The 230,686-nt window shown below is 53.9% G+C and carries 208 protein-coding genes, 1 tRNA gene, 4 pseudogenes and 1 other annotated feature (2 of these 214 only partly in view); of the genes and pseudogenes, 76 read left to right on the top strand and 137 right to left on the bottom strand.

Features of this window, described 5'->3' with window-relative positions:
- Both acrB and acrA read right to left on the bottom strand, forming a co-directional pair.
- Nucleotides 1–3,062, bottom strand: partial view of a multidrug efflux RND transporter permease subunit AcrB gene (gene acrB, locus MRY16398_RS22240; RefSeq protein WP_125125202.1) — the 5' portion only. 88 nt of this gene lie to the left of the window's left edge; only the first 3,062 of its 3,150 coding nucleotides appear in the window; it begins with the start codon at nt 3,060–3,062; its stop codon lies off the left edge, out of view.
- A gap of 22 nt (nt 3,063–3,084) precedes the next feature.
- Nucleotides 3,085–4,281: a multidrug efflux RND transporter periplasmic adaptor subunit AcrA gene (gene acrA / locus MRY16398_RS22235; protein WP_041852462.1), complete on the bottom strand. Its 1,197-nt coding sequence runs from the start codon at nt 4,279–4,281 to the stop codon at nt 3,085–3,087.
- Between the two features lie 141 nt (nt 4,282–4,422).
- On the opposite strand from acrA, the gene acrR reads away from it, so the two are divergent.
- Nucleotides 4,423–5,076, top strand: a complete 654-nt coding sequence (acrR, locus tag MRY16398_RS22230) for a multidrug efflux transporter transcriptional repressor AcrR (protein WP_125125201.1) — start codon at nt 4,423–4,425, stop codon at nt 5,074–5,076.
- Nucleotides 5,077–5,201: 125 nt separating this feature from the next.
- Nucleotides 5,202–8,555, top strand: a complete 3,354-nt coding sequence (gene mscK / locus MRY16398_RS22225; protein WP_079497642.1) for a mechanosensitive channel MscK — start codon at nt 5,202–5,204, stop codon at nt 8,553–8,555.
- 146 nt (nt 8,556–8,701) lie between these two features.
- Here mscK and rsmS read toward each other — a convergent pair whose 3' ends face one another.
- Both rsmS and priC read right to left on the bottom strand, forming a co-directional pair.
- On the bottom strand, nt 8,702–8,854 hold the full coding sequence (gene rsmS / locus MRY16398_RS22220; protein WP_064572426.1) for a pleiotropic regulatory protein RsmS: 153 nt from the start codon (nt 8,852–8,854) through the stop codon (nt 8,702–8,704).
- Between the two features lie 14 nt (nt 8,855–8,868).
- The gene (priC, locus tag MRY16398_RS22215; RefSeq protein WP_041852460.1) at nt 8,869–9,396 is read right to left on the bottom strand and encodes a primosomal replication protein N''; all 528 of its coding nucleotides are present in this window, start codon (nt 9,394–9,396) and stop codon (nt 8,869–8,871) included.
- A 69-nt stretch (nt 9,397–9,465) separates the two neighbouring features.
- Between priC and MRY16398_RS22210 the strand changes: the two genes are divergently transcribed.
- The 8 genes from MRY16398_RS22210 to hemH all read left to right on the top strand — a co-directional run bounded on the left by MRY16398_RS22210 (nt 9,466) and on the right by hemH (nt 17,624).
- Nucleotides 9,466–9,843: a DUF454 family protein gene (locus tag MRY16398_RS22210; protein ID WP_125125200.1), complete on the top strand. Its 378-nt coding sequence runs from the start codon at nt 9,466–9,468 to the stop codon at nt 9,841–9,843.
- A 151-nt stretch (nt 9,844–9,994) separates the two neighbouring features.
- Nucleotides 9,995–10,546 (top strand): adenine phosphoribosyltransferase, encoded by a 552-nt coding sequence (gene apt / locus MRY16398_RS22205; RefSeq protein ID WP_047371543.1) that lies wholly within the window; start codon nt 9,995–9,997, stop codon nt 10,544–10,546.
- A 178-nt stretch (nt 10,547–10,724) separates the two neighbouring features.
- Entirely contained in the window at nt 10,725–12,665 is a 1,941-nt protein-coding gene (gene dnaX, locus MRY16398_RS22200) for a DNA polymerase III subunit gamma/tau (RefSeq protein WP_125125199.1), read from the top strand.
- Nucleotides 11,998–12,062, top strand: a sequence feature (DnaX frameshifting element). It overlaps the preceding gene by 65 nt.
- Before the next feature lie 53 nt (nt 12,666–12,718).
- Nucleotides 12,719–13,051 carry a YbaB/EbfC family nucleoid-associated protein gene (locus MRY16398_RS22195; protein ID WP_041852682.1) on the top strand — a complete coding sequence of 111 codons (333 nt, stop codon included), beginning with the start codon at nt 12,719–12,721 and terminating at the stop codon, nt 13,049–13,051.
- Nucleotides 13,051–13,656 (top strand): recombination mediator RecR, encoded by a 606-nt coding sequence (recR, locus tag MRY16398_RS22190; protein WP_071195813.1) that lies wholly within the window; start codon nt 13,051–13,053, stop codon nt 13,654–13,656. Before MRY16398_RS22195 ends, recR begins: the two co-directional genes overlap by 1 nt.
- A gap of 146 nt (nt 13,657–13,802) precedes the next feature.
- The gene (gene htpG / locus MRY16398_RS22185; RefSeq protein WP_041852455.1) at nt 13,803–15,677 is read left to right on the top strand and encodes a molecular chaperone HtpG; all 1,875 of its coding nucleotides are present in this window, start codon (nt 13,803–13,805) and stop codon (nt 15,675–15,677) included.
- Nucleotides 15,678–15,904: 227 nt separating this feature from the next.
- Nucleotides 15,905–16,549 (top strand): adenylate kinase, encoded by a 645-nt coding sequence (gene adk / locus MRY16398_RS22180; protein ID WP_041852454.1) that lies wholly within the window; start codon nt 15,905–15,907, stop codon nt 16,547–16,549.
- 112 nt (nt 16,550–16,661) lie between these two features.
- On the top strand, nt 16,662–17,624 hold the full coding sequence (gene hemH / locus MRY16398_RS22175) for a ferrochelatase (RefSeq protein ID WP_125125198.1): 963 nt from the start codon (nt 16,662–16,664) through the stop codon (nt 17,622–17,624).
- Here hemH and aes read toward each other — a convergent pair.
- A complete protein-coding gene (gene aes / locus MRY16398_RS22170; RefSeq protein WP_125125197.1) occupies nt 17,621–18,586 on the bottom strand; it encodes an acetyl esterase in 966 nt (321 codons plus the stop codon). The genes hemH and aes overlap by 4 nt on opposite strands.
- A 158-nt stretch (nt 18,587–18,744) precedes the next feature.
- Between aes and MRY16398_RS22165 the strand changes: the two genes are divergently transcribed.
- Nucleotides 18,745–20,049 carry an inosine/guanosine kinase gene (locus MRY16398_RS22165; protein WP_125125718.1) on the top strand — a complete coding sequence of 435 codons (1,305 nt, stop codon included), beginning with the start codon at nt 18,745–18,747 and terminating at the stop codon, nt 20,047–20,049.
- Between the two features lie 139 nt (nt 20,050–20,188).
- On the opposite strand, the gene ybaL is transcribed toward MRY16398_RS22165, so the two are convergent.
- Entirely contained in the window at nt 20,189–21,865 is a 1,677-nt protein-coding gene (gene ybaL / locus MRY16398_RS22160) for a YbaL family putative K(+) efflux transporter (RefSeq protein ID WP_041852451.1), read from the bottom strand.
- Between the two features lie 232 nt (nt 21,866–22,097).
- Complete coding sequence (locus MRY16398_RS22155) at nt 22,098–23,318, bottom strand: MFS transporter (RefSeq protein ID WP_125125196.1); 1,221 nt, start codon at nt 23,316–23,318, stop codon at nt 22,098–22,100.
- Nucleotides 23,319–23,486: 168 nt separating this feature from the next.
- Between MRY16398_RS22155 and ushA the strand changes: the two genes are divergently transcribed.
- Nucleotides 23,487–25,139: a bifunctional UDP-sugar hydrolase/5'-nucleotidase UshA gene (gene ushA, locus MRY16398_RS22150; protein ID WP_041852449.1), complete on the top strand. Its 1,653-nt coding sequence runs from the start codon at nt 23,487–23,489 to the stop codon at nt 25,137–25,139.
- A 161-nt stretch (nt 25,140–25,300) separates the two neighbouring features.
- On the opposite strand, the gene ybaK is transcribed toward ushA, so the two are convergent.
- From ybaK to copA, 3 genes are all read right to left on the bottom strand, one after another.
- Nucleotides 25,301–25,780 carry a Cys-tRNA(Pro)/Cys-tRNA(Cys) deacylase YbaK gene (gene ybaK, locus MRY16398_RS22145; protein ID WP_041852448.1) on the bottom strand — a complete coding sequence of 160 codons (480 nt, stop codon included), beginning with the start codon at nt 25,778–25,780 and terminating at the stop codon, nt 25,301–25,303.
- 186 nt (nt 25,781–25,966) lie between these two features.
- The gene (locus MRY16398_RS22140) at nt 25,967–26,767 is read right to left on the bottom strand and encodes a TraB/GumN family protein (RefSeq protein ID WP_107222586.1); all 801 of its coding nucleotides are present in this window, start codon (nt 26,765–26,767) and stop codon (nt 25,967–25,969) included.
- A gap of 84 nt (nt 26,768–26,851) precedes the next feature.
- Nucleotides 26,852–29,353 (bottom strand): copper-exporting P-type ATPase CopA, encoded by a 2,502-nt coding sequence (gene copA, locus MRY16398_RS22135; RefSeq protein ID WP_125125195.1) that lies wholly within the window; start codon nt 29,351–29,353, stop codon nt 26,852–26,854.
- Between the two features lie 108 nt (nt 29,354–29,461).
- Here copA and cueR point away from each other — a divergent pair, with 108 nt between their 5' ends.
- Nucleotides 29,462–29,878, top strand: a complete 417-nt coding sequence (gene cueR, locus MRY16398_RS22130; protein WP_125125194.1) for a Cu(I)-responsive transcriptional regulator — start codon at nt 29,462–29,464, stop codon at nt 29,876–29,878.
- Here the strand turns inward: cueR and MRY16398_RS22125 are convergent.
- The 7 genes from MRY16398_RS22125 to tesA form a co-directional block, all read right to left on the bottom strand.
- Nucleotides 29,868–30,569: a DUF3142 domain-containing protein gene (locus MRY16398_RS22125; protein ID WP_125125193.1), complete on the bottom strand. Its 702-nt coding sequence runs from the start codon at nt 30,567–30,569 to the stop codon at nt 29,868–29,870. The two genes, cueR and MRY16398_RS22125, sit on opposite strands and share 11 nt — an antisense overlap.
- On the bottom strand, nt 30,539–32,695 hold the full coding sequence (locus MRY16398_RS22120) for a hypothetical protein (protein WP_125125192.1): 2,157 nt from the start codon (nt 32,693–32,695) through the stop codon (nt 30,539–30,541). The genes MRY16398_RS22125 and MRY16398_RS22120 overlap by 31 nt, the downstream gene beginning before the upstream one ends.
- A 22-nt stretch (nt 32,696–32,717) precedes the next feature.
- Nucleotides 32,718–33,176 (bottom strand): NfeD family protein, encoded by a 459-nt coding sequence (locus MRY16398_RS22115; protein WP_041852442.1) that lies wholly within the window; start codon nt 33,174–33,176, stop codon nt 32,718–32,720.
- Nucleotides 33,173–34,090, bottom strand: a complete 918-nt coding sequence (locus tag MRY16398_RS22110; RefSeq protein WP_041852441.1) for an SPFH domain-containing protein — start codon at nt 34,088–34,090, stop codon at nt 33,173–33,175. The genes MRY16398_RS22115 and MRY16398_RS22110 overlap by 4 nt, the downstream gene beginning before the upstream one ends.
- 85 nt (nt 34,091–34,175) lie before the next feature.
- Nucleotides 34,176–35,030, bottom strand: a complete 855-nt coding sequence (locus MRY16398_RS22105) for a co-chaperone YbbN (protein ID WP_041852440.1) — start codon at nt 35,028–35,030, stop codon at nt 34,176–34,178.
- Nucleotides 35,031–35,088: 58 nt separating this feature from the next.
- On the bottom strand, nt 35,089–35,859 hold the full coding sequence (locus tag MRY16398_RS22100) for an SDR family oxidoreductase (RefSeq protein WP_041852439.1): 771 nt from the start codon (nt 35,857–35,859) through the stop codon (nt 35,089–35,091).
- Between the two features lie 28 nt (nt 35,860–35,887).
- Nucleotides 35,888–36,514, bottom strand: a complete 627-nt coding sequence (gene tesA, locus MRY16398_RS22095) for a multifunctional acyl-CoA thioesterase I/protease I/lysophospholipase L1 (protein ID WP_125125191.1) — start codon at nt 36,512–36,514, stop codon at nt 35,888–35,890.
- Between tesA and ybbA the strand changes: the two genes are divergently transcribed.
- The 6 genes from ybbA to MRY16398_RS22065 all read left to right on the top strand — a co-directional run bounded on the left by ybbA (nt 36,482) and on the right by MRY16398_RS22065 (nt 43,879).
- Nucleotides 36,482–37,168 (top strand): putative ABC transporter ATP-binding protein YbbA, encoded by a 687-nt coding sequence (gene ybbA / locus MRY16398_RS22090; RefSeq protein WP_125125190.1) that lies wholly within the window; start codon nt 36,482–36,484, stop codon nt 37,166–37,168. The two genes, tesA and ybbA, sit on opposite strands and share 33 nt — an antisense overlap.
- On the top strand, nt 37,165–39,579 hold the full coding sequence (ybbP, locus tag MRY16398_RS22085; RefSeq protein WP_125125189.1) for a putative ABC transporter permease subunit YbbP: 2,415 nt from the start codon (nt 37,165–37,167) through the stop codon (nt 39,577–39,579). The genes ybbA and ybbP overlap by 4 nt, the downstream gene beginning before the upstream one ends.
- Nucleotides 39,580–39,761: 182 nt before the next feature.
- Nucleotides 39,762–40,907: a porin gene (locus MRY16398_RS22080; protein WP_071195943.1), complete on the top strand. Its 1,146-nt coding sequence runs from the start codon at nt 39,762–39,764 to the stop codon at nt 40,905–40,907.
- Between the two features lie 409 nt (nt 40,908–41,316).
- Nucleotides 41,317–42,153: a MetQ/NlpA family ABC transporter substrate-binding protein gene (locus MRY16398_RS22075; RefSeq protein WP_071195801.1), complete on the top strand. Its 837-nt coding sequence runs from the start codon at nt 41,317–41,319 to the stop codon at nt 42,151–42,153.
- 57 nt (nt 42,154–42,210) lie between these two features.
- Nucleotides 42,211–43,227: a virulence-associated ABC transporter ATP-binding protein SfbB gene (sfbB, locus tag MRY16398_RS22070; RefSeq protein ID WP_071195800.1), complete on the top strand. Its 1,017-nt coding sequence runs from the start codon at nt 42,211–42,213 to the stop codon at nt 43,225–43,227.
- The gene (locus MRY16398_RS22065; protein ID WP_041852434.1) at nt 43,220–43,879 is read left to right on the top strand and encodes a methionine ABC transporter permease; all 660 of its coding nucleotides are present in this window, start codon (nt 43,220–43,222) and stop codon (nt 43,877–43,879) included. The genes sfbB and MRY16398_RS22065 overlap by 8 nt, the downstream gene beginning before the upstream one ends.
- Before the next feature lie 87 nt (nt 43,880–43,966).
- On the opposite strand, the gene purK is transcribed toward MRY16398_RS22065, so the two are convergent.
- From purK to ppiB, 4 genes are all read right to left on the bottom strand, one after another.
- A complete protein-coding gene (gene purK / locus MRY16398_RS22060; protein WP_125125188.1) occupies nt 43,967–45,034 on the bottom strand; it encodes a 5-(carboxyamino)imidazole ribonucleotide synthase in 1,068 nt (355 codons plus the stop codon).
- Nucleotides 45,031–45,540: a 5-(carboxyamino)imidazole ribonucleotide mutase gene (gene purE / locus MRY16398_RS22055; RefSeq protein ID WP_041852432.1), complete on the bottom strand. Its 510-nt coding sequence runs from the start codon at nt 45,538–45,540 to the stop codon at nt 45,031–45,033. The genes purK and purE overlap by 4 nt, the downstream gene beginning before the upstream one ends.
- A 146-nt stretch (nt 45,541–45,686) precedes the next feature.
- The gene (lpxH, locus tag MRY16398_RS22050) at nt 45,687–46,409 is read right to left on the bottom strand and encodes a UDP-2,3-diacylglucosamine diphosphatase (RefSeq protein ID WP_079498654.1); all 723 of its coding nucleotides are present in this window, start codon (nt 46,407–46,409) and stop codon (nt 45,687–45,689) included.
- A 2-nt stretch (nt 46,410–46,411) separates the two neighbouring features.
- Complete coding sequence (gene ppiB, locus MRY16398_RS22045; protein ID WP_041852430.1) at nt 46,412–46,906, bottom strand: peptidylprolyl isomerase B; 495 nt, start codon at nt 46,904–46,906, stop codon at nt 46,412–46,414.
- A gap of 174 nt (nt 46,907–47,080) precedes the next feature.
- Here ppiB and cysS point away from each other — a divergent pair, with 174 nt between their 5' ends.
- Nucleotides 47,081–48,466: a cysteine--tRNA ligase gene (cysS, locus tag MRY16398_RS22040; RefSeq protein WP_041852429.1), complete on the top strand. Its 1,386-nt coding sequence runs from the start codon at nt 47,081–47,083 to the stop codon at nt 48,464–48,466.
- A gap of 69 nt (nt 48,467–48,535) precedes the next feature.
- Here cysS and MRY16398_RS22035 read toward each other — a convergent pair whose 3' ends face one another.
- The 5 genes from MRY16398_RS22035 to folD form a co-directional block, all read right to left on the bottom strand.
- Nucleotides 48,536–49,060, bottom strand: coding sequence for a metal-dependent hydrolase (locus MRY16398_RS22035; RefSeq protein ID WP_125125187.1), 525 nt, complete (start codon nt 49,058–49,060; stop codon nt 48,536–48,538).
- Between the two features lie 332 nt (nt 49,061–49,392).
- Nucleotides 49,393–50,409, bottom strand: a complete 1,017-nt coding sequence (malI, locus tag MRY16398_RS22030; protein ID WP_071195796.1) for a Mal regulon transcriptional regulator MalI — start codon at nt 50,407–50,409, stop codon at nt 49,393–49,395.
- A 92-nt stretch (nt 50,410–50,501) separates the two neighbouring features.
- Complete coding sequence (locus tag MRY16398_RS22025; protein WP_041852426.1) at nt 50,502–52,001, bottom strand: PTS transporter subunit EIIC; 1,500 nt, start codon at nt 51,999–52,001, stop codon at nt 50,502–50,504.
- A 242-nt stretch (nt 52,002–52,243) separates the two neighbouring features.
- Nucleotides 52,244–52,456, bottom strand: a complete 213-nt coding sequence (gene ybcJ, locus MRY16398_RS22020; protein WP_041852425.1) for a ribosome-associated protein YbcJ — start codon at nt 52,454–52,456, stop codon at nt 52,244–52,246.
- A gap of 1 nt (nt 52,457) precedes the next feature.
- Entirely contained in the window at nt 52,458–53,324 is an 867-nt protein-coding gene (folD, locus tag MRY16398_RS22015) for a bifunctional methylenetetrahydrofolate dehydrogenase/methenyltetrahydrofolate cyclohydrolase FolD (protein WP_041852424.1), read from the bottom strand.
- A 222-nt stretch (nt 53,325–53,546) separates the two neighbouring features.
- On the opposite strand from folD, the gene MRY16398_RS22010 reads away from it, so the two are divergent.
- A tRNA-Arg gene (locus MRY16398_RS22010) sits at nt 53,547–53,623 on the top strand.
- A gap of 11 nt (nt 53,624–53,634) precedes the next feature.
- On the opposite strand, the pseudogene MRY16398_RS31045 reads toward MRY16398_RS22010, so the two are convergent.
- From MRY16398_RS31045 to MRY16398_RS21985, 5 genes and pseudogenes are all read right to left on the bottom strand, one after another.
- Nucleotides 53,635–53,709, bottom strand: a pseudogene (locus MRY16398_RS31045) (hypothetical protein); the annotation flags it as partial.
- A gap of 151 nt (nt 53,710–53,860) precedes the next feature.
- Nucleotides 53,861–54,046 (bottom strand): lysozyme inhibitor LprI family protein, encoded by a 186-nt coding sequence (locus MRY16398_RS22000; RefSeq protein WP_075203652.1) that lies wholly within the window; start codon nt 54,044–54,046, stop codon nt 53,861–53,863.
- A 325-nt stretch (nt 54,047–54,371) separates the two neighbouring features.
- Complete coding sequence (locus MRY16398_RS21995; protein ID WP_079497892.1) at nt 54,372–54,575, bottom strand: hypothetical protein; 204 nt, start codon at nt 54,573–54,575, stop codon at nt 54,372–54,374.
- Nucleotides 54,576–54,931: 356 nt separating this feature from the next.
- On the bottom strand, nt 54,932–57,958 hold the full coding sequence (locus tag MRY16398_RS21990; protein ID WP_125125186.1) for an autotransporter outer membrane beta-barrel domain-containing protein: 3,027 nt from the start codon (nt 57,956–57,958) through the stop codon (nt 54,932–54,934).
- Between the two features lie 201 nt (nt 57,959–58,159).
- On the bottom strand, nt 58,160–58,474 hold the full coding sequence (locus MRY16398_RS21985; protein ID WP_041852341.1) for a putative periplasmic lipoprotein: 315 nt from the start codon (nt 58,472–58,474) through the stop codon (nt 58,160–58,162).
- 178 nt (nt 58,475–58,652) lie between these two features.
- Between MRY16398_RS21985 and MRY16398_RS21980 the strand changes: the two genes are divergently transcribed.
- Both MRY16398_RS21980 and MRY16398_RS21975 read left to right on the top strand, forming a co-directional pair.
- The gene (locus MRY16398_RS21980) at nt 58,653–59,285 is read left to right on the top strand and encodes a response regulator transcription factor (protein WP_041852340.1); all 633 of its coding nucleotides are present in this window, start codon (nt 58,653–58,655) and stop codon (nt 59,283–59,285) included.
- Nucleotides 59,282–61,066 (top strand): hybrid sensor histidine kinase/response regulator, encoded by a 1,785-nt coding sequence (locus MRY16398_RS21975; RefSeq protein WP_125125185.1) that lies wholly within the window; start codon nt 59,282–59,284, stop codon nt 61,064–61,066. The genes MRY16398_RS21980 and MRY16398_RS21975 overlap by 4 nt, the downstream gene beginning before the upstream one ends.
- Nucleotides 61,067–61,112: 46 nt before the next feature.
- Here MRY16398_RS21975 and MRY16398_RS21970 read toward each other — a convergent pair whose 3' ends face one another.
- The 20 genes and pseudogenes from MRY16398_RS21970 to MRY16398_RS21885 all read right to left on the bottom strand — a co-directional run bounded on the left by MRY16398_RS21970 (nt 61,113) and on the right by MRY16398_RS21885 (nt 80,605).
- Nucleotides 61,113–61,313, bottom strand: a complete 201-nt coding sequence (locus MRY16398_RS21970; protein WP_125125184.1) for a hypothetical protein — start codon at nt 61,311–61,313, stop codon at nt 61,113–61,115.
- Between the two features lie 479 nt (nt 61,314–61,792).
- Nucleotides 61,793–63,337 (bottom strand): methyl-accepting chemotaxis protein, encoded by a 1,545-nt coding sequence (locus tag MRY16398_RS21965; protein ID WP_125125183.1) that lies wholly within the window; start codon nt 63,335–63,337, stop codon nt 61,793–61,795.
- 373 nt (nt 63,338–63,710) lie between these two features.
- Complete coding sequence (locus tag MRY16398_RS21960; RefSeq protein ID WP_041852336.1) at nt 63,711–63,929, bottom strand: acyl carrier protein; 219 nt, start codon at nt 63,927–63,929, stop codon at nt 63,711–63,713.
- A 17-nt stretch (nt 63,930–63,946) separates the two neighbouring features.
- A complete protein-coding gene (locus MRY16398_RS21955) occupies nt 63,947–65,380 on the bottom strand; it encodes an AMP-binding protein (RefSeq protein WP_041852335.1) in 1,434 nt (477 codons plus the stop codon).
- Complete coding sequence (locus MRY16398_RS21950) at nt 65,377–66,495, bottom strand: MBOAT family O-acyltransferase (RefSeq protein WP_101999298.1); 1,119 nt, start codon at nt 66,493–66,495, stop codon at nt 65,377–65,379. Before MRY16398_RS21950 ends, MRY16398_RS21955 begins: the two co-directional genes overlap by 4 nt.
- A gap of 9 nt (nt 66,496–66,504) precedes the next feature.
- Nucleotides 66,505–66,627 (bottom strand): hypothetical protein, encoded by a 123-nt coding sequence (locus MRY16398_RS31175; RefSeq protein WP_255423173.1) that lies wholly within the window; start codon nt 66,625–66,627, stop codon nt 66,505–66,507.
- On the bottom strand, nt 66,624–67,763 hold the full coding sequence (locus tag MRY16398_RS21945) for a D-alanyl-lipoteichoic acid biosynthesis protein DltD (RefSeq protein WP_071195764.1): 1,140 nt from the start codon (nt 67,761–67,763) through the stop codon (nt 66,624–66,626). Before MRY16398_RS21945 ends, MRY16398_RS31175 begins: the two co-directional genes overlap by 4 nt.
- Before the next feature lie 492 nt (nt 67,764–68,255).
- Nucleotides 68,256–68,432: pseudogene (locus MRY16398_RS21940) on the bottom strand (anion permease); the annotation flags it as partial.
- On the bottom strand, nt 68,371–68,601 hold the full coding sequence (locus MRY16398_RS30695; protein ID WP_172600679.1) for an anion permease: 231 nt from the start codon (nt 68,599–68,601) through the stop codon (nt 68,371–68,373). The pseudogene MRY16398_RS21940 and the gene MRY16398_RS30695, both read right to left, overlap by 62 nt.
- Nucleotides 68,602–68,733: 132 nt before the next feature.
- Nucleotides 68,734–71,328, bottom strand: coding sequence for a bifunctional aconitate hydratase 2/2-methylisocitrate dehydratase (gene acnB / locus MRY16398_RS21935; RefSeq protein ID WP_125125182.1), 2,595 nt, complete (start codon nt 71,326–71,328; stop codon nt 68,734–68,736).
- Nucleotides 71,329–71,392: 64 nt separating this feature from the next.
- Nucleotides 71,393–71,956, bottom strand: coding sequence for an RBBP9/YdeN family alpha/beta hydrolase (locus MRY16398_RS21930; RefSeq protein WP_071193985.1), 564 nt, complete (start codon nt 71,954–71,956; stop codon nt 71,393–71,395).
- A 31-nt stretch (nt 71,957–71,987) separates the two neighbouring features.
- Nucleotides 71,988–72,860, bottom strand: coding sequence for a triphosphoribosyl-dephospho-CoA synthase CitG (gene citG / locus MRY16398_RS21925; RefSeq protein WP_125125181.1), 873 nt, complete (start codon nt 72,858–72,860; stop codon nt 71,988–71,990).
- A complete protein-coding gene (citX, locus tag MRY16398_RS21920) occupies nt 72,835–73,380 on the bottom strand; it encodes a citrate lyase holo-[acyl-carrier protein] synthase (protein WP_232034356.1) in 546 nt (181 codons plus the stop codon). Before citX ends, citG begins: the two co-directional genes overlap by 26 nt.
- Nucleotides 73,380–74,897 (bottom strand): citrate lyase subunit alpha, encoded by a 1,518-nt coding sequence (gene citF / locus MRY16398_RS21915; RefSeq protein WP_125125180.1) that lies wholly within the window; start codon nt 74,895–74,897, stop codon nt 73,380–73,382. Before citF ends, citX begins: the two co-directional genes overlap by 1 nt.
- A gap of 17 nt (nt 74,898–74,914) precedes the next feature.
- Nucleotides 74,915–75,790 carry a citrate (pro-3S)-lyase subunit beta gene (citE, locus tag MRY16398_RS21910; protein WP_041852328.1) on the bottom strand — a complete coding sequence of 292 codons (876 nt, stop codon included), beginning with the start codon at nt 75,788–75,790 and terminating at the stop codon, nt 74,915–74,917.
- Nucleotides 75,787–76,080 (bottom strand): citrate lyase acyl carrier protein, encoded by a 294-nt coding sequence (citD, locus tag MRY16398_RS21905; protein WP_041852327.1) that lies wholly within the window; start codon nt 76,078–76,080, stop codon nt 75,787–75,789. The genes citE and citD overlap by 4 nt, the downstream gene beginning before the upstream one ends.
- Before the next feature lies 1 nt (nt 76,081).
- The gene (gene citC, locus MRY16398_RS21900) at nt 76,082–77,179 is read right to left on the bottom strand and encodes a [citrate (pro-3S)-lyase] ligase (RefSeq protein ID WP_041852326.1); all 1,098 of its coding nucleotides are present in this window, start codon (nt 77,177–77,179) and stop codon (nt 76,082–76,084) included.
- 62 nt (nt 77,180–77,241) lie between these two features.
- Nucleotides 77,242–78,105: a fumarylacetoacetate hydrolase family protein gene (locus MRY16398_RS21895; RefSeq protein WP_041852325.1), complete on the bottom strand. Its 864-nt coding sequence runs from the start codon at nt 78,103–78,105 to the stop codon at nt 77,242–77,244.
- A 75-nt stretch (nt 78,106–78,180) separates the two neighbouring features.
- Complete coding sequence (locus MRY16398_RS21890) at nt 78,181–79,422, bottom strand: MFS transporter (protein WP_125125179.1); 1,242 nt, start codon at nt 79,420–79,422, stop codon at nt 78,181–78,183.
- A gap of 94 nt (nt 79,423–79,516) precedes the next feature.
- A complete protein-coding gene (locus tag MRY16398_RS21885; RefSeq protein ID WP_041852323.1) occupies nt 79,517–80,605 on the bottom strand; it encodes a 4-oxalomesaconate tautomerase in 1,089 nt (362 codons plus the stop codon).
- A 156-nt stretch (nt 80,606–80,761) separates the two neighbouring features.
- Here MRY16398_RS21885 and MRY16398_RS21880 point away from each other — a divergent pair, with 156 nt between their 5' ends.
- Nucleotides 80,762–81,688: a LysR family transcriptional regulator gene (locus MRY16398_RS21880; protein WP_052249353.1), complete on the top strand. Its 927-nt coding sequence runs from the start codon at nt 80,762–80,764 to the stop codon at nt 81,686–81,688.
- 159 nt (nt 81,689–81,847) lie between these two features.
- On the opposite strand, the gene MRY16398_RS21875 is transcribed toward MRY16398_RS21880, so the two are convergent.
- From MRY16398_RS21875 to MRY16398_RS21850, 6 genes are all read right to left on the bottom strand, one after another.
- The gene (locus MRY16398_RS21875; RefSeq protein WP_125125178.1) at nt 81,848–83,275 is read right to left on the bottom strand and encodes a methyl-accepting chemotaxis protein; all 1,428 of its coding nucleotides are present in this window, start codon (nt 83,273–83,275) and stop codon (nt 81,848–81,850) included.
- A gap of 341 nt (nt 83,276–83,616) precedes the next feature.
- A complete protein-coding gene (locus MRY16398_RS21870; protein WP_107222560.1) occupies nt 83,617–84,636 on the bottom strand; it encodes an NAD(P)H-quinone oxidoreductase in 1,020 nt (339 codons plus the stop codon).
- Nucleotides 84,637–84,659: 23 nt separating this feature from the next.
- Entirely contained in the window at nt 84,660–85,853 is a 1,194-nt protein-coding gene (locus MRY16398_RS21865; protein ID WP_125125177.1) for an MFS transporter, read from the bottom strand.
- Between the two features lie 108 nt (nt 85,854–85,961).
- On the bottom strand, nt 85,962–86,882 hold the full coding sequence (locus tag MRY16398_RS21860) for a LysR family transcriptional regulator (protein WP_079497991.1): 921 nt from the start codon (nt 86,880–86,882) through the stop codon (nt 85,962–85,964).
- A 66-nt stretch (nt 86,883–86,948) separates the two neighbouring features.
- Nucleotides 86,949–88,130, bottom strand: a complete 1,182-nt coding sequence (locus MRY16398_RS21855; RefSeq protein WP_125125176.1) for an MFS transporter — start codon at nt 88,128–88,130, stop codon at nt 86,949–86,951.
- Nucleotides 88,127–89,272 (bottom strand): serine hydrolase domain-containing protein, encoded by a 1,146-nt coding sequence (locus MRY16398_RS21850; protein WP_125125175.1) that lies wholly within the window; start codon nt 89,270–89,272, stop codon nt 88,127–88,129. The genes MRY16398_RS21855 and MRY16398_RS21850 overlap by 4 nt, the downstream gene beginning before the upstream one ends.
- A 112-nt stretch (nt 89,273–89,384) precedes the next feature.
- On the opposite strand from MRY16398_RS21850, the gene MRY16398_RS21845 reads away from it, so the two are divergent.
- From MRY16398_RS21845 to MRY16398_RS21820, 5 genes are all read left to right on the top strand, one after another.
- A complete protein-coding gene (locus tag MRY16398_RS21845) occupies nt 89,385–90,278 on the top strand; it encodes a LysR substrate-binding domain-containing protein (protein WP_110295950.1) in 894 nt (297 codons plus the stop codon).
- A gap of 1,048 nt (nt 90,279–91,326) precedes the next feature.
- Nucleotides 91,327–93,084: a YadA C-terminal domain-containing protein gene (locus tag MRY16398_RS21835; RefSeq protein ID WP_125125173.1), complete on the top strand. Its 1,758-nt coding sequence runs from the start codon at nt 91,327–91,329 to the stop codon at nt 93,082–93,084.
- 80 nt (nt 93,085–93,164) lie between these two features.
- A complete protein-coding gene (locus tag MRY16398_RS21830) occupies nt 93,165–93,626 on the top strand; it encodes a hypothetical protein (RefSeq protein WP_125125172.1) in 462 nt (153 codons plus the stop codon).
- A 1-nt stretch (nt 93,627) separates the two neighbouring features.
- Nucleotides 93,628–93,969, top strand: a complete 342-nt coding sequence (locus MRY16398_RS21825) for a hypothetical protein (protein ID WP_125125171.1) — start codon at nt 93,628–93,630, stop codon at nt 93,967–93,969.
- A gap of 9 nt (nt 93,970–93,978) precedes the next feature.
- Nucleotides 93,979–94,197 (top strand): hypothetical protein, encoded by a 219-nt coding sequence (locus MRY16398_RS21820; protein WP_041852315.1) that lies wholly within the window; start codon nt 93,979–93,981, stop codon nt 94,195–94,197.
- Nucleotides 94,198–94,219: 22 nt separating this feature from the next.
- On the opposite strand, the gene MRY16398_RS21815 is transcribed toward MRY16398_RS21820, so the two are convergent.
- A complete protein-coding gene (locus MRY16398_RS21815; RefSeq protein WP_071193968.1) occupies nt 94,220–95,125 on the bottom strand; it encodes a LysR family transcriptional regulator in 906 nt (301 codons plus the stop codon).
- A gap of 110 nt (nt 95,126–95,235) precedes the next feature.
- On the opposite strand from MRY16398_RS21815, the gene eamB reads away from it, so the two are divergent.
- The 3 genes from eamB to MRY16398_RS21800 all read left to right on the top strand — a co-directional run bounded on the left by eamB (nt 95,236) and on the right by MRY16398_RS21800 (nt 97,694).
- Nucleotides 95,236–95,823: a cysteine/O-acetylserine transporter gene (eamB, locus tag MRY16398_RS21810; RefSeq protein WP_079497914.1), complete on the top strand. Its 588-nt coding sequence runs from the start codon at nt 95,236–95,238 to the stop codon at nt 95,821–95,823.
- Nucleotides 95,824–95,935: 112 nt separating this feature from the next.
- Complete coding sequence (locus tag MRY16398_RS21805) at nt 95,936–96,913, top strand: fatty acid desaturase (protein ID WP_125125170.1); 978 nt, start codon at nt 95,936–95,938, stop codon at nt 96,911–96,913.
- The gene (locus MRY16398_RS21800) at nt 96,903–97,694 is read left to right on the top strand and encodes a phosphate/phosphite/phosphonate ABC transporter substrate-binding protein (protein ID WP_125125169.1); all 792 of its coding nucleotides are present in this window, start codon (nt 96,903–96,905) and stop codon (nt 97,692–97,694) included. The genes MRY16398_RS21805 and MRY16398_RS21800 overlap by 11 nt, the downstream gene beginning before the upstream one ends.
- Before the next feature lie 138 nt (nt 97,695–97,832).
- On the opposite strand, the gene MRY16398_RS21795 is transcribed toward MRY16398_RS21800, so the two are convergent.
- From MRY16398_RS21795 to MRY16398_RS21785, 3 genes are all read right to left on the bottom strand, one after another.
- On the bottom strand, nt 97,833–99,434 hold the full coding sequence (locus MRY16398_RS21795; protein ID WP_125125168.1) for an EAL domain-containing protein: 1,602 nt from the start codon (nt 99,432–99,434) through the stop codon (nt 97,833–97,835).
- A 109-nt stretch (nt 99,435–99,543) separates the two neighbouring features.
- Nucleotides 99,544–101,220 carry a methyl-accepting chemotaxis protein gene (locus MRY16398_RS31200; protein ID WP_145986169.1) on the bottom strand — a complete coding sequence of 559 codons (1,677 nt, stop codon included), beginning with the start codon at nt 101,218–101,220 and terminating at the stop codon, nt 99,544–99,546.
- A gap of 402 nt (nt 101,221–101,622) precedes the next feature.
- Nucleotides 101,623–102,039, bottom strand: a complete 417-nt coding sequence (locus MRY16398_RS21785; protein WP_223878730.1) for a winged helix-turn-helix domain-containing protein — start codon at nt 102,037–102,039, stop codon at nt 101,623–101,625.
- A 625-nt stretch (nt 102,040–102,664) separates the two neighbouring features.
- Between MRY16398_RS21785 and MRY16398_RS21780 the strand changes: the two genes are divergently transcribed.
- From MRY16398_RS21780 to MRY16398_RS21770, 3 genes are all read left to right on the top strand, one after another.
- Nucleotides 102,665–103,474 (top strand): winged helix-turn-helix domain-containing protein, encoded by an 810-nt coding sequence (locus MRY16398_RS21780; RefSeq protein WP_052249349.1) that lies wholly within the window; start codon nt 102,665–102,667, stop codon nt 103,472–103,474.
- Nucleotides 103,461–103,934, top strand: a complete 474-nt coding sequence (locus MRY16398_RS21775; protein ID WP_125125166.1) for a hypothetical protein — start codon at nt 103,461–103,463, stop codon at nt 103,932–103,934. The genes MRY16398_RS21780 and MRY16398_RS21775 overlap by 14 nt, the downstream gene beginning before the upstream one ends.
- A 154-nt stretch (nt 103,935–104,088) precedes the next feature.
- Nucleotides 104,089–104,337 (top strand): biofilm development regulator YmgB/AriR family protein, encoded by a 249-nt coding sequence (locus tag MRY16398_RS21770; RefSeq protein ID WP_041852307.1) that lies wholly within the window; start codon nt 104,089–104,091, stop codon nt 104,335–104,337.
- Between the two features lie 109 nt (nt 104,338–104,446).
- Here the strand turns inward: MRY16398_RS21770 and MRY16398_RS21765 are convergent, their stop codons facing one another.
- The 6 genes from MRY16398_RS21765 to MRY16398_RS21740 all read right to left on the bottom strand — a co-directional run bounded on the left by MRY16398_RS21765 (nt 104,447) and on the right by MRY16398_RS21740 (nt 107,626).
- A complete protein-coding gene (locus MRY16398_RS21765; protein ID WP_041852306.1) occupies nt 104,447–104,659 on the bottom strand; it encodes a hypothetical protein in 213 nt (70 codons plus the stop codon).
- Nucleotides 104,660–104,822: 163 nt separating this feature from the next.
- Nucleotides 104,823–105,125: a hypothetical protein gene (locus MRY16398_RS21760; RefSeq protein WP_041852305.1), complete on the bottom strand. Its 303-nt coding sequence runs from the start codon at nt 105,123–105,125 to the stop codon at nt 104,823–104,825.
- 109 nt (nt 105,126–105,234) lie between these two features.
- Nucleotides 105,235–105,471, bottom strand: coding sequence for a hypothetical protein (locus MRY16398_RS21755; protein ID WP_041852304.1), 237 nt, complete (start codon nt 105,469–105,471; stop codon nt 105,235–105,237).
- Between the two features lie 221 nt (nt 105,472–105,692).
- Nucleotides 105,693–106,763, bottom strand: coding sequence for a mannonate dehydratase (gene uxuA / locus MRY16398_RS21750; RefSeq protein ID WP_125125165.1), 1,071 nt, complete (start codon nt 106,761–106,763; stop codon nt 105,693–105,695).
- Nucleotides 106,764–106,901: 138 nt separating this feature from the next.
- Complete coding sequence (locus MRY16398_RS21745) at nt 106,902–107,312, bottom strand: GFA family protein (RefSeq protein WP_041852302.1); 411 nt, start codon at nt 107,310–107,312, stop codon at nt 106,902–106,904.
- A 95-nt stretch (nt 107,313–107,407) separates the two neighbouring features.
- Nucleotides 107,408–107,626, bottom strand: coding sequence for a hypothetical protein (locus MRY16398_RS21740; protein WP_041852301.1), 219 nt, complete (start codon nt 107,624–107,626; stop codon nt 107,408–107,410).
- 337 nt (nt 107,627–107,963) lie between these two features.
- On the opposite strand from MRY16398_RS21740, the gene MRY16398_RS21735 reads away from it, so the two are divergent.
- The 4 genes from MRY16398_RS21735 to MRY16398_RS21720 all read left to right on the top strand — a co-directional run bounded on the left by MRY16398_RS21735 (nt 107,964) and on the right by MRY16398_RS21720 (nt 112,126).
- Nucleotides 107,964–108,980, top strand: a complete 1,017-nt coding sequence (locus tag MRY16398_RS21735; protein ID WP_041852300.1) for an iron ABC transporter substrate-binding protein — start codon at nt 107,964–107,966, stop codon at nt 108,978–108,980.
- Between the two features lie 21 nt (nt 108,981–109,001).
- Complete coding sequence (locus tag MRY16398_RS21730; RefSeq protein ID WP_172600678.1) at nt 109,002–110,576, top strand: ABC transporter permease; 1,575 nt, start codon at nt 109,002–109,004, stop codon at nt 110,574–110,576.
- 1 nt (nt 110,577) lies between these two features.
- Nucleotides 110,578–111,612 (top strand): ABC transporter ATP-binding protein, encoded by a 1,035-nt coding sequence (locus MRY16398_RS21725; RefSeq protein ID WP_125125164.1) that lies wholly within the window; start codon nt 110,578–110,580, stop codon nt 111,610–111,612.
- Between the two features lie 79 nt (nt 111,613–111,691).
- Nucleotides 111,692–112,126 (top strand): EamA family transporter, encoded by a 435-nt coding sequence (locus tag MRY16398_RS21720; RefSeq protein WP_041852297.1) that lies wholly within the window; start codon nt 111,692–111,694, stop codon nt 112,124–112,126.
- Here the strand turns inward: MRY16398_RS21720 and arnF are convergent, their stop codons facing one another.
- Genes arnF through arnB form a run of 7 tightly spaced genes read right to left on the bottom strand, consistent with a single transcriptional unit; the run spans nt 112,127 to nt 119,503 of the window.
- Entirely contained in the window at nt 112,127–112,516 is a 390-nt protein-coding gene (gene arnF, locus MRY16398_RS21715) for a 4-amino-4-deoxy-L-arabinose-phosphoundecaprenol flippase subunit ArnF (protein WP_125125163.1), read from the bottom strand.
- Complete coding sequence (gene arnE / locus MRY16398_RS21710) at nt 112,513–112,848, bottom strand: 4-amino-4-deoxy-L-arabinose-phosphoundecaprenol flippase subunit ArnE (protein WP_041852295.1); 336 nt, start codon at nt 112,846–112,848, stop codon at nt 112,513–112,515. Before arnE ends, arnF begins: the two co-directional genes overlap by 4 nt.
- A complete protein-coding gene (arnT, locus tag MRY16398_RS21705; RefSeq protein WP_041852294.1) occupies nt 112,845–114,506 on the bottom strand; it encodes a lipid IV(A) 4-amino-4-deoxy-L-arabinosyltransferase in 1,662 nt (553 codons plus the stop codon). The genes arnE and arnT overlap by 4 nt, the downstream gene beginning before the upstream one ends.
- A complete protein-coding gene (arnD, locus tag MRY16398_RS21700; protein WP_125125162.1) occupies nt 114,503–115,402 on the bottom strand; it encodes a 4-deoxy-4-formamido-L-arabinose-phosphoundecaprenol deformylase in 900 nt (299 codons plus the stop codon). Before arnD ends, arnT begins: the two co-directional genes overlap by 4 nt.
- Nucleotides 115,399–117,381, bottom strand: a complete 1,983-nt coding sequence (gene arnA / locus MRY16398_RS21695; protein ID WP_125125161.1) for a bifunctional UDP-4-amino-4-deoxy-L-arabinose formyltransferase/UDP-glucuronic acid oxidase ArnA — start codon at nt 117,379–117,381, stop codon at nt 115,399–115,401. The genes arnD and arnA overlap by 4 nt, the downstream gene beginning before the upstream one ends.
- Nucleotides 117,378–118,361 carry an undecaprenyl-phosphate 4-deoxy-4-formamido-L-arabinose transferase gene (arnC, locus tag MRY16398_RS21690; protein WP_041852291.1) on the bottom strand — a complete coding sequence of 328 codons (984 nt, stop codon included), beginning with the start codon at nt 118,359–118,361 and terminating at the stop codon, nt 117,378–117,380. The genes arnA and arnC overlap by 4 nt, the downstream gene beginning before the upstream one ends.
- 2 nt (nt 118,362–118,363) lie before the next feature.
- Nucleotides 118,364–119,503, bottom strand: coding sequence for a UDP-4-amino-4-deoxy-L-arabinose aminotransferase (gene arnB / locus MRY16398_RS21685; protein ID WP_107222543.1), 1,140 nt, complete (start codon nt 119,501–119,503; stop codon nt 118,364–118,366).
- A 667-nt stretch (nt 119,504–120,170) separates the two neighbouring features.
- On the opposite strand from arnB, the gene MRY16398_RS21680 reads away from it, so the two are divergent.
- Both MRY16398_RS21680 and MRY16398_RS21675 read left to right on the top strand, forming a co-directional pair.
- Nucleotides 120,171–120,557, top strand: a complete 387-nt coding sequence (locus tag MRY16398_RS21680) for a hypothetical protein (RefSeq protein ID WP_041852289.1) — start codon at nt 120,171–120,173, stop codon at nt 120,555–120,557.
- A gap of 5 nt (nt 120,558–120,562) precedes the next feature.
- Nucleotides 120,563–121,105: an RNA polymerase sigma factor gene (locus MRY16398_RS21675; protein ID WP_107222542.1), complete on the top strand. Its 543-nt coding sequence runs from the start codon at nt 120,563–120,565 to the stop codon at nt 121,103–121,105.
- Between the two features lie 68 nt (nt 121,106–121,173).
- On the opposite strand, the gene MRY16398_RS21670 is transcribed toward MRY16398_RS21675, so the two are convergent.
- The 4 genes from MRY16398_RS21670 to MRY16398_RS21655 all read right to left on the bottom strand — a co-directional run bounded on the left by MRY16398_RS21670 (nt 121,174) and on the right by MRY16398_RS21655 (nt 128,341).
- Nucleotides 121,174–121,878, bottom strand: a complete 705-nt coding sequence (locus tag MRY16398_RS21670) for a DUF2076 domain-containing protein (RefSeq protein ID WP_125125160.1) — start codon at nt 121,876–121,878, stop codon at nt 121,174–121,176.
- Nucleotides 121,879–122,091: 213 nt separating this feature from the next.
- Nucleotides 122,092–123,741 (bottom strand): methyl-accepting chemotaxis protein, encoded by a 1,650-nt coding sequence (locus MRY16398_RS21665; RefSeq protein WP_125125159.1) that lies wholly within the window; start codon nt 123,739–123,741, stop codon nt 122,092–122,094.
- Nucleotides 123,742–124,019: 278 nt separating this feature from the next.
- Entirely contained in the window at nt 124,020–126,629 is a 2,610-nt protein-coding gene (locus MRY16398_RS21660) for a bifunctional diguanylate cyclase/phosphodiesterase (RefSeq protein ID WP_125125158.1), read from the bottom strand.
- A 641-nt stretch (nt 126,630–127,270) separates the two neighbouring features.
- The gene (locus tag MRY16398_RS21655; protein ID WP_110295933.1) at nt 127,271–128,341 is read right to left on the bottom strand and encodes an SDR family oxidoreductase; all 1,071 of its coding nucleotides are present in this window, start codon (nt 128,339–128,341) and stop codon (nt 127,271–127,273) included.
- Between the two features lie 102 nt (nt 128,342–128,443).
- Here MRY16398_RS21655 and MRY16398_RS21650 point away from each other — a divergent pair, with 102 nt between their 5' ends.
- Nucleotides 128,444–129,349 carry a LysR family transcriptional regulator gene (locus MRY16398_RS21650; protein ID WP_107222537.1) on the top strand — a complete coding sequence of 302 codons (906 nt, stop codon included), beginning with the start codon at nt 128,444–128,446 and terminating at the stop codon, nt 129,347–129,349.
- 146 nt (nt 129,350–129,495) lie between these two features.
- On the opposite strand, the gene MRY16398_RS21645 is transcribed toward MRY16398_RS21650, so the two are convergent.
- On the bottom strand, nt 129,496–129,756 hold the full coding sequence (locus MRY16398_RS21645; RefSeq protein WP_125125157.1) for a DUF2534 family protein: 261 nt from the start codon (nt 129,754–129,756) through the stop codon (nt 129,496–129,498).
- A gap of 378 nt (nt 129,757–130,134) precedes the next feature.
- Here MRY16398_RS21645 and MRY16398_RS21640 point away from each other — a divergent pair, with 378 nt between their 5' ends.
- Both MRY16398_RS21640 and MRY16398_RS21635 read left to right on the top strand, forming a co-directional pair.
- Nucleotides 130,135–130,449, top strand: a complete 315-nt coding sequence (locus tag MRY16398_RS21640; RefSeq protein WP_041852266.1) for a PTS sugar transporter subunit IIB — start codon at nt 130,135–130,137, stop codon at nt 130,447–130,449.
- 360 nt (nt 130,450–130,809) lie between these two features.
- A complete protein-coding gene (locus tag MRY16398_RS21635; RefSeq protein WP_125125156.1) occupies nt 130,810–132,372 on the top strand; it encodes a methyl-accepting chemotaxis protein in 1,563 nt (520 codons plus the stop codon).
- 72 nt (nt 132,373–132,444) lie between these two features.
- Here MRY16398_RS21635 and MRY16398_RS21630 read toward each other — a convergent pair whose 3' ends face one another.
- Nucleotides 132,445–132,786 carry a helix-turn-helix domain-containing protein gene (locus MRY16398_RS21630; RefSeq protein WP_041852265.1) on the bottom strand — a complete coding sequence of 114 codons (342 nt, stop codon included), beginning with the start codon at nt 132,784–132,786 and terminating at the stop codon, nt 132,445–132,447.
- A gap of 423 nt (nt 132,787–133,209) precedes the next feature.
- On the opposite strand from MRY16398_RS21630, the gene MRY16398_RS21625 reads away from it, so the two are divergent.
- Nucleotides 133,210–133,464, top strand: coding sequence for a YdgH/BhsA/McbA family protein (locus MRY16398_RS21625; protein WP_041852264.1), 255 nt, complete (start codon nt 133,210–133,212; stop codon nt 133,462–133,464).
- Nucleotides 133,465–133,505: 41 nt separating this feature from the next.
- On the opposite strand, the gene MRY16398_RS21620 is transcribed toward MRY16398_RS21625, so the two are convergent.
- Together MRY16398_RS21620 and MRY16398_RS21615 are read right to left on the bottom strand one after the other, a co-directional pair.
- Nucleotides 133,506–134,945: a heavy metal sensor histidine kinase gene (locus MRY16398_RS21620; protein WP_125125155.1), complete on the bottom strand. Its 1,440-nt coding sequence runs from the start codon at nt 134,943–134,945 to the stop codon at nt 133,506–133,508.
- Between the two features lie 9 nt (nt 134,946–134,954).
- Nucleotides 134,955–135,647 (bottom strand): heavy metal response regulator transcription factor, encoded by a 693-nt coding sequence (locus tag MRY16398_RS21615; RefSeq protein ID WP_041852263.1) that lies wholly within the window; start codon nt 135,645–135,647, stop codon nt 134,955–134,957.
- Between the two features lie 273 nt (nt 135,648–135,920).
- Between MRY16398_RS21615 and MRY16398_RS21610 the strand changes: the two genes are divergently transcribed.
- The gene (locus MRY16398_RS21610; RefSeq protein ID WP_108701858.1) at nt 135,921–137,372 is read left to right on the top strand and encodes an MFS transporter; all 1,452 of its coding nucleotides are present in this window, start codon (nt 135,921–135,923) and stop codon (nt 137,370–137,372) included.
- Between the two features lie 112 nt (nt 137,373–137,484).
- On the opposite strand, the gene MRY16398_RS21605 is transcribed toward MRY16398_RS21610, so the two are convergent.
- Nucleotides 137,485–138,783, bottom strand: a complete 1,299-nt coding sequence (locus MRY16398_RS21605; RefSeq protein WP_232034355.1) for an McrC family protein — start codon at nt 138,781–138,783, stop codon at nt 137,485–137,487.
- Nucleotides 138,780–140,456: an McrB family protein gene (locus MRY16398_RS21600; RefSeq protein ID WP_125125154.1), complete on the bottom strand. Its 1,677-nt coding sequence runs from the start codon at nt 140,454–140,456 to the stop codon at nt 138,780–138,782. Before MRY16398_RS21600 ends, MRY16398_RS21605 begins: the two co-directional genes overlap by 4 nt.
- Nucleotides 140,457–140,739: 283 nt before the next feature.
- On the opposite strand from MRY16398_RS21600, the gene MRY16398_RS21595 reads away from it, so the two are divergent.
- Nucleotides 140,740–142,059, top strand: a complete 1,320-nt coding sequence (locus MRY16398_RS21595; protein WP_071193948.1) for a sensor domain-containing diguanylate cyclase — start codon at nt 140,740–140,742, stop codon at nt 142,057–142,059.
- A 280-nt stretch (nt 142,060–142,339) separates the two neighbouring features.
- Here the strand turns inward: MRY16398_RS21595 and MRY16398_RS21590 are convergent, their stop codons facing one another.
- From MRY16398_RS21590 to MRY16398_RS21495, 20 genes are all read right to left on the bottom strand, one after another.
- Nucleotides 142,340–142,582, bottom strand: coding sequence for a biofilm development regulator YmgB/AriR family protein (locus tag MRY16398_RS21590; RefSeq protein WP_071193947.1), 243 nt, complete (start codon nt 142,580–142,582; stop codon nt 142,340–142,342).
- 267 nt (nt 142,583–142,849) lie between these two features.
- Nucleotides 142,850–145,477 (bottom strand): fimbria/pilus outer membrane usher protein, encoded by a 2,628-nt coding sequence (locus tag MRY16398_RS21585; protein ID WP_125125153.1) that lies wholly within the window; start codon nt 145,475–145,477, stop codon nt 142,850–142,852.
- A gap of 87 nt (nt 145,478–145,564) precedes the next feature.
- A complete protein-coding gene (locus tag MRY16398_RS21580) occupies nt 145,565–146,284 on the bottom strand; it encodes a fimbrial biogenesis chaperone (protein WP_071193945.1) in 720 nt (239 codons plus the stop codon).
- 45 nt (nt 146,285–146,329) lie between these two features.
- A complete protein-coding gene (locus MRY16398_RS21575; RefSeq protein WP_125125152.1) occupies nt 146,330–146,902 on the bottom strand; it encodes a fimbrial protein in 573 nt (190 codons plus the stop codon).
- Nucleotides 146,903–147,154: 252 nt separating this feature from the next.
- Nucleotides 147,155–147,733, bottom strand: coding sequence for a fimbrial protein (locus MRY16398_RS21570; protein ID WP_071193943.1), 579 nt, complete (start codon nt 147,731–147,733; stop codon nt 147,155–147,157).
- Between the two features lie 65 nt (nt 147,734–147,798).
- Complete coding sequence (locus MRY16398_RS21565) at nt 147,799–148,389, bottom strand: fimbrial protein (protein WP_071193942.1); 591 nt, start codon at nt 148,387–148,389, stop codon at nt 147,799–147,801.
- Between the two features lie 56 nt (nt 148,390–148,445).
- Nucleotides 148,446–149,033, bottom strand: coding sequence for a fimbrial protein (locus tag MRY16398_RS21560; RefSeq protein ID WP_172600677.1), 588 nt, complete (start codon nt 149,031–149,033; stop codon nt 148,446–148,448).
- Nucleotides 149,034–149,120: 87 nt separating this feature from the next.
- Nucleotides 149,121–149,576, bottom strand: coding sequence for a winged helix-turn-helix domain-containing protein (locus MRY16398_RS21555; protein WP_052249340.1), 456 nt, complete (start codon nt 149,574–149,576; stop codon nt 149,121–149,123).
- A gap of 611 nt (nt 149,577–150,187) precedes the next feature.
- Nucleotides 150,188–151,426, bottom strand: a complete 1,239-nt coding sequence (locus MRY16398_RS21550) for an EAL and HDOD domain-containing protein (protein WP_041852254.1) — start codon at nt 151,424–151,426, stop codon at nt 150,188–150,190.
- 291 nt (nt 151,427–151,717) lie between these two features.
- Complete coding sequence (locus MRY16398_RS21545; RefSeq protein WP_125125151.1) at nt 151,718–153,004, bottom strand: Zn-dependent hydrolase; 1,287 nt, start codon at nt 153,002–153,004, stop codon at nt 151,718–151,720.
- 24 nt (nt 153,005–153,028) lie between these two features.
- Entirely contained in the window at nt 153,029–154,477 is a 1,449-nt protein-coding gene (gene hydA / locus MRY16398_RS21540) for a dihydropyrimidinase (RefSeq protein WP_125125150.1), read from the bottom strand.
- 197 nt (nt 154,478–154,674) lie between these two features.
- Nucleotides 154,675–155,979 carry an NAD-dependent dihydropyrimidine dehydrogenase subunit PreA gene (preA, locus tag MRY16398_RS21535; RefSeq protein ID WP_071193938.1) on the bottom strand — a complete coding sequence of 435 codons (1,305 nt, stop codon included), beginning with the start codon at nt 155,977–155,979 and terminating at the stop codon, nt 154,675–154,677.
- Nucleotides 155,972–157,360 carry an NAD(P)-dependent oxidoreductase gene (locus MRY16398_RS21530; RefSeq protein ID WP_232034354.1) on the bottom strand — a complete coding sequence of 463 codons (1,389 nt, stop codon included), beginning with the start codon at nt 157,358–157,360 and terminating at the stop codon, nt 155,972–155,974. Before MRY16398_RS21530 ends, preA begins: the two co-directional genes overlap by 8 nt.
- A gap of 234 nt (nt 157,361–157,594) precedes the next feature.
- The gene (locus MRY16398_RS21525; RefSeq protein ID WP_125125149.1) at nt 157,595–158,242 is read right to left on the bottom strand and encodes a TetR family transcriptional regulator C-terminal domain-containing protein; all 648 of its coding nucleotides are present in this window, start codon (nt 158,240–158,242) and stop codon (nt 157,595–157,597) included.
- A gap of 42 nt (nt 158,243–158,284) precedes the next feature.
- The gene (locus tag MRY16398_RS21520) at nt 158,285–159,301 is read right to left on the bottom strand and encodes an ABC transporter substrate-binding protein (protein ID WP_041852249.1); all 1,017 of its coding nucleotides are present in this window, start codon (nt 159,299–159,301) and stop codon (nt 158,285–158,287) included.
- Between the two features lie 47 nt (nt 159,302–159,348).
- The gene (locus MRY16398_RS21515) at nt 159,349–160,422 is read right to left on the bottom strand and encodes an ABC transporter permease (RefSeq protein ID WP_223878727.1); all 1,074 of its coding nucleotides are present in this window, start codon (nt 160,420–160,422) and stop codon (nt 159,349–159,351) included.
- Nucleotides 160,419–161,300, bottom strand: a complete 882-nt coding sequence (locus MRY16398_RS21510) for an ABC transporter permease (RefSeq protein ID WP_125125148.1) — start codon at nt 161,298–161,300, stop codon at nt 160,419–160,421. Before MRY16398_RS21510 ends, MRY16398_RS21515 begins: the two co-directional genes overlap by 4 nt.
- The gene (locus tag MRY16398_RS21505; protein ID WP_125125147.1) at nt 161,290–162,129 is read right to left on the bottom strand and encodes an ABC transporter ATP-binding protein; all 840 of its coding nucleotides are present in this window, start codon (nt 162,127–162,129) and stop codon (nt 161,290–161,292) included. The genes MRY16398_RS21510 and MRY16398_RS21505 overlap by 11 nt, the downstream gene beginning before the upstream one ends.
- A 282-nt stretch (nt 162,130–162,411) precedes the next feature.
- The gene (locus MRY16398_RS21500; RefSeq protein WP_197718597.1) at nt 162,412–162,942 is read right to left on the bottom strand and encodes a chromate transporter; all 531 of its coding nucleotides are present in this window, start codon (nt 162,940–162,942) and stop codon (nt 162,412–162,414) included.
- A complete protein-coding gene (locus tag MRY16398_RS21495) occupies nt 162,939–163,490 on the bottom strand; it encodes a chromate transporter (RefSeq protein ID WP_041852245.1) in 552 nt (183 codons plus the stop codon). Before MRY16398_RS21495 ends, MRY16398_RS21500 begins: the two co-directional genes overlap by 4 nt.
- Before the next feature lie 208 nt (nt 163,491–163,698).
- On the opposite strand from MRY16398_RS21495, the gene MRY16398_RS21490 reads away from it, so the two are divergent.
- Nucleotides 163,699–164,301 carry a cupin domain-containing protein gene (locus tag MRY16398_RS21490; RefSeq protein ID WP_041852244.1) on the top strand — a complete coding sequence of 201 codons (603 nt, stop codon included), beginning with the start codon at nt 163,699–163,701 and terminating at the stop codon, nt 164,299–164,301.
- Between the two features lie 585 nt (nt 164,302–164,886).
- Entirely contained in the window at nt 164,887–165,348 is a 462-nt protein-coding gene (gene accB, locus MRY16398_RS21485; protein ID WP_125125146.1) for an acetyl-CoA carboxylase biotin carboxyl carrier protein, read from the top strand.
- Nucleotides 165,349–165,386: 38 nt separating this feature from the next.
- Here accB and MRY16398_RS21480 read toward each other — a convergent pair whose 3' ends face one another.
- From MRY16398_RS21480 to MRY16398_RS21460, 5 genes are all read right to left on the bottom strand, one after another.
- On the bottom strand, nt 165,387–166,151 hold the full coding sequence (locus tag MRY16398_RS21480; protein ID WP_041852242.1) for a GGDEF domain-containing protein: 765 nt from the start codon (nt 166,149–166,151) through the stop codon (nt 165,387–165,389).
- Nucleotides 166,145–166,561: a DUF1987 domain-containing protein gene (locus MRY16398_RS21475; protein ID WP_071193932.1), complete on the bottom strand. Its 417-nt coding sequence runs from the start codon at nt 166,559–166,561 to the stop codon at nt 166,145–166,147. The genes MRY16398_RS21480 and MRY16398_RS21475 overlap by 7 nt, the downstream gene beginning before the upstream one ends.
- Nucleotides 166,554–167,135: a SiaB family protein kinase gene (locus MRY16398_RS21470; protein ID WP_041852240.1), complete on the bottom strand. Its 582-nt coding sequence runs from the start codon at nt 167,133–167,135 to the stop codon at nt 166,554–166,556. The genes MRY16398_RS21475 and MRY16398_RS21470 overlap by 8 nt, the downstream gene beginning before the upstream one ends.
- A gap of 8 nt (nt 167,136–167,143) precedes the next feature.
- On the bottom strand, nt 167,144–168,352 hold the full coding sequence (locus MRY16398_RS21465) for a SpoIIE family protein phosphatase (protein ID WP_041852239.1): 1,209 nt from the start codon (nt 168,350–168,352) through the stop codon (nt 167,144–167,146).
- A gap of 482 nt (nt 168,353–168,834) precedes the next feature.
- Complete coding sequence (locus MRY16398_RS21460; protein ID WP_110295909.1) at nt 168,835–169,848, bottom strand: malate/lactate/ureidoglycolate dehydrogenase; 1,014 nt, start codon at nt 169,846–169,848, stop codon at nt 168,835–168,837.
- 256 nt (nt 169,849–170,104) lie between these two features.
- Between MRY16398_RS21460 and MRY16398_RS21455 the strand changes: the two genes are divergently transcribed.
- From MRY16398_RS21455 to MRY16398_RS21440, 4 genes are all read left to right on the top strand, one after another.
- Complete coding sequence (locus MRY16398_RS21455; RefSeq protein ID WP_172600714.1) at nt 170,105–171,094, top strand: ABC transporter substrate-binding protein; 990 nt, start codon at nt 170,105–170,107, stop codon at nt 171,092–171,094.
- Nucleotides 171,095–171,114: 20 nt separating this feature from the next.
- Nucleotides 171,115–171,957 carry an ABC transporter ATP-binding protein gene (locus tag MRY16398_RS21450; RefSeq protein WP_125125145.1) on the top strand — a complete coding sequence of 281 codons (843 nt, stop codon included), beginning with the start codon at nt 171,115–171,117 and terminating at the stop codon, nt 171,955–171,957.
- Complete coding sequence (locus MRY16398_RS21445; RefSeq protein WP_041852236.1) at nt 171,929–172,795, top strand: ABC transporter permease; 867 nt, start codon at nt 171,929–171,931, stop codon at nt 172,793–172,795. The genes MRY16398_RS21450 and MRY16398_RS21445 overlap by 29 nt, the downstream gene beginning before the upstream one ends.
- Before the next feature lie 68 nt (nt 172,796–172,863).
- Nucleotides 172,864–173,313, top strand: a complete 450-nt coding sequence (locus MRY16398_RS21440) for a GNAT family N-acetyltransferase (protein WP_125125144.1) — start codon at nt 172,864–172,866, stop codon at nt 173,311–173,313.
- A gap of 45 nt (nt 173,314–173,358) precedes the next feature.
- Here the strand turns inward: MRY16398_RS21440 and MRY16398_RS21435 are convergent, their stop codons facing one another.
- Nucleotides 173,359–173,826 (bottom strand): helix-turn-helix domain-containing protein, encoded by a 468-nt coding sequence (locus tag MRY16398_RS21435; RefSeq protein WP_041852234.1) that lies wholly within the window; start codon nt 173,824–173,826, stop codon nt 173,359–173,361.
- An 881-nt stretch (nt 173,827–174,707) separates the two neighbouring features.
- Between MRY16398_RS21435 and pheP the strand changes: the two genes are divergently transcribed.
- From pheP to MRY16398_RS21405, 6 genes and pseudogenes are all read left to right on the top strand, one after another.
- Nucleotides 174,708–176,105, top strand: coding sequence for a phenylalanine transporter (gene pheP, locus MRY16398_RS21430; RefSeq protein ID WP_041852233.1), 1,398 nt, complete (start codon nt 174,708–174,710; stop codon nt 176,103–176,105).
- 165 nt (nt 176,106–176,270) lie between these two features.
- The gene (locus tag MRY16398_RS21425) at nt 176,271–177,509 is read left to right on the top strand and encodes an MFS transporter (RefSeq protein WP_041852232.1); all 1,239 of its coding nucleotides are present in this window, start codon (nt 176,271–176,273) and stop codon (nt 177,507–177,509) included.
- A gap of 15 nt (nt 177,510–177,524) precedes the next feature.
- Nucleotides 177,525–178,589, top strand: coding sequence for a sugar phosphate isomerase/epimerase family protein (locus MRY16398_RS21420; RefSeq protein WP_125125143.1), 1,065 nt, complete (start codon nt 177,525–177,527; stop codon nt 178,587–178,589).
- Nucleotides 178,586–179,734 (top strand): Gfo/Idh/MocA family protein, encoded by a 1,149-nt coding sequence (locus MRY16398_RS21415; RefSeq protein ID WP_125125142.1) that lies wholly within the window; start codon nt 178,586–178,588, stop codon nt 179,732–179,734. The genes MRY16398_RS21420 and MRY16398_RS21415 overlap by 4 nt, the downstream gene beginning before the upstream one ends.
- A gap of 175 nt (nt 179,735–179,909) precedes the next feature.
- Nucleotides 179,910–180,890: a LacI family DNA-binding transcriptional regulator gene (locus MRY16398_RS21410; protein WP_125125141.1), complete on the top strand. Its 981-nt coding sequence runs from the start codon at nt 179,910–179,912 to the stop codon at nt 180,888–180,890.
- Between the two features lie 64 nt (nt 180,891–180,954).
- Nucleotides 180,955–181,824: pseudogene (locus tag MRY16398_RS21405) on the top strand (DMT family transporter).
- A 5-nt stretch (nt 181,825–181,829) separates the two neighbouring features.
- On the opposite strand, the gene MRY16398_RS21400 reads toward MRY16398_RS21405, so the two are convergent.
- Nucleotides 181,830–183,251 (bottom strand): MFS transporter, encoded by a 1,422-nt coding sequence (locus MRY16398_RS21400; protein WP_125125140.1) that lies wholly within the window; start codon nt 183,249–183,251, stop codon nt 181,830–181,832.
- A gap of 107 nt (nt 183,252–183,358) precedes the next feature.
- Here MRY16398_RS21400 and MRY16398_RS21395 point away from each other — a divergent pair, with 107 nt between their 5' ends.
- Nucleotides 183,359–184,231, top strand: a complete 873-nt coding sequence (locus tag MRY16398_RS21395; RefSeq protein WP_041852226.1) for a helix-turn-helix transcriptional regulator — start codon at nt 183,359–183,361, stop codon at nt 184,229–184,231.
- Between the two features lie 7 nt (nt 184,232–184,238).
- On the opposite strand, the gene MRY16398_RS21390 is transcribed toward MRY16398_RS21395, so the two are convergent.
- The 3 genes from MRY16398_RS21390 to MRY16398_RS21380 form a co-directional block, all read right to left on the bottom strand.
- Nucleotides 184,239–185,036, bottom strand: a complete 798-nt coding sequence (locus tag MRY16398_RS21390; RefSeq protein WP_071193924.1) for a PhzF family phenazine biosynthesis protein — start codon at nt 185,034–185,036, stop codon at nt 184,239–184,241.
- Nucleotides 185,037–185,097: 61 nt separating this feature from the next.
- Complete coding sequence (locus MRY16398_RS21385) at nt 185,098–185,466, bottom strand: MmcQ/YjbR family DNA-binding protein (RefSeq protein ID WP_071193923.1); 369 nt, start codon at nt 185,464–185,466, stop codon at nt 185,098–185,100.
- Complete coding sequence (locus MRY16398_RS21380) at nt 185,456–186,046, bottom strand: TetR/AcrR family transcriptional regulator (protein WP_041852223.1); 591 nt, start codon at nt 186,044–186,046, stop codon at nt 185,456–185,458. The genes MRY16398_RS21385 and MRY16398_RS21380 overlap by 11 nt, the downstream gene beginning before the upstream one ends.
- A 194-nt stretch (nt 186,047–186,240) precedes the next feature.
- Here MRY16398_RS21380 and MRY16398_RS21375 point away from each other — a divergent pair, with 194 nt between their 5' ends.
- Nucleotides 186,241–187,341, top strand: a complete 1,101-nt coding sequence (locus MRY16398_RS21375) for an MBL fold metallo-hydrolase (protein WP_125125139.1) — start codon at nt 186,241–186,243, stop codon at nt 187,339–187,341.
- Nucleotides 187,342–187,377: 36 nt separating this feature from the next.
- Complete coding sequence (locus MRY16398_RS21370) at nt 187,378–187,719, top strand: RamA family antibiotic efflux transcriptional regulator (protein WP_041852221.1); 342 nt, start codon at nt 187,378–187,380, stop codon at nt 187,717–187,719.
- Nucleotides 187,720–187,866: 147 nt separating this feature from the next.
- On the opposite strand, the gene MRY16398_RS21365 is transcribed toward MRY16398_RS21370, so the two are convergent.
- From MRY16398_RS21365 to pdxR, 3 genes are all read right to left on the bottom strand, one after another.
- Nucleotides 187,867–188,112, bottom strand: a complete 246-nt coding sequence (locus MRY16398_RS21365; protein ID WP_041852220.1) for a DUF1158 domain-containing protein — start codon at nt 188,110–188,112, stop codon at nt 187,867–187,869.
- 71 nt (nt 188,113–188,183) lie between these two features.
- A complete protein-coding gene (locus MRY16398_RS21360) occupies nt 188,184–189,302 on the bottom strand; it encodes a YbdK family carboxylate-amine ligase (protein WP_125125138.1) in 1,119 nt (372 codons plus the stop codon).
- Between the two features lie 71 nt (nt 189,303–189,373).
- Nucleotides 189,374–190,837 carry a MocR-like pyridoxine biosynthesis transcription factor PdxR gene (pdxR, locus tag MRY16398_RS21355; protein ID WP_125125137.1) on the bottom strand — a complete coding sequence of 488 codons (1,464 nt, stop codon included), beginning with the start codon at nt 190,835–190,837 and terminating at the stop codon, nt 189,374–189,376.
- 233 nt (nt 190,838–191,070) lie between these two features.
- Between pdxR and MRY16398_RS21350 the strand changes: the two genes are divergently transcribed.
- The 4 genes from MRY16398_RS21350 to MRY16398_RS21335 are packed head-to-tail and all read left to right on the top strand — an operon-like array spanning nt 191,071 to nt 194,040.
- Nucleotides 191,071–191,919 carry a transporter substrate-binding domain-containing protein gene (locus MRY16398_RS21350; RefSeq protein WP_041852217.1) on the top strand — a complete coding sequence of 283 codons (849 nt, stop codon included), beginning with the start codon at nt 191,071–191,073 and terminating at the stop codon, nt 191,917–191,919.
- A gap of 45 nt (nt 191,920–191,964) precedes the next feature.
- Complete coding sequence (locus tag MRY16398_RS21345) at nt 191,965–192,606, top strand: amino acid ABC transporter permease (protein WP_041852216.1); 642 nt, start codon at nt 191,965–191,967, stop codon at nt 192,604–192,606.
- Between the two features lie 14 nt (nt 192,607–192,620).
- Nucleotides 192,621–193,286, top strand: coding sequence for an amino acid ABC transporter permease (locus tag MRY16398_RS21340; RefSeq protein WP_041852215.1), 666 nt, complete (start codon nt 192,621–192,623; stop codon nt 193,284–193,286).
- Nucleotides 193,279–194,040, top strand: coding sequence for an amino acid ABC transporter ATP-binding protein (locus MRY16398_RS21335; RefSeq protein ID WP_125125136.1), 762 nt, complete (start codon nt 193,279–193,281; stop codon nt 194,038–194,040). The genes MRY16398_RS21340 and MRY16398_RS21335 overlap by 8 nt, the downstream gene beginning before the upstream one ends.
- Before the next feature lie 94 nt (nt 194,041–194,134).
- On the opposite strand, the gene MRY16398_RS21330 is transcribed toward MRY16398_RS21335, so the two are convergent.
- Nucleotides 194,135–194,902: an SDR family NAD(P)-dependent oxidoreductase gene (locus MRY16398_RS21330; RefSeq protein ID WP_107222512.1), complete on the bottom strand. Its 768-nt coding sequence runs from the start codon at nt 194,900–194,902 to the stop codon at nt 194,135–194,137.
- 183 nt (nt 194,903–195,085) lie between these two features.
- On the opposite strand from MRY16398_RS21330, the gene MRY16398_RS21325 reads away from it, so the two are divergent.
- Complete coding sequence (locus MRY16398_RS21325) at nt 195,086–196,426, top strand: aspartate aminotransferase family protein (protein WP_041852212.1); 1,341 nt, start codon at nt 195,086–195,088, stop codon at nt 196,424–196,426.
- A gap of 237 nt (nt 196,427–196,663) precedes the next feature.
- Nucleotides 196,664–196,819, top strand: a complete 156-nt coding sequence (locus MRY16398_RS21320) for a Hok/Gef family protein (protein WP_108701840.1) — start codon at nt 196,664–196,666, stop codon at nt 196,817–196,819.
- Between the two features lie 77 nt (nt 196,820–196,896).
- Here the strand turns inward: MRY16398_RS21320 and MRY16398_RS21315 are convergent, their stop codons facing one another.
- From MRY16398_RS21315 to MRY16398_RS21270, 9 genes are all read right to left on the bottom strand, one after another.
- Nucleotides 196,897–197,601: an ABC transporter ATP-binding protein gene (locus tag MRY16398_RS21315; RefSeq protein WP_125125135.1), complete on the bottom strand. Its 705-nt coding sequence runs from the start codon at nt 197,599–197,601 to the stop codon at nt 196,897–196,899.
- Nucleotides 197,588–198,424, bottom strand: coding sequence for an ABC transporter ATP-binding protein (locus MRY16398_RS21310; RefSeq protein WP_079497970.1), 837 nt, complete (start codon nt 198,422–198,424; stop codon nt 197,588–197,590). Before MRY16398_RS21310 ends, MRY16398_RS21315 begins: the two co-directional genes overlap by 14 nt.
- Nucleotides 198,417–199,250 carry an ABC transporter permease gene (locus MRY16398_RS21305; protein ID WP_125125134.1) on the bottom strand — a complete coding sequence of 278 codons (834 nt, stop codon included), beginning with the start codon at nt 199,248–199,250 and terminating at the stop codon, nt 198,417–198,419. Before MRY16398_RS21305 ends, MRY16398_RS21310 begins: the two co-directional genes overlap by 8 nt.
- Complete coding sequence (locus tag MRY16398_RS21300; protein ID WP_125125133.1) at nt 199,250–200,272, bottom strand: ABC transporter permease; 1,023 nt, start codon at nt 200,270–200,272, stop codon at nt 199,250–199,252. The genes MRY16398_RS21305 and MRY16398_RS21300 overlap by 1 nt, the downstream gene beginning before the upstream one ends.
- 78 nt (nt 200,273–200,350) lie before the next feature.
- Nucleotides 200,351–201,919 (bottom strand): ABC transporter substrate-binding protein, encoded by a 1,569-nt coding sequence (locus MRY16398_RS21295; RefSeq protein WP_041852207.1) that lies wholly within the window; start codon nt 201,917–201,919, stop codon nt 200,351–200,353.
- Nucleotides 201,920–202,651: 732 nt separating this feature from the next.
- Nucleotides 202,652–204,163: an FGGY family carbohydrate kinase gene (locus MRY16398_RS21285; RefSeq protein WP_125125132.1), complete on the bottom strand. Its 1,512-nt coding sequence runs from the start codon at nt 204,161–204,163 to the stop codon at nt 202,652–202,654.
- Nucleotides 204,164–204,195: 32 nt separating this feature from the next.
- Nucleotides 204,196–205,614 carry an L-fucose/L-arabinose isomerase family protein gene (locus MRY16398_RS21280; RefSeq protein WP_041852204.1) on the bottom strand — a complete coding sequence of 473 codons (1,419 nt, stop codon included), beginning with the start codon at nt 205,612–205,614 and terminating at the stop codon, nt 204,196–204,198.
- 32 nt (nt 205,615–205,646) lie between these two features.
- Entirely contained in the window at nt 205,647–206,591 is a 945-nt protein-coding gene (locus MRY16398_RS21275; protein ID WP_079497976.1) for a transketolase family protein, read from the bottom strand.
- Nucleotides 206,584–207,414, bottom strand: coding sequence for a transketolase (locus MRY16398_RS21270; RefSeq protein WP_125125131.1), 831 nt, complete (start codon nt 207,412–207,414; stop codon nt 206,584–206,586). The genes MRY16398_RS21275 and MRY16398_RS21270 overlap by 8 nt, the downstream gene beginning before the upstream one ends.
- Before the next feature lie 316 nt (nt 207,415–207,730).
- Between MRY16398_RS21270 and MRY16398_RS21265 the strand changes: the two genes are divergently transcribed.
- Nucleotides 207,731–208,684 (top strand): sugar-binding transcriptional regulator, encoded by a 954-nt coding sequence (locus MRY16398_RS21265; protein ID WP_041852201.1) that lies wholly within the window; start codon nt 207,731–207,733, stop codon nt 208,682–208,684.
- Nucleotides 208,685–208,935: 251 nt separating this feature from the next.
- Here MRY16398_RS21265 and MRY16398_RS21260 read toward each other — a convergent pair whose 3' ends face one another.
- The 6 genes from MRY16398_RS21260 to MRY16398_RS21235 all read right to left on the bottom strand — a co-directional run bounded on the left by MRY16398_RS21260 (nt 208,936) and on the right by MRY16398_RS21235 (nt 216,201).
- Nucleotides 208,936–210,024, bottom strand: a complete 1,089-nt coding sequence (locus MRY16398_RS21260; RefSeq protein WP_125125130.1) for an ABC transporter permease — start codon at nt 210,022–210,024, stop codon at nt 208,936–208,938.
- Nucleotide 210,025: 1 nt separating this feature from the next.
- Nucleotides 210,026–211,552, bottom strand: a complete 1,527-nt coding sequence (locus MRY16398_RS21255; protein WP_172600676.1) for a sugar ABC transporter ATP-binding protein — start codon at nt 211,550–211,552, stop codon at nt 210,026–210,028.
- Nucleotides 211,552–212,160: a DUF2291 family protein gene (locus MRY16398_RS21250; protein WP_079497978.1), complete on the bottom strand. Its 609-nt coding sequence runs from the start codon at nt 212,158–212,160 to the stop codon at nt 211,552–211,554. The genes MRY16398_RS21255 and MRY16398_RS21250 overlap by 1 nt, the downstream gene beginning before the upstream one ends.
- 13 nt (nt 212,161–212,173) lie before the next feature.
- Nucleotides 212,174–213,115, bottom strand: coding sequence for a D-ribose ABC transporter substrate-binding protein (locus MRY16398_RS21245; RefSeq protein WP_041852198.1), 942 nt, complete (start codon nt 213,113–213,115; stop codon nt 212,174–212,176).
- A gap of 117 nt (nt 213,116–213,232) precedes the next feature.
- Complete coding sequence (gene entD / locus MRY16398_RS21240) at nt 213,233–213,895, bottom strand: enterobactin synthase subunit EntD (protein WP_103245836.1); 663 nt, start codon at nt 213,893–213,895, stop codon at nt 213,233–213,235.
- 50 nt (nt 213,896–213,945) lie between these two features.
- Nucleotides 213,946–216,201: a TonB-dependent siderophore receptor gene (locus tag MRY16398_RS21235; protein WP_125125129.1), complete on the bottom strand. Its 2,256-nt coding sequence runs from the start codon at nt 216,199–216,201 to the stop codon at nt 213,946–213,948.
- A gap of 245 nt (nt 216,202–216,446) precedes the next feature.
- Here MRY16398_RS21235 and fes point away from each other — a divergent pair.
- The 3 genes and pseudogenes from fes to entF all read left to right on the top strand — a co-directional run.
- A pseudogene (fes, locus tag MRY16398_RS21225) lies at nt 216,447–217,673 on the top strand (enterochelin esterase); the annotation flags it as partial.
- Nucleotides 217,674–217,697: 24 nt separating this feature from the next.
- Nucleotides 217,698–217,901: an MbtH family protein gene (locus MRY16398_RS21220; protein WP_125125126.1), complete on the top strand. Its 204-nt coding sequence runs from the start codon at nt 217,698–217,700 to the stop codon at nt 217,899–217,901.
- Between the two features lie 10 nt (nt 217,902–217,911).
- Nucleotides 217,912–221,787 carry an enterobactin non-ribosomal peptide synthetase EntF gene (gene entF, locus MRY16398_RS21215; protein WP_125125125.1) on the top strand — a complete coding sequence of 1,292 codons (3,876 nt, stop codon included), beginning with the start codon at nt 217,912–217,914 and terminating at the stop codon, nt 221,785–221,787.
- A gap of 81 nt (nt 221,788–221,868) precedes the next feature.
- Here entF and fepC read toward each other — a convergent pair whose 3' ends face one another.
- The 3 genes from fepC to fepD are packed head-to-tail and all read right to left on the bottom strand — an operon-like array spanning nt 221,869 to nt 224,659.
- Entirely contained in the window at nt 221,869–222,669 is an 801-nt protein-coding gene (gene fepC / locus MRY16398_RS21210; RefSeq protein WP_041852192.1) for an iron-enterobactin ABC transporter ATP-binding protein, read from the bottom strand.
- Complete coding sequence (fepG, locus tag MRY16398_RS21205) at nt 222,666–223,616, bottom strand: iron-enterobactin ABC transporter permease (protein ID WP_232034437.1); 951 nt, start codon at nt 223,614–223,616, stop codon at nt 222,666–222,668. Before fepG ends, fepC begins: the two co-directional genes overlap by 4 nt.
- Nucleotides 223,617–223,654: 38 nt before the next feature.
- Entirely contained in the window at nt 223,655–224,659 is a 1,005-nt protein-coding gene (gene fepD / locus MRY16398_RS21200) for a Fe(3+)-siderophore ABC transporter permease (RefSeq protein WP_125125124.1), read from the bottom strand.
- Between the two features lie 110 nt (nt 224,660–224,769).
- Between fepD and entS the strand changes: the two genes are divergently transcribed.
- The gene (gene entS, locus MRY16398_RS21195; RefSeq protein WP_125125123.1) at nt 224,770–226,026 is read left to right on the top strand and encodes an enterobactin transporter EntS; all 1,257 of its coding nucleotides are present in this window, start codon (nt 224,770–224,772) and stop codon (nt 226,024–226,026) included.
- 508 nt (nt 226,027–226,534) lie between these two features.
- Here the strand turns inward: entS and fepB are convergent.
- Nucleotides 226,535–227,494, bottom strand: a complete 960-nt coding sequence (gene fepB / locus MRY16398_RS21190; protein WP_125125122.1) for a Fe2+-enterobactin ABC transporter substrate-binding protein — start codon at nt 227,492–227,494, stop codon at nt 226,535–226,537.
- Between the two features lie 187 nt (nt 227,495–227,681).
- Here fepB and entC point away from each other — a divergent pair, with 187 nt between their 5' ends.
- The 3 genes in view from entC to MRY16398_RS21175 are tightly spaced (at most 12 nt apart) and all read left to right on the top strand, a layout consistent with a single transcriptional unit that may run on beyond the window.
- Complete coding sequence (gene entC / locus MRY16398_RS21185) at nt 227,682–228,857, top strand: isochorismate synthase EntC (protein ID WP_107224720.1); 1,176 nt, start codon at nt 227,682–227,684, stop codon at nt 228,855–228,857.
- Nucleotides 228,858–228,866: 9 nt separating this feature from the next.
- On the top strand, nt 228,867–230,477 hold the full coding sequence (gene entE / locus MRY16398_RS21180) for a (2,3-dihydroxybenzoyl)adenylate synthase EntE (RefSeq protein WP_108701827.1): 1,611 nt from the start codon (nt 228,867–228,869) through the stop codon (nt 230,475–230,477).
- 12 nt (nt 230,478–230,489) lie between these two features.
- A protein-coding gene (locus MRY16398_RS21175) for an isochorismatase (protein WP_110295797.1) crosses the window boundary here: on the top strand, nt 230,490–230,686 show its beginning. It continues 655 nt past the right edge of the window; only the first 197 of its 852 coding nucleotides appear in the window; its start codon is at nt 230,490–230,492; the stop codon falls past the right edge of the window.

The raw sequence follows: 230,686 nt of genomic DNA, 5'->3' as shown, positions 1-230,686 counted from the left end.
AAGAATATTGCCAGTACCGTCGCGGTAATCATACCGCCCATTACACCGGTACCTACGGCGTTCTGCGCACCGGAGCCTGCACCCGTACTGATAACCAGCGGCAGAACCCCAAGGATAAACGCCAGCGAGGTCATCAGGATTGGACGCAGACGCATACGTACCGCTTCCAGGGTCGCTTCAATAAGCCCTTTGCCCTCTTTATCCATCAGATCTTTGGCGAATTCGACGATAAGTATCGCGTTCTTCGCCGACAAGCCAATGGTTGTCAGCAGGCCCACCTGGAAGTAAACGTCGTTAGTCAGACCGCGTAAGGTCGCGGCCAGCAGCGCACCAACAACCCCGAGCGGAACTACCAGCATAACGGAGAACGGAATTGACCAGCTCTCGTACAGGGCCGCCAGACACAGGAACACCACGATCAAGGAAATGGCGTACAGCGCAGGCGCCTGGTTACCTGACAAGCGTTCCTGATAAGACATACCTGTCCAGTCATAGCCAATACCCGTCGGCAGTTTACCGGCCAGTTGTTCCATCATCGCCATTGCTTCACCGGTACTTTTACCCGGAGCAGCCTGGCCGAGGATTTCCATGGATGGCAAACCGTTATAGCGTTCCAGACGCGGAGAGCCGTACTCCCAGTGCGACGTCGCAAAGGCAGAGAAAGGCACCATCGAGCCGCTTGCCCCACGGACATACCAGTTACCGATATCGCTCGGCAGCATACGGTATTTCGCGTCAGACATAACGTACACTTTCTTCACGCGACCACGGTCGATGAAGTCGTTGACGTAGCTGCCGCCCCATGCCGCGCCAAGCGTGGTATTGATGTCACTTAAGGAGACACCCAACGCCTGTGCTTTTTCCTGGTCGATATTGATTTTGAACTGCGGCGTATCTTCCAGGCCGTTCGGACGCACACCCACCAGCAGATCCGGATGCTGTGCAATCTCGCCGAACAACTGGTTACGCGCCTGCATCAGCTTGTCATGCCCCAGGTTCGCCTGGTCAATCAGCTGGAAGTCAAAGCCGGTCGCCGTACCCAGTTCAACGATCGCTGGCAGGTTAAAGGCGAAGACCATCGCATCTTTAATTTGCGAGAAGTGCGCACTTGCACGACCTGCAATCGCCGGTACTTTGTTCTTCTCACCCGGACGTTCATCCCAGTTTTTCAGCGACACGAACGCCAGACCGGTGTTCTGACCACGCCCGGAGAAGCCGAAGCCGTTAACGGTAAACACAGAGTTCACGTTATCTTTTTCGTTTTCCAGGTAGTATTTCGACACTTCATCCAGCACTTTCTGCGTACGCTCTTGCGTCGCGCCCGCCGGAAGCTGCGCCATAGTCAGGAACACACCCTGGTCTTCATCTGGCAGGAACGAACTTGGCAGACGAACGAACAGGATGGCCATGCCAACCACGATAAGAACATAGAGCAGCAGGTAACGCCCCGTACTGCGCAGAATGTTACCTACGCTGTCGGTATAGTGGTGCGTGCTCTTATCAAATACGCGGTTAAACCAGCCAAAGAAACCTTTCTTGCCTTCACCGTGATCGCCTTTGGCAATCGGTTTTAGCATGGTCGCACAGAGCGCTGGCGTCAGGATTAACGCTACCAGCACAGAGAGCGCCATTGCTGAAACAATGGTGATAGAGAACTGACGGTAAATCGCACCGGTAGAACCACCGAAGAAGGCCATCGGGATAAATACCGCCGACAGAACCATCGCGATACCGACCAGCGCGCCCTGAATCTGGCCCATGGACTTACGCGTGGCTTCTTTTGGCGGCAAGCCCTCTTCGGACATGACACGCTCAACGTTCTCTACGACGACGATGGCGTCATCCACCAGCAAGCCTATCGCCAGCACCATACCAAACATGGTGAGGGTGTTTATCGAGTAACCAAATGCTGACAGTATGGCGAAGGTACCCAACAGGACGACTGGCACCGCGATGGTTGGAATCAGCGTTGCGCGGAAGTTCTGCAGGAACAGGTACATAACCAGGAATACCAGTACGATCGCTTCAACCAGCGTTTTCACCACTTCGTTAATCGAGATCTTAACGAATGGGGTGGTATCGTACGGATAAACCACTTTCAGCCCGTGCGGGAAGAACGGCTCCAGTTTGGCGATAGTGGCGCGCACCGCGTTTGCGGTATCCAGCGCGTTCGCGCCGGTTGCCAGCTTGATACCAAGACCGGATGCGGGTTGACCGTTGTAGCGGGCGATAACGTCGTAGTTTTCGCCGCCCAGCTCAATTCTTGCCACGTCACGCAGACGAACCTGCGAACCATCCTGGTTAACTTTCAGCAGGATCTTACCGAACTCTTCCGTGGAGGTCAGACGTGTCTGCGCGATGATAGAGGCGTTCAACTGCTGGCCTTTCACCGGCGGCGTCCCACCTAACTGACCTGCTGCGACCTGGGCGTTCTGCGCTTTAATAGCCGTAATGACATCAACAGGAGTCAACTGGAAGTTATTCAGTTTGTTCGGGTCCATCCAGATACGCATTGCATATTGCGCACCGAACAGCTGTACGTCACCCACACCTTTGGTACGGCTGACCGGGTCTTTCACGGTGGCGCCCACGTAGTCGGCAATATCTTCCTGCGTCATGGAACCATCGGTACTGATCATACCGAGAACCATCAGGAAGCTACTGGACGACTTCTCAACGCTCACACCCTGCTGCTGAACTTCCTGCGGCAGTAATGGCATTGCCAGTTGCAGTTTGTTCTGCACCTGTACCTGGGCGATATCCGCGTCGGTACCAGAGTCAAAGGTGATGGTGATCTGTACCGTACCAGAGGAGTCACTGGTGGAGGACATATACAGCAGGCCATCGATACCGTTCATGTTCTGTTCGATAACCTGCGTAACGGTATCCTGCACCGTTTTTGCATCAGCACCTGGGTAGGACGCACTGATCTGAATTGCCGGTGGCGCAATCGTTGGATATTGCGCGACAGGCAGCTTCAGGATCGCCAGTCCCCCCGCAAGCATGATGATTATGGCGATCACCCAGGCAAATATGGGGCGATCAATAAAGAAATTTGGCATGTCTTAACGGCTCCTGTTTAAGTTAAGACTTAGACGGCTGTGACTGCGCGCCGGCCTGGGCTTGCTCTTTATTCTCAGCGGTCACTTCCTGTGCTTTTACCTGCGCACCGGGTCTTACTTTTTGAAGGCCTGTCACAATCACGCGATCGCCTGCTTTCAGGCCATCTGTCACCAGCCATTTATCGCCAATGGCCTGAGTCGCGGTGAGTTTACGGATTTCGACTTTATCGCCTTCACCTACGACCATCGCGGTAGCATCACCACGCGGGGTACGGGTCACACCCTGCTGTGGAACCAGCAGTGCATTAGGATTAGTGCCTTCTTCGAGTTTCGCGCGTACGAACAGACCTGGCAGCAGCGTCATATCCGGATTCGGGAAAATGGCGCGCAGGGTAATAGAACCGGTAGTTTGATCAACAGTGACGTCAGAAAACTCCAGTGTACCGCTCTGCGGGTATTTCGTGCCGTCGTTGGTCACCAGCTCGACTTTCGCTTTACCGTTTTCCTGTTTCAGCGTGCCGTTCGCCAGTTCCTGTTTCAGCCGCAGGTAGTCATTGCTCGACTGTGTAACATCAACGTAGATCGGGTCGAGTTGCTGAACGGTTGCCAGCGCGGTTGTCTGCCCGGTCTGCACCAGCGCACCTTCGGTCACGGACGATTTACCAATACGGCCGCTGATCGGAGAGGTGACTTTGGTGTAAGCAAGGTTGATACGCGCGGTTTCAACCGCGGCTTTTGCCGCAACGACAGCCGCATCGGCCTGCTGTGCGTCAGCCTGAGCGGTATCATAATCTTGTTGGCTTATGTACTTGGTACCCAACAATTTCTGATAACGGGCAGCGGTCATGCGTGCGATATTTGCCGCAGCCTGCGCTTTTGCCAGATCGCCTTTCGCGCTTTCATAAGAAGCCTGATAAGTGGCCGGATCAATCTGATAAAGCGAGACACCCGCTTCTACATCACTACCTTCTGTGAAGTTGCGCTTTAAAATAATGCCACTGACCTGAGGACGGACTTCCGCAACGCGAAACGCGCTGGTTCTACCTGGAAGTTCGGTTGTGATCTGCAGAGGTTCTGTTTTTAGCGTGACGACGCCGACTTCTGGCGCCTGACCCGCAGCACCCTGCTGAGCGGGTTTTTCATCACATCCTGTAAGCGCTAAGCTGCCTGAAAGCATCAGAACGACCGCCAGAGGCGTTAACCCTCTGTTTTTGTTCATATGTAAACCTCGAGTGTCCGATTTCAAATTGATCAATGGATCAAATGTCCCAAACCCATTGCTGCGTTTATATTATCGTCATGCTATGGTACAAACATTCATAAATGTATGTAAATCTGACTCCTGTCAATTCACCAACATATGGCACGAAAAACCAAACAGCAGGCACAAGAGACACGCCAGCACATCCTTGATGTGGCCTTGCGTTTGTTCTCCCGGCAGGGCGTATCAGCGACCTCACTGGCAGATATTGCACAGGCAGCGGGGGTAACCCGTGGTGCGATTTACTGGCACTTCAAAAATAAGTCGGATTTATTCAGTGAAATCTGGGCGCTGTCAGAATCCAGCATCAGCGATCTCGAAACTGAGTATCGGGCAAAATTCCCTGACGATCCACTGTCAGTTTTAAGGGAAATTTTGGTCTATATCCTTGAAGCAACCGTAGTCGAAGAGCGTCGCCGACTCATGATGGAAATCATTTTTCACAAGTGTGAGTTTGTTGGCGAAATGACGGTCTTGCAAGAGGCGCAGCGTAATTTGTGCCTGGAGAGTTACGACCGCATCGAGCATACACTTAATGAGTGCATTAAAGCCAAATTGCTTCCTGAGAGCTTACTCACCCGCCGGACGGCAGTACTGATGCGTGCCTATATTTCCGGTGTGATGGAGAATTGGCTTTTCTCGCCCCAATCTTTTGATTTAAAGAAAGAAGCCCGAGACTATGTCGCGATATTACTGGAGATGTGCCAGTTTTGTCCAACGCTGCATAATAAAGCGTCAGACCTTTCAGCCTGAGTCAGAATGAGCGGAAAAAGCGACTGCTAACATTACGTTACTAGGTTGTAACTTCACGGCGTGATATTCTTCGCGCGTGGCTAGCTTCGGCCATCTTTCCTGTTCACAGATTAATCACGCAAATGATGCTGCAATCCACACGCTCAAAAAGTGCGCTCCCGGTTTTGGCTGCCGCGCTGTTTTTTGTCCTTGCCTTTATTACAGGCAGTGCCTTCGCGGCCCCGACAAACAACGACTTACCCGCTCGCTCCGATGTCCAGAGTCAGCTCGACGCTCTGAATAAGCAAAAAGATCCCACCGCTACGGATAAACTTGTTATTCAGGATTTAACGGAAACCCTGGATGTTCTGGACAAAATAGAACGGGTTAAGCAGGAAACTGTTCTCTTAAAACAGAAAATCACCCAGGCGCCGGACAAACTGCGTCAGGCGACTGATGCTCTCAATGCACTCAGTGATAAAGATAACGACGATGAAACGCGCAAAACGCTGGCAACGCTTTCTCTGCGCCAGCTTGAGTCGCGCGTGGCACAGTTACTGGATGACTTACAAACGGCTCAGAACGATTTATCGAATTATAACAGCCAGTTAGTCTCGTTACAGACACAGCCGGAGCGTGTGCAAAGTTCCATGTACACAGCTTCGCAACAGTTACAGCAAATCCGCAATCGTCTTAATGGCACGGCGGCAGGTGAGGGGGCTCTGCGTCCGACGCAGCAGACACTTTTACTTGCTCAACAGGCATTGCTGAATGCGCAAATCGAACAGTTGCGTAAGAGTCTCGAAGGTAATACTACGTTGCAGGACACGCTGCAGAAACAGCGTGATTACACTACTGCGAACAGCAATCGCCTTGAACATCAACTGCAACTGTTGCAGGAAGCCGTCAATAACAAGCGGCTGACGCTGACAGAAAAAACCGCCCAGGAAGCCGTAACGCCGGATGAAACCGCGCGTATCCAGGCGATGCCGTTAGTGAAGCAGGAACTGGACGTTAACCACCAGCTTAGCCAGAAGCTTATTACCGCGACAGAAAACGGTAACTCGCTGGTGCAACAAAACATCAAAGTAAAAAACTGGCTTGACCGCGCGCTGCAATCTGAGCGCAACGTGAAAGAGCAGATTTCAGTACTTAAAGGCAGCTTGCTGCTGTCGCGTATCCTTTATCAGCAACAACAAACGCTCCCTTCCGCTGATGAGCTTGAAGACATGACCAACCGCATTGCGGACCTGCGTCTGGAGCAGTTTGAAGTCAACCAACAGCGCGATGCCCTTTTCCAGAGCGATGCATTCGTGGCAAAACTGGAAGAGGGGCATTCGAGTGAGGTTAACGACGAAGTGCATGACGCGCTGTTACAAGTCGTGGATATGCGTCGTGAACTGCTCGATCAACTGAATAAGCAGCTTGGTAATCAGCTGATGATGGCGATTAACCTGCAGGTTAATCAGCAGCAACTGATGAGCGTGTCGAAAAGCCTTCAGGAGATCCTGACGCAGCAAATTTTCTGGGTAAACAGCAACAAGCCAATGGACGGGGACTGGGTTAAATCTTTCCCACAGGCGCTGAAAGACCAGATAAGCAAAATGAAAATCACCGGTAACTGGGAAAAAGCCTGGCCTGCGGTGGCCATTGCTTTTCTCACAGGCCTACCCCTGTTACTGATTGCTGGCTTAATTCGCTGGCGTCTTGGCTGGTTGCGCAGCTATCAGGCGCGTCTTGCGACCCAGGTAGGCCAGTTACGCAATGACAGTCAGTTACATACGCCGAAAGCGATTCTTATTGATCTCATTCGCGCGCTGCCAGTCTGCCTGATCATTCTGGCTATCGGCCTCATTTTACTGACGATGCAGCTCAATATCAGTGAATTGCTGTGGGCGTTCAGTAAAAAACTGACCGTATTCTGGCTGGTATTTGGCCTGTGCTGGAAGGTGCTGGAAAAAGACGGCGTGGCGGTCAACCACTTCAACATGCCGGAACAACTGACCAGCCACTGGCGTCGGCAGATTGTGCGCATCAGCCTTGCGCTGCTGCCACTCCATTTTTGGTCCGTGGTCTCTGAGCTTTCGCCACTGCACTTGATGGATGATGTGCTTGGACAAACGGTGATCCTGCTTAACTTGCTGGTCATCACCGGGCTGGTATGGCCGATGTTCCGGGAAAGCTGGCGGGATAAAGAGTCTCATAGCATTCGTCTTATCACCATCACCGTTCTGGCGATTGTTCCGATAGCATTGATGGTGCTGACGGCAACTGGCTATTTCTATACAACGCTGCGCCTGTCCGGACGCTGGATTGAAACTGTCTATCTGGTCATCCTCTGGAACCTGCTTTACCAGACTGTGTTGCGTGGCCTGAGCGTTGCCGCGCGTCGTATTGCTTACCGTCGTGCGCTGGCCCGCCGCCAGAACCTGATAAAAGAAGGGGCCGAAGGCGCTGAGCCGCAGGAAGAGCCGGGTATAGCCCTGGAGCAGGTCAACCAGCAGACATTACGTATTACCATGTTGCTGATGATCGCCCTCTTTGGCGTCGTGTTCTGGGCGATTTGGTCGGATTTGATCACCGTTTTCGCTTACCTGGACAGCGTTGTCCTGTGGCACTACAACGGCACGGAAGCAGGCGTCGCCGCCGTAAAAAGCGTGACCATGGGGAGCATGCTGTTTGCCTTAATTGCCACGGTGGTGGCCTGGGCGCTAATTCGTAACTTACCCGGTTTGCTGGAAGTTATCGTTCTTTCGCGGTTGAACATGCGCCAGGGGGCGTCCTACGCCATTACCACCATTCTGAACTATGTCATCATTGCCGTTGGTGCGATGACGGTGTTCGGGTCGTTGGGTGTCTCATGGGACAAACTACAATGGCTGGCGGCAGCTCTCTCGGTTGGTCTGGGTTTTGGTTTACAAGAGATTTTCGGTAACTTTGTCTCCGGCCTGATTATCCTGTTCGAACGTCCGGTGCGTATTGGCGATACCGTCACCATCGGCACTTTCTCCGGGTCGGTAAGTAAGATCCGTATTCGTGCCACCACGATCACCGATTTTGACCGCAAAGAGGTCATTATTCCCAACAAGGCGTTTGTGACCGAACGTCTGATCAACTGGTCGCTGTCAGACACCATTACCCGCGTGGTCATCCGTCTGGGCGTGGCGTACGGCTCCGATCTGGATAAGGTGAAAGAGGTATTGTTAAAAGCGGCGATGGAGCATCCGAAGGTGATGCACGATCCGGAGCCGTCGGTGTTCTTTACCACCTTTGGCGCGAGTACGCTGGATCATGAACTGCGTCTGTATGTACGTGAACTGCGCGATCGTAGCTATACGGTGGATGAGCTAAACCGCACGATCGACAGACTGTGTCGTGAAAATAACATCAATATCGCCTTTAACCAGTTGGAAGTGCATTTACGCAATGCGAGCGGTGACGAGCATACGGAAGTGAAGCGCGAGCTGAAAGGCGACGATCCGACGCCTGCGCAGAGTTGATTCAGATATCTCTCTTGTCGTAGCCCCGGTAAGCGCTGGCGCCACCGGGGATTATTCCCGGATGGCGGCGTGACCGCCTGTTCCGGGCTACGGTTTTCTCCCTCTCCTCGTGATAGCCGGGGTGAGGGCATCAGGCCGCACCAGGCTTAACCCTCACGCTCCCTCACTTTGCGTTCAAAATCCCGCTGCACAATTTCCAGCGCTTTGAGCACGGTTTCCGGCGCAATAGCATGCTCTTCCAGCAGCATAATCAGATCGACCGCCAGCTTGACCTCATCCGGTGCATCTTCCAGCGACATACTCTCTCCTCGGGTTAACGTGTCAGGCGCGCCAGCACCCGCTCAATATTATCCAGCGCCTCGCGACAGCGGCGCAGCCTGCCTTCAAATGCGGTGATTTCTTTATGTAATTGCTGCTGTTCGGCGAAAGTTTCGACCTTTGCCAGACGCGTTTCCCGCTCACGTTTCATCGCCATCAGACGTTGTTCGAATTCCTGATGTTGCAGTCGCTTACGCTGCCATTTTTGAATGCCGGGCGCGGAATTATCCCACTCACGCAGCGACCATGAGGCCGATTCGCGACTCAGGGCGGCAATCTGTGCCCCAAGGTGCTCTGCAAGCCATGCCACCTGCTCGATTTGCTGTGCGTCGACGGCATGGCGAAGCGCGCTCAGACTGTGCCGGGCTTCTTGCAGGCAGGCATCCATTGTGGTGCTACGTGTGCGGAACAGATGACGATCAAAACGTGGGCTCACCGTGGCGTGCTTTGCCTGAGGAGCGATTTGTCGCGCCAGCTCGTCCAGCTTTTGTTCCAGAGCCTGTAAAAGCAACGCGCTTCTCACGATTATCTCCCCTGTAAATGACGCCGACTATGCTACATTAGCCGCTCATCAATGATAATGATTCGCACTATGCAACGGACTATTTTAATCATCATTGGCTGGCTGGCGGTAGTGCTGGGTACTCTCGGCGTCGTTTTGCCATTGCTGCCGACCACGCCGTTTATTCTGCTGGCCGCCTGGTGCTTTGCGCGCTCGTCGCCCCGTTTTCATCAGTGGTTATTGTACCGTTCCTGGTTTGGTGGCTATTTGCGTCACTGGCAAACCTATAAAGCGATGCCGCCTGGCGCCAAACCCCGGGCCATCGCCGTGATAGTGGTCACGTTCGCCATTTCGCTGTGGATGGTGAAGATTATATGGGTGCGATTGCTGCTGCTGGTTATTTTGTCTTGCCTGCTGATTTTTATGTGGCGACTGCCCGTGATTGACGCAAAGCAACAAAAACCATAAAGCTCACCGATGGAAGTTGCAATTGTCGCGTTCTGCCAGTAAATTCGAGCGTTTTCGAGCACAGGCGCGACTGGTTAAATGTTAACCGCAGGTTACATGCGAAACCTCAGTGTGCGCCGTGAGTAACACCGTTTCTATCAGGCAAAAATCCATGACAGCGACTGCGCAGCAGCTTGAATTTCTCAAAAACAGCATCAAAAGCATTCAGGATTATCCGAAGCCGGGCATCCTGTTCCGTGATGTCACCAGTTTGCTGGAAGACCCGAAAGCGTACGCTCTCAGCATTGAACTGCTGGTTGAACGCTACAAAGACGCCGGGATCACGAAAGTAGTAGGTACAGAAGCGCGTGGCTTCCTGTTCGGCGCACCGGTTGCGTTAGGCCTGGGTGTTGGCTTTGTACCGGTACGTAAACCGCGTAAACTGCCGCGTGAAACCATCGCGGAAAGCTACGAACTGGAATACGGTACCGATCAGCTGGAGATCCACATCGATGCGATCCAGGCTGGCGATAAAGTCCTTGTGGTTGACGATCTGCTGGCGACCGGCGGCACCATCGAAGCAACCGTAAAACTGATCCGCCGTTTGGGTGGCGAAGTGACCGATGCAGCATTCATCATTAACCTGTTCGATCTGGGCGGTGAACAACGTCTGGAAAAACAGGGGCTGACCTGCTTTAGTCTGGTGCCATTCCCGGGGCATTAATTATCAGACTGCTTTATTTGTCATTTTAGCGCCGGGCAGTGCTCGTAATCCTCACGTACTCCGTGTACGTTCCGGTTACAGTGCGCTGTCCGTCACTAAGAGACAACCTCGCTGATTAAGTGAGGTTGTGATAGCATTCCCCCCTATTAATCCACCTCCAGCGTTTCAGAGCCTGCCAATGAGTTATCAGGTCTTAGCCCGTAAATGGCGACCCCAAACTTTTGCTGACGTCGTCGGCCAGGAGCATGTGCTGACCGCACTGGCGAACGGCTTATCCTCAGGACGCATCCATCATGCCTACCTGTTTTCCGGTACGCGTGGCGTCGGTAAAACCTCTATTGCCCGACTGCTGGCAAAAGGGCTGAATTGCGAAACAGGTGTCACGGCGACGCCTTGCGGCGTGTGCGATAGCTGTCGGGAAATCGAACAGGGGCGCTTTGTTGACTTAATCGAAATTGATGCGGCATCCCGCACCAAGGTCGAAGATACCCGTGACCTGCTGGATAACGTGCAGTACGCCCCCGCGCGCGGCCGTTTCAAGGTCTACCTTATTGACGAAGTGCACATGCTCTCGCGCCACAGCTTTAACGCCCTGTTGAAGACGCTTGAAGAGCCGCCTGAGCACGTCAAATTCTTGCTGGCGACGACCGATCCGCAAAAATTGCCGGTGACGATTCTGTCGCGTTGTCTGCAGTTTCATCTTAAAGCGCTGGACGTTGATCAAATCCGTCAGCAGCTTGAACACATTCTTGATGCCGAAAGTATTCCCCACGAATTGCGTGCGCTCCAGTTGCTGGCCCGCGCCGCAGACGGCAGCCTGCGCGATGCGCTGAGCCTTACCGATCAGGCAATTGCCAGCGGTGATGGGCAACTGACTGCGCAAGTTGTCAGCACGATGCTCGGGACGCTCAATGACGACCAGGCGCTGGCGCTGATTGAAGCGCTTGTGGCTGCTGACGGCGAACGGACGATGGCGCTGGTAAATGAGGCTGCCTCCCGTGGTGTAGAATGGGAAGCCCTGCTGGTGGAGATGCAAACGCTGATGCACCGCATCGCCATGGTTCAGCTCAGCCCTGCGGCGCTCGGCAGCGATATGGCACCCATTGAACAACGCATGCGGGAACTGGCGCGCATAGTGCCACCGGGCGATGTGCAGCTCTACTACCAGACGCTGCTCATTGGCCGCAAAGAGTTGCCGTATGCGCCGGACAGACGTATGGGTATGGAGATGACCCTACTGCGTGCGCTGGCGTTTCATCCGCGTGAGCCATTAACGGTGCCGGATGCGCCCCAGGCTTCTTTCGCGCCAGCCGCGCCTGCTGCGGTGTTGAATTCGGCGCAGGTTCCGGTGCAGGCGGCGCCATCGCAGCCGCAACAGCAGCCGCAACATGATGTCGCTCTGCCCGATGCCACCAGCCAGGTGCTGGCGGCCCGTCGCCAATTGCAGCGCGCTCAGGGAGCGGACAAAACAAAAAAGAGTGAACCGGCAGCCGCAGTCCGCGCGCGGCCGGTGAACAATAGCGCGCTGGAGAGACTGGCGTCAGTCACCGAGCGCGTGCAGTCGCGCCCGGCATCTTCTTCACATGAAGAGGCTGCGGTAAAAAAAGAGGCCTACCGCTGGAAAGCGACAACTGTCACCGAAGAGGTGAAAGAGACGGTAGCCACGCCGAAGGCGCTAAAAAAAGCGCTTGAGCACGAAAAAACGCCGGAGTTGTCGAAGAAACTGGCCGAAGAGTCGCTTGAGCGTGATGCCTGGGCGGCGGAAATCAGCCAACTCACCCTGCCAAAACTGGTTGAACAGGTGGCGCTCAACGCCTGGAAAGAGCAGGATGAGAGCCGAATTTGCCTGCATTTACGTTCTGCTCAGCGGCACCTGAATTCGCCGTCTGCGCAAAAAACGCTGGCGGACGCGCTTTCGGCATTACATGGCAACACGGTTGAATTGACTATCATTGAAGATGATAATCCGGCGGTGCGCACGCCATTGGAATGGCGTCAGGCCATATATGAAGAGAAACTTGCGCAGGCGCGCGAGGCGATTATTACGGATAACAACATTCAGACACTGCAACGCTTCTTCGATGCGGATCTGGATGAAGAGAGTATTCGTCCCATTTGATGGTAAGCTGGCTTGCTGTCAACCTTAACTATGACTTACTGAGAGAAGAGCCTATGTTTGGTGGAAAAGGCGGTCTGGGTAACCTGATGAAACAGGCCCAGCAGATGCAAGAAAAAATGCAGCAGATGCAGGAAGAAATCGCAAAGCTGGAAGTGACCGGTGAGTCTGGTGCTGGCCTGGTGAAAGTGACTATTAACGGTGCGCATAACTGCCGTCGCGTAGAGATCGATCCGAGCCTGCTGGAAGACGATAAAGACATGCTGGAAGATCTGGTGGCTGCGGCGTTCAACGACGCTGCGCGCCGCATTGAAGAAACCCAGAAAGAGAAAATGGCTTCTGTTTCCTCCGGTATGCAACTGCCGCCGGGCTTCAAGATGCCGTTCTGATGCAGACCAGTCCGCTGTTAACGCAGCTTATGGAAGCGTTGCGCTGCCTGCCGGGCGTTGGCCCGAAATCGGCGCAGCGCATGGCGTTTACGCTATTGCAACGTGACCGCAGCGGTGGAATGCGCCTGGCGCAGGCATTGACCCGCGCCATGTCGGAAATCGGCCATTGCGCCGATTGCCGCACCTTTACCGAGCAGGAGATCTGCAATATTTGCAGCAATCCGCGCCGTCAGGAAAATGGTCAAATCTGTGTGGTGGAGAGTCCTGCGGATATCTACGCCATTGAGCAGACCGGCCAGTTTTCCGGACGCTATTTCGTGTTGATGGGCCACCTGTCGCCGCTCGATGGTATCGGGCCGGACGATATTGGCCTCGATCGACTGGAGCAGCGTCTGCAGGCGGAATCGATGCGAGAGGTGATTCTCGCCACCAACCCGACGGTAGAAGGTGAGGCAACCGCCAACTATATTGCCGAGCTTTGCGCGCAATATGGAGTGGAAGCCAGTCGTATTGCTCACGGCGTTCCCGTTGGCGGTGAGCTGGAAATGGTTGACGGCACCACGCTGTCCCATTCGCTTGCGGGTCGCCACAAGATTAAATTCTGACCAAACGGAGGCTGCGACACGTGGCCTCCGCTTGAAAAAATCCTTCTCAATCCCCATCTCACCCTCATCATTTCAATAGCCTGTACATTCGCGGCGCGAAGAATGACGGCTATTACTTTTTAATGGCATTGTTGAGGTCGACTTACATGAAAGGACAAGAAACCCGCGGTTTCCAGTCAGAAGTAAAACAGCTTCTGCACCTGATGATCCATTCCCTGTATTCCAATAAAGAAATCTTCCTGCGTGAGCTTATCTCCAACGCCTCGGATGCGGCGGACAAACTGCGTTTTCGCGCGTTGTCCAAACCGGATCTGTACGAAGGGGATGGCGAACTGCGTGTGCGCGTCTCGTTTAATAAAGACAATCGCACACTGACCATTGCCGATAACGGTATCGGGATGAGCCGCGACGAGGTCATTGAGAACCTCGGTACGATTGCCAAGTCTGGCACCAAAGCATTTCTGGAATCGATGGGCTCCGATCAGGCGAAAGACAGCCAGTTGATTGGTCAGTTTGGGGTGGGCTTCTACTCTGCGTTCATCGTTGCCGATAAAGTCACCGTGCGCACCCGTGCTGCGGGCGAAAGTGCTGATAATGGCGTGTTCTGGGAATCTGCTGGCGAAGGTGAATATACCGTTGCCGACATCAATAAACCGGAGCGTGGTACTGAAATCACGCTGCATCTGCGCGAAGGCGAAGATGATTTCCTGAACGACTGGCGTGTGCGCTCGATCATCAGCAAATATTCCGATCATATTGCGCTGCCGGTGGAAATTGAGAAGCAGGAAGAGGTCGACGGCGAAACCGTGGTCTCCTGGGAAAAAATCAACAAAGCACAGGCGCTGTGGACCCGCAGCAAGTCGGAAATCAGCGACGACGAATATAAAGAGTTCTACAAACATATCGCTCATGACTTTACCGACCCGCTGGCCTGGAGCCATAACCGCGTGGAAGGCAAGCAAGAGTATACCAGCCTGCTGTTTATCCCTTCGCAGGCGCCATGGGATATGTGGAACCGCGACCATAAGCATGGCCTGAAACTGTACGTACAGCGCGTCTTTATCATGGACGACGCCGAACAGTTTATGCCGAACTACCTGCGCTTCGTGCGCGGTCTGATAGATTCCAACGATCTGCCGCTGAACGTTTCCCGCGAAATTCTGCAGGACAGCACCGTTACCCGTAATCTGCGTAATGCGCTGACCAAACGCGCCCTGCAGATGCTCGATAAGCTGGCCAAAGATGATGCGGAAAAATACCAAAGCTTCTGGAAACAGTTCGGCCTGGCGCTAAAAGAAGGCCCGGCAGAAGACAATGCCAACCAGGAAGCGATCGCCAAACTGCTGCGTTTTGCTTCTACCCACACGGACTCTTCCGAACAGACCGTATCGCTGGAGGATTACCTCTCGCGCATGAAAGAAGGGCAGGAGAAAATCTACTTCATCACTGCCGACAGCTACGCGGCGGCGAAGAGCAGCCCGCATCTGGAACTGCTGCGTAAGAAAGGTATCGAAGTTCTGCTGCTCTCCGATCGTATCGACGAGTGGATGATGAGCTATCTGACCGAGTTCAGCGGTAAGCCGTTCCAGTCGGTCTCTAAAGCTGACGAGTCGCTGGATAAACTGGCTGATGAAGTGGACGAAACCACCAAAGAAGCAGAAAAAGCGCTGGAGCCGTTTGTTGAGCGCGTTAAAACCCTGCTGGGCGACCGCGTGAAAGAGGTACGCCTGACGCATCGTCTGACCGATACCCCGGCGATAGTCACCACCGATAACGACGAAATGAGCACGCAGATGGCGAAATTGTTTGCCGCTGCGGGCCAGAGCGTGCCGGAAGTGAAGTACATCTTTGAACTGAACCCGGATCATCCGCTGGTGAAACGCACCGCCGATACTCAGGACGAGACGAAGTTTGGCGAATGGGTCGAACTGCTGTTGGATCAGGCGCTGTTCGCTGAACGCGGCACGCTGGAAGATCCCAACCTCTTTATTAAGCGTTTGAATACCTTGTTAATGTCGTAAATTCACCGTTATCCTCTCCCCGCAGGGGAGAGGATATGGCACAGCGCACTTTTTTCTCCTTCGTTCCCCCGGAAGAGGACTGTTGTGGGGAGGATTGCCGCATTTTTTAAACATTCTTTCCCACTAACCGTTTCAGCCCCGTAGCCTTCCTTGAGCCATACTCATTCTGGTGGTATCGTTTAGCGCTTTTTTGAAAAATTGAATCGACATTTGAGGGGATTTCCGCAATGCGTATTATTCTGCTTGGCGCTCCAGGCGCGGGTAAAGGAACTCAGGCACAGTTCATTATGGAGAAATACGGTATTCCGCAAATCTCCACGGGCGATATGCTCCGCGCCGCTGTGAAATCTGGCAGCGAACTGGGCAAGCAAGCAAAAGACATCATGGATGCCGGTAAACTGGTGACTGACGAACTGGTTATCGCCCTGGTGAAAGAGCGTATTGCACAGGAAGACTGCCGCAATGGTTTCCTGCTCGATGGCTTCCCACGCACCATCCCGCAGGCTGATGCAATGAAAGAAGCCGGTATCAAAGTCGATTACGTCCTGGAATTTGACGTACCGGACGAGCTGATCGTTGACCGTATCGTAGGTCGTCGCGTACACGCCGCTTCTGGCCGTGTTTACCACGTTAAATTCAATCCGCCGAAAGTGGAAGGTAAAGACGACGTGACCGGCGAAGAGCTGACCACCCGTAAAGATGACCAGGAAGAAACCGTCCGTAAGCGTCTGGTGGAATACCATCAGATGACTGCGCCGTTGATCGGTTACTACTCCAAAGAAGCGCAGGCGGGTAACACCAAATACGCGAAAGTTGACGGCACCAAAGCCGTGGCTGACGTGCGCGCAGAGCTGGAAAAAATCCTCGGCTAATCGCCTCTATCCCCGGTGTTCGCCGGGGATAATCTTCCAATCGCTGTGATTGGTTTCGTTTACGCGCTTTTCAGTTACAATCATTAGCCAGTTCAATGGTTAAGAGGCGCGAATGAGTCAGACGAAAGCAGGTATTCTGCTGGCCAATCTTGGTACCCCCGAAGCACCCACTCCCGATGCCGTTAAGCGCTATCTGCGGCAATTCTTAAGCGACCAGCGCGTCGTCGATACGTCCCGTTTATTGTGGTGGCCTTTGCTGCGTGGCGTCATTCTGCCTATTCGCTCTCCGCGCGTCGCAAAGCTCTATCAATCCGTGTGGATGGAAGAGGGCTCGCCGCTGATGGTCTACAGCCGCAGACAGCAAGCCGCGCTGGCCGCACGTCTTCCTGATGTCCCCGTTGCGCTGGGAATGAGTTACGGTTCGCCGTCGCTGGCGAGCGCGGTGGAGGAACTCCAGTCACAAGGCGTTGAACATATCGTCGTGCTGCCACTCTATCCGCAATACTCCTGTTCAACGGTGGCGGCGGTATGGGACGAACTCGCGCGTATCCTTGCCCCAAAACGCCATATTCCCGGTATCTCGTTTATTCGCGACTATGCGGATGATCCCGCTTATATCAACGCGCTGGCGAATAGCGTGCGTGCCTCATTTGCCCGCCATGGCGAACCCGACTTGCTGCTGCTCTCTTATCACGGCATTCCGCAACGCTATGCGGATCAAGGTGATGATTACCCGCAGCGCTGCCGGGATACCACACGTGAGCTGGTTTCAGCCCTTGAACTGCCGCCAGAAAAAGTGATGATGACCTTCCAGTCGCGCTTTGGTCGCGAGCCCTGGCTAACGCCCTACACCGATGAGACCATGAAAATGCTCGGTGAGAAGGGCGTAAAACATATTCAGGTTATGAGCCCGGGTTTTGCCGCCGATTGCCTTGAGACTCTCGAAGAGATCGCCGTGCAGAACCGTGAGTTTTTCCTCGAAGCGGGCGGCGAGAAATATGAATATATTCCTGCACTTAATGATTCCCCGGATCATATCGAGATGATGGTCAGTCTCACGGAGAAATATCGCTAACGGTTGTTTTCGCAGAAAAATCGTGCGCCATCGCGTAGCGCACGATCTGCGGCCTCCATCATTCGTGAGTAATGCAGAAACGCGTGCAGCGTTCCCGGATACATTTGATACCGGCAATGCGCGTTATGTTCCCGAATGATCGCGTAGAGGGTTTTGCTGTCATCTATTAAGGGATCATATTCGGCACTGGCGATAAAACAGGGAGGGACTGCCTGCGTCAGGTCGTTGTTAAAGATGCAGTAGTAAGGTGATTCGCGATCCTGTTCATCGCGCAGATAAGCCTGATCGTAACTTTGCAAATCTTTCCGGGTTAAACCATCCCAGGTGCCGCCATAGAGCCGGCGGCTACGTGAATCCTGTAAACCATAGAGGCCGTAATAGAGCAGCAGCGCTGTCATTTGCCCGCAGTCAATGTTGTGATCACGTATCCATAATGCGGTTGCCATCGCCAGCATGGCGCCAGCAGAGTCTCCTGCGAGACCGAAACGCTGCATATTCAGGTTAAAGGTGTGAGCGTGTTGCGCATAAAACTGGCATACCGCTACGGCTTCCTCTATGGCTTGTGGAAATCGCGCCTCAGGTGAAAGCGTGTAATCGATCCCGACCACCGTACACTGTGTATAGTGCGCCAGCAGTCGCATGATACGATCGTGCGTGTCGAGGTTTCCCAGCACAAAACCCCCACCGTGAAGATAAAAGAGCGTCGCCTGACTCTCTGGTTTTGGCGAAGCGTAAATGCGCGTACGAACAGTGCCATAGCGCGTGGGGACGTCAACGTCTTTAGTCGGTATGTCTGGCCCTCCGGCGTTCCAGTAGCGCCGTTCTTCGTTATAGGCCCGGCGCTGGGTGGGATAATCATTGCCGTCTGGTTCGGGCTGTGGGTTTTCCTGTTGAAAGTGTAATACTTGCTGCATTTCAGCAGAGATACGCTCAAGGACGCGTATTTTATTCCCTTTATCCATGGTGTCCTCCGGTAAATAATCCTTCATTGTAAGGGGCAAGGTGACCTGAACCGGGATCTGCGTAGCCGATATTGAACATGTATACGGTGTAATGCCGATCGCCAGGCGCGGGGAATGTGCTACCATTCTTCGCCCAATCCTCACCCGTAACGATGACCATGAAATTTCCCGGTAAACGTAAATCCAAACACTATTTTCCCGTTAACGCCCGCGATCCGTTATTGCAGCAAATTCAGCCAGAGAATGAAGTCAGCGCCTCCTGGGTGGTGGGTATTGACCAGACGCTGGTGGATATCGAAGCGAAAGTGGATGATGCGTTTATCGCCCGTTACGGTCTGAGCGCGGGTCACTCTCTGGTCATTGCAGACGATGTGGCCGAGGCGCTATATCAGGAACTGGTGCGCGAAAACCTGATTACCCATCAGTTTGCGGGCGGCACCATTGGCAATACCATGCACAACTACTCGGTACTGGCGGATGACCGCTCGGTCTTACTGGGGGTGATGTGCAACAATATTGAGATTGGCAGCTACGCCTATCGTTACCTGTGCAATACCTCAAGCCGTACCGACCTGAACTATCTGCAAGGCGTAGACGGTGCAATAGGCCGCTGTTTTACCCTGATCAGCGAGTCGGGCGAGCGTACGTTCGCTATTAGCCCCGGTCATATGAATCGATTGCGTCCTGAAAGTATTCCTGAATCGGTCATCGCTGGTGCTTCTGCCCTGGTACTGACCTCTTACCTGGTGCGGTGTAATCCGGGTGAACCGATGCCGGAAGCTACCATGCAGGCCGTGGCTTACGCCAAAAAGCATAACGTGCCGGTGGTGCTGACGCTCGGCACGAAATATGTGATTGCTGATAACCCGCAGTGGTGGCAGAACTTCCTGAAAGAGCATGTCTCCATTCTGGCGATGAATGAAGAAGAGGCGCAGGCGTTGACCGGAGAAAGCGATCCGCTGCTGGCCTCGGATAAGGCGCTGGATTGGGTCGATCTGGTGCTTTGCACCGCAGGTCCGGTGGGGCTGTATATGGCCGGCTTTACCGAAGATGAAGCGAAACGCAAGACGCAGCATCCTTTATTGCCAGGGGCGATTGCTGAGTTTAATCAGTATGAATTTAGCCGCGCGATGCGCCATAAAGATTGCCAGCAGCCGCTGCGCATTTATTCGCATATTGCCCCGTACATGGGCGGCCCGGAAAAAATCATGAATACCAACGGGGCGGGAGATGGCGCGCTGGCGGCATTGTTGCATGATATCACCGCCAACAATTACCACCGTATCAATGTGCCAAATTCCAGTAAGCACCAGTTTACCTGGCTGACTTACTCGTCGCTGGCGCAGGTCTGTAAATATGCCAACCGTGTGAGCTATCAGGTATTGAACCAGCATGCGCCGCGTTTGTCCCGCGGGCTGCCGGAGCGTGAAGACAGCCTGGAAGAGTCGTACTGGTCACGGTAGTTCTGTGCGAAGCCTTTTAATGGCTTCCCGGATGGCGCTGGCGCTTATCCGGGTTACCATTCGGAGGTGCGTGCGGGCTACGGTTTTCGCCCTTTCCCTGGGGGAGAGGGCGGGGTGAGGGCATCAGGCGGCCAGGCCTTTACCCGGTCATCGCTTCAACAACGGGGGGCTTCTCAATCAACGTCAGCATGGTGTTCGCAATCTCTCGCTCGCCCATCACCACCTGGTTTGCGCCACGTTCGACAATGTATTCCACCTCGTCGTCATAATGGGCGCGGGCGATAATCTCAATATTCGGACACTTCTCGCGCGCCGTTGCGACAATCTCGCCCGCTTCATAGCCGTTCGGAATCGTCAGCAGCAACCAGCGGGCGCAATCCAGATGCGCGAGATTCATGATCTCCTCGTTGGCCGCATTCCCCAGCACGGCACGAATGCCACGCTCGCGCAGTTCATCCACGCGGGTGCGCGATGTCTCAATGACCACCAGAGGGATCCCCTGGGCCATCAGCTTCTCGCCTAACAGGCTGCCGACACGACCAAAACCCACCAGCAGCGCGTGATTGCAAATATCCACCGGGATCTGCTTCTCGTCCTCAATGGCTTCTTCGAGGGTTTGCTCTTCCAGCGTTTCGGTTTTATCGAGGTATTTTTCTAGCAGCGTGAACAGCACCGGGTTCAGCATAATGGAGAGAATTGCCCCTGCCAGCACCAGGTTTTGCCCTGCCTGCGGCAGTAAATCCAGCGCCATACCCAGCCCGGCGAGGATAAAAGCAAATTCACCAATTTGCGCCAGACTGGCGGCGATAGTCAGGGCCGTACGCGGCGAGTGACCAAACAGGCGAACAAGGAAAAAAGCGGCAACCGATTTACCGAAAATGATAATTGCCAGCGTGGCCAGCACCGCCAGTGGTTGATTAATCAGTACCATGGGGTCAAACAGCATGCCCACGGAAACAAAGAAGAGCACTGCGAAGGCATCACGCAGCGGCAGGGTATCGTGTGCGGCGCGGTGGCTCAGTTCGGATTCATTCAATACCATCCCGGCGAAAAATGCACCCAGTGCGAAGGAGACATCAAAAAGCTCGACAGCCCCGAAAGCGATACCGAGCGCCAGTGCCAGAACCGAAAGGGTAAAAAGTTCGCGAGAACCTGTTGCCGCGCTGCGCGCCATAATCCACGGCACCAGGCGGCGGCCCACCAGCATCATAATGGCGATAAAGGCGACCACTTTACCGATGGTTATTCCCATATCGACGGCGAGCGTCGCCAGCCCCACGTTGCCTTTTTCCACCATTCCGGCAACGGCGGGTAACAGAACCAGCGTCAGGACCATCACCAGGTCTTCGACAATCAACCAGCCGATGGCGATTTGCCCGCGCTGGCTATCAATTAACTGTCGTTCCTCAAGCGCACGTAGCAGCACCACGGTACTGGCGGTGGAAAGACACAGCCCAAACACTATGCCGGTCATCAGCGACCAGCCTAATGTTGCGGAGAGCGCCATACCCAGGAGCGTGGCGACGGCAATTTGCGCTATCGCTCCGGGAATGGCGATGGACTTTACCGCCATCAGATCCTTTAAAGAGAAATGCAGCCCCACGCCAAACATCAGCAGGATCACGCCCAGCTCCGCCAGTTCCGGCGCCAGCTTGGTATCGGCGACAAAACCTGGCGTAAAAGGTCCGGCCAGCACACCCGCTAACAGATAACCCACCAGAGGAGAAATTCGAAGTTTATTGGCAAGCATGCCGAGGATAAAAGCGAGAACAAGCCCGCCGACAATGGTGGTGATAAGCGGTGTGGCGTGATGCATTCCGTCTCCTTTCGTTGATGCGTGGATCCATTTTGGTTTATTAACCAAAACCCAGGTTACAGTTTATGACAATTTTAAGCATCGTGTTCATGAATAATCGTTGAATTCTGAAGAAAATGGCACGTTGGGCGAAATTAAACGGCAACCCGGCCATAGAGAGCAGAGATCCCGTTGTAAGTGCATGTTTGCCTGATAAGTATGAGGCCAAAGCCAGGCTTTGGCCGGAGGGAAATCACGCTTTATGGCGATTATCGGGCAGGAATATGGTCAATATCCCCAATAAGGGCAGGTAAGCACAGATTTTATAGACCAGATCGATACTGGTATGGTCGGCAACGACCCCAAGTACTGCCGCTCCAAGCCCACCCATACCGAAGGCAAAACCAAAAAACAGCCCGGAAACCATACCGATACGTCCTGGAAGCAGCTCCTGAGCGTACACCAGGATGGCGGAAAACGCGGATGCCAGCACAAAACCAATGATCACCGTCAATACACCCGTCCAGAACAAGGTTGCGTAGGGTAAAAGCAGGGTAAAAGGCGCAACACCAAGGATAGAGCCCCAAATCACATATTTTCGCCCGATCTTATCGCCGACAGGCCCGCCAATCACCGTGCCCGCCGCAACGGCGAACAAGAAAATAAACAGGTGAATCTGCGCATTCTGGACGGATAAATCGAACTTATGCATCAGATAAAAGGTGAAATAGCTGCTGATGCTCGCCATATAGAAATATTTCGAGAAAATCAGCACTAAGAGGATGCACACTGCCAGAACCACTTTATTGCGCTGCAGTGGATTGATTACCGTCGCCGCTTTTTTCCCTTTGTTGACCCGGTGCTGTGCGGCATACCAGCGGCTCACCTGCGCCAGTACCACGATAGCCAGCAGCGCCGCGAGCACGAACCAGGCGACGTTACCTTTGCCGTAAGGGGCAATGATAATGGCCGCCAGCAGAGGGCCAAGCGAGCTACCGAAATTCCCGCCTACCTGAAAGATAGATTGTGCCAGCCCGTGACGTCCGCCAGAGGCCATACGCGCCACGCGAGAGGATTCCGGATGGAACACCGACGATCCCGTGCCCACAAGTGCGGCGGCAATCAGCACCGTTTCAAAACTGCCTGACAGCGCCAGCAGAACCAGGCCGCTGAGGGTAAAGCACATGCCGACAGGAAGCGACCAGGGCATCGGATGCTTATCCGTCCAGTAACCGACAACCGGCTGTAGCAATGATGACGAAAGCTGAAAAGTCAGGGTTATCATCCCAATCTGTAAAAATGAGAGAGAAAACTCATTTTGTAGCAGCGGGTAAATCGCCAGAATCAGCGACTGGATCATGTCGTTAAGCAGATGGGAAACGCTAATCGCACCAAGGATGCCAAAGGCGGTGCGCGCCTTAGGGACTGCCCCGGAAGACGGGGTCAGTGGCTGAGGAGTTTCACTGATTGCCATAAATACTCTGTCAGGTTGAGCGATGTAAGAATTGTCAGAACTGAAATAGTTATCTGGCTAACATACCTGCGGATAAGGTTTGAAGGAAGTCGCAATTCTGAAAACTTATTTGTCTATTCTTTCAGAGCACAGTACTTTTGCGGTTGTTAATGAATCAGGGAGAGAAGCATGAAATTGTTAAAAAAGAGCATGGTGCTGGCGCTGCTGGCCGCCTTTACTCTGGCAAGTGGTTCGGCTCAGGCTTATGAGCAGGACAAAACCTATAAGATAACCATCCTCCATACCAACGATCATCACGGTCACTTCTGGCGCAACGATTATGGCGAGTACGGCCTCTCAGCACAAAAAACGCTGGTGGACGGGATCCGCAAAGAGGTGGCGGCTGAAGGTGGCAGCGTCCTGTTGCTCTCTGGCGGCGACATCAATACCGGCGTGCCGGAATCCGATCTGCAGGACGCAGAACCTGACTTTCGCGGCATGAATCTGATTGGCTACGACGCAATGGCGGTGGGCAATCACGAGTTTGATAACCCGATGAGCGTGCTGCGCCAGCAGGAAAAGTGGGCCAAATTCCCGTTCCTCTCCGCCAATATCTATCAGAAAAGCACCGGTGAGCGTCTTTTTAAACCGTGGATGATTTTTGACAGGCAAGGGCTGAAAATCGCCGTGATCGGTTTAACCACCGATGACACGGCAAAAATCGGTAATCCCGAGTATTTTACCGATATCGAGTTCCGCAAACCGGCGGACGAAGCAAAGCTGGTGATTGAAGAGCTGCAACAAACTCAGAAGCCGGATGTGATCCTTGCCACCACCCACATGGGGCACTATGACAATGGTGAGCACGGTTCCAATGCGCCGGGCGATGTGGAAATGGCGCGCAGTCTGCCTGCCGGGTCGCTGGCGATGATTGTGGGTGGTCACTCACAAGACCCGGTGTGCATGGCATCGGAAAACAAAAAGCAGGTGAATTACGTACCGGGTACGCCCTGTGCGCCGGATAAGCAGAATGGTATCTGGATTGTTCAGGCCCACGAATGGGGCAAGTACGTAGGACGTGCAGACTTTGAGTTTCGTAATGGCGAAATGAAGTTGGTGAATTATCAACTGATTCCGGTGAACCTCAAGAAGAAAGTCACCTACGATAACGGCAAGAGTGAGCGCGTACTCTTTACCCCGGAAATTCAGGAAAACCAGCAAATGCTCTCCCTGCTGACGCCGTTCCAGAATAAAGGTAAAGCGCAGCTAGAGGTTAAAATCGGCAATACCAACGGCCACCTCGAAGGCGACCGCAGTAAAGTCCGCTTTGTACAGACCAATCTGGCGCGTCTGATTCTGGCCGGGCAGATGGCGCGTACCAATGCCGACCTGGCAGTAATGAGCGGCGGCGGTGTGCGTGATTCCATTGAAGAGGGTGCTATTACCTATAAAGATGTGCTGAAAGTACAGCCTTTTGGCAACACCCTGGTCTATGCGGACATGAGCGGTAAAGAGCTGACGGATTATCTCACTGCGGTGGCGAAAATGAAGCCGGATTCCGGTGCTTATCCGCAGTTTGCCAATGTCGGGTTCGTGGCGAAGAACGGCGTACTGAGCGACCTGAAAATTAAAGGTGAGGCTATCGACCCGGCGAAAACCTACCGTCTGGCAACGTTAAGCTTTAACGCCACCGGTGGTGACGGCTATCCGCGCATTGATAATAAACCGGGTTATGTCAATACCGGCTTTATTGATGCCGAGGTGCTTAAGCAATTTATTGAGCAGAACTCGCCGCTGGATGCGAATGCTTACGAGCCGAAGGGTGAGGTGAGCTGGCAGTAACACTCAAGTAGATCCTCTTGTCCTGTTCCCTCTCCCCTTTGGGGCTGAGGAATCCCCACAAAAATGCGAGCACGAACGGTCCCCTCTCCTCTTTGGGGAGAGGGTTAGGGTGAGGGGAAAAAACTGCCTTCACCAATAGCGCCCTGTCTTCGCAAAAGTCGTTAATCCCGGCGGGCGATATCGGCAAACTTCGCGTCCAGCATTTTTGCCAGATCGCTCGCCGCCAGTTCAATATCCAGCCCGCGTTTGCCGCCGGAGACAAAAATAGTGGCGAATGTCTGTGAAGGGGCATCAATCAGCGTGGGCAAACGTTTCTTTTGCCCCAGTGGGCTGATACCACCCACCAGATAACCGGTTGTGCGCTGTGCCACCATCGGGTCGGCCATGTCCACTTTCTTCGCGCCCAATGCTTTCGCGACCTTTTTCAGATCCAGTTGCCCGGCAACCGGCGTCACCGCAACGGCCAACTGTTTCATATCGCCATTGACCGCAACCAGCAGCGTTTTGTACACCTGATCGGCATTCAGACCGAGCTTACGGACCACCTCGTCTCCAAAGTTTGTCTCGTTCGGATCGTGGTCATAGGTGTGTATCTGGAAAGGAACCTTGTTTTTTTCTAATAACTTAACGGCGGGAGTCATAGCAATCCTTCAAACCACAGTAATTTCACGCAGCCAGCTTACGCCCGATTTATCACGCAAAAATAGTACTATCTTGCGCAATAGTATTGGCAGTGACGAAAAGTTTGAGCGACAATCCGCTAGTCCGAAGCACGAGCTTCGGTATAACTATAAAAACTGAAATTCCTCTTTGACGGGCCAATAATCTTATTGGCCATTTTTTTGCGCTAACAGCGACGGCAAATTCCCTTCACCATACAGATGCAGCGCACCTGCGGCGACCACATAACGCCCCGGCGGTAACGCCAGCAGCCGTTCACACCAGGCGCGGTTACGCTGATGCATCAGCACATCATGCAGCGACTGACTGAACGTCGACGGTAGCGACAGCGGCTCACTGGTGGGTGGCGAGTCCAGCCACCAGCTCATCATCACCTGCAGCAGCCGCGCATTTTCACGCCAGTGGGTCAGCGTATCCTGTAACAGTTCAAGACCGCCATCCGCCAGTTGACGCAAAATTGCGACCTGGTTCTCCGTCCCTTCCAGTTCAATCACCGGCGTTGAGAACTGACGCGCCGCCTGTAGCAACTGATAATCGATGCCGTAGTCGGGGCGAAGGCCCAGCCGCTGTGCCTGCATGGCCTGTAACACCAGCGCAATATGCCAGGCGGGACGTGTTTCAAACTCACTCTGCGACAGATTAAGACCTTCGATGGTCTCTCTCAACTGGGTGAGAAGCGCGGGGCTCAGGCGTTCGGCCAGGGGTGGGCTATCGGGGATATCGGCAAAGGGTGAACCGCTGCTGGCGACATCGGCTTCGACAATCAGCGCATCGGCTTTGCGCAGTTTTTGCAGCAGTTGGGCGGGCAGGGGGGACATCCCCTGGGTACCCATATGGATGCTGCCAATCAGATGCAGATGGCGATTGCCCGACAGCGTAATATCCACCGCGGGCCATGGGTAACGGCGCGTGCGAAAAAAGCTTTTTAACCAGTCAAACAGGCCCATACGCGCTTCCTGAAATGAAAACGCCATGCTAGCGCGTAGGGGAGAAAGGTGCAATTGCCCCGCCGGATGGCGGGGCGGCCGCGGTCAGTCTTTCGGCGTAAAGCGTAGCAGGCGGTTAGCATTGCTGACCACGGTAATAGAGGAGAGCGCCATCGCGGCCCCCGCCACCACCGGGTTAAGCAGGGTTCCCGTCAGCGGCCATAAGATCCCGGCGGCAATGGGAATACCAAGCGAGTTATAGACAAACGCGCCAAGCAGGTTCTGTTTCATGTTGCGCAGCGTTGCCTTCGAAATAGCCAGCGCGTCCGCAACGCCCGTCAGGCTATGGCGCATCAGGGTGATGGCGGCAGTTTCAATCGCGACATCACTCCCGCCGCCCATGGCGATACCAACATCGGCCTGAGCCAGCGCCGGGGCATCGTTGATGCCGTCACCGACCATCGCCACACGGCGACCTTCGCGCTGTAATTTAGCAATGGCCTCGGCTTTACCATCCGGTAAAACCCCGGCAATCACTTCATCGATCCCGGCTTCTTTCGCAATGGCTTTAGCCGTAGTGGGGTTATCTCCGGTCAGCATCACCAGGCGATAGCCAGCGAGATGCAGGCGTTGCAGGGCATTGACGCTGTCTTCGCGCAGCGGATCGCGAATGGCGAGCAGGGCGGCAATTTTGCCATCAACTGCCAGCAGTACCGGGGTGGCCCCTTGCGCGGCCTGGGAGGCCATCTCGTCTTCCAGTTCGCGTACGGTAATCTGCTGTTGCGACAGCAGCGCCTGGTTGCCGAGCAGTAAGCGGCTGCCTTCTGCTTCGCCGCTTACGCCAAGGCCGCGCAACGTGCGGAAGCTCTGCACCGTCGGCAATGCCTCAGCGCCCGCTTTTTCGAGGATGGCGTGCGCCAGCGGGTGGCTTGAGCCTTGTTCCAGCGCGGCGGCAAAGCGCAGCGCCTGGTGTTCGGTAAAGCCATTCGTTGTTTTGATGGCCACAACTTGCGGTTTGCCGCGGGTCAGGGTGCCGGTTTTATCAAACACCAGCGTGTCGAGAGTGCTCGCTCTTTGCAGCGCATCGGCATCGCGCACCAGCACGCCAAACTCCGCCGCGCGACCCACGCCCGAAATGATCGACATCGGCGTTGCCAGCCCTAATGCACAAGGGCAGGCAATAATCAGAACCGTGGTGGTAATGACCAGCGTATAGACGATTTGCGGCGCCGGGCCGAAGAGATACCAGATAGCGCCGCTGAGCAGGGCTATCGCTACCACGACGGGCACAAACACCGCCGAAATTTTATCGGCCAGTTGCCCGATTTCCGGTTTACTACTTTGCGCCTGCCGCACCATGCGAATAATGCGCGACAGCGTTGTCTGGCTGCCTACCGCGCTGGCGGTAAACAGCACGCTACCGTCCTGTACCACCGTTCCGGCGTGCACGGCATCGCCAATGCTTTTCTCCTGGGGAATCGGCTCGCCCGTGAGCATGGCTTCATCAAACCAGGCATCGCCCTGGCTTATTTCTCCATCGACAGGCACCCGATCGCCGGTGGTTAAACGCAGCGTCATGCCGGGGTGAACGTCGGCGAGAGGGAGCATTTTCTCTCCCTCTTCGGTTACCACACGGGCGGTGGGGGGCGTCAGATCGAGTAATTTTTCCAGCGCTTTTGAGGACCGCTGGCGCGCACGCGCTTCCAGCATATGGCCGAGGTTGATCAAACCAATGATCATCGCACTGGCTTCATAATAGAGATGGCGTGCTTCCATCGGGAACCACTGCGGCCAGATGTTTACGCTCATCGAGTAAAGCCAGGCTGCACCGGTACCGAGCGCCACAAGGGTGTCCATGGTGGCGGTGCCGTTGGTCAGGCTTTTCCACGCGCTACGATAAAAATGGCCGCCCGCGACAATCATCACGCCCAGCGTCACCAGGCCAATAAACAGCCACAGGGAGCGGTTGGCGTCGGTGACCATCATATTGTCACCCATCATCCCCCAGACCATCACCGGTACGCCGACCAGCAGGGCGACAATGGCCTGCCAGCGAAAACGCTTCATGGTCGCGTTGGCCGTTTCCTGCTGACGTTCGCGGCGTTTTATGTCGTCTTCTATGGCTTCCGCACCGTAACCGGCACCTTCGACGGCGCTCACTAAATCCTGTGCGGAGGCGCTACCCATCACCAGCGCAGTGCGCTCCGCCAGATTGACCCGTGCCTGCGTGACGCCCGGAACCGCCTGGAGGGCTTTCTGGACGCGGGAGACGCAACTGGCGCAACTCATGCCATTGATTAACAGTTGCTTGCTGTCATCAAGGTCATCCGTTGCCGGAAGCTCAGGAGTGGCCGCTGTCAGTGCTTCCGACGGGGTTGATGACTCTGCCAGCGGTTTAGCCTTTGGGTGGCTAATGCTCGCTCCGTACCCGGCTTGTTTGATGGTATCGATAAGCGCCGAAGCGTCGGCGCTGCCGGTGATCTGCGCATGGGTAAGGGTAACGTCTGCCTGCTCAACGTCAGCACGTTGTTCCAGACTCTCTTTAACACGTTTAACGCAGTGGCCGCAGGACAGTCCGTCCAGCTCCAGCTCTGTAATGTGAGACATAATTAATTTCCTGTATGATGGGCCGTATAAAGATTGACCTGATTAATTACATGTACTAACTGTGTAACAGGTTAAACCTTCCATCAAGGGGAAGGTCAAGGGGGAAAGGTGAATATCAGTATTGTGGCGAAAAAGACCGGCTTAACCAGCAAAGCGATTCGCTTTTATGAAGATAAAGGGCTGGTGACGCCGCCGCTGCGCGGGGAAAACGGCTACCGCAGCTACACGCAGCAACACATCAATGAATTGACACTGCTACGCCAGGCGCGCCAGGTGGGGTTCAACCTCGAAGAGTGTGGCGAACTGGTGAATCTGTTTAACGATCCGGCCCGTCACAGCGCGGATGTCAAAGCCCGCACATTGCAAAAAGTGGCGGAAATTGAGCGTCATATTGTCGAACTTGAAGCGATGCGCAAGCAGCTTATGTCGCTGGCGGAATCCTGCCCTGGCGATGACAGAGCCGACTGCCCGATTATTGATAACCTTTCCGGCTGCTGCCATCACAAGGCACACGCTAAGGGTTGAGCATAAAGATCACCGTGCCGCGATACCATGGCGAGGCGGCGAGGCGCTGTTCCTCTTGCGCATCCCAGACGCCGTTTTGCACGCGTCCGACTTTAAACGGAATGCGTAACCCGGCCAGCGCAGGAAGGTAGGCGGTATAATCCTCGACGGTGTTGCGCCCCTGATAGCTTTGCACCACCAGTTCATCCACCGGCAGGGCGTTCAGCGTTTTCACGCTGCCGGTTTTCGCCCAGTCCAGCAGCCCCGTCACCCCCAGCGCGAACTGCGGCGAGAGGATTTCCCGCAACCGGTGCAGAAACTGCGCGTAATGATCGAGGCGGTGCGTGGCGGCATCAAAATCAATCTGCAGACCCGTCACGTTGTTACCGGCGGCCTGCCAGCGCAGTAACAGACGGTTCACGCGTGCCAGCATCTCATCAGAAACATCCAGCGTCGTCAGGCGCACGGTCAGCCAGATATGGGGAAACGTCAGGCGGCTAACCGGTAATCCTTTGCGTTCAAATACGGCGGTGCCTGAGAGGGCAATCACATCGCCCTGATGCAGATAGACGGTGCGGGCGTCGCGCAGTGCGTCACCTGTCTTAACGCCCGACCATAGCCAAAAATCCTGCCCATCTGCGGCATTCGCCACAGACATAAACAGGGAACTGATAAAGGCGATTACCAGTAATACTTGAGGCTTTTCGCCCATACGCTTCCTGGATAATCGCGCTTGAGTTGCAGGAACCAGGCTTTACGCACCGCTTTATCGACATCTTCGCCACCGCAATCATTGTAGCCCGATGGCGCATAGCACATCACCGCGCGGTAGAGCGCATAGCTCTTGTCTTCCGGTTCGGCCTTCGTGTCGTTAATCACCTGCTGGTACCACGCCAGACGATGTGGTTTTCCGGAAAAATCGTCCTGACGTGTGGCGACATCCAGCGCATCGTTGCCGCCACGGTCTTTCGCCAGGCTGACTTCGGTTTGCGTGGTGCGGAAAAACTCACCCAGGCAGTTAAGGGCATGGCCATCCTGCGGATTCTTACTCAGCACGCCAACGGTGTCATTCAACGATGCGCAGGCATAGGCTTTTTCCGGGTCTGTGCCTGTCCATTTAAAGACGCTGACATCCACATCGTCAAACGCTTCGCCGGGAATGGCGGCGGTGATGGCCGTGAGCAGGGATTTATCCTGTAACCAGTCGGCATAGTGGCCCTGTGCCAGATCCTGCGTCAGCAAGGTATGCAGGGCAATGGTGCGCTCTTCGTTGTTTGGCCCCTTGCCCGCCTGCTGGCGTAACAGCTCAGGAGTGGCTTTGGTTTTCAGCACCAGTGAGCGATAGCGCAGATTCGTTACGCGGCTATCGGGAGCGAAAATCTTCTCCAGCGCATTGCTGTTGACCAGCGTGGCCGCCAGCTTCGCCTGCAGTAACTGTTGTTGCTCAACATCTTTGCTGAGATCCAGCAGGTGCAGCCAGTGATCGCGTGCGGCATCCCATTGCTGCTGGCCCATCAGTGCATCGCCGTAGAGCGCCTGTTCGCTAAACGCGAGGATATTGTGCTCGGGCAGGCTCTGCGCCGGAGTAATGTCTTTCACCACCGTCGCGTAATCCTGCTTGTTGTAAGCGAGCATCAGGCGCAAATAGTTCCACAGATCGGCGCGTTTGTTTTTTTCGAAATCTGCTTTAAGGCCATCGAGATACGCCTGATCGACACAGTGGGCGTGATTTTCGCACTGATTATCGCGCATCAGCCTGAGCGTCTGGATAAAGGTCAGCAACGACGCATCGGGCGCACTTAGAAAATAGCCGTCTCCCCAGGTCAGGTCTTTGCTGAGCAACTTATTGTCGCTTTCGTTAATCAGCGCGCTCAGCGCATCGCTGTCGGCAGCCTGCGGCAGAATGTGTTCATAGAGTGTTGCCAGCGTATTCCAGTCCTGCAGATACCAGTTGATACGGCGCAGCAACCCCTGTGTTGAGTCGGCGTATTTTCCCTGCGGCCATTTTTTGAGGTAGGTATCTGCGCTGTCCCGCGCCTGTTGCGCCAGGGTTTTATCCACTTTGGTGACGTCAAAATCACCGTATTCGCCGTTGGCATTTTCACTGCTGGCGTTGAGCGCGTTACGCATCAGCATATAGCTGGCGGTTTCGGCGATCCACGGCTGCGGGTTCGTGCTAAGGGCGGTAAAGCTCTGCCTGGCTGCGGTGTAATTTCCGGCGTAAAACTGATTTGCGGCCTGCAAATAGTCACGAAACGCAGCGGCAGAGCCTTCCGGAACCGTGAGTTTGTTGAGTTCTTCCTGAGCATTGCTGCTGCCATCGACAAGCAGGCGCGTCTTCGCCAGCGTCTGACGTTGCTCGGGGGTCAGTGTTGTATCGGCCAGCAGCGCGGCGAAAAAATCCGATAGCGTATCGCTATTGAGCGACACAAAGCGGTTTTCGTTTTCGTCCTGCAACGCCGTCAGGTGAGTGATTGCCTCGGCGTCGAGGCCCAGGGTCGCGATTTGCTGGCTGAGGGGATCCTCGCCAGGCGTCGTGTCCGAGTCGTCATCCACCGGGGGATCGTAATCCAGCATATGCATGCCGAAATAGAAATCCCGGCTGCGGGTAATATCCGTCGGGACAGGCTGGCGCAGGGATGAAAAGCCTTTTTGCTCATCCAGCAGTCGCAGCAGGTTATCGCGGGTATCGTTAGCCACGCCAAGGACCGGCGGGCTGACCAGAAAACAGCCCGGGCTCGCCCAGGCACAAGAATCCATATCCATTGACGCCAGCGCAGCGCTGCTGGTGGCAAATGAGAGGCACAGGCCCAGCGTGAGGTGGCTTTTTTTCACCATCTTTCCTTGCGTATTATTACGATTATTCGACCGCAGCTTTGATGTGCAGCGTAATGCCTTCGACGGCGATAACTTCGACTTTGCTTCCTGCCGGTAAATCTGACCCGGCACTCACCGGCCAGGAGCTGTCTCCCACCCGCATGTGCCCGCGCCCGTTGACCAGCGCATTATCGAGGATAAAACGGCGGCCCACCAGTTGCTGTCCGCGCTGATTAAGCGACGCATCTGCCGGTTTCTGGTCACGTACCCGTCTGGATAGCCACAGCCACCACAGCCAGGCGGCGATAAGCGTGAGTACCGCGAAGATCACCCCCTGTAATTCCCAGCCGAACGGAACCAGCCAGACCAGCAGGCCGGTGACCACTGCCGCCACGCCGCTCCACAGCAAATAGCCGTTGCCGCCGAGCATCTCAGCGGCCAGAAGCAGGCCGCCAAGACTCAACCAGAAAATGTAGGCATGTTCAAAGAGCACGGCTATCATGATTTTTTCCGTTCACTGGTGCTGTCTTTTACCAGCTCCGCGATCCCGGCAATCGAGCCCATCAGGCTGCTGGCATCCAGCGGCATCATCACGACTTTACTGTTATTAGCAGAGCCAATTTGTTGCAGCGCTTCGGTGTATTTTTGCGCCACAAAGTAGTTAATTGCCTGCACGTCGCCCGCCGCAATCGCCTCGGAGACCATTTTGGTCGCCCGTGCTTCTGCTTCTGCCGAACGTTCACGGGCCTCTGCTTCAAGGAACGCCGACTGCCGTTCACCTTCGGCTTTGAGGATTTTGGCCTGCTTTTCACCTTCCGCTTTGACGATTTCCGCCTGGCGAATCCCTTCGGCTTCCAGGATGTAAGCACGCTTGGTACGTTCGGCTTTCATCTGGGCGTTCATGGAAGAGACCAGCTCCGCCGGTGGGCGAACATCGCGGATTTCGATACGGGTGACTTTGATGCCCCACGGATTGGTGGCTTCGTCCACGATATGCAGCAGGCGAGTGTTGATGCTGTCGCGCTGAGAGAGCATTTCGTCGAGCTCCATCGAGCCGAGCACAGTACGGATGTTGGTCATGGTGAGGTTAATGATCGCCAGTTCCAGATTGCTCACCTCATAGGCGGCTTTCGGGGCGTCGATAACCTGAATAAAACACACCGCATCGATGGTGACGTTGGCGTTATCTTTGGAAATGACTTCCTGGGATGGGATATCGAGAACTTGCTCCATCATATTGATCTTACGACCAATACGGTCCATAAACGGTACCACAAGGCTCAGACCCGGCTGGAGAGAACGGGTATAACGACCGAAGCGTTCTACCGTCCACTGATATCCTTGCGGAACGATTTTGACACCCGCGCCTACAATGACCAGCGCGACGAAGATAAGAACGGGGATGACGATGAGCATCAAATAAACCTCCTGTTTAATTTGATGTCATTCTAACCAAATTTGGGGATCTTAACAGCGCGACCCCCAAATTTAGCGGGCGGGACTAGTAAAGCAGGGAGTAGAGCTGGCGACGGTATTTCGAGGCCAGTGCATCGCCGGTACCCAGAGCGGCCAGGATCTCCTGCAACATTTTGCGCGCCTCACCGTCTGCTGCGCCTAAATCTTTACGCAGATGACTGAACAGCAGCTCCAGCGCCTCTTCATTGCGGCCAACCTGATGCAGTTGCAGCGCCAGTTGCGTTGCCAGTTGCGCATCCGCCGGGTTCTTCTCGACCTGCTCTTGCAAATGCTGAATTTCCGGGGTGTCCGCGGCTTTTTTCAGCAGCTCGATTTGCGCCACCAGCCCTTGATAGCGGGTGTCCTGATCCTGCAGCGGAATGGTTTTCAGCACCGCTTCGGCATCATCAGAGCGGTTGAGCGCAATTTGCGTCTCCGCCAGCAGCAGGCCGATTTCACTGTTCTGCTGCGATAACTGCCAGGCCTCTTTCAACAGCGGCAGCGCTTCGGCATGTTTGCCTTCTTCCATCAGTTGCATGGCCTGTTGCGCTTTTAACTCTTCTTCGCGCGGCAGGACTTTATCCAGCAGGGCGCGTATGGCCTCTTCTGGCTGCGGCCCCTGGAAACCGTCGACCGGCTGGCCGTTCTGGAACAGGTAAACCGTTGGGATCGCACGTAAACCAAACTGTGACGCAAGCATCTGCTCAGCATCGCAGTCCACCTTCGCCAGAATAAATTGCCCGTTATATTGCGCCGCCAGGCTTTCCAGCACCGGGGTCAACTGCTGGCAGTGCTGGCTACGCTCGGACCAGAAATAGAACAGCACCGGCGTGGTCATTGACTGTTCAAGCGTCGGGTGAAGGTTTGCTTCGTTAATGTTGACGATGTTCTGTACAGACATGGGTCATTCTCTGTTTAAGTGTTTATTGATACATGGGGACAGGCGCTGTGCCTTCAACTCACCCGTGTAAAATTTTATCCATTGCGCGTCCCGGCAGTATGCGTTTCAGCAGGCTTACCACCCAGGTGACGACCGTGACCGGATAACGCAGTTTGGGTTTCGGACTTTCAAAAGCATGGCGTACTTTGGCGACAACCGCCTCCGGGCCGAGGGTAAAACGTGCGGCAATACCGGGGTTTTCCACCGGTTTGTCACTCTGCGTCTGGTTGACGTTCTCCGTAAAGCGGGTGCGGATAGGGCCTGGCTCAATCAGGCTGACCTTGATGCCGCTGTGGCGCAGTTCCATACGCAGCGCATCGGACCAGGCTTCCAGGGCATACTTACTGGCCGCATAAGCGCCACGACCGGGGGTCGAAATCAGCCCCATTACCGAAGACGTCATCACAATGCGGCCTTCGCCGTGCGGGAGCATGGCGGGTAACAGGCGCATGGTGAGCTGGTGTGCGCCAAAAAAGTTGGCGGAAAACTGTTTTTCCATTTGCTCGCGGCTGATGGTAGACAGCGGGCCGTACAGGCCAAAGCCCGCGTTATTAAAAATGCCATACAGACGGTTTTCCGTCAGGGCAATGACCTCTTCAGCGGCACGTTCTACGCTTTCGGGGAGGTCGAGATCCAACAGCACGCCGGTAAATCCGGCCTGATTCATACGTGCAACATCCTCGCTTTTGCGGCAGGCCGCCAGGATGCGAAAGCCCTGACGCTTGAGTTCATGGGCGCTTTCCAGACCGATACCGCTGGAACATCCTGTTATTAAGATCGTTTTTTGCATAACTTTACCTGAAAGCGTCCCTGATAAATCAGGAGTCGTGATTAACTAATGGAGCCAACCGGGTCGCCATCCAGTCGGCAATAAAAGGCTGAGCGTCACGGTTCGGGTGGATCCCATCATCCTGCATCCATTGGGGTTTGAGATAGACCTCTTCCATGAAAAACGGCAACAGAGGAATATCAAACTCTTTGGCGAGCTTAGGATAGATGGCGCTAAATGACTCAGTATAACGGCGTCCATAGTTGGCGGGCAGCCGTATTTGCATCAGCAAGGGTTCGGCGTTTGCGGCTTTTACCGCCTGCAAAATGGTACGCAGCGTTTGTTCTGTTTGTTGGGGCGCAAAGCCGCGCAGACCATCGTTACCTCCCAGCTCAATCAACACCCAGCGAGGCTGATGCTCTTTAAGCAGCGCGGGTAAGCGTGCCAGCCCCTGTTGCGAGGTGTCGCCGCTAATGCTGGCGTTGATGACGGGCGGTTTTTGTTGCCACTTCTCGTTGAGCAACGCAGGCCAGGCGGTATTGGCCGCCATGCGATAGCCCGCGCTCAGGCTGTCTCCCAGAACCAGTAACGTGTCCGCAGCGGCGGCACGCAGGCTAAACAGAAGCAAAAACAGGAAGGCCAAATGCCAGCGGAAAACATTGTTGAAGTTCATCATCTTAAGAAGTCCGTCGGTCAGGGGGAGCATGAACTTTCCATCCTCACCGGAGTTGAGCTTGTTGTCAAACGGGCGCAAACCATCGCCCTGATTGGTGAATCAGGCTCGGGTAAGTCAACACTGCTGACGATTCTTGCCGGGCTTGATGATGGCAGTAGCGGCGAAGTGAACCTGCTGGGCCAGCCGCTTCACGCGATGGATGAAGAGGCGCGGGCAAAGCTGCGTGCCGCGCACGTCGGTTTTGTTTTCCAGTCTTTTATGCTGATCCCCACCCTGAATGCGCTGGAAAACGTCGAGCTTCCGGCGCTGCTGCGGGGAGAAAACAGCGCGCAGAGTCGTGCCAGTGCTAAAGGGCTACTGGAAGAGTTGGGGCTGGGGAAACGTCTCGATCACCTTCCCGCGCAGCTTTCCGGCGGCGAGCAACAGCGTGTGGCGCTGGCCCGTGCGTTTAATGGTCGCCCGGCGCTGCTGTTTGCCGACGAACCCACCGGCAACCTCGACAGGCAGACCGGCGATAAGATTGCTGATTTGCTCTTCTCGATGAACCAGCAATATGGCACCACCCTGATTCTGGTCACGCACGATCCTCAACTGGCGGCGCGTTGCGACAGGCGTTTACGTCTGGTGAACGGCGAACTGCGGGAGGAAGCATGATCGCCCGCTGGTTCTGGCGCGAATGGCGCTCTCCTTCATTGCTGATTGTCTGGCTGGCGCTAAGCCTGGCGGTGGCCTGTGTGCTGGCGCTGGGCAATATCAGCGATCGGATGGAAAAAGGATTAAGCCAGCAGAGCCGCGAGTTTATGGCTGGCGACAGGGCGTTGCGCAGTTCACGTGAAATTCCGCAGGCGTGGCTGGAAGAGGCGCGAAAAGAGGGGCTTAAAGTTAGCGAGCAAATCTCATTTGCCACTATGACCTTCGCCGGTGACACACCACAACTGGCAAACGTGAAAGCGGTGGATGACAGTTATCCGCTCTATGGCGACCTGCAAACCACGCCGCCTGCGGTCAAACCGCTGGCCGGAACGGTGCTGCTGGCCCCACGGCTGATGGCGCTGCTAAACCTGAAAACCGGCGACTCGATTGATGTGGGGGATGCCACGCTGCGGATCGCCGGGGAGGTGGTGCAGGAGCCAGATTCCGGTTTTAACCCCTTCGAAATGGCGCCGCGATTATTAATGAATACGGCGGATGTGGCGAAAACAGGAGCGGTACAGCCGGGAAGCCGCGTCACCTGGCGGGTAAAATTTGCCGGGACACCCGCACAACTGGAGGCCTACGAAAAATGGTTACTGCCGAAGCTTAAGCCGGAACATCGTTGGTATGGCCTTGAGCAGGATGACGGCGCGCTCGGCAAGTCATTACAGCGCTCCCAGCAATTCTTGCTGCTGTCGGCGTTGTTAACCCTGCTGCTGTCAGTCGCGGCGGTGGCTGTCGCGATGGGGCACTATTGTCGCAGTCGTTACGACCTGGTGGCCATTCTCAAAACGCTGGGGGCGAGCAGGTCGCAGTTACGCAAATTGATCATCGGCCAGTGGCTGATGGTGCTCGCGCTGGCGTCCATCACCGGTGGCGCGATGGGGCTGTTGTTTGAAAAAATCCTGCTGATCTTGCTCAAGCCGGTTCTGCCGGTGGTACTCCCTGCCGCCAGCGGCTGGCCGTGGCTCTGGTCGATTGGCGCCATGCTGGTGATTTCGTTGCTGGTGGGGATACGGCCCTGGCGCTTGCTGCTGGCAACGCAGCCTTTGCGGGTATTGCGGCGTGACGCTGTCGCGGATGTCTGGCCGCTGAAATTTTATATTCCCGTTATCAGTATCGTGTCTGTGTTGCTGCTGGCCGGGCTGATGGGGGCCAGCATGCTGCTATGGTCGGTGCTGGCGGGGGCGGTGGTCCTGGCATTGCTGTGCGGCGTAGTCGGCTGGCTGCTGCTGCGGGTAATGAAAAAGCTTACCCTCAAAACATTGCCGCTGCGTCTGGCGGTCAATCGTCTGCTGCGCCAGCCATGGTCGACGCTGAGTCAGTTATCGGCTTTCTCGCTGTCATTCATGCTGCTGGCAATGTTGCTGGTGCTACGTGGCGATCTGCTCGACCGCTGGCAGCAACAGCTTCCACCGGAAAGCCCGAACTATTTCCTCATTAATATTGCCCCGGAGCAGGTCGAACCGGTGAAAGCGTTTCTCTCTGAACACCAGGTGGTAACCCAGGCGTTCTGGCCCATCGTGCGTGCCCGACTGACGCAGATAAACGGTCAAAGTACGGAAGGGAACCCGGATGAGGCGCTGAACCGCGAATTGAATCTGACCTGGCAGGGGGCGGATGCAAACCACAACCCGGTTACCGCAGGCTCCTGGCCACCAAAACCCGGTGAGGTCTCGGTCGAAGCAGAACTGGCAAAACGCCTCAAGCTTAAGCTCGGCGACAGCGTGACCTTTATGGGTGATACCCAGGATTTCACCGCTAAAGTCACCAGCCTGCGCAAAGTGGACTGGGAAAGTCTGCGTCCCAACTTCTTCTTTATTTTCCCGCAGGGGGCGCTGGACGGACAGCCGCAAAGCTGGCTGACCAGTTTCCGCTGGCAGAATGGCAACGGTATGTTGACCCAGCTTAACCGCGAGTTTCCCACCATCAGCCTGCTGGATATTGGCGCTATCTTAAAACAGGTTGGTCAGGTGCTGGAGCAGGTGAGTCGGGCGTTGGAAGTGATGGTTGTGTTGGTCACCCTATGCGGCGTGCTGCTGTTGCTGGCCCAGGTGCAGGTGGGGATGCGCCAGCGTCATCAGGAACTGGTGGTGTATCGCACGCTCGGCGCCGGCAAGCGACTGTTACGCATCACGCTGTGGTGTGAATTTGCCCTGCTCGGGCTTGTCTCCGGGCTGGTGGCGGCGATCGGTGCGGAAACGGCGCTGGCGGTGCTGCAAACAAAAGTCTTTGATTTCCCCTGGGAGCCGGACTGGCGGTTGTGGTTAACGTTACCGCTGTGCGGCGCCGTTTTGTTATCCGCATGCGGTGGCTGGCTGGGCACACGGCTACTCAAAGGGAAAGCGCTGTTCCGCCAGTTTAACCAGTAAAACCATGTCATTTTGATTACACGTCGGTTAAATAATCGGCGTGTATTTTTTTAAGTGCACAAATTGCTAACTACCTGATTTTTAAGCGCACAAAGTACGAAAAACTCGACAACATGGCGTGCTTAATCGGCGTTAATATTCAGCTGGCAACTATTTGGCTGCTTATTAACCAAGGAAACAGCATGGCACATAAAATAAAAGCGCTGGCGATAACGATCGGCGCGGCACTGGCGATGACCTCATTTGCAACGCAAGCAGAGATCACGCTGTTGAAACAAGATCCGCAGGCGGGCGATCCGTTAAGCCGTCTGAATTTCACCGTGGGCGGCAGTATTCGTCCGCAGTTCAATATGATGACGGGAGATGGGGATAAAGGCTCTTACAAACGTAACGGCTTCGACGGCGGTACCCGTTTCCGCTTCGCCAGTGATTACTATCTGTTTGATGACATCAGTTGGATTAACTACTACGAGCTGGGCGTCAATATTCCGGCGGTGTTTGACTGGGATAACCACTATGCAAAAGGTGCCCACGACACCACGCGCCGTATGCTCTATACCGGACTGAAAAGCAAAACCTGGGGGACATTAACCTACGGTCAGCAAAACAGCATTTACTATGATGTGGTAGGGGCAAAAACCGATATCTGGGATTACGACATGATCGGTCAGGCGCCGGGTAACGGTATCAACGGCGACTATGATGGCTCTTATCGCTCACGCAATATGCTGAAATATAAGAATACGTTCGGGGATGCAGATCTTTACGCCTCATATCTGTTCGATGACAACGAATATCTGCCGGGTAACGGTCTGCGTTACAAACGTAAAGGTGGTGGCTCGCTGGGCCTGGATTACCATCTGACTAACACCCTGACATGGGGCGCGGCATGGAACTATACCCGTGCCGAAATGCGCAATCCGGGCAATGACGACAGCAAAACGTACGACCAGAATATTCTCGGTACTGCGCTGAGCTGGACACCGGATAACTGGACCTTCTCCGCTGGCGGCGGCTGGTATCAGAACTTCCTGCTGAGCAAGAAAAACACGGTTCACAATTACTTCGCGGGTGATGCGTGGGGCGTTGAATATTTCGCCGGTTATAAGATCCCGGTTAATCAGTACGCTGTGAAATCTGTCCAGCCGTACTTTATGGGCGATCGCATCGAATACGTGAATGGACGCAACTATCAGCGTATCGATAACGGTGTAGGTATCAGCTTCCAACTGGATTATGGTTTCCGCGTGGATTACGAACACGTGTTTACCTCCAGCACCGATGATCTGGGCGATATGAACTTAGTGCGTCTGCGTTACGACTTCTAAAATTCCAGGCATTTGGCTATCTGACTTGCCAGTTTGAACCCGGCAGTGCTCGAAACCCCACGTACTGCGTGTCCGTTCCGGTTTCTGCGCGCTGTCCGTGTTCAACCTGCCTGCGCCGATAACGCCAATTGACTCCGGAATTTGCGTCCTGCACTTCTGCTTAGCAAAAATCTCACTTTGCTTATCTAAAAAAAGCATAAAGGAAGGCGACTGAATTTTGCTTTTCTTTATGCTTCATCGCCTTAGCTTTGCAAAATCTCCCATCATTCAGTGACATACTTCACAACAACATGAATTTATTTCAATTACCGCTGCGTTATGTTTATGCCATCTTATCCCTGTAATGAATATGGAGCGCGCCGCGTCGACGGTGCGCCACACAGCAGACACACTTCGTTAGGGAGAATGTATGGGACGTCGTCTCGGTTTACGCGCCACCGTTGGGGCGCTACTTCTGGCATGCGGTTTATCTTCCGCGCAGGCCAATAGCGATCCGCACACCATTGTCTTCGGCGTTGCGCCGGGGCCATACGGCGACATGGTCAAACAGGCCATTGAGCCGTCACTGAAAGAAAAAGGCTACAAAGTCGTGGTGCGCGAATTCAGCGACTACGTGCAGCCGAATATGGCGCTGTCGAATGGCAGTATTGATGCCAACCTGTTCCAGCACTCGCTCTATTTCGATAAATTCACTGCGGATAAAGGGCTGAAGCTGACCAAATTGATCACCGTACCGACGGCGGGCATGGGCTTCTATTCCCACAAAATTAAAAGCCTCGATGAGCTGAAAAAAGGCGACATCGTTACGCTGTCCAATGATCCGACTAACCTGGCCCGTGGCCTGCGTTTCCTGAAATCGCTGGATCTGATCACTATTAAAGACAATATCGATCCGACCAAAGCCTCTGAACGAGATATCGCCAGCAACCCGAAAGGGCTGGTGTTTAAACCGCTGGAAGCCGCACAGTTGCCGCGTACGCTGGATAGCGCCACCGCAGCCCTGGTCAACGGTAACTTCGCTATTGCCGCTGGGCTGGATCTTTCTACTGCGATCAAGCAAGAACATCTGGATGAGAACCTCAAAAACATCATTGCGGTACGCAGTGAAGATGCGGATAAACCCTTCGCCAAAGACATTGTTGAGGTCGTGAAATCTCCGGCTTACCGTGCGGTGATTGACGATCCGAAAAATGTTTACGGTGCCTTCCAGAAACCGGAGTGGATGACTGCCGCTGATAAAAAGTAAAGGCAGCGCTGGGTTAACAGGCAGGCTGCGGCCTGCCTTTTGCTATTTGAGGGACACATGATTGAGATAGATAAGGTGTGCGTGGATTTTCCCGCCGTACGGGGAGCGAAACCCATGCGTGCCGTGGACAACGTCAGCTTGCGTATTGCGCCCGGTGAGATTTTTGGCATTGTTGGCACCAGCGGCGCGGGGAAAAGCACTCTGCTGCGTACGTTGAATGCCCTGCAACGCCCAAGTGAAGGCTGCGTCAAAGTGAACGGCGTGGCGATTTCAAAAATGGAAGGCCTGACGCTGCGTAAAGCCCGTCAGCGTATCGGCATGATCTTCCAGCACTTCAACTTGATGCATACCCGCACCGTCGCGCAAAACGTGGCGTTCAGCCTGAAAGCGGCGGGGTGGGATCGCAGCAAAATCGCCCCGCGCGTCACGGAAATCCTTGAACTGGTGGGGCTGGGCGACAAAGCAAACCGCTACCCGGTACAACTGAGCGGTGGGCAGAAGCAGCGTGTCGGTATCGCCCGCGCTATCGCTAACCACCCGGACGTATTGCTGTGCGATGAACCGACTTCGGCGCTGGATCTGGAAACCTCGGCCACCATTCTCGAACTGCTCAAGCAGATCAACGCACAGCTCGGTATCACGATCGTGCTGATCACCCATGAGATGAACGTGATCAAATCCATCTGCGATCGCGTGGCGGTCATGTCCGGCGGCAAGGTGGTAGAAACCGGCGATGTGTTTGATATTTTCGCCCATCCGCAGCATGCCTTTACTCAACAACTGGTTTCACGCACGTTGAATCTGACATTGCCGGACCGTCTGCGGGAGCACCTGCCGGGACAATTGTTGAAAATCCTGTTTATTGGCGATTCTGCTGAGCAGCCGGTTCTCTCCGATGCGGCCATCAACTTTGGTGTGGCGGTTAATATTCTGCACGGGAAAATCGAGTATATCGGTGAGCGCGCGCTCGGCATTCTGGTGGTGCAACTTACCGCAGAAGACCCGGCTGTTGTCGAACAGGCGGTAGACTACATTCGTAACCGTACCGCTCAGGTGGAGGTGATCCGTGGATAATTTACTGGCCGACTTGAGCCTCGCGTTTGGTGAAACCTTCCAGATGCTGAGCATCTCAACGGTGCTGGCGATCATCGGTGGCCTGCCGCTGGGGTTTCTGATCTTCGTGACCGACCGAAACCTCTTCTGGCAAAACCGCGCGGTCTATCTCATCAGCTCCGTGCTGGTGAACATCATCCGCTCCGTGCCTTTTGTCATCCTGCTGGTTCTGCTGCTGCCGTTAACTCAGTTTTTGCTTGGCAACACCATCGGGCCGATTGCCGCATCGGTGCCGCTGTCCGTGGCGGCGATTGCCTTCTATGCCCGTCTGGTGGACGGCGCGTTGCGTGAAGTGGACAAAGGCATTATTGAAGCGGCGGAAGCCTTTGGCGCCAGCCCGATGCGCATCATCTGCACGGTGCTGTTGCCGGAAGCCAGCGCGGGCCTGCTGCGTGGGTTAACCATCACGCTGGTGAGCTTGATCGGTTACTCGGCGATGGCGGGGATCGTGGGCGGTGGTGGTGTCGGTGACCTGGCTATCCGTTACGGTTACTACCGCTACGAAACCCAGGTGATGATTGTCACCGTGGTCGCGCTGATTGTGCTGGTGCAGGTCGTGCAGATGCTGGGCGACTGGCTGGCACAAAGGGCGGACAAGCGCGACAGGCATTGAGATGTTCCCGGATGGCGGCGTAACCGCCTGATCCGGGCAACAAGCTGAACCGTAGCCCCGGCAAGCGCAGCGCCGCCGGGGAGCCAGTCAGGCAAGTTTTGCCTGTGCCCAGGCGATGCCGCTGGCATATTCCGGCGGCAGCAGAGGCACCAGCGCTTCCAGCGTCGCGCTCAGGCGGCCGGTGTCGCTGTCATTCAGGTTAAGGTGCCCCACCTTACGGCCCGGACGCACCTCTTTGTCGTACCAGTGCAGATGCACCAGCGGCAGTTTTAACCAGTCATAATTCAAATCGCTGCCGATCAGGTTCACCATCACCGACGGGCTGTTAACCACCGGTGGCGGCAGCGGTAAATCCACCACCGCGCGCAGATGCAGCTCAAACTGGCTGATAGACGCGCCGTTTTGCGTCCAGTGGCCGCTGTTGTGCACACGTGGCGCCAGTTCATTGATCAGCAAGCCCGCCGGGGTCACAAAGCACTCCATCGCCATCACGCCCACATAATTCAGCTCGTGCATAATGGCAGAGAGCATACTTTCCGCTTGCTGTTGCTGGCGCATGTCGGCCTGCGGAAAGACCACGCTGGTGCGCAGAATACCGTCCTGATGCAGATTGTGAGTCAGCGGATAGAACACCGTGCTGCCGTCATGGCCGCGTGCGCCCACCAGCGATACCTCACCGGAAAAATTGATGCCCTGCTCAACGATGCATTCGCCATAGCAATCATCCGGCAATTGTTCCGTTTCGTCTGCACGCAGACGCCACTGACCGCGGCCGTCGTACCCGCCCACGCGGCGTTTGACAATCGCCAGCTCGCCCAGCGTATTGAAGACCGCAGGCCATTCGCTTTTGTCTGCCAGCAACTGCCACGGTGCGGTGGCAAGCTTAAGTTTGTCGAACAACTGCTTTTGCGTCAGGCGGTCGGCAATAATCGGGAACACATCGCGATTCACAAACGCCGGATGACGCGCCAGCTCGCGGGTCAGCGCGGTTTCCGGCCAGCGTTCGATCTCTGCGGTAATCACGCTCTGGGCGAACGGCACCGCTTCCGGGTCTGCATCGAGCCCTACGGGCCACACGGCGATGCTCAGCGGTTCGCCTGCCTGGCGCAGCATGCGACCAAGCTGACCGTTACCTAAAATGCAAACCTGCTTCATGCAACACCCCGTGGATCCGGGTTTTCCAGCACTTCATCGGTCTGGGCGCGACGGAAGTCGGCCAGGCGCTGATGCAGTTCGGCGTCGTGCTGGGCCAGAATTTGCGCGGCCAGCAGGGCGGCATTCGCGGCCCCGGCTTTGCCAATGGCCAGCGTACCGACCGGAATACCGCGCGGCATCTGGACGATAGAGTAGAGGCTATCCACACCGCTCAGCGCGGCGCTCTGTACTGGCACACCCAGCACCGGCACTAATGTTTTCGCTGCAATCATACCCGGCAAGTGCGCCGCGCCGCCTGCACCCGCAATGATCACCTGAAAACCGTTCTCTTCGGCGCTTTCGGCAAAGCTGAACAGTTTATCGGGGGTGCGGTGAGCGGAGACGACTTCAACGTGGTGCGGGACATTCAGGATATCGAGAATTTCGGTGGCGAACTGCATGGTCGCCCAATCGCTTTTCGATCCCATGACAATGGCGATACGCGCCGGTTGGTTAACAGAAGACATGCGTTAAGAAAACTCCTGTGGGTGTGACTACGGACAGCTTTTGAGGGCACAAAGAATAGCACGGAAAACGGGCAAGGAAAACGGTTGCGTGGCGATGAATGCTGCAATCCGCTGTTGCGGAGCATGCGCATCAGCGGTTCAAATTCTTAGAACGGAAAAGGGATCAGCTCGACGTCGTCTGCGGTCACTTTCACCATAGAGCCCTGGGTGTGCCAGGCGCCGAGGACAACGCGCATGGCGGGTTTACCGTTTGCGATAAGCTCGTGCACGTCCGGGCGATGAGTATGACCGTGAATCAGGCACTGAACCTGGTGTCTTTCCATCGCGGCAACCACTGCCTGCGGATTAACGTCCATAATGGCCAGCGATTTGCTACTGTTGGCGGCTTTGCTTCCCGCGCGCATTCTGGCTGCGATACGTTGGCGAACAAACAGCGGCAGGGCAAGAAACAGCCTCTGTAGCCAGGGTTTGTGGACTTTGGCGCGAAACGCCTGGTAGCCTGCGTCGTCCGTACAGAGCGTGTCGCCGTGCATAATCAGCACCTTGCGACCATACAGATCGAGCACTTTCTCTTCCGGCAGAAGCTGCATGCCGCTTTCGCGCGCATAGCGTTGGCCGAGCAGGAAGTCGCGATTGCCATGGATGAAGTAACAGGGCACGCCACTGTCGACCAGCGCCTTAATGGCGGCGGCGATGTCACGGTGCAGGGGAGTGGGGTCATCGTCGCCAATCCAGGCTTCGAACAGGTCGCCCAAAATATAGAGCGCGTCAGCCTGTCGGGCTGTGCCTGTCAAAAAACGCAGAAAACCGGCGGTGATCGCCGGTTCTTCTGTTTGCAGATGAAGGTCTGCGATAAAAAGTGTCGCCACGATTACTCGCTGACGGTCACGCTTTCAATCACGACATCTTCTTTCGGCACGTCCTGATGCATACCGCTGCGGCCGGTAGGAACGGCTTTGATTTTGTCTACCACGTCCATGCCTTCAACCACTTCGGCAAACACACAGTAGCCCCAACCCTGCAGGCTTTCGCCAGAGAAGTTCAGGAAGTCGTTATCCACAACGTTGATAAAGAACTGTGCAGTTGCGGAGTGCGGAGCCTGAGTACGCGCCATTGCCAGCGTGCCACGGGTGTTTTTCAGGCCGTTGTTAGCTTCGTTTTTGATCTGGTCTTTGGTTGCTTTCTGATGCATGCCCGGCTCGAAGCCGCCGCCCTGGATCATAAAGCCATTAATGACACGGTGGAAAATGGTGTTGTTATAAAAACCTTCACGGCAGTAGTCCAGGAAGTTTTTAACTGTTTCAGGCGCTTTATCATCAAAAGTTTTGATTACGATGTCGCCGTGATTAGTGTGGAAAGTAACCATTTTTGCATCCTGTTCCGGTAGAGTAGTGCGCAGACCCGACTGTGGGTCAGTGATAGTCGCTTGTTATAGCATAAGCGGGAGGTTGGATCACCTTGCAAAGTGTGCTGCTTCGGGATTGAATTACAGGTAATATATGCGTTTTTCCGTTCCACACACGTCTACATGGAATCTTCGATGTTAAAAATCTTCAATACACTGACGCGCCAAAAAGAGGAATTCAAACCTATCCATGCCGGGGAAGTCGGCATGTACGTGTGTGGTATCACTGTTTACGATCTCTGTCATATTGGTCATGGCCGTACTTTCGTGGCGTTTGATGTGGTCGCTCGCTACCTGCGTTTTATCGGCTATAAGCTGAAATACGTGCGCAATATTACCGATATTGACGACAAAATTATCAAACGCGCCAATGAAAACGGCGAAAGCTTTGTGGCGCTGGTTGACCGAATGATCGCGGAAATGCACAAAGATTTTGATGCCCTCAATATTCTGCGCCCGGACATGGAACCGCGTGCGACGCACCATATTCATGAGATCATCGAAATCACTGAACAGTTGATCGCTCGTGGTCACGCCTATGTTGCTGACAATGGCGACGTGATGTTCTCTGTGCCGACGGACCCGAACTACGGTCAGTTGTCGCGCCAGGATCTCGACCAGTTGCAGGCGGGGGCGCGCGTAGACGTCGTTGACGTGAAGCGTAACCCGATGGACTTCGTGCTGTGGAAGATGTCCAAGCCGGGCGAGCCGAGCTGGACCTCGCCGTGGGGCGAAGGGCGTCCGGGCTGGCACATTGAATGTTCCGCGATGAACTGCAAACAACTGGGCAACCATTTCGATATTCACGGCGGCGGTTCTGATCTGATGTTCCCGCACCATGAAAACGAAATTGCCCAGTCAACCTGCGCCCATGACGGCGAGTATGTGAACTACTGGATGCACTCCGGCATGGTGATGGTCGATCGCGAGAAGATGTCCAAATCGCTGGGTAACTTCTTTACCGTCCGTGATGTGCTCAAATATTACGACGCCGAGACTATTCGCTACTTCCTGATGTCCGGCCACTATCGCAGCCAGTTAAACTACAGCGAAGAGAATCTCAAGCAGGCGCGTTCAGCGCTGGAACGTCTTTATACCGCGCTGCGCGGTACCGACAGGTCTGTTGCGGCGGCCGGTGGCGAGGCGTTTGAAGCGCGCTTTGTTGAGGTCATGAACGATGACTTCAACACGCCGGAAGCCTATTCGGTGCTGTTTGATATGGCGCGTGAAGTGAATCGCCTGAAATCAGAAGATATGGCGGCGGCGAATGCGCTGGCCTCGCATCTGCGTAAGCTCTCTTCTGTACTGGGGCTGCTGGAACAGGATCCCGATGCGTTCCTGCAAAGCGGTGCGCAGGCAGACGATAGCGAAGTGGCTGAGATTGAAGCGTTGATTCAACAGCGTCTGGATGCGCGTAAAGCGAAAGACTGGGCAGCAGCAGATGCGGCGCGCGACCGTCTTAATGAGATGGGCATTGTGCTGGAAGATGGCCCACAGGGTACAACCTGGCGCCGTAAGTAATTACTACTCCTGAGGGGAACGCGATGTTCCCCTCTCCCCACAGCGGATAAGGCGGTTACGACGCCTGAGTTATCGGGACCGCCAGTGCCACAGCAAGCCCATCAGAATGAGCCCCGGCACCCACACCCACAGCAATTCCGAAATGATCACCTGATGCCCGTAAGGCGTCATATACCGCGACAGGGCAAAAGGCGCGACCTTAATCACCTGCCAGGGCGCAAAAAAGCGTTCATCTGACCACGGCCAAAGCCAGCCAACTCCTTTGCCGCCGGTGGTAATCGAATCCAGCAAACTGTGCGACAGCAATGAGACGGTCAAAAAAGCCCAGCAGCGCATCAGGCTCGCTTTAAACCAGCGTCGCCCCAGCCATGTCACCAGAATCGGCACTACAAAGGCGAATAACAGCGAATGGGTGAAGCCGCGATGACCAAACACATTGCCGTACGCCACGCCAAATTTGAATGCCAGCACATCGGCATCCGGCAACATCGCAAGGGCAACGCCTGCCAGCAATAATCCCCTGGGGATCACCTTGTTGCCCAGTCCTAATCCAAGGCAAAGTGGCACGGCGGCGTGAGTAATAACGGTTGGCATTGTCAGTCCTTGAACAAAAGAAAAGAGTATAAACGAGACGGCTTACATCGCCGGATGTGTGTTTTCTGAGAAGTCAGGGTATAAAGAAAAAAATATTTTTGCCATGCGGCAGGAAATTAACATCAGCGTTTTCTGATAGTTGCTCTGCCGTATAAGCAGGGTGATGTTATATAAAAACCGAAATACCCGCTCTGATGCGCAAGGTGACTTATCCGGCAGAGTGCGCCATGACACCTGAAAAAATGGGGGATGTGGCGAATGCTGCCGCTGTAATGCAACGCGAATGACTCAGTGCATGCATCCATTAAAAATGCGGGCCAATACTCGCTTTATTATGCGGATTCCCGCACCACCAGTTGCCCGGAAAGGGTAATCGTCTGCGTCAGCAAATCTGGCTCTTTCAGCTTACGTATAATCAGCCCCGCAGCCTGACGCCCCGCCTCTTCACTGGCCGACGAAACATAGGTAAAAGAGGGGGAGGTGAGGTTCACGTGGAGCATATCCTCGAAGCCTATCAGCGCCACCTGTTGCGTCAGAAAGACATCTTTACCGATGGTGCGCCCCACCTGATGAATACCGCTGATAGAGCCAATCACCGCGTTCGGCGAATGGCATAGCAGGGCGGTGATGGTGTTGTTTTTTTCCAGCAAATGACGCGTTGCCAGGCTGGCTGATTCAGTCGATTCACTGCAGGCGGGAGCATACTCATCGCGCAGCACCATACCGTATTGCTTGAGGGCACTATGTACGCCCAACAAACGCTGGTGGCGTACCAGGTCTTTTTCCAGACCGCCGATATAGGCGATGCTGCGATGCCCGCGTTCAATAAGATAGCGCGTGGCAAGGCTTGCGGCCTGGCGGCTATCGCGCATCACCAGATTACAGCTCTCGGCAGGCATGGACTGGGACACTACCACCATCGGCAGCGGACACTGGCTGATTTTTTCCGGTAAATGCGGATTAAGGGGATCCGAGGAGAGATATATCACGCCCGCCACGCCCTGTTGCTTAAAAGAGAGCAGGCAGCGTTCCAGGTGCTCATGATCATCCAGCGGCTGCCCCAGGAAGACCATATAGCCCTTACGTTCCAGCTCCTGGACAATGCTCGCCATCACCTTGATGGAAAAGCTGTCGCTGAAATCACGCAAGATCAGGCCAATCAGGTTCGAGGTATTGGCGCGTAGATTAGCGGCCGCGACGTTGTGCACATATCCAAGCTCATTGATAGCCGACTGAACTCTCTCGATGGTGGCATCGGAGATTTTTCCCTTTTGGCGCAGCACCAGAGAGACGGTTGAAACCGAAACGCCCGCCAGTTTAGCGACATCAATGATGCTGACCTTTTTCAATCGTGCTCCCTGAAAGTACAGAATAATCAGTCAGAAATAGTAAAGCCTCCTGCATAAATACAGGAGACTTATTTCACCTTACCTGCACAAGGTTATTTGCCAAGCGATGTCGCCATAGCCTGAGCAATAAACTGGGCTCTGGCGCCGAAGATCACCTGCACGCCTTTATCCCCGACAAAGACCACGCCGCGTGCGCCCACACCGTTAAGTCCTTCTTTATTCACCTGGCTGCCGTCCAGCACTTCAATACGCAGGCGGGTAATACAAGAACCAACGGAATCAATGTTTTTCGCCCCGCCCAGCAGGTCAACAATCTCGGTAACCAACTCCTCGTCCGTTTTGTCTTTCGCGTCCGCAGACACTTCGGTACGGCCCGGTGTTTTGACATCAAAGCGACGGATAACAAAGCGGAAAGTAAAGTAGTAGATCAGCGCCATCGGCACGCCAATGATCACCGCATTCAGGTAGTTTGTCTCATAGCCATTAAACGACGGCAGAATACCAAACGAAATGTAGTCGATAAGACCGGCTGAGAACGACTTCGCGATATGCGCATGCATCAGGTACATGGACATGTAGGCCAGGCCCGCCATGATCGCATTGAACACATACAAAATCGGCGCGACGAAGATAAAGGTAAATTCGACCGGCTCAGTGATGCCCGTTAAGAAACAGGTCAGCGCGGCGGAGAAGAGAATACCCGCAGCGATTTTTTTGTTTTTGGTATGCGCTTCGTGGTACATCGCCAGACAGGCGGCAGGCAGTGCGAACAGCATCAGCGGGAACTCGCCCTGCATGAATTTGCCGGCGTTCTGATAGGTGTCGCTACTGAATGACTTGGTGCCTTCTTCCAGCATTTTGAACCAGATTGTCTGGTCGCCGTGGATAACCTGGCCTGCCTGAGTGGTGTAGTCACCGAAGGAGTACCAGAACGACGGATACCAGATATGGTGCAGACCGAGCGGGATTAGCGCACGTTCCGTCAGGCCAAAGATAAAGGTTGAGGCTGCCTGATTATCGCCGTTAACGATAACGGAGAGCGCGTCAATGCCCGCCTGGATATGTTGCCAGACGTAGGGCAGCAGCAGGCCGAGAATAAACGACATAAACGCGGTGGCGATGGCGACAAAACGCTTACCGGAGAAGAAGCCCAAAAATTCAGGTAACTGCATGGTGTGGAAGCGGTTATAGCACCAGGCTGCGAGGATGCCGCAGATTAAGCCGCCAAACACCCCCATTTGCAGCGACGGGATACCGACCACCATCGCATATTTCCCGCCCTGTGAAGCCATTTCCGGCGTAATCGATAGCACGGTGCTGATGGTAATGTTGGTGACAAACACCGACACGGCCGCAGAAAGGGCGGCAATTCCGGATTCCGAGGCCAGACCAACCGCCGAGCCGATGGCGAACAGCAGCGGCAGGTTATCGAAAATAACCCCACCGGCATTCATCATCAGCGGTAAATGAAACTTATCGCCAAACGCCAGCAGCAGACCGGCGGCCGGCAGTAATGAGATGGGCAGCATTAACGCACGCCCAATCATGGACAACTTTGAGAGTGATTTAATAAACCCTGATAACACATTCATCGTGTGATTCCCCCGAATCCAGGCTTTTTTGTTGCGCGAAATACGCACATTTATTGTGAGTAGAACGTTCTAGTAAAACGTTCTACTTATCGTGTTAGAAGCGATTCTTCTCCGCAACTGAAATTTCACTTTCGGTCATAGCAAAATGTGATTATTTGAAGGCGATCAATTATTGACCGTGCGGACACTAAGGGAAATGGGGAGGGGAAACAGGCCCGATGAACGGGCCTGTAGAAAGGATATCAGGCGACTACGGTGACGCTTTGTCCCTGAAATACAACGGTTTGCCCGGCAACGATCTTGCAACGCTTACGGGTTTCGACCTTGCCGTCGACCTTGACCAGACCGTCATCAATAGCGATCTTCGCCTGCGCGCCGCTTTCGCTCCAGCCTTCCAGTTTCAGCAGATCGCACAGTTCAACGTGCGGATGCTTGCCCAGTGAGAATGTTGCCATCTTATGCTTTCTCCACGTCGTGGTACTCTTCGCACGCCTGTAGTGTGTTCTGAATCAGGGTTGCGACGGTCATCGGGCCTACACCGCCCGGCACCGGCGTGATATACGAGGCACGCGCGGCGGCGTCTTCGTAAACCACATCGCCAACCACTTTGCCGCTTTCCAGACGGTTGATGCCAACATCAATCACGATGGCGCCTTCTTTGATCCACTCGCCAGGAATAAAGCCTGGTTTGCCGACCGCAACGACCAGAAGATCGGCGTTTTCCACATGGTGACGCAGATTTTTGGTGAAACGGTGGGTCACGGTGGTGGTGCAACCGGCCAGCAGCAGCTCCATGCTCATCGGGCGACCGACGATGTTAGATGCGCCGATGACTACGGCGTTCAGGCCGTAGGTATCAATGTTGTAACGCTCAAGCAGCGTCACGATACCGCGCGGGGTGCACGGGCGCAGACGCGGCGCACGCTGGCACAGGCGGCCAACGTTATACGGGTGGAAACCGTCGACGTCTTTATCCGGCGAAATGTGTTCCAGCACTTTGACATAATCGATACCGGCAGGCAGCGGTAACTGAACCAGAATACCGTCGATTTCGTTATCGGCATTGAGCTTGTCGATAAGCGTTAGCAGTTCGGCTTCGGTGGTGGTTTCCGGCAAATCGTAGGAGCGGGAGATGAAACCCACCTCTTCACACGCTTTGCGTTTGCTGCCGACATAAATCTGCGACGCAGGGTTGCTACCGACGAGGATAACGGCCAGACCAGGGGCGCGTTTTCCGGCTGCCAGGCGGGCTTTCACCTTTTCAGCAACCTCAGAGCGCACCTGCTGCGCAATCGTTTTACCATCTATAATCTTTGCTGCCATCAGAGAGAAGATTCCATCTGTAACTAAAAAGAAGTGGGGATGTGTATATTTTGTCAGAAGTGGGCGGCGCTGTCAGTTACCGTTTATGTTTCGTGCGTAAAGGCAGGGCGGTGAAAGTGCGTAATGGTGCTCACTTCGCGAGCATCTGAGAGCAAAGTCATTGACTCGACAGGTGTTGACCGTATAATCCCGATCCGCAACTCTCCCGTAAGGGATATCAGTGCGCCCTTAGCTCAGCTGGATAGAGCAACGGCCTTCTAAGCCGTAGGTCACAGGTTCGAACCCTGTAGGGCGTACCATTTTCAAGATGTTAGGCTAACTTCAACCCAGCCTGATTCCCTCCCTGTGTCGTATTTTTGTCGTTATTGCCAAAAATGGCATCTATTTACCGTGCGTGCTTACGCCTGATGGGGGCATTATAGCGCAGCTAAATTGATGAAACCTTATTTAAGGGGATGCCCCGGCACAAGTTAATGGCGTTTATACACTCGGGCCGGGGATTGGTAAGATATTGAAATAACAATGCGCTAATAAATTTACTCTACACTTTTTATTTTAATCATCTTTATTTCACTAGTGTGACGGTTATACATGTTTATATAGCACCTCGTAAAAGCGGCTCCCAGGAAGTGTGTTGATTGAGCGTCAGTTGTTGCTACATTGCAGTAATCGTCACGGTATTTTAACCATTCGCTCTGGCTTTTCTTGAATGTATCGATCATAAGCTTTTTGCGATATTAATGGGCCTGGCGTTCATTACGTAAGATTGTGAGGCGATCGAGGGGGAATAGTCTGAGGACGTTATTGTTGTCGGGAGCGTGACGTGTTTCGTTAACCATGCCGACTACGACCGCAGCCCGGTGATGTGGAATTAAAATGTCGTTTTTGTGTCGTGAAGGGATAAACCGTTTTTTCTCAGAGGTATTTATTACGACACGCAAAGACGCAAATACGGTTCCGAATGCGGAAAACACTTTTTTCACAGTATCTTAATTCGCATTCAGGGTTCTTTAAGCCGTAGGCCACAGGTTCCAATCCTGTCGGTTTTCATCCACACAACGATTCGTTAAACCTGATGTGGTATGGCTGTTCCGCTGCTCTTTGTGCAAACGCCTTTTCGGAACCCTTGCGTATTTCCAGCCGCGCGTTGATGGCTTCTGCCGTGATAGCACATCCTGTATTTTCTAACTCCATCACTGCGTAACCGATAGCTTTCGCCATCTCCTCTTTACTCTGTTCTGTTGCTCGCATAAAACCACCTCAACGATAAGGGTATCCACTTCTCTGACTATTACACCTTCATGCGCAAGGTTACCAGGTGGTTCGATTTTCTCAGGGGGTTCCATGGACGCTTTTGGTGGTTAACTTAATGTATTTATAGAGTTATATGATTTATATATGGCCGGGTTGGGAGCCAGATCGCCAGGTTATGGAACCATTACACTGAGGGAAGCAGCCAGAATTACAATCTGCGTGGGCGCGAGTTATGTCATTTACCTATTTTCTTTCCGTAGCGCGGATACTGACGAGTAAAACTCTTGACTATCCCTTCGCCCTGTTAACAAAAAAGCCGCCCATCGGGGCGGCCTGGTAACACGCTATATCACTTAGAATGACCAGCGGAGATTGGCGTTCACGGCGTTGACACGGGTGTCGGAACCGATTTGTCCTTTATAACCGACATTCAGCGTCGCTGAGTGCGGCAGTGTAAAGCTGACGCCCACGTCGCCTACCAGCATATCCTTGTCAACCGGGTTACCTTCGCTCGTGAAGCCGTCGCTGCCAGCAAACGCCATACGCGAGGAGGCTTTTCGGTCACCGTAGGCGTGCTGCCAGCCTAACGAGCCGTAAAGGCTGACGTTTTTCGGCAGTTCAGTCACCGCGCGTGCGCCGAGCGTCGAGAAGAAGGTATCAACCGTGTCGTTACGCACGCTCAGGGCTGCAGCACCGCCGTCCTCTTTGAAGTCATCCGTGTTCAGACGGATATAGCTCAGGTTAACGAATGGCTCGATATTTTGCTCCGGCTGGCCGAAGCGGTAGCCTGCTTCGGTGAAGGCCTGCAGTGAGTTGGCATCGTAATTGGCATTCAGGCGATCCGAGTAGCCGCTGAAATCAACCTTACGTTCGGCGTCAATTTTATGCCAGGTGTAACCCAGTGAGCCACGCAGGGAGAACGCGTCCTGACGCGCCGCTGCATACAGGCCGAGATGGTAGTTATCGATATCCATTGAGGAGCGACGGCTGTCGACATCGTAATTTCCACGGCTGTAACCGAAGAAGCCACCCACTCTTACGTTATGACTGTCCAGCTTACGATCGGCCCCCAGCAGGAAGCCCGCGGTGTTACCGTCCAGCTTACCAGTATTACCGTCGCCGTCAGTTTTCACCCAGGAGCCGAATGTCTGTCCCCACACACCGTTGTTCTGCACAGGGGAGGACTGAGCAAATGACATGGCCAGCGGCGGGATCGGCAGCGTGTCATTGTCGAATGAACTCGCCATGCGCTGATTCAACACGTTAAACAACTGAGTGCTGCCCGCAATAAGCGTGGACTGAACGGAAGGGTAAGCCTCGCCTGAGAGCTGATTGAACGCGTCGCGTGCTTCCGGTGCGCTTAACATCAGCAGCGAGTTATAGAGTGCCAGCGATGGGCCGCTTTGTGTGAGGGTCGAGAGTGCGCCTGCGGTATTCCACTGGTTGCTCGTTTGTGCCACAGTCTGGAAGATGCCCGGTTTGCCGCTGCCGGGGTTGCCCGCACCCGGATTACCCGGATTCTCGCCACCCGGATTACCCGGATTTTCACCGCCGGGGTTGCCCGGATTCTCACCACCCGGATTGCCCGGATTCTCACCGCCCGGATTACCCGGATTCTCACCGTTCTCTTTCTGCGTGATGCTCAGGTCTACGGCATTCGCGCTCTGATTCAATGCCACATCCAGGAAGGCAGATTTAGAGACCGCAGAGGCGAACTGACCATCAATACCGCCTGCCGAGTTGAGAATGCGATAGACCTGGCCGCTCTGGTAGCTGGTCTGCGGATCGAGTGCGGTGACCTGCACGGTAGCCTGATTGCTGATGGTGGTTTTACCTTCCACGTTCAGCAGATCGCTGCGCCCGTCACCGGTAATATCGACGTCATAGAACGACTCGCCGATAAAGTTCAGGTAGCGTTTCAGCGTCAGAGTGCCGATGCCGCCATCACCCGGAGAAATATGACCGCCGGAGAGGATCTCCGTTTGCCCGAGGGTGCCGTTGCCGCCAAGGGTACCGCCCGCTTTAATCGACGCGGCGCTACTGTAGCCAAGACCGTTGCTGACGTCACTCCCGGCGGTGGCGTTGAGGATTAACGTCCCGCCGTTTTCCGCGCTCAGGGTCTGGATATCAAAAATATTGGTTTCAGGCTGCGTATTGATATCACTGGCAATAATGATTTTGCCGCCACGGGCGAGGACATTCGCTTTGAGTCCGGTCAGGTCGCCGTTGAGTGTCGTCTGCCCCGAGGCGTTGATGACATCACCTTCGCCACTCATGGTGTTGGCGAACAGATAATTATCATCGGTGTGATTGAAGTAGACGTAGCTGCCGAACAGCCCACCGCGCAAGACAACTGCCGTCTGGGCATCAATGGTGCCCGCGCCACCTGCTGCGCCTAACGTTGGCTCAGTAAGGCCGGTGCCGGTATCTATATTGCCGCGGCTACCGATAACCAGCGCTCCGCGGTTGGAACCCGATCCGGTATCGCCCAGCACGATCGCGTTACTGCCTGCGGAGATCACCGCCCCATCCACCGCTGACACGACGCCGTTACCGTAATCGCCCACGAGGATATTGCCACCGCTGGTGAAGCGGGAATTATTGCCCGCGACGTACAACTCGGCGGTTTTGCGCGTACCGGGAACACCCTCGACCTCAACGCTGCCGACATTAACTGCGCCGCCGTTGAGCACGTCGAGATCGCCGTTAAGTGTCAGTAACTGGGTGACGTTCCAACGGGAGTTTTCACCCGTCACTGTGGCTTTCGGGTTCAGCTTGTCCGTTTCATCCGGATCGTAGCCATCACCGATGCGTGCCTGGAGGTTGGTGGTAAGGAGCGCGCCATCCTCGATTGAAACGGTAGAGCGTGAACCCGCGGCGGTGCCAACGCTCAGATAGTTGCTGGTGACGCGGGAGTTCGCGCCAGTGGCGATAAGGTGGCTGTCATAGCCCCGGGTGGTGCCCACCACAATCTCTTTCGCGCTGGCCAGCGCGCCATTTTCTACCCGTAGCGTGCCGAGGCCAAGGTCCATACTGCCGTGCAGTACGAATTGATCGTTCAGGGCGTTCAGCTCAGCATCCGGTCCGCTGACCGTCACCGTGCTGTTGAAAATCTGACCGTTATAGAGCCTGCCGATATTGACGTTGTAAGCCGTTATTTTCCCGTTATTGATGAGCAAGTTGCCGCTCTGCGTGCGGCCCACATAGACATCGTCGGTATAGACTAACGACTGCGTGACCTGGGTATCGCCGTCAAAAATCACATCGGCAGCCCGGGTATCCTCGGGCATCAATAACATCAGTGGGGCAGAGAACAGAGCGAGGTAAAGTTTAGAAAGTGAGGTTTTCACTTTTAATTGGTGCGAGAAATTGTCATTCACGTGCTATCTCCAGATTGATTAACGTGATGTCGCGAAGGTCATTGTTTTATAGAGATTAAATTCACTGACTTATATGACGCTTTATTTCGCGAATTCAGGCGTGCAGGTAAATTATCCGGCGAAGCGAAAACCTATAACTCCCTGGTTATTACGCTGCGGCGGGTAAATATAGAGAACGGCAATAACGTTCTCTGCGACAGATTATTTATGGGTAACAACCGGCGTACAGGTTGGTGCGCTCAGGGTCGGCGCAGAACCTAAAATTCCCGGCATCATCATGGATGAGCAATCAAAAATACGGCCTTTTTCTGTGGTCGCGCGATAGGTAAGTTTTTGCCCGCCCAGCGCATCAGGCTGAGCACCATTCACCTGGGTAACGGTAATTTCATCGGATGATCCCAGTCCCAGCATTTTTGCTGTTTCCGCCTGAAGGAGCGGAATAGCCTGATCGGTTTTCAACGTTGAACAACCCGCGACCATAATTGTAACGGCGAGTGCGATGAGTGGCTTTTTCATAAATTATCCTTGTAATCAGTCCGTATCGATTGCGCTATGGCAAAACATTTCTCTTTTTTAAGAACTGAAATAAGATATTTCTCTTTTCTGGAATACAAAACCCTCCTAAAGTAGGGAGTGTTGTTGATGTGGAAATTGGCAGAATATCGCCCTTTCCACTCACCAAAAGGAGATACCTTTGGGAAAATATTATGCGTTGGTTATTGATGACCACCCTTTGGTCGGCAGCGGAATTGCTAATTTTCTGGCGTCCCATTTAGGGTTCAGATCAGTCATGGTGGTGGCGGATGAGGAGAGCTGTTATCGGCATATCCGCGACAATGGCCCGCCAGACCTGCTGATCATTGATTTCTGGCTTTCATCTTCTACCGCACTGAAATTACTAAAAGAAATTAAGAACAACTTTCCAAAAGTGCGTTTGCTAGTGGTAAGCGGCGACGAAAATAATGATATCCGGATGAAAGTGCAGAATGCCGGGGGGCATGGTTTTGTGCTGAAAAACGAGGCGCCGGAATTATTTGGTGAGGCAGTTCAAGCGCTTATGAATAATCAGACATGGTTTCCGGAGCCTCATGCTGAGATAAATGAAAAAGACAGTGCTATATTGCAAAAATTTAACTTAACGCCACGTCAGGGAGAGGTTTTACAGATGATGATGCGTGGATTGCCCAATAAAAGAATCGCTTCGCAACTTTCAATATCAGAGCCTACGGTTAAAGAGCACATCAGCAATATTTTAAAAAAACTGGGTGTGAATACCCGTGTGGAAGTCATTACACTTCTCCACGGCCAGCGGGACGAATCATCATGAAATGGATAGCCGATGTGGATAATAGTGCCATTTCATCGCGCGCGCAGATCCGCCTGCTCAATAATACCTTTATCCGCCTGGTGTTCAGCTTTACTGCTGTGCCTTTTGTCGGCATTCCATTTGCAATCTGGATATATTGGTTAGGGGGAAACACCGGGCCAACCCTTGTCTGGATCGTTATTTACCTGCTCTGCGCAGGGTTAATCAGAATATGGCACCGACGCTATCTGCGGGAAATTAAAGAAAATAATGCAGATGATGTTCTGCGCCGCTGGCTGCCGAACCTTAATAAGGTCGCCTTCGCTCACGGCATGGGTATTTCTTCGCTTTACCTGATTACCCCGCAGAACCAAAACTTTGATTTTTTCCTGCTGCTGAATATCAGCATCGCTGCGATTGTCGCCGCCAACGCGACGCATTTAACACCGGTCATCAGTACCTTTAAACGGTTTTTTTTCTCTTCCTGGGGATTCTTAAATCTCGGCATCATCTGGCGTATGGACGACGTGATGTTGATCGTTCTGATGCTGAACCTGCTGTACGGTTTTGCGATCTACCGTCACGCGTTAACGTCGCATGCCTTTTTTATTCAGCAGGCCAGGCTGGAAGAGGAGAGTGCGCGTCTGGCAGAACAATTTCGCCAGGCAAAAGAGGAGGCTGAGCAGGCGCTGCGCGATAAAAATCAGTTTCTGACCACCGCCAGCCACGATCTGCGCCAGCCCGTACACGCCATGGGTTTTCTTATTGAGGCGATTATTCATAAAAACAGCAATGACGCGCTGATGCCGCAGTTGCTGGACTTGCAGCAAAGCGTGCGCTCCGTTCAGTTGATGTTCAATTCGTTACTTGATCTGAGCAAGATTGAATCGGGCAATATGATGACCACCACAACCCATGTGGACATCGGTGCGCTGCTGGATTCAGTCATCACGCTGTTTCGCGAGGAGGCGAAAAGCCGGGGACTGAAGCTCCGTACCTGGCGGCCCGGTCGGCGCATCTACGTGATGGGCGACCCGCTGCTGGTGCGCCAGTCGCTGATCAATCTGATCCAGAATGCCCTGCGCTACACGCCGCGAGGGGGCGTGCTGGTGGCGATCCGCCCGCGCGGTGAAGCGTGTCTCCTTGAAGTGTGGGACACCGGGGTGGGCATCGCTGATGACGAAAAAAACAAAATCTTCTCCCCTTATTACCGCCCCGAACTGGCGTGGAAAATCGACAGTGCCGGGCACGGCCTCGGGCTTGCCGTGGTGGCGCGCTGCGCGAAATTGATGAACGTCACTTACGGTATGCAGTCTATTGAGGAGAAAGGTTCCCGCTTCTGGATGCGCTTTCAGCAGCATCAGGGAGAGAGTAAAGCGCTCGATCCCACCCCAGCCATTGACGCCGTCGTACCGGTTACCCGCCGGGCATCGCTACGGGGAAGCTGTCTTGTGGTTGATGACGATCCGCTGGTCACCTCCGCCTGGGAAAGTTTGATGAGCAGTTGGGGGATCGTTGTGCGCTGCGCCGCCTCCGCCGAAGAGGCTTTTGCTATTGTCGACGGGGGATTTACCCCAAGCGTCGTGCTGTGCGATCAGCGATTGCGCTCGGGCGAAAGCGGTTTTGAAATCCTCAAGGCGCTACTTGAACGCCTGCCAAAGGTCAGCGGGGCGATGGTCAGCGGCGAGTTCAACTCTCCGGTACTGCGCGACGCAGAAGAGGAGGGGTATCTGGTGCTGCGCAAGCCGCTGGAGCCTGCAACGCTGCATGCTCTGTTAACACAGTGGTCGGCCAGCCAGTAAGCGGCGCGCGATCGGCAAAAACGGGGGAGAGACAAGTCTCCGCCGCTTAGAAATAGTGTGTTCTGGCGACAAAAACGGCGGCGGCGATAAGAGCCAGGACAACCGCAAGGCCCTTCATTTTACGCGTTTTCTCGAAAATGACGGCAATAAGCTGGATAACGATGATGCAGATAAAGTTCAAAAGCGAGGTCAGGTCGCTGTTGCTGGTATCTGCGGTGATTGAACCCGCAGATAGTGAGGGATCCATTTCACTCATCCATGAATATTTATCGACGGAGATCAGGCATAAAAGTATAAGACCCAGGCAGTACGTCAACAGTAAAACAATCCTTACTAACTTATTCATGTTATCCCCAAATCAGTCTGCTGAATCGCTGCCAGTGATTGACAATAAAGTCGCCATACGACGTATTTCTCTTAATTTCTTCCAGCGTCGGGATAAGCCCCCTATTGTAACGTGCGCCGATAATCCGGACATCTTCCATGCTTAACGTTGCGGGCAGCTTGTCATAATCGGCCAATTCCGGTGCAGAAATTTAAAGGATAACGTCACGGGTAGTCATAATACTGAGAGGCGATATCCGTCGGAATAGCAGATATTTAATACTGTAATCTGCCTTGCGCTTTATCTGACAGGGAATGGCTTTCTGGATGAGGGGGGCCTGGAATGACGATGTTAATTACCGGGAACCCTCGTGCACGGGTTCCCGGTGTGTTACGGATCGATTAGCGACCCGTATTAAAGAAGGCCACGGTTTGCGTCAGCCGCCGGGTCTGTGCTTCCAGGGCGCTGGCGGCGGCAACAGCATGCTGAACCAGTTGGGAGTTTTGATGCGTCACCGAGTCGATTTGTACGATCGATTCATTCACCTGACTTATCCCGATACTCTGCTCATCGGTCGCCACCGAGATTTGCGACATGATATCTGAAACGCGCTGCACGGCTTCAATCATCTCGTCGATATGGCTTCCGGCGGTTTTGATCTGGGTAGAACCACTGTTGACTCGCGCTACCGACTCTTCGACCAGCACTTTTATCTCCTGTGCGGCTTGAGAGCTGCGCAGGGACAGATTTCGCACTTCACTGGCCACTACAGCAAACCCTTTTCCTTGCTCACCGGCGCGCGCTGCCTCAACGGCTGCGTTCAGCGCAAGAATGTTGGTCTGAAAGGCAATGCTATTGACCACCTCAATAATGTTGGCGATTTTACCGGCGCTTTCAGAAATGCCACTCATGGTGCTGTTCACATTCTGCATCATCACGCCACTGCGCGAAGCGATATCCACCGCGCCTCGTGCCAGTTCGCGCGCCTGCCCGGCATTTTCTGCGTTTTGTTTTACGGCAGCGGTAATCTCTTCCATGCTGGACGACGTTTTTTCCAGCGACACGGCCTGCTGCTCGGAATGTTCAGCAATCTCCTGGTTTCCGGCGACGATCTCATGGGTGCTAGTGTTAATGACTTCCGCGACGCCCCTGATCTCCGCGATAACCGAGGTCAACTGCTCGCGCATGACTCCCATTTCATGTACCAGACTTTCGTTATCGTTGGCTTTCTTGTTCACCGCCTGCGACAGGTCCCCGGAGGCGATCCGCGAGACGACTTCTGCGGCATAACGCGGTTCACCACCGAGCGTTTTCAGCGTGCTGCGATTAATGGAATAGACAAGAATCGAAAGTACAAGGCTGATGACAACGAATTCAATCATATTCTGGTAAAGCGAACTCATAAACGCTTGCTGAATATCATCGACATATAACCCGGTAGTGATTATCCAGCCCCAGGGTGTCCACGGAATACTGTAGGCAACTTTAGGTTGCGGCTCTGTTTCGCCGGGGCGCGGGAAAATATACTGCGTGAAACCGGCGTTATCATTTTTGGTTACCGCCACCATATCCCGAAAAATATAAACCCCATTTGCATCGGAAATATCTGGTCCTTTGCCAATGAGCGCGGCATTTATCGGGTGCATGATGACCTGCGCCTGGTTATTCAGAATGGTAAAATAACCGGTTTCACCATAACGCAAATCTTTAATAGTCTGAAGGGCCCGTTGCTGAGCCTCCTCTTGTGAAATCAATCCTTTGTCGGCAAGTGCAGCCTGCGTTTTTACAACGTTAAGGGCTAACTGCGATACATGCATTAACTCCCGTTCTCGCAATGTGAGCTGGTTCTCTTTAATTTTTACAGAGCCGAAAAATAACGTTCCGGCAAGACATAACAGCGCGACGATGAGTGGGATCCACAGTTTCTGGGCAAAGGATAATTTCATAGCATGCTAACCTGTTGTTGTTTTATATGGTTGGTTTAGCGTCGGCAACCCTGGTATCAGACCGCGCTATATCTTTTATCGGGAATTAAAGAAAAGAAATTAATCGATAAAATCGATATAAATATTAAATATGTTCCTTTTTTGTTATAAAGAAATTAACTGCTTGGTAAATAAAGAGTTAATATTAGTAACGCGGTTGACGATTTTTATGTCATGAAGATAAATATGAGGGCGATCACACTAATATTTTTAGTGGGATTAAAGTTATTTAATAACAAGCGAAATAGGGGGGGCAGGGGAGACGAGACGGTATAAAAAAACCCCGAATCAAATCATTCAGGGTTTTCACAAAAGCCATTAACCTCACAAACGATTAACGGTTTTCTTCAATGTAGCGCGCCAAATCCGCAGGGGTTTTCAGCACGGTGGCGACTTCGGTCGGCGGGATCATGCAGCCGTAAACGTCCTGCACTTCCAGCACCAGATCGACCGCCAGAATTGAGTCGAGAATGTCAGACTCAATCAGTTCATCATGAAAGCCCACTTTGCGGGATAACACTTTTTCAAACAGGGCGAGAATTTCTTGTTCCATAATAGTTTCCTGGCTAATTAATTCGTGCGGGCATGGGTGTCCAGCAATTTACGATCGATTTTGCCGTTCGGATTAAGCGGCAATGCATCTTTAATAATAATTTGTGACGGCACCATGTAATGGGGGATCACTTTCGAAAGGGATGTTTTGATCACCTCTGGTGCCAGATCCGTCACGCAGAATGCCGCAATTCGCAGAACGCTTCCGCATGATTTCATCAGCGGCAGCACAACCGCTTCACTGATGCCGGACATCGCCAGCAGGCGATTTTCAATCTCGTTGATTTCAATACGGTAGCCGTTCAGTTTGATCTGGCTATCGTTGCGGCCCTGGCAGTAGATAAGACCGTCTTCGTAACCCAGATCGCCGGTTCTGTAACCGCGATATTCTTCACTTTCGCGTCGCAGCAATTTTGTCGCGTTCTCTTGCGGCAGGCCGAGATAACCGCGCATCACATTTTTACCCCAGATGATCAACTCGCCATCGGCGGTAATTTCCATGTGGGTATCCGGCATCATCACGCCAACGGGCAGCAGCGGGTTGTCGTTATTGAGAATTTCATCGGTGATTTCAACCACCGTGGTGGCGATAGTCGCTTCCGTTGGGCCGTAGGAGTTAAGGATTTTGGCCTGCGGGAAACGGCGGCGTAACTGTTTTACCAGCGCTTTATTTAATACTTCACCAATGAAGATAAAGACATTCAGTTCAGGCAGATAGTCGCTATTAAACTGGGGCGACAGCAGGCGCTGATAGGCAAAAGAGGGGGTGGAAACCCAGACGGAAACATCGTTCGCTTTCAGGCGATCCAGCCAGTTTTCCGCCGCGATATCTTCTTTCGCGTTCAGCACAATATGCCCACCAGTCGCCAGATTCGCCAGCAGGGGGATCAGCGAGAGATCGAAGCTGAACACCGCGTGGTTCATCAGCACCGGTTTTTCCGGCAAGGAAAAGTCCTGACTTACCCACTTCATGAAATGCCAGACGCTTTCACGTCCAATCTGCACCCCTTTCGGTTTTCCGGTGCTGCCGGAGGTGAACATGATGTAGGCGAGATCTGGCTCGGCCAGTACCTGGCCGGTTATGCCGGTCGCGATAAATTTTTTCGCGGCCACATCATAATAGAAGGGGGCATTGGCGAGCTGGCAAATCTCTTTGAGACGCTCCTGCGGATAGATGCAGTCCACCGGAATGTACGGAATATTGTGCAACAGGCAGCTATAGAGCGCGACGGCAAATTCCGCCTGCTGATGCCCGTACAACACCACCGGCGTACCGGCAGGTTGGTTGCATTGTTGGTAACGTTGCGCCCAGTCAGTAACCGCGACGGAGAGCTGTTGCCAGGTGATGGCTTCATCGCTACCGCTGATCGCCAGTTGCTGAGGGGACGCGGGATCGCGTAATGCCGCACGCAAGAAGTCTTGTAGTTCCAGAAGTTCGGAGTCATTTTTCATAAGGGAGACATTCCACTAAAGATGTAAAGGGAGGCCGCGGCGCTTCCCAGCGTCAAAATTCGTCCCACAAACACAGAAACCGGATGTTGAAGTCCGTTGCTCAAAGCCGGATGGCGTTTGGCAAACCATTGCAGCATGTTGTGAACAACGGAAATGGCGCCAAACAGCGCGCCGCTAATGACGTAGTGTCGTTCGAGTCCATTCCATGCCCCCATACAAAATAGGGTGCAGAAGATGCCAATATTTTGCGCCAGCGTTTTGTTCTGGCGGAAAAAATTGTGCTTCATCAGATTCATATAAATCGGCATAAAGACCACATCCCTCAGCCATTCAGAGAGGCTGATATGGAAGCGGCGCCAGAAATCCTGCGGGGTTTTCGCCAGAATCGGCATATTGAAGTTTGCCGGAATGTTCAGGCCAAATAAGCGGCCCGCCCCGATAGCCATGTTGCTGTAACCCGCAAAATCAAAGTAGAGATAGGCGCTGTAGGCAATCGACATCACCACGCCCACTTTCAGGGTAAACGCTTCATGGCTCCACGGCTGAACGACCAGAGTATCGACCAGCATGGCGAACAAGAATTTCTGGATAATCCCGGTAATAATTTGCTCTAAAGCCACTAAAAACTGCTCACGAGTCAGCGTGAAAACCGGTTTATTGATATCCGTCATCCAGGTCCGCCAGCGATACATCGGGCCGGCCAGGATAATAAACGGCATAAACAGGTAGCAGAAATAGTGCAGAAAATTCTGGCCATCCTTTTTACTGCGGTACAGCAGCACATCGATGGCGCGGAAAGTCATAAAAGAGAGCCCGATCATGCCCCAGTGGTTGTTCAGATGTAATTTCACCAGAAACAGCGGCAGCAGCGTTAATGTGACCGCCTGCCAGGTTTTTAACCAACCTTTCTCTTTTAATGTGACAAGAATATAAAAACTGAAAAACACTGCCGCCGGGACAATATAGTCGCCTTCGAAGATATACCCCCAGCCTAAAGCCGCCAGCACGGAAAAAGCGGATATATATGTCAGTCGGTGACGCAATACGCGGTTAACCAGCGCAAACACCAGCGCTGATGAGAACAAATAGAAGAAAAACATGCCTGAGCTGTACATTATTCGTCCTCAGAACTTTTGATATTCAAAATGCAATTGCAAACTCATGCTGTCATCCACGGAGGTCCACGCGACAATGGTTATCGCCAGCAGGAGATAAAGTAAAAACAGGCGAATGGCGGTTTTCATCATTTAAAGTTCTCCGCGATAAAGCGAACCATAGGAACCCATGCCGTTTCCGATGGGTGCAGACGATCCCAGTTCCAGCCGTTTTGATACGGCATCGCATACATATCTAAATAAGGCACCTGGTTTTCCGTCAGGATTGCCTGAATTTGTTTATCAACCGGCTGGAACGTATTGGTATTGGTCAGCGCCCACGGGTTAATCGGGTCGACAATCGCAATCACCTGGACATGGCGCTCTTTCAGGAGTTTGATGGTGGCGCGGAAAACCTCGATTTGCTTTGGCACGACAGGTGTGTCATCCCACTGCTCAGGGGTATCCCCGGCCTCATAAACCGCCTTGTCCATCCACATCGTGGCTGCACTTTGCTTGCGTACTTTGTTGAGTTCACGGGCATTCGCCAGCTCTTGATCCCAGTCGGGCATCGTTATGTTGCCAGGCTGTGCGGGCCAGGGTTGCGCGGCAGGCTGTGGCTCAATATTGAGCAGGTCCAGCCAGTCGTTTTTTATCATGGTGCAGAAGTTGGCAAACTGATAGCTCACCTCTTCCCAGATCAGGTCCGGATGCCAGCCATAAATGGCCATTTCACCAAAACTCAAATGGCTGATATCGTCCGCTTCAATATGTTTTAAGTAATTGACCAGCAAAGGACGAGCCTGCTTGTCTTTCATTAATGGATCGAAAATCGAACCCGGGAAATTATCCGCAAAGATCGCCGGAGGAAGCCCATTTGAATAAAAGCTATCCGGTGCCAGGAGCAACACCACTTTACTGTTTGCGTTAAGGCTGTCTTTAAAACGGGAGAACAGTAAAAATTGTGTGACGTCGTCGACATAACTATCGCCATATGCCACTAAAGGTCTGTGCAATTGCTTATTGAAGTAATTATAGGCAGCGTAATGTTCATTTTCGGAAGTAGAAACTTCTGATGCCCCGATAAAGAAAATCGCATTCCCTTGTAATGCATGGGAAATGGTGGCTATTTTTTCTGCTTGCTCTTTTGGTGTGCCTTCCATCGATTTAATCATCGGCTGGAATTTAAGCGGCGGATCAAAGCTCGTCACCACCGGGTGAACGCTCAGAACCAGGATGGCGAGGAGAGCCATCAGGATATGTAGGCACAGAGTATTTTTGATTTTCATTATCATTATAAAAAAGTAAGACTACATGACATTAACTTGTTTAAAATTTGTTGATTCTTAGTGTTACAACAAATAGACAACAAATGGGACAATGGGTATTTGGACTTTATTCCAATCTATCTTCTTTGACATTCTATACCAGGTGCATCTGAAAAGATGAGCATTGCTGTGTAACGGTATGTACAGCATTAGCGTGTTAATAATAAGCGCTGCATTTATAAAGAAAAGAGTGTGCCGGGGCTGACTTCGCCATGCTTACTGCGAGTGGTAATCAACAACGATAAAGGCTCAGGTACATCGACCTGACAACCATTGGCAATGCGGTTTCGATAGAGGCGTTACACAATTGTCCGCGCCGGGAGAGGAGCGGACGTATCTGTCCTGTACTATTTCACAGGTACAGGGCGGCGATGGAGAACATCTTGCGTCATCCGACGCATCTGAGCGATAAGACATCAACAAGACGCAAGTAAGATCAGCACGCGCTTATCATTAGAGCATGCCACTCGATTTCAAATACGCCCACCACGGGAACCCGACGGTAATATGAATAACAAACGTTAATATTGCGACAATCGTACCCGTTATCCACCAGGATTTTATATCGTTATAGCCAGCCGCAAAAATAATTGGCCCTGCCGCGCCGCCATAATGGGCAATGCAGCCACCGGATGCAAATAAATAACGAATTTTCAGGATAGGGTTTGCTCACCAGACCAATGGTCGCCGCAAGATAAATACTGGCCAGTACCCATGCCTCTTTTGATAGGCTGTCAGGCGGTGTTGTCATTAATGAAAGGCTGATAATGAAAACGAGGAATAATAATTTAGCGCTCACTTTAATTAACCCATTCCTTTGGCAATATCAGAGGTCGCATTTAAAAATGAGACCTCTGCCAATTCAAAAAAACAGGTAATGAGAAGGCGAAAAACATGCCCGGGAATATTACCGGGCATGTTTTTGAGACGATTACATTGTTACCACGTCAATTCGCTGCTTTTCCGCTACTTGATACTCTGCCAGCGTATGGAAATTTAAGTAACGATAGGTCTCTTCACGGGTGTCATTGATTTTGTCCATATGCCAGTGATACTGCTCAACCGTCGGCATTTTTCCAAGCATGGCCGCGATGGCACTGAGCTCAGCCGACGCCAGGAAGACGTTTGCATCGGTACCAAGGCGGTGTGGGAAGTTGCGGGTAGATGTTGAAACAACGCTGCTCCCTTCCTTGACCCTGGCCTGGTTACCCATGCAGAGAGAACAGCCCGCCGGTTCGATGCGTGCGCCGGAACGGATGAACTTATTAAAATAACCCTCGCTTGAAAGCTGTTGGGCATCCATTTTGGTTGGTGGGGCAATCCACAGGCGGCCAGGGATCTCTTTTGCATCCGCCAGTAGCTTCCCGGCGGCCCGGAAGTGACCAATGTTTGTCATACACGAGCCAATAAACACTTCTTGTACCGGTGTGCGCGCAACCTCAGACAGTAAACGGGCGTCATCCGGGTCATTGGGCGCACAAACGATCGGCTCCGTAATTTCAGTCAGGTCGATGTCAATAATTGCGGCGTACTCGGCATTTTCATCAGCGCTGAGTAATGACGGATTGGCCAGCCATGCTTCGATCTCTGCAATACGCTTTTCAAGGGTCGGCGCGTGCTGATAACCCTGGCTAATCATCCAGCGCAGCAATGTGGCATTGGAACGCAAATATTCGGCAACGTTCTCTTCTTCCAGGCGTAGCACACAGGCAGCCGCTGAGCGCTCTGCGGAGGCATCCGCCAGTTCAAAGGCCTGCTCAGCCTTCAACATGTGTAAACCTTCGATTTCCAGAATACGACCGGAAAATATATTGCGTTTGTTTTTCTTCTCGGTGGTCAGCAACCCTTGTTTAATGGCGTAGTAAGGGATCGCGTGAACCAAATCGCGCAGGGTGATCCCTTTTTGCATTTCACCCTTAAAGCGGACCAGCACAGATTCCGGCATATCGAGCGGCATAATTCCCGTGGCGGCGGCAAAAGCAACCAGCCCGGAACCGCCCGGAAACGAGATCCCTAAGGGAAAGCGCGTATGTGAATCCGCGCCCGTACCGACGGTGTCCGGGATCAGCATACGGTTCAGCCATGAGTGGATAATCCCATCGCCGGGTTTCAGCGCAACGCCTTTTCTGCTGGTAATGAACTGCGGCAGCGTCTCATGCAAATTAACATCGACGGGTTTGGGATAGGCTGACGTATGGCAAAAAGACTGCATCACCAGATCGGCAGAAAACCCTAAGCATGCAAGGTCCGTCAGTTCATCACGTGTCATCCCGCCGGTGGTATCCTGCGATCCCACGGTGGTGATTTTAGGTTCACAATATTGCCCAGGACGAACACCTTCCACGCCGCACGCTCTGCCCACCATCTTCTGCGCCAGCGTAAACCCGGCTGAGGATGGCGCAGGCGCTTTGGCTTTCCTGAAAATGGACGTTGCCGGCAGGCCTAAAGAGGCCCTGGCTCTTGCCGTTAAGCTGCGGCCAATGATCAACGGGATGCGACCACCCGCCTGGACTTCATCCAGCAAGACGTCTGTTTTCAGGCTGAATGAGGCAATAAGCGTCTGATCGTGATGATGGCGAATCTCGCCCTTGTACGGATAAAGATCAATCACCATTCCTGTCGATAAACCGGAGACATCCACTTCAATGGGTAATGCGCCGGAGTCCTCCAGGGTATTGAAAAAGATCGGCGCAATTTTCCCGCCTAAGACAACACCCCCGCTGCGTTTATTGGGGACAAAGGGAATATCCTTCCCGATATGCCAGAGGATGGAGTTTGTTGCGGATTTTCGTGAAGAGCCGGTCCCTACCACATCGCCAACGTAAGCAAGAGGATACTGTCGGGCTTTTAGTTCCCGGATCTGGGCGATTGGCCCGTATTGCCCCGGTTGGTCCGGGTTCACACCTTCACGGGGGGAACTCAGCATGGAGAGCGCATGCAGGGGAATGTCCGGACGTGACCATGCCTCAGGGGCTGGCGAAAGGTCATCGGTATTGGTTTCGCCGGGCACTTTGAAGACTGTCAGCGTGACTTTTTCCTCAAGCTTCGTGCGTTCGCTAAACCACTCGGCATTCGCCCATGACGTAATAACCGCTTTGGCATGCACATTCCCGTTACGGGCTTTTTGCTCAATATCGTTAAATTTTTCAAAGATAAGAATAGTGTGGCTGAGTTTATTCGCCGCTAACTGAGCCAGTTCACTATCGTCCAGCGAATCAATGAGCGGCTGAATATTGTAGCCCCCCTGCATGGTTCCAAGAATAGTAATAGCGTCCTGCGGCGTGATACCGAATTCACTTGTTTTTGCTTTGATAATTTTATCAAGGAATTCTGCTTTCACTTTTGCAGCAGCATCAACGCCGGGAGAAACCTGGTTAATTAACAGGTTAATTAACGCCTCTCGATCCTCGCACCGTTTATTTTCGAGGAGGGCAATTAATTCTCTGACCTGTTGCGCGGTTAAGGGTTTAGCGGGTATTCCATTTTCTGCGCGCTCAGCGACATGCTTCTTATATTCTTCAAACATAAAATATCCTGACCTTATCATAAGGAAATTAAAAAATGTGCTATGGTGTTTTTACATCAAATAATCATGTTGCTATTTTTAATAGCCCTTCTCCAAATTCAGATATTCTTTCAAGGCCATATTTCCACTCACCAAAACCTGATTCCGAATTAATATGACCAGCGTCACCCATGTCGATAAGCTCACATCCCCAGCAGTCGGACCAGAATAGCGCGCGGTTGAAGGACATCAGCGGGTCATTACGACTGGCAAAGACAAGGCCCGGCACGTTCAGCTTTGACGCGGTGACGATCTCTTCAAGTTCAAACCAGGAAGGTTCCGCCGGTGCGACCATGACAATTCCGGCAATATTTGACGCCTGACGCTGAGCCTGATACCAGGAGGCAAGGGCACCAAAGCTATGCCCAATTAAAATAACGGGTAATTTGCACGTGGTTAATTCCCTGCGGATCGCGGCACACCAGTTTTCAATATCCGGCTGGATCCAGTTTCGTTGGCTTATTCTTTTCCAGCGAGGTAACTGGCGTGCCCAACAGGTTTGCCAGTGGTACTCGTCGCTATCCCTCAATCCCGGAACCAGAATAGTGGTAAAAACATCATCCAGTGCTAACAGGCGCGATATTGTCATGGTAAATTCCGTCAATCTTTCGTTTTCGCCCTCAGGCTGGAAAACGGGAAAGGAGCCAGGTTACGGCCAGCAGATCGGCGCTTCCTCCCGGACTTAAATTTCGGGCGATAAACGCCTTGTCCATATTAAAAAGAGCCTGCCTGAACCTGTTGCCGGTAAGATGTTTAATGCGCAGAAGTCGGGCCGCATACCGCCTGGCATAGCGCAATCCATCAAGGCCGCCTCGCGAGAGGATATTGGTGTCAGGATTATGGGCAATTAAGGAAAGCAAAACCCGCAGCAAAGACTCCTCTGGTGAATAACCCGACCTTATGGCTTTTTCCCATGCGGGTAAGCCGTAGTGCCTGATCGTCACAAATCCGCTTTCCGCTTCACCACGGGCGCCCGTGAAGCCATGATCCCGAAACAGTTGCTCACCTTTGGTCTTCGCATCGCCATGTTGTTTCAACTCACGGCTCACCATACCGGCGCAGATCAGACTCATTTCACGGCAGAGCGCGCTGCGATCGATCGCTTCGCCTTTGCCTTGCAGACGCCCGGCGGCAGAACAAAGCAGACCAAGCGAAAAGATCCCCCCTTTATGGGTGTTGATGCCCCCCGTCGCGCGAAACATGGCCTGCTCACAGGCAAGCCCGATAGGGCGGATAGCCCGAAGTGTCTGGCCGGGCTCCTGTCTGGCCGTCTGCATCCCTTTGGAGACAAACAACGCAAACCACGGGGCAATGGCCGCGATACTGGACATAAAGAGCTTCATGTTCATATCCGTATGCGAACCATTGTTATGACGGTCTACCAGCCCCGGTTTGGGGGTCAAAATCACTTCGCGGTACATCGCCTCTGCGGCGAGCTCAGCAACGTTAAGCCCCTCAACCAACGGTTCACTTCTGATGGCAGAAATAGTCATTGATCCTGGCCTCCATGACAGTTTGCAGGGAATGAAGCGAATGGCGCCGCATGCGTGAACAGACATGTGCGGGTTCATCACAGATGAAGCAACGTCTTTTGTTTTCACCTACGGATTTACGGCTCAATAAGCCGTTCTCCGGGCAAAACACATCGATATCCCACAACCTGCCCAGAGGGTGGCTCTCCTCAAGAAGGATGGTGGCCTTTTTGACCTGCGATGCGGGCGCATTAACGGACCAGAATGACTCCGGTCCGGTGATAAGCAGGCGAGCGTCGTGCCGGACGATCTCCCAGCCATTAGTGAGAATAAGCCCCGAAAGAGCCGCATTCGCCACCTCCATTACAGCCCTGGAGACCGGCGTGTCTTTGACCTCGCCCGGCCAGACCAGGGTCGTCGAAATGAGCGTCTGTCCCCACTGCGTTAACCAGCGCTGCTGTTGCTCTGCGCGGGCGTCTCTGGAGGCTAATAGCTGCGCTAATGAGACAGGTAAACACGCTGCGTCTGCCATCGCGTTCATTACTCTTTTACCTGCCGGACGACATCAATGACGCTTCCATCACGGTAACGAACAATGCCCACGATTTTGTCGGTAAACTCGATGGCTTTTGGGTGACCGCAGATTTCCAGAGCGCGCTGATGCAACGCCTCAATACTCAGTACAGGCAAGCCTGCAGCCACTAACCGCTGATGAATTTCAGGACGTGAAGGATTTACGGCAATACCATGATCGGTAACCAAAACATCAATGCTTTCGCCCGGCGTCACGCAGGTGGTTACCTGCTTCACCACCGTTGGAATTCGGCTACGGATAAGCGGAGCAACCACCACCGTCAGGTTTGCGGCGGCAGCCACATCACAGTGACCGCCGGAGGCACCGCGCATCACGCCATCAGAGCCCGTCAGCACGTTAACGTTGAAATCAGTATCAATTTCAAGGGCGCTTAAAATCACGATGTCCACCTGGTCGCAGCATGCCGCTTTGGATGACGGATTCGCGTAAACGTTGGTGGAAATCTCAACATGGTTTGGGTTTCTGGCTAAAGAAGCGGCGGCGGCACCGTCAAAACTCTGGGTATCCAGCAATTTGGCAATCAGCCCCTTTTCATGAAGATCCACAATGCTGCCGGTGATGCCGCCTAAGGCAAAACTCGCCGTGATGTTTTTATTTTTCATGCGCGATTCTAAAAAGCGCGTACAGGCCGTTGATGCCGCGCCAGAACCGGTCTGAATGGAGAAACCCTGTTCGAAATAACCGGAGTGCTCGACCACATCCGCCGCCGAGCGCGCAATCATCAGCTCACGAGGATTGCTGGTTACGCGGGCCGCACCGACGCTGATTTTTGCCGGGTCGCCTACGCTGTCAATTTTTACGATGTAATCGACCTGATCCTGAACAATGCTTGCGGGCATATAAGGGAAGGGCTCGATGGATTCGGTCAGCAGTACCACGCGTTTAGCGTGCTGCGCATCGACCATCGCATAGCCGAGCGAGCCACAGCGTGATTTACCGCCGCTCCCACTCGCATTGCCATATTCATCAGCACATGAGACAGCGAGGAAGGCGACATCAATATTAATTTCACCTTTCTGGATGAGATTAACGCGACCGCCGTGCGAGTGAATCTCTACCGGTTGCGCCATCAGGCCATGCGAAATCGCATCGGCTAATTCCCCGCGCATGCCGGAGGTGTAAATTTTAGAAATAACACCGTTACGAATATGCTGAATTAAGGGGGCGTTACAGGTCATTAATGAACTGGATGCCAGGGTAATATTTTTCAGACCCAATGCAGCGAGTTTATCAACGACAAGGTTGATAACTTTATCGCCTTCACGAAAGGCATGATGAAATGAAATTGTCATCCCATCACGTAATTCGCAGCGGTCTATCATCTCGTCCAGACTGTCACAAAGTTTACGCTGGTGCTTTTGCCCGACATCTGCCAGATAAGGTGTGGTCGCGTTGGCATGGGTAAATGCCACATATTTTTTTGATTGCCCGACCTGTTCTTGTAAAGCTTCGATTAATTTCATCTTTATTATCCCGTCGATTAGTGGCGAATGCCTGATGCTTTTCTTCTCTCAAGAACGACCCTGGCGTGATTGATGATTGGCGCATCGATCATTTTGCCATTCAGAGAAATGACACCCAGCCCGCTACGTTCACCTTCTTCGGCGGCAGCGATGACGCGTTCTGCATAATCAACCTCTTCCTGGGTTGGCGCATAGGCGTTATGCAGCAACTCGATCTGCCGTGGATTAATTAAAGATTTACCGTTGAAGCCCATGCGACGAATTAAATCCACTTCTTTTAAGAAGCCTTCTTCGTCGTTCACATCGCCATAAACAACGTCAAACGCATCGATACCCGCGGCACGCGCCGCATGGAGAACCGCACAACGCGCATAAAACAGTTCAGTACCGTCTCCGCGTTCTGTCTGCATATCCATCACATAGTCAAATGCGGCTAACGCAATGCCCATCAGTCGCTCTGAGGAGCGGGCAATGGCAACAGCATTGATAACGCCAATTGCAGATTCGATAGCCGCCATCACCTGTGTGGAGCCAACCTCACGGCCACAGCTTTCCTCAATGCGCACAATTTCACGTTCAAGCTCATGAATATCTTCTGGCGTATCTGTTTTCGGCAAGCGAATAACATCGACCCCGGCGCGGACCGCCGCCTCAAGATCTTTTAAACCGAATGGGGTGTTCAGCGGATTAATGCGTACCACCGTTTCAATATCTTTATACATGGGATGCTGGAGGGCGTTAAAAACCAATATACGAGCGCTGTCTTTCTCCCTTAACGAAACCGCATCTTCAAGGTCAAACATGATTGAATCTGGTTTATAAATAAACGCGGTCGATAACATGGAAGCGCTTGAGCCCGGTAAGAAAAGCATACTGCGGCGTAATTTTTTCATTGTAATTTCTCCCAGTTAATTTCATCGCTACAGGTTCCTCGCATGATGGCGACTTGCATCCGGGAGCGAATAACACAATCCAGTGCGCCTTTGTCATCAACAATGATTTGCCCGTGGGTGACATTGAATGCAGCCAGCGTTTCTTTGACGACCTGAGTAATTTGTTCGCCAAATTGCTTCATCACTTCGCTATTAATAACAATATCCAGCCCGCTGTCAGAAGGGCTAACTTTAACCATGAGGTCGCTCGATTCCAGCGTGCCTGCCAGAGCTGCCTGTATAATTTTCATGTTAGAGTCCTACGCTAATGCTCATAAGATTCCCTGCCAGATGTTGTTCCGGCAAGTCAGGGTGATTTGCTTTTAGCCAGTTATATAAGTAAGGCATGGTGCTTTCGGGCACCATATTTCTTGCGACTGACAGTTTGTTCTTATTCAAGAGGGCGCGAACAGCCGATGCTGAGATTGGATAATTATTTTCATCGGTTTTTCTGTCGATTTCATGCACTTTAATGGCGGTGGAGGGAATGACCAATTCGTCTTCAAGCCAGTGGTGCATAGCCTGGTTATACTGGGCTGTAACTTTACAATATGGCTCAGTGCCAACGAAACGATGTGTAATACCCAGTGCGGGCGCAATATAACGTCGGAACATAATCAAATCGATCGCGGAATAGACATCATTCACCACCTGTTTCTCTTTTAAAAAATAGCTGGGGAAAGTGCCGCGAGAAATAATGTATCTGGAACCGGGATGTACCGTTACGTTAGTGAGATGTTTCACCCCGTCACGCACCATTGCAATGCGCTCAGTAAAGGAGAACTGTGATAAGTTTTCTTCCACAACAAATACATGCAGCCAGTCGCACGCACGGGCGGCCTGCTCGATAAGGAACTGGTGCCCTAACGTGAAGGGGTTGGCATTCATAACGATACCGCCAATATTGGCCGCCGGGACGAAAAATTCTGCGCGCAGTTTCTTACAGTAACGGTGAATGCCAACCGGGGTGTTTTCCATTAATGCGGCTTTGCCATCAAGGGTGGCTAAAGGAAAGAAGCCGCAACCACGGAAAGATTTAACGTTATCAGGGCAGGTTAAAAGGAACAGATGATGATCACCGTTCTGGTTTGCCAGATTTTCCGCTTCGCGAATCAACTGTAATCCCAGCGATGTTCCGCGCCATTCAATATGCACAGCGATACATTTTAATGTATTGCCCGCCAGGCCCGCACAGGCAATTAATTCTTTGCCAGCGCGCGCAATGACGAATTGCCCGACATCATCATCTATTCCTAATCCATTACTTTTCAGAAATGCGATAATCTCGTCTTTGAGAACACCGTTGCTAGTTTCAACCGTATCGAATTCTAGCGTTTTTTCGGCATACATCTAAATTTCTCCTGACCTGGTGTTCATCGATACTGAATGACGCATGTGTTATGACGAGCGAATTAAAGGGCAAATGCATTGGATGGCGACGTCGACTCGACAATGGTATTGGTCAGCCTGCCTAATTTCTCGATAGCGACTTCGACACAATCACCTTCATGCATGAATAAAGGCGGATTGCGTTTTTTACCAACACCACCCGGTGACCCTGTAATAATGACATCGCCAGGGCTAAGCATCGTGAAGGTGCTGATATAAGCAATGAGATCGGCGACTTTGTGAATCATGCTGGCTGTTGAATCATTCTGCACCAGCATGCCATTCAAATACGTCTGAATGGATAATGCGTGCGGATCGGGGATTTCATCAACGGTTGTCATGTAGGGCCCGAATGCGCCGGTCTGACGCCAGTTCTTACCGGCAGTAAACCATGCGTGCTGCCAGTCGCGAACCGAACCGTCCATATAACAGCTATAGCCCGCCACATGGCTTAACGCATCGCTACGATTAATATTCTCGCCCGCTTTTCCGATGATGACGGCCAGTTCGCCTTCGTAATCAAATTCCTCAGTAAGATTCGGTTTGATGACCGGCCGTGCGTGGCCTGTCTGCGAATCCGGGAAGCGGATAAATAACGTTGGCGCGTTGTTGGTTTCGGAGAACTCCTTTCTTTTTTCTGCATAGTTCATTCCCACGCAAAAAATTTTTCCAGGCTCCTCAATAACCGGTAAGAACGTAATATCTTTATCTGTAATATCCGCCGGGTAGTCAACATATTGCTGGGCGACATCAAGAGCATCCCATTGCAGGAGATCTTTTAATGTTGGATATTGCTGACCAATTTTTTGACCAAGGTCGATAATACCTGCTTCGGTATAAATACCGTAGCTTTTACGACCGTGATGAATGTAACTTGCAAGTTTCATAATGACACCTAATTCTGGCTTTTAAACTTTATTTACTCACGCCAGTTGATGGCGTGAGTGGTATATCGATTGCGGTTATTTTGACGTTTCTGGCACCAGATTCGCTTTCGCGCCTGAGGCAAGATGTGTTGCGACAATCATACCCACCACCAGCAGAGCAATAATAAATGCGGTCATGCCTGCCCAGCCGGTTGAGTGGAAGACGAAACCGTTCAGGAAGCCAATAACAGAGCCACCCATGTAGTAGAAGAATAAATAGAGGGCGACGGCCTGCCCGCGAGCATGTGTGGCGTTCTTACTTACCCAGCTCAGACCGATGGAATGGCAACCGAAGAAGCATGCCGTAAAGATGACGGCACCCAGGATAAAGGTGATGACGTTAGAGGTTAGCGTCAGCAACATCCCCAAAGACATGATGGCGAACAACACGCGAAGCACATTCATGCTGCCATATTTCGCAGAGAACCGCCCGGCCTGTGGCGCCGTGAAAAAGCTTAACGCAAAACTGAAAGAGAGCAGCCCGGCGTTGGCAGGGGAAATATGGAACGGCTCGCCCTTAAGGAAGAAAGCCAGATAGTTGTAGAGAGAGGTGAAGGTACCAAAAATGATAAAGCTAATAACAAATGCCAGAGCGAGTTTTTTATTTTGGAAATGCGACGCGGCGCCCTTCACAACACGGAATACATTCAGGGTTTCCGTCGGTTTGAAGTTTTTGGAGGCGGGCAGAATAAAGTAAACCAGTAGCGCAACAACAATCAGGCTTGCCGCAAAACCGTAGAAAATCGTGTTTATGGAAATGTGTTCAATCAACTGGCTGGCCACGATACGGCCCGACATTCCACCCATTGAGTTGCCAAACACAAAGTAACCGGTGACTACGCCCGCAACGACCGGGGCCACTTCTTCGCTAATATAAGCCGTTGCCGCAGCGGCAATGCCGCTCAGCGCCAGGCCAATAACGGCACGTAACGCCACCAGCATCGCCCATGACTGGACCAGTGGGCACAGAATGGTGAGTAACCCACCCAGTAACAAGGAGACAATAATCAGGCGTTTACGGCCATAATGATCGGAAAGTGTACCCGTGAACAACAGACCAATGGCAAGCAGGGCGGTTTCTGCGGAAAGAATGATACTGACCTGACTGACCGGGACATCATATTCAACCGCGAGAACAGGTAACAACGGTTGAATGAAAAATAAAGACGCTAATTCAGCCAAACCTGACAGGGCTAAAGCAAAGATGACACGGATGTATTGGCTCGCTGTTACATCGCCGGAACCGCCTGAAATATTTTTAACGTTCGTTATAGCCATAATATCCTCGACATTATTTTTCTGGTACAGAGCTTCTTAGCCGTTACAGGCTAAAGGTATTAATCGGTAAAACTTCTAAAAGGCTGGCTGATGTTCATATAACTTCCGCTAAAGCGATTTCCGGAACATAAACACTACCCTCAAACAATTTACGGGTCGTTCTGATTACAGCAGCACGGGTGTTTTCGATTTTATTTCCGTCTTTTAATAATGAGACTGTAATTTTTCCGCTTGGGTGTTCAATATTAACAATATTGGTAAATGCATCTTTCGGTTGGTCACTAATGATTTTCTGGGCAACAGAGCCATCAATGATGGTTGCTGTTGAAATACCAATAGATCCGGTAATAGCCAGCGATTTATGGCAATTATGCGGCATGAAATAGCGAACCTTAATCGTGCCGCCCGCCGTAGGTTTGCTCAGAAGCACAGGTTTGGGTATCACTTTGTCGCTGACATCGCCAAAACCCATGGCCTCGCCAGCTTTGCGACGGATTTTTTCAAGACGTTGCATAAACGCCAGATCGGCTTCCAGCTCCGCAGGGGATTCACCACCGGTTTTATCCATCTGCTGTGCATCGATTAAGATCATCGGCATCGCCATATCAATGCAGGTGACTTCCACTCCGTCAAAAACATCCGTTGTGTTACCGGTCGGGAGTAATTTACCGGTTTTACAGCCTGCGGAATTGAGGAACGTTAAACCGACCGGCGCTGCGGCGCCAGGCACGCCATCAATTTGCGTGTCACCCTCATAACACACCTTGTAATCAGGGGTTTGCACTTCGGCGTCAACAAATGTTCCGGTGTTGAGATTGCGGATGCGAACCGTGGTGACTGGGTTTTTTGCCGCAACCAGCCCTTTTTCAATGGCAAAAGGGCCAACCGCACATAACATATTTCCGCAGTTGGGCGTGGTATCCACACGGCGCTCTTTCACCATGACCTGGGCAAACAGATAGTCAATATCCGCATCCGGGCTCTCTGAACGGCTCACAATCGCCACTTTACTGGTTTGCGGGCTGCCGCCACCGATGCCATCAATTTCCAGCTCATGGCCGGCACCCATCAGCGCCAGCAGAACCGCATCACGTTCCTGGACGTCGGTGGGCAAATCGCTTGCCAGAATAACGGGTCCCTTAGAAGTACCGCCGCGCATCAGTACGCAAGGTATGTTGAACATAGGTTTTCTCTTTCCACACATTAAATGATGCAGTAAGCGTCCCATATGCGGATAAATAACTCTAATGTCAAAAAACGAAGGATTAATGCGTTTTACACATTAATAAACTGTCGGTTACGATGGTTTAATAGCGGGGTAAACGTGGGGGGGATAAACATGCAGCATGAATTACAGGGTATTCAAGCGTTTGTTAAGATTGCGGAAATTGGCTGTTTCACAAGGGCGTCACAATTTTTACACATCTCCCAGCCTGCCTTAACAAGGCGAATAAAAAAGCTTGAGGAGAGTTTGGGCACAACGTTATTTGAGCGGTCGACCAGACGAGTAAAACTGACCGCCGTCGGGCGAGATTTTCTGCCTAAGGCAAAGAATCTCATCGATTTTTATGAAAGCTCTATTCTCAGCATTAAAGAGATGGCAACGCATCAAACGGGGGTTATTACGCTCTCCTGTTTACCTACCGCCGCGTTCTATTTCTTGCCCTCCGTTATTCGTGATTACAATGAACATTACCCGAATATTCGCATCCGCATTCTTGAGCATAGTGCCAGCGACTGCCTCGAAGCCGTGCTTAATGGCGACGCAGATTTCGGCATAAATATGATAAACATCACACATCCCAATATAGAGTTTACCCCTCTGGTGAATGAACCTTTTGTTCTGGCCTGTAAACGCGATCATGAACTCGCCAAAAAATCGCTGGTGATGTGGGAAGATCTTGCCGGGCTCCGGCTTATTGGCGTCCGCAAATCGAGCGGCAACCGGCTTCTGATCGACCAGGCGCTCGAAGGGTTCGACTGGCAGCCGAACTGGTTTTATGAAGTCAGGCATCTCTCTACATCTCTCGGGATGGTGGAAGCGGGTCTGGGGGTTGCGGTTGTCCCCAGCCTGGCAATGCCTACCGATGAGCATCATGTGCTGGTTAGCCGTCCTCTTATCGAACCCGTTATCCGAAGAACGCTTGGCTTAGTGTTAAGAAGGGGGGATTCATTGAGCCCGGCGGCCGAGAAATTTCGCGAGATGTTGATGAAGTTATGGTCGCAGGATAAAACCAGCCCCTGGATTGGTAAATTCAGTCATTAAGCGCAAGGAGAGCGGCTGTTGGGCATGGGAGTGTCAGAAACGGGGTGCTGCGAAGCGCAGCGATGCGGTGTCGCACTTACGCGTCACGGACACTTTCATGTTGTAAAACACTGCGGTGTCCGTGACGTTATAGATGTTTGTTCTTATGCCCGGTCTGACTCACTGTGCTCTGGCGGGGATAAGCTTCCTGGCAAAATCTGCGTGGGTGCTTTCTCGCCGTACTGTTGTGCCAGGGAGCGTGAAGTGACTGACCACCTCATTAAGGATTTCGGTTCTGGCGTTGAGATTATTGGCAGATGTCGTCACCTGTTGGACAAGTCCGGCATTTTGCTGTGTCACTCTGTCCAGCTCCGCAACCGCATGGTTGAGCTGTGAAATCCCCTTACTTTGTTCATCGGAGGCCAGTGCAATCTCGCCGATAAGCGTATTCACGCTGGCGACATTCCCTTTCACCTCTGTCATTGCCGCACCCGCAGCATCGGTAATCTCTTTGCCCTCATGCACCGAAACGATGGCTGATTTTATCAGGGACTCGATTTCCCGTGCGGCCGTTGCGCTACGCTGGGCAAGGGAACGCACTTCCGTCGCCACCACAGCAAAACCGCGCCCCTGCTCACCGGCTCGCGCCGCTTCTACTGCTGCGTTAAGCGCAAGGATATTGGTCTGGAAAGCAATGCTATTGATGGTTGAGGTGAACTGGCGAATCTGCTCAGAGCCGTCCGCGATACGGTTCATGGTGCTGGCAAGATTCTCAACCAGTTCGCTGGCTTTTTCCGTCGTTTCTGCGGTCGTCACTGACAGGTCGCGAACCTGGCGGGCGTTATCCGCGTTATGGCTTACCGTTGAGGTTAACTCTTCCATACTCGTCGCCGCCTGTTCCAGAGAGGCCGCCTGACGCGTGGTGCGGTTTGCCAGGTCGCTATTGCCCGCCGCGATCTCACTTGCTTCGCGATGAAGCGCGTCACTGTTTTCGCTTATCGCGGTGACCGTCTTAAGGAGGCTGTGCTGCATTTCCCGCACCAGGGGGATCATCTGGCCGACGCAGTTACGTCCAATATCTTTCGGCTCACGGGTAAGGTCACCCTGCGCAATAACCTGGAAGTATGAACGAATATCGCCAACCGGTTTAACCAGATGGATGACCAGATAACAGTCACAGAACAGAACCAGCCCGCCGAGCGCAAACAGCGCGATGAGCAGCACTATATTCAGTCGCTTACCGTCAGATGAATTCAGCGCACTGTCGAAAACGGCATGCTGTGTCAGGTCTTTAATACGCGCCGTGGCTTCTGTTTGCCAGTTAGCGGAGGTGTCCGATAACGCCTGGGACAGCGTCGCCCATTCCGGGCCCGCCGGGATTTCATTTTTAAGCGCCTGTTTTTCAGCGTCTGTGCCATGTTGTAAAACCAGCGTGGCGTGGGCGAGGAAAAGGGCCTGTTGTGTCTGCGCCGCGCTCTGCTCGGCGTATTTATTCATGTTGTGAGCTGTGTAAGCGGCATAACCACCGGTCGCGGTGATAAGTGCAAATGCCGTGAGCAGGATGCATAGCACAACGCGGCGGATGGTGAAGTTTTTTAATGAGTTCATAGTCGCGCTCTGTTTTAGAGAGGTGGCAAAGGGCGTAAACGGCACGCAATGTAAATCGCTCGATATTTGATAGTGTGCGATTTAGTTGGAGTCTAACAGGAGTGCTGATAAATAAATACAGGGGAGAGAGAAATAATTTTGCTAAGAAACTATATACATTTTGCATCCGATAACCGTGGCGCAAAATGGCCGTTGTTTTTTATAGGAATATGCAAAATATGCAAACTTTAATCGTTTATTCCTTGCTCAACGATAGGCGTTACTGTGGTGACGGAGGCGATCGACCTCCTCTTGCTTTTCTGTTGGCGATGCCTGTCCTGGGCCAGACATCGCCGGTGCGTTTACTGCTCCATCACCAACACCACTTTCCCGATATGCGCGCTGGCATCCAGCATCCGGTGCGCTTCGCTTGCCTGGGTCAGTGGAAAGGTTTTAAAGACTTGCGGCTTCACCGACCCGGTTTCAATTAACGGCAACACGTTTTCGGTGAGGGCATCAATCAGCTCGGCTTTTTCCGCTGGGGTACGCGAACGCAGCGTGGAGCCCAGATGCATGAGCCGTTTGCTGAGCATCGGGAACAAATCAACCTCTTTAGCTACGCCGCCAATCACGCCAATCTGCACAATGCGACCGTTCATCGCAGCGGCGGCATAATTACGGGCAACGTAATCCCCGGCCACAATGTCGAGAATAATATCCGCGCCATGCCCGTCGGTCTCACGATGAACGGCATCCACGAAATCTTCCTCTTTATAGAGGATGGCGGCATCCGCCCCCAGTTTCAGGCTGGCCTGGCGATGCGCTTCTGAGCCGACCGTGGTGATGATTTTCCCGGCGCAAAAGGCTTTTGCCAGCATGGTCGCCGTCGTACCAATACCGGATGCGCCGCCATGAATCAGGATAATATCGCCAGCTTTAAACTGACCGCGCTGGAACATATTGAGCCAGACCGTCATAAACGTTTCGGGTAACGCGGCAGCTTCGGTCAGGCTAAGTTCAGGCGGTAAGGGCAGGATATTGATTTCATCCGCCACGCAGTATTGCGCATAGCCACCGCCTGGGATCAGCGCGGCCACATGATCGCCCGGTTTAACGCGGTGTACTTTGCTACCGATGGCCACGACCACACCGGAAACCTCCAGACCGGGGATATCTGATGCGCCAGGCGGTGGCGCATATTGCCCTTTGCGTTGCATCACATCAGGACCGTTGACGCCCGCCGCGGCAATCTGAATCAGAACTTCATTCTCTTTAGGGCGCGGTACCGGGCGCGTTGTTGGTTTCAGCACCTCCGGACCACCGGGCTCTGTAATTTCGATGGCAGTCATGGTGTCGGGGATCACGTTCGTTTGTTCAGACATATTATCTCCTCAGTCCGTGCGTTTTAGCGATGCGACGGCGTTGATGTACTGATTAAAAGATGGGCGCACAGCGCCGTAACGGCAAAGAGTGCCCCGGTCAGCGCCAGCCCGTGCCAGCCGAGTGAAGCTGATGTGGTGGCCGCAACCGCCGTTCCCGTTGCGCCGCCAAGAAAATAGCTGGTCATAAACAGGGTATTAAGGCGGCTACGCGCCGTGGCCGAAAGCGCGGTAATACGACTTTGATTCGCCACCAGGCCCGCACGGTTACCGATATCGATCATCGCCATTGCCACGATGAGTAACCACAGATGTGAAGCGCCGACGCCTACCAGCGCAAAAGCCGCCACCAACAGCAGTGCGCCAGCGAAAAGCATCTTGCCGGAACCCACGCGGTCGACCACGCGGCCAATCGCCGGGGACGCCAGCAGACCGGCGATTCCGACGAAACCAAATGCCCCCACGGTGTCCGGGCCAAATTCATACGGCGGGCGCGCCATCAACATAGCGAGCGTAGACCATAATGCGGAGAAGGCGGCAAACATCAGAAATCCCGTAGCGCAAGCGGCGCGAACGGTGGGTTCATCTTTAAACAGTGCCCACAGTGATGACAGCAAGGCGGTATAGGGGAGTGATGTAGCCTGCGCGGTTGACGGGAAGCGGAGGATAATCACCACCATCACCAGTACATCGATGGCGACGGCCAGCAAAAACATCATACGCCAGCCCTCACTGGCACCGACAAAACCACTTAAGGTGCGGGCAAACAGTAAACCTGCCGAGAGGCCGCTCAACAATGTGCCTACAACCCGTCCACGTAGGGTCGGATCGGCCAGACCCGACATGGTGGGGATAATAATTTGTGCGCTCACGGCACTGGCGCCGACGGCGAAGCTGGCCAGTTTTAACAGGTTAAAATTGGGTGCGACGCCCACCGCCAGCAGGCTGACCATATTGCATGCCAGCAGCGCGATGATGAGTCGTTTACGATCGACCCGATCGCCGAGTGGAACCAGCAGGAACAGGCCGCTGGCGTAACCAAGTTGCGTCAGCATGGCAATCTGGCCCGCCTGCGCATCGGAGCGCCCGAAGGTTGCCCCCATGCTGGCGAGTAGCGGCTGGTTGTAATAAAGCGTTGAAACTGCAAAGGCGCAGGCCAGGGCCATCAGAAAAACGGTGGTGGCCGAGAGCGGCGCTGACGATGAAGAAGAGGTAACCATGGTGGCATCAATCCCGTATCAAGAGTTGCCACCACTCTATACGGCACGATGCAGGATGATAACGCCGTTTCGGACGCAACATCTTTGCGCATTATGCAAAGATGAAGTTCAGGGTTCCCAGACAGGCGGTGTGCCGATGGCCTGGCAAAGTGCCGCATTAAAGGCGCGGACTTTGGCACCGGGCTGTGGCAACGCGCGCAGCAGATGAATGCGCGATGGGGCGGCATTCCAGGGTTCGCCGTCGAGCGAAAGACGCGTGAGTGCGCCCGCTTTTACATCCTGGCCGACAATCCAGGTGGGCAGAAAGGCGATGCCCATGCCCGCCAGTGCCGCGCTGCGTAAGGCTTCAAAATCATCGCAGCGAAAGAACACCCCGGCACGTTGCGCTTCGCTGTGCGAAAAACCGGGGATCTCCTTCCATCCCAGCAGGTCGGTGCCGTGCAGTTTATCGAGCAGGCGGTGCGAGACCAGCTCGCTGGCATTGACCGGCTGGCCTGCACGCGCAAGGTAAGCGGGGCTTGCCACCAGCAGGCGTGTCAGCGGCGCGAGCGTCATGGCGATAAGCGTGCTGTCCGGCAGGTCGCCCATGCGAATCATCACGTCCAGCCGCTCTGTGACCGGATTGTAAAGCCGTTCGGTGAGATCGAGTTCAACGCGCAGCGCCGGGTGTTCCGCTTCCAGCGCTGCGATGACCGGCAGAACGTACCGCTTGCCGAAAGAGGGCAGGCACGCGATGCGCAGGGTGCCGGACACGGAAATATCAAATGCTGAGACCTCCGCGTGAACATCAGCCAGCTCATCAAGCAGGCGCAGCGCCCGCTGGTACAGTTTCTGCCCCGAATCTGTCAGCGTCAGTGAGCGCGTTGAGCGAATAAACAACGCGACACCCAGCTCATGTTCCAGCGCATCAATTTGCCGCACCACGGCAGACGGGGTTTGTGCACGCTTACGCGCAGCAGCGGAAAAGCTGCCGCTGCGCACGACATCGGCGAAGACAGAGAGATACTCGGCAAAATTGGGCGTTATCATCTTTGCGCATTTCGCAAAATTATTCACAATACGCACAACATATCACGCTGCGTGCCGATGTGCTCCTTACTGTTCGATGAATGACTGTTGCTCATTCGCGCAGGTTTTTTTGCCTGTTACCCATGCCACCCCCATCGCCACGGCCAGCAGTAAGAGCAACAGAGGGGGAAAACCGCCTGTTCCAGTGTGTTGTAACACTATGCCACCCAGCACGCCGCCGCCAGCAATCGCCAGGTTCCACACCGTTACCAGCATTGATTGCGCGATGTCTGTCGCCGCTTTGGCGCGGATCACCATCGCGGTCTGAAACAGGGTGGCGGCCCCACCAAAGGCCAGCCCCCACAGCGTCACCGCGACCCAGACCGTGGAGGCGCTGCTCGCATTCAGTTGCAGTAGCAGGGCGGCCAGCATAAACAGACCAACGCTCAGCACGGTGAGTCGGTGCAGGTGGCGGTCAATCAACACCCCCGTTACCGCGATACTCGCCAGTGAACACAGACCAAACAGTAACAGGACAGCATCCGTTCTTGCCGTTAACCCTGCGGGGGCCAGAAACGGCGAAATATAGGTGTAGAGCAGGTTATGCGCCAGTACGAAACAGAGCACCAGCAGCAGGACGCCGCCCACGCCGGGCAGTTGTGCGACGCGGCGTAGCGATAAGCGCTGTTGTACGGCTGCCGTGCCATGATCCGGGGCGCTCAGCCGCAGAACGATGATCAACAGCAGCGACATTACGCTAAGCATCGCAAAACAGAGTCGCCAGCCAATCAGGTTACCCACGAAAGTGCCGATGGGCACGCCAATGGAGAGCGCCAGCGGTGTGCCTGCCATGGCAATGGCGATTGCTTTTCCCCTTTTATGGACGGGGGCCATCGACGCGGCGAACCCCGCCAGCAGCGCCCACAGAATACCGGCTGCGATGCCAGCGATACCGCGCGCAGCGAGCAGCAGCCAATAATCGGTGGCAAACGCGGTGACGGTATTTGCCAGCGTGAACCCGGCAAGCGTCAGCAACAGCAGGCGGCGGCGTCGCCACCCCTGCAGTAACGACATCAGAGGGATGGCGGCGATAAACGAGCCGATGGCATAGGCCGTCACGCTTTGCCCGGCCGCCGCGGGCGTGATGGAGAGATCGTCTGCCATGAGCGTCAGCAACCCGGCAGGCAGCGTTTCGGTGACAATAGTGACAAATGCCGCCATCCCCAGCGCCAGCAGCGGCAAAATGGGCAGTCGTTCCGCGCCTGTCATGATGCCTCCCGCAGGCCGTGGTAGACCGCATCGCGCAGATCATTCACAAACTGTCCCGACATGCCTTCATACAGCGTATTGCTAAAGGCCACTACGCTGAGTGCCTGCTTCTGGTCGACAAACCAGGCGTGGCCGTAGGCGCCACCCCAGCGCCAGGTGCCGGGGGATTCCGGCGAGGCGGCGAGTTGTGGATCGCGAAGAACGGAAAAGCCCAGTCCAAAGCCCACGCCGGGGGCGTCCGGGAGTTCATGTGGCGCAATCTGATCGCGGCCCATTTCCGCTACCCATTCGGGGGCCAGCAGGGAACCGCCACCGCTGCGCAACGTTTCAAGCAGGCGCATCATATCGCCCACGGTGCCGACCATTCCCGCCCCGCCCGACGGGTACGCCTGGCTATTGTAGACCCGTGACGGGCTGTAGCAGATACCCACAGTGTTCTCAAAAGGGGCTGCAAACTCCCCCTCTTGCAGGCGGTGTGGCTCCGGCTGGTCATTCACATAGGCGGTGGCGACCTCTTGTTGTGGGGCGAGCGCGAAGGCGGTGTTGTGCATGGCCAGCGGCCCGGTAACCAGCGTTTTTATCGCCACATCCAGCGGTTGTCCTTGTACCTGCTCAATCACCGCCCCCAGCACATCGATGGCCAGCGAATAACACCACGCGGTTCCCGGCGCATATAGCAGAGGGACCGTGGCAATACGACGGACGTTTTCGTTAAGCGTTACCCCGGATGCATCCATCCCATCAGAAACCCCCGCGCGGGCGTAGGGGCCGTTCGCATCCTCTTCAAGGAAGCGGTAACCCAGACCGGCGCTGTGGCTCATTAACTGGCGCAGCGTGATGGTGGCCTGGCCGCCATTCGGCAAGGGCGGGGTAAAGTCAGGCAGGTAGCGGGTGATGGCCTCATCAAGATGCAATTTCCCCTGCTGCACCAGCACCATCGCGGCGGTGGTCACGATAGGTTTACTGACCGACGCAAGGCGGAAACGGGTATTCAGCGTCATCGGGCGGTGCGTTTCCCGGTCGGCGTAGCCTGCCGCCTGGTGATAAAGCGTTTGCCCATGGTGGGCGACCATGACTTCCACGCCCACCAGGCGGCGCTCATGCAGAGCCTGACGGACAACGCGTTGAATGAAATCGTGCATATGTTCTCTCCTCAGTGTTCAACGTTTCCACAGTAGAAGCTTCGCGATTGCGGAAAAAGAGGGGTATATTTCATGACACTGCGGAGATAAATGTCCGTAATAGCGGGGGCGTATGGAAAGTCTTAACGGATTTGTGGTGTTTGTGCAGGTGGCGGAGATGCGCAGCTTTGTGGCCGCCGGGCGTAACCTTGGCGTGTCGGCCTCGGCGGTCGGCAAGAGCATCGCCCGTCTGGAAGATAAGCTCGGTGTACGGTTGTTTCACCGCAGCACGCGCAGTATCACGCTGACGGCAGAAGGGCATTTACTGCTGGAGCGCAGCCGACGCATCCTCGCGGAAATCGAGGCCGCACAGCAGGAACTCACCCAGGCGGCGGAGCACCCGGTCGGACGTTTGCGACTCAGCTTGCCGCTGGTGGGCTCGCTGGTACTACCCGTACTGGGTGATTTTATGCGCCAGTACCCGCAGATCCAGTTGGATCTGGAATTTACCGACCGCATGGTTGATGTGATTGCCGAAGGCTATGACGCCGTGCTGCGCATCGGCCCGCCAGCGGATTCGCGCCTTTCTGCCCGCAAATTGGGCCACTTTCGTACCGTGGTCGTGGCATCGCCGGAGTATCTGGCCCGCTGTGGTGAACCGCAAACCCCTGCGGATCTTACGCGCCATGCCTGCCTGCAATACCGTTTTCCCTCAAGCGGCAAACTGGAGCGCTGGGTGATGCGTGGCAACGAGGCGGAAAACGAACTCGCGCTTCCGGCGACCATGGTATGCAATAACATTGAAACCCGTGTCTGTTTCGCGCTACGTGGGCTGGGCATTGCCTGGTTACCTGACTTCGCCATTCGTGAAGCGCTGGAAGAGGGGGCGCTGCGGGAAGTCCTGGCCGATTACGCCAGCCACACCGGCGTGGTACATCTTCTGTGGCCTGCCAGTAAACATCCCTCGCCAAAGCTACGTGTACTGATCGATTTTCTTAGCGCGCGGATCTTCCCTCCAGCAAAGTAAGAAGCGTCATCAAGTCAAAAAGAGCCACAGCCGTGCGCGCTGAGTATGGTTTGGGGGCTGAGGAATCCCCCACAAAAATGCGAGCACGAACGGTCCCCTCTCCTCTTTGGGGAGAGGGTTAGGGTGAGGGGGAAATGCGGCTCTGATGGTCATTCCGTTCACCTTATGTTCCTTGCTTTTCTGTCGCGACAGAACCCGTGAACGTGCCAGGGTGGCTCACCGCCACCACCCTGGCGACCCGGGCTCCCGGCAAAGAAAATCGCCGCTGGCGCGGTCCATGATGCTTATGTCGTCTGACTTTCGGGTCGGGGACCAGCCTGCGTCCTTGCAGGCTATCCCCTCCGCCCGCTTCCCTGCGGGCGGCCCCGGTCAGCCGCCAACGCCTCATCGATTTTCAGCCGGACCCTGTCATCGCTACCACTGTTTTATTTTTATTAAGCGGCGTTATCGCTGTAAAACGTAAGATTACTGGGAATTCCTCAGGTTTGGGGATGAGTGTCATTTTCTTTTAATGACTTTTTGTAGTCTTTATTATGTCTTTTTCTTGCTTGATTGATTAATGTCTGGTCTTTGGTGATGTGAAACTACGTCTTTTTTGTCTTTTCCCTCTTTCTGACACTCTTCCCCCTTACCTTTTTCTCAACTCTGCCAAAAAACAGTCCTTTTACAGGTTAACGCTTACCTTTGTTCAGTTTTCTTATCTTCTTATGCTGGTTTTTATCTCTTATTTATTGTTTTTAATGGTTTTATCTCCTTTCTTACCATCTTCTTGAAAAGAGTTATCAGTTATTTGTTTGGCGTGTTATTTATCACTCACGTGACTATTTGATGTCTTTAGAAAAACTTTTTAAAGCTATGAAATATTTTAAGACAAAAATATTAGTCTTTTCAAAGTCATCTTTAAAACCCATATGTAGCTAATAAAGAAACAGTTGATAAGTCTTTTGTATGTCTGTAATCTTCGCGACATTGAAGTCTTGATTAACTCTGGGGCTAGCGACATTGTCTGTGCCTCATTTTCAACTTAACGAATGATGGTAAGCACATAATGAAACGTAATACGGTTGCCAGACTGACGACCCTTGCCGTGCTGGTGGGTTCGATTTGTTCTGTGAACGCAACGATCTACCCTGGCACTATTGAACAATACGTTGCCGATATTCAGGCCACACGGCATGATCTCAACCAGGCCGCAGATGTGAATCGCAGATATAAAAACACCCATAATCAGATAGCGATGCTGACCGATGCGGAGATCAAAGAGTGGTCTAATGCAGGGCAGACGATGAATATCGCGTCCAGACATATGGCTGACTTGCAGGCAGTCACAGGATTTACGCCTGCTCTGGTGCCACAGGCCATTCCGACCATGCAGCAGCAGACGCCGCAGCCGATGAAAGCGCCGACCCTGACTCCGCAGGCGATTCCGAGCGTGCAGCAGCAGGTCCCGCAGCCGATGGCCGTGCCGACGCCGATTCCGCAGGCGGTACCGAGCGTGCAGCAGCAGACCCCGCAGCCGATGAAAGCGCCGACGCCGATCCCGCAGGCGGTTCCGAGCGTGCAGCAGCAGACGCCGCAGCCGATGAAAGCGCCGACACTGACTCCGCAGGCGGTTCCGACTGTACAGCAGCAGACGCCGCAGCCGATGGCCGTGCCGACCCTGACAGCGCAGGCGATTCCGAGCGTGCAGCAGCAGACGCCGCAGCCGATGGCCGTGCCGACCCCGATCCCGCAGGCCATTCCGACTGTACAGCAGCAGACCCCGCAGCCGATGAAAGCGCCGACGCCGATTCCGCAGGCGGTTCCGACCGTGCAGCAGCAGGTCCCGCAGCCGATGAAAGCGCCGACCCCGATTCCGCAGGCGGTTCCGGGCGTGCAGCAACTGACGCCGCAGCCGATGGCCGTGCCGACCCTGACTCCGCAGGCGGTTCCGACCGTGCAGCAGCAGACTCCGCAGCCGATGAAAGCGCCAACCCTGACTCCTCAGGCGGTACCGAGCGTGCAGCAACAGACGCCGCAGCCGATGGCCGTGCCGACCCTGACAGCGCAGGCGATTCCGAGCGTGCAGCAGCAGACACCGCAGCCGATGAAAGCGCCGACGCCGATCCCGCAGGCAGTACCGACCGTGCAGCAACAGACGCCGCAGCCGAACACTGTTTCAGCACAGACTCCACATGCATCAGTGACAGTACCGCTGAAAACCTATCCGCAGACCACTGTAACGACAATGCCTGTACAGACTGTTATCACCGGGACGAAAGTGACCACCATCAATAGTCAACCTTCCGGGACGCCGCAAACTGGCGGGAATATTCAGGTGATTAATGTTGTGGGGCAGCCGGGTAAAAATGGCACCAACGGTACGAATGGTACGAATGGTAAGAACAGTGCGACGACCTTAACGGTTAATGCCTGGACGGTCGATACGGCAGCGCGGACCCAGATTAGCCGCAACAATACCGCCATTTACAACAACACCACCAACATTTATCAGAACCGTAGCGCTATCTCTGCGAACCGTTCCGCGATTGCGGCCAACAAACAGCGTATCGATCAGAACAGCAAAGATATCCATGAAAACCGTAAAACGATCAACCAGGTGGGAGCGATGTCGCAAGCGACCAGTAACCTGCATTATGCCGGCCACCAGTCCGGGTATGCGGTGGCGGTGGGTGAATATGACAATGAAACTGCCATTGCAGGCGGCCTGAACTTTGGTCTCACGGCGAAGACCTCGGTAAGCGTGCAGATCTCGTACGACGGTAATGCGACAGGCGGCTCTGTCGGTTTATCGGGCTCCTGGTAATCACCCCACGCCGATACTGAGTAAGACGGGCGCAGTCACGATAAGCGTTAGGGTAACGCGTAAATGGAGAGAGACGTTTAATGAAGTTACCAACCCGCATGAACATCGTGACGGGCGCCCTCCTGGCGCTCTGCGTGACGCAGGCTTATCAGTTGTTTTTCGTCTCAGATAATTTAAGCGATTCGGGCTGGGAGGCGAGTGATTCGCACTCGCCGTTTTTAAATAGTATGCAGGCCTTTAAGCATGCACTGATGTTTGCAACGGAGAGCGACGAGGTGGTGGACTATAGCGGGTGGTTTGAGGAAGACGAAAGCGTACAACACGTCGCCCCCACGCCATGCGAAAACAGTCTCCAGCGCCCGGAAGCGGGCACTTCAAAAAGGATATTCGCCGCTGAAACAGACGTCTGTGACAATCCTATTTATCGCGACTCTTCTGGCTGGCATTACAACCGAATCATGTTCAGACCCCATGAATCTAAACGACTTACAAAACAGATTCAAAACCGGGTGTGCAACATCAAAGAAAAGGAATATCAGTAAGATGCGTAACATTTTAAGTGTGATTATTTTGGCGTTTATGGTGACGGGGTGTATGACATCTGCGCCCATAACATCTACTCAGACCCGCAGTGAAGACGCGGCTACCTCCGCAGCTTCCGTTCCTGCGCAAACGTCAGTGCTGCGTCGCTGGTCCGGCTACGGCATTACCTTTGAGTATGTAAGCAAAGAAGAGGCGTTTATTGACGGTCAACGGGCCGACATTATCGAACGCGAACCTGGGGCAACGGTTTACCAGTCAGGCGACAAGACGGTGATTCACTATTTTCCTCAACAAAAAGCGTATTACAAACACGGTACAACGCTGGTGGGTTATTTCAAGTAAGGTCTGCTGATGAACAAGAATGAACGTTTTAACCAGTTAAATGCCGTTTCAGCGCTTCTCGGTGAGGAGACGCTGGAAACGGTATTGATGATGGACTCTCGTTTAATGATGCTCCCGCTTGATGGAATGGCGTCGATTACCGTCACCCTGACCTCGGTCGAAGGAGTATCATTGACGGCAAAGCGCTCAGGAAAACAGCAGGATGTGCGCTGGCGGGTTAAAGATTAATGCCTGGATGCCGCGCTACTATTTATCCGATTATTGCGGTGTTGGCCTGAGGTGCCGTCAGTGTTTCCTGCATACATTCCATAAACACCCGCATCGCCGGGCTGACAAATTTCCCCGCATGGTACGCGCACAATGCCTCGATCGTAAGTGCCGGGAGCGAAAAGGGCAGTTCAACCAGCGACCCGCTTGCCAGTTCATTTTCAACGGTAAAGCGCGGTAAAAATGAGATCCCAAGATTACCTGCAACACATTGTTTAATACTCTCAATACTCCATAACTCGATGGTGTTATCGAGAGTGATCTGGCGCTGACGTAAAGTGCTTTCAAAAATTTGGCGAAAGATGCATTGCGGTTCGTTGATGATAAAGCTGGCGGGGATATGCTGGCCTGAGCGGGTGAAATCGACGCCGTTAAGTTGTGGTGAGGCGACCAGAACTAAGGGCTGTTTGCCATAGTTTTGCATGGTCAGGGCTGAATCGTTGCCCACACGGTAAAAGATGCCAAGGTCCACCTCATCTGCCAGCAGGGCATCACGGATAGCGTAGCAGTTGAGTGACTGCAATGAGAGGCGAACGCCAGGCGCGCGTTGCTTAAACTTCTGGAGTACAGCGGGAATTTTATACGATAGCAGCGTTTCCCCGGCGGCGATACGCAGTTCGCCCGCTGGCTCGTCTTTGTCCAGCGCGGCCTGGCGTAGCCCGTCCATCACCCGCATCAGTTCATAGACATGCGGCAAAATATTACGTCCGGACTCGGTCAGGATCATCCGACGACCGATTTTTTCAAACAGCCGGAGCGACAGTTCTTGTTCCAGTTGCTGGATCTGAAAAGTGATGGTGGACTGTGTGCAGCAGAGTTTATTGGCTGCTCGGGCAAAGGATCCCTCTTCGACCACGGTTTTCAGTGTCATCAGACGACGCAGATCCATTCCTTCCCTCTTAAATTCATCGAAAATGTCGAAGTCAGAATAACAAATATTTCGATTTTTTTAAGTATTTGCGCAGGGTAGTTTAAACAAAAATTATCTGAGGGATCCTTGTGAATACTGCCGTTATCACTGCTTTTCTAACCTATACGGTTATCTCTGCCATCACCCCCGGCCCTAATAATATCCTGGCGCTCAGTTCGGTGAGTGCTCATGGACTCAGGCGCAGCGTGCGCGTGCTGGCGGGAATGACCTGTGGTTTTCTGGTGATTATGCTGTTATGTGCAGTTTTCACCATTACGCTCACTCATGTATTGCCCGCCGTCACTGGTTGGCTCAACATTCCTGGCGCACTCTATATTGTGTGGCTGGCACTGAAAATTGTACGCAGCGATCCGGCGACAGCGCAGGGAACGTCAATGTTACTGAGCTTCTGGACCAGCTTTGCACTGCAGTTTGCCAACGTCAAAATCATCCTTTATGGCATTACGGCGCTCTCTGCTTTTGTTTTGCCCTATACCCATAATATCGCCGTTGTTGCGGTGATGAGTGTAAGCCTTGCCCTTATCGGCGCGGCGGGAAATTTTTGCTGGGCGGTAGCAGGGCACTTGTTTCAGGCGTTACTGCGTCGCCATGCTCGCGCGGTGAATGCATTGCTGGCCTGTCTGCTTCTTTACAGCGCCATTCGTCTGTTTATTTGATAGCTGCGTATAGCGCTTTTTCGCAATAGCTCATCCATTTAAATACTTTGTTATTTCCGGCTTTTTCTCCCATCGTCGGCACAGAAAAAGGCTGAAAAAGGGCATTAAGTGGATGGCAAAAAGTAAGGCGGTTTACCTACACGAGCAGCAGCGCGCGCTTATCCGGCGGCTGTCCGGTTCCTGGCTGTGGCGCAGTGAATTTCCGACCTGGGCATTGATAGTCGTTATCTACGGTGGCTGGTTTGCCACGCTGGCCTGCCATGAAACGCTGGGTTTATTGCCCGCCACGTTACTGCTTATCTGGTTTACCGCCTGGTATATGTCATTGCAGCATGAACTTATTCATGGCCACCCCACGCGCTACCCGTGGGTCAACCAACTGCTGGGGCTGATGCCGCTGGCCGTCTGGTATCCGTATGGGTTGTACCGCGATTCTCACCTTGCGCACCACCGCGCCCACCTGCTGACGTTGCCGGATGACGACCCGGAATCCTACTACTTTTCCGCCCATCGTTGGCAGCGTTTACCCCGCTGGCAGCGCCGCCTTATCCAGTTACGTAATACCTTTCCGGGGCGTTTGCTGCTGGGCCCGCTATTCGACATCGCGCAAATGGTTGTGGGTATGATCACGGCATTTCGCACCCGCCAGCGTGATGCTATCGCGATGTGGCTGGTTCACGGGATATTATTGGTGGTGACCTTTGCGTGGATTGCCCACTGCGGCTTTTCGCTCATCTGGTTTCTGCTGACGGTCAGTTATCCGGCGCTGGCGCTCACCAAAGTGCGCTCGTTCCTGGAGCACCGGGCAGAGGAGGACCCGCTGGCCCGCTCGGTGATTAACGAAGCCGCGTTGCCCTGGCGCGTGTTATTCCTTAACCTGAACTATCATTCTGTGCATCACGACTTACCGGGCGTGCCCTGGTACGGATTGCGCACGGTCTACTTATACGATCGCGCCGGTTATCAGGCACGCAACGGGGGATTTGTGGTGCGTGGGTATGGCGTATGGCTGCGGCGTTTTCTGTTCCGCGCTGTCGATGTGAACGCGCATCCGGGGTTTACCGCGAGCAATAACAATCATGCGCCATGAAATCGCTTTTCCGATGTACGACCTGCACCGCCCGGACACCCTGGCGCTGATTCACGCCGTGAGTGAACGGCTGGCGGCGAAGGGGATTACCGTCAACGCGGTCTGGCCGCAAGAGGCGCTGCTTTCCCACTGGCGATGTGACGCCCTCTTACTAAGCCAGACCTGTGGTTTTCCGCTGGTCACACAGTTGCCCGACGTGCAAACGGTCGGCTGCTTTCATTATTCTGCTCCCGGCTGTGACGGCTTTCACTACCGCAGCCTGCTGGTGACGCGCGAGGAAAACACCCGGCCAACGCTGGCGGATTTCCGTGGCCGCGTGGCGGCCTGCAATAGTGTGGACTCCCAGTCGGGCTACAATGCATTACGCAAAATGGTGGCACCGCTGGCAGAGGGCGGGGCGTTTTTCTCATCCGTGGTATTGAGCGGTAGCCACCGACAATCACTGGTGGCGATTGGGCAGCGAAGGGCGGATATCGCGGCCATTGACTGCGTGAGCTGGGCGTTATTAGCGCGTCATGAACCTGAACTGTTGGCCGGACTGGTGGTGATTGGCTCAAGCCCGCTGGCCCCAGGACTTCCACTTATCACCGCAAAACAGACATCGGCACAGAGTCTTTTACTCCTACAGGAGGCACTATTTGAGCTGGTCAACGATGCGCGTTACCAGGCGGTCTGCGACGCATTGTTGATAACGGGGTTTAGCCCGGTTGCGCGCGAGGCTTATTCCCCGCTGCTCGCCTGGCGCGATGAGGCGGCGGCGCTGGGTGTAACGCAGTTATAGCCTCCCGGACTACACAGGGCATTTTACGCCTGCACATTCAGTGTTAACCTCGCTTTTCCTTACTGTGCAGAAGGTTTCTCCTGTGCCCATTGACACTGTTTGTGCTTTCCTGGCCGGGGTGGTTTTTTGGGCTGGCCCTTAAGCTGGCGACGACACAGCGCTAACCTCAAGCCTCATCCGCTTAATAAAGTCTTCTGCAGGCAGTGGACGGCAGAAATAGTAACCTTGCATGAAATCGACATTTTTTGCGCGCAGGTAATCTACCTGCGCCTGGGTTTCTACCCCTTCGGCAATCACCTTGAGCCGCATTTTTTTCGCCAGGTCAATGACGCTTTCCACCAGGCGAGTATCGGTATTGTTGTCTATCTGGCTGACAAACATTTTGTCGATTTTGAGAAATTCAGGCTGCAGTGCGCAAATATAGGCGAGGTTTGAATAACCGGTGCCGAAATCATCGAGCGCCACGGATATGTTGGCGCGACGCAGGGCGGCAAGCCATTCGTTCAATTGTGGCGTGACATGCAGCGGATGTCGTTCGGTCACTTCAACCACGATATGGCGTTTTTTCGCCTCCAGGTTGTGCATCATGTCGCTGATATCAATTTCAAAATGGGGATCAAGGCAATTTTGCGCACTGATATTAATGCAAATATAGAGTCCATCGGGAAAGTGATGGATAGCCTTCTGAAAATCGGCAGTAATTTGCTGCATCAGCAGCCGGGTTAATGGGCCAATCAGATGATGCTGTTCGGCCAGCGGAATGAAAATATCAGGTGAAACGTAGCCATACGTGGGGTGTTTCCATCTGGCGAGTACCTCAAACCCGGCGATCTTACCCGTATCACCTTTGAAGAATGGCTGATAAAACGGATGAATCTGCCGTTGCGTAATCGCCTGCTGTAACGTCTGGAAGGGCGATGTGAAATAGCCCATCAGTCGCCAGAAGAGATAGCCGCACATTGTTGAAACCAGCAGGGCAAACGCGAGTATCGACGTGTTTTCCGCAATAAAGCGATACAAGGGGATCGCCACGGGGTATTGCCAGGCGACCGAAATCGGGAAGGTCGCCGACCTCAGATGCATAAAGTGTTCGTTGTCTCCGGAGGCATAAATAATACTGCCGTCACTCCAGACCTGTGCGCCGCCAATTTGCAGATACATATTTCCCTCCACACCATCAAGGTTAAAGGCATTGTTAATAAAAGAGGCGCTGATATTGACCAGTAACGTATTGTTTTGAATATTGGCCAGATAATAAAGGGTTGGCATATCAAACAATAATGTTTCAACGGGAGCTTCTGTTGTGCCGATATGTGAAAACAGCCGTTGTGGAATTATTTTCCTTTGGGCTGCGGTTAATGAGGAGCAACCAATCGTATCCCCTTGCACAAAACTTATTGCCTGAATATGGGGGAAATGGTTCAGCAAAAACGCCTGTTCACGAGAGAGGCTGCCACTGCATATGACCTGTTGCGCCTGCAGGCTACTTTTGGCGGCATCGCTGGCTTCGCCCAGCAACTCCTCGGTATAGGCGAGGATGCTCTGTGCCGCGACGCGGGCATTTTCCCGTTCTGAATGTAGCTGATGCATCGCTATCAAACTAAGCCCTGATGCCAGTAAGACCAGTGATAAAAATACAGCGGCAATTAATTTCACCGTGCCGGTCATCACGACGAAACCAAAATACGTTTTCTGTTGCAGTTGCGAAAACAACGTTGCTGCTTTAATCAGGTTTGGCATAGTCCGGTGTCGTTGTCATAAAACAGAGTCAAAAGGGTGGCAATCGGTGGTTGTGTCGTCAGGCAATCAGCAATTACGATTGCCTGACGAGATTTAGAAAAACGGAGACTCAGAACTTAACCCAGTCGCCATTGTCATGGTTGCTGGCTTTTTTCGTCGGTAGTACTGTCATGTTACTGCGCGTCAGCATCCGTTTTTCACTCTGAATGGCGGTCTCTTTAGCGACCCGGAAAATAGAAACCACTTTTTCGAGCTGTACCGCCTGATCTTCCAGCGAGCTGGCAGCGGCAGAGGACTCTTCAACCAGCGCGGCATTTTGCTGCGTGGTGGTGTCCATCTCTGCCATCGCCTGGGCAATTTGCGAAATGCCCCGGCTTTGTTCATCGGTTGCCGCGGCAATCTCGCCCATGATGTCGCGTACCTGGGCTACCGATGTCTCGATTTTGGACATGGCTTCACCCGCGCTTTCGACCAGCGTGAAACCACTGTCGACATACACCACGGACTCCTGAATCAGGTTTTCAATCTCTTTGGCCGATTGCGCGCTGCGCTGGGCGAGGTTACGAACTTCGGCGGCGACCACCGCGAAGCCTTTCCCCTGATCGCCAGCACGCGCGGCTTCAACCGCCGCATTGAGCGCCAGGATATTGGTCTGGAAGGCAATGCTATTGATAACCGTGGTAATTTCCGAAATGCGGTGCGAGCTGCTACGCACGTTCTTCATGGTGTCGATAACCTGCTGCGAGATCTGGCTACCCTGGCTGGCATTTTGCGATGCCTCTTCTGAGAGCAGACGGGCATGGCTGGCATTTTCGGCATTGAGCGCCACGGTGGAGGTTAGCTGCTCCATACTGGCGGCTGTTTCCACGACGGCGGCGGATTGCTGTTCAGTACGAGATGATAAGTCCATATTGCCTGCGGCAATTTCCGAGGATGACCGCGCCACACTCTCCACGCCATTACGCACGTCATAAATGATGTTTTTCAAATTCTCATTCATGGTGGCAACTGCCTGCATTAACAGGCCCGGCTCATCGCTACGGTTGCTGGTCAGCGTACTGGTCAGATCGCCTTTCGCAATTTGTTCCGCCACATACAGGGTTTCATTAAGCGGGCGGGTAATGGCGCGGGTGATCCAGAACGCTAAAGCGATACCGGCCAGGATACCAATCAGTGCTACCGTACTCATTTGCCATTGCACATTGCTGACGACCGTGGCGACAATTTGCTGCTGAAGATCAAACAGAGCCTGAATGGCATTAGTCAAAACCACTGCCCGGTCAGTCAGTTGAGATGACAGGGTGGACTGTTCCGTCCACACATTGCGATAGTGCTCGAGTTCCGCAGCAATATTCTGGAAATAAGGCACATCATCGGCAAGCCAGGTTTTCTGGTCATCCGGCAATTGCAGAAGAAGCTGTTCCGTTGCTGTTTTACAGGCGGTCAGGCGAACAATAATCTCCTTTTGCAACTGTTCCGTCGGGTGGCTTTTATAGACCGTGACCTGTGAGTCAATATCACTCATCAGAAAAGCCACTTGCTCGGCGAGAAGTGCCTGGCTTTGAGTGAGTGAACTGTTTTTACTGGTTTTATCTGCCAGCGCGGAGTCGTCGTTGAGTTCCTGCGTATCCAGTTTTTTCTCGCTCAGCTTCTTCGTGTTCAGCGCTTTGGTGAACAGATTTAGCGTTTCGACATAGTCGTTAACCGCACTTGCTGTTTTGTCCAGAGCGCTTTTACCCTCCACCGACCAGTTGAATGTATTAAGCTGGTTGATAGTGTCCTGCATACGACGTGCGGAGGTATTTGTTTGGTCTAAATATTTTTGATCAAGCGTATACTGAAAATTAGTTCGGCCAAGTCTTACGCTTGAAAGTGAATTAAATAGGTCGGTTGTAAGCTCATTTTTGGTAACTTTATCCTGAATGTTGTTTAAGCCAAACATACCGGAGGTCAGAACCGCGATTGTAACAAACAATACGATCGAGAAACCTAACAGTAATTTCCTGCCAACTTTCAGGTTTAAAAAAGGTTGTATCAGATTCATTTATTCTTCCAGTATCGGCATTACCGTCATTGGACGGTTTCATTGCATCAGTATTAAAGGGGGCAGATTACGTCCCGCGATCGGATTACAATAGAAAAAAAAGCCCTTTGCACGGGGGTGCGCAGGGCAAATCCCTGGCTGACATCACTCTCGCAGGGTATCTGGCTTCTCCTCTTTTTTAATAGAGTGAGTCGGGAGTTCACTCACTCGATAATAAATAGGGGTAACGTCCTCATAATTTACGGTATAGCCTCGGCCTTTCTTATTTATGATAAAATCACGGGGCAGACCGATAAGAGTAAGCTTTTTACTTAAGTTATTTAAAACCTGCCATAGCCGTTGCGAGGAAGGACTTAAGTTGCTCACTTCCCAAATGTTATGAAACAATTCTTCTTTACTGATGTTGTTATGTCGACCATATTTCAATAAATAAAGAAAAAGATTCATCATCGTATCGTTAAAAACAACAGAGGCAAATATCAAATTGTTATCAGATTGGCTGGTTGGTAACCTGTACAATCGACGACTGTTAATGTCGAAATGTATTTCTTTACCAATCATAAATCCATATAAGCGATAGCCCATTCTGTCATGCTCGCATTAAAATAGATCGGCCTGATGCCGCGACACAGAGTGCTTCTCGATAAACCATACATTTATAGGGTGATTATATGGCTGATACCGAGGCTTTCCAATCTCCGATCCGCTGCGCTATTTCGGGGTGGATGTTACTCCACGCCTCAATCATTTAATCTCATCTAAATAGAACCTTTAGTTTTTTGTCCTGAAAAGTGGCTTCATCATTCCTCTTTTAGCTGTTAAAGATTCTTTTTTTAGTCATCAAGATTTATAACTATATTTTTGTTAGAGGCTGGTCATTCATGCTGACATCAGCTTCTTGTTTCCGCCTCTGAGCCTGGCAGCGCCCTGTCTGGCGGAGAACATACTTTTGGCGCAATCAACGTGCCGGATGTCAGCTACTCTAGGGAATGTGGAAAAAAAGTGGAGTGACGTTATATGATTTATACTGAATGGAAAGCGATCCGCAGGCAGGAATACGTAGGTTTAGTATTTGAGAAAATGATAATAACATGCTGAAAATTAACAATAAAAATCTGAATCAGATTTTTGTGCGCGCGGTTGTTTCAAGGGAAGTCAGTGTGCGTATATCTCTGATGATCACGCTATGAAGACTGCATGGTTGATTAACGATGTTGTCCTGTTTGAACCCGATGAGCGACGTCTTTGCGCGATACAAAACTACCCTGCCCAATGCATTATCCTCCACGGCCCGGTAAACGAATGCTTGTTGCAGCTTCTTTTACATAACGGAGAGGTGCTTTCGCAGCGTTTTTTATTTGATGCGGTATGGGGAAAGCAGGGGGCGGTAGTCACAACCAACGCTTTATATCAGGCTATTGCGTCAGTCAGAAAAGCGTTGAAGTCTGCAGGACTCGCCGATGATGTGATTAAAACAATTCCCAAGGCAGGGTTTAAATCTGTCGCGCAAATTTGCGCGGGGGAAGCGGCCGATTTTCTGCCACAGAGGACAGTTTTCCCTGAGCCTGTTGAGGCCGGGTATATGTCCGTTGCGAATGACAATATAATCATCAACAAGCAAGACTCAAGATGGGATGCGCTATTACATTCACCTGTTGCCTTTTTTATGGCAGGCCTGCTTTTTTGTCTCTCATGTGCTGTGCTCTACGGCTCACTTAATTATGATAAAGCCGTGTTTGCGGATTATCAGCAGGTTGGAAAAATCGGCAACTGTGAGGTTTTTTCTTCCTGGTACGATGTGGAGCACAGTCGCAGTCAGTTTAACGCGTTATCGGCGCGTTATCCGATCACCTGTAAGCCAGGGGACAGTGCCTATATGACTGTCAATCGCCTGCAACAGGGAATATCAATCTTCATATGTGATAAAACACCTGATAGCGCTAATGCACATTGCAGGACCCTTTTTTATCGGCAGAAATATCATGAAAACCAATAAACTTTTTCTGCTCTGGGGAGCTATCTTAATCGCCATTGCGACGCCGCTACTTTGCGCCGGGTATCTCAGCTATCAGCGTAACCATTTTACCTGTGATGCTCATGCCATTATTGTCGATGAGGATGCCATAATGGATATCATTACCAATTATTCATTCGATGGCGGTAGTGGTAGTTATGAATCATCGGGGAAATATATAAAAGGGACTCAGCCGGCGCTGTCTACCAGTAATAACGTCTCTTTTAATTATTGGTATGAGAATGGAAAAATGATTATGGTGTCGAACGAAACCAATGAACTGCCAAAACGGACGGAACCTTTGCTGGACCAGATGCCTGATTTTTACCATCTTCGCGATCGTGGTATCAGTATCGATATCGTGCGAGCGAATGCGGCAAGTTACTATTTTGTCTATGGTCATACGCCAGTATTTTACTGTACAAAAAGCCGGAATGATTGATGTCAGGCAAGCGGCAAAGCGCGTCTGGACCAGACGGTCAAAAAATTTCATCAATGACATTGCGGGTAATGAGATTGCTGTCTAATTTTATTCTTGGTTTGGTTCTTCTGACACCTTGCAGAGAGCCGTGGTTTACTTTTTTACAGGAATGAATATGCAGAGCACGACAACTGAGGAACAACTAAACGCCTTTTTTGGTCGCGATCCTCATGCTTTCGAGGCGGAAGAACAGCTTATCGCAGAAATCACGCAGAGCCTCCGTGCTCACAAGGCTGATGTAAGCAATAAAGACCTTATCTTTGCGCTCATTCAACTGCTTGAAATTGAAAAAGATGTCGTCAAACTGGATATCTATCGCAACGCGCTTGAAATGGTTGTTCAGAAAACCCCCGACGACGTTTAATTCAAATTTTCTGTTTCCCTGCCTGAAAACATGCTGCCTTCGCAATGAAATCGAAGGCAGCCATCAATCGTACTTGTCTCCGTCACGCCAGGATAATGCCGGGGAACCATTACAGCGGCTTTTTGCGCCGCTGTATCAGATAGTGTCGGGTGGCTTCCAGAACGCTTCTCTGGCGGGAACATGTTGCCATGACTTCCTGCGCGCGAAGCACCATGACGAGGTTATCTGCCTTTATGGGCAGGCGCGAATTCATAAGATAAGTGGCGGCCAGGCCAATCGCCTCATGGATTTCCTCTGGTTGAACTTGCTCATTTTCGTTCAATTACTCTCCCGTTGCTGAGATGACGAACGTCTTCTAAAGCCGTCAGGCCAGATCAAATTCACAATGAGCATTATGTCGGAACATGCTGACGCAAGTCTGATTAGAAGGGTACAGGTGGAATCGCAAACCTGTTAACCATACAGGTTAAACAGGGCGTGTATGCTTAGTGTTTGATTGCTTTGCTGATACTTAACAGAGTGTCGTCACGGAGTCGACTTTTGCGCTGGGTCGTTTGCAAAGACCAGGCGCTTTTTTTGCTGTGCTCGGGCTGCGTACGGAAATGGTGCACACCACTGATTGCGCTTCGCCAGGCTTCCTGCCTTTCACTGTCGGTTTCACTACTTAGGTTTTCCTGCAATTGCACAATTAAGGCATCGAAAGAAATATCATCCGCTGATTCCAGAAGCGTAAGAATCGCTTCTCCCATGACAGTATCTACAAGTTTGTCCTTATCATTTTTACTCATTTCGCCTCTCAAAATTTACGACACTGTTTTACACAAGCCCTAAACATTATGCACACTCAGGCCAAACCTGCCTCTTTTTGTTGATCTTATTTAAAAGATGGCCGCGCTTTCACTTCTGACCTTTGGTAAAGATCAGCGCCATTAAGGCGTTAAGTTGCGCTTCGGTTGCCGCGTCCGTCTCAGTCGCGATGCGGGCAGCAATTTTAAGGCAGATAGTGCGTTTGCTGATGGTTTGCTTAGCGTGCAACATCTCTATCACAAGCGCGCCCAACCTCTCTTCACACGAGCGCATCTGTGTTAAAGGGCACTTAATGGCACCATCATCGCTGTCACGGGTACCCTTCACGACGGCCTCATTCAGTCAGGATCTATAGCCAAAGATTTGGCGAACGCCATGCGGCAGGCAAGTTGATCCATAAGCGTAATCGAAACGCTAAAAAATGCAAAAATGCAGGGGGGATTTATTGAATGGTAAGAGGGGAATTACCCGGTGCGGTGATGGCGAGGAGAGGAAGATGTGAAATGTGGGGTAACCGCCTGCCCAACTATGCGCAGGCGGCAAACAGGTTAATGCTGTTTCTTCTGCAGCGCTTCCCAGAGGCCAACAAGATAGGTCACACCCAGAGCACGGTCATATAAGCCGTAGCCCGGACGACCGGTTTCCCCCCAGATAAAGCGGCCATGATCCGGGCGGATATAACCCTCGAAGCCATTGTCATGCAGCGCCTGCATCACCTTGTACATGTCCAGCGAACCGTACGGAGAGGGATGCGCGCACTCGTAGAAATCTTTATCTTTGATGAGCTTAATATTGCGCACATGGGCAAAATGGATGCGTTTACGACGAGTGAACTCCGCCAGGATGTCGTAGACATTATTTTCCGGGTCTTCACCGATGGAGCCTGTGCACAGCGTAATGCCATTAGCCGGGGAGTCGACGGCGTTACAGATCCAGTCAAGGTCGTCGCGGTTTTTTACCACGCGCGGCAGGCCGAAGATCGAATACGGCGGATCGTCCGGGTGAATAGCCATTTTCACGCCAACCTCTTCACACACCGGAATGACACGCTCAAGGAAGTAGACCAGATTGGTACGCAGCGTCTTATCGTCCACGTCTTTGTATTTCGCGAACAGTTCCTGCACGCCGGCCAGACGTTCAGGTTCCCAGCCGGGCAAGGCGAAGCCGTTAGAATTATCCAGCACCTCGCGCACCACTTGCTCAAGACTCTTGTCGATACCTTTTTTCTCAAAGGCCATGGTCAGCGAGCCATCCGGCAGGACGTAATTCATCTCGGTTTTCATCCAGTCGAATACCGGCATGAAGTTATAGCAGATCACCTTCACGCCAAAACGGGCGAGGTTACGGATGGTCTGCTGGTAATTTTCAATGTACTGATCGCGGCTGGGCAGGCCAATCTTAATGTCGTCATGGATGTTAACGCTCTCAATAACTTCCATCTTGAGGCCTGCCTGATGGGCGAGACCAACCATGTGTTTAATTTTATCGACAGGCCAGACGTCACCGACAGCGACGTCGTAAAGCGCGCCGACCACACCTTCAACCCCCGGTACCTGGCGGATATGCTCAAGCGGAATTTTATCCTCGTCTGGCCCAAACCAGCGCATTGTCATTTGCATCACAGTTGTCCTTTTATTCAGTCATGTTTTTGTAACTACCATACTAGTATCTTTCAATGGCGAGTAAAAGGGGCAAATGCGCAAAAACACGAGGTAAATGTAGAGAACCCCTGGCCCGAAGTCAGCCAGGGTGGGGGGTTATTTCAAGTTGAATGTCAGATAGCCCATAATGCCATCGCTTGGGCCATCTTTGGGGTGATGCACGCCATCCATGACAGGAATGACCGGAAAATCGAAAGGGGAAACGCCTTCAATGCAGGCGACATTAACGCCAAATTGCTCCGGGTTGGAGCGGCGCTGGTGAAAGGTATAAATCCCACAGACGGAGCAAAAATAGTGAGCCGCTGCCTGGGTATTAAACCGGTACTCGGTGAGTTTCTCCTTGCCCCGCGTCACTTCGAGCCCGGATAACTGGGCAGAGACAGCTACCGCACCACGCATCCGGCAAAACGAGCAGTTACAGCGGCGTAAGGTATTAAACCCATCAGTGAGTTCAACGGTAAAAGCGACGGCACCGCAGTGGCACTGCGCGTGAAGCTTTTCTGACATAACAATCTCCATGGTGACAAAAGAGGATGTAATGAGTGTAGCCGTCTGGCGTTTAACGCGGTTGAGTTGTCAGGGGAAGAACGGGGCAGGAGGCGTTAGCTTTGCTTTTTCTTCTTGTATTCAGCAATGGCCTGATTAATGTTATTGGTTTCGATAGAGTCGACCTTTTCGTTATCAGAGAAGACATCATAACGGCCTTCATTGTAGCGAAAAAGAACAGTGACGCCCTGAAAGCGAACTCTTTTTTCCTTTACCGTAATGCCACGACTGCGCATGGCAATTTTTGCGATGGTATCTATTTTTTTACCGTTCATGATGAGTCAGCGTGCCTTTTATTATTAATTATAGTGTCCCTGCTGGCATCAGGGATAGAATGATATTAATTTTATAAACCCGGAAAAGAAAGGACGATAACAAAAAATGGAAGCTGGAAAAAGTTGATAAATTTCAGGCGGGTTAAGGTTTTCTTAATCTTTGGATGTTCTCGAAATTCAAAACGATATGTTTATTAAAATATTTAAAATTCGGCAGTATTAAATAGCGAACTCAAATGTTGAGAATTATTTCGATTCTCATTCCGATATCTGTGCGTTTAAACTCCAGCCAGCTTGCAAACGCTTCGTTTAGACACACCTTTTATAAGGAATAAATATGAGAAATCGCTTTTCTGCCATGTGTTCGATAGCTTTGGTCATCTCTTCTGTTTTCGCGGGTTCTTCTGCTTTTGCGGCCGACAATGATGACGGCATTGTCATTTATAATGCCCAGCATGAAAATCTGGTTCAGTCGTGGGTTGATGGTTTCACGAAAGAGACCGGGATTAAAGTGACCCTGCGTAATGGCGGCGATACCGAGCTGGGTAATCAGCTTGTCCAGGAAGGGAGTGTTTCGCCTGCCGATGTTTTCCTGACTGAAAACTCTCCGGCAATGACCCTGGTCGACAACGCAAACCTGTTCGCTCCGCTCGATGCCGATACTCTAAAACAGGTGCCTGCCGCTTATCGTCCGGCCCATGGCCGCTGGATTGGGATTGCCGCGCGTAGCACCGTGTTCGTTTATAACCCGAGCAAAATCAGCCCGGCCCAGGTGCCGACATCTCTCATGGATTTAGCGAAGCCGGAATGGAAAGGGCGCTGGGCGGCCTCTCCGTCGGGTGCCGATTTCCAGGCGATTGTCAGCGCTATGCTGGCGTTAAAAGGCGAACCGGCGACCCTCGACTGGCTGAAAGCGATGAAAACCAATTTTGTTGCTTATAAAGGTAACAGCACTGTCTTAAAAGCGGTGAATGCCGGGCAGATTGATAGTGGCGTTATTTACCATTACTACTATTTTGTCGATCAGGCGAAAACCGGTGAGAACAGCAAAAACACGCAACTTCACTATTTCAAACATCAGGATCCGGGGGCCTTTGTCAGTATTTCCGGTGGCGGTGTGTTAGCGTCCAGCAAACATAAAGCGCAGGCCCAGGCCTTTATTAAATGGATCACCGGTAAAACCGGGCAGGATATTCTGCGCACCAACAACGCGTTTGAATATGCGGTGGGCGTGAACGCAGCCTCTAACGAAAAACTGGTACCGCTGAATAAACTTGAAGCGCCGAAAGTTGAACCGTCTACGCTCAACAGTAAAAAAGTCACCGAGCTGATGACCCAGGCGGGTATTCTTTAAAATAATAACAGTGAGCGCCTTATGTCTGGTTTGAGCATTCCGTTGGCTGGAAAACAGCAACGCCAAACGCATCAGCATCGCCCCGCGCGAATGTTGGTGATATTAGCCATGCTGGTTTCCCTGTTGGCGTTACTGCCCGTTGGGTTTGTGATTGCGACAGGTATTGATACGGGATGGGAGAGCGTTAAGGCGCTCGTCTTTCGCCCGCGTGTCGCGGAGTTACTGGCGAACACGCTGCTACTGATACTTTTTTCGCTCCCCATTTGCGTTTGTCTTGGCGTAGCGCTGGCCTGGCTAACGGAGAGAACCGCACTGCGGGGGCGTCGCGTCTGGTCGTTGTTGGTGGTTGCGCCGCTGGCGATCCCGGCTTTTGTGCAAAGCTACGCGTGGGTGAGCGTTATCCCGTCTTTACATGGGCTGGCGGCCGCCGTGTTTATCTCCGTGCTGGCTTATTACCCGTTTATTTATATGCCGGTTGCCGCTGTTCTGCGACGACTGGATCCGAACCTTGAAGACGTTGCCGCATCTTTAGGCATTGCTCCGTGGCAGGTTTTCTTTCGTGTGGTATTGCCGCAACTGAAACTGGCTATCTGGGGCGGCGCGCTGCTGGTGGGCCTGCACCTGCTGGCAGAGTATGGCCTGTACGTGATGATCCGCTTCGATACCTTCACTACCGCTATTTACGATCAGTTCCAGTCTACTTTTAGCGGCCCGGCGGCCAATATGCTGGCAGGGGTGCTCGCGCTGTGCTGCCTGGGGCTTCTGTTGCTGGAAGGGGCAACCCGCGGCAAAGCTCGCTATGCCCGCGTGGGGGGAGGCTCCGCCCGCCGTCAGAATATCCATGCACCCGCAATGGCAGGTCATCTGCTGGGACAACTCCTGCTGGCTTGCGTGGTCGTGCTGGCGTTGGGAACGCCCATCGCGGTGCTGGGGCGCTGGCTGTGGGCGGGCGGCCTGGCGGTCTGGCAGAACGGTGATTTGTGGTTATCCCTGCATCAAACAGTGGTCCTGGCGTCGGCCGGGGCACTCATTACCACTGGCTTTGCTATTCCGTGCGCGTGGCTGGCGGTTCGCCATCCGTGTCGCCTGTTCCGGCTGCTGGAAAGCATGAACTATGTAGCCAGTTCACTGCCAGGGATCGTGACGGCGCTGGCGCTGGTGACGGTCACCATTCATTACGCGCGTCCCATTTATCAGACCGAAGTGACGCTCTTTCTGGCGTATATGCTGATGTTTATCCCCCGGGCGCTGATCAACTTACGCGCCGGTATCGCCCAGGCGCCTGTCGAACTTGAACATGTCGCGCAAAGCCTCGGCGTGTCGCCAGGATGGGCGCTGTGTCGCGTGACAATGCGCCTGGCGGCGCCCGGTGCGGCGGCTGCCGCGGCACTGGTCTTTCTGGGGGTGAGCAACGAACTGACAGCGACACTGCTGCTCTCTCCGCTGGGAACACGCACGCTTGCCACCGGTTTCTGGGCGCTGACCAGTGAGATTGACTACGTTGCTGCGGCCCCGTATGCCCTGTGCATGATCCTGATTTCTCTTCCCCTGACGGGCCTGCTTTACAAGCAATCACAAAAATTATCGGGTCGTTAAGATGTTCGAGCTTATTAATGTGTCGAAAAAATTTGGCCACACTCAGGTGCTGGATAGCATCACGCTTTCACTGTCACCCGGCAGCCGCACCGCGATAGTGGGGCCATCAGGCTCCGGTAAAACCACTCTGTTACGCCTGATTGCCGGGTTTGAGATGCCCGATAGCGGCCAGATAACGATGCGCGGCATGCCGCTGTTTAGCCCGACAGTATCGGTTCCGGCGCATCAGCGAAAAATTGGTTTTGTCCCGCAGGAAGGGGCGCTTTTTCCGCATCTGACGGTTGAAGAAAACATTGGCTGGGGGATCCGCGCCTCGCGCCAGGAACGGCGTAAGCAGGTTGAAGCCCTGATGGACCGCGTCTCTCTGGACAGGCAACTGGCGCGCCACTGGCCGCATGAAATCTCCGGTGGCCAGCAGCAGCGCGTGGCACTGGCGCGTGCGCTGGCGCAGCAACCGGCGCTGATGTTGCTGGACGAACCATTCTCGGCGCTGGATACCGGGCTGCGCGCCACAACCCGTAAAGCGACCGCCGATCTTCTCTCTGAGGCGGGCGTTGCTGCCGTGCTGGTCACCCACGACCAGAACGAAGCGCTCTCTTTTGCCGAGCAGATTGCCGTCATTCGCCACGGGCGGTTTGCCCAGGTGGGGACGCCGCAGGCGGTCTATTCGCAGCCGGTCGATGAAGAGACGGCGCTCTTTTTAGGGGATGCGTTAATCCTGACGGCGGAGGTCGCCAACGGCAAAGCCAGATGTCTGGTCGGCGATGTGCCGGTGGATGACAACAGGGCGCAGGGGGTGCGGCGCATCATGCTGCGCCCGGAGCAACTGATGATTACCCCGGCGTCAGCGGGTGAAACTGCGTTGCAGGCGACGGTACTGGATATCGATTTTGGCGGTTATCTTTCGACGCTGACGCTGGGGTTTACGGATCGTGCGCAAACGCTCACCCTTAATACCGTCACCCCACAATTATTATTGCCAGGCACTCCGGTTGCGCTCAAAATTACAGGCCATGCGCGGGTGTTTGCGGCATAAAAATAGCCCGCCGATTTGCGGCATAATCTCTTTTATCCGCAGGAGCCTATATTGATGGTAATAATGAATGGGAGAGCGCATGTTTTCACTCAGTAACTGGTTTATCTGGGCGCTGCTGTCCGCCTTTTTTGCCGCGCTGACCGCCATTTTCGCTAAAGTCGGGATTCAAAATGTAGACTCCGATTTTGCGACTTTAATCCGCACCGGGATTATTATCGTTATTCTGGCGGCTTTTATTTACTTTACCGGTAAGTGGCAGAACCCCTTGCTGATTGGCAAACGCACCTGGCTTTTTCTGATCTTATCGGGTCTGGCGACGGGAGCATCCTGGGTGTGTTATTTCCGGGCGTTAAAGATCGGCGAAGCGTTTAAAGTTGTCCCGGTCGATAAAATGAGCGTGGTGATGGTGGCGATTTTCGCTTTTATTTTTCTCGGCGAACGGCCAGGGCTGCGTGAAGCAGGGGGACTGCTGCTGATTACCGCAGGCGTATTATTACTGGCGCTGCGGCGATAATCAGCCGGGCTTTTTATGTGCGGGCAGAAAAATAACCAGGACGCCCGCAATAATAATCAGCACGCCCGTTAGCGACTGAACGGAAAATACGCCGCGCATGCCGGGCAAAATAAGGGACGCTGACCATACCAGAATATAGCTGAGACTCAGCAGGGCATAGGCTTTGCTCAATGCCAGATGGTGTAACGCCAGATACCAGAAAAACATTGAGGCCAGATAACCCGCAAGCCCGGCCAGCAGCAGCGTTGTTTCCAGATGAATGGGCCACAGCGCGCCGATAAAGGCATAAAACTGTGACACCGGCGGAAGGGCCGCCATGGCATAGCCCATTGCAAGCTGCGCCGCACTGGTTAACAACACGCTGACCAGCGTCAGAAGAATACCTTTCATGCTGCACCACCCAGAACCACAATGCCCACAATAATTAACCCCACGCCAAGCCAGTGGCGCAGGTTAACCGGTTCACGCCAGATCCCCCAGGCGGCCAGCGTCACCCAGACAAAATTGAGGCTTAACATCGGGTAGGCGATGCCAACGGGGACGCTCTGTAAGACCAGCAGCCAAAAAATCATGCCCAGGCCGAGGCAGGCCAGCGCCAGCCCGAGCCAGGTTAAGATATGACGACGGCGGCCCACCCTGAGGGCAGGCCGCGTCGCTTGCTTTTGGCACAACTGTCCGGCAAAGCTCAGCAGGCTTGCCAGCATAAGCAGAAACCAGATCATGGTTGTGGCGCATATTCAATAAGTGCGATTCGCCCCTGAACAAACACATTTGAGGGGGGAGGAATCGGCAGGCTATTCACACTTTCACCGCGTGAAAGCAGCACCACCAGCGTGACTTTGCCTTCCTGACGGTGTTGTTCCAGCCAGTCGTTGAAATCTTTCTCAGCAATAAATTTGTCTTTCGCATCCGGGTAGCTGAGGCCATATTGCAGCTCACCGGTCTGGCCAAACATAATAATATCGCTGCGTTTGAGTTCCCACGCCAGGCCTGCGGCGATGCCGACATTATCACTCAGTATATAGCGGCTGGATGCCAGTGACTCTTTTGCCATGCCGATCGCGAATTGCGGCTGTTTTGACTCCATCACCCGGTTAGGGATGGCGAAACCAACCAGCAGCGCAAGCCCGGCTGGACACAATGCCGAGAGCATCCAGCTTTTTTCGGTATTGCGCAGGGTGTACCAGCCCACCAGTGCCCAGACAAAAAAGGCCATGGCGGCACAAAACACTTTATAGCTTTCGAGTGTCGTCCATACCGGGTTTTTCAGTGGTCCCCAGGGGGAGGCAATAAACGCGGCAACCAGGCCAAACAGACCAAAGCCAATGTTGAGCCAGGCATTCACGCGCAAAGCACGGTAGCCTCTCTCTGCGGCCTGCACCGAATAACCCGCCATCAAAATCGCCAGCGGCGCGAAGCAGGGCAGGATGTAGGTCACCAGTTTGCCTTTCGCGATACTGAAAAACAGAAAGGGCATCACTACCCAGCACAGCAGGTAGAGCGTCGCGCGGTTATTCTCACGGGTGAACCATGCCAGACGAAGCGAACCGGGCAGCAGCCCCAGCCAGGGCAGGCTTCCCAGTAAGACAAATGGCAGGTAGTACCAGAACGGGGCTTTGTGCTGCGCATCCGCCATGGCAAAACGCTGAATATGCTCCACCCAGAAGAAGTAGTGCCAGAAATCCGGCTCGTGTTGGGCAATCGCCAGCCCCCACGGCAGGACAACCAGCACGCAACTGGCGATGGAAAGCCAGCCCCAAATCAGCACCTCTTTCCATTTTTTCTGCGCGATTGCCCAGGGTAAAACGCTCAGAACCGGCACGGCCAGCGCCAGGAATCCTTTGGTCATGACGCCCATGCCGCAGGTCAGGCCCAGCAGCACATAGCCCGCTGCTTTCACGGAGGTGGTTTTGGCCTGAACGGCAATCCAGAACGTGCACATCCCGGCAACCAGCCACAGAGCAATCATCGGGTCGAGCACCGCATAGGTGCCGATACCGTAGACTTCCAGCATGGTGATGAAAATGATGGCGGCCATCATCGCCACGCGTTTATCGCGCCAAAGCTGCCAGGCAAACCATGAGACCATCCCGGCAACCAGCGCGGTTGAAAAGATAACCCCGGCGCGAACGGCAAAGTTGGTTTCGCCGAACAGCCACTGGAATATGGAGTTCACCCAGTAACCGGCGATCGGTTTTTCAAAATAACGCAGGCCGAGAAAATGCGGCACGGTCCAGTTTCCGCTGCTGAGCATTTCACGGCTGATCTCTGCATAACGCGTTTCATCAGGCTGCCAGAGTAAACGCCATTCAACAGGAATCAGGTAGTAGAGGACAAACAGGGCAAGTACAACCAGACCGTAGCGTGACGACTTCGTCATTCCGTTCTCTCCATTTGCTGACAACCCAGCCATCCTTCCCGGCCGGCAATTTCACCTCGCACCACTTTGCCCGCAGGCAAGGTGCGTAAATTGGCAGGTAACAGTTCACCCAGCGGGCAGAACTGAATATTCGCCTCGGCGGCGCGCTGGAGTAAATCTTCAAACTCCAGGCGATGGGCGATGCCTTCGACTTCGGCGTGAATGGTATAAACCGGCACGCCGGGATCATCGAGCATGCGGGTCAGGATGAAATCGTTGAACCCGCTGGCGCTTACGTCACCCCCGACAACTTCATCCCAGGTCGGTAGCGTCACCGGAATTTGCACCGTGCCCGTCTGGCCGACGCCCGTTATCGGTAAAAAGGGCGCGCTGCCCCGGCAGTCGCTGTTATAGCGAAAATCAAAAGATTCTTTCGCCTTAATGACCCGTTGATCGGCACGCCAGCCAGCCACGGCTGAACAGGTAATATCCGTGCCGATTATCGATTCCAGCTCTTCTTTACCCAGTGCGATTTGGTGGAGCAACTCATCGCTGTCCCATACGCCGCACCAGGTCTGCCAGGCGTGGTGATCCCACGCATGCAGCCCCACTTCGTGGCTGGCGGCGGCGCTGCGGATAATATCCGCGTTGGCGCGCCCGATATTCCTGCCGGGCCACGCGGTGCCCGCCAGTAAAATATCCCAGCCATATAGCGAGGCCGCTTTTGAGCGCAGCATCTTTAGTAAGAACTTCGGCTTAACCAGCCGCCAAAGATGCCGTCCCATATTGTCCGGCCCCACACTAAAGAAGAAGCTTGCGCGAACGCCGTAGCGATTGAGCATGTCCAGCAGCGACGGCACCCCCTTACGGGTGCCGCGGAAGGTATCGACGTCTATGCGCAGGCCGACTTTTCTCATGGCTTCTGTTCCGTGACCTCAACGGTGCGTAAAAAGAAGTCCAGCGTCTCTTCAACGGTCTGGTGCATTTCTACCGTCGGCTGCCAGTCAAGGCAGCGTTTAGCGTTGCGAATGCTTGGCTTACGGTGCTCAACGTCCTGGTAGCCTTTGCCGTAGTAGTCGCTGCTTTCTACTTCGCGGAAGCCAGCAAACGGCGGGAAACGGTCGCGCAGCGGGTGACGTTCGAAGCAGTCGAGCAGCATTTCCGCCAGCTCTTTGATGCTCGCTTCGTTGTCCGGGTTACCGATGTTGATGATCTGCCCGTCACAGCGGCCATCTTTGTTTTCGATGATGCGGAACAGGGCTTCAATACCATCGCTGATATCGGTAAAGCAGCGTTTCTGTTTACCGCCTTCGATCAGCTTAATCGGCGAACCTTCGACCAGGTTGAGGATCAACTGGGTGATGGCGCGGGAGCTGCCGATACGTGCGGCGTTCAGGTTATCCAGACGCGGCCCCATCCAGTTAAACGGACGGAAGAGGGTGAATTTGAGGCCGGTTTTGTCGCCGTAGGCCCAAATCACGCGGTCCAGCAACTGTTTGGATACCGAGTAGATCCAGCGCTGCTTATTAATCGGACCCACCACCAGGTTGGAGGTGTCTTCGTCAAAATTCGCGTCGGTGCACATGCCGTACACTTCCGATGTGGACGGGAAGATGATGCGTTTGTTGTACTTCACGCAGTCACGAATAATTTTCAGGTTCTCTTCGAAGTCCAGCTCGAACACGCGCAGCGGGTTACGGGTGTACTCGATTGGGGTCGCAATGGCCACCAGCGGCAGTACGACATCACATTTCTTAATGTGGTATTCGATCCACTCGGAGTGAATGCTGATGTCGCCTTCCACAAAGTGAAAGCGCGGGCAGTCAAGGAAACGGCTGATCGCATCGGAACCAATATCCAGACCGTAAATCTCGTAATTATCATCCTGCAACAGACGTTCGGTCAGGTGGTTACCGATAAAACCGTTTACCCCCAGGATCAGCACGCGGGTACGACGTTTCACGGCAACAAACGGACGGCTGGAGAGCAGAGCACCCGGTACCAGACCCATCGCCGGCGCAAGCTGAGCACCCTGCATGTAAACGCCGTTTGCGCTCTGGCCGGTAATGATTTCCAGCGCGCCTTCACCACAAGCCACCACCAGCGGGGCGACGGAGAGCACGGTGCCCGGCTTCGCCGCCGCCAGATCGGTACGCACGCGGGATTTCCAGACGATAAATTTGTTGGTGCCCACATAGCCAAACGCGCCCGGCCACGGATCGCTGACCGCACGCACCAGGTTATGCAGCTCCTGCGCCGGTTTTTCCCAGTTCAGACGACCATCTTCCGGGGTACGACGGCCAACATAGGTGGCCTGAGACTCATCCTGTCCACGTTCCTGCGTCTGGCCGCTGCGGATTTTCGGCAGCACATCGTTCAGCAGGGTTTGTGAGGCTGAACACAGTTTTTGATGCAGGGAGAGCGCCACGTCAGTGTCGCTAATCGCCACACTCTGTTGCGCCACGATATCGCCTGCATCGGCACGTTGCGTCATGCGGTGCAGGGTGACGCCGGTCTCTTTCTCGCCGTTGACCAGCACCCAGTTCAGCGGTGCGCGACCACGGTATTTCGGCAGCAGCGAACCGTGCAGGTTGAAAGCGCCTTTTGTCGGCAGGCTCAGAATGTCGTTGCACAGCAGGTTGCGGTAGTAGAAGGAGAAAATCACCTCTGGCGCGAGCGCGCGAATGCGCTCAACCCATAGCGGGTGGTTCACATCATCCGGGGCATAAACTGGAATTTCCTGCTCAGCCGCGAGGCGCGCCACGGATTTAAAAAAATGGTTTTCCCCCGCATTGTCGGCATGAGTAAAAATGGCGGCAATTTCAAAGCCTGCTTCCAGCAGTGCCTGTATGCCCGTGCACCCCATATCGTGATACGCAAAGACGACGGTTTTCATGACTCAATTTCCTCAATAGAATTTGGGGTTTCCTGACGGATAACACGCTGAATAAAGTAACGGGGGCGGGCACGGACATCGTTATAGATGCGGCCAACGTACTCGCCGAGTAAGCCCATGCCAACGAACTGCGCACCAATAAAGGTGAACAGGACGGCGAAAAGGGTGAACACACCTTCGGCAGCCCACTGCGGCCCAAGAGCAAGACGCATGACGACTAAAACGACGGAGAGCGCAAAACCCACCAGCGCGATAACGCTGCCAAACACGCTCAGCATGCGCAGCGGCGTGGTGGTCAGGCAGGTCACCAGGTCATACATCAGGTTAATCAAACGCATAAAGCTGTATTTCGAATCACCGTACTCGCGCTCCGCGTGATGCACGGGAATTTCTGTGGCCCGGCGGGCGAACATATTGGCGAGGATCGGAATAAAGGTGCTGCGCTCGTGGCAGTGCAACATCGCATCGACAATATGACGACGATAGGCGCGCAACATGCAGCCGTAATCGCCCATCGCTTTACCGGTGGTGCGCTGAATCAGGTGGTTGATCATGCGTGATGCCGTTTTGCGAAACAGGCTGTCCTGACGGTTCTGACGAACCGTACCCACCACGTCATAACCTTCTTCTGCGGTTGCCACCAGGCGAGGGATCTCTTCGGGTGGGTTCTGTAAATCCGCATCCAGAGTGATGATCAGATCGCCGGTAACATGGCTAAAACCGGCCATGATTGCGGAGTGCTGTCCATAGTTGCGGTTAAGCAACACGGCTACGATATGGCTGCCGTCGGCCTGTGCGGCCTCGACCAGCATTTTGGCGGAATCATCACTACTGCCGTCATCAACCAGCAGAACTTCGTAATCCTTACCCAGCAGATCGCAGGCGGCGGTCGTACGACGAATCAGTTCTGGCAGGCTGTCCTGTTCGTTAAACACAGGGATCACAACGGATACTTTATTAATGGGGCTGGTTTCAAACATCGTTATTGCCCTGCCAACTGATGAAGTGCGGCGATAACACGGCTGGTGTCGTCATCGGTCATATCCGGGAACAGCGGCAGCGAGCAGATACGCGCGCTATTCCACTCCGTATTGGGTAATGAAACGTCAGGGAAATTCTCGCGGTAGTATTTCTGCGTATGGGCGGCGCGGAAGTGCAGGCCCGTACCGATGCCCTGTGCTTTCAGGGCTTCCATCAGCGCGTCACGGGTCAGGCCGCAGCGTGTTTCATCAACGCGAATAATAAACAGATGCCAGGCGTGAATGTGCGGCCAGGCCGGAACCGTCAGTGGCTGGAACGGCGTATCAGCCAGCTCGCGTAAATAGCGCTGGGCTATCTCGGTACGACGCTGGTTGGCTTCGTGAAGCTTGCCGAGCTGCACCAGTGCCAGCGCGGCATTGATATCCGCCAGGTTGTATTTGTAGCCAGGAGAGATCACTTCCGCCTGCGGTGCGCGACCGTGTGTCTGGCGATCGTAGGCATCGACGCCAAGACCGTGGAATTTCAGGCTGCGAATACGCTGGGCCAGTTGCTCATCATCCGTCACCACCAGGCCGCCTTCGGCACAGGTCATATTTTTAATGGCATGGAAGGAGAAAATCGCCGTACCGCGACAGCCGACATGATGACCTTTGTAATAGGTTCCGGCGGCATGTGCGGCATCTTCAATCACGGGAATATTGTATTTCTCGCCCAACGCGCGAATTGCATCGATATCGGCAGGCGCGCCGGCGTAATGAACGGGAATAATGGCCTTTGTTTTTGATGTAATCGCGGCCTCAATGCTCTGCGGGGTCACCATCAGCGTGTCACGGTCAACATCGATCATGACCGGGGTTGCGCCGAGCAGCACAATCATATTGAGGGTGGAGACCCAGGTCATGGAGGGGGTAATCACCTCATCACCGGCACCAATGCCCATCGCCATTAACGTGACATGCATACCGGCTGTTGCCGAACTCAGGGCAATGGCATGCTGGTTGCCCGTCAACTGGCAAAATGCTTCTTCCAACTGTTGGTTTTTGGGACCTGTAGTAATCCAACCCGACTTCAGAACGTCCTGAATCGCCGTTAATTCTTCGTCGCCCATAGAAGGACGTGAGAAGGGTAAAAATTCACGCATTACTTTTCCTTACCGTTGCTGGCAATGAATTCGCACTGTAGCCAGGGAAGCAGCAGACTCATTTCGTTGAGAGTACTTAGTACTTGCCTAGGCTAAGGCTTATTTATTAACTCAACCTTAAGAGATTGCATATTTTCATTAACGTTCACTTAAGATCGTTTCTGTTTAACTGGCGTTGAGGAAATAAATATTAGCAGGCGATGTTTTTGTTATTTTTATTATGTTTATCATGGTGTTATGTTTATTTTGGCACAAGAGGGATAAAATAACTTAGCGGCGGCTTGAGCAACCGTAAAGATTTTTTTGTCGCTATCTCAATTTTGTTTAATTTATATTTATAGTCATCCTTTTGTCATTATGCTGTCACTAAATTTAGGGGGCGTTAATAATGAAAACATGGGGCTACTTTAAAAACGAGAATAGTCAGATTTTGGCTTTTAGTGCTGTAACAAATCGTCATTAAGGTGATATGGATCACAAAAGTGGCTGTTTTTTGCGCGGTCAGGATCTAACCACTAACATTTCAATAGAAAATCATTTCAAATCATTTAATTACAATCGTTATTGGTTTCCATTTTCCCGACGCCTGAAAAAAATCATAAGTTTTTAGCAATATTTTTCTCGCTCATTCGTCTACCCGATTACAACACTATGAAGGAGAGACAACATGAGAAGATTTGGCAGCCACCGACGCCATCCCGGTAAGTTTGGTGTGATGTTTATTGTTTTTGCCGTCGTGATGACGCTGGTGGTGATGACCCTGTGGAACGCCATTATTCCGGGTCTGTTTGGTCTGAAAACCATCGGTTTCTGGACCGCGCTTGGACTGCTGGTGTTATGCCGTGTGCTGTTTGGCGGTATGGGCATGGGGCCGATGATGTTCAGAATGGCGCGCGATCATCGTCAATTGCATGAACGGTGGATGAACATGAGCGAAGAAGAGAGACAGGCCTTTTTCCAGAAACGCCACCGTTGGGGTGGGCGCGATGGCTGGCGCTGTGGCCCTGACATGCCAACCGAGAATGAATCACCGAAGCCGTCGGACAATGCGTGAGCATAATGGATAAGGCCGACAACGCCCGAACTGTGCGGCTCCTTGAAGCGCTCTCAGCGTGCCGGACAACGCTGAGAGCCTTTATCCGCCGCCGTATTCCGCAACGAGAAGACGTGGACGATATTTTGCAGGATGTGACGCTGCAATTGATCAACGTCGAACAACCGGTTGAGAACGTCTCCGCCTGGCTGTTTCGCGCGGCGCGCAATGAAATGATCGACCGCGGACGCAAAAAGCGGGAGTGGTTATTTTCGGACGACGAGGAGGCTGATGATCAACTCTATGATGTGCTTTTTGGCGATGTGCAGACACCCGAAGAGGCACGCTTAAGAGAGATTTTCTGGGATGAACTGGAAAGCGCGCTGGCGGCGCTTCCTGCGGCCCAACGCGAGGTATTCGAAAAAACCGAACTGGAAAATTACAGCTTCAAAGCCCTTTCCGCTGAGACGGGGCTGCCCGTACAGACCTTGCTGTCGCGTAAGCACAAAGCGGTACGCTATCTGCGAGAGCGACTTTCCGCGCTCTATCACGACATCATGCTGCCCTAGTCAAACACCGACAAAAAATCCCCGCCGCACCGGGCTGGTGTGGCGGGGATTATCATCATTGCGATTAATCAGATAAAGCTGTCGTCGTCGTTATTGCCGCCGAAATCGTAGTCATCATCCTGATCGAGGAAACGGCTATTGTCGTCGTTGCCCTGGTCAAAGAAGCTGCGGTCGGAGGCATTGGTGAAGCTGTCCTGATCCTGAAAATCGTTAGTGAAATTCCTATCACCGGCGACATCTGAGACCTGTTCGACAGGCTGCTCAATAATGTTCACGATCTCTTGCGGCTGGGAGTGGTGAAACATACTGGTCAGCATATCGGCCAGCACGACCCCACCGGCCACCCCGGCTGCGGTTTGCAGCGCACCGGCCATAAAACCACCGGAGCGGGCTGCCGGTTGCGCATATGTGGGCGCCGCCTGTTGCTGTGGCGGCTGTTGTTGCGGCGCGCTGTTCCAGTTGTTGGCTAGCTGCTGTGGCTGGCTTTTTCCACCGCCAAACAGGCTACTCAGGAAACTGCCGCCGCCGCTTTGCTGGCTGTTTTTCAGGGAGGCCACTTCATTCTGGAGATCCTGAATCTGTGCATGAAGGCGTTTCAGCGCAGCTTCCTGAATCAGCATCGACTGGGCCATATAGTAAGGCGCAGAGGGCTGCTGGCGCACAAACTCAGCGATCATATGATCGGCCTGGCTATCCCGTGCGCCGCTTTGCTGTTCCGCCTGTTTCAGACGCTGGAAAAGCCCCTCAATAAGCCGTTGTTCTTCATTTTGCATAGCAAAAACCTCAGGAGTGCATGGAGTTGTGGCAATGGCGTGCGTGCCTGTGCAGGTATCGGTTACGCGCGCCTGTAAGAGTTATTTTAGCCGATCAAAGTTATACGAAATGACAAGCAAACGCAGAATGATGGGAAAAGAAGAAGGGGAGAGGAGCTTAAAATAAAAATGGCCGGTGTGTACCCGGCCATTTTCTCTGAGGGTGACCCGTGCTTAGAAGGTCTGCCAGTTATCGTTACTTGGGGTGGATACAGGCACACGCTGTGTCTTCACGCTGGTTTTCTTCGCACTGCGTGTGGCGGAAACCACACCGTTGCCCAGATCAAAGCGATCGACGGTCTTGTTCAATCTTTCCGCTTCGGACTCAAGAGAGACCGCATTGGCGGTGGCTTCCTGTACCAGCGTGGCGTTTTGTTGCGTCACGCCATCCATCTCGGTCATCGCCAGCCCGATTTGTTCAATACCACGGCTTTGTTCATCTGAGGCAACGGAGATTTCGCCCATCAGGCTGTTTACCTGGGCGACAGACTGGATGATCACGGACATGGCGTCGCCGGCCTCCTGTACCTGCTCCGCACCGGTTTTGACTCGGTTGACCGATTCGCTGATCAAGGCTTCGATCTCTTTTGCCGCCTGCGCGCTACGCTGCGCCAGCAGGCGTACTTCGCTGGCGACCACCGCAAAGCCACGCCCTTGCTCGCCAGCGCGAGCCGCTTCCACTGCGGCGTTCAGCGCCAGCAGGTTGGTCTGGAACGAAATACTGTTAATCACGCTGGTGATATCGGAAATTTTTTGCGAACTGTCGGTGATCCCGTGCATGGTTTTCACCACCGTTGAGGTGATCTCACCGCCTCTTTTCGCCGTTTTTTGCGCCTCTTCGGTCAGTTTGAGAGCTTCACGCACGTTCTGGGCGTTGTTTTTGACGGTAGAAGTTAACTCTTCCATACTGGCGGCCGTTTGTTGTAGAGCGGCGGCCTGCTGCTCAGTACGGCTCGACAATTCTTCATTACCACCGCGGATTTCACTGGTGTTGGCAAAAATGCTGGCGGAGCTATCCTGGATGGTTTTTACCGTTGTATGCAGGCTTTCCTGCATTTTTTGTACATAGGGAATCAACTGCCCGGCACAGTTACGGCCAAACGTCTCAAGCTGGCTACTTAATTTTCCTGCGGTCAGCAACTCAAGATGATTTTTTAACATCCCAAGCGGTTTAACCAGGTAATTTACTAAATAACGGTCGGTCAATAAGAGCGTCACCAGACCTGCCAGTAATGCGCTGATGAGCACTATTTTGTTATAGGACATCTGGTCTTTGGTTTTCACCAGAATGGCATCTGACTGAATCGCCTGAGTATATTTTTCAGCGGTTGCACCAAACTGCACGCTTAAAGGCGGGTAGGTTTTACGAAATAACTCGCGGAATTTATCCGGCTGATTATTTTTTGCCGCATCGTACATAGGCACAATGGCGTTAGTCAGCAACGCGTCCCAGTCATTGATCATCGCTTTTATGACGTCATCGCTCACGCCAGGATGTTGCGCATCGCGAAACTGCGCAAGCATACTCTGGCTGGTTGCCAGCGCTTTTGCGGCAGAATCCATTGTTTTGGCTGCGTTTGCTTCATCGCCGGTCTGGCGATAATCCATTGCCCGTAACATACGCGTCATGGTACGAAAATATTGGTCATTGCCTTTAACCAGCATGGCATAGGCATTCTTCTGTGACGCGTTTTGTGTGAGTAACTGATCAATTGTGGAAAAGTTATAAAAAGTAAGCAGGGTAGCCATTCCCCAAATAATACTGAAAACAACCAGTATCAGTAATATCATTTTCCTGATGGTGATATCGCGTAAAATTTGCATAGCTACCCCCGGTAACTGAATATAAAATATATTTGCAGACGAGCAGCCCGGTTGAACAGGCCTGGTGTTAAAGTTCTTATGCAATAAGGCATAAAATTAAATTTCGCAGACTAATCGTTATCCTTCGAAGGGATGTTTACGACACGCGTAAAACATCGGTAAAGATATTATGTTTAGGGCTTGTAAATAATGTTCTGGTAAGGTTAATGATGGTAACATAAAATTTATATACGCTAAAGTCGTTATTGCATCCTGGCGTAGGATCACAAATCTATGATTTAAAATTCCTCTTCGGTTATGGCTGGTTTTTTCTTTTTAAAATTTTGGTTAAGTTCAATTTTATCAAGAGTCGTTGGGCGGCTAATAAAATACCCCTGTGCGATATCGCACTCGAACGCTTCAAGTTGCTGTAACTGAGTGAACGTTTCTACCCCTTCGGCAGTGACCTCAAGGTTAAAATCTTTACCCAGTCCGATAATCTTCTCGACAATATTTTTTGCACTCTCAGAGTCGCCCATCGCCATAATAAAAGACTTATCGAGCTTGATGCCATCAAAAGGAAAACTCCGTAGATAATTAAGTGAAGCATAGCCAGTGCCAAAGTCATCCATCAAGAGTCTGACACCGAGGCTTTTTAATTGTTGCATGATTTTTAACGCATTTTCTGGCTTGCTCAGGGTAGCGTTTTCGGTAACTTCAAGTTCGAGACGCGAAGCGTCAAAACCCGTTTTAGCCAGTATTGCTTTGACGCGAAGAACAATGTCGCTGGCCTTAAATTCAACTGGCGATATATTTACTGACAGGGACAGGTCTGCTGATTTATCTCTCACCTCGCGACATGCTGTTGTCAGAACCCAATCTGTTAGCGAGATAATTATTCCGGTCTCCTCAGCCAGAGGAATAAATTGGTCAGGCATAAAAAGCCCATGCGTCGGATGCTGCCAACGTACAAGTGCTTCGAGTGACGTTATCTTCTGCTGACTTATATCGTAGCGAGGCTGATATAAAAGAAATAACTGATCCTGTTTTATTGCCTCACGGAGTTCTTGCTCCAGTTCTCTGCGTTGAACAATTTGTTCAGCCATATCAGGTTCATAAAAAACCCAATAGGCATGCGGGTCATTTTTCGCTTTATACAGCGCGATATCAGAATAGCGGAGGAGATCGCTTGCGGTAACGGCATCTTGTGGTGCCAGGGCAATGCCCATGCTGACGTCGATAATAATCTCGTTACCACAGATATCAAAAGGACGGTTCAATTCCTCTACAATCCGCGAGCAAAAACCTTCAATATCTTCACGCTGGTTAAGGTCTGCGGCAATGATGATAAATTCGTCTCCGCCCTGGCGTGTAACCAAATCAATGCTGCGCATGCAGTGGCGCAGGCGGTTAGAAGCTTCACTGAGCACCTGATCGCCTACCGTATGGCCGTAGACATCGTTAATGGTTTTAAAATCATTCAGATCGAGACTGATCATCGCCAGCGCATTTTTCGATTCGTTTTTTGATTGCAGTCTGCCGTCAAGGAACTCTTTCATCCGGACGCGGTTAGGCAGGCCGGTTAATTCGTCATGATGTGACAAATACTGAATGCGTTCGCTGGCCTCCACTTCCAGAGTGACATCTGTTGCGGTACCACGAAACCCCAATGAGCCATCAATCAGGGTGACGCGTTTGAGGGTTAAATTACAGTAGCGTTGGTTTCCCTGGGCGGAAAAATAGCTGCAATGGTTAAGGGTGAGGAAGTTACCTGCATAAGGAAGATCCAGCCATTTGGTCAGTGCCGGGTTGTCTTGTGACAGAAACGCCCGCAGCGAGCGGCCTATCCAGTCATCAATACGGTGACCGGTAATAACCGGGAAGCGCACAGATATCCAGGTAAGTTGTAAGAGTTCATCGGCTTCCCAGATCCAGTCTGTCGTTGTTTCCACCACGTCACGAAAACGGCGCTCACTAATGGCGAATGCCCGGCGGCTTTGTTCCAGCAGGAATGTTTTTTCGTCATTCAGCCTTGCTTTTAAAAGCCCTTTGCGCACAAGAGAGAGCGCCAGAAGGACCGATGTGAGCATCAGCAGAACAAGAAGAGGGAGTACCCATGTGAGCAGCGTGTCACTGGGATTTTTATTGTTCCATTCAAAATAGATTTCACCCCCTGTTACTGGCCATAACAAACCCGCTGTATGTGGTGGACGGCGTATGGGTTTTGACGCAAGGAGATGCAAATCCTTAATGGCATATTCCTCACCCATAGCGGCGAGTTTTTTAGGCGTCAGTTTATCAACAAAGATCATAATAGAATGATCCGCAGGCGCTTTCGCAAGAACAGCCCTATCCTCAGTGGTAATCCAGGCCGCTGAAATCAGGATTAATTCATTATTGGCAAAAACGACGCGCGAAACGGCTGTACCGTTGTTCACTTTCAGTGCCGTGCTTAATTCTGTATTAAGGTTTTTCCCCAGCCAGTCCTCAAAAGGGACCAGGTTAAGAGTGCCATTAATGACGCTGTAGCGCGTTCCTTCTTTAGGGGAGAGTACAAACACGCCTTCGTAACCGAATTTCGAATACAGTGATTTACCCAGGTTTTGTTCATCCCACGCCCAGCTTAAGTCTATCTTGCGATGGAGATTATCCCAGGCTTCGTTCCACGCGGCGTAATCGGCAAGATGCAAACGAAGGTTTTCCTGACGATTGTCGAGCGCTTTCATTAGCAGTTGTCGGGTTTGGTGGCGGGTGTTACGCGCCAGATCATTTTCTGTCTGAATGAGCGCAAATATTGTCGTTAAAAAAATGAAGCCCATAAGCATCAGTACCAGCGTCACGGTCTGCTTCATGATGCGATGCGTATCAGGTGCAGACGCAGGAGCGTACTGGTCATCGAAAATGTTCATACTTCACCTTTTCTACGCGTTTTAATTAGCAAAATATGTTTTTCTAGTCATCTGTATTAACGGCAAGGGGCAATTAAACTTTAAATAAAAATGCGTGTTTTTATACGTTCGGCTAAGTTTGTGATAGACATCATTTTTTTATGCAAGAAAAACAAAAATGTCGTTTTTAATATTAAGATAACCTTAAGGTTAAGAAATTTAATACATCGTCTGGTAGTGGTTATTTTGCAACGTTTTTAACTTTATGATTTTATTGTTTTTCTTATTTTGGTGTTTTGATGTTTTCATAATGAGACTGTCTTGGTGTAATCAAATAATAACGTTAATTGCAAGTGGTTAGTCTCAAACCGTAAGAAATGCGTTTATTTTTTCGTGATATCCGTATTGAATGTGCAAAAATGAGGGCGGTATTGTCTTGTTTAAGAATACGTTATGATGATTTAAAAAGAAATTTTATAAACCCCCAGTGAAACTATGTGCATTGTTATTCATGCTTCCAATTGTCATTTTCAAGAAGGCAATGTGGCGGGGGAAGGCCTGTTATCGTGAGATAAATACCTTTCAACACATGGCGCAACACGACCGACAGATTATAAAAATCAGGGACGAAGATGATCGCCCCTGGCTTCATCATCAAGACATTAGCGATCCGGAATAATTTTTTCCGCCTTCAACGTATCAAACAGGTGGGTAAACGAATCCAGTGTGGCCCGGTAGCCGGTAAACCCGGCCTTGCGGCTTTTGCTCATGTCGGTGAAGGCTTCCATTGGGCGACCGAGGTCCGCGTCGGTGTGCCACCAGGAGGCCAGTCGGCTGATATCGGGCTCGGCAAGCGAGTAGCGGGCGGCAATCTCGCGCCATGCGGCGGCTGCCTCCTGCATCCGTCCTTCCAGCGGCATCATGGTCTGCGGATTTCCGCCAGACTCGATGCCAAAATAGGCGGCCAGGCGCGGCCACAGCCAGTTCCAGCGGAATACATCGCCATTAACCGCATTAAAATCTTCGTTTGCCGCATTCGGGCTTTGTGCCGCCCAGGCAAGTTGTTCGGCGAGCAGGTTTGCATCGGTGACATCGGAGACGCCATGCCACTGTTCCGGCGAGCCCGGAAAAATAAACGGCCAGCCTTTTTCCCGGCACAGGGTGGCGTAGACTGCCAGCGTCAGACCCATGTTCATTGCGTTACCAACCGCATAACCGATGATGGTGTGCGGACGGTGCACACTCCAGCGATAACCGTATTTTTCCGCGCCGGCAAAGATTTCATCTTCCTGAGCATAATAGAAATTATCCACGGGCTGGCGCCCCTGTTCTTCACGGAAAGGTGTAACCGGTACGGCACCTTTGCCATAGGCCTCGAACGGACCAAGGTAGTGTTTTAGCCCGGTAACCAGTGCGACATGCGCGCCGTTCAGGCGGTCACCCAGTGCCTCAATCACGTTTTTGACCATCGCGCCGTTGACGCGGATGTTCTCTTTTTCATTTGCCTGACGCGACCAGACGCTGAAAAACAGTGCGTCGGGCTTTATGCCCGCCAGCGCCGTATTCACCGCCTGCGGGTCCGTCAAATCGGCGGTCAGACGGGTGCAGCCTTCCGGCACCGCGCCGCGCCCGCGCGACAGCCCTGAGACCTTCCAGCCTTCCTGCATCAGCTTTTGCGCCAGCGCGCGGCCAATCACCCCGCTGATGCCGACAATCAGTGCCTCTTTTTGCATTTCACTCTCCTCATGCGTAAACGTTATGAGTAGACTAATCGAGAATTTTGTTCTTATTTCTGGCATTAATTCACATCATTCCTAACCTGAGTTCATGAATCAATGCACGATCAACGACTGAAGGACATTGTCCCCTTTGTTGCCAGTATAGAAGGGGGGAGCTTTGCCGCGGCGGCGGAGCGCTTGCATGTGACCGGCTCTGCTATCAGTAAAAGCGTGAGTCGGCTGGAGGCGCGGCTGGGCTCAACGTTGCTGGAGCGGACAACCCGACGCCTGAAACTGACCGACGCCGGGCATGCGTATTACCAGACCTGTATTCGCATAATGGAAGAGCTGGCGGAGGCGGAATCGGTACTGGCGGCGCAACGCAGTATTCCGTCCGGGCGGCTGCGGCTGGCCGTGCCGAATACCTATGGCAGGCTGTGTGTCATGCCGTTATTGATTACGTTTTGCCAGCAGCATCCGGAGATAGATATCAGCATGACCTTTTCTGACCGTTTCGTGGATCTGTTTGATGAAGGGATTGATGTGGCGGTGCGGATTGGCAAAACGGCGGAGATGCCCGCATCGCTGGGGTATCGGCAACTGGGGCGGGAGAAGATGGTGTTCTGCGCTTCACCCGCATATCTGGCGCGCGAGGGGCGCCCGGAAAGCGTCGGGGCGCTGTTGCAGCATAGGGCTATTTTGTACGAGCGCGTTGATGGCAGCAGTAAGCCGTGGCAGCTAGTCACCGAGGATGGGTATCCGGACTGGCGTACCGTGCCCTACCATATGGCGCTGGGGGATGTGGATGCCCAGTTACAGGCAGTGCGTAGCGGGTTAGGCGTTGCCCAGATGCCGACATGGCTGATTCGCGATGCCCTTGCGCGTGGGGAGCTGGAGATAATTTTGCCGCATATTCAGCCCGACGGGCTGGCATTGACGCTGGTGTGGCCGCGCCGTAAGCAGCTCTTGCCAAAGGTGGATGCGCTGCTCTGTGCGCTGAGCGGGCTGGATATCGGCGGGTGAAGTGAGGTAGGGCGGGTTGTTGTGCGGTCTGATGCCCTCACTCCGGCCCTCTCCCACAGGGAGAGGGGGGCTATTTCGTGCGGCCTGAACGTCTGGTCGCCCGGATAAGGCGTTTACGCCGCCATCCGGGGAAACCAGCACCGAACCTAACCGCGATCATCCTTTGGTCCAAGGAACCAAAACGCGAAGGGCAGCGAACCGATGATGGTAAACATCAGGCTGTAAATAAACACACACGCGCCCTGAATCACAAACATCGACACCGACCACTCGTCCATCGGCAAATCGTACTGATCCACCACGCCCTGGAAGGCGGCTTCTGAGATAACCGACACGGCGACCACAAAAACAATCGCGACGGCGATAAGGAATTTTTTACCCTCACGGGTACGCAATTTTTCCAGCATGTAAATCTCCTTATTGTTCTGTGCAGCCCGCAGGTAATGATGAATATCCATCCGGCGACGGCTGCTAACCAGATGCACTATTTCGCTGCTACGGCGAGAGCCTTTTCCACATTTTATGCTGCGGGCTTCCCCGCCTGACCCCAGGATGGCGCTACGCGCGTATAAAAACGGCCATCATACGGTTTATAAATCGGAAGTGTATCTTATTCTCATCTCAGATGTTACCGCTGATCGACCTGGAGGAGGAGAGGTGTTTATGCGGATAATTTGCTCACGTTGATTAAATATTAATCAAATATATTCGTAAACATGATGCAGGGCGCATTTTTTAAGCCAGGGCAGGCATAGCGTATCGGTAACTTCCAGGAGGGCACTACCATGAAAAGGTTATTAATATGTTGCCTGTTTGGTAACACGGCGGTAACGCTGGCCAAAAAAATGCAGGATGTTGCAGATGCAAACCGGTATCAGATTCAAATTAGCGGAATAGGGGCTGAGGCATTTGCCAGTGTGGCGCCTGCCTTTGATTGTTTCCTGGTGGCACCGCATATTCAATATAAAAAAGAAGAACTGAAAAAAGCGATTAAAGAAGGCCAGCATATTGAGGTTATTGCCGGCTATCCGTATGCCGCCATTGATGCAGAGAAAATATTAAAATTTGCCATCGATCGTATGGAGGAGTTGGTTGATTAATGAGTTATTGAGAAATCTCCAAATAGGGCGTGCAAAAGGGCTCAGGGATGAGCGGGCAATGGTGTTATTAGTTTGCTGATGTTACCGATTGGTTGAATTGTTGTAACTTTATGAAAAATAAGTTTTTAATATACTGACTATTCCCCTGGCTGTTCACGACGCGTTTCCTCATGTCTGCTCTGGCGCAACCTGTCCACCTGGTCAAACCATCGCTATTTCATATTTTCCCCGGTTTTTTACGCTACGTATATTAACCCTGTTCGCTATTACGCATTCGTGCGCTTGCAGTTGTCTTCTCGGGGCTGATACGAGTGTGTTTTCGCCGTTAAGGGGTTTCGGAATTCATTTATCGAGGGATATATGCGAGTAAAAAGACATTTCTCTCTGGGTGCGCTGCTGGGCACCGGCTTTGCCGCGATTATTGCTATCGGTCTGTTGGTGGCGATTTTTGGTCGTGCTGAATTGAATAACACCAGTCAACATATTGAGTTTTACGAGAAGTACCATCTGACTAATCTGCTGTCGATGCAGGCATTAAAAGACAATCTCAATAACGCCACCAAGGCGACATTCATCATGGTGTTTCAGGATGATGAAAAGAGCCAGATGGAAGAGGAAAAACTGACCGAACTGTCGATTAAACGCAACGACGAACTGGTGGCGCAGTTGCAGGCGAATGTGCAGGATACTGACGCACAGAACATGCTGAACAATTTTAAAGCCACACAGGTGGAGTACGTGAATGTTGTGCGCCAGACCGTGGGGCTGGCGAAGAATGGCCAGATGCTGGATGCCCAGTCGCTGGCGGTCGAAAAGATGCAGCCGTTACAGATTCGCCTGTTTGAAGAGATTTCCTCGATGATCCAGACCCAGCAGGCCAGCACGACCTCAGCGGCGGCGGCCTCCACCGCAAGCGCTCGCTCCGCTGGCGACGCTCTGCTGATGATTGCTGCGGTGGCGGCGTTACTTGGGATCGCCATTGCCTGGCTTTTCACGCGCTACATCAAGCGACAACTGGGGGGAGAACCCGCTTATGCGCTGCAGGTCGTCCATGAAATTGCGCAGGGAAATCTGGCCACCCGGATCATGCTTGCCCCGGATGACAGCACCAGTTTGCTGGCAGGGATGGATGAGATGCGACAAAGCCTGAGCGGTATCGTCAACCAGGTGCGGGAAAGCAGTGAGTCGATCTCGGCGGGGGCAAATGGTGTGGCGGAGGGCAGTACTGACCTGAGCCAGCGTACCGAACAGCAGGCGGCCAGTTTGCAGCAGACGGCCGCATCCATGGAACAAATCGGCCAGGCGATTCGCCAGAATGCCGATACGGTGCGGGTCACCAATCAGCAGGCGGCAACGGCCAGCGAAATTGCCGCAAAAGGGGGCGAGGCGATTGATAATATCGTGCGTACGATGGATGAGATCAGCCAAAGTTCCCGCAAAATCAGTGAGATCATTACGGTGATTGACAGCATTACCTTCCAGACCAATATCCTCGCCCTGAACGCCGCGGTAGAGGCAGCGCGTGCAGGGGAACAGGGCCGGGGTTTCGCGGTGGTGGCGGGCGAGGTGCGTTCGCTGGCCCAGCGGTCGGCGTCTGCGGCAAAAGAGATAAAGGCCCTGATTATGGATAGCATCGAGCGTGTGGATAATGGCACGGCGCTGGTGAATCACGCGGGCGCGACCATTGGCGAACTGGTGCGGCAGTCGCACCATGTGGCGGGGATGATCGACGAGATTGGCGTGACGACGCGTGAGCAGGAATCAGGTGTCGGACAGGTGAATGAAGCGATTACCCAACTGGATAAAGTGACGCAGCAAAACGCGGCGCTGGTGGGGGCGTCAAGTACGGCGGCGGAAGATCTGCGCGATCAGGCGCAGCATCTGGTCACGCTGATGAGCGTGTTCCGTACCGTAGCCGTGTAGCTTTGGCCATACAGGAGGTGGCCCGGATGGCGGTGTAAACGCCTTATCCGGGCGCGATAGCGGATGAGGGAGCTACTCCTCACCCGATTGATGATAGCGACGCCATGCGCCCGGCGGCATACTGTATTTGCGGGTAAAAACCCGGGTAAAAGTTTGCTGGGAGTCGAAGCCGTAGCGGGTGGAGATGGTGATGATCGACTCCTTTGTCACGCTCAGGTCGTGGGCGGCGCCTTCCAGCTTTTTGTTGCGAATATACACACCTAACGGAATATCAATAATCTGATGAAAGAGGCGCTGTAAATGCCATTTGGAATAACCTGCCCGGTGGGCAACATCATTAATCCGTAAAGGTTTGTCAATATTATTATCAATCCATGTCTGAATATCGAGGATAACCGATTTTTGCATGGCCATAATATATGCCCCTCTTTGCTAAATATGAATGCGCGTCGTCTCTTTGAACAGCAAGAAAAAGCGCAACATAATTGCCCGACGTATTACCCAGGAAGCTGAGTTTAAATCAGCGTGGCTGTCGTTAGCGTGACGTGAAAATGACATTCCTGTCAGGTTTGTGAACAATGCGGCGGGTGGCAAGCCCTGGCGGGTGATCGATGAATAAATGCTGAAAATACTGGCGAGTTATTTTTATATTTGTCGTATTTCAGAGGTGCGAACAAACCCTGATAATAAGAATATTTAAAGGATAAATTAAAATAAATGTATATTTTTGTTATCTGACGCATCTGTTATTTTGGCGTCAGTGAACTGACAGCCAGCCTTTCTAAAATCATTCATGTCAGCGGATATTCCTGACTATTCTCTTTGCGAGGTGGAAACATGAAGATGACGAAAGGCATTATGACCGCAATGATAGTTGGCCTGTTTTCCGCCGGTGCGCTGGCGGCGGTCCCTGTAGAGTCTGGTAACGGTCTGCAAAAAATGGGTTCGGTCTCGGCATCGGGCGCGACAACGCTGTCTGGTTTGCATGAGGAGCTGGCGCAAAAAGCCGAAGCGGCGGGAGCAAGCTCGTATCGCATCGTGGCGGCCGGGGGCGAAAACCAGATGCACGGCGTGGCGGTTATCTACAAGTAAGTCGAAAAACAGGAGGCTTAGCCTCCTGTTTGCTTTTCTGTTCAGGCGTTTTTGAACTGTGTCTGCTCATCAAGCGCCGGTTTGTCACCTGGCGCAACAGTATCTGTTTTACCGATTGCCAGTGACAGACCAAAAGTATTGCTGCCGTTTTCACTCCGAACAAACACATCGCCACGGTGCATCAATGCGACCGCACGAACAATGGATAAACCCAGACCATGATGCGTATCGCTACGCGTGCGGGACGAGTCGATACGATAAAAACGCTCAAACAGGCGATCCAGATGTTCTGCGGCGATCGGTTCACCCACGTTGGCGACGGCTATGATCGCATGCTCATGCCGCTGGCGAATGGAAACGGTGACCGTGGTATTCGGTTTTGCATGGTGAGCCCCATTTTCCAGCAGGTTTGCCAGTGAACGGTGGAACAGCCGACGGTCGATACAGGCAATGATATCGCCTTCCACGTTGATAGTGAGGTTCTTCTCGGCAAAGGAGGGTTCGACATATTCGGCGGTTTTCCACGCCTCCTCGCGCAGCGATACCTCGGTAAGCTGGGTGGCGTGTTCCCCGGCCTGGGCATGTGAGAGAAAGAGCATGTCATTGACAATCGAGGTCATACGCGCCAGTTCTTCCAGATTGGATTCCAGTAAATCTTCCAGTTCACTGACGGAACGTTCGCGGGATAATCCCAGTTGTGTCTGGCCTATCAGGTTAGTCAGCGGTGTGCGCAGCTCGTGGGCGACGTCAGCGTTGAAACTCTCCAGTTGCCGCCAGGCCACTTCCTGGCGTTCCAGCACACCGTTGAATGCTTCCGCCAGCGTTTGCAGTTCATCCGGCAGGGTTGTGGTGTCGAGGCGCTGTCCGTGATCGCCGGGGGCAAGTTTGTGCGCCTGCTCGCTCATTGTATTCACCGGGCGCATTCCAAACCGTGCAATCATAAAACCTAATACGGCAACCAGTATCACCCCAAGGGCGGTGATCAGCAGCAGCGTGCGGGTGAACTCTTCCAGCGTGCCCATATAAGGCGTGGAATCGATGGCAATCACGTAGCGGATCGCCGGGCGTTCCCCTCGCGCCGGAATTAATTTGATCAGGATAAAGAGCGAACAGGACTCTTTCATGGCGCCCGGCGCTTCGCTAAATCCGTCGGCGAGTGTCGTCCAGTTGACCCCTTGCGGTGGCTCGCCGCCCACCTGAAAGCGGGGATCATCGCTGAGAACCCAGTACTGTACACGTCCGCCTTCCGCCGTGGTCATATCGGCGAGTTTGGTGGCGAGCATTTGCCAACTGTGCAGCGTGGTGCGCGATAGCAGCCACGGCTCCATCAGCGATTCCCTGAAAAGCAGCTCGTTGTGCATCTGTTTTTGTAAGGATTCATGCAGGGTGCTGCGCAGCAGAAAACCGATCGCCGAGACGATAAGCACGGAGGCGAGAGCAAACATTAATGCAAGGCGTCCTGAAATCGAACGTTTGAGCATAGACTGACTCTATTTAGCGGGGCTCTCGGGCCGGGTTTCAAGGACATATCCCATGCCCCGGACGGTATGCAGCAGTTTTACGGGGTAGGGGGCGTCTACTTTGGCCCGCAGGCGTTTAATCGCCACCTCCACAACGTTGGCATCGCTGTCAAAATTCATATCCCACACCTGTTCCGCAATCATCATTTTGGAGAGGATTTCACCTTTATGGCGGGCGAGCAGGCTTAACAGGGCAAACTCTTTGGCTGTCAGCTCAAGACGGTCTCCGGCGCGTGAGACGCGACGGGCGAGCAGGTCGAGATGTAAATCATGGATCTGCAACTGCGTGGTGTCGGCACCATCACTGGATCGGCGGCGCAACAAGGCCTGAATACGGGCGACCAGTTCAATCAGGGAAAACGGTTTGGGAAGATAATCGTCTGCCCCCTGACGCAGCCCTTTAACCCGTTCATCGACGGAGCCGCGGGCAGAAAGCATCAGCACCGGTGTGTTTTTACTGGCACGTAACCCTTTTAGCACGCTGTAACCGTCAAGGCCTGGCAGCATGACGTCGAGAATGATGGCGTCATAGTCAAATTCAACCGCCAGGTGCAAACCTTCTGTACCGCTGGCGGCGACGTCAACGGTAAAACCCAGCTCGCTGAGCGCACGATAAATATAGGACGAGGTTTTTTCCTCGTCTTCGACCAGCAGAAGTCGCATTGTGCTCTTCCTTTGTCGCAAAGGACAAATGTGATGATGCTGGGGATTTTATCGCGTTATTGCCAACACCTGGCTGACATTTTACTGACATTTTTGTCAGCTTGCGCCAGAGGAAATCGACGAAGACGGAGAGCGATAAATTGCAAAATATCAATCTGCGGACAATCAACAATAAATTGGGTTATCGGACGGTTTGCATTTTTGGTATAACAACTTTCTATTCTTGTCAGACCTCTGCCAGACAGTAGAGGTTATCCATGTTGAGGACACGTTATGGCCTCGTCTGAGACAACCCAGACGCAAACGCCACGGGAAAAAGTGACCCGTTCCGGGCGGATTTCCGGGTTGGCATTGCTGGTCGCCAGCGCGTTTTTTATGGAGTTTCTTGATGGCACGGTGATTGCGACTGCCCTGCCGGACATGGCGAAAGCCTTTGGTGTTTCCGCTATCGATTTGAATATCGGTATTAGCGCCTATTTGTTGACGCTGGCGATGCTGATTCCGGCCAGCGGCTGGGTGGCGGAACGCTTTGGCGCACGGACGGTTTTTAGCCTGGCGCTGCTGATTTTTACCGTGGCATCTTTGCTTTGCGGCCTGACAAATAACGTCACCGGGTTTGTGCTGATGCGCATCCTGCAAGGGGTGGGGGGCGCAATGATGGTGCCGGTAGGGCGTCTCGTTGTTTTGCGTACCACGCCGAAAGAGCAGTTGATTAAAGCCATCGCCACTTTGACCTGGCCTGCGCTGGTCGCGCCGATTATTGGCCCGCCGCTGGGGGGCTTTATTACCACCTATGCGAGCTGGCACTGGATCTTTTTCCTCAATGTGCCGCTGGGGCTGGTGGCTATCGTTCTGGCCTTGAAAATGATGCCGGGACTATCGGCTGATGAAAAACGTCCGTTCGATGTAGTGGGTTTTATCGCCACAGGGCTGACCATGCTGTGTCTGGTGGCGGGGCTTGAGATGTTGAGCCAGCAGCATGTGAGCATGGTTAGCGCCGGGGCGACGCTCGCCGTTGGTCTGTTGGCGCTGGTGTGGAGTATTCATCACTTGCGCCGTGCGCCTGCGCCGCTGATTGGCCTGAGTTCGCTGTCGGTACACTCTTTCCGCGTTACGATGCGCGGCGGGTTTATTCTCCGCGCCACTATCAGCTCCGCGCCCTTTATGTTGCCCCTGATGTTTCAGGTGGGCTTCGGGATGAGCGCGTTTGAGGCCGGGTCGCTGGTACTGGCGGTCTTTGCCGGTAACCTGGCGATGAAGCCTGCCACGACGCCGCTGATTCGCCGTTTCGGTTTTAAAAAGCTGTTGATTGGCAACGGTGTTGTCTGCGTGTTGTCGCTGTTTTTCTGCGCTTTTTTAGCGCCAAATTCACCGCAGATGCTTACCCTCGCGCTGTTGTTTATCGGTGGGTTGAGCCGCTCAATGCAGTTTACCGGGATCAGTTCGCTGGCATTTGCCGAGGTTCCGGCGGCGGAGATGAGCTCCGCGAACACTCTCTTTAGCACCTCGTTGCAACTGGCTAACGGCCTGGGGGTAACGCTGGGGGCGCTGAGTATTCGCGCAGGCGCGCTCATCACCGACAATCTGGGGTATGGCGATATTCAGGGGATGGCCTTTAAGCTGGGGTTTGTGATGATTGCGCTTATTACGGCGGTTGGGCTGTATGACATGACGCGCCTTGAAAGCGGGGCGGGGCGAAATGTTTCGCAGAAACCGAAGAAATAAAGAGAGGGGCAAACAGCCCCTCGCAGGCGCATCCATTGATCGTGAGTGAAAAAAACTTAGCGAGTGCTTTGGCTGCCCCCAGGATGCGTCAATTTTCGTTACATTATGGCTGTTATTTTTCTGGGTGAGCCTGCGGCTGGATAACGAGCGGCAGTGAATGGATCTCAGAAGCCATTAATTTGTCGTTCTCCAGATCATACGGCCAGACGTGCAGCATCAGTTCAGGTGAGAAGACAAAGGGTTTTAGCGGCGCGGGAAAATCCCTTGTTTTAGGGTAAATCAGCACCATCTCCCCCTGGCCTGCGAGATAGTTGTGACCGTAGGCCAGCATCTGGTAGAAATCCTGCTGCGCCAGGTCATATTTTTTGTCGCGGGCTTCGGTATTCAGACGCTTCCATTTGGTATCCAGCAGCCATTTCTTCCCGCTGTGCTCCAGTAGCAAATCCGGTTTCAGCCTGAACATGTTATTACCATCATGGGTGCAGAGGTATTCACTCGCAGCCTGAGTACGCAGATGTGCTGTCGGGGGAAGCTGTTGTTTGAGTGTTCGCGCGACATGCTGTTCAAACAGGCGTTCCATTGGAAAGAGTAGGCTTATACCGTTCGACTGCCCCTGAATCGCCAATGGCATCTGTTCCCCAAGGATGAGTTCGCACCATGGACGGACGGGCTGGTAGTGGGCAAGCAGTCGGTCGTTACGCCAGTGGGAAAAATCGAGGCGTACCTGTCGGCTGGGTAGGATCTCCTGCATGATGACGCGCAGTTCATGCGCCAGTCGCCAGTTATCGGCCTCCCTGGTCTGCTGGCACACTTTATCCAGCGCCAGACGTAGCAGCCGGTTCTCCGGCCGGTCTGGCAAAAAAAGTGTGTGACGCTGATGAAAGCGGTGCGCTCGCCCCGGTGGTTGTCGCATCTGTCGGGCCATATCCAGTTGCCCCCGCAGATAAGGCTGTTCTTCCTCAACCTGCTGATAATCAAAACGCAATCCACGTTTAAGTAACCGATCAAGCGCAAGTAAAAACTGGCGCATGATCCATTCGGTGAGCGGAAAACGAAACAGTTGCAGGTCCGCTATCCCGGTTTCCCGGTAGGGCAGATTGAGTGCGGAGGCAATAAGCTTACACAGTAGCGCCCGGCTTTTTTCCGGTGAGTCTTCCTCGGCAAAATGTTTGGGCAGAATTTCAATGTCTGTGCCACATGGGGTATGAATAATGCCGACATAGCTGTCCAGCCGCAGCCAGCGGCGGTCTTCCACTTCCACCAGTCTGGCACCTTGCTTGCTGAACCCGGCCTGCAATTGGCACAGACAGTCAAAGGCGCTGGCACCGATTTGCGCACGATCGAGGGTGTCCGGCACATCCGAGGTGGTCAGGCGCGCGTGCTCGCGAACCGTTATCCACTTTTGTTTCACTCGGCCTCCCGGAGAATCAGACGATAACTCTCCAGACACATAAAGGCTGCCTCGTTAAATTGCCAACGTCTGTCAGTGAGTTCTGCGGCAACCTCTTTGCCAAACAGTTTTTCCAGCGACTGGCTCTCTTTGGGCGGGCAGATAAAGCGTGGCGTGCGGTTATCGGAATGATGACCGTTCAGCACCCAGTTAATACGCTGCCAGTCTTCAAAGAAGTACTCCTGCAACAGCGGAAGGACCTGGTTTTTGAAAATGGATGCCAGTGTCTGCAAAGTGGGGACTGCCTGTAGAGGCATAAAGTATGCGTGGCCCAGACAGTGGTCACGATCCAACAAGACTTCAATGCGCTGGTTGATAACACGCAATAGATCGCCGACGTTAATATCACCCTCTTCATGATAAATGACGACGTTATCCAGCTGTTCCGGCTGCGGGAGCATTTCAACAAAGGTGAAGCGGCGGCGCAGGGCGATGTCCAGCCCGGAAAGCGAGCGGTCGGCGGTATTCATGGTACCGATGATATAAAGATTGCCGGGTACGCTGAAACGTTTCTTCGAGTAGGGCAGGGTAACGCTCAGCGCTTCGCTTTGTCCCTGGCGTTTCGAGGTCTCAATCAGGGTGATGAGTTCGCCAAAGATACGGGAAATATTCCCACGGTTAATTTCATCGATAATCAGGACATGAGGCTGCAAAGGGGACATTTGCGCCCGGAGACAGGCCTTTTGGAAAATCCCATCTTCAATACGATACTGCAATCCGGCACCGTTATCTGCAATATCCGCGCGAATACCTTCGACAAAATCTTCGTAGCTAAAGCTTTGGTGGAAGGTGACGAAATCGATATGTCCCGCATCTGCCAGTTCATCAAAACGCGCTTTGAGCAGGTGGCGCTCGTCGCGATGGGCATCCAGAAAGACGGGGTCGAGGATGGTCAGTGCGTGGTTAACCGTATTCCAGGTCTTGCCGGTTCCCGGAGGACCATAAAGGATCTGATTTAATGCAGTGACAGGCTGGTCGACGGCGGTCTTGCCCTCGTCAACGGTAATGTCATCCAGACTTTGCGGGCGATCATCGTCTTTTTCTGCCTCACTTTCTTTCCACAGAGCCAAACCGTATTCAATCAGTGATTTGTTGCCTCGTTCAGCAAGCAGTTTGCGATAGGCTTCGGAGTGAGTGAGATATCGATTCCCTGGCAATAAGCTCTGTAACGCCTGCAGTTTGTAAATCGACAATACGCACGGATGTGCATGATCCTGGTAGAGAAAAGCGAGCTTCCATTTTAAGGCAACTTCAAAGTCAAGGTTCTCGATGGTTTCTGTGTCGCCTGTCTGGGCCGCATGAGCGATGGCCAGGATGTGAGCTTTGATGGCGGCGAACGCTTCTTCTGCCGTGTGACCGTATTTATTTTTCCAGGAATAGCGGCTATCAGATGAGATAAAACCACGCTCACCTTTGGCCTCAGCTTTGCGCTCGTAAATACCAAATTTCGAGGCATCGCCGCCTTTAATCGACCCCAGAAAACGACCTTCACCAAACTCCAGCCAGTAAGCCAGCGTATTTTTATCGCCCAAGCAAATGTACTGTTCAAGCGTCAGGTTTTGCAGTGCGGAAAGGGGCCACTTGATGTGAAAATCCGCCAGTATCTTTTCTCGTTGTTCTGCTGTAACGGTCATAGCACTCTCCATCCCATGGGTAAAACAGTTGAGTCATTATGCACAGGTGCCCTGACAGGCTGTGTCACTCTATTTTTAGAGCGAATATTTAATAGGACGCTCTTTTATTACCGGGCCCGTTTCAGTTTTTTCTTCGTTGTTATCGTTACAGCGAATTAGTAAAACGTTAACATTTACTGTATCAATGATAGTGAGTTTAGCGCTTCGCTGAAACGTGTAGTCAGGCGTCAACACCACTTTGCCCTTGCTGTCCGGGCGGTTTTTGGACATGCGGATAACATTCATGAACGATAAAAAAAAGCCGTCGCCTCTCCAGGATGTGGATGTACAGCATCTTTATGATTTATTGAATCAAAATTCGGATTGGGTATGGGAAGTGGATGCGCAAGGACGTTATACCTGGGCCTCCGATGTGGTCACCAGCTTGCTCGGCTATCCCCCGAGTGAAGTCATTGGTAAGACGCCATTCGATTTTATGCCCCCCGGCGAGGCCGAACGCGTTGGACGCGCTTTTATGGAGATCGTGCAAGAGAAAAGGGCTTTTTCAGGTCTGGTGAATCGTAACCAGCGTGCCGATGGGCGCATTGTGGTACTGGAAACCAGCGGCGTTCCCCTTTTTGATGAAAACGGTGAATTACGCGGCTATCGGGGTGTGGATCGTAATATCTCGACCCTTGGCGAGCGCGTACTGCAACTGGAAACTATCTACGACACCACCCCCGTGGCGCTGTGTATGATTGACCGTCATGGCCGCCTGGTGATGTCGAATAAAGCGATGAACCATCTGCTGCATAATGACGGGCATGAGCTTGCGGAGAGCTATCTTTCCGAGCATATGCCAGAGTTCTGGCATCTTTTCGAGGAAGATTTTGCGCTGGCAGACATGGGCGAGGCCATTCCCCGTCGTGAAATGATCTGGCATGACCGCTGCTACGATGCGCAGTCTATTGCTGTGACAGATGCGAGCAGTAATGTTGTGGGGCTGTCGATTACCTGGGTGGATATCACCGCGCGTCGTCAGGCTGAACAAAAACTGGCGGGCGCGAACCTGGTGTTACAGCGGCATGCTCAGCACGATCACCTGACCGGCTTGTTTAATCGCCGGTATATGGATGAGTGCCTGCTGACGGAAGTCACACGTTCTTATCACGGCCACTTTCCGCTCTCGATCTGTCTGGTGGATATCGACTTTTTTAAACTCTATAACGACAGCCAGGGACATCAGGCGGGCGATGAATGCCTGCAAATCGTGGCGAAGGCGCTGGTTACTTCCCTGGTTCACCCGGATGCCAATGTCAGCCGCTATGGTGGGGAAGAGTTTCTGGTGATATTACCGGATACCAATAAATCGGCTGCGTTATCGATTGCCGAGCGTCTGCGTAAGCAAATCAACGCGCTGAAATTGCCGCATGCCGCAAGCCCGATGGGTTTCTTAACGATCAGCATTGGTGTGGCAACGCTCGATTGTGAGAGCATCTTTTCTGAGGACAAGCCGCAACATATGATTGCCAGCGCGCTGATCGGTAAAGCCGATACCGCGCTGTACGCGGCGAAAAAGCAGGGACGTAATCGGGTTGTTGCTGCGGAGACACATGCCGGGTGAGTCGATACCGATCAACGGTTCAAAAAATACCCCTTCTGAAGATAAATCCATGGCTTCAGAAGGGGAGACCATATGGCCATTCGTTACAAAAGCCTCTTAAAAATAATTAGCGTGATTATAAAAGCCATATGTATAAATATTTTTCATGGATAATGGTGATGAGCACTAATCTCTTATAAAAAGTGTGGCTTCTGCGTGTTGCGGGAAAAGGGGAGTGGTCGGACCCGGAATAATGTAGAAAAAACCTCCACCCGCAGGTGGAGGAAACGAGACGCAGAGCTTAGATATCATCCGGCGTGGCATGCACCACGCGTTCGAGTGCACTTCGGTAAATTTCCAGTTTTGCCATGTCTTTTTCGGTTTCCAGCCTGACCAGCAACTCCAGAATAATGTCCTTATTTGTGGCCATGGATTTACGGGCCAATAGCGCTGTGCGGATCCTGGCAATAATCTGCTGCCCGGTATCGTTAGTGTCCAGATGCGGGGCTGCGGGGGATTCAATATCCATTTCATGAACGCTCATCAACAAATGCACCTGTCAAAAAGAGGCTGATTTCTTTCCCACGATGGCGGGAGTGTTTCGTTTTGCCTGATAAAAGTAGACAGGGAAGGGTATCTTTACAAATGGGAACACTATAAAAATGCAGTTAATTTTCATCTATTAATATAACGTGAAGTTATATAAAGCGCGGTGTTGTTGAAAGCATATATAACTTATTGTTAATAAAAGAAAAGCATCCATAGCGGCAACTATGGATGCTTTGACGAAAACCGTTTGCTGCGCTTTCGCTTACTGAGCGCTGGCCAGTTCGGTGTTTGGACCTTTAGTTATCGGGCCTTGCACCGGCAGACATGGACTGGTGAACTGCTGGATATGGCTGGTCTGGGCATCGCTCTTCGTTGGCGCCAGCATATAGTTCACTTTACAGCTTGCATCGGTGCTATTGCCCCATTTGACCAACAGCGTGCCTTTGTCTTCCTTGACGCGGGCATAGATTGCCCCGGTCTGGTTTACGACCCCGATAGAGGTATTGTTTTCATCAAGAACCTCTGCCCCGAAAGGTAAGTTTTCGCCGCCAAAAGAGGTGGCAATCAGTACCGGTGTCCCTTTGTTGGTGTTGAATTTCACTTTCACTACAGCGCCCGCACGCGGCGCGATTCGTTGCGCCGTATTATCAAATTCTACGTCCAGTGACGAACCTTCCGGGTCAATGGCGACCTGGTTCATCTGATACGCAGACAACGACGGGAAGAGGGCATAACCGAAGCTGTCGACGCTAGTACCTGCGTAACCGCTAAGTTTGGCACCTTTCGCGTTTTTCGCTTCCACCAACGCATAGGTGTCACTGTTATAAGGGGTAAAGGTCACCCCGCCGGAGTGTGCTACCAGAGCGCCAGATAAACCCAGCGACATACTGTGGTAACCACTGCCTGTGCTATAACCGCCATTTACCGTCGCTATGCTGCCTGTCATACCGCCGCTGATGTTACCTGATGTGCCACCCTGGTCGTGTGAGGCGGTAAGGTTATAGTTATATTTGCCGTCTTTGCCCATAGAGCCAGACAACATGGCCTGCTCAGACTTGCCGCCATTATTATCCTGGTTGTAGTTCAGGCTGAAATAAGGGGCCTGCGTTTCCCAGCTTTCCCAGAGAGGGAAAGAGACGTTAAAGTACCAGGATGTCTGATCACGTCCGTCGTTGGTTTTACTGCGACCAACGTTGATGCTGTAATTCATCCGCTTCCAGTTATTGGAGTAGCCTATCTGGTACTGTTTGTTATAGCCCTTCTTGTCACTGTTCCAATAGTTTTCCAGCGTGGCACTGACGAACAGGCTGCCCCATTTTTCGGGTAATCCCTGGTTAAAGCTCACGTTAAAACGGTTTTTCGAGCGCCAGATGCTATTGGGATCGTAGCCGTTTGCCACTACTTCACGGGTTTGTAAGGCGGTTAAAAGTTCCATATAGCCTGCCGTTGAGTAGCGGTAGGCGGCAAGGGTTACGTTACTGTTGGTTTCACTGAACAGTTTGCTGTAGCTAATACGGTAGCTCTGGCCGGTTTTCTTGCCGCCAGCCCGGTTACCCAACTGGCTGATAGCATGGGTGGCATCAACGCTGATGGCACCCGCTATGCTGCCTGTCGCCAGCCCAAGCTGATAAGCCTGATAATGCTCGCTTACCTGTGCCCCGGCATAGCCAGTGAAAATATTCGTCAGGCCGCGCGTATAGGTGGCTTCATAGAACATGGGGTCATCAGAGACGCCAGCGTTGCGCAATTTGCCCGCAGTGACGCTATAGCGCTGGGAGCCGGGGCGCAGCAACTGGGCGACAGAGGCGTAGGCAATGGTGTATTGCTGGGTGCTGCCGTCGGCTTCCTGTATGGTGACTTCCAGATCGCCACCGTAACCTGCAGGGTAGAGATCGTTAATAACGAAGGCGCCGGGGGTGACGGTCGTTTCATAGATAATATTGCCTAGCTGCTTAACGGTGACTTTGGCATTGGTTTTGGCCTCACCGCGAATATCCGGTGCGTAACCGCGCTGTGATTCCGGAAGCATACGTTCGTCACTGGCGATTTGCGCGCCTGTGAAGGGCAATGAGCTGAACAGTTGCCCGGTAGTGTTATATTCACCAACAACCGCACGGCCGCGAATAGCATTAATGTCACGCTGTAAGTAGCTATTAGAGACCTGGTATTCGCCGCCCATGCCATCCTGCCAACTATAAGAGCCGTTGTGGCGGAAGTACCAGGCACCGATATTTAACCCGGCATTAAGCGAGGCATAGACAGAACGGTTGTTGCCACCGTTGCTGTATTTTGAATCGTAGGCGTTTGCATAGTAGCCGAAGAGGAGCGCCGGAACGCCGCTATCCCACAGTTCCGGGTTGACCGTACCGCGGGCAATACGGTTGACGTATACCTGCGGTACCTCGATGTAAAGCTCCTGCTTGTTACTGTCAAATTCGAACTTGGCCTCTGGAATAATTTTTTCCAGATTGGCGCAAGTTGCCGGGGTCGCGAGCGCCTGGCGCATTTCAGACGGCAGATTGTCTTCGTTAAAGTTGATAAGCTCAATCAGGCGCGGTGTCAGGCACGGGTAAACTTGCCGGTCGTCGTCGGCTTTGAATTCCACCTCTTCATTGGCCGCTTCTGCGCCGTTGATAAAGATACTCACCCGATAGATACCGGGTGAGGCGCTAGAACCAAAGGAGAAACGGCTCAGGTCGACTTTACTGCCGCTATCCAGACGTAACAGGTCGGATTCAAATTCCACAACGTTGCGTCGTGCATAGTCGCGGGGTTTATCGTCTTGCGCTTCCGCAATACCGACCGGGAACGCTATCATTAACATTAAAGCCAGTGGCGATAACCGAGCTTTAAACAATAATGGGTGATAGCGTACGGTGGATATTTTCATAATAACTCCCGAAAAGTCTTCGTCCCTGAATGCATTTTTATTTTTGTGATAAAAACATTCTTCGTTAATTATTTATGCCGCCGGATATTATGGTTTGGCTTTAAATTCGGTATAGCCGCCATAATCGTTCACCGTGGTATAACTTAATTGGTTTATACTGGTTATTGAACTGTCCTGAATTTCATGAAATTCCGTCGCGCCGGGCGCAATCATTTTGCCTTTGGTGGCCATTTTTTTACCGCCAGAGGTAAATATAATATTGACCAGGGAAACGTAGAATTTCGATGAATTGGTCACTTCTACGCCGCCGCTTTTCATTTTCCAGTGCAGCGTTTCCATTGCGTCCGCTGCTGAACCAGGAAGATCATTCGGACGGTAGAACAATTTTATACGTGAACGAAAAGCAATATTAAGCTTACTTTTCTCGTCCATGTCTTTAGCTTTTGCCGGGACTTCCAGCACGTTTAAGTAAAATACAGACTCGCGGTCTGTTGGCAGTGTCGCCGAGCCCAAGTAACTGATACGCAAGGTTTGCGCTTTACCTGCGTCAATGCGATTAATTGGCGGCGTCAAAATAAAAGGGGTATTTTGACTGGCGGCATCATCCGGGTTTCCGCTATCAATCCAGCTTTGTATTAATACTGGGTTGTTATTTTGATTGGATACCGTCACCGTGACTTCTTTTTTTCCGGCTGGGTAAACTACGCGTGTGCCATCTAGCACAATACTGGCGTTGGCAATATTACCAAGACCCGTCATCAATATTGCTCCTAGTGCAACGGAGATAATTTTGGCGTAATAAGACATATCCAGTTCCTTTGGAAAAAAGGGGGGAAGCCCCCCTGTTTTTAATTATTGGTAAGCTAACTCATAAACAGCAACGCCCTTCACGAGACCCGCTGTCGCCGCTCCAGAACCGTTGTTTTTATAGCGCACGCTATACTTCATGGTGGCTGAGGTGGCATTTGCAGCAACGGTGGTAAATTTATAGCCAGTATCGCTAATGGATTTACCTAACGGCACGGCAACACCGCTTGCAAAGTCCACCAGCTCAAGGCCAACGTTGGTTGCTGCTGTTGTGCCTGTTTCCTTGTTTTTCAGCGTTGAGGTGGCTGTATCGATGTTTGCGGAGTTATCCGGGAAGTACGCGGTCACGCCAAACGCGGTCGCGGAGGAAGTACAACCGGTCAGATCTAATGTGAAATCCTCGGAACCAGCCGTAGAGCCTACGGTCGCCAGATAGCTTTTCGGTACGGTTCTTAATGTTACGGTGCCGGTAGCACTGGCACTGCCGTTCAGTACAACCTGGCAGGTCTGGTCAGAGATTTTACCGGTAAAAGTAATGGTACCGCCAGTTGCTGCATTTGCGACATTCGCCAGAGACATTGCGAAGGCAATAGAGGCGACTAACAGAATCTTTTTCATAAATATTCCCTTTGATATGAACTTACTCGTTGTGAATGATAATTATCAGCAATAATTACCGCTGCGTAATTATCAATTTCTTATTAAGTACTTCAGGATGAATAACTGCGATATCCTTTTTCTACCTAATGCTTTCCCTACTTTCCAATTATGTATTTATGGAATGGTTTTGTACTGCAAAAATCATTTGTAATATAATTCGTAAATAGCAATACCCCTGACCTTACCCGCTGTTACTGGGCCCGCTATAGCTTATTGATAGGCTAATTCGTATACTGCCATGCCTTTAACTTTGCCCGGTGTGACCGCTGTGTCCCATCTTATATAGCTCACGCTATACCTCAGGGTAGTCGACGTTGCGCCCGCATCAACCGTCGTATATCGATAGCTTTCATCAGTAACGGGTTCTCCCAATCTGATCTCTTTCTCACTTGTTCCGAACGTTTGATATATTGTCAGGTAAACCCCTTGTGCTGCCGTTACACCTGTTTCCAAATTTTTTAAGAAGCTATAATAGTTGTCCATTTTTTCTATATAAGCAGTAGGTGGGAAATAGGCCAATATGCCAAATGCGGTAGAGCCAGCCTTACAGCCATTTACTTTTAATGTAAAAACTGTCTTTCCTGTCTCGCTAAACTTTTCTGGTAATCTTTCTTTTGGCACGGTTGGTAATGTTACCGTCCCGCTTGCACTACCGTTGTTCAGTACAACCTGACAGGTCTGATCGTTGAGTTTACCGCTAAAATTTACCGTGCCGCTGGTGGCGGCATTGGCGGCATTTACCAGAGATATTGCCGCAGTGACTGATGCCATTAAAAGTAATTTTTTCATCGATATTCTCTTCGATATGTTCCTGTCGTTTTAAATGATCATCGGTTATGCGTTTTATCTTTTGGTTATTGATAGGCTAATTCGTAAATGGCGATACCTTTGACTTTACCGGCTGTTGCGGGAGAACTGCCCGTAGTACGGTAGTTAATGTAATTTACGTTGTATTCAAGGGTCGCAGACGTTGCATTGGCGGCAACGGTAGTATATTGGTAGCTGGAATCAGTAATTGATTTTCCTAAATTGATCTGCTTCTCGGTAGTGCCGTCTTTTTTATATATTGTAAGCATAACCCCATCGGCTGCCGTTGAGCTGCTTTCCATATTTTTCAGGAAGCCATAAGCAGAGGTGGTTTGTATATATGGACTATTAGGGAAATAAGCCAATACACCAAATGATGTTGTGCTGGCCTTACAGCCGGTTAACTTTAATGTAAACGGTGTCTTACCAGCCTGAGCATACCTCGTGGCGAGCTTTTCTTTTGGCACCGTTGGCAATGTCACCGTACCGCTTGCACTGCTACTGTTGTTCAGTACAACCTGACAGGTCTGGTCGTTGAGTTTACCGTTAAAGTTTACCGTACCGCTGGTAGCTGCACTGGCGGTATTTACCAGAGATATTGCTGCTGTGACAGACGCCACTAAAAGTAATTTTTTCATCACTATTCCCTTTGGTATATTACTATTCCGTAAGTTAATTATTGGTGACATATCTTCTATTGATACGCTAATTCGTAAATGGCGATACCTTTGACTTTGCCAGGTGTTGTGTCGTACTGAGAGCCACTGGCCCAACCGTTTTTGTATCGCACTGCGTAATACATAGTCACCGATGTAGCACCAGCGGCAACGATGGTATATTTATAGCTGGCATCAGTAATTGGCTTTCCTATTCTTAAAGGCGTCTCGGTGGTACCGTTTTTTTGAAGTATTTCAAGGACGACACGTTCGGCAGCCGTTGTGCCCGTTTCTAGATTTTTTAAAAAACCGCCACTATCTGTATACGCAGTCGCAGGAAAATAGGCGGTCACGCCAAATGAGGTCGAACTTGCCTTACAGCCGGTTAATGTTAATGTAAACGGTGTTTTTCCTGCTGTACGCCCACCGCCACTTGTCAGTAGCTCTTTCGACACGGTGGGTAATTGCACCGTACCGCTTGCGCTGCTTCCGTTATTCAGCACAACCTGGCAGGTCTGGTCGTTGAGTTTACCGCTAAAGTTAACCGTACCATTAGTGGCTGCGTTGGCGGTATTTACCAGAGATATTGCTATTATAACCACCGGCACTAAAAGTAAGCTCTTCATCGATTTTCCCTTCGATTTAACCCTGTCCATTAGTTAATCATTGATTATACTTTCGAGTAAAAGTTTTAATTTAAGTTGTGATGTTTTCTACTCAATCATTCTGCTCATGGATGATTCAAAGGTCTTTGTACGCTGTAATGGATACTCTGCGCCGTTTTTAGAGAACTGCCTGCGCTTACAGTAGAGTTCCATCACCATTTCGTTAGCGATCATGTAGCCTTTGCCGGTAATACGCATAATAAAGTTATCCGGCAGACCAACCAGCGCCAATTTATTTTTCAGATTATGCATCACCTGCCACAAACGCTGGCTGGAACAGCTCAGCCCGTTATTTTCCCAGACCTGGATTTGCAGGGTTTTATCCGGGACAATTTCACCAACGGCATGTGCCAACAGGTACTCCAACAGGTTTGCCATGGTTGGTCTGAGGTATTCAACCGCTTTTCCCGGTGTTTCGGGGAGCAGTAGACATCTTTTAAACGGCAGGAACTCAACTTCGTTGCGTTCGCCAAGACGATATCCATACACTGTGAGTTTGACCATTGTCCTTAATCTTCCTTCTCATCCTGGAAGGGCTGATTAAGACTGACTGGCGCTCCTGCCTGCTTAATCATAATTCTTCTCTGTGTTGCTGACGGGGTGAATGTTATTGATTTTTCCGTTCGTTAATCAACTTTATTTCATTAAACCATAGAATCAAGGTGGAATACTAAGTTATTGACTATTCCTAGTGTAAAATTTTATTGATCTTGTAACAAGTGAAGCTTTGTATGGCGAGATTGATTTTAATCGTGCCTGAACTCACAAAATCTTCATCCTTTTATACTAAAATAATTATCCTGTTTTTTAGCCTATTAATGGATTTTAATTCGAATTGTTTTGTTTGTGTTAATAATTAAATGGGGTAAATAAATGGAGATTATATTAGCATTCAATGTATTGATGTGTTGAATATATTTCAGGGGCAGTAAAGAATAGCGATTCCCGTAATAATTAGGAAGCGAAAACAGAGTGAATAGCATTTTTGATCCATTAGTGTGAATAGAAGTTGTACATCTATTTATTAATGAAATAGAAACGAGCGTTGTGGGAGTGGAAAAGAGGTGGGTTTGTAAAACATGTTTCAATACGAACTGCTTACAAACCCGGGGGAGTTAGCTGGTAATTCCCGTTGGGATATCATCTGCCCACTGTGTTGCCGTGGTGATCAATTCAGCCACCACGCTGCGGTTAAAGCCGAGCCGATGGCCCAGCGCGCTGACATCTTCCCATTTATGGTTTTCATACAGTTGCGCCAGGTGCAGATAAGGATAGAGCGGGCCACGTTTCTCTTTAAGCGCCATCATTACATTGCTTGAGACGTCAATCTGGCCAATCAAATCCGCCATCGGCATTTCGAAAATATCGTCCAGTTGCGAGAACAGGCCCACAATAAAGGCATCGTCCGATGAATGACGGCTGATGGAACGGGCAGCAGCCAGCTCGCAGAACTTTCCGCGAATCAGGCAGCGGTGGTAGATTTCATCGGTCTTGCCGACATTCACCGACGTCAGGCAAGCCACCAGCACGAACCGGCGTAGCTCATTGGCGCCAAGATAAAAGATGATGTCTTTGAGCGACTGGCTGCGAAAGTTTTTAATGCCGCGGGCGTTGAAGACGATGTTCTGCGCATAACGCATCAGCTTGAAAGAGAGCGCAAGATCCTGTTTTAGCAGCGCTTCGATTCTGGCGAAGTCCGGTGAGTCAGTGTTCACTTCCTTCATCAGCTTTAAGGTTACGGACTGATTCTGGATAAGCTTGTTGTTAGCGTGAATGACCGGCTTGCTGAAAAAGTGCCCCTGAAAGAGGGTGCAGCCGAGGTTGCGGTAGCACTCATACTCTTCCTGCGTTTCAACCTTCTCGGCCAGAAAGACTGTGCCCTTGAGCAGCTCAGCTTTGCTTTCAATGTACTCTTTGATCTCTTCCGGCGTGCTCATGCGCACATCAAATTTGATGATGCTGACATAGGGCAGAAAATCGTTCCACGTATCGCCGAGTTCGAAATCGTCCAGGGCGATACGAAAACCGTGCTGATAAAGCTGTTTTACGGTCTTAAGCAGGCGTGGCGTGGGTTCAGCCGTTTCGAGTATTTCCACAATCACGCGATCTTTGGGCAAGGTCTCCGCCATGCCCTGTATTAACAGTTCATAGGGGAAGTTAACGAAGATCGCGCTGTATTCCTTGAGACGGCCCAGCGGCGCACCAAGAAATTGTTCTACGATAATTTGGGCAGTGGCATATTCCGGAGTAACGTCGGGAAACCGGTTCGTCATGCTGTCTCTGAACAACAGCTCATAACCGACTGTGTTCATATTTTCGTCAAAAATCGCCTGGCGGGCGACAAAAGAAAACATTGGATACTCCATACAGATGCCTGTAGATATCAAAACCCGGTTAAACAGGTATGTAACCGGTTAATCCCCCAGCATTTTCTCTTACCGATGAAAGGGAAGCCTGGACGAAAATGGCAAAGACGCATGTGGGTCTTACAGAAGGCAGTATCTTTTGTAAACTTCTTAGGGACTTAAGTCAAATCCCATCTACGTTTACAGGGCATTATTGAACCGGTTTTCTGAAAAAATGTTCAGTTCGCTAAAAAAATAACCCGATTGCCTGCAACCGGGTTTTTAATGAGGGGAACCCGGTTATGACCGGGAGACAACTCCGGCTTTTTCCAGCATAGCGTGTAACAAGACATTTGCCCCGGCCGTGACCTGTTCCGGCGCGGAATATTCTATCTCATTGTGACTGATGCCATCTTTGCAGGGAATAAAAATCATGCCAGCAGGTGCGAGCATACTCATATACACCGCGTCATGTCCGGCGCCTGAGACAATATCCATAGAAGAGTAGCCTAATTTTTGCGCTGCCCGTCGTACGGCCTCTTTACAATCCGGGTGGAAAGGCGCGGCAGGGTAGTGGGAGACCTGTTGCAGCGCTACGCTCAGCCCGGTTTGTTGTTCAATCTGCGCAATGTACGCTTTTAAGGCCGCATCCATTTTGTCCACCTCGGCGTCGGTCATATTGCGAAAGTCGATGGAGAATTTCACACTGCCGGGCACGACGTTGCGGCTGTTAGGATGCACCTGCACCATGCCTACGGTCCCGCGTCCGTGAGGCGCAAATTGCCCGGCAATATTGACTACTTCCTGCATGATATGTGTGGCAACTTGCAGGGCGTCTTTGCGCATCGCCATGGGCGTTGGTCCGGCGTGGGACTCCATCCCCGTGACGGTACAGTCATACCAGCGAATACCGAGCACTGCCTGCACCACGCCGATGGTGATGTCCTGATCTTCAAGGATGGGGCCTTGCTCGATATGGGCTTCAAAATAGGCGCCGATAGGGTGGTCGCCCGGTACAACGTCGCCCGCATAACCAATTTTGAACAGCTCATCTTCCACCGATTTTCCTTCGGTGTCGGTTGCGGCATAGGCTGTCTCCAGCGGGAAGATACCCGCGAAGACGCCGGAGCCCATCATGACCGGCACAAAGCGTGAGCCTTCTTCGTTAGTCCAGAAAACCATCTCTACTGGCGCTTCGGTTTCAATACCGCGATCGTTCAGGGTTCGAATAACCTCCAGCGCCGAGAGCACGCCAAAGTTGCCATCGAACTTGCCCCCGGTTGGCTGGGTGTCGATATGGCTACCGGAGACAATCGGTTTTAGAGCATTGTTGCGGCCTGGGCGGCGCATGAAGACATTGCCGATCTGATCTATTTCGACCGTCAACCCGGCCGCTTTGCCCCAGCCGACGACCAAATCTCGACCCTGACGGTCGAGGTCGGTCAGCGTTAAGCGGCAGACTCCGCCTTTGGGGGTAGCGCCAATTTGCGCGAGGTCCATTAATGATTGCCACAGACGCTCGCCATCAACCCGCAGGTCACTGATATCGATGCTGTTCGTATCTGGTGAAATGACTTCACTGCTCATGATTCTTTCCTCAATGTCAGGTGATTAGCGGGCGACGGCCTGCGGGGCGCGCTGGCGCTCCCATGCAGCCGCTGCGCTGAAATCCGGGCCGAACGCCGGACGTTTGATATAGCGCCCCGCGCCTTCGCGGGCGCGCAGGTCGCCATCAACCCATACCAACTGGCCCTGGCTGATGGTGAAAGCCGGTACGCCGGTTACCGTGCGGCCTTCGAAAATATTAAAATCGTTGCGCGAATGATGAGTGCTGGCGGAGAGCGTTTTGCTGCCCGCCGGGTCCCAGAGCACCAGGTCTGCATCGGCACCTTGTGCCACACAGCCTTTACGCGGATAAATATTGAAGAGGCGCGCGGTATTGGCGGAGGTAATCGCCACGAACTCGCTCGGTGTCAGGCGTCCGCTGTTGACTCCCGCATCCCAGATGACCGCCATTCGTTCTTCCACGCCGCCGCAGCCGTTGGGAATTTTTGTGAAATTATCGCGGCCCGCCGCTTTCTGGTTGGCGCAAAACGTGCAGTGGTCGGTGGCGGTGGTGTGGAGCTGACCAGATTGCAGGCCGTGCCACAGCGCTGACTGGTGGGATTTGTCGCGAAACGGCGGGCTCATGACGTGAGCGGCGGCAAAGCTAAAGTCCGGATGGCGGTAGACGCTGTCGTCAATGACTAAATGCCCGGCGAGAACTTCACCATAGACGCGCTGCCCGCGACCACGCGCGCGGGCGATGGCTTCAGCAGATTCGCGGCAGGAGACATGTACCACGTAAATTGGCACCCCCATAATGCTGGCGACCGTGATGGCGCGGTTGGCGGCTTCACCTTCCACTTCCGGCGGGCGGGAGAGGGGGTGGGCTTCCGGCCCGGTGATGCCTTGCTTGAGCATCTCTTGTTGCAGCAGGTAAACCATCTCGCCGTTTTCCGCGTGTACTGTCGGCATCGCCCCCAGTTCAAGGCAGCGGCGGAAGCTGTTCATCAGGGTTTCGTCATCGCACATGATGGCGTTTTTGTAGGCCATAAAGTGTTTGAAGCTATTGACACCTTCCTGTTGGACCAGCGTGCCCATGTCCTGGCGTACGCTTTCGTCCCACCAGGTTATGGCGACGTGGAAGCTGTAATCGGACGCCGCTTTTTCCGCCCACCCTTGCCATTGCTGATAAGCGTCCATCAGCGGTTGTTGTGGGTTAGGGATGACGAAATCGATGATAGTGGTTGTGCCGCCCGCCAGTGCGGCAGCGGTGCCGCTGTAGAAGTCATCGACCGTGGTGGTGCCCATAAACGGGAAATTCATATGAGTGTGCGGGTCAATGCCGCCGGGCATGACATACAGCCCGCCCGCGTCTACGGTTTCGGTTGTGGCGGGGATGTCCCATTGGGATGCATCGCCGACGGCCGCAATGACGCCGTCGACACAGAGCACATCGGCACGACGCTGATGGTCGGCGTTGACGACGGTTCCGCCTTTGATCAACAGGTTACGCATTCGTTTTCTCCTGTAGTGCTTTGGTTTGATTAGTTATGTTCTTTTCCCCTCACCCTAACCCTCTCCCCAAAGGGGCGAGGGGACTGGATCGAGCCCACTCTCACTGAGTGACAGGATTCGCGCCGGGCCTGCTTTTCTCCCTCTCCCTTGAGGGAGAGGGTCTGAGGGGGAGCAGGCCGCACCCCAACCCCCGTCAACTACGCTGATTGCGCCATCGGGTTATTCGGGTGCGTCGTCCAATTGGCATACTGGTCCGTCACCACCTTGCCGGTACGCTTATCCACTTCGCCGGGTTGCAGACTGCGCAGTGAAATGCAGTTCTCCACCGGGCAAATCGAGGCACACAGGTTGCAGCCGACACAATCCTCTTCGCGCACTTCGAAACGCCGTTCGTCACCCGTGGTGGCGGAAATCGCCTGGTGCGACGTGTCCTCACACACCAGATGACAGCGCCCGCACTTAATGCACGACGCCTGGTCGATCACCGCTTTATCTACATGATTGAGATTGAGATAGCGCCAGTCGGTAACGCTTGGCAGCGCCATGCCGCGAAAGTCTTCGAGGGTCCGGAATCCTTTCTGGTCCATGTAGTTCTCAAGGCCGCTTATCATGTCGCGCACAATCTGGAAGCCATGAACCATCGCGGCGGTACAGACCTGCACCGTTGCGCACCCCAGCGCGATAAACTCCGCCGCATCGCGCCAGGTGGAGATGCCGCCAATGCCGGAAATCGGCAGTCCACGGGTTTGCGCGTCGCGGCCAATTTCCGAAACCATATTCAGCGCAATCGGCTTCACCGCCGGGCCGCAATAGCCGCCGTGTGAACCCTGGCTGCCGGTATGCGGCGACATCAACATCTGGTCGAGATCGACGCCAATCACCGAATTAATGGTGTTGATAAGCGACACGGCATCCGCACCGCCCGCTTTCGCGGCTCTCGCCGGGTAACGAATGTCGGTGATATTCGGCGTCAGTTTGACGATCACCGGCAGGCTGCAATATTGTTTGCACCAGCGGGTGACCATTTCGATATATTCCGGTACCTGGCCGACCGCCGCGCCCATCCCGCGCTCGCTCATGCCATGCGGGCAACCGAAGTTAAGCTCGATACCGTCTGCCCCCGTGGCTTCTACCTGTGGCAGAATGGTTTTCCACGCTTCTTCTTCGCAGGGCACCATGATCGACACCACTACCGCCCGGTCGGGCCAGCGTTTTTTGACGCGGGTAATCTCTTCAAGGTTGATGGCCAGCGTACGGTCAGTGATGAGCTCGATATTATTCAGCCCCAGAACGCGCCGATCGGTCCCGAGTAGAGTGCCGTAGCGCGGCCCGCTGACATTCACCACATGCGGATCCAGCCCGAGCGTTTTCCACACCACGCCGCCCCAGCCCGCCTGAAAGGCGCGTTCCACGTTGTACTCTTTGTCGGTGGGCGGCGCAGACGCCAGCCAGAACGGATTGGGGCTTTTGATGCCCAGAAAATCGGTATGCAGACTAGCCATGAGAGTGCTCCTGAAATGAGGTGGCGTTAGCGGCGTCGGAGATAGTGAGGGCCAGCGCGATAGAGCGGGCGGCGAGTTTGCCCTGGCGTACGGCATCGACCGTCAGGTCAAGGCCGCCCGCACAGCAGTCACCTCCGGCCCAGACATCCGCCAGCGAGGTGCGGCCGCACTCGTCGGTGGCAATACGCCCGTGTTTAAGTTGGATGGCTTGCCCGACAGGGGTGCTGTCGAAGGTCTGACCGATGGCTTTAAGCACCATGTCGGCCTCCAGCGTGAAGGTCTCATTGCTGACTTCACCTTGCCGCACCACGCTGAACGTCACGCCGGTCAGTTGGTGATTGTGCTGCTCAAAGCGCAGAGGGGCGGCCCACAGGCGTATCGTTACACCATTAAGCTGTGCCCACTGGCGCTCTTTTTCTGAGGCTTTCATCTGTGCTGCGCCACGGCGATAGACCAGCGTGACCTCCTGAGCGCCAAGCTTTTTCGCCTGAACGGCGGCATCGACGGCGGTCATTCCGCCACCAATCACCACCACTTTGCGGCCAACGGGGAGCTCGCTGAGATCCGCGCACTGGCGCAACCTGGCAATGAAATCCACCGCTTCACAAACGCCTTCAGGTTCTGCGTCGTCGGTTTCCAGTTGGTTAACACCCGCCAACCCAAGGCCGAGAAATACCGCATCGTGGCTGGCCCGTAACTGCGTGAGGCTGAAATCTTCGCCCAGCGTTTGACCCGTGTGCAGCGTAATACCGCCGATGGAGAGCAGCCAGGCCACTTCGCGAGCGGCGAAATCGTCGGTCACTTTGTAGCTGGCAAGGCCGTATTCATTCAGACCGCCTGCTTTGCTGCGGGCATCAAAGAGATCCACGCTGTGGCCTGCTATCGCCAGATGATGAGCGACGGTAAGCCCGGCGGGACCGGCGCCGACCACGGCAACACGCCTGCCGGTTTCAGGCCCTCGAACGAACAGCGGTTTACCGGGGTTAGCAAAAAAATGATCGGTGGCGTGGCGCTGAAGCAGGCCAATATTAAGTGGGCGACCATCCTGAGCGTTACGTACGCAGGCCTGTTCACACAAGGTTTCGGTAGGGCAGACGCGGCTGCAGATCCCGCCTAACACATTGGCGCGTAAAATGACCTCTGCCGCACCGCGATCGTTGCTCTGGGCGATGCGCTGGATAAAGCTCGGCACATCAATATCCGCCGGGCAGGCCCGGGAGCAGGGGGCGTCAAAGCAGTAGTAACAGCGTTCTGCTTCAATCACCGCCTGGGTGGCCGTTAACGGGGGCGCGCAGTCCGCAAACTCGCGGGCATACGCGTCGGGAGCAAGCCGTGCGGCCTGGATCCCCTGGGCGTGGCTACCTGAATCGTTGCTCATCATGCTTCTCCTGAATTGTCAGTGGGGTTATCTCTCCCCGCGTTAAAATCCTGACCAGATGGTTAAGTTTTCGCGTAATAACCATGCTAATTACGTGCCATTTGCGACAAGTTTGCTGCATGACGCGTAAATTCAGGGACCCAGAGAAACATGAATAAAATAACCGGACTTTTACTGCTGTTTTTTGGTGCATTTCGCACCTTATTTGACGCTGTTTGCTGCATTTTGCTGCAAGATTCATTCAAGGCCGCAGATCCGCCAGACGCAACGCAAAACATGTTCTGTCGCCCGTTGCTGTGCCGTCTTGCTGTGTGAGTCCTCTCCCAGCACGGCGGCAATCTGAATATCAAAATCCGCATAGGTTTGGGTCATCGACCAGACGGTAAAAAAGAAGTGGGTGGTGTCCATCGCAGAGAGCTTGCCGAGCGCAATCCAGCCATCCAGGATGCGGGCCTTTTCCGCTACCAGTTGTCGAAGTTGGGTCTTTAGCAGCGGGTGAACCACCTGCGCGCCTTGCAGGATCTCATTGGCGAACAGGCGGGAGGCTTCCGGGCGGGCGAAACTAAAGCCGATCTTTTTACGGACATACTCTTCCAGCGCGGTTTTGGGATCGGCGCTGGCAGAGATCCCCTCCAGCGGTGCCAGCCAGTCGTGCAGAATGCACTCCAGCACGCGCAAATAAAGGGTTTGTTTATTGCCAAAATAGTAGTGCAGATTGGCTTTGGGCAGGTCGGCGGCATCGGCAATCTGTTGCATGGTGGTGCCGCGAAATCCATAACGGGCGAAAACCCGTTCGGCTGCGGGCATAATGATCGCCTCGTTATCCTGGCGAATACGCCCTTTCTCCAGCGAGACCGCAATGCCGCTCAGCAGGCTTTCGTTCATGACAGGCTCCAGTGAAATCCGCCCTCCCTGGCGGGGGAGGGGTTATTTCAGCTTCGCCGCGGCATCCCAGACGGTATGGGTCATCGCGCTGTCACCCGGATCTTTTTTGATTACCGGAGTATCGCCACCGCTGTGCAGTAAAACATCAATGGTGCGACGGTAGGCCGCCGGGTCGAGATAGCCGATTTTCGGTGTGTTGGCGTTAGTGATGAGCTTCGCCACGTTCTCCATCTGGCGAGTTTGTACCTCTTCGGTGGCGGCGCCGGACGCATCTTCAGCAACCACGATTTTCGCCGCCTCTTGCGGGTGTTTCACCGCGTAATCCCAGCCTTTGAACGAGGCTTTGAGGAACTTCGCCATTTTGGCGACGAACGCCGGGTCTTTCAGGCTGGAATCCAGCACATACAGGCCATCTTCGAGAGTGGAAACGCCCTGATCCTCATACGGGAAGGTGATCAGATCCGCTTCTTTTAAGCCTGCGTCGATCAACTGCCAGTATTCGTTGTAGTTCATGGTGGAGATACAAGCTGCCTGATCCTGCAACAGTGGATCAACGTTAAAGCCCTGTTTAAGGATGGTAATGTCTTTGCCCGGTTTCAGGTTCAGTTTGCTCATCCAGTTGAAGAAGGGGTACTCATTGCCGCCGTACCAGACGCCCAGCGTTTTACCTTTGAAGTCGGCAGGCGTTTTAATGCCGCTCGATTTTTTACAGGTCAGCATCATCCCGGAACGATCATAAACCTGGGCAATGTTCACCAGCGGCACGCCCGCCTCGCGTGAGGCCAGCGCATCCGGCAGCCAGTTGACGATGACATCCGCGGATTTGCCAGCAATCACCTGAACCGGGGAGATATCCGTACCGCCGGGTTTGATCGTGACATCCAGTCCTTCCTCTTTATAAAACCCTTTTTCCTGCGCCACGTAGTAGCCAGCGAATTGTGCCTGCGGCACCCATTTCAACTGCAGCGTGACTTTCTCTGCTGCGTGTGCTGAAAAGGTAAAAGCCACAGACATTGCCGCCAGCAACAACCCCCGGCGAAAAGCGGAACGTTTCATCATGGGATAACTCCTCGGGTTAGTGTGCATCATCATGTTTTTATGTTGTTTTACTTTTCCGTTGCCATCCCGCGAATCGAGGGATGCCAGAAATTTACGCGGCGATCGAGCCGGACCAGCAAGGTGTAAATCAGCGAACCGGCCAGCGACGACACCACAATCGCTGACCACACGATGGGCATATGCATGCGCGCCGATTCTGTGGAGATACGAAAGCCAAGCCCGGCGGTCGGTGAGCCAAAATATTCGGCGACGATGGCGGTAATCAGCGCCAGGGTGGCGTTCACTTTCAGGGCGCTAAAAATAAAAGGCAGTGCGGCGGGCAGGCGCAGCATGCGCAACTGCTGGTGGGGCGTTGCGGCGTAGCAATACATCAGCTCTTGCTCAAGCTTGCCGCTCGCTTTCAGCCCGGCAAGCGTGCTGACCAGCGCCGGGAAAAAGGTCACCAGAATGACCACGGCAGCTTTTGACGGCCAGTCGAAACCAAACCACATCACCGCGATAGGCGCGACGCCAACCAGCGGTACGGTGCTGGTCAGGCTGGCGACCGGCAGCAGCCCGCGTTGCAGGAAGGGTAATCGGTCAATAAGCAGCGCCACGCCAATGCCTAAACCACAACCCAGCAGATATCCCACCAGCACCGATTTGAGAACCGTTTGTACCAGGTCACCCGCCAGTAGCGAGACGCCGTCGACTAACGCCGTGAGAATATCCAGTGGCGCAGGCAGGATGACCTGCGGAACGGCAAAGCCGGTGACCAGAATCTGCCAGAACCACAGCAGCCAGATGCCGAGCAGCGCGGCGACGGCGGCAGGCGGGACCGGGGCGCTCGCCAGTCGCTGTACGCTGACGGCGGCAAGCAGCGCCAGGGCGAGGGTGCTCAGGCCATTAAACGGCAACAGCGCAAGCCAAAGTGCGCTGCCTGCGAGCGCAGCGGCGAACAGCACGCTACGTAAAGCCGTCTGTGAACAGGCCAGCAGCGAACAGACAACAAGCAGCAGCGCATGGAAACGAAGCCCATAAGCGGCATCGCTGTCTCCGCTTAACTGAATCAGCGACAGAACGGCAACAATGAAGGCGCTGACTAACAGCAGGGTGCCTGGCGTTGTATTTTTTTTCATCATGCCCCCTTACGCTGGCGCATCACCAGCCGTTCGGTCAGGGTTACCAGCCCGGTTAATGCCAGGCCCAGCAGGGAGGCCATCACCAGCGCAGACCAGATCTGAATGGTGTTGCCGTAATAGGAGCCGGTGAGCAGCCTTGCCCCCAGCCCGGCCTGTGCGCCGGTGGGCAGCTCTGCCACCATCGTGCCGACCAGACCACTGGCAATGGCGACGCGAAAAGCCGGAAAGAGATAGGGCAACGAGGAGGGCAGACGCACCACCCAGAAGATATCGACACGTCTGGCGGCATAGGTATGCACCAGTTCCATCTCCATTTTTTGCGGCGAACGCAGCCCCTGCACGGTGGCGATGGTGACCGGGAAAAAGCACAGGTACATGGCGATGGTGGCTTTGGGGAGCATACCCGTAACCCCCAGACTGCCGAGAATAATCAGCACGATGGGGGCAATCGCCAGTACCGGAATGGTTTGCGAGGCGACAATCCACGGCATCAGCGCTTTATCGAGCGTCCGTGAATGGACAATGCACACCGCCAGCAGTACGCCTAACACCACGCCCATGGCGAAACCGGTCAGCGCGGCGCTGGCGGTCACCCAGGTATGCAGTAATAGGTTGCGCGGCGAAGTGAGCGGCCACTGGGTGATGCTGTTCCAGATATCAATAACCAACTGATGCGGCGCAGGCAGCAGCGGGCGGGTGGCATTGAGGGAGGCTGCAATCAGGTCTGTGCTTGTCCAGGGGCCGCGCGGGGTCAGTACACGGTCGATCACCCCGGAAGCATTCAGGGCGAAAGCCAGCACGTACCAGAGGATCAACGCCACCAGCAATACGCTGCCGACGGGCAGAACGTGCAGATGCAGACGCTGACTAATGGTCATGATGTCCCTCCACCAGTGCTTCGCGCACATCGGCGGCGAGCTGTAAAAACGCGGAGGTATCGCGAATGGCAAGGGAGCGCCCGGCGGGAAGCGGGGAGTCAATTACCTTCACAATTCTGCCCGGACGCGGCGACATCACCACAATTTTGGTCGACAGGTAGACGGCCTCGGAAATGGAGTGGGTCACAAAGACCATCGTGCGCTGTTCGTTAAACCACAGTTGTTGTAACTGCTGGTTGAGGTTGTCGCGCGTCAGTTCATCCAGCGCGCCAAAGGGTTCGTCCATCATCAGAATTTTGGGTTCAAAACCCAGCGCACGGGCAATGGAGACGCGCTGTTGCATGCCGCCGGAAAGCTGCCACGGATATTTTTTCTCAAAGCCTTTTAGCCCGACGCGTGCCAACTGCTCGCGGGCGATTTCGTCGCAGCGCTCCGGCGGCACGCCCTGGATTTGCAGCGGCAGTTTGACGTTGGCCAGCACGGTGCGCCATGGCAAGAGGACCGGGGCCTGGAAGACATAGCCGTAGGCCCCCGCCTGGCGTGCCTCCGAAGGCGACATATCGTTAACCAGCACTTCGCCGGAGGTGATGGGTTCGAGGTCTGCAATGGCACGCAATAACGTGGTTTTGCCACAGCCGGAAGGGCCGATAAACGAGACAAACTCCCCCTGGCGAATGGTCAGGTTAATGTCTTTGAGCGCATGTACCGGCTGGTCGGCTGCCGGATAAATCACGTTGGCCTGGTTTACCCTGATGGCAGGCCGTGCGGTGGCGGTTGCCGGTTTTAACGGTACGACCGCAGATTCCTCTGCATAGATCAACTGGCTCATTCCAGGCCTCCCCTGTTTTTTGACTAACTGGTTAAGTTTGTTTCTCTATGCCATTTTTGTGCCAGGCGTTAAAAGGCGGTTTTTCGCGCTTTTTGGCGGCAAGATAAGGTTTTTTGATGGCTAAATTGGTGCAAATGTCGACAATGGTGCGTGGTCGTGGGGCAAGGCGGTGTGGGGAAGTCAGGGCGAATTCGGTGAAAAAAGAAGCGGTAGTGTGCAGGTTACACGCCCCCTTCGCAAAGGGGGAGTGACAGTCTGGATGTGGCGGTGTGGCAGATGAGGTTATAGCCCGTATAAGGCGGCTATCAGTCCGACCATTCCGCCTGCGGCCAGTAAAATCAGCGGCGAAAGGCGGGTTTTCAAAAACAGAACAATACAGACCGCGATCGTGGCGAGTTGCAGATAATCATGGACCACCGCCCCGGCGACCAGCGCCCCGCCGGAGATAACCAGCCCGACCGTCAGCGGGATTAACGCATGGTTTAATACGCGTTTCATTTTCTCGTCGGTGTTCTTATTCCATAAGGTTACGCACGCCACCACGATCAGTGACGAGGGGACGAACTGGCAAACGGTCGACACCATCAGTCCGGCGATGCCCGCAACACGCCAGCCGACCAGTGAGGTAATCATCATATTGGGGCCAGGCGCGGCCTGGGCGAGAGCGAACAGTTCGCTGAACTCCCGTGAGGTCATCCAGTGGTGCACATCGACCACCTGGCGTTGCAACTCAGGGATAATGGCATTACCGCCGCCCAGGGCTAAAAACGAGAGCTGTAAAAAAATGAAGGCGAGGGAAAACAGCGTTGTCATGATGTGTGTTTCCGGTAGCTCAGCATAATACTCAGCGGCACGGCGACCAGTAAGACCGGCAGCAGCGGCAGGCGGAAAAGGGCAATCGCAACAATGATCCCGCCAAGAATAAGCCACGATGTCAGCGCACGCGGCATTGAGCGCAAGATTTTCAGGCCAGTAGCAATGATAAGCCCCGCGGCAGCGGCGGATATACCGGCGAAGACCGAGGCGACCAGCGGGTTGTCATGCCAGAGCAGCCAGATATTGCCAAGACAGACGATAACCAGCAGCGGTGCGGTCAGTAACCCCACCAGCGCGATAAATCCCCCTTTTATGCCATGAAATTCCACCCCGGTGGCGACGCACAAATTCACGGCATTTCCACCAGGCAGAAACTGACACAGCCCCAGCAGTTCGGCAAAGCGTTGTTCTGATAACCAGCGCTTTTTTTCCACCAGCGCCCGGTGCATAAGCGGCAACACCCCGCCAAACCCGGTCACTCCTAACATAAAACAGGCCAGCCAGAGCTGACCCAATGTGGGTTTCGCGTCAGGCGACGCGGACATCTTCTTATTTTCTTGCACAACGACCTACCTTTAATGGCCGGATCCCTGGCGATCGATAACCCATTTGTAATCTTGATGAAATTACAGGAATTTCATTGGCAGAAAAATGATCGCCGCCGGGATCCGCAGCGACAGATATCGCAAGAGGGCGAAGGAATGGTGGGATTTCATCTACGCTAAGGAGATGGATCAACATGCAGGAGGTGCTATGGCTGATATGAATCGTCGCTGTTTTATGAAGATGCTCTCTGGCGCTGCGCTGACGACCCCCTGGTTGCTTGAGGCGGCTGAAAAGGGGCAGTCCGCAGCAGCTTCGGCTCCCGTGACCGGGGCTTTCTTGCTTTCGCCAAAAGAGTGGGTACCCAATAATCCTGTGTTGCCCGTGTTGCTTTATCGTCAGGTGATTCCGGGGCGGGCAACAGCCCAGGACGCGCAGCAGTTGTTTGCGAAAAATGGCTGGCCGCCGCAATGGGTGGACGGGGTGTTTGATTACCACCACTACCACAGCACGGCGCATGAGGTGCTGGGTTTTGTCGGCGGTGAAGCCAGGTTGATGTTGGGCGGTCCGGGCGGTAAAGAATTGACCGTGCGGGCGGGCGATGTGGTGGTATTACCTGCCGGGACGGGGCACTGTAATCTCGGCAGTAGCGCGGATTTTTCCGTCGTCGGCGCGTATCCACCAGGGCAGGATTTCGATCTCTGCCGTGATGCAGCCGATGCGCAAAGGTTAGCCGCGATTGCCAGTGCGACATTTCCTCATAGCGACCCGGTTTTTGGCGCGCAGGGATTGCTTTTAGAGCAATGGCTTTAATCGTGTTGCCAGGAATTTTCTTGTTTTATGGCAGGGCTAACTTTGCGGTCTACGCTTAAAGCGCATTAGGAATGCAAAGCTCTCTGTGTATGTAATGATGGTCTTCTCTATTGAAAGACATTGTTGGATAAAAGGTTTTGGACATGTTGCGGCCAGCTCGTGAGAGCTGGCTTTTTTTTGGCCATTTAGTGGGTTTTTTTGGAACCTTTAGGAAATTATGATCGCCGTCATAATTCTGAAAAGCTGGTATGATCTGCTTATTGCCAGGAATTTTCCGATAGACTACTATGGCTTCACCCCCAGACAGAGCTAACGCCACAATAGATAGTGAGTGCCGGAGATAAGCGCCGGGAGGGTAAATAAACTTGAAGTATTTGCTCGACTTAAAACACCAGGCCCTGGCATCTGCCAGGGCTTAATCGTTTTTAGCGCCGCTGTTTTTCTTCATCCTGCGCATTCCGTTATTCCCCTTCGATCGCCGGAGATCCTGTTTATCGTTGCGCTTTGCAATAACCTCTTCTATACACTGCATATTCACGTCGTTACACTTGCGCGACATCCGGCACTGAACCACTGAGAACCCCTATGGATATTGAGAAAATCAAGCAACTGATCAAACTGGTCGAAGCGTCAGGCATCTCCGAACTGGAAATTTCCGAAGGCGAAGGGTCGGTGCGTATCAGTCGCGCGGTCGCTACCCCTGCGACACAGCATACGTATACCCTCCCCGTCATGCCGCAACCAGCACAGTCAAACGCGGTTGCGCCAGTCGTAACCACAGTGGCGGCAGAGTCTGCTGGCGCACAAATCAGTGGTCACATCGTGCGTTCCCCAATGGTCGGGACCTTTTATCGCACGCCGAGCCCGGATGCCAAAGCGTTCTGTGAAGTCGGCCAGAAAGTGAAGGTGGGCGATACCCTGTGCATTGTTGAAGCGATGAAAATGATGAACCAGATCGAAGCGGACAAAGCTGGGGTAGTGAAGGCGATTCTGGCGGAAAGTGGTCAGCCGGTTGAGTTTGACGAGCCGCTGGTCGTCATCGAATAACGCGACTGACGACCGGCATATCAGAATGCCCTGCTACCCTAACGGACGAGTGCGATGTTCGCCTGGACCGGGGGGGCCTGGCGAAAAAAGTCCTCATGCAGCGCAACCTGGTTACGCCCGCGCTTTTTCGCTGTATAAAGCGCGGCGTCGGCGGCGCTGTACAGGTTTTCAAAATCACTGTTTTTCATGCCAAGACTGACACCGAAACTGGCGGTCACCAGTTGTTGCGGTAAGACATCCAGCGGCGATGCATTCAGGGAAGAGTGAATGTAACTGGCAATGATCATCGCATCTTCAATGCGGGCTTCCGGCAGTAAAATCGTAAACTCTTCACCGCCGACGCGACCAATGGACGCACTTTCCGGCAGCGCGCGGCGAATGCGCGATACCAGCGCGCAAATCACCCTGTCACCCGTGGGGTGACCATATTCATCATTGATGCGTTTGAAGTGATCAATATCCAGCAGGATCAGAGCGACGTTTGCCTGCGTCAGGGATTTATTGATGTGGTTGATGATGGCGCTGCGGTTAAAGACGGCGGTGAGCGGGTCGTGCGTGGCCTCATACTCAAGCTGCGCCGCCAGTTTTTGCAGTTGCTCATTCATACGGTTCAGTTCACGTTCCGCACGGTCGCTGCGGCTGATCACGCGGTAGGATTCGCGGATCAGGCGTTGATAATGCTTCGCCACGCTCCACAGTTTTTCACGACAGGCGTCTGCGGGCAGCGTGGCGTCTGCCGCTGCCAGGCGAGCCTCTTCGAGTACGGAATATTCCTCCTTGAAAAGCTCATTAATATCTAGCATGCGTCAAGATCCGGGATAAGAAAGACCGCCAGGGAAGGGAAGTCGATACGTAACTCCTGACCGAACTCTTCGGAAATATCGTCTTCCTCGTCATAGTACCAGTGCAGCTCGCAGGCGATACCGCCTTTCGCAAAGCCGTTCAGACACTCGAACAGTTCAAATAACAGCTTGGTGCTGGAGCTATTGAAATAGCTCAGCGCGACATGCAGACGAACCGGTTCATCGGTGGCCGGTTTGTCTTGCAGCCAGTTCTCAATGGCCTGCAACAGCGGACGAAAGAACGCCGCGGCATTTTCAGGATAGGCTTCACCTTTAAGCACCAGACGATGTGCTGAAAAATCAAAATTCACTTCCGGTGTGGCCTGGGTTGCGGGCTGCTCAATGGAAGAGGTTAATGTCATATCAGTCATGGCAAAACGTTGCCTTTAGGTGAAAGGCGGACAACGGACTGGCCGCCAGTGGATGAATGCGATACTCCAGTGGCTCACTGGTATCCCGCGCCATGGTCAACAAACCAATGTTCGCGCCCTTGCTTGTGGCAGGCGCTTCACTGCGTAATCCCTGTTTCCAGGCATTGCGGATTTCCGCCTGGGTCATTGTGCGCAGGACTTCGAGGTTTGTTTTTAGCAAAGAGGATTCTTCCGGGCCAACCAGATTTGCGGTTTCGAGGTAATAATTTGCCTGGTCGGTGTGAAAACACAGTGAACCATAGCGCAATTCATCCTGGCCCGTGCACAGAAAGCGTTCATCCGATGAATAGCGAACGATGTTTTGCCCCATCTCGATAAAGACGGAGAATAATTTGCGACGCGTCGCTGAGGAGGCTTCATGTTTATCCAGCCACGTGCGCATCACGTCACCCATCGACACAATGTGCTGTTGGGAAAAATAGCCCGTGTAAAAAAGCTCGACAGCGCTTTGCCGCTGAAGAGTGAAAAGGGGGAGCAAAACCGCTTCTTTGACCTGCAGGTCGCTTATTTTCATTTAATTTATCACCAACGGAAACCAAACCAGGTCATGTCATCACGCGCGGATTGCTTGCCCTGCCAGCTCGTCAGCGCCAGGAGTAGCGCCTCGGAAATGGATGACATCGGCAACGCACGTTGCTGCAATAACAATGACTGAATACGCTTCTTACCAAACATTATTTCCCGCGGACCGCCAATCTGATCGGTTACGCCATCGGTTACGATCAACAACTGATCGCCGCGACGTAACGGACGCTGATGACGACGCCACTGATAATCTGTGGCCGTATCTGAATAGCCGATACCTTTGCGATCGCCGTCAAGATTAACGACCTCTTCGTCGTCCGCGCCGAGCATAAAGGCATGCATACGCGCGTTAGACCAAATGAGCTGCTCATTTTGCGTATCGACAAACACGGCGATGGCGTCACAACCGTCGTTGGACTGGCCCATATCTGCGGTGGGATGACTCTGGCTCAACGTCTGTTTTATATAATGGTTGATTGACGCGAGCAGGCGATCTGGCTCGTGGGCCTGCGCCTGAGTCAGCGCTTTTTCGAGCGCAGACGAAAAAATAAAGGTCATAAACGCACCGGGAACGCCGTGCCCGGTACAGTCGGCCAGCACCAGAAGCCAGCCGTTTTCGCAGCGCTGAAAGGCGTAGATATCGCCGCCGACACAATCACGTGGGTGCCAGTACAGACACCAGTCATTCAGCGTTTGCTCAATGTTTTGCCGTGATCGGCTGAGCATGGACTCCTGAATGATGCGCGCATATTCAATGCTTTGCATGATTTGCCTATGCTGTTTCGCCTGCAAATCCGATACCGTGCGAATCAGATCAAGACCGAGGCCAATACCGATGTATTGGTTATCTTCGGTCAGGATAAACCCCTCGGTAATCGCTTTATCGCCCGTTTCGATGACGCGCTCGGCCAGGTAATCCAGGCCTGCGTCAGCCTCGACAATAAGCGGCGTTTTATCCATAAACGCGATGCAGCTTTTCTGGTCATACAGTTCATGGAAAAACGGACGGCTCATCTGCGAAAGAAAAATGTGGCGGTTAATCATGCCAATAGGGCGATTCTGTTCAAGAACGGGTAAGCCAATCAGTGACTTATGTTCGGAGAACATCGACATGACCTGCACATTATTTGCTTCGGGGGTTACGTGCGGAACGGCAATACGTAACACGCCCGCAGTAAGCTGCCGCGATGAAAGAGGTATATCCATGATCCTGCTGTTTTCCTTGATAAGAATAATCTGAGGATAAAGCCTGATTGTGACGGTTTCATTGCAGCGGATTACAGATGATTATTACGGTAGATTATTGTTCCTAAAGGCAAATCACAGCCACTTTGCCAGAGGCAAAAAAAAGCCCGCACGTGACGTGCGGGCAAATAATACTGGAAGCAATGTGAGCAATGTCGTACCGAATACCTGAGCGATTTACTCAACTACTCGGTGATGAGAAAGATAATCTTTATCATCTTGGTTATCAACCCCAAATTTTGTGCAACTTTCAAAAAAAAGTGGCGGGGAGGGGTCTGCGGCTGTTCCCTCTCCCTCAAGGGGTGAGGAATCCCCACAAAAATGCGAGCACGATCGGTCCCCTCTCCTCTTTGGGGAGAGGGTTAGGGAGAGGGGGAAAAGCGGCTTCCTAGCACCTGGGGAGAGGGTTAGGGTGAGGGGAAAAGGTCCCTTTGCGGGAAAACCTACAGCCCCAGCGCCTCAAACTGTTTCCAGCTCACCTCGTCAACGTAGATTCCGTTCTCCAGCCGCTGTTGCCTGGCGCGGGCTTCCGATTCGCCGGGAAGCAGAACATCGTGCCCCTGCTGGTCGTGCTTCATCCAGTCCAGTTGAGCCATCACCTCCTTAACATAATTCTCGCCCGCGCCCAGCCGGGCAGGATCGAAAATAATAGAAAGCATATTATTGATGATGCCCTTGCGCGGCGGGATCTGATGGCTCTCGGTCTCGCCGCCGGTTAGCGCGGCCCCCAACAGGCTGCAAATCAGCGACAGCCCTGCGCCCTTATGCCCGCCGAAGGCCAGCAGCGCGCCATATGGCTCCTCCATTAGCCAGCGCGGATCGGTGGTGGGATTACCGTCTGCATCCACCGCACAGCCTGGCGGAATGGCGCGCCCCTCATTCCAGGCAATGCGCGCTTTATTCCCGGCGATGGCGCTGGTGGCGAAGTCCAGAATCACCGGCGCTCGCCCGCTGACCGGCACGCCCACGCAGAAGGGATTGGTGCCAAGGCGCGGGTTGCGTCCCTCAAACGGTAATACCGCAGACGGCGCGGCGACATTAGCAAAATGGATCGACACCAGCCCCTCCGCGGCGACCTGCTCGGCCCATGCGCCGATACGCCCCAGATGGTGTGAATCCGCAAGGCTTACCAGCGCGACGCCATATTGCTGCGCGCGTTCAATACCCGCCGCCATCGCCTGCCTGCCGAGAACCTGGCCAAAACCATATCCGCCATGAAAAGAGAGCAGGGGGCCAGCATCGCGAATCAGCCGCAACTGCGCCGACGGTTGTAAATCGCCCGCCAGAATGGCGCTGATATAGCGTGGAAGCAGGGTAACGCCGTGTGAATCGTGACCTTTTAGCGAGGCGTCGACGAGGTTGTCAGCGACCTGGCGGGCAATGTCTGGTGGGGTATTTACACGCACGAGATGCTGTTCCAGCAGTGTGCGCAATTGCTGGTGGGTTAATACGGGCATAATTAATCTTACCGCAAGCAGGGTTATTGAGTGTATTTTGACTATAGCGAGGATGCTTTTTTTACATAACCATCAAAAATAACTTAGCTTTGCCACTTTTTAACTATTCATCTCCATAAAACACCGCAAATCTCTATTGTGAATTTTTAGCTAAGCATTGCGAATAAAATCATTTCCTTTTTAATGCCCCGCCAGCCAATCATTTTCCGGATATGACTTATGAAACCTCCGGGGAAAGGACATGAATAAAATGAAAATGATCGCCAGCGCAATGTTGACCGTCGCGCTGAGCGGTATTAGCGCATCGGCGCTGGCAGAAGGAAAAATCAGCATTGCACAGCAGTTTGGTATTGGTTATTTGATTCTTGATGTGGTGCGTGACCAACAGCTTATCGAAAAAGAGGGGAAAAAAGAGGGGCTCGATATTGAGGTTGACTGGCGCACCATTTCCGGGGCGACAGGCATGAATGAAGCGCTACTTTCCGGCGCGCTGGATGTGGCATCTGCCGGGGTTCCACCGCTTCTGACCCTGTGGGATCGCACCAAAGACAAACAAAATGTGAAGGCGATTGCCTCATTAGGATCGATGCCTAACTACTTGCTCAGCAATAATCCGGCGGTGAAAACCATAAAAGATCTTAGCGATAAAGACCGTATCGCAGTACCCGCAGCAGGGGTGGGATTCCAGTCGCGAACCTTGCAAATTGAAACCGCCAAATTATATGGCAACGCCGATTTCAAACGTTTCGATAATATAAGCGTCAGCTTGCCACACCCGGATGCCAGTGCCGCATTAATTGCCGGTGGCTCGGAAATTACAACTCATTTCTCCAGCCCGCCATTCCAGTATCAGGCGCTGGAACACAGCAACGTACATAAAATTCTCAGCTCTTATGATGTGCTTGGCGGACAGGCGACATTTAACGTGTTGTACACCACGCAAAAATTTCACGATGAGAATCCAAAAACCTATAAAGCGTTTTATCGTGCGCTGGTCGAAGCGGCAAAAATTATTAATGCCGATAAAAATGCAGCCGCAGAAACCTATATTCGGGTAGAGAAATCTCGCCTGCCGCTGGCGCTGGTACAAAAAATTGTTAATGACCCGGAAATCAGCTTTACCGTCTCGCCTGAACGTACGGGTGTATACGCCGAAAAACTTCATGAGTTGGGCGTGTTGAAAAACAAAGCCGACTCCTGGAAAGACTATTTCTTCAACGAAGCGTGGGAAAACCCAGGCAGTTAAGCCGCATGGCGGAGGCAACGATGGCTCAGACAACGTCCGACGGACCACTGCTGCAGGTCAGAAATGTGGATATTGAATACCGCACCCGTGAACGCCAGGTGCGGGCTACCCATGATGTCAGCTTTGATGTCTGGCCAGGCGATCGCTTTATTTTGCTCGGACCATCCGGGTGCGGAAAATCCAGCCTGCTAAAAGCGGCTGGTGGTTTTCTTGCACCGCGCGGCGGGGAAATGTTGCTGGAAGGACAACGTATTCGCGCCCCTGGTCCGGAGCGGATGATGGTTTTCCAGGAGTTTGACCAGTTACCGCCCTGGAAGACGGTGCTGGAGAACGTGATGTTCCCGTTGCTGGCAAGTCGCAAGGCTACTCGCCCGGAAGCCCGTGACACGGCACTGCATTTCCTGAGCAAGGTCGGGCTGGCGGACTTTGCCGATGTGATGCCGCATATGCTCTCGGGGGGCATGAAGCAGCGGGTGGCGATTGCCCGGGCGCTGGCGATGAAACCGCGTATTCTGCTGATGGATGAACCCTTTGCCGCACTGGATGCCCTGACGCGTCGCACGATGCAAGAGGAGTTGCTCGCCCTGTGGGAGGAAGAACGCTTTACGCTGCTGTTTGTGACGCACTCTATTGAGGAAGCGCTGGTGGTGGGAAGCCGAATTCTGGTGCTATCGCCACACCCTGGCCGGGTACGTGCTGAACTCAATTGCCATCAATATTCCCTGAATGACTACGGTAGCGAAGCGTTTCAATATGCCGCCCGTCATATTCACGATTTGTTATTCCCGACCACGGCGAACGACCCGCGGCCCGAACAGAAACAGGAGCGTGCCTATGTCGCAGCCACCTTACATTCGTCCTGAGTTTGAGCGTGAGCTTGCGCCGCTGCGCGATCTCCCGGTTGAGACGCCGCTACCGCTGGGCCAGCGCTTATGGAATCAGACATGGCTGCGCAAATCATTGATTCTACTTTTGGTACTGGCGTTATGGGAACTGGCCGCGCGGGTGGCGCAAAACGATTTGATGTTGCCAGGCGTGGTGCAGACAATGCATGCTCTGGCAGAGGACATGCGTAACGGCGAGTTGCCGGAGAAGATCGTCAACTCGTTTAGCACGTTATTAAAGGGCTATTTGATTGGCAGCGTACTGGCCCTGTTGGCGAGCGCGCTGGCAGTGACCACGCAGTTTGGCCGTGACCTGCTGAGCACGCTAACGGCGATGCTTAACCCATTACCCGCCATTGCGCTGTTGCCGCTGGCGCTGTTGTGGTTCGGGCTGGGGAATGTCAGCCTGGTGTTTGTGCTGGTACATTCGGTGATGTGGCCGATTGCGCTTAATACCTGGTCAGGGTTCAGTGGCGTGCCGGAAACGCTGCGCATGGCCGGGCGTAATTATGGGCTGAGTGGTCCACGTTATGTTTTAACCATTTTGATCCCGGCGTCACTACCGTCGATCCTCGCCGGGTTAAAGATCGGCTGGGCGTTTGCCTGGCGTACACTGATCGCCGCTGAGCTGGTGTTTGGCGCCTCAAGCGGCCAGGGCGGGCTGGGGTGGTATATCTTCCAGAACCGCAATGAATTGTTTACTGACAGGGTATTCGCCGGGCTAGTGACGGTGATTGCGATTGGCCTGCTGGTGGAAGGGGTGGTGTTTGCCACTCTGGAGAAAGTGACGATTAAGCGCTGGGGAATGCAGCGTTAGCGTTTTCTCCTCTTCTCTACAGGGCAAGGGGCCGATCGCGCGCTCTGTATCAGCCGTAAGAGGGAAGAATGATCCAGGTAGAAAGAGCCGATCCGCTATCGGCAGACTCGCAGGCGCTTATTGAAAAACTCTCTGCCGTGCTTGCACGCATCACCGGCAGCAGCGGCAAGCGATCTTTTAACATTGATGACCTGCAATCCGCGCGTTCAGTATGGGCTCTGGCCCGAAACGCGCAGGGTGTTGCGATAGGCTGTGGCGCTATTCGCCCGTTAACCCAGGAAACGGCGGAACTGAAAAGGATGTATTCCACGGGGAGCGAAGCGGGGGTGGGCAGCGCAATACTGTGCTTTCTGGAAGAGGCGGCAAGGGCGCTTGGCTATCGCGAAGTTACCCTCGAAACGCGGCGCGTCAACCACAAGGCCGTGGCGTTTTATGAAAAGCATGGCTACACCGTTACCGAGAATTACGGTGTCTATATTGGCAGGGCTGAGGCGGTCTGTTTTATCAAGCGCCTGTAAGGTCCGGGCAAGGCGCTACGCACTGGCAGTAGCGCGCTTATCTCATTACTTGCGCAGCAGCTTTTGCAGCCGTTTTTTCTGCCACCCGCTAATCAGATTGCCAAAGACAAAAACACGCAGCCCACGCACCACCAGTAATGCGCCCCAGATGGCCGCCACCCAGAGCGACCAGACGCTCTCTGGCGAGGTGGTGCGATTGAGGATATAAAGTAAAACGCAGACCACCACCGCGGTTAATATCGAGCGGTACAGGCGGCTCTCTTCTTCCAGTTGCTTTCTGGCTTCCGTAATGCGCTGATCCAGCGCTTCATCGCCTTCGCTTTGTGTGCTGCCGGACAGTTCGCTAACGCTCACTTCAAAAACGGCAGCCAGGGCGCTGAGTGTTTCCAGGCTTGGTTGCTCCTGGTTTTCAATGCGCTGTATGGTGCGCACGCTTAATGCAGCCATTTCCGCCAGTTGTTCCTGTGACCAGGCACGGGCAAGGCGAAACTCTTTCACTCGATTGGTACTCATCAGAATGTCTCCGTGGTAAGCAGGATGACAGCGTCGCCCAAAAGCGAAAATAGCGACACGACATACACCCGACAGTAACCTGACAGCGGCATGACACGGCGCTTGCCGACCCACTTTGCTCCCTGATGTCCCGATATTCAAGCATAACGCGTGATGCGTTTTTCTCGGTTTTCTTCTGCCGCAAATACACGGGTTTTTGCCGGAGGGCTTCTCAAGTCATTTAGGCAGATACTATAAACGTCTTCAACCACTTAAGTCACAGCTGACTCGTTTTCCCGCATGACAACCACAGCGACATCTATGTGCCCCCCTGGCGCAGAGCGTGCAGCGAGGGGGTTGAGTCCCCGCTGAAATCGGTGAGACGAAGACCCGATGACAAGGGCAGGCCGCCAGGGATGGCGGACTGAGGTTTGTCGAGACAGGACAAAATCGTCCGGAACGATTTTGAACAACGCAACGCGTTGGCCCGAAGGGCGAGCCCCAGGGATGGGGCGAGTAACTCGAGTCAAACCGACCGCAGGCAGCGGGGCGGGAGGCGAACGCAGTGCGAAGCACCGATTTCTTTGCGGGGCCGCGGGGATTGTAAAGGGGAACGCGGTGTTCCCCTTTACCCGTTCACGTGTTCGGGAGGTCCATTTCGCCATGAACGTAAGGTGAACGGAATCCACCACCTGAGCCGTATATTCCCCTCACCCCAACCCTCTCCCGGGGGGAGAGGGAGAAATCCGATCGCAGAACGGGTTATTATCCCGTGCGTCTCAATGGCAGGCGATATTGCGTGCCTGCTCACGACGCCTTTTTGGCGGCCCTGACTTTCTTGCTACGCCGTGCCGTAAATGTTAAAAGGTGCGGCTTTACGAAAACACGAAAAGGGGAAAGACGTGAAAAACGCGTCAAGGGTATCTGAGCATTCAGCAGATACCGCGTCGGAATCGGGGCCGACGCTGCAACGAGGACTAAAAAACCGCCATATTCAATTAATCGCCCTGGGGGGCGCTATCGGTACCGGGCTGTTTCTGGGTATCGGTCCGGCAATTCAGATGGCGGGGCCCGCCGTGCTGCTGGGCTATGGCGTCGCGGGCATCATTGCTTTCTTAATTATGCGCCAGCTTGGTGAGATGGTGGTTGAGGAGCCGGTATCAGGTTCATTTGCCCATTTTGCCTTTAAATACTGGGGACCTTTTGCAGGCTTCTTATCCGGCTGGAACTACTGGGCGATGTTTGTGCTGGTGGGCATGGCGGAACTGACCGCCGCCGGCATCTATATGCAGTACTGGTTTCCCGATGTCCCCACCTGGATCTGGGCTGCCGCCTTTTTCATCATTATTAATGCGGTCAACCTGGTTAACGTGCGTCTGTATGGCGAAACCGAGTTCTGGTTTGCCCTTATCAAAGTGCTGGCGATCATTGGCATGATCGGCTTTGGCCTGTGGATGCTGTTCGGCGGCCACGGCGGAGAAAAAGCCAGCTTTGACAATCTCTGGTCTCACGGCGGCTTCTTCGCTACCGGCTGGAACGGCCTGATCCTCTCCCTTGCGGTAATTATGTTCTCTTTTGGCGGCCTGGAACTGATTGGGATCACGGCGGCAGAAGCCAGCGAGCCGCACACCACTATCCCGAAAGCGGTCAACCAGGTGGTCTATCGCATTCTGCTCTTTTATATCGGTTCCCTGGTGGTTCTGCTGGCGCTTTATCCGTGGGTTGATATCAAAGCGGATAGCAGCCCGTTTGTGATGATCTTCCATAACTTGAACAGCAACCTCGTGGCATCGGCGCTGAATTTTGTCATCCTGGTGGCCTCACTGTCGGTCTATAACAGCGGTGTGTATTCTAACAGCCGCATGCTGTTTGGTTTGTCGGTACAGGGAAATGCGCCGGCGTTCCTGACCCGCGTCAGCCGTCGCGGCGTGCCGGTGAACTCACTGTTCCTCTCCGGGGCGATCACGTCTCTGGTGGTGCTGGTTAACTACATCCTGCCAAAAGAGGCGTTTGGACTGTTGATGGCGCTGGTGGTGGCGACGCTGCTGCTGAACTGGATCATGATTTCGCTGGCGCACCTGAAATTCCGCGCCGCGATGCGCCGTAAAGGGCGCGATCCCCAGTTTAAGGCGCTGCTCTATCCCTTCGGCAATTATCTGTGCATCGCCTTTATGCTGATGATCCTCATCCTGATGTGCACCATGGACGGCATGCGCCTGTCTGCTATTCTGCTGCCGGTGTGGATCCTCTTTCTGTTTGCTGCTTTCCGCCTGTCACGCCGTTCTGCAAAACGCGCGTAATGATCGCTGCCTCGCCGGATCCGGCGGGGCATTTTCTCCCTGGTAAATTTATCGTGATTGATCTCCCACAATTGCGTCAGCGCGCAGGATAAATAAATTGTAATCGATTACTTTTCTTCTTGATGCGTTTTGTAATCGATTACTTTTTAAGGGTGAGGCAAAAAAATGGTGTCAACAACCGAAAGTAGTGGAAATCTGGTCCAGCATCGCCTGCTGGTACCACGGCTGTCGCTGATGATGTTTTTACAGTTTTTTATCTGGGGGAGCTGGTCTGTCACGCTCGGTCTGGTGATGACGCAGCACAACATGTCGCTGCTGATTGGCGACGCATTTTCCGCCGGGCCTATTGCGTCTATTCTGTCGCCGTTCGTGCTCGGCATGCTGGTGGACCGGTTCTTCGCCTCGCAGAAAGTGATGGCGGTGATGCACCTGGCGGGGGCCGCGATTTTGATGTTTGTGCCGCAGGCCCTGGTGGCGGAAAACGGCGCCATGCTGATTGCGCTGCTGTTTGGCTATACGCTGTGCTACATGCCTACACTTGCGCTGACCAACAATATTGCCTTCCACAGCCTGAGCAATATCGATAAAACTTTCCCGGTGGTACGCGTGTTCGGCACCATTGGCTGGATTGTGGCGGGGATCTTTATCGGCGTAACGGGCATTTCCTCCAGCGTGACCATTTTCCAGGTGGCGGCAATCTGCTCCGTAGCGCTGGCGCTCTATAGCCTGACGTTGCCGCATACGCCGGCACCCGCTAAAGGGCTGCCTGTCGCTATGCGCGATCTGTTCTGTGCCGATGCATTTGCCTTACTCAAAACCCGTCACTTCTTTGTTTTCTCGCTCTGCGCGACGCTGATTTCCGTCCCACTCGGCACCTATTACGCCTATACCGCCTCGTATCTGGCGGATGCCGGTGTGGCGGATGTGAGTACCGCCATGTCATTCGGCCAGATGTCTGAAATCTTCTTTATGCTGGTGATCCCGCTGCTGTTTCGCCGTCTTGGCGTGAAGTACATGCTGCTTATCGGCATGTGCGCCTGGTTTGTGCGTTACGCCTTTTTTGCCCTCGGCGTCAGTGAGGAAGGGCGCTTCCTGCTCTATCTCGGCATTTTGCTGCACGGTGTCTGTTACGACTTTTTCTTCGTCGTCGGCTTTATCTACACCGACCGCGTGGCGGGCGAAAAGGTAAAAGGCCAGGCGCAAAGCATGATTGTGATGTTTACCTATGGCATTGGCATGCTGCTGGGCTCACAAATTTCCGGCGCGCTGTACAACCGCCTTGTCGCCGGGCAGACACTGCCGCAGGCGTGGGTGACCTTTTGGTGGATCCCGGCAATTGCCGCGGCCGTTATCGCGCTGATTTTCCTTCTTTCTTTTAAATACAACGACCAAGAGCACGCATAAGCTGTGGGAGGTGCTATGAAAACCATTCAGGGGCCGGGGATTTTTCTGGCGCAATTCATTGGGGAGAAACCGCCATTTAATACGCTTGAAGGGCTGGCCGGTTGGGCGGCAGGGTTAGGGTACAAGGCGCTGCAAATCCCCTGTAACCATCCGGCGATTTTTGATGTCGAACAGGCGGCGCAAAGCCAGAGTTATTGTGATGATGTGCGCGGCGTGCTGGCGGAGCGCGGTCTGGTGATTAGCGAGCTTTCCACCCACCTTGAAGGGCAACTGATTGCGGTACACCCGGCTTATGACGCGGCGTTTGACGGCTTTGCACCCGCGGCGCTGCGGGGAAACCCGGCGGCGCGTCAGGCCTGGGCTATAGAAAAACTGTTTCAGGCGGCGCGTGCCTCAAACAACCTTGGGTTATGCGCCCATGCGACCTTCTCCGGCGCGCTGGCCTGGCCTTATCTCTACCCGTGGCCGCCCCATAACGCCCTGTTATTTAAAGAGGCGTTTGCTGAATTAGCCCGCCGCTGGCGACCGGTGCTGGACCGCTTTGATGAACAGGGGGTGGACCTGTGCTATGAAATTCACCCCGGTGAAGACCTGCATGACGGCGCCACTTTTGAGCGTTTTCTTGACGGCGTAGGCAACCACCCGCGCTGCAATATCCTGTACGACCCGAGCCATCTTCACCTGCAACAGCTTGATTATTTGGCGTTTATCGATATCTATCATGAACGCATCAAAGCTTTTCATGTGAAGGACGCGGAGTACCGGAAGGAGGGCCGCAGTGGCGTGTATGGCGGCTATCAGAACTGGGTCGACAGGCCCGGCCGTTTTCGTTCGCCGGGCGATGGGCAAATCGATTTTGGCGCGGTGTTCAGCAAGCTCACCCAGTACGGCTATGACGGCTGGGCGGTGCTGGAGTGGGAATGTTGCCTGAAAGCGGGAGAGACCGGCGCGCGGGAAGGGAGCGAGTTTATTCGCCGCCACATCATCCCCGTGTCGGCATACGCGTTTGATGATTTTGCCGCCGGGCAAGAAGACCGGGGTAGTGTGCGCAACATGTTAGGACTGGGGAGTATGGAATGATTCAGGTCGGGATTATTGGCACCGGGTTTATTGGCCCGGCGCATATTGAAGCTATTCGGCGGTTGGGCTTTGTTGAGGTGGTGGCGCTGTGCGATGCGGATCTGGCGGACGCGCAGCAAAAGGCGCGGCAGCTTGGCGTGCCGCACGCCTATGCCAGCGTGGAGGCACTGCTGGCGCATCCGGGGTTACAGGTGGTTCATAACTGTACGCCGAATCATCTGCATGCAGAAATTAACCGCCAAATCCTGCGGGCCGGAAAGCATCTGTTTTCGGAAAAACCGCTGTGCATGACCGCCGAAGAGGCGCGTGAACTGGTGGCGCTTGCCGAACAGGCAAAGGTGGTGCATGGCGTCAGTTTTGTCTATCGCCAGTTTGCGATGGTTCAGCAGGCGGCGAGTTTGCGCCGCTCCGGGCGGCTCGGCAGGCTATTTTCCGTCTACGGCAGTTATCTGCAAGACTGGATGCTGCTGGAAACGGACTATAACTGGCGCGTCGACGCGGCAACCGGCGGGCCATCGCGGGCGGTTGCCGATATCGGTTCGCACTGGTGCGATACATTGCAGTTTGTCACCGGACGGCGCATAACCCAGGTGATGGCGGATCTCTCTATTGTCTGGCCGACACGCAAAGCCAGTCGCGGGGCTGCAACCTTCACTTCTACTCAGCAGGCCGCAGAGGTGGAGGACAAAACCGTGACTACCGAGGATGCCGGGTCGGTGCTGGTCCGTTTTGATGATGGCAGTAAGGGCTGTTTTAGCGTGTCGCAGGTGAGTGCGGGGCGGAAAAATCGCCTCAGTTTTGAAGTAAACGGTAGTGAGTGCTCACTGGGTTGGGACCAGGAAGTGCCACAACAGCTTTGGATTGGCCACCGCCAGCAGCCTAACCAGATACTGACCGATGACCCAGGGCTGATGTCGCCGGATGTCGCCGCCAGCGCCCATTTCCCCGGCGGGCATATCGAAGGCTGGCCGGATGCGTTTAAGAATATGATGCTGAATTTCTATCGCGCGGTGCAGGACGGGAAAATGCCAGCCCGCGATGAGGCGCGGTTTGCCTCGTTCTATGATGGGGCCAGCGTGATGTTTATTATCGATGCCATCCTGCAAAGTCACCAGCAGCAAAAGTGGGTGACAGTGGCCTGTTGAGGTAGGTCGCTCTGGGCGGGTTGTCCCGGATAAGGCCTGGCCGCATCCGGGACAACCCTGGCGGCGCTTACGCCTGCCATGCTATCCGGATGCGGCACCAGGTGTGCATCGTGCATGCCATCCGACGTTGTGGTAGCCTGCTAGCCAGACGCTAACCGCAGGAAATATCGACGTTATGTCCATTCAGAAAATCGCCAGGCTGGCTGGCGTTTCCGTCGCGACCGTTTCGCGCGTGCTCAATAACAGTGAATCTGTTAAAGAAAAAAACCGCGAGCGCGTACTCAAAGCCATTGCCGAAAGCAATTATCAGCCGAACCTGCTGGCGCGCCAGCTTCGCACCGCCCGCAGCTCAATGATTCTGGTGCTGGTTTCCAATATCGCCAACCCGTTTTGCGCCGAGGTGGTAAAAGGGATTGAAGAGGAAGCGGAAAAAAACGGCTTTCGTATCCTGCTGTGCAATACCGGTTCGGACATGGCGCGCTCCCGCTCGGCGCTGAACCTGCTTTCCGGGAAAATTGTCGACGGCATTATCACCATGGACGCCTCCTCGCGCTTGCCGGAACTGGCGACGCTTATCGGTAACGCCCCCTGGGTGCAGTGCGCGGAATATGCCGATGACGGCGATGTCTCCTGCGTGGGCATCAATGATGTTGGCGCCGCGCAATGTGTGATTGATCGGTTACTGGCGCGCGGCTGTCAGCGTATCGCGCTGATTAACCACGATCTCAGCTATAAATATGCCCGCTCGCGGGAAGAGGGCTACCACAGCGGACTTAAGGCGCACCAGTGCGAATATGCGTTTGTTAAGTATGCCAGCGACCTGAGTTTTAGCGCCGGGAAAGCGGCCATGCAGGCGCTGCTGCGCCACACTGAACGCCCCGATGCGGTCTTTGCGGTGTCGGATACCCTTGCGGCGGGGGCCGTGCTGGCCATTCACGAAGCCGGACTGAAAATGCCGCAGGATATTGCGGTGGTTGGGTTTGATGGCACAGAACTGGCGGAAATGGTGACACCGCCGCTGACGACCGTTTATCAACCGTCAAAAGAGATTGGTCGCAAAGCCGTGGGGCTGCTGCTCAATAAAATCGATAACCCCGAGGCCCCGGCGGAGAGGATCATGATGGACTGGCAGTATATTTCCCGCGCCAGCGCCTGATAATATTGATGTGATTTTTTTGCCAGCCTTTTCGCTGGCTTTTTTATACCCTGGGAGCTTTGCCATGAACCGGCAACGACAAGCAGAACTGTTTCTGGTCATCACCACCATCATTGCCGCCTGCGGCTGGATCTTTTCCCGCGAGGCCATCTCCGGGATGCCCGTATTTGCCTTTCTGGGGCTGCGCTTTTTAGGCGCGGCGCTGGTATTGCTGCCATTTTGTCGCGGGCAGCGTATTGCGCTGGCAAAATTGCGCCAGGTCTTTATCAGCGCGTTGTGGATGGCACTCACGTTGTGCCTGTGGATTTGGTCGGTGTCGACCACGCCATCGCTGGGCGAGGGGGCATTTATCATGAGCCTCTCTATGCTGTTTGTGCCGCTGGTGGCCTGAGCTATGATGGGCGTGCGTCCGGCCCGCGCCTATTGGGAGTGCCTGCCGCTCGCCTTTATTGGCCTGGCGCTGTTAAGCCTGCATACGCCGATTGTCTTTCATCCCAGCCAGGGCTGGTTTTTGTTGACCGCTTTTGTGCAATCCATTTCGTTTTGCTACACCAGCCGCATTGCCCGTGATGTCCCGCTACTCCCGCTCACCACGGTGCAACTGGCGGTGACGGGGGTTGCGGGCGTGTTGATCTCACTTTTATTTGAACACTGGACGCAGCCGTTTACGGGCACCACTGCGCTGTGGCTGGTCGCCAGCATTCTGATTGCCACCAGTCTGCGCTTTGGCCTGCAATTGCAGGGGCAGAAATATGCCGCTGTCGCCAGCGCTGCCATCATCATGGTGCTCGAACCGTTGCTGACGGTGATCGTTGCCGCCCTCTGGTACAGCGAACGTCTGCCGCTGCAAAAAATTATCGGCGGCGTGCTGATTCTTGTTGCTCAGATCTGGTTTCGCTGGCGGCTGGTGGCACGCCTGCCGTCTAAAATCTAATCCCCTCAGTTTGCCGGGCAGCGGGGGGCGAGCTGCTGGCGCGCGCCAATCGCGGCGACGGCAAGCATCAGCATCATCACGATCTCTGCCACTAAAAACCCGCCCAGCGCTTCGTTGTAGTTGCCCTGGGTGAGGTTGAGCAGATGCAAAAACAACCCGCCGAGTACTGCCGGGCCCAGGCCCAGCGTGGCCTGTTGCAGCGTACTGAGAATCGCGCTGCCCGACCCTGCGTCCTGAGTGGCAATGTCACGCATCCCGATACGGTAAAAACTGTTCACGATCAGCGCCTGGCCGTAGCCAATCAGCGCGGTAGAAGGCGCAAGGTTTACGGCGTTGAGGTGCCCATGGGTCAACCAGAGCGTGGCGAACAGCGCCAGCAGGCCGCTTACTTGAATCGCGATGCCACTCAGCAGAATGGTACGTACGTTGTGGCGGGCAATCAGTTTCGGCGCATACCACGCCGAGGCGAAATAGGTCACCCCAAGCACAACAAAACTGTTACCGGACTGCCACGGCGCCATGCCTACGCCTGCCTGTAATGTCAGCGCCATACAGAACATAAAGCCGGACCAGGCGCTGAAAAACAGCAACGCAATTAACAGGCCGAAACGGATGCTGGGCAATTTGAGTAAACGTGGCGGCATCAGCGGATGCAGCCCTTGCTGTTCCTGACGCAGCGCGCCGGCACGCATCCACAGTGTTAGCGGAATGATCGCCAGTAATGCCGCCTGGCTTTGCCATGGCCAGCCTAAATCCGGGCTGAGGGAGAGCGGGAAGAGCAGGCAGCATAAGATCAGCGCCAGCGCGAAGGTGCCCTGCCAGTCAATGCGCGTTGGGGTTTCATTGCGGGTTTCCGGGATATAGCGATGGCTCAATGCCAGCACCAACAGGCTTATCGGCACGTTAATAAAAAAGGCGTTTCGCCAGCCGAGCCCGGCGATATCTGCCGACACCAGCCAGCCGCCACCCATCTGCCCGATGATAAACGCCACGCCGCCAATCCCCCCATACAGGCTGATAGCGCGGGCATGGGCCGTACCTTTGAGGGTCACGTGCAGCGTTGCGAGAATTTGCGGCATGATCAGCGCCGCGCTCATCCCTTGCAGGGTACGCGCCGCGAGCAGGGCGGTGATGGAGTTGGCGATACCGCACAGCAGCGAGGCGATCCCGAACAGCGCCACGCCCCATAAGAACATTTTGCGGCGGCCAAAGTTATCACCCAGTTTACTCCCCATTGCCAGGCAGACGGCAAACGCGACGCCGTACAGCGCAACAATCAGAGAGAGTTGCGTGGTATTGGTGTGCAGCGAAAGCGTGATGGAATCAAGGGCGACGTTGGTGATCGAGGTATCGATCAGCGGCAGCATTTGTCCGGTCAACAGTAATAACAAGCCCGCACGACCGGGTGAAACAGCAGACGTATTCATGGTAACTCCATTGCGTCATTCATCGGATAGACGTAGCATCGCTGATACGAAAAACGGGTACCAGTTCTTGCTTATACTGGTACTGGCAATACCATGCTGGAGGTTTTATGAGCCTGATGTCGGAACGATCCCCTCTGTTGAGCGTCCAGGATGAGAACCGCAAACAGCTCGGCGCGTTTTTACGCTCCCGCCGGGAAAGCCTTGACCCGCAGCGTCTCGGTCTGCCGCGCAGTGGGCGGCGGCGTACGCCGGGCTTAAGGCGTGAAGAGGTGGCCTTGCTCGCAGACGTTGGCGTGACCTGGTATACCTGGCTTGAGCAGGGCAGGGATGTTAACCCGTCGGCCAGCGTGATGCAGGCAATCGCCAATGCGCTGGAGTGTTCGGCAACTGAAACCCGCCACCTGTTTTTACTGGCGGGGCTGACGCCTGCGGAAACGCCTGTGGTGCCGCAGTGTGAAGGCATCAGCATCGGGACGCGTAAAATGCTTGATAGCCTGTTACCCCAACCGGCCAGCATCCAAAAATCCAATTTTGATATTGTGGCGTGGAATGATGCTTTTTCGCGGATGATGGGTGTTGATTTTCACCAAATACCAGAAGATGAGCGCAATTGTATTTATCTCTATCTGACCAACCCGACCTGGCGTAGCCGTATTGGGCGTAAGGAGAGTGTGCTGCCGACCTTTGTTGCCTATTTCCGGGCGGCGATGGCGGAACATCGGGGCGACCCGCAGTGGGAAGCGAAGCTGGCGCGCTTTTGCGCAGTATCGGAAGAGTTTGCCTCGCTGTGGCATAAGCGCTACGACGTGCGAGGCGTTGAAAATCAACTGAAAACCTTTACCCACCCTGAATTAGGCGAATTTTCTTTGCAGCAAATGTACTGGTTTTCAGCGCCGCGTAACGGCTCGCGGCTGCTGGTCTATTTACCGATAGATGAGCGGGGCGAGCAGGCGCTGGCATGGCTGGCAGAGCACGCTTAGCCGCTTCTCAAAGATAGAGTTTTCCGGCCAGGACCGTATGCGACTGGCCTGCCAGCGCTACCCGGCCTTCTGCGGTGAGCGCAATCTGCAATTCGCCGCCGCGCGGTGAGGCCTGCCAGGCACTGAGGGTACGCTTATCGAGACGCGAACCCCAGTAGGCCGCCAGCGCGCAGTGCGCGGAACCGGTCACCGGATCTTCATTTACCCCCACCCACGGCGCGAAGTAGCGAGAGATAAAATCATATTTGCCATTACCGGGTGCCGTAATGGCCACGCCGCGTCCGGGCAGTGCGCCAAGCGCCTGGAAGTTGGGTTTGAGCTGCTCAATGACCTGCGCGTCTTCCACCACAATCATCGCTTTCGGGCCAAATGTCCCGCTGGCAGAGACGTCACTGGCGTTGAGACCCAGGGCGTCCAGTAAAGCGTTATCCGGCGCATAATGCATATCCGGTACTAAGAGCGGGAAATCCAGTTCGATAGTGTCAGGGCGGGCGGTGGCTTTAAGCGGGCCGGAAAGGGTGGTGAAGACAACGCTTTCTCCAACAGCAAGCTGCCCGGTCTGGCGCAAAATATGGGCCGTGGCGAGCGTGCCGTGACCGCATAAATCGACCTCAGCCTGAGGAGTAAACCAGCGCAAGCGGTAATCATCGCGTGCCAGAAACGCGGTCTCAGAGACGGCCATCTCTGCCGCGATCTGCTGCATGGTGGCCGTTTCAAGCGCCTGGGGCGTGATGCATACACCCGCCGGATTGCCGGAAAAAGGGCGTGTGCTGAAAGCATCAACCTGGTAAATCTCAAGTTCCACTGCGCGTGCTCCTGTTGGAAAACAAAACGCTACGGTAACGCGTTTTCGTTTTTCCGAACAGTCAGCGCGGACGCAGACGTTGCTGATCTTTTTTCGCCAGCGTGTCGACCACCAGATCCCGCGAGTCGTTGATCAGATCGACAAGCAGAGCGTCGGTGATATCCTCGCCAGCAAAGATGGAGATCCAGTGCTTTTTATTCATGTGATATCCCGGCTCAATGCTGCGATAAATTTGTTGATTGAGCAGGGATTTTTGCGGATCTGATTTCATGGTCACCATAGGCCGACCATGAGCGGTGGTGATCATCATGAAAATCTTGCCGCCGACTTTGAAAATGTCGTGTTCCGGGCCAAACGGCCAGCACGGTTCAGTGAACGGTAGTTCCAGCGCAATGTGACGTGCGGTCTCTTGCAGGGTTTTACTGTCCATCGCAGTTATCCACGGTGAGCGCGCGCCACATGGCTTCAAAGCCCAGCCGTTTGGTCTCTTTTGCTTTTTGCGGGTCGCGATTGGCGAAATCCATTGTGGTTTCTGCCAGCGTCAGAAAAATGGCGTCGCCAAAGGGTGAGAGCGCTTCGGAAAGAAATTCAGGCCTCACCGAGCGGTGGCAGATTTCATGTAGCTCAGGGAACATATCGATAACCTGCTGGCGCGTTTCCGGGGTGATTTTTTCGCTCACCGAAATCTGGCGAATCGCGTTATGTGCCGACGGGTGACGGATGCCCCAGTCGATATAGCTGTTCCAGATAGATTGGGTATGTATTTTGGAATTGCTGTGCGACCTGTCGAGGCTGTCGATCATGGTCTGGCAAAGGTCAGATTTTAAATGCAGGTAAAGCGCATTGAGCAGATCGTCTTTGGTGGCAAAATAACGAAACAGGGTGCCTTCAGCCACGCCCGCGTTACGGGCAATCACCGCGGTCGAGGCGGCAATACCGGTTTGCGCGATAGCGACAGCCGCCGCATCCAGTAATGCTAATTTCTTATCTTCACTCTTCGGACGAGCCACTACACTTTTCCTCATATATTTTGAAAAACCACGATTGAACCATGCCCACTGTGACGCTGCAACGCTGAACATCAAAGATTGAAAATCATCTTGACGACTTTCTATTCATTTCTATAATGAGTGCTTACTCACTCATAATCAAGTCCAGTCTATTTCAATGTGCCAACGGAAGGGACATTTTCTCGGATCAGGGTATGCATCGTCTCTTACTTAGCGTGGTTCTTATTATGCTCGTTGTATCTGCCGCCAGTTTGCCTTTTGTTTTGAACGCCGGATTTGGTCAGCGCCCGCAGGGTGAGCAACTGACCAGAGTTGAGCAGTCCCCGCACTACCGGGACGGTGAATTTCATAACCAGTTGTCTACGCCCAGCTACACGGGGCAAAAAAGCATGGTGGCGGCAATGTGGGAGTTTTTAACCACCCGTCGGGAAAATGCGCGCCCGCAGCAGCCGTTGCCGATGGTGAAGACAGATCTGGCAAGCCTGCCGCTGGAGCAGGATACGGTCGTATGGCTGGGCCATTCATCCTGGTATCTGCAACTGGCCGGGAAACGCATTCTTATCGATCCGGTGCTCAGCAATTACGCCGCGCCGTTCTCGTTTCTGAATAAAGCCTTCGACGGTGACTATCCGTGGACGGCAGAGGCCATGCCGGAGATCGACCTGCTGATCATATCCCATGACCATTACGACCACCTGGATTACGCCACCATCAGGGCGCTGATGCCAAAAATCAAACGGGTGGTAGTCCCGCTGGGTGTGGGATCGCACCTGCGTTACTGGGGCATGAATCCGGACATCATCCAGGAAGCGGACTGGCAACAAAAAATCACGTTTAGCAATGATCTGGAGGTGCATGTGCTGCCTGCACGGCACTTTTCAGGGCGCGGTCTGAAACGTAATCAGACGTTGTGGGCGAGCTTTATGTTCGTCACCCCGGATCGCAAGCTCTATTACAGCGGCGATACCGGTTACGGGCCGCACTTTAAAGCCATCGGCGAACAGTTTGGTTCGGTTGATCTGGCGATTCTTGAAAACGGTCAGTACGACCAGGACTGGAAGTACATCCACATGATGCCGGAGGAAACGGCGCAAGCAGCGGAGGAGTTAAATGCGCGGGCGGTACTGCCGGGCCACGCCGGACGATTCGTGCTGGCAAAACATACCTGGGACGATCCTTATAAACGTCTGGCGGCGGCAAGCCTCGGCAAAGGGTATCGATTGTTAACGCCCACCCTCGGCGAAGCGGTGCATGCGGCGGATAACGCCCAGCAATTCCGCGCCTGGTGGGAATAACGGTTTATTTCGAAGAGCAGAGAGGGGGAGCGCTGTATGACTATTTCCGCTCAGGTTATCGACACTATCGTCGAGTGGATCGACGACAATTTACACCAACCATTGCGTATTGATGATATTGCGCGCCACGCCGGGTATTCAAAGTGGCATCTGCAACGGCTGTTTTTGCATTACAAAGGTGAGAGTCTGGGGCGCTATATTCGCGAACGTAAACTGTCACTGGCGGCGCGGGATTTACTCAATACCAATGATAAGGTCTACGATATTTGCCTGAAATATGGCTTTGATTCGCAGCAGACCTTTACGCGGATCTTTACCCGCACGTTCAATCAGCCGCCGGGCGCCTGGCGCAAAGAGAATCATCCGCGCGCGCATTGACGCATAAGCCCGGTGGCCTAAGGTCAACCGGGTTTTTTTTGGCCTGGATGACACCGCCCGGTGTACCGCTTCTCTCTTTGTGGCAAGGGGAAAAACATCCCGGATGGCGGCGCAAGCGCCTGATCCGGGCTACGACCCTACGAACCCTTAAGCCAGCGAAAACCAGCGGCGCCAGATAAAGCGCACCACGTAGAACTCGATCGCACCCAGTAACAGAAACCACAGGCAAAACAACACGGTATAGAGCTGATTCAGGTCCTGAAAATGGAAGGTATCCAGCAGTTTTTGCGCCAGTACCAGCCCCAGAGAAGGGGCGGGTAGCAGCAATACCGAGATGAAAGCCATCAGCAGAATACCTGCCGCGGTGGTTAATGTTTCCAGTGGGTGCTTCATGACAGTTAATCGCTTGTTAAAAACGACATTGTCCGGGAAAGTGCGTAAGGGTGCAATCTCCCTGCACCGTTCTAGCCCGCCGCCCAAATCTCGGTGTGTTTTTGCACCAGGCCGATCAGCGAGCCGCCGTCGGCGACAAAATCGCGCATCATTTGCGATTCGCTCTTCCCTCGTTTGACGAAATTCATCAGCTCGGAGATAGCGCTGCCTGCGTTGAGCTTATCTGCCCATGGCGCAACTTTTTCCAGCATCCGTTCGATGTCGTCGGCTATTTTACGCTGCTCGCCGGTGTGGACATCGGTAATGATCCCCTCCAGACCAAAACGGCAGGCCTGAAAACGGTTGAATTTGTAGAGCAGGTAATCGCGCTCCTGATGTTTGAACGGGCGCTCTGCCAGCAGCCAGTGGGCGATAGCCTGAATAAATCCAGTGACATTAATGGCATGCGCCAGGGTCAATGGCGTATCCATTACCCGCACTTCGACGGTGCCAAAATGGGGGCTCGGGCGAATATCCCAGTGCAAATCTTTAATGCTTTCAATCATGCTGGTGTAGCTCAGGCGACGAAATAACCCTTCAAACTCTTGCCAGTTACTGACCCAGGGCATGGGGCCATTATCCGGAAAAGAGGAAAAAATATTCAGACGCGATGAGGCGAAATGGGTATCGGTGCGCTGCACGTATGGGGAAGCGGCGCCAAGCGCGATAAAATGCGGCACAAAGCGCGATAAGCCATGAAGAAGATAGATGGCGTCATCGCCACTCGGACAACCCACATGCACATGTTGGCCGAAAACGGTCGCCTGCTGCATCAGGTAGCCAAACATTTCCAGCGTCCGGTGATAGCGTTCATCGTTGCTGATCTCCTGACGCTGCCATTTTTGAAAAGGGTGCGTGCCGCCGCCGCAAATCTGTACGTGATGCTCGTTTGCCGCCTGCAAAATAATCTGCTGCATAGCAGAAAACTGATGTGCCGCCTGATTGATGTCGCGACAGACCCCTGTCGCAATTTCCAACATACTTTCCGTGATGTCGTGCTTGACCTCACCGGCTTTGACCTGTGCTTTTACCGCATCGATCAGCCGCGAGGAGTCCTGACTAAGGTCGTATCCCGGTGGGTTAACGACCTGCAACTCAAGTTCAATGCCCAGGGTAAAAGGAGTGGAAACGTGAAAGTCGGGTAGAGGCATATTTTCTTATCCTTTCCTTGTGAGGTTGGGATTAAGTATAGGCATGCCCTCTAAACCCGCCTTTATGCGAACTATCCGATTTGCTCCAGTTGCCCACGCAGCACTTCCACGCCGGGCACGATGGCATCCGGATTGATGGCGTGAAACCCCATCCGGAAATAGTTATCCGGGGGGGCGTCGTCAAGAAAATGCCGCGCCCCCGGTTCAATTAATACCCCCGCATGGGCTGCACGCCAGGTGAGTTGTTGGGTACTGATATGCTTTGGCGTACTCAGCCAGAAGGCGTTGGCATGTTCGCTGCCACCGAAGGTTTTGCATTCGGGCAAAAAGGTTTGCAGCGCGTTATGTAAGGTATCCCAACGGCGCGCGGAGTCTTCGTGGTAGCGGCGCAGGTGCGTCTCGTAATGGCCCTGAGCCAGAAAATGGGCCATTTGATATTGAATGTTGGTTGGTGGATGGCGATACACCAGGCGGCGCAACGCACGGGCTTCGTCGATGATTTCCGGAGCAGCCACCATAAAACCGAGTCGCAGACCTGGCGAAAGGGCTTTTGACAGACTGCTGACATAGATAACGCGGCCGCTGCGGTCACTGGCTTTCAGCGCCGGTAACGGATTTTGCGTAAAGTTACTTTCCGAGTCGTAGTCATCTTCAATGATCACCGCGTCATGCCGGGTAGCGTATTCGAGCAACTGGACCCGGCGCGCTTTACTCATGGTGACGCCCGTCGGCACCTGATGGCCCGGCGTCACGTAGTAGTAATCACAGGGCGTTTCGCCCAGCACAATACCTTCTTCATCAACCGGATGCGGAACGATATGGGTATCGTTAAGCAGAAAGGTGTTGATCGCTTCACGAAATCCCGGATTTTCGACCGCCACACGCGTCTGCCGGGACATCAACAGGCGGGTCAACAAATAGAGGGCGTTCTGTGACCCCAGCGTGATGAGGATTTCGTCCGGAGCGGCCACGATACCGCGTTTCGGCAGCACCCGGGTGCGGATCTGCTCAACCAGCATGGGCACATCCTGATCGATATGGTCGATAACCCAGGAGGGGTCTCGCACGCCGCCGTGCAGCCAGTTTGCCGCAGCGCGCCAGAAGGCGAGGGGGAACTGTTGTGTGTCCGGCTGGCCGTAAATAAACGGGTAGCGATAGTGCATCCAGCCAGCCGGTTTGAGGATAGATTCCTGCTGGCTGGGCGTGATTTGCAGGCGGTTGCCCCATCGTGGTGCAGCGCTTTCGCATTCAGGTGCAGTTTGCGACACGTTTTGGCCGGCGTGGTAGTAATCCGGGTGCAGGTAATACCCACTGCGTGGGCGGCTGACCAGATACCCTTCGTTGACCAGGCTTTCAAACACCAGCGCCGTGGTATTGCGAGAAACATTAAGCTGACCAGCCAGTTGGCGACATGAGGGAAGGGGCGTATCGGCCGGAAAAATGCCGCTGAGGATGGCGTTTATCAGTGATTCACGCACCTGTTCCTGTAACCCACGCTGACCATCAAAATTGACATGCAAAAGGTGACGAATCATGACGCACTCCGCTGGAAAAGACATGGATATATTTGAGCAAATTCCATACCAGCTTCCCGTTATCTGACACATTCATTTGCCGAAACTGGCTCTATTCAGAAAGCAAAAAGGCTCCCTATTGTAAAAACGCAGTCACAAAAGCGCGGTCAAGAAACGCAGTCGGCATATTTATTGCAATAGTTCCAGCATGTCTGGGATGAACCTTTCTGGCATATTTAATTAAGGGTAGAGAAATGAAAAAAGTATTCGGCAAATATTGTCTTGCAGCCATGTTCACTTTGGCTTTTTCTTTACACGCAGTCGCAGCAGATTTACCCGAAATCGAAAAGTCTGGCACGTTGAAAGTGGCGACCGAAGATGACTATGCGCCCTTTAACTTTATGAAGGATGGTAAATCGGAAGGGTTTAACAAGGATATGCTCGACGAGTTGCGTAAATACGCAAAATTCAATATCAACCAAAGTATTTTACCCTGGACGGGGCTGCTCGCCGCTGTCTCTACCGGACAATACGATATGGCGTTAACCGGTGCGGTGATTACCGATGAACGTCTCAATGTATTTAATTTCACCCCGCCATGGGCGTCTGCCCAGCATTATTTTGTGAAACGCGCAGATGATAAAACATTAAATACCATCGCCGATTTGAGCGGTAAAAAAGTGGGCGTCCAGGCGGGTAGCGCATTACTGGCGCGTCTGCCGGAACTGAAAGCGATGCTGGAGAAAGTGGGCGGTAAACTGGGCCCGGTTGTGGAATATCAATCTTACCCGGAAGCCTATGCCGATCTTGCCAACAAACGCGTCGATTACGTGATTAACGTGGTTATCTCCGTCAACGACCTGGTGAAAGCGAAGCCGAAAGTGTTTGCCAAAGGGCTGCCGGTCTCTGGCCCAGGCTACATGGCATGGCCAATCTCCAAAAGCTCCCCGGAATTACTGGCGTTCATGACCAAATTTATGAATCACATGACCGAAACCGGCAAGCTGGCTGAGTTGCAGAAAAAATGGTTTGGCGAAACCTACGATCTGCCGAAAGAGCCGATCACCAGCGCCGATCAGTTTCATAAGTTAGCGGGTTTATAAGTTCAATGCGGCGGGTAACCGCCGCCAGTTAGAAAAGGGGGCACCATGGATTCAATGGCATGGCAGTTATTAATTGAAGGCGCATGGACGACCCTCTGGATTTCGGGCGTGGCTATCGCGTTCGGGGTGGTCATCGGTCTGGTGATCGCCTTTATTCGAATGATGAAAATCCCGGTCGTCGACCAGGTGCTGGTGGTCTATATCAGTCTGGCGCGCGCCACACCGCTGGTGACGCTGGTTCTGTTCCTGTTCTTATCGCTGCCGACGCTTGGGATAAACCTGGATAAAACGGCGGCGGCGATTGTGGCGCTGACGTTGAATACCTCCGCCTTTAATGCCGAAATCTGGCGTAACGCATTTCGTAACTTCCCTCGAGAACAGCGGGAAGCTGCCGAATCTGTCGGTATGCGGCGCTGGACCTATTTCCGTTACATCATGCTGCCGCAGATGTGGATTGAAAGCCTGCCTGCGCTGGTCAATGAGATGTCTTTCCTGATTAAAGGCAGCCCGGCGATAGCGATAATCGGTGTAGTAGACCTGACCCGCGTCACCAATCGCATCTCTTCGGTGACCTATGAACCTCTGTCGCCCATTCTGGCGGCGGGATTGCTCTACGTCATTATTATCGGCTTGTTGCTGAAATTGCAGGGCATGGCGGAACGTAAAGCGAAGCGCCTGGCGCGATAAAAGCAGGAGGGTATATGAGTCAGTGGAGTATTGTCTGGTCAGCACGCGAGAGTTTTTTTAATGGCCTGCTTTCAACGCTTGAGCTGTTTATTATTGCAGCCGTTGTCGGTTTATTTATCGGCATTTTGCTGTGCTACATTATGGAATACCAAAATCGCGTTATTGACAGAGTAATTATTGCTTTCGTCAGCCTGATGCGTGCTGTTCCCTTTTTGATTCTGGCCTATCTACTTTATTACGGTCTGCCGCAGTTGGGTATTAGTATGGAAGCCTGGACTGCCGGTCTGTTGGCGCTGGTGATTTATCATGGTGCCTATTTCTTCGAGATATTACGCAGCCAGCGTCGTATATTTTCCGCGGGTTATATTGAAGCCGCTGTGTCGCAGGGGTTTTCTCGCTATAAAATCTTTCAGCGTATCGTCCTGCCTAATATTTTCTCTTCTGCGCTGCCGCTGATGGGTAACCAGTTAATTATCTGTCTGAAAGACACGGCTTTCCTGTGCATTATTACCGTACAGGAGATCACCGCCGCCGCGAATAGCGTGCAGTCGACGTATTTTATTCCGTTTAACGCCTTTATCGTCGCCATTGCGCTGTACTGGGGCATCAGCATTTTACTTGAATTGCTGATTAAACGACTAAGCCAATATGGAAACAAGCGAGGAATGACCCATGCCTGAACAAAGTGCGGTTAGCGTTAAGAATCTGTCCAAGCAGTTTGATAACGTTGAAGTATTGCGTGATATCAACCTGACGGTGGAGAAGGGCACGGTGGTGAGTATCCTCGGTTCTTCCGGTTCCGGGAAATCGACCTTGTTGCGCTGTATGAACTGGCTGGAGCAGCCGGATCGCGGCGAAGTGCGCATTAGCGGTCAGCGGCTGGGTATTGATGACGCCTCAGGCAAGGCCATGTCACATAAAGAGTTGTCCAAAATCCGCGAACGCGTGGGAATGGTATTCCAGAGCTTTAATTTGTGGCCGCATCTGACGGTGTTACAAAACGTCACCGAAGCGCTGATCCACGTGAAGGGCATGAAGCGGGACGCGGCTGACGAGATTGGTCGTCGTCAGTTAGATAAGGTCGGGATGAGCCATAAAACGGATGTGTATCCGATTACCCTTTCCGGCGGACAGAAACAGCGTGTGGCGATTGCCCGTTCGTTGGCGATGTCGCCAGAGGTGATCTTGTTCGATGAACCGACATCGGCGCTGGATCCTGAACTGGTCAATGAGGTGCTGGGAGTGATGAAAAACCTCGCCGCCGAAGGATACACGATGGTGGTGGTAACGCACGAGATGGATTTTGCCCGTCAGGTGTCGGACGAGGTGGTGTTTTTGGAGAAAGGGTTGCTGATCGAGAAGGCATCGCCAGAGAAGTTCTTTACCAATCCGAATTCGGACCGGGTACGTAAGTTTTTGCAGTCCAGCCGCTAATGTCCCTTCTCAAGGATAGACCCGGTAATCATCGCGTTACCGGGGAATAGCCTGGATGCGGCGCATGCGCCTTATCCAGGCTACCACAGATATCTTAATCCCGGTCAATGGCAAACGGCTGCCAGGCCTGACGCACCGGCATGACTTCCACCCGGTTAATATTCATATGGTCTGGCAACGTGGCGATGTAGAACATCTGTTCGGCGATATCCTGTGCGCTAAGCGGCGTGGTGCCACGGTATAAGTTATCGGATGCCGCTTGATCGCCTTTGGTGCGAACCAGCGTGAATTCGGTTTCCGCAATACCCGGCGCCAGATCGGTCACCCGCACACCTGTACCCAGCAAATCGCAGCGCAGGTTATAGCTAAACTGTTTCACAAACGCTTTGGTTGCGCCATAAACGTGGCTGCCCGGATAGGGCCATTGTCCGGCAATCGAACCAATATTGATGATACTCGCCCCTGCGCCATGCTGAATCAACGTGGGCAGCAGCGCGTGAGTCACATTGACCAACCCGGTGACGTTGGTATCAATCATGGTCTGCCAGTCTTCCAGCTCAACGTTTTGTGCGGGTTGCGGTGAAAGCGCCAGCCCGGCGTTATTGATAAGCGTGGTGATATCGGCGAACGCGGGTGGGAGCGCGGCAACGGCCCGCTTCACTGCATCTTTATCGCGTACATCCAGCTCAATAATGTGAACGGGTACTTCTGCCGCCAGCGAATCCTGCAATGCCTCAAGGCGTGCCAGACGGCGTCCACTTAGTACCAGCGACCAACCTGCTTTGGCAAAGACCCGCGCGGCGGCTTCGCCGAACCCGGATGTCGCGCCGGTAATAAAGACCACTTTCTTTGCTGTTGTCATCTCTCTCTCCTGTGCTGGTTTCTTCCGCCACTATAAAAAACGCGCGCGCAGGAGAGACAGAGCCAGTTGGTGAGTAAATATGTGACACGTGTGTCACATGCCGCTAACAAGACTGGCTCTACCTGACTGCGCCAGGTGCGCCGCATGATGGAATCAACAACAACGGTATGAAAGGAGCAGGGTATGAAACTGGCACTTCAGAGCGAGATGGCGATAACCAACGATGATGTACGTCAGCTAGACCGTTCGTATGTGTTCCATTCATGGTCGATGCAAGGCAACCTCAATCCGCTGGTGATCGCCGGTGCACAAGGGTGCGAATTGTGGGATTACGATGGCAATACGTATCTGGATTTCAGTAGCCAACTGGTAAACGTCAATATCGGTTATCAGCATCCGCGTGTTCTGGCGGCGATGAAGGCACAACTGGAATCATTGACCACTATCGCGCCGGCGACGGCAAATCTCGCACGCGGCGAAGCGGCAAAACGGATTGTTGATCTGGCGCCCGAAGGCTTTAGCAAAGTGTTCTTTACGAACGCCGGGGCCGACGCCAACGAAAACGCCATGCGTATGGCGCGTATGTATACCGGGCGTGACAAGATTTTTTCTGCCTACCGTTCTTACCACGGGAATACCGGTAGCGCCATAGTGGCCACGGGCGATCCCCGTCGTATTCCGAATGAATATGCCCGTGGACACGTTCACTTCTTTAACCCGTACCTGTATCGCAGTGAGTTTAACGCCACGACCGAAGAAGAAGAGTGTCAGCGCGCGCTGGCGCATCTGCGCCGGATGATTGAGTGTGAAGGGCCGAATTCTGTTGCCGCTATTCTGCTGGAGTCCGTACCGGGTACGGCCGGGATTCTGGTGCCGCCAAAAGGTTATATGCAGGGGGTGCGCGCACTGGCAGATGAGTTCGGCATTGTGCTGATTGTCGATGAAGTGATGGCCGGTTTCGGTCGCACAGGTAGCTGGTTTGCGTTCGAGCAGGATGGCATTGTTCCCGATCTCATCACCTTCGCAAAAGGTGTTAATGCGGGTTACGTACCGGCGGGCGGCGTCATTATTTCCGAGAAAATCTCACATTACTTTGACGACCACTTCTTTGCAGGCGGCCTGACCTATTCCGGCCATCCGCTGGCGATGTCGGCCATTGTCGCCACGCTCGATGCAATGAAAGATGAAAAAGTGGTAGAAAACGCGGCAACGGTGGGGGACGGCGTGTTGCGCTCTGGCCTGACGTCGCTGGCGCAAAAACATGCGTTGATCGGTGATGTGCGTGGTCGTGGTATGTTCCAGGCGCTGGAGCTGGTCACCGACCGCGTAGCGAAAACGCCAGTAGCCGCAGCCGATATGGCGGCGATCAAAGGCGCGTTGCTCAACGCCGGGATTTTGCCTTTTGTCGCTGAAAATCGTATTCACGTGGTGCCGCCTTGCACTATGAGTGCCGCCGAAGTGCAAAAAGGGTTAGCGATTTTTGATGCCGTGCTTGGGCAGTTTGGCAGCCTGGCGAAGTCATAGCGTCACGCCTGAACATATTCTGAAAAGTGAATTTAACTGGATATAAATACAGTTTTTCTTTCGTGCGAAGGGAAGGAAGAGGTTAGGATGCTCGCGGGTGCCTGAGGCTTTCTGAGCCAGGCATTTGCAGGGTTCAGAAAGGTGAAAGCCCCAGGAGATAGTGTTATCAACCTGAGGCTTACATCCCAACCCTGAACAAGTTGGATGTTAGTCTCTTTTTTGCACGGAGGCAACGACATGCTAACGAAGTACGCCCTGGTGGCGATCGTGGTGCTGTGTATGACAGCACTGGGTTTCACGCTGTTAGTACGCGACTCGCTTTGCGAGATGACGTTCAAACAACGGGATACGGAGTTTAAAGCTGTTCTCGCTTACGAATCGAAGAAGAAGTAGCTAACCTGAATTGCGGGGAGCCATCCCCGCAAATTCGCTTGTCAGGTGGGATCCTCACGCACCCAAACCCTTTTCACTTACCCCATACGGTGTTCGCCACGTGCCAGCGCATCCCGGTCAAAAAAGCGCTCGATTTTGCCGTTCGCCATAAAAGCAGCCCGGTCTGACATATGCGCGATGACATCGGCGTCGTGGCTAACCAACAGATAACTCATATTGTGCTGGTCTTTCAGACGGTTCAGTAAGTTGAGTATTTCTGCCTGGATCGACATATCCAGCGCTGAGGTTGGCTCATCAAGCAGAAGAATCTGTGGTCGCAACAGCAATGCCCGGGCGATCGCCACACGCTGACGCTGACCACCTGAGAGTTGATGTGGGTAGCGTCTGGCAGCATCCGCAGGAAGCCCTACCTCTTCCAGTGCCGTGCTGACGCGCTGGTCTACCGCTTTCTCACGGTGAATTTGTAGCGGTTCTGCGAGAGTACGATACAGCGTATGGTTGGGATGCAGTGAAGCGTACGGATCCTGAAAGACCATTTGTACATTGCGTCGCAATGCCCCCTGATAACGCGTGCCCGCTTTTATCTCTGAGCCGAAGAGTGACATTTCACCACGCCAGTCACGCTGCAGCCCTGCCAGTACGCGCATCAGGGTGGATTTACCGCAGCCTGATGCGCCAATCAGGCTAAATGTCTCACCCTGTTCGAGGCTAAAACTGGCATTACGGACGACGGTTTTTTCCCCGAAGCTTACTTCCAGATGGCGAATTTCAGCGATGACCATGGTCTGACTCCGTAAAGATTTGGCTGCGATCAAGTGTCGGGAGCATTTGTCCATAGGTCTGCGCCTGTGGTCGACAGGTCCACAGCGTGCGCGTGTAAGGATGCGTGGCATTGGGAAGTTCGCTGGCGGTCATTTCATCCACCTTTTGCCCCTGGTACATCACCAGCACGCGATGACAGTGCTGCGCGACCAGCGGTAAATCGTGACTGATAAGCAGCATGGCCATTTGCCGCTGCTCACACTGCGCCACCAGCAGTTCAAGGATTTGATTGCGCAGGCGCGCGTCGAGCGCTGAGGTCGGTTCATCCGCTATCAGCACCTGTGGGTCGTTAACCAGCGCGATGGCGATCATCACACGCTGGCCCATACCACCGGAAAGCTCTCCGGGGTAGCGTTGCAACACCGCCGGTTCCAGCTCCACGGCGCGCAATGCCTCGTTTATTTTTTCCAGCCGCTGTTTGCGGTTCAGGCGCTGATGAAGCGTCAGGGCTTCGTCCAGTTGTGCCTGCACAGTTTGGACTGGATTAAGTGCATAGCGCGGGTCTTGCAGTACCATCGCAATGCCATTGCCACGCAGGGCGCGCCACGCTTTATTCTCCATGGTCAGTAAATCATGCCCGGATACGCTCAGCTCACTGGCGCTGACCTTGCCGGGTTTACGTACCAGCCCCATCAGGGCACGGGCGGTCATTGATTTACCGGAACCAGATTCGCCCACCAGCGCGAGGCGTTCATTGCCCAAGGTGAAACTCAGGTTATTGACCACGCGGGCGCCGGGATAATCAACATTAAGACCCGATACGATAATTCGTTTTTCAGTCATGTTGTGGCTCCAGTACATCACGCAGGCCATCGCCCAGCAGGTTAAACGCAAGACTCGCCAGTAAAATGACCGCGCCAGGGGCTGCGGCAATCCACCATTGATCGAAGATAACTTGCATACCATCGGCGATCATGGCGCCCCATTCCGCCATCGGTGGGCGAGCCCCCAGGCCCAGAAAACCCAGTCCGGCGGCGGCAAGGATAATGCCCGCCAGGTCCAGAGCCAGACGCACAATCGCGGATGGCAGGCAGAGTGGCAGAATATGCCCCAGTAACAGCCGCCAGCCGCGAATTCCCATCATCTCAGCCGCTGCCAGGTAATCGCTGTGACGAAGTCGCTGAATCTCGCTACGTGCCTGACGCGCATAGGCAGGCCAGGTAGTCAGCGCGAGGGCGAGTGCGCCATTGACGAGGCCCGGGCCAAGCATGGCGACAAACGCAAACGCGAGGATGAGACGCGGCATGGACATGGCCACATCGGTAAAGCGCATCAGAACGCGTTCCAGCCAGCCACCGTAATAGCCAGACAAAATACCGACCAGCAGGCCGACAGGCAGCGTAATGAGGGTGACCAGGGCCACCAGCCCCAGCGCCGGACGCGTGCCATAAATGAGCCGTGACAGCAAATCACGGCCATAGCTGTCGGTTCCCAGCCAGTGTGCAGCCGAGGGCGGCTGTAAGCGCGATGCGGCATCCTGCCAGTTGGGATCTTGCGGTGCCAGCCACGGCGCCAGAATGGCAACCAGCAGGAGTAACACCACAATAATCAATCCGCTAAAACCCGCAGGCGAATGGCGCAGACGGCGTAAAAAGAGAGTCGTCGGCATTAGCGAATCCTCGGGTCAGTGAGCCGTACCAGCATATCGGCGAGGTTATTTATCAGGACAAAGCAGACACCGATAACCAGTGTGCCGCCCATAATCGCCGTGGTGTCACCGGCAAACAGCGCGGTCGTGAGATAGCGGCCAATACCCGGCCAGGAAAAGACGGTCTCTGTCAGCACCGCGCCTTCCAGCATGCTGGTATAGGACAGCGCAACCACGGTCAGGAGCGTGCCGCGAATATTTGGCAGGACATGGCGCAGCATGATTGTCATCTCGCCAGCCCCCTTTGCGCGTGCCAGCAAGATATACTCTTTATTCATTTCGCCAAGGCAGGCCGAGCGGGTTAGTCGCGTAATGCTGGCCAGAGAATAGTAAGCAAGCAAGGTGACCGGAAGTACCATATGGCTAAGGGCATTTCTGAATGCCTGACTGTCACCGGAAAGCCAGGTATCGATAAGCACAAAGCCGGTCTGCGGGGTGACAGTGTACTGATAAATATCATCCAGCCTGCCGGGGCCTGCGCTCCATTGCAGGTTCGCGTAGAACAGCGCCAGCATTAACAGACCGAGCCAGAAGATAGGGACAGAGTTACCGAGCAGGGTAAAAGTGCGCACGGCCAGATCCAGCGGGGAACCGGCAAAACGGGCACATAATACGCCCGCGAGAATACCCAACGCGGTACCGATAACCAATGCCAGGGTAGCCAGCTCCAGCGTGGCAGGAAAAGCGGAGAGCAGATCCTGCAAGACGGGCTGTCCGGTGGCGCTGGCGGTGCCTAAATCACCGTGAGACAGGTTGAGTAAATAGTGCCAGAACTGCACGGGCAGCGGTTGATCCAGCCCGAGTTGGTGGCGGACCTGGTCATAGGTCGACTGGCTGGCATGGTCACCGACGATTTGCAGCACACGGTCAACGGGCGAGAGTGCCGAGAGTGAAAAGGTAACCAGTAACAGACCAAATAACGTCAGGGCGAGGGTTATCAGGGTCTGGATAACCCGTAACAGCCTGGGTGAGATGTGGGACATGACTAACTCTTAATGGCATCGTTCTTTAATGATGACCCTCTCTCGTAATGAGAAAGGGTCAACGGCGCAATCGCTAACTTACTTGGTTACGCGGTCATACCACACCATATCGGCATTTAACCCTTGCTGGTAGCCTTTCACATTATCACGTACCACGATTTGCGTTTTCCCTTGATCAACAAAGATATAAGGGGATTTATGCTGCAACTCTTGCTGCATTTTTTTGTAGAGCTCCAGACGTTTGGCGGCATCCGGCTCGGCAACGGCCGCGAGCGTGGCTTTGCTTAATTCAGGGATCTGCCAGCCATTCAATCCGGCAACCGTACTGGATTTCCCGTCATTATAGGCGAAGGCGCTGGCGTTGGAGTGGGCGTCAAAATAATCGGGGATCCACAGACGAATCGCCGCCTGATGCTGTTTGGCACGCACGCGGGCATAGACCTGGCTACCCGCAGCGGGTAACAGATCTACCTTCACGCCGCCCTGAGCAAAACTGGCTTGCATAGACTGGGCGATGGTAATGAACGGCGGTTTGTTTTCGACGTCCAGGGTGAAGTGCGCATCCTTAATGCCCGCTTTGGCGAGGATCTCTTTTGCTTTTGCCGGGTCGAATTTAAACGGGTTATCTTCCAGCGCGCCTGGCAGGCCGACTGGCAGGAAACTCTGGTGGACAAAATATTGCCCTTTCAGCAGATCTTTGGTGATGCCGTCGTAATCGACCAGCCAGCGTGCCGCCTCCCAGAAGGCGGGATTGTTCAGCAACGGGTTCGCGCTGTTACCGGCGTTAAAGACCAGATAGTTCTGCTCAGCAGACGGAATACTCAGCACCTTAATGCCTTTCTTATCTGTCAGCGCGCTAATCTGATCGGCACCGAGATCGCGCGCCACATCGGCATCGCCCTGTTGAATTAACAGACGACGGGAAGCCGGATCCGGTACGTTTTTAATAATGATATTTTTCAGTTTGGGCGCGCCGCCAGGTGAAGTGGGATTGGCGTCCAGTACGATAGCCTGATGCGGTTGATAAACGCGCATTTTGTACGCGCCGCTGCCCGCAGAGTGCAGTTTTAGCCAGGCGTTACCAAAATCATTGTCTTTGACGTTCGCGCTGACCAGTTTCTCATCTACGATTGAGGCGATAGGCGTGGAGAGAATATTCAGTGCCACTGCCGGGCTTACATCCGCCGTCCAGTGCAACTGGATCGTATGATCGTCGATTTTCTTTAACTGGCTGGCGATATTGTCCGGTTCCCAGCCCAGGACGTTAAGAATAAAGGCCGGGGATTTGTTCATGGTGACCGCGCGGGTATAGGAGAAAATCACATCCTCAGGACGCAGCGGGTTACCGGAAGCAAACTTCGCGTCACTTTTCAGTTTGATGGTCAGGGTTTTAGCGGCCGCATCGGGCTGCCAGCTTTCTGCCAACACCGGGTTAATCTTTTCAGGGTTCTCACGATCCGGCTGGACCAGGCGCTCGTACAGGCTTGGAACGGTCTGGATACTGGAAAGTTCATTGGCTTCTGCCGGATCCAGGCTGACAATATCGTCCAGACCTTGTGCAACAACCAGGGTATCTGGCGGCGTTGCCGCATAGCTGGTGGCAGAGAGCAGCGTCATGATGACGAGAGGCAGCAGTTTTTTGGTCATATGAGATCCCTGTAAAGTTAATTTAGTGTCATTATTTTGTATCGCTAAAGTAGGCTGCTTCCGATTTTTCTTAAAGTTTAAATTCGTCTTTATTTATGCGCTTAAGGCATAAGCCAGATTATTTGGCTATGAAAATGGAGCCAAACAAAGATGAAAAAGCGGTGGGATTTTTAGCGTTTTTATGTTTTCTGAAAAATTGATTTTAACTGGATATAAATACAGTTTTTCTTTCGTGCGAAGGGAATGAAGAGGTTAGGATGCTCGCGGGTGCCTGAGGCTTTCTGAGTCAGGCATTTGCAGGGTTCAGAAAGGTGAAAGCCCCAGGAGATAGTGTTATCAACCTGAGGCTTATCATCCAACCCTAGACAAGTTGGATGTTAGTCTCTTTTTTGCACGGAGGCAACGACATGCTAACGAAGTACGCCCTGGTGGCGATCGTGGTGCGGTGCCTCTTGTAGAGGGGGTCTGACCATTTTTTGAAAGTTCGAAATCGGAACATCAGGCGTTTTCGCTGCAGCCAGTTTTGACACGGACAGCGCGCAACAACCGGAGCGTACACGAAGTACGTGAGGATTGTGAGCACTGCCCTGGTCAAAACTGGCAAAGAAGATAGCCTGATGTTTTGATTTAAGGCGAGTCTCGCGAACAACCGAAGAAGTAGCTAACCTGAATTGCGGGGAGCAATCCCCGCAAATCATCTTGTCAGGTGGGATCCTCACGCACCCAAACTCTTTAGCCTGGCTGCGTTTTTTGTGTGCGGGCAAGCTGTACTGCGCTTTGCCAGTCATGCCAGCGTTTTTGCAATCTGTCGTGACGCTGTTCATCCGGTGTGAACGTCGCATGTTCGGGAAGATACTGGCGAAGCTGTTCTGTATCGATCTGCAACAGTGCCTTTCGTGCCAGCAGTGCCGCTCCCATAGCTGATAGCTCCGGGACGTCGCTGCGCATCACCGGGCAACCCAGCAGGTCGGCCTGATATTGCATCAGCCAGTCGTTCCTGGTAGGGCCACCATCGACCATCAGCGCTTTTAAGGCGAAATCGCCGTGCTGGCGCATGGCAACCACCACGTCGGCAATCTGGTAGGTGATCGACTCCAGCGCTGCGCGAACCAGATGCGCGCGCTTGACGCCACGGCTCAGGCCATGAATCAGACCACGCGCATCTTCGTCCCACCAGGGGGCGCCGAGGCCCGTCAGTGCCGGAACAAAATAGACGCCGAGTGTTGATTCCACTGAGGCCGGTAGCGTATTCAGCGCTTGCGCCAGTTCCGCTTCCGGCAGCTCGCTTAAGCCTGTACTTTCCGCCATCCATGCCACTGCATCGCCGGTATGAGGAATGTTGCCTTCCAGCCCGTACACCAGCCGTTCGCCATCATGCCACGCTACGGTGGTCGCCAGTGATTTCACGTCACACTGAGCGGAGACCACCGGAGCCATTACCGATGACCCCGTGCCGTAGGTCGCTTTCACACACCCGGCGGCGCCAAGGCCGTGGGCGAACAACGCGGCGTGGGAATCTCCGATCATCGCCAGCACCGGGATACCCTCCGGGATGGCGTCCAGCCCTTTGGTGTAGCCAAACAATCCACTGGAGGGGCGAATTTCCGGTAGCGCCTGACGGGGGATCTGGAAGAGTGTGAGCATCTCCACGTCCCAGTCGGCGGTATTAAGATTCAGTAACTGTGTGCGCGAGGCATTCGAGTAGTCGCAGCAAAATGACTCGCCCGCCGTCAGGTGCCAGAGCAGCCAGCTATCTATTGTGCCAAGACAAATTTCACCTTGTTCCGCCAGCCCCCGACCATTGGGCAGCGAATTTAACAGCCAGCGCATTTTGGATGCGGAAAACAGTGGGGCAACGGGCAGCCCCGTCACCGCTTTAATTTTAGCGTCCTGACCTTGCTCGCGCAGAGCATGGCAAAAATCTGCCGTACGTGAACATTGCCAGGTTATGGCCGGACCTAACGGCAACCCGCTTGCGCGATACCAACCAATGGCCGTTTCCCGCTGATTGCTGATCGCCAGCGCCGCTACTCGCTCGGGGCCAACCTGCGCAATCACCTCGCTTATTACCGCCAGTGACGCCTGCAATAGCGCTTCGCCAGACTGCTCTACCCAGCCCTCGCGGGGGGTCTGGATGGTCAACGGGCGCGCGCTTTTCGCTACCACATTGCCCTGAGCATCCAGCGCGACGGCTTTGGCGTTCGTTGTCCCTTCATCAAGCGCGATGACAATATCTTTCGACATGGTATTTCTCCATCAGGCCCATGCGCACTGCATTACTGGTGCAGGTAAGTATCAACGCCGAGATAGCGCGTGAAGGCTTCATGCAGGATGGCGCCACTGGCCGCGTGGTTCATCGCCACGTGGTGCTCAAAACCGTTACGGCAAATATAGGTGAGCAACGCTTCCAGATGCGGAACCTGAATGACTGCGCGACAACCGACAGTATCCAGCGGATCGTCGACGGATTTGCCTTCGCCCACGTAGGCTTTGATTTCACCGGTTAAATCGTCAGTGCTCAGACGGAAATAGGTGAGGGGGCCGGATTTCAGGCGGCCATGCACCGCGCCACAGGTGTTCTCTTTACCCACGGTTGTACCGATGATGTCCGCGGTGCCCATATGCGGAGTTTCCAGGCTGGCGGCAGCGAAGTTACCGCAGTGAAACAGCACGCATTTGTCGCGATCGTCGCCAAAGTTGTTGTTCCAGTCGGCAATCGAGGCCGGGCTCATATTGGCGCTTGCCAGTGCGTACATAGAAAGCGCGCCCATCACGTCGACTTCACAGGCTGACGGCATCAGTTGACCGGACATCACGCTCATGATGGAGCAGACGTTAATGCCCAGGTTTTCCTGCAACGAGGTCCAGCACTGAATGGCCGTGGTGTCGATATCGTTGGCGATAACCCATTCGCTGATGACCACAAACAGCTTCGCCATGGTGACCAGTTTGTCGGCGGCGATACCGCTGGCATCGGCGTTATCCATCAGCAGACGGCGCTTCTCATCTACGCGGATATCATCGTCACGCAACAATTTGATACGGGTGAAGACTTCGGACAGATCCAGAGTTTCCACTGCAATGCCCAGGCGTTCGAGCAGTTTTTCGCTGTAACGTACGGTGTTGAAACCGGCCGGGCGTGCGCCGATGGCCCCCACGCGAACGCCACGCATACTGCTCACCACGCGGCAAATTTGTTCAAAACGTTTCAGATCCTGCTCGAAAACCTCGCCGCTCAGGGCGCAAACGTGTTGTGTTGTCAGGGTGAACGGGATGCCGTACTGGCGCAGGTTGTTGCACAGGGAGATCTTGCCGCAGAAGCTATCGCGGCGCGTCGCCAGCCCCATCTTATCCAGGTTGTCCTCTTCCGCCTGGACCAGCACCGGGACGTTCAAGCCCGACAGGCGCAGGGTTTCCGCCACCGCTTTTTCATCGCCGAAGTTTGGCAGCAGCACAACCACGCCGTGAATTTCATCACGGTGGGCGCGGAACAGTTCGGCACAGATTTTGGCATCCTGGCGGGTTTCAACACCGCCGAGCTCGGTCTGGGTCTCATCAAGCATAATGGTTTTAATGCCAAGACGGCCAAACAGGGCGACCGCCTGTTCACGGGCTTCTGCCACCAGGTAGCTTGGGAAAAATCCGCGGTTACCGATAATCACCGCCATGGTCAGTTGTTGAGGAATTCGGGACATTGCTCTCTCCAGTAAGTTGTTCTTTATTATTCTTATTGCCGTGTCAGCAGTTCACGGGCGTTTTTCACCACACCTGCGGCATCAATCTCATGGCGCGCGCGGGTGGAGGCCCGATCGGCGGCGATCGCATATTGACCATCAGGGATACCGAGGCGGCGCAGCGGGATGCCGTGTCCGGCTTCTGCCAGTACTTCGGCGACCAGGCTGCCCACGCCGCCGTTGACGTTGTGCTCTTCAACGCTGACGACCGCTTTACAGGTGTTCAGGGCGGCCAGTAATTGCGAGGTATTACACGGACGAATAGACGGTACACTGATAACACAGGCCTCAATACCGGCTTCTGCCAGTTGTGTGGCGGCGGCGACAATTTCATGGACTGTCGATCCCATCGCCACCAGCGCAATGTCTTTCCCTTCGCGCAGCACATCAATGTCACCCGGTTTGAACTGATAACCTTCATCATGCAGCTCCGGCAACGCTTTACCGTCGAGGCGGATATAGACCGGGCCGACGTGGTCCAGCGCATAGTCAATTATTTGACGGCATTCAACAGGGCAGGAAGGGGCGTAAATTTCGATGTTGCCAAAACCACGCAACACGGAAATATCGTCGATGCTATGGTGCGTACTGGCCAGCGGGCCATAGCTGGCACCGGCATTCAGGCCAAACAGCTTCACGTTGGTGTTGTTGTAGCAAACATCTACTTTGATCTGTTCGTTAGCACGCGAGATCAAAAATGGCGCGGCATTACAGGTCACCGCAACTTTGCCGCCAATGGCAAGCCCTGCGGCGGCTCCCACCAGTGTTTGCTCGGCGATACCGACATTCACCAGGCGGCCTGGGAATTTCTTCATAAACGGTGAGATCTTGGCCGTGGAGGTGGAGTCTGCCACCACCGGCACCAGGTCTATCCCGCGGTCAACCGCGTCGATAAACGCATTCACCATCACCGTTGCGAGATGTTCGCTATTACTCATCTTTCAGTTCCTCCAGCGCCAGTTCAACTTCTTCACCTTTCGGCACCCGGTGGTGCCATTCCGGGCGTCCCTGAATAAAGGAGATGCCAGCGCCTTTGGTGGTGTAAGCAATCACGACGTGCGGTTTCCCCGCAGACTGCAATCCTTCCAGCGTCGCCACCACGTCGGCCATATCGTTACCTTTACACTCGGTAACCTGCATGCCAAAGGCGCGCCATTTTTCATCCAGCGGATCGGTGTTCATGATCTCTTTGGTTGGGCCGGCCAGTTGAAGGCTGTTTTTATCGTTAATAATGATCAGGTTATCGAGCTGGTAATGGGCGGCGACCAGCGCGGCTTCCCAGTTACTGCCCTCCGCCAGTTCACCATCACCGGTGACGACAAACACCCGGCGTTTGCTGTTGCTGCGTTTGGCCGCCAGCGCGATACCGACCGCAACGGGCAGACCGTGGCCCAGTGCGCCGGTATTGAGTTCGATACCCGGCGTTTTATGTTTTACCGGATGGCCCGGCAGATGCGAATCGGGATGCTGATAGGTTGCCAGCCAGTCGACAGGGATAAATCCGGCTTCCGCCAGAATGCAGTAATATCCCCCCACCGCGTGGCCTTTTGACTGGATGTAAATGTCGCGTTCATCGCTCTCTTTCAGTTCTGGCGAACAGTTCAGAATGCGGAAGTAGAGCGCAGTCAGCAGCTCAACCTGGGATAGGTCTGCGCCCGTGTGCCCACCTGCCGGGCTTTCGGCATTCAGCACGATGATGCGACGGCGTACGGCGCGTGCTTTTTTTTCAAGCTCCTCAACAGAGAGCGAAAACGGATTCATAGTCCACCTCTTGAATTTATAATCTAACTTGAATAAATATTCAATCAGGGTGAAAAAGCACACCTGCGCGCCCTTTTGCGGTCGATCCCACAAGGTTAAACGTCAGGTTGTAATTGCTTTGAATATATATTCACTACTGATTTATTATTCATGAGTAAAGATATGCCTTGTCCGGAGGTTTGTCTACGCCTTGTGAAAGCAAATTTGGAAGAAAGGAGAATAGGATCACATTTGGATCCTCCCGCCCGGTATTGCGCAGCTTGTTATCTATTCGGGTATGAATAAAAATGACAGGAGAGAATTGAAGGGGAAACCAATGTCAAAGCAGGATGAGCAGCGTTTGCTGGTGAAGATCGCCACGCTTTATTACAACGAGAACAAAAAGCAGTCAGAGATTGCCTCGCTGTTGAACTTGTCGCAGTCATTTGTCTCACGCGCACTGACGCGCTGTCAAAAAGAAGGGCTGGTGAAAATTACCGTGGTGCAGCCCACCAATATTTTTGTGTCGCTGGAAAAGGCCATTGAGCAACAGTATGGCATCCGTCAGGCAATTGTGGTGGATGTGGGAGAAAACGCCAGCAATGCGCAGATAAAACATGCCATTGGCAGTGCGGCGGCGCACTATGTGGAAACCCGCGTACGCCCGGAAGACCTGGTGGGGATCTCTGCCTGGAGTAGTACCATTCGCTGCATGGTCGATGAAATGCACCCGCAAAATATCCGCGCCCAGGGTGTTATTCAGCTTCTTGGCGGGGTGGGGCCGAACGGCAACGTGCAGGCGACCATTCTGACTCAACAACTGGCGGAACATTTAGGCTGCCCGGCCTGGCTGCTGCCTTCACAAAGTATTGAGCACTCGGTTGAAGAGCGCGCACGGCTGGTAAATAGCCCGGATGTGGCGGCGGTGGTGGCGAAATTTGCCGAGGTCGATGTGGCGATTGTCGGGATTGGCGAGCTGGAGCCGTCACAATTGTTGAAAAATTCCGGCAACTACTACAACGAAGATATGCTGCATTTGCTCTCCGAACGTGGCGCGGTAGGGGATATCTGCCTGCATTACTACGATGCGTCGGGCAAACCCGTCCTTACCCAGGAGGAGGACCCGGTGATTGGCATGGAGCTGGAGCAAATTCGCGCCTGCCAGCAGGTTATCGCGCTTGCGGGCGGGCCGGAAAAGCACAATGCCATTCGCGGCGCGTTGCAGGGGAATTATATTGATGTCCTGATCACGGATTACGCCACCGCGCGTAGTCTGGTAAGCCACGGTTGACATGGGTTACGCCGCCTCCGGCGCTGAGGAATCCCCACAAAAATGCGTGCACGAACGGTCCCCTCTCCTCTTTGGGGAGAGGGCCAGGGTGAGGGGGAAAATGCGGCTCTGATGGTCATTGCGTTCACCTTATGTTCCTTGTTTTTCTGTCGCGACAGAACCCGTGAACGTGCCAGGGTGGCTCACCGCCACCACCCTGGCGACCTTTTGTCGATATCTGAGGCCTGAGAAACCAGGCCATGCCGATAAAACTACTTACTTTCTATCACTGCTTTTTGCGCAACCACCGCCGCTTTTTGCTGCATACGGTTCTGCATCTGATCGATGATGACCGCAACGATAATCACGATACCTTTAATCACCATCTGCCAGAATTCACTCACGCCCATCATCACCAGCCCGTCGGCGAGGAAGCCGATAACGAAGGCGCCGATCAGTGTCCCGAGCACGGTGCCGCGCCCGCCTGCCAGCGAGGTTCCGCCAAGCACCACCGCAGCGATGGCGTTCATTTCAAAGGCTGTACCGTTCGCCGGGTGGCTTGCCAGCAACTGTGCCGACACCACGATCCCGGCCAGCGCCGCACAGAACCCGGAAATGGTGTAGACCCAGATTTTGACCTGCCTGACCTTCACGCCGGAAAGCTCTGCCGCACGCTCGTTATCGCCGATGGCATAAACGTGGCGGCCAAATGGCAGGCGACGCGCGACATAGGCAATCACCACCGCCAGCACGATCATCAGCCAGATAGCCCACGGGATGCCAAACAGCGTACCAGCGCCAATCTCATCAAAGCCGGTATTGCCCAGCAACGGATTGCCGGAAAGCCCCGGAAAGGTTTGCCCGTCTGAGGTGAGCATCGCGGCGCCACGCAGGACATACATCGTACCGAGCGTACAGATAAACGGCGCGACGTTATAACGGGTAATTATCCAGCCATTCACCGCGCCAATTAAGCCGCCGATCAGCAACACCAGCGGCACAATCACCCAGACGCTGGGGAAAATGGCGATACCAAACATCGGCAGCACAATCCCTTTGGTGATCATCCAGCCGGCAATCATCCCGCACAGGCCCAGCGTTGCACCGATGGACAAATCGATCCCGGCCGTGATGATGACAAACGTAATGCCCAGCGCCAGGAAGGCGTTGATGGCGATATGTTTAATCATGATCACCAGGCTGCCCGTCGAGAGGAAGCCGGGTACCGTGGCGGTAAAGAAGCCAACAATCAGGAACAGTGCGATAAAGGTTCGCAGCTTTAACAGTAGAAGCAGAATGCTTTCGCGTGACAGCGATGCGCTTGCGCGCGGGTCCACCGCCACAGATTGTGTTGTTTTCATATCAGAACCCCTGAGCACTTGCCGTTACCAGCGCCGATTCTTCGGCCCGATCGCGCACGATATCGGCAGTAAGTTTGCCGCCGGACATCACCAGAATGCGGTCAGATACCGCCATGATTTCTTTCAGATCGGAGGTGGAAAAGACCACTGCGATCCCCTGTTCGGAGAGCTGCACCATCATGCGGAAGACGTCGGCTTTCGCTCCCACGTCAATCCCGCGGGTCGGTTCATCCAGAAACAGGACTTTCGGGTTGGTTAACAGCGAGCGACCAATGACCACTTTTTGCTGATTACCGCCGCTCAGCGCCTGGATTTCCACATCCGGCGTTGAGACCTTAATCGACAGATTGCCAATCGTGCTGGCCACCACCGCCTGCTCATCTTTTTGCGAAATGGTGATCCCGCGCTGCAACCGCCGCCACAGGCTGGCGATGGTCAGGTTGGTTGCCACCGACGATATCGGGAAGATACCGGTACGTTTGCGGTCTTCCGGTACCAGGCTCATCCCCATGCGGATACGATCCGCCGTTGCCAGCCGCTGCGGCACAGGTTTGCTGTCGAGCCACAGTTTGCCCAGGTAGTTGCGTTCGGTACCGAGCATGCATTCAAACAGCTCTGTGCGCCCCGCGCCCATCAGGCCGTAAATACCGACAATTTCCCCGCTGTGAACCTTAAAGGTCACATCGTCCACCACCGCATTGCCCGCGCTGTTAACGCAGGTGATGTGCTCCGCTTCCAGCACCGGCGCGCCAAAGGTACGGCCCGGTGCCAGGAAGTTGCTCACCGGATCGCTGCCCAGCATTTCGCGAACGATCCACGGGACGTCGATGTCGCACACTTTCGCTTCGGCCTGAAACTTGCCGTCGCGCAGAATGGTGATGACATCGCCAATGGCCATTAACTCTTCCAGACGGTGCGAAATATAGATAATCGACACCCCCTGGCGGGTCAGCTCACGGATCACGCGAAAGAGGATCTCCACTTCCGTTTTACTCAGCGCCGACGTGGGTTCGTCGAGGATCAGGATGTCCGCGTCTTCCGCCAGCGCCTTGGCGATTTCCACTAGCTGCTGCTGGCCTACTTTCAGGTTGCCCACCAGCTCTTTCGGTGAAATAGGCTGGTCGAGACGTTTTAACAGCTCGGCGGTCCGTTTTTCCTGTTCCGCTTCGTTGATAGGCGCAATCCCTTTTTGCAACTCGCGTCCCAGGAAAATGTTCTCGGCGACGTTGAGGTTTTCAAACAGGTTCAGCTCCTGGTGCACCATGCCGATACCCAGTGCGGCAGCGGCACGGGTACTGGAAATCTGCACCGGTTTGCCGTTGAGTTCGATTTCACCCAGGCTCGGTTGCTGTACACCCGCGAGGATTTTCATCAGGGTGGATTTCCCTGCGCCATTCTCGCCGATGATCACATTCACCTTGCCGCGCCAGACGTTGTAGTCCACGTTGTCCAGCGCGATGGTGCCGGGAAAGAGCATCGAGATGCCGCGCGTGCGCAGAATAATGTCATCCACAGGTACATCGCTCATTACTGTGTCTCCTGTTTCAACTCCAGTGCAGCGGCATCTGTTGCCTTACCGCTCTTAATCGTGATGGCCATCAGCACAGTCGCCTGTTTGCCCACCCAACTCTCATCCACTTTGGGTAAGTGCTTGATGGTTTCGCGGTTGTAAGCCCGTGATAACTGCGCAAATTGAACCTGGTTGGTAAAGTCTTCAAATTTAAAGCCTGTGGCATCGCGAATGGCGTTGCCCTGGATAACCGGCCCGGTCTGCACTTCCAGCGGCTGGCCGTTGAACGTAATGATCAGCTTTTGTTCACGTTCATTACTGACATCGACGCGTTCGACTTTGCTTGTCAGGTGAACAAACACGCTTTGTGGTTTGTCGCTTGTCGCCTTCAGTTGTGTGGTGAGTGCGGTGGCGTCCAACGCATGCTTGTGGGCGGCGTCGATGACGCGTTCTTGCCATGTTTGTTGCGCGATCTGCTGTGGGGTCATGTTATCGAAGCTGGCTTTCGCATTCGGATCGGCAGGCATTATCGGCTTGCCGTTTGCATCCAGATCCACCACTGTGCAGGCCGTCAGCAACAGGGTGGTGCACCCTACGAATGCAGCACCCCATTGTTTTAACGACATAACATCTCCGCTCTTACTTGCTCAGGTTGAACATTTTCAGTTTGCTGGCGTTGCTTTCGTCGATCAGCATGCAGTCCATAAGCTGTTTCTCTTCTTTCTGGGCTTTGCCGTTTTTCAGGAAGTGATCGGCCTGTTCGACTGCCATTTGCGCCTGTTGCCAGCCTGGTTGCAGAACGGTGGCTTTGATGTTGCCTTTGTTGATGATGGAGTCACGCACGTAATCGCTGCCGTCAAAGCCAACCACAATGACGTTGGTTTTCCCGGCGGCTTTCAGCGCGGCTTCTGCGCCGAGCGCCATGGTGTCGTTACCGGAGATAACACCCACGATGTCCGGGTTGGTTTGCAAGATAGCTTCCATACGGGTGAAGGCTTCGGTCTGGCTCCAGTTCGCGGTCTGTTGCGCCACCATTTTCATATCCGGAAAATCATCCAGCACATCGTGGTAGCCCTGCGAACGGACGCTGGCGTTGGTATCAGACTGACGCCCTAACAGTTCGACATACTTGCCTTTACCGTCCAGCAATTTGGCGAATTTTTGTGCGCCCAACTGTGCGCCCTGATAGTTGTTAGAGACGATTTGCGCGACAGCAACGCCGGTTTTGTTGATTTCACGGTCAATCAGGAAGGCCGGTACGCCAGCAGCTTTGGCTTTTTCCAGCGGGCCGACGGTGGCGTCTGCGCCGGCGTTATCAAGGATGATCGCTTTCGCTTTACGGGCAATCGCCGTTTCGATCAGTTGGTTTTGTTTGTTCACGTCATCATCATGGGAAGCCACGAGGGTGGTGTAGCCAAGTTCTTTGGCTTTTGCCGCCGCGCCGTCTGCTTCCGCTTTAAAGAATGGGTTGTCGTGTGAGGGGGTGATAATGGCGATCAGTCCGTTATCCGCGGCAAACAGCGAGCCGGAAGCGGCGATCAGGGAAGCCAGTACAGCAGATTTCAGTAGGGTCGTTTTCATCTTTTTCTCCACATTGAATATTTATTCAATAATGATTTATTATTCAAGTTAACGATAAAACGGCAATGCTGAACTGTCTATGGTTTGTGCAGCAAATTTCTTAAAAGGAGAAAACGATCACGATCCTGTAGGAATACCGCTCACCAGAGTCAGGATCTGTTCTGCATGAGAAATCCATGCAATATCGACGCACATCCCTGCGTGATGGCGGCTGAATTGCGCATTGGTGCGCAGGGTGAGTGACCCGTCATTCAGTGCAATGAGCTGCGCGCTATGGAAGCCGGGAAAGGGAAAGGCAAGGGTGGAAAAGGCTTTGAAAAGACTCTCTTTTGCGGAAAAAGCAAGCGATAACCCCTGTTCAAAGGGAAGCGTGGCACGCTGTAGTAACGCGTATTCTTCGGCATTAACGATGCTTTCGGCGATCTCTTTACTCAGTTGAGGAGAGAATACGCTCTCAATATCCACGCCGACACAGGCAGATGAGACAACGGCGACAGCGGTCTGCCCGGCATGGCTGATGCTACCGTAAAGTCCGGCGGGCCAGAGCGGTTCGCCGCCAGCACCGATACCCGGCACGGCCTGATGACCATAATTTCGCAGGGCATGCACGGCGGCAATCCGCCCGGCCAGATGTTCGCTTTTACGCTTGCGTCCGGCGTTTGCCAGGCGGTCATGGTGGGGCAGCCACAAAAGATCGCGCTCTGCAAAGGTTGCGGGGTCGAAGGTGATGAAATGGACCGGGTGGGAATGAAGGGTAAGCGTGGAGTGAAGGATATCCATATTTCGCCTTACGCCCGCCCTCTCCCCGCAGGGAGAGGGAAGGTTAGTGCTTAAAAGTGGGTATTGATACCCATATACCAGGTGCGACCGGACTCGTTGTAGGTATTGGCACCTGCGCCGTACATCCAGCCGGTAGTGCCGCCGGTGCTCTGCGCGTTACCCATACGCCAGTGACGTTTATCAAAGACGTTGTCGACACCAGCGGTCAGGCTCACGTATTTGTTCACATCCCAGGTACCGCTCAGACCAACGATGCTGTACGGGCTGACTTCGTCCTTAGCAGAACCGGTCACCGGGTTACCCTGGTAGTCATATTTCTTCGGCTGTTGTTTGCCGTACCAGGTGAAGGTGGACTGCACGGAAACATCCTGCACAACCTGCCAGCTCAGCGTTGAGTTGAGGGTATATTCAGGGATGATCGACAGACGTTCACCGGTGGTTTTGTTCTTACTTTGCAGCATGTAAGTGACGTTGTTGCTCAGGGTTACCGCGTCGGTGACCGGAATGTTCAGCGTTCCTTCCAGGCCTTCAACGACCGCCTTAGGTACGTTTTCCCACTGATAGATATCGGTTTTGGTGCTGCCGACTTTGGTCTGGCTTAACGGTGAATAGCCCGCTTCAATCTTGTTGCGGTAGTCGTTGCGGAACCAGGTCACGCCCGCCAGCCAGCCTTCATGTTTGAACTCCAGACCAATCTCTTTGTTGATACTGGTTTCCGCTTTCAGGTCGTCGTTACCCATCATGTAGCAGCCCACGCCGGTGCCGCTGGCATAACAGCCCTGACCCTTACTGTACAGAATGTAGTTCGGGTTGGTCTGGTACAGGCTCGGCGCTTTATACGCGCGGGCGATCCCCATTTTCAGGGTAAAGTCATCACCCAGACCTTGAGACAGGTTCAGCGACGGGCTCCAGTTGTTGCCGACCACTGTATGGTGATCGAAACGCAGGCCTGGCGTCAGCATGGTGGTGTCGGTCACTTCCATATTATCTTCGGCGAAGACAGAGAAGATTTCCGCGCTGGAGTAAGGGCTGCGGCCCGTGCTGGCGAAACCGGAAATCGGGCCGCCCTGCAGCGCCTGGGTGTTGGACGCCATATCCTTCATCCGCTGCTGGTTCCATTCGGTACCGATGGTCAAATTCTGGTTGATCAGCAGGTCAAACGGCACGCTCACTTCGCTGTGCAGCATCACGTCTGCCAGATCGATATCTGAGAAATGGTTGCTGTTGAACAGGCCTTCCAGCCCGCCCGCCAACCCTTCGCCGAGACGTGAGTTGCGGGTGTGCTCATACTGTGCCCAGTTATTGGTGGTCACACCGTTATCCCAGCCGCCCGTCCAGTTGATGGAATAGTTCTGGCGATAGAGGCGGTTGGTCTCCTTGCCGTAGTTTTCCTTCACGTAGTTGTTGGTGCTGCTGTCGTTGTTGGTGTTCTGGGTGTCGCCCGCGTAGAGGTTCCCCTGGCGGCTGTAACCGGCCTGGAACTCCAGCGCTTGTCGCGGCGCGAAATCCCAACGCACGACGCCGTTAATATCTTTGTTCTCCACCCCTTCACGCCCTGCGGCCATAGTGTTGGAGTAGATACCGGTACGTTCAGACTGGTGATCCTGGTTAATGTCCCAGGCATCGGCCTGCGTTTTATTCAGGTTACCGTACAGACGGAAGCTGAAATCGCCGCCCAGCGGGCCGCTCAGGCTAAAGTCGGTACGTTTAGTCGCGCCTTCATCTTTGTGCTCAGGCGCATTGAAATAACTGTTCCATGAACCGTGCCATGCCTGATCGGTCGATTTTTTGGTGATGATATTCACCACCCCTCCCGCAGCACCATTGCCATAACGCGCAGCGGCCGGGCCACGAATAACCTCAATACGTTCAATCATGTCGGCCGGTACCCAACTGGTATCGCCACGGGTATCGCGCTCACCGCGCCAACCCTGACGAACAGAGTTACGGCTGGTGACCGGTTTTCCGTCGACCAGGATAAGGGTGTTTTCCGGCCCCATCCCACGGATATCAATCTGGCGGTTGTTACCACGTTGACCGCTGGTAGAGTTACCCGTCAGGTTAACGCCGGGCATGGTGCGGATGATTTCGGAAACGTCACGTGCGGGTGGGTTTTTGCGGATCTCATCAGCGGTGATGGTTGATACCCCTGGCGCCTGCAGATTTTGCTGCGCGGCGGTAACCACAATGGTGTCATCATTACTGGCTGTCTCGTTGGTCGTCGTCTCTGCCGCGAATGCGGGTAAAGCCACGCCGTAAATTCCCAGATTGACCAATAAGGTCAGGGAACGCATTTTGTTTTTCATTGTTTTTCCTGCTTTTCTTGCCGTATTCCCGCGCGATCCATCCCCAGACGGGTAAGAAACACGGCACGCCATTGCCATTCAAATGCGAAGGGGGCTCATCCTGAGAAAATCCGCAAAAGACGGCATTGTGATTATGAAAGACGCGCTCGCCAAAGCGCGACAATACGCTATTGCAAATGAAAATAGTTATCAATAATATTATCAATAATTGTTAATCTGCAAGCAAAAATTTCCACAGTGAATGTGAGGTTATGGCGTTGGCATTGATAGCGGGAAGCGAGGCCTGGTGGAAGGCGAAAACGGGGCCAGAATGGTGTCTGGAAAGTGATGGAAATTATCAGGTTACCTTCTGGTGGCGTGACCCGGCGGGTACCGAAACCACCTCCAGCACTACCCATGTCTGGATCTATATCACTGGCGTTACTGACCACCATCAGCAGGCGACGCCGCAGTCGCTGGCGCGCATTCCCGGAACGGATGTCTGGTGCTGGCAAACGCAACTGGAAGCAGGGTGGCGCGGAAGCTATTGCCTGATCCCCTCCGATGGCGCTGACGACTTCTCGCCGCAGGTGTTTGCCCAATTGCCGCCGGATCGTATGGCACTGCGCGAAGGTTGGCGCAAACTGCTGCCACGCGCGATTGCCGATCCGCTTAACCCGCATAGCTGGCGTGGCGGGCGAGGCCATCCCGTATCGCCGTTGGCGATGCCCGGTGCCCCGCATCAGCCAGGCTGGGATCGGCCCGATGCCGTATACACCCCGGCGACGGTGATGAGCTGGCATAGCCAACGCCTGAATAACCATCGCCGCGTGTGGGTCTACACCACCGGCGATGACCCGAGCGCTGAGCGCCCGCTGGCGATACTGCTCGACGGTCAGTTCTGGGCCGAAAGCATGCCTGTCTGGCCCGCACTGGCAGCCCTTACCGAACAGGGTTTATTGCCGCCTGCCGTCTATCTGCTCATCGATGTGATTGATACCACCCACCGCAGCCAGGAGTTGCCCTTTAATCCCGATTTCTGGCTGGCGATTCAGCAGGAATTATTACCGCAAGTGCAGGCGGTAACTCCCTTTAGCGATGACGCTGGCCGCACGGTGGTGGCCGGGCAGAGTTTTGGCGGTTTGTCAGCGCTCTATGCCGCCTTGCACTGGCCGCAGCGTTTTGGCTGCGTGCTCAGTCAGTCGGGCTCCTTTTGGTGGCCAACGCGCGACGGCCAGCAGGATGGCCTGCTTATCGAACAACTCAAGCGCGGCGAACTGTCAGCTCACGGGCTGCGTATTGTGCTGGAAGCCGGGGTACGCGAGCCGATTATTTTCCGGGCTAATCGGGCCCTTTATACCCAATTACAACACACACAGCAGACGGTTTTCTGGCGTCAGGTTGACGGCGGACATGATGCGCTTTGCTGGCGCGGCGGGCTGACCGCAGGGCTGATGGCCCTCTGGCAACCTTTGACACGCGCGGCGCAATAAGCGCAATTACGACAGGAGCCTGGTATGGAATGCAGCAACCCCTTCGATAATCAGCAAGGGCAATTTTTTATTCTGCAAAACGCGCAGCAGCAGTTCAGCCTGTGGCCACAGCAGTGCGCGCTTCCGCAAGGATGGCGCGTGGTATGCCGGCCCGCCTCGCAGGAGGTGTGTAACGCCTGGCTCCACGCCAACTGGCAGAGTTTAACCCCGGCGCATCACGCCTGCTAAGGAGACGCGAATGACCACACGTTTACCCCTCGTGGCCGCGCAGCCGGGGATCTGGATGGCAGAAAAACTCTCCACGCTGCCCAATGCCTGGAGCGTGGCCCACTATGTCGAGCTGGACGGCGAACTGGACGCACCGCTACTGGCGAAGGCCATCAAAGAAGGCCTGGCCCAGGCTGATACTTTGCGTATGCGCTTTACAGAAGACAATGGCGAGCTCTGGCAGCAACTGGACGATGATAGCGTGTTTGCCTTGCCGCAGATTGTTGATGTTCGCCATCATGCCGACCCGCATGCGGCCGCGCTGGCATTAATGCAGACCGATCTCGCGCAGGAGCTTCGCGTGAACAGCGGCAAACCGCTGTTCTGCCATGTGCTTATTCAGGTCGATAACCACCGCTGGTTCTGGTATCAGCGTTATCACCATCTGCTGGTAGATGGCTTTAGTTTTCCCGCCATTACCCGTCAGATTGCCGCCATTTACCGTGCCTTGCGTGCGGGTAACGCCATTCCCCCAACACCCTTTACCCCCTTTGCCGGGGTGGTGGATGAATATCAACGCTACCGGGAAAGCGACGCCTGGCAGCGTGACAAAGTCTTCTGGGCGGAACAAAAACGCACCTTACCCGCACCGGCTTCCCTGTCACCTGCGCCACTGCCGGGCCGTGCGGCGACGACCGATATTCTGCGTTTGTCATGTCGCCTGGATACCGCCGCATTCCGTCGCCTGACCCAGGCGGCGAACCAGTGCCAGTCAGCCGATCTGGCGTTAGCGCTGGTGGCGTTGTGGTTAGGCCGACTCTGTGGGCGGCTGGATTATGCCGCCGGGTTTATTTTTATGCGCCGGATGGGCTCAGCGGCGCTGACCGCAACCGGGCCGGTGCTCAATGTGCTGCCGCTGGGTGTGCATATAGACGAGACGCAAACCCTGGCGGAACTGGCCAATGCCCTTGCCGGGCAACTGAAAAAGATGCGCCGCCATCAGCGTTACGATGCCGAGCAAATCCAGCGTGATGCCGGACGCGCTGCCGGGGATGAGCCGCTCTTTGGCCCGGTGTTTAACGTCAAAATGTTCGATTACCTTCTGGATATTGACGGGATTGCCGGACAAACCCATACATTGGCGACAGGCCCGGTCAACGATCTGGAGATTGCGCTCTTTCCGGACGAAGAGGGCGGCCTGACGCTGGACGTGCTGGCTAACCGCAGCCGCTACGATGAACGCGTGCTCAATAACCATGTCGCCCGCTTGCACAGCCTGTTGAGCCAGTTTGCCGCGAACCCGGCGCTGCGCTGCGGTGAGGCGCAGTTGATCTCCATTGATGAGTGGCAGAGTATCGAAAAAATTAACGATACCGGCATGATGTTGCCAGCCACAACGCTGAGCCAACTGGTGGCCGAACAGGCGGCAAGAACGCCGGATGCTCCGGCGCTGGCCGATGCGTGCTGGCAATTAACCTACCGGGAGATGCGTGAGCAGGTGGTGGCGCTGGCGCAACTTCTGCGTGAGCGCGGCGTTAAACCTGGCGACAGCGTTGCCGTCGCGTTACCGCGCTCTGTGTTTTTGACGCTGGCGCTGCACGGCATTGTTGAAGCCGGGGCTGCCTGGCTGCCGCTCGATACGGGTTACCCGGATGAGCGGCTGCACATGATGCTGGAAGATGCCAGGCCGCGTCTGCTTATCACCTCTGATGACCAGCTTTCACGTTTTAGTGGTCTGCCTGGCCTGAATCACCTTTGCTACAGCGCACCGCTGGCGGTGACGGGCGGCGAACCCCTGGCGCTGTCCCGCCCGGAACACACCGCCTATATCATCTTTACCTCGGGGTCTACCGGGCGACCGAAAGGGGTGATGGTTGGGCAGACCGCTATCGTCAACCGTCTGTTGTGGATGCAAAACCACTATCCGCTGAACGCGCAGGACGTCGTGGCGCAAAAGACGCCGTGCAGCTTTGATGTCTCCGTGTGGGAGTTCTGGTGGCCGTTTATTGCCGGCGCGCAACTGGTGATGGCGGAACCGGAGGCACACCGCGACCCGCAGGCGTTGCAACGCTTCTTCGCCCGTTTTGGCGTGACCACCACGCACTTCGTGCCGTCCATGCTGGCTGCGTTTGTGACATCGCTGACGCCAGAAACGGCGCACGCAAATTGCCGCACATTGAACAAGGTCTTTTGCAGCGGCGAAGCGCTTCCGGCAGCCCTGTGCCGCGAGTGGCAACAACTGACCGGCGTGCCTTTGCATAATCTTTATGGGCCTACAGAGGCCGCCGTTGATGTGAGCTGGTATCCGGCGTTTGGCGATGCGCTGGCGGCGGTGAAGGGCAACAGCGTACCGATTGGCTACCCGGTGTGGAATACGGGTCTGCGTATTCTGGATAGCATGATGCAGCCGGTACCGCCGGGTGTGGCGGGGGATTTGTACCTGACCGGTATTCAACTGGCGCAAGGCTATCTGGGGCGACCGGATCTTACCGCCAGCCGCTTTATCGCTGACCCCTTTGCGCCCGGTGAGCGTATGTATCGCACCGGTGATGTGGCGCAATGGCTGGAGAATGGCGCGGTGGAATATCTGGGCCGCAGCGACGATCAGCTAAAAATTCGCGGCCAGCGTATTGAGCCTGGTGAAATAGACAAGGCGTTACAGACACTGACAGATGTCGCTCAGGGCGTCGCCCATGCCTGCGTGCTCAATCAGGCGGCGGCAGGCAATGGTGATGCGCGCCAGTTGGTGGGCTATGTGGTCTCAGAGAGCGGTCTGCCGCTGGATCTCACCGCGCTGCGCGCGCAACTGAGTACGCAGCTACCGCCGCATATGGTGCCGGTGGTGCTGCTGCAACTCAGCGAGCTTCCGCTGAGTGCCAATGGCAAGCTCGACAGAAAAGCGCTGCCTCTGCCTGAGCCCGCGCGTGAGCAGGTCGGTCGGGCGCTGAATCCGGGCGTGGAAGTGCAGATTGCACAGGCTTTTTCCGCGCTGCTCGGCTGCGAGGTTCAGCACGCGCAGGCCGATTTCTTTGCCCTCGGCGGCCACTCTTTGCTGGCGATGCGCCTGGCTGCACAACTGAGCCAGATGTTTGCGCGCCCGGTGACGCCGGGGCAGGTTATGGTGGCCTCAACGGTCGAGAAACTGGCGGTCTTGCTGACGCAGACGCAGGCCGATAGCCAGCTTGGTTTGCAAACCCTTCTGCCCTTGCGTGATGGCGACGGGCCGGTGCTGTTCTGTTTCCATCCGGCTTCTGGTTTTGCCTGGCAGTTCAGCGTGCTGGCGCGCTATCTCTCGCCGCGCTGGGCGATTATGGGTATCCAGTCTCCGCGTCCTGATGGGCCGATGCAGCAGGCCGCCACACTGGATGAGGTGTGCGAACACCATCTTGCGACACTGCTTGCACAGCAGCCACATGGGCCTTATCACCTGTTTGGTTATTCGCTGGGCGGAACCCTGGCGCAGGGGATTGCCGCCCGGCTGCGGGCGCGCGGGGAAACGGTCGCATTTTTAGGGCTGCTGGATACCTGGCCGCCGGAGACGCAGAACTGGGCGGAGAAAGAGGCCAACGGGCTGGATCCTGCCGTGCTGGCGGAAATCGAGCGCGAGCGACAGGCGTTTCTGTCGGCGCAAAAAGGACAGGCCTCGACGGAACTGTTTGCCGCGATTGAAGGTAACTATGGCGATGCGGTACGTCTGTTGACCACGGCCCACAGCGCGAAATTTGACGGTAAAGCGACGCTCTTTGTCGCCGAACGCACGCTGACGCCGGGGATGGATCCACAACAAGCCTGGTCGCCGTGGGTGAGTGAACTGGAGGTTTATCGTCAGGATTGCGCCCATGTGGATATCATTTCCCCGCAGGCGTTTGAAGCGATTGGCCCGGTTGTGCGGGAGCTGTTGGGGTAGGGGGAAAATGTCCCCGGTGGCGCTGTCGCTTACCGGGGTTACGGTGGTCGCCCGGATGCGAAGTCGCCATCCGGGACAGCATCAGAGCGAACGTCGTCCCAGCGGCACCACCAGCGGCGTACCGGCGATCGGATCTTCAATAATCATACAGCGCAAACCGTACACCGCTTCGATAAGTTCCGCGGTCACAATCTCTTTCGGCGCGCCTTGCGCCACTATCTTGCCGTCTCGCAGGGCAATCAAATGGGTAGCGTAGCGACAGGCCTGATTCAAATCATGCAGCACCGCCGCCAGCGTATACCCCTGCTCGCGGTTTAACGCACTGAGCAATTCCAACAGATCAATCTGATAGCTGATATCAAGCCAGGTGGTCGGCTCATCAAGCAGCATGATCGAGGTCTCTTGCGCCAGCACCATTGCTATCCACGCGCGCTGCCGCTGGCCGCCGGAGAGCGTGTCCACACTCTGCAATGCCAGCGTGTCCACCCCGGTGGCGCGCATGGCGCGGGTGACCGCCTGCTCATCCTCCTGACGCCAGCGGGTAAACAGCGGCTGGTGCGGATAGCGGCCACGGGCGACCAGCTCCTGAACAGTGATATCACCAGGCGTAGTGGCATTTTGCGCCAGCAGCCCGACACGTCGCGCCACCTCTTTACTGGCAAAACGCTGGATCTGCTCGCCGTCCAGATAAACATGGCCTTTCTCTGGCGTCATCAGGCGGCTCAGGGTGCGCAGCAGCGTCGATTTCCCACAGCCGTTCGGCCCAATAATCGCCGTGAAATGGCCATCGGGAATCGAAACGCTCAGGTCTCTGGCGACAACTTTCTTACCATAGCCCAGGGTTAACTGTTCGCCATGCAAACGGGCCTGAGTATCGATCATTTCTTGCGGGACTCCTGAATTAACAAGGCGATAAGGTAGATACCGCCAATGCTGACGGTGACGACGCCCACCGGCAACTGATAAGGGATAAACAGCCGTTGTGCGCAAATGTCCGCGGCCAGCAGCAGAAGGGCACCGCAGAGGGCCGATTGTGCAAGGCCCCAGCGTGTGGTGGCGCTAATGCGCCGGGCAATATGCGGCGCGACGAGCGCGATAAATGAAATAGGCCCGGCAAGTGCCGTGGCGGAGGCGGTAAGCACAACGGCCACCAGCATCAGCAGCAGGCGCGAACGCTCCACGCTCACGCCAAGGGCGCAGGCGCTGTCATCCCCCATCTCCAGCAGCCGCATACGGCGGGAAAGCAACGCTGCGCCGATAAACATCAGCAGAATAAACGGCGCAGAGGGGAAGGTTTTGGCCCAGGTCAAACCATTAAGCGACCCCGCATTCCACAGCCCGGCAGTAAGCGAGGTTTCCAGCGAGGCCTGTAAAATCAGCCAGGTGTTAAAAGCCATCAACATCGCCCGTACGCCGATGCCGACAATAATCAGGCGGAAGGTTTCAATGCCGTTGCGCCACGCCAGCGACCAGACGATGAACGACGTCAGAATGCCGCCCGCCATAGCGGCGAGCGTAATCGCCGTCAGATGCTGACCAAAAAACACCATTGCCACCAGCACGCCACTCCATGCCCCGGTGTTAAAGCCCATCACATCCGGGCTGCCTAACGGGTTTCGCATCAGCGACTGGAAGATAGCGCCGCTGACACCCAGCGCGGCACCGATCAGCAGCGCCATCAGAACGCGGGGCAGCCGCCATTCGATGACCACAAGCTGCATGGCGCGCGGCGCACTCCCGGTGAGCGCATTAATGACCTGGCTGCTATCGAGCATCACCGCACCGCTGCGCAGACCCCAGAGGGCAAAGGCCAGGCTTGCCAGCAGCATCAGCAGACAACTGATGATCAGACGACGGGACGGGGCGGTCACAGGCCACCTCCGCGCGTGCGGCGAACCAGGATAATCAGAACCGGTGCGCCAATAAAAGCGCTAACAATTGACACGCGCAGCTCACCCGGCACCAGCAGACGGCCAATAATATCGGCAAACAGCAACAGGGCAGGGGTGGCGATGAGGGTCACCGGCAGCGACCAGCGGTGATCGGCCCCCACCAGCCAGCGCGAAAGGTGCGGCATCATCAGCCCGATAAAGGCGATGGGGCCGACTACTGCGGTCGCGCTACCGCAAAGTACGGTGATGGCCAGCAGACCAGAAAGCTGCGTGCGCGCCACTTTGCTGCCGAGCGCAGTCGCGGTATCGCTGCCCAAATTGAGACTGTTCAGCGCCCGGCTGGAGATGAGCGCAATACTTGCAGCCAATAGCACCGGCAGAAGCACAATTTTCACTGTTTGCAGGGTGCGAATATCCAGTGATCCGGCCTGCCAGAAGCGCAATTGATCGTAGACATCGGCGTTGAGTAGCGAAATGCCGCTGGAAAGCCCTTCGAGCACGGCGGCCAGCGCCACACCCGCCAGCGTCAGACGTACCGGGCTTAGTTGCCCTCCACCCTGACTGCCGGTAAAGGCCACGATCAGCGAAGCGATCAGTGCGCCACCAAAGGCCAGCGCCAGTTGTTCAACGGGGGAGGCGGCGCCAAACAAGGCCGCACCCAGGACAATGGCGAAACTGGCCCCGGCATTTACGCCCAGCAGGCCCGGGTCGGCCAGCGGGTTGCGGGTGAGGGTTTGCATCAGCGCGCCCGCCAGGCCCAGTGCGCCGCCCGCGAGTAATCCGGCCAGGGTGCGAGGCAAGCGTGCGTCGCGAATAATGGTGCAGTCTGCGCTCTGGCAGGTGCCTGTCAGCGCATCAACAATCACGCTGGCGGGCACCGTTTTAGCACCGACCAGCATACTGAGCGCCATTGCCACAATAAGCAGTATCAATAGCCCGAAAAGCGTGAGAGCACGCCTCGAGGAACGAGGAAGCGACATAAAACATTCCTGACTTGATAATGATAGTAATTATCGTTATCGATCTTGTTTGCTTATGTTACCATGCACGCCCTGGAATGGATAAAAAAAGATTGCCTTAAGGCGTTGTAATGAACCAACAATCCCGGCTGCTGAATGTAAGCCTTCTGAAGACGCATCCGGCCTTTCGTGCCGTGTTTCTTGCCCGTTTCATCTCAATCTTATCGCTGGGTTTGCTGGGCGTTGCCGTCCCGGTACAGATTCAGGCGATGACCGGTTCAAGCTGGCAGGTGGGCCTGTCCGTTACCCTGACCGGCGGCGCGATGTTCGTTGGATTGATGACGGGCGGCGTTCTGGCCGACCGTTATGAACGCAAAAGATTGATTCTGCTGGCGCGAGGCACCTGCGGCATGGGTTTTATCGGCCTGTGGCTTAACACGCAGTTGCCGGAACCGTCCCTGCTGGCGATTTATTTGCTCGGTTTATGGGACGGTTTTTTCGCATCCCTCGGCGTGACCGCGCTGCTGGCGGCAACCCCGGCGCTGGTCGGGCGTGAGAATTTAATGCAGGCCGGGGCGATCACCATGCTGACGGTGCGCCTGGGCTCGGTGATTTCCCCGATGTGCGGCGGCCTGTTGCTGGCAACGGGCGGGGTGGCCTGGAATTACGGGCTGGCGGCGGCAGGGACCTTTATCACCCTGTTGCCATTAGTGAGTTTGCCTGTGTTGCCGCCTCCGCCACAGCCGCGTGAACACCCGCTGTCTTCGCTGGTGGCGGGTATGCGTTTTTTGATCAACAGCCCGCTGATTGGCGGTATTGCGCTGCTGGGGGGCTTGTTGACCATGGCCAGCGCCGTGCGCGTGCTGTATCCCGCACTGGCCGTTGAGTGGCGCATCCCGGCGGCGCAAATTGGCGTACTGTATGCGGCAATCCCGCTTGGCGCGGCGACAGGCGCGTTAACCAGTGGGCGGCTGGCGCAACATCCGCGTCCGGGCCTGTTGATGTTGGGCAGTAGCGTGGGGGCGTTTGTTGCTATTGGGTTATTCAGCCTGATGCCTTACTGGGTGCTGGGCGCGGCGTTTCTGGCCCTGTTTGGCTGGCTGAGTGCGATCAGTTCACTGTTGCAGTACACGTTGATTCAAACGCAAACGCCGGAAGCGATGCTGGGGCGTATCAACGGTCTGTGGACGGCGCAAAACGTCACGGGCGATGCGATTGGCGCGGCAGTCCTGGGCGGGCTTGGGGTTGTGATGACGCCAGCGGCCTCGGCGAGTAGCAGTGGTTTTGTGCTGGCGATGGTGGGTGTGATGCTGGTGCTGACGTTGCGCGAATTGCGTCGGTTTCGCCAGATTCCGCTGGCTTCCCCGGATGGCGGCGCAGGCGCCTGATCCGGGCTACGACCGGTTTTCTCCCTCTCCCCCTGGGAGAGGGTTGGGGTGAGGGGAATATGCGGCTCGGAAGGTGGGTTCCGTTCACCTTATGTTCATGGCGAAATGTCACCTCCGGACACGTGAACGGGTAAAGGGGAACACCGCGTTCCCCTTTACAATCCCCGCGGCCCCGCAAAAAATCGGTGCTTCGCACTGCGTTCGCCTCCCGCCCCGCTGCCTGCGGTCGGTTTGACTCGACGTCCTGTCTCGACAAACCTCAGTCCGCCATCCCTGGCGGCCTGACCTTGCCATCGGGTCTTCGTCTCACCGATTTCAGCGGGGACTCAACCCCCTCGCTGCACGCTCTGCGCCAGGGGGGCACAAAGATGTCGCTGTGGTTGTCATGCGGGAAAACGAGTCAGCCATGGTTAACAAGGTTGAAGACGTTCACAGTATCTGCGCGCCTGGAAAGCGATTCTGCCGTGAACGTAGCCCGGCTAAGCGAAGCGTCAGCCGGGAGGGTGTCTTAGCCAAACAGCGCGGACAGCCGCGCTAATACCCGCGTTGCACTGTAGTAATCGAGACGGAACGTTTCGGCCCCCAGCGCATAAACACGCTTATTCTGAACCGCGTTCAGATGGGCAAGCAGCGGGTTGGCATTCAGCGCGTCAGCATCTTTTTGATCGCTGGCGAACAGGAACAGCGCTTCGCCGTTCAGACCGGCCGCCAGATTTTCACCGCCCAGTTGCACGATGTCATGGCGTTTACCCTGGCTTTGCAGCGTCTGCAATCCTTCCGGCAGCGGTGCGAGCGCAAAACCCAGTTGTTGCAGAAGCTTGCCCTGGGCGGACTCCGTGGTCCACAGATTCGCACTGTGCGCCGCCGGCGTATAAACCAGCGCATTAACCGGCTGCGGCGGCAATTTTATGCGCGCTTTAACATCGGCCATTTGCTTATCGAACTCAGCAATACGGGCAGCGGCCTGTTTTTCCTGGCCGGTGATTTCACCCAGTTGGCTAAGCAGGGCCTGCCAGCTTTTATCGTCGTAATTGATGACCAGGGTCGGCGCAATGGTCGAGAGCTGATCGTAAAGCGATAACGCAGAGTCACCGCCGGTGGCGCTGATCAGAATCAGATCCGGCATCTGGGCGGCAACGGCTTCGGCATTCGGCTCGCCAATATAAATACGCGCGACGTTACGCGATTTCGCCACTTCGCCCCACTGGCGTAAAAAGCCCTGATCGTCGGCGAATCGGTTATTCGGTGTTGTAGCGCCGCTGGCGACAACCGGGGCATCGATAGCCAGCAGAGAACCCGTTAGCGTCACGCTGGTGGAGACAATACGCAGAGGTTTGTGGTCGAGTGTATGGCTGCCTTTGCTATCCGTCACCTGACGTGGCCAGTCGGCGGCGGTCGCTGCGGAAAGTCCGAAAACAAAAATACCCAACATGATAAGGGCCTTGCGGCAAAAGAAAGGGAGTCTCACGGAGTCACATCCTGTTTTTGTTGAAGTTAATGCTTCTCATTTTCATCATTGCGCGTGATGGATGCAAGCGTTAGTCGCAAGGGAGTTGGGCGCACCAGTTGACATGTCGGGTCATTACCTTTAGCTTACCGAATCAAAATTCAAATGATAATCATTCGTAATATATTTATCATTTTTGGAGGATGATATGGATACGTCATTGGCTGAGGATGTACAACAGGCTGCGAAAACCCTGGCGTCGGACCAATTCTTCTTTATGTCGCCGTTTCGCAGTTTTATGACATCGGGTTGTTTTGCCCGTATCAGTGAACCGGCGGTGGAAGGGGATAGCCCGGACAGCGCGTTTCAACGGAAACTGGCGCAGGCTTTTGCCGATGCTAAAACGCGGGGCATTGCCAATCCGGTGGTTGTGGGGGCCATCCCTTTTGATACTACCCAGCCGTCTGAACTGTTTATTCCCGCTTCCTGGCAGACCTTTTCGCGCCCGTCTAAGCAGCGCTCCTCCCGCTATTTCTCCGGGCACGACATGCCTGACGTCACCAGACGTACGGAAATTCCGCCGCAGGATGTCTTTATGGATATGGTTGCTCGTGGGGCCGCGCTGACCGCCACACCGGAGGTGGACAAAATAGTCCTCTCGCGGCTGATTGATATTGCCACCGATGCGCACCTCGACAGCGGCATCCTGCTGGAGCGCCTGATAGCCCAAAACCCGGCGAGCTTTAACTTTCATGTTCCGCTGGCGCAAGGAGATGTGTTACTGGGCGCAAGCCCGGAACTGTTGCTGCGTAAAGAGGGTGATCAATTTAGCTCTCTGCCGCTGGCCGGGTCGGCGCGACGTCAGCCGGATGACATGCTGGATCGCGAAGCGGGCAACAGACTACTGGCCTCGGAAAAAGACCGTCATGAACATGAACTGGTCACTCAGGCGATGAAAGCCTTACTGGCACCGCGCAGCCGCGCCTTGAGTCTGCCGGATTCCCCGCAACTGGTTACCACCCCGACGCTATGGCATCTGGCGACGCCGATTGAGGGAACCGCGCTACCGGGTGAAAACGCCCTGACGCTCGCCTGTTTGTTACATCCCACGCCTGCACTGAGCGGTTTTCCGCATCAGGTGGCGAAAACGCTGATTGCCGGGTTAGAACCCTTTGAGCGTGAACTGTTTGGCGGCATTGTCGGCTGGTGCGACGCCGAAGGTAACGGCGAGTGGGTCGTGACTATCCGCTGCGCGCGCATTCACGAAAACCGCGTTCGGTTATTTGCCGGTGCGGGCATTGTCCCCGCGTCGTCACCGGCGGCGGAGTGGCGCGAAACCGGCGTCAAGTTGTCCACCATGCTGAACGTTTTTGGCCTGCATTAAGGAGCGATGATGACCATTCCCTTTACCCCCTGGCCGGATGAATTCGCCACGCGCTACCGTGAAAAAGGTTACTGGCTGGATGTGCCGATGACCGACATACTGACCCGCCATGCGCAAAGTGACGCGGTGGCCGTAATTGAGGGTGAGCGCAGTTTTAGCTACCGGCAGCTTCATCAGGCTTCTGACAATCTGGCAAGCGCGTTACAGGCGCAGGGTATTCAGCGCGGCGAAACGGCGCTGGTACAGCTTGGCAATGTGGCTGAGTTTTACATCACCTTCTTTGCGCTGCTCAAAATCGGCGTTGCCCCGGTGAATGCGCTGTTCAGCCACCAACGCACGGAGCTTAACGCCTATGCCGTGCAGATCAAACCAGCATTGCTGATTGCCGACCGTGCGCATGCGCTCTTTGCGACCGATCAGTTCTGGCAGGATTTCACCGCCGAACATGCATCGGTGCGCGTGTCGCTATTTCTTAATGACAGCGGTGAGAAGTCGCTGACGGCGGCGATTGAGTGCCCGGCAGATACCTTTATCGCCACGCCGACGCCGGCCGATGAAGTGGCCTTCTTCCAGCTTTCTGGCGGCAGTACCGGCACGCCGAAGCTGATCCCTCGTACCCATAATGACTATTACTACAGCATCCGCCGTAGCAACGAAATCTGCGGGATTACGGCAGATACCCGTTACCTCAACGCACTGCCCGCCGCCCACAACTATGCGCTGAGCTCCCCAGGCTCGCTGGGGGTGCTGTTGGCGGGCGGCTGCGTAGTGCTGGCGAATGATCCCAGCGCCACGCTCTGCTTCCCGCTCATCGAAAAGCACCGCGTCAACGTTACGTCGCTGGTACCGCCTGCGGTCAGCCTGTGGTTACAGGCGATTGCCGAAGGGGCCGACAAGGGGCAACTGGCTTCGCTCAGGCTGCTACAGGTGGGGGGCGCGCGTCTGTCTGCCACGCTGGCGGCACGCATTCCCGAGGAGATGGGCTGCCAGTTACAGCAGGTCTTCGGCATGGCGGAAGGGTTGGTGAATTACACCGCGCTGGACGACACCCCGGAGCGCATTTTCAACACCCAGGGCCGCCCGATGTGCCCGGACGATGAAGTCTGGGTGGCCGATGAAAACGGTCATCCTCTGCCGCGTGGTGAAGTGGGGCGCCTGATGACGCGCGGGCCGTATACCTTTCGGGGCTACTTCAATAGCCCGGAACATAATGCCAGCGCCTTTGATGCCAATGGCTTCTACTGCTCCGGCGACCTGATTTCAATTGATGACGCGGGTTACATCACCGTGCAGGGGCGCGAGAAAGATCAGATCAACCGGGGTGGCGAGAAGATTGCCGCCGAAGAGATTGAGAATTTACTGCTGCGCCACGAGGCGGTGATCCACGCCGCGCTGGTCAGCATGGAAGACAGCCTGCTGGGGGAAAAAAGCTGCGCGTATCTGGTGGTCAAACATCCGGTACGGGCGGTGGAGATCCGTCGTTTCCTGCGTGAACAAGGTGTGGCGGATTTCAAACTACCGGACCGCGTTGAATGCCTGGCGGCACTGCCGCTGACCCCGGTAGGCAAAGTGGATAAGAAACAATTACGACAGACGCTGGCAGAACGCGCCCAGGCGTAACGAGGAGAAAAGATGGCTATTCCCAAACTGACCGGCTACGCACTGCCAACCGCGAATGATATCCCGGATAACAAAGTGCAGTGGGCCTTTGAACCTGACCGCGCCGCCTTGCTGATTCATGATATGCAGGAGTATTTCCTCAATTTCTGGGGCGATAATTGCCCGATGATGGAAAAGGTGGTTGCTAATATCGCCGCGCTGCGCCAGTT

The organism is Phytobacter sp. MRY16-398 (assembly GCF_003925915.1).
GTDB lineage: Bacteria > Pseudomonadota > Gammaproteobacteria > Enterobacterales > Enterobacteriaceae > Phytobacter > Phytobacter diazotrophicus.
This window is presented reverse-complemented; position numbering and strand designations above follow the sequence as displayed.

Bases quoted from the DNA above. Each gene is read 5' to 3' on its own strand.
- MRY16398_RS21670 (WP_125125160.1), bottom strand. From the start codon at position 121,878: ATGCAAAATGAAGAACAACGGCTTATTGAGGGGCTTTTCCAGCGTCTG.
- arnC (WP_041852291.1), bottom strand. From the start codon at position 118,361: ATGTTTGAAACCAGCCCCATTAATAAAGTATCCGTTGTGATCCCTGTG.
- MRY16398_RS21370 (WP_041852221.1), top strand. From the start codon at position 187,378: ATGACTATTTCCGCTCAGGTTATCGACACTATCGTCGAGTGGATCGAC.
- arnT (WP_041852294.1), bottom strand. From the start codon at position 114,506: ATGACGAAGTCGTCACGCTACGGTCTGGTTGTACTTGCCCTGTTTGTC.
- MRY16398_RS21560 (WP_172600677.1), bottom strand. From the start codon at position 149,033: ATGAAGAGCTTACTTTTAGTGCCGGTGGTTATAATAGCAATATCTCTG.
- MRY16398_RS21805 (WP_125125170.1), top strand. From the start codon at position 95,936: ATGGCAAAAAGTAAGGCGGTTTACCTACACGAGCAGCAGCGCGCGCTT.
- MRY16398_RS21960 (WP_041852336.1), bottom strand. From the start codon at position 63,929: ATGGAACAAGAAATTCTCGCCCTGTTTGAAAAAGTGTTATCCCGCAAA.
- MRY16398_RS21880 (WP_052249353.1), top strand. From the start codon at position 80,762: ATGCAGCATGAATTACAGGGTATTCAAGCGTTTGTTAAGATTGCGGAA.
- MRY16398_RS21600 (WP_125125154.1), bottom strand. From the start codon at position 140,456: ATGACCGTTACAGCAGAACAACGAGAAAAGATACTGGCGGATTTTCAC.
- MRY16398_RS21725 (WP_125125164.1), top strand. From the start codon at position 110,578: ATGTTCGAGCTTATTAATGTGTCGAAAAAATTTGGCCACACTCAGGTG.
- MRY16398_RS21555 (WP_052249340.1), bottom strand. From the start codon at position 149,576: ATGGTCAAACTCACAGTGTATGGATATCGTCTTGGCGAACGCAACGAA.
- MRY16398_RS22155 (WP_125125196.1), bottom strand. From the start codon at position 23,318: ATGGCAATCAGTGAAACTCCTCAGCCACTGACCCCGTCTTCCGGGGCA.
- mscK (WP_079497642.1), top strand. From the start codon at position 5,202: ATGCTGCAATCCACACGCTCAAAAAGTGCGCTCCCGGTTTTGGCTGCC.
- MRY16398_RS21730 (WP_172600678.1), top strand. From the start codon at position 109,002: ATGTCTGGTTTGAGCATTCCGTTGGCTGGAAAACAGCAACGCCAAACG.
- MRY16398_RS21250 (WP_079497978.1), bottom strand. From the start codon at position 212,160: ATGTCGTTAAAACAATGGGGTGCTGCATTCGTAGGGTGCACCACCCTG.
- MRY16398_RS22115 (WP_041852442.1), bottom strand. From the start codon at position 33,176: ATGATAGCCGTGCTCTTTGAACATGCCTACATTTTCTGGTTGAGTCTT.
- MRY16398_RS22140 (WP_107222586.1), bottom strand. From the start codon at position 26,767: ATGGGCCTGTTTGACTGGTTAAAAAGCTTTTTTCGCACGCGCCGTTAC.
- MRY16398_RS21875 (WP_125125178.1), bottom strand. From the start codon at position 83,275: ATGAACTCATTAAAAAACTTCACCATCCGCCGCGTTGTGCTATGCATC.
- MRY16398_RS21590 (WP_071193947.1), bottom strand. From the start codon at position 142,582: ATGAGCGTTCATGAAATGGATATTGAATCCCCCGCAGCCCCGCATCTG.
- entF (WP_125125125.1), top strand. From the start codon at position 217,912: ATGACCACACGTTTACCCCTCGTGGCCGCGCAGCCGGGGATCTGGATG.
- MRY16398_RS21795 (WP_125125168.1), bottom strand. From the start codon at position 99,434: ATGCCAAACCTGATTAAAGCAGCAACGTTGTTTTCGCAACTGCAACAG.
- MRY16398_RS21785 (WP_223878730.1), bottom strand. From the start codon at position 102,039: ATGATTGGTAAAGAAATACATTTCGACATTAACAGTCGTCGATTGTAC.
- MRY16398_RS21820 (WP_041852315.1), top strand. From the start codon at position 93,979: ATGAACAAGAATGAACGTTTTAACCAGTTAAATGCCGTTTCAGCGCTT.
- MRY16398_RS21500 (WP_197718597.1), bottom strand. From the start codon at position 162,942: ATGACAACGCTGTTTTCCCTCGCCTTCATTTTTTTACAGCTCTCGTTT.
- MRY16398_RS21375 (WP_125125139.1), top strand. From the start codon at position 186,241: ATGCATCGTCTCTTACTTAGCGTGGTTCTTATTATGCTCGTTGTATCT.
- MRY16398_RS21625 (WP_041852264.1), top strand. From the start codon at position 133,210: ATGAAGATGACGAAAGGCATTATGACCGCAATGATAGTTGGCCTGTTT.
- MRY16398_RS21525 (WP_125125149.1), bottom strand. From the start codon at position 158,242: ATGAACGAAAGCCTGCTGAGCGGCATTGCGGTCTCGCTGGAGAAAGGG.
- MRY16398_RS21595 (WP_071193948.1), top strand. From the start codon at position 140,740: ATGAACGATAAAAAAAAGCCGTCGCCTCTCCAGGATGTGGATGTACAG.
- MRY16398_RS21580 (WP_071193945.1), bottom strand. From the start codon at position 146,284: ATGTCTTATTACGCCAAAATTATCTCCGTTGCACTAGGAGCAATATTG.
- MRY16398_RS21335 (WP_125125136.1), top strand. From the start codon at position 193,279: ATGCCTGAACAAAGTGCGGTTAGCGTTAAGAATCTGTCCAAGCAGTTT.
- fepG (WP_232034437.1), bottom strand. From the start codon at position 223,616: ATGCTGCTGGCAAGCCTGGCCTTTGCCCTCTGGGGTCTGCGCAGCGGT.
- recR (WP_071195813.1), top strand. From the start codon at position 13,051: ATGCAGACCAGTCCGCTGTTAACGCAGCTTATGGAAGCGTTGCGCTGC.
- MRY16398_RS21425 (WP_041852232.1), top strand. From the start codon at position 176,271: ATGGTGTCAACAACCGAAAGTAGTGGAAATCTGGTCCAGCATCGCCTG.
- MRY16398_RS21465 (WP_041852239.1), bottom strand. From the start codon at position 168,352: ATGGATATACCTCTTTCATCGCGGCAGCTTACTGCGGGCGTGTTACGT.
- MRY16398_RS21340 (WP_041852215.1), top strand. From the start codon at position 192,621: ATGAGTCAGTGGAGTATTGTCTGGTCAGCACGCGAGAGTTTTTTTAAT.
- MRY16398_RS21320 (WP_108701840.1), top strand. From the start codon at position 196,664: ATGCTAACGAAGTACGCCCTGGTGGCGATCGTGGTGCTGTGTATGACA.
- MRY16398_RS21680 (WP_041852289.1), top strand. From the start codon at position 120,171: ATGAGAAGATTTGGCAGCCACCGACGCCATCCCGGTAAGTTTGGTGTG.
- MRY16398_RS21345 (WP_041852216.1), top strand. From the start codon at position 191,965: ATGGATTCAATGGCATGGCAGTTATTAATTGAAGGCGCATGGACGACC.
- entE (WP_108701827.1), top strand. From the start codon at position 228,867: ATGACCATTCCCTTTACCCCCTGGCCGGATGAATTCGCCACGCGCTAC.
- ybbP (WP_125125189.1), top strand. From the start codon at position 37,165: ATGATCGCCCGCTGGTTCTGGCGCGAATGGCGCTCTCCTTCATTGCTG.
- MRY16398_RS21315 (WP_125125135.1), bottom strand. From the start codon at position 197,601: ATGGTCATCGCTGAAATTCGCCATCTGGAAGTAAGCTTCGGGGAAAAA.
- MRY16398_RS21780 (WP_052249349.1), top strand. From the start codon at position 102,665: ATGAAGACTGCATGGTTGATTAACGATGTTGTCCTGTTTGAACCCGAT.
- copA (WP_125125195.1), bottom strand. From the start codon at position 29,353: ATGTCTCACATTACAGAGCTGGAGCTGGACGGACTGTCCTGCGGCCAC.
- ybcJ (WP_041852425.1), bottom strand. From the start codon at position 52,456: ATGGCAACATTCTCACTGGGCAAGCATCCGCACGTTGAACTGTGCGAT.
- MRY16398_RS21235 (WP_125125129.1), bottom strand. From the start codon at position 216,201: ATGAAAAACAAAATGCGTTCCCTGACCTTATTGGTCAATCTGGGAATT.
- MRY16398_RS21775 (WP_125125166.1), top strand. From the start codon at position 103,461: ATGAAAACCAATAAACTTTTTCTGCTCTGGGGAGCTATCTTAATCGCC.
- MRY16398_RS21490 (WP_041852244.1), top strand. From the start codon at position 163,699: ATGGCTGATATGAATCGTCGCTGTTTTATGAAGATGCTCTCTGGCGCT.
- acrA (WP_041852462.1), bottom strand. From the start codon at position 4,281: ATGAACAAAAACAGAGGGTTAACGCCTCTGGCGGTCGTTCTGATGCTT.
- MRY16398_RS22105 (WP_041852440.1), bottom strand. From the start codon at position 35,030: ATGTCTGTACAGAACATCGTCAACATTAACGAAGCAAACCTTCACCCG.
- MRY16398_RS21330 (WP_107222512.1), bottom strand. From the start codon at position 194,902: ATGACAACAGCAAAGAAAGTGGTCTTTATTACCGGCGCGACATCCGGG.
- citC (WP_041852326.1), bottom strand. From the start codon at position 77,179: ATGTATGCCGAAAAAACGCTAGAATTCGATACGGTTGAAACTAGCAAC.
- tesA (WP_125125191.1), bottom strand. From the start codon at position 36,514: ATGATGAACTTCAACAATGTTTTCCGCTGGCATTTGGCCTTCCTGTTT.
- MRY16398_RS21270 (WP_125125131.1), bottom strand. From the start codon at position 207,414: ATGAATCCGTTTTCGCTCTCTGTTGAGGAGCTTGAAAAAAAAGCACGC.
- pdxR (WP_125125137.1), bottom strand. From the start codon at position 190,837: ATGATTCGTCACCTTTTGCATGTCAATTTTGATGGTCAGCGTGGGTTA.
- MRY16398_RS21890 (WP_125125179.1), bottom strand. From the start codon at position 79,422: ATGGCTATAACGAACGTTAAAAATATTTCAGGCGGTTCCGGCGATGTA.
- MRY16398_RS21815 (WP_071193968.1), bottom strand. From the start codon at position 95,125: ATGGATCTGCGTCGTCTGATGACACTGAAAACCGTGGTCGAAGAGGGA.
- MRY16398_RS21495 (WP_041852245.1), bottom strand. From the start codon at position 163,490: ATGTCCGCGTCGCCTGACGCGAAACCCACATTGGGTCAGCTCTGGCTG.
- uxuA (WP_125125165.1), bottom strand. From the start codon at position 106,763: ATGCAAATGACAATGCGCTGGTTTGGGCCAGACGAGGATAAAATTCCG.
- MRY16398_RS21565 (WP_071193942.1), bottom strand. From the start codon at position 148,389: ATGAAAAAATTACTTTTAGTGGCGTCTGTCACAGCAGCAATATCTCTG.
- MRY16398_RS21460 (WP_110295909.1), bottom strand. From the start codon at position 169,848: ATGCCCGTATTAACCCACCAGCAATTGCGCACACTGCTGGAACAGCAT.
- MRY16398_RS22075 (WP_071195801.1), top strand. From the start codon at position 41,317: ATGGGACGTCGTCTCGGTTTACGCGCCACCGTTGGGGCGCTACTTCTG.
- MRY16398_RS21610 (WP_108701858.1), top strand. From the start codon at position 135,921: ATGGCCTCGTCTGAGACAACCCAGACGCAAACGCCACGGGAAAAAGTG.
- citG (WP_125125181.1), bottom strand. From the start codon at position 72,860: ATGACTATTTCTGCCATCAGAAGTGAACCGTTGGTTGAGGGGCTTAAC.
- MRY16398_RS21970 (WP_125125184.1), bottom strand. From the start codon at position 61,313: ATGGATCCCTCACTATCTGCGGGTTCAATCACCGCAGATACCAGCAAC.
- MRY16398_RS21645 (WP_125125157.1), bottom strand. From the start codon at position 129,756: ATGCTGGAAAAATTGCGTACCCGTGAGGGTAAAAAATTCCTTATCGCC.
- MRY16398_RS21575 (WP_125125152.1), bottom strand. From the start codon at position 146,902: ATGAAAAAGATTCTGTTAGTCGCCTCTATTGCCTTCGCAATGTCTCTG.
- MRY16398_RS22025 (WP_041852426.1), bottom strand. From the start codon at position 52,001: ATGAATGTGTTATCAGGGTTTATTAAATCACTCTCAAAGTTGTCCATG.
- ybaK (WP_041852448.1), bottom strand. From the start codon at position 25,780: ATGACTCCCGCCGTTAAGTTATTAGAAAAAAACAAGGTTCCTTTCCAG.
- MRY16398_RS21450 (WP_125125145.1), top strand. From the start codon at position 171,115: ATGGCTCAGACAACGTCCGACGGACCACTGCTGCAGGTCAGAAATGTG.
- MRY16398_RS21295 (WP_041852207.1), bottom strand. From the start codon at position 201,919: ATGACCAAAAAACTGCTGCCTCTCGTCATCATGACGCTGCTCTCTGCC.
- MRY16398_RS31175 (WP_255423173.1), bottom strand. From the start codon at position 66,627: ATGATGAAAACCGCCATTCGCCTGTTTTTACTTTATCTCCTGCTGGCG.
- MRY16398_RS21835 (WP_125125173.1), top strand. From the start codon at position 91,327: ATGAAACGTAATACGGTTGCCAGACTGACGACCCTTGCCGTGCTGGTG.
- cysS (WP_041852429.1), top strand. From the start codon at position 47,081: ATGTTAAAAATCTTCAATACACTGACGCGCCAAAAAGAGGAATTCAAA.
- MRY16398_RS21635 (WP_125125156.1), top strand. From the start codon at position 130,810: ATGCGAGTAAAAAGACATTTCTCTCTGGGTGCGCTGCTGGGCACCGGC.
- MRY16398_RS21845 (WP_110295950.1), top strand. From the start codon at position 89,385: ATGGAAAGTCTTAACGGATTTGTGGTGTTTGTGCAGGTGGCGGAGATG.
- MRY16398_RS21965 (WP_125125183.1), bottom strand. From the start codon at position 63,337: ATGAAATTATCCTTTGCCCAGAAACTGTGGATCCCACTCATCGTCGCG.
- apt (WP_047371543.1), top strand. From the start codon at position 9,995: ATGACAGCGACTGCGCAGCAGCTTGAATTTCTCAAAAACAGCATCAAA.
- MRY16398_RS21310 (WP_079497970.1), bottom strand. From the start codon at position 198,424: ATGACTGAAAAACGAATTATCGTATCGGGTCTTAATGTTGATTATCCC.
- arnF (WP_125125163.1), bottom strand. From the start codon at position 112,516: ATGAAAGGTATTCTTCTGACGCTGGTCAGCGTGTTGTTAACCAGTGCG.
- dnaX (WP_125125199.1), top strand. From the start codon at position 10,725: ATGAGTTATCAGGTCTTAGCCCGTAAATGGCGACCCCAAACTTTTGCT.
- MRY16398_RS21720 (WP_041852297.1), top strand. From the start codon at position 111,692: ATGTTTTCACTCAGTAACTGGTTTATCTGGGCGCTGCTGTCCGCCTTT.
- acnB (WP_125125182.1), bottom strand. From the start codon at position 71,328: ATGTTTGAAGAATATAAGAAGCATGTCGCTGAGCGCGCAGAAAATGGA.
- MRY16398_RS21300 (WP_125125133.1), bottom strand. From the start codon at position 200,272: ATGTCCCACATCTCACCCAGGCTGTTACGGGTTATCCAGACCCTGATA.
- MRY16398_RS21885 (WP_041852323.1), bottom strand. From the start codon at position 80,605: ATGTTCAACATACCTTGCGTACTGATGCGCGGCGGTACTTCTAAGGGA.
- acrR (WP_125125201.1), top strand. From the start codon at position 4,423: ATGGCACGAAAAACCAAACAGCAGGCACAAGAGACACGCCAGCACATC.
- MRY16398_RS22210 (WP_125125200.1), top strand. From the start codon at position 9,466: ATGCAACGGACTATTTTAATCATCATTGGCTGGCTGGCGGTAGTGCTG.
- MRY16398_RS21415 (WP_125125142.1), top strand. From the start codon at position 178,586: ATGATTCAGGTCGGGATTATTGGCACCGGGTTTATTGGCCCGGCGCAT.
- MRY16398_RS21660 (WP_125125158.1), bottom strand. From the start codon at position 126,629: ATGAACATTTTCGATGACCAGTACGCTCCTGCGTCTGCACCTGATACG.
- MRY16398_RS21440 (WP_125125144.1), top strand. From the start codon at position 172,864: ATGATCCAGGTAGAAAGAGCCGATCCGCTATCGGCAGACTCGCAGGCG.
- MRY16398_RS21435 (WP_041852234.1), bottom strand. From the start codon at position 173,826: ATGAGTACCAATCGAGTGAAAGAGTTTCGCCTTGCCCGTGCCTGGTCA.
- MRY16398_RS21850 (WP_125125175.1), bottom strand. From the start codon at position 89,272: ATGCACGATTTCATTCAACGCGTTGTCCGTCAGGCTCTGCATGAGCGC.
- MRY16398_RS21675 (WP_107222542.1), top strand. From the start codon at position 120,563: ATGGATAAGGCCGACAACGCCCGAACTGTGCGGCTCCTTGAAGCGCTC.
- MRY16398_RS21985 (WP_041852341.1), bottom strand. From the start codon at position 58,474: ATGAAAAAGCCACTCATCGCACTCGCCGTTACAATTATGGTCGCGGGT.
- MRY16398_RS21520 (WP_041852249.1), bottom strand. From the start codon at position 159,301: ATGATGAAACGTTCCGCTTTTCGCCGGGGGTTGTTGCTGGCGGCAATG.
- MRY16398_RS21470 (WP_041852240.1), bottom strand. From the start codon at position 167,135: ATGAAAATAAGCGACCTGCAGGTCAAAGAAGCGGTTTTGCTCCCCCTT.
- MRY16398_RS21260 (WP_125125130.1), bottom strand. From the start codon at position 210,024: ATGAAAACAACACAATCTGTGGCGGTGGACCCGCGCGCAAGCGCATCG.
- MRY16398_RS21950 (WP_101999298.1), bottom strand. From the start codon at position 66,495: ATGTACAGCTCAGGCATGTTTTTCTTCTATTTGTTCTCATCAGCGCTG.
- MRY16398_RS22125 (WP_125125193.1), bottom strand. From the start codon at position 30,569: ATGGGCGAAAAGCCTCAAGTATTACTGGTAATCGCCTTTATCAGTTCC.
- accB (WP_125125146.1), top strand. From the start codon at position 164,887: ATGGATATTGAGAAAATCAAGCAACTGATCAAACTGGTCGAAGCGTCA.
- MRY16398_RS21445 (WP_041852236.1), top strand. From the start codon at position 171,929: ATGTCGCAGCCACCTTACATTCGTCCTGAGTTTGAGCGTGAGCTTGCG.
- MRY16398_RS21220 (WP_125125126.1), top strand. From the start codon at position 217,698: ATGGAATGCAGCAACCCCTTCGATAATCAGCAAGGGCAATTTTTTATT.
- ushA (WP_041852449.1), top strand. From the start codon at position 23,487: ATGAAATTGTTAAAAAAGAGCATGGTGCTGGCGCTGCTGGCCGCCTTT.
- MRY16398_RS21630 (WP_041852265.1), bottom strand. From the start codon at position 132,786: ATGGCCATGCAAAAATCGGTTATCCTCGATATTCAGACATGGATTGAT.
- MRY16398_RS21825 (WP_125125171.1), top strand. From the start codon at position 93,628: ATGCGTAACATTTTAAGTGTGATTATTTTGGCGTTTATGGTGACGGGG.
- MRY16398_RS21570 (WP_071193943.1), bottom strand. From the start codon at position 147,733: ATGAAAAAATTACTTTTAATGGCATCAGTCACTGCGGCAATATCTCTG.
- fepC (WP_041852192.1), bottom strand. From the start codon at position 222,669: ATGATCGATACTCAGGCCCGTTTGCATGGCGAACAGTTAACCCTGGGC.
- htpG (WP_041852455.1), top strand. From the start codon at position 13,803: ATGAAAGGACAAGAAACCCGCGGTTTCCAGTCAGAAGTAAAACAGCTT.
- MRY16398_RS21385 (WP_071193923.1), bottom strand. From the start codon at position 185,466: ATGGACAGTAAAACCCTGCAAGAGACCGCACGTCACATTGCGCTGGAA.
- MRY16398_RS21305 (WP_125125134.1), bottom strand. From the start codon at position 199,250: ATGCCGACGACTCTCTTTTTACGCCGTCTGCGCCATTCGCCTGCGGGT.
- entS (WP_125125123.1), top strand. From the start codon at position 224,770: ATGAACCAACAATCCCGGCTGCTGAATGTAAGCCTTCTGAAGACGCAT.
- hydA (WP_125125150.1), bottom strand. From the start codon at position 154,477: ATGCGTAACCTGTTGATCAAAGGCGGAACCGTCGTCAACGCCGACCAT.
- purE (WP_041852432.1), bottom strand. From the start codon at position 45,540: ATGTCTTCTGTTAACCAACCGGCGCGTATCGCCATTGTCATGGGATCG.
- MRY16398_RS21650 (WP_107222537.1), top strand. From the start codon at position 128,444: ATGCACGATCAACGACTGAAGGACATTGTCCCCTTTGTTGCCAGTATA.
- MRY16398_RS21280 (WP_041852204.1), bottom strand. From the start codon at position 205,614: ATGTCCCGAATTCCTCAACAACTGACCATGGCGGTGATTATCGGTAAC.
- MRY16398_RS21735 (WP_041852300.1), top strand. From the start codon at position 107,964: ATGAGAAATCGCTTTTCTGCCATGTGTTCGATAGCTTTGGTCATCTCT.
- MRY16398_RS21865 (WP_125125177.1), bottom strand. From the start codon at position 85,853: ATGGTTACCTCTTCTTCATCGTCAGCGCCGCTCTCGGCCACCACCGTT.
- MRY16398_RS21350 (WP_041852217.1), top strand. From the start codon at position 191,071: ATGAAAAAAGTATTCGGCAAATATTGTCTTGCAGCCATGTTCACTTTG.
- MRY16398_RS21475 (WP_071193932.1), bottom strand. From the start codon at position 166,561: ATGACTGATATGACATTAACCTCTTCCATTGAGCAGCCCGCAACCCAG.
- MRY16398_RS21245 (WP_041852198.1), bottom strand. From the start codon at position 213,115: ATGAAAACGACCCTACTGAAATCTGCTGTACTGGCTTCCCTGATCGCC.
- citD (WP_041852327.1), bottom strand. From the start codon at position 76,080: ATGAAAATTATACAGGCAGCTCTGGCAGGCACGCTGGAATCGAGCGAC.
- MRY16398_RS21895 (WP_041852325.1), bottom strand. From the start codon at position 78,105: ATGAAACTTGCAAGTTACATTCATCACGGTCGTAAAAGCTACGGTATT.
- MRY16398_RS21400 (WP_125125140.1), bottom strand. From the start codon at position 183,251: ATGAATACGTCTGCTGTTTCACCCGGTCGTGCGGGCTTGTTATTACTG.
- MRY16398_RS21945 (WP_071195764.1), bottom strand. From the start codon at position 67,763: ATGAAAATCAAAAATACTCTGTGCCTACATATCCTGATGGCTCTCCTC.
- ybaL (WP_041852451.1), bottom strand. From the start codon at position 21,865: ATGCATCACGCCACACCGCTTATCACCACCATTGTCGGCGGGCTTGTT.
- MRY16398_RS21455 (WP_172600714.1), top strand. From the start codon at position 170,105: ATGATCGCCAGCGCAATGTTGACCGTCGCGCTGAGCGGTATTAGCGCA.
- citF (WP_125125180.1), bottom strand. From the start codon at position 74,897: ATGAAATTAATCGAAGCTTTACAAGAACAGGTCGGGCAATCAAAAAAA.
- MRY16398_RS21830 (WP_125125172.1), top strand. From the start codon at position 93,165: ATGAAGTTACCAACCCGCATGAACATCGTGACGGGCGCCCTCCTGGCG.
- MRY16398_RS22120 (WP_125125192.1), bottom strand. From the start codon at position 32,695: ATGGTGAAAAAAAGCCACCTCACGCTGGGCCTGTGCCTCTCATTTGCC.
- MRY16398_RS21530 (WP_232034354.1), bottom strand. From the start codon at position 157,360: ATGATGAGCAACGATTCAGGTAGCCACGCCCAGGGGATCCAGGCCGCA.
- MRY16398_RS21265 (WP_041852201.1), top strand. From the start codon at position 207,731: ATGTCAAAGCAGGATGAGCAGCGTTTGCTGGTGAAGATCGCCACGCTT.
- MRY16398_RS21760 (WP_041852305.1), bottom strand. From the start codon at position 105,125: ATGAGTAAAAATGATAAGGACAAACTTGTAGATACTGTCATGGGAGAA.
- sfbB (WP_071195800.1), top strand. From the start codon at position 42,211: ATGATTGAGATAGATAAGGTGTGCGTGGATTTTCCCGCCGTACGGGGA.
- MRY16398_RS21655 (WP_110295933.1), bottom strand. From the start codon at position 128,341: ATGCAAAAAGAGGCACTGATTGTCGGCATCAGCGGGGTGATTGGCCGC.
- citX (WP_232034356.1), bottom strand. From the start codon at position 73,380: ATGAACGCGATGGCAGACGCAGCGTGTTTACCTGTCTCATTAGCGCAG.
- MRY16398_RS21930 (WP_071193985.1), bottom strand. From the start codon at position 71,956: ATGACAATATCGCGCCTGTTAGCACTGGATGATGTTTTTACCACTATT.
- MRY16398_RS21770 (WP_041852307.1), top strand. From the start codon at position 104,089: ATGCAGAGCACGACAACTGAGGAACAACTAAACGCCTTTTTTGGTCGC.
- MRY16398_RS22195 (WP_041852682.1), top strand. From the start codon at position 12,719: ATGTTTGGTGGAAAAGGCGGTCTGGGTAACCTGATGAAACAGGCCCAG.
- arnA (WP_125125161.1), bottom strand. From the start codon at position 117,381: ATGAAAACCGTCGTCTTTGCGTATCACGATATGGGGTGCACGGGCATA.
- MRY16398_RS22165 (WP_125125718.1), top strand. From the start codon at position 18,745: ATGAAATTTCCCGGTAAACGTAAATCCAAACACTATTTTCCCGTTAAC.
- citE (WP_041852328.1), bottom strand. From the start codon at position 75,790: ATGAAAAAATTACGCCGCAGTATGCTTTTCTTACCGGGCTCAAGCGCT.
- MRY16398_RS21975 (WP_125125185.1), top strand. From the start codon at position 59,282: ATGAAATGGATAGCCGATGTGGATAATAGTGCCATTTCATCGCGCGCG.
- MRY16398_RS22035 (WP_125125187.1), bottom strand. From the start codon at position 49,060: ATGCCAACCGTTATTACTCACGCCGCCGTGCCACTTTGCCTTGGATTA.
- MRY16398_RS21420 (WP_125125143.1), top strand. From the start codon at position 177,525: ATGAAAACCATTCAGGGGCCGGGGATTTTTCTGGCGCAATTCATTGGG.
- aes (WP_125125197.1), bottom strand. From the start codon at position 18,586: ATGGATAAAGGGAATAAAATACGCGTCCTTGAGCGTATCTCTGCTGAA.
- MRY16398_RS22080 (WP_071195943.1), top strand. From the start codon at position 39,762: ATGGCACATAAAATAAAAGCGCTGGCGATAACGATCGGCGCGGCACTG.
- MRY16398_RS21255 (WP_172600676.1), bottom strand. From the start codon at position 211,552: ATGAGCGATGTACCTGTGGATGACATTATTCTGCGCACGCGCGGCATC.
- arnD (WP_125125162.1), bottom strand. From the start codon at position 115,402: ATGAGAAAAGTCGGCCTGCGCATAGACGTCGATACCTTCCGCGGCACC.
- MRY16398_RS21325 (WP_041852212.1), top strand. From the start codon at position 195,086: ATGAAACTGGCACTTCAGAGCGAGATGGCGATAACCAACGATGATGTA.
- MRY16398_RS21800 (WP_125125169.1), top strand. From the start codon at position 96,903: ATGCGCCATGAAATCGCTTTTCCGATGTACGACCTGCACCGCCCGGAC.
- MRY16398_RS31200 (WP_145986169.1), bottom strand. From the start codon at position 101,220: ATGCAGGACACTATCAACCAGCTTAATACATTCAACTGGTCGGTGGAG.
- hemH (WP_125125198.1), top strand. From the start codon at position 16,662: ATGAGTCAGACGAAAGCAGGTATTCTGCTGGCCAATCTTGGTACCCCC.
- MRY16398_RS21870 (WP_107222560.1), bottom strand. From the start codon at position 84,636: ATGTCTGAACAAACGAACGTGATCCCCGACACCATGACTGCCATCGAA.
- MRY16398_RS21615 (WP_041852263.1), bottom strand. From the start codon at position 135,647: ATGCGACTTCTGCTGGTCGAAGACGAGGAAAAAACCTCGTCCTATATT.
- MRY16398_RS22000 (WP_075203652.1), bottom strand. From the start codon at position 54,046: ATGATCGATACATTCAAGAAAAGCCAGAGCGAATGGTTAAAATACCGT.
- MRY16398_RS21545 (WP_125125151.1), bottom strand. From the start codon at position 153,004: ATGAGCAGTGAAGTCATTTCACCAGATACGAACAGCATCGATATCAGT.
- MRY16398_RS22110 (WP_041852441.1), bottom strand. From the start codon at position 34,090: ATGCTCATCGTCATCCCCGTTCTTATCTTCGTCGCGCTGGTCATTGTA.
- MRY16398_RS21365 (WP_041852220.1), bottom strand. From the start codon at position 188,112: ATGAAGCACCCACTGGAAACATTAACCACCGCGGCAGGTATTCTGCTG.
- MRY16398_RS21745 (WP_041852302.1), bottom strand. From the start codon at position 107,312: ATGTCAGAAAAGCTTCACGCGCAGTGCCACTGCGGTGCCGTCGCTTTT.
- purK (WP_125125188.1), bottom strand. From the start codon at position 45,034: ATGAAGCAGGTTTGCATTTTAGGTAACGGTCAGCTTGGTCGCATGCTG.
- arnE (WP_041852295.1), bottom strand. From the start codon at position 112,848: ATGATCTGGTTTCTGCTTATGCTGGCAAGCCTGCTGAGCTTTGCCGGA.
- folD (WP_041852424.1), bottom strand. From the start codon at position 53,324: ATGGCAGCAAAGATTATAGATGGTAAAACGATTGCGCAGCAGGTGCGC.
- MRY16398_RS21505 (WP_125125147.1), bottom strand. From the start codon at position 162,129: ATGAGCCAGTTGATCTATGCAGAGGAATCTGCGGTCGTACCGTTAAAA.
- MRY16398_RS21410 (WP_125125141.1), top strand. From the start codon at position 179,910: ATGTCCATTCAGAAAATCGCCAGGCTGGCTGGCGTTTCCGTCGCGACC.
- adk (WP_041852454.1), top strand. From the start codon at position 15,905: ATGCGTATTATTCTGCTTGGCGCTCCAGGCGCGGGTAAAGGAACTCAG.
- MRY16398_RS21665 (WP_125125159.1), bottom strand. From the start codon at position 123,741: ATGCAAATTTTACGCGATATCACCATCAGGAAAATGATATTACTGATA.
- MRY16398_RS22100 (WP_041852439.1), bottom strand. From the start codon at position 35,859: ATGCAAAAAACGATCTTAATAACAGGATGTTCCAGCGGTATCGGTCTG.
- preA (WP_071193938.1), bottom strand. From the start codon at position 155,979: ATGGCTAGTCTGCATACCGATTTTCTGGGCATCAAAAGCCCCAATCCG.
- MRY16398_RS21510 (WP_125125148.1), bottom strand. From the start codon at position 161,300: ATGACCATTAGTCAGCGTCTGCATCTGCACGTTCTGCCCGTCGGCAGC.
- MRY16398_RS21585 (WP_125125153.1), bottom strand. From the start codon at position 145,477: ATGAAAATATCCACCGTACGCTATCACCCATTATTGTTTAAAGCTCGG.
- entC (WP_107224720.1), top strand. From the start codon at position 227,682: ATGGATACGTCATTGGCTGAGGATGTACAACAGGCTGCGAAAACCCTG.
- MRY16398_RS21955 (WP_041852335.1), bottom strand. From the start codon at position 65,380: ATGAAAAATGACTCCGAACTTCTGGAACTACAAGACTTCTTGCGTGCG.
- MRY16398_RS21275 (WP_079497976.1), bottom strand. From the start codon at position 206,591: ATGAGTAATAGCGAACATCTCGCAACGGTGATGGTGAATGCGTTTATC.
- rsmS (WP_064572426.1), bottom strand. From the start codon at position 8,854: ATGTCGCTGGAAGATGCACCGGATGAGGTCAAGCTGGCGGTCGATCTG.
- MRY16398_RS21515 (WP_223878727.1), bottom strand. From the start codon at position 160,422: ATGATGAAAAAAAATACAACGCCAGGCACCCTGCTGTTAGTCAGCGCC.
- MRY16398_RS21550 (WP_041852254.1), bottom strand. From the start codon at position 151,426: ATGTTTTCTTTTGTCGCCCGCCAGGCGATTTTTGACGAAAATATGAAC.
- MRY16398_RS21360 (WP_125125138.1), bottom strand. From the start codon at position 189,302: ATGCCTCTACCCGACTTTCACGTTTCCACTCCTTTTACCCTGGGCATT.
- ybbA (WP_125125190.1), top strand. From the start codon at position 36,482: ATGCCAGCGGAAAACATTGTTGAAGTTCATCATCTTAAGAAGTCCGTC.
- MRY16398_RS21640 (WP_041852266.1), top strand. From the start codon at position 130,135: ATGAAAAGGTTATTAATATGTTGCCTGTTTGGTAACACGGCGGTAACG.
- MRY16398_RS21860 (WP_079497991.1), bottom strand. From the start codon at position 86,882: ATGATAACGCCCAATTTTGCCGAGTATCTCTCTGTCTTCGCCGATGTC.
- MRY16398_RS21620 (WP_125125155.1), bottom strand. From the start codon at position 134,945: ATGCTCAAACGTTCGATTTCAGGACGCCTTGCATTAATGTTTGCTCTC.
- MRY16398_RS21855 (WP_125125176.1), bottom strand. From the start codon at position 88,130: ATGACAGGCGCGGAACGACTGCCCATTTTGCCGCTGCTGGCGCTGGGG.
- fepD (WP_125125124.1), bottom strand. From the start codon at position 224,659: ATGTCGCTTCCTCGTTCCTCGAGGCGTGCTCTCACGCTTTTCGGGCTA.
- arnB (WP_107222543.1), bottom strand. From the start codon at position 119,503: ATGCGTGAATTTTTACCCTTCTCACGTCCTTCTATGGGCGACGAAGAA.
- MRY16398_RS21285 (WP_125125132.1), bottom strand. From the start codon at position 204,163: ATGTCGAAAGATATTGTCATCGCGCTTGATGAAGGGACAACGAACGCC.
- ppiB (WP_041852430.1), bottom strand. From the start codon at position 46,906: ATGGTTACTTTCCACACTAATCACGGCGACATCGTAATCAAAACTTTT.
- MRY16398_RS21395 (WP_041852226.1), top strand. From the start codon at position 183,359: ATGAGCCTGATGTCGGAACGATCCCCTCTGTTGAGCGTCCAGGATGAG.
- entD (WP_103245836.1), bottom strand. From the start codon at position 213,895: ATGGATATCCTTCACTCCACGCTTACCCTTCATTCCCACCCGGTCCAT.
- MRY16398_RS21995 (WP_079497892.1), bottom strand. From the start codon at position 54,575: ATGCGAGCAACAGAACAGAGTAAAGAGGAGATGGCGAAAGCTATCGGT.
- MRY16398_RS21480 (WP_041852242.1), bottom strand. From the start codon at position 166,151: ATGCTAGATATTAATGAGCTTTTCAAGGAGGAATATTCCGTACTCGAA.
- MRY16398_RS21740 (WP_041852301.1), bottom strand. From the start codon at position 107,626: ATGAACGGTAAAAAAATAGATACCATCGCAAAAATTGCCATGCGCAGT.